This is a genomic window from Martelella sp. AMO21009, assembly GCF_053484295.1.
This window is the reverse complement of the sequence record NZ_JBAKFR010000004.1, coordinates 1-230,686: the sequence shown is the minus strand read 5'-3', so window position 1 is coordinate 230,686 and position 230,686 is coordinate 1. Positions and strand designations below refer to the sequence as shown.

Genomic DNA, 230,686 nt, shown 5'->3' with positions numbered 1-230,686 from the left:
ACCATGCGCATTTTGACGAGATCCTGCTTGCCGGACGTTATACGCTGCTCGACCGCTCGGCAGAGGCGGCGCTTCTGCCGCGCGCGGAGGCTGCCGGAACGCGCCTTGTCATCGGCGGCGTGTTCAATTCCGGCATTCTGGCAACCGGGCCGGGGCCCGACGCCCATTTCAACTATGAGCCGGCAACGCCCGAAATTCAGGAGAAAGTCGCAGCGATCGCCGCCATCGCCTGGCGCTACGGCCTTGCCCTGCCGGAGGCCGCGATCAATTTTCCGGCGGCGCATCCAACCGTCTCGCACATCCTGATCGGGACCGGAAAACGCAAAAGCCTGATGCGCAATCTGGAGCAGTTCGGCACGGCGCTGCCGCGGAAATTTCTCGAAGAGGTCCTGCCGCTGACGATCCGCTGATTCTCAGTAGAGCCCCATATGGCGGCGGAGCGCGGCATCGAAATGCGCTTTGACCGCCTCTTCGGCGGCATCCGCGTCACGCGCCTTGCACGCCTTGAGGATCGCCACATGTTCCTGCAGCGAGCGCTGGGCGAGCGGCGGCGTCATCTTCCGGTCGAGCCGCACCAGCCGCAGATAATGATGCATGCGCTTGTAGCCGGAGTTGATCAGCGAATTTCCCAGCGCGCCGATGATTGAATCATGCAGCGCCGCCTCCAGATGCTCGATCTCCGCCAGCGCCTCGGCATCAAGCCCTGTCCGGCCGATCTTCTCCGACAGCGTCTCGTGCTCGGCGAGCAGCGCTGCGATCTCGTCATCGCTCGCCGTTTCGGCAAAGACCTTCACCGCCGCGCATTCGAGGATGGTGCGGTACTGATAGGTCGAGCGCGTCAGTTCCAGGCCGGGCTTGACGAACTCGATACCGGAGCGTGGATGGATCGTCAGCACGCCTTCCACTTCCAGAACCCGCAGGGCATCGCGCAGCGGTGCGACCGGTATATCGAGCATCTCGACAAGCTGGTTCTGCGAGACGAACGCGCCGGCCGGCAATTTCCTTGCGAACAGATGCTCGAGAATACGCTCATAGGCGATGTCGCTGAGGCGTTTTGCGCCATGCGGCTCGGCGGCGCCGGATTTTGTCGAGTTCGAAGAAACCACTTGCCTGTCACTCTCTTTATCTATATTACACACCACATCTGATATATCAACTATCGGGAATAGTCTACCAGATGCCCCTGCCTATAGCGAGCTTTCGTATCACGCGCTACCAGTTTCGTCGCCCTCGTCCGATCGGCGATAGCCAGGTGCGGGCCGATGAAGTCAACATGGCCGCGCTGGAACTGATCGCCGAGGACGGAACGGTTGGTCTGGGCTTCATGCAGTCGCTGTTCTTCCCGCTGCCTTCGGAGGCGGAGCTGACGCGGATTTTCGCGGCGGAAGTGTTTCCCGGTCTTGAGGGCCGGCAGGCGGGCGCGCTGGTGCATCGCGTTTCCCGGCCGCGCGGCGGCAAGCAGCGCGCGGCCACCATCCCGGCCTACGAGGCCGTGCAGGTCGCGCTCTGGGACATGTTTGCCAAGCAGCTTGGCATGCCGCTCTACAAATTGTTGGGCGGCGGGCACAAGGACAGGGTCCGCGCCTATGCCTCCGGGCTTGATTTCCACCTGAGCGATCACGAATTCACCGAGCTTTTCGGCGCGGCTGATGCGCAGGGCTTTTCCGCTTTCAAGATCAAAGTCGGGCATCCCGATTTCGACTGGGACCTTCACCGGCTTGCGCTTCTGAAAAAGGCCGTGCGCCCGGACGCCGACATCATGATCGACGCCAACGAGGCGTGGGGCGCGAAGGAGGCGCTCGTCAAGATCAACGCGATCGAGGCGCTTGGCTATCGCCTCACCTGGGTCGAGGATCCGATTCTGCGTTCGGATTTTGCCGGGCTGAAAATGCTGTGCCAGGCGACCGCCAACACGCTGATAAACTCGGGCGAATATCTCGATGCCTCCGGCAAGCGCGCGCTGATGACGGCGGGCGCGACCGACATGGTCAATGTTCATGGCCAGATCACCGATGTCATGCATGTCGGCTGGCTTGCCGCCGAGCTCGGCGTTCCGGTTACGCTCGGCAACACCTTTCTGGAGGTCGGCCTGCATCCCGCGCTGGCGCTGCCGGAAGTCGAGTGGGTCGAATATTCGTTCCAGAATTTCGACCACCTGGTCGAGCAGACCTTCGAGATCCGCGACGGCTTTTTTGTCGCGCCGGAAAGGCCCGGCCACGGCCTCGTGCTCAATGAGGCGACCCGCAGGGAATGGGCGCGTCCGGAGATTGTCGCAACCGAAGCCCTTGGCCCTGTGCCGCCGGGCTCGGAGCCGAAAATCCTGGCCGCATTGGCCTGAACAGTGACCGGACGGCTGTGCCGAGGACGCGCGAAAGCCGACGGAAACGAAACGAGGGAGGAGAGAATGAAGCATATTTTAAAGCAAGCCATGGCCGCAGCCGCCATGACCGCCATTGCCGCGCCCGCGCTTTCTGCCGAACTGACAGTCTGGGACTGGAAGTCCGGCGATCCGGCCGCCGCGAGCTATATCCAGGCGGCGAAGGAAAAGTTCGAGGCCGAAAATCCGGGCGACACGGTGAATTTCGTCATGCAACCGCATGATCAATATTACACCATTCTCGGAACGGCGCTCGCCTCGGGTAAGGGGCCGGATGTATTCCTGCTGCATGGCGGTGCGCAGACCCGCGCGCGCATCCCAGCCCTCGTCGACCTGTCCGCGCATAGCGAGAATCTGGTCGGAGTGGCGGATTTCGAGGGTGAGGACGGCAAGCTCTATGCGCTGCCGATCACCATTCAGGGCTTCATTGTCTACTACAACAAGGAACTCTACGCCGATGCCGGCCTTGACCCGGAAAGCCCGCCGCAGACCTGGGACGAGCTTGTCGCCGTCTGCGAGGCGATCAAGGAAAAGGGCGATGTCCCCTGCTTCGCCATGGGCAACAAGGAGGGCTTCGGGGCCGAATTCCTGCTGTCCGCGCTCGCCGCTTCCATGCTGACGGAGGAGCAGCAGCAGGCTTTCGCTGATGGCACGCTCAAATGGTCGAGTCCGGAGATCAGCGCCATCCTGCAGATCTGGGTCGATGAAGGCGAGATGGGCTGGTACAACAAGGGCGCCAATTCGCAGGCCAAGTTCATGGACGAGTATGAGCAGTTCATGCGCTCCGATGCCGCCAATGTCATCGGCCTGATCTCCGATGTCGCGCATTGGAAGCAGTTCGACGAATTCCTGGGTGCCGACAATCTCGGCGTCTTCATCCATCCCGCACCCGAGATGGCATTCGACAGGCTGCGTATGCCGGTCTCGGGCGGTATTGGCTACGGCGTGAACAAGGACAGCGCACATCTCGAACTGGCGGAAAAGCTGGCGGCAACGCTGGCAGATCCCGAACCGATTGCCGTATTCGTCAATGATGCGGGCGTCGTTCCGGCGAGCACCGTCGTCGACACGTCGAACCTTTCAAGCCCCTCGGTGGTCGAAATCCTCGGCTTCCTGAACGAGCAGAGCGCGCCGATGGCACATTCCAGCGTCACGGCCGAGGAACTGGCCGAATGGCACCGCCAGAGCCAGCTTTTGCTGAACGGCGACACCACGGTCGAAGAGGCGGCCAGCCGCATGGACGATGTGCAGGCGAAGGCCCACGGCGGCTGAGCGCAGCTTCTCATTCCAGGGATCGACCTGCGGGGCTTTCAGCGGCCCCGCAGCCATGACCAAAGCAATCGGGACCCAGACTATATGGCCAAGGACCAGACAGCACCACGTCGCCGAAACCGCCTCGGGGCGGAGCGACGCTTTGCCTATTTCTGCATCCTGCCGCCGGTCATTCTGGTGCTGATTTTCCGGATCGTGCCGCTGATCTGGGGCTTCTTCCTGTCGCTGACGGATTCCACCGGCTTCAATGATGCATCCTTCATCGGCCTTTCGAACTATCGCGAGATGGCGGCTGATCCGAACGTCCATGCGGCAGCCCGTAATACCGGCATCCTGATCCTGTCGCTTCCGGTCTGGATCATGCTGCCCATGCTGCTGGCAACCCTCATTCATGTCGGGGTTCCGGGGGGCAAGCTCTACCGCTCCGTCTATTTCTTCCCCGCCGTCCTTTCGAGCGTCATCGTCGGTTCGATCTTCAACATCGTGCTGCGCTATGATGGCGGGCTCAACGCGCTTCTCGGCATGTTCGGCATCGAGGGCGTCGACTGGCTCGGCGGCGGCTCGACCGCGCTTCTGTCGCTCTTTACCGTGCAGCTCTGGGCAACCTTCGGCATGAGCCTTCTGATCTTTCTGGCCGGCCTTTCGACGCTGTCCTCGGAGATGCTGGAAGCGGCAAGGCTTGACGGCGCCAAGCTCTGGCAGACCTGGGTCTATGTCATCATCCCGGCGATGATGCCGATCATCGAATTCGTCGCGGTCGTCACCACGATCGGGGTTCTGACCAACATGTTCGGCCTGATCTATGTGCTGACGGCCGGCGGACCGGGCACGGCGACGACGCTGCCGGAATTCCTGATCTGGCTTGAGCAGGGGCAGATGAACCGCCCGGGCTATGCCGCCTCGCTTTCCATGGTGCTGTTCGCGCTGATGGGCGGGATCGCCTATCTGCAGATCCGCATCATGAACCGCAATGCCAACGTCTGAAGAAGGGGCAAACGAGAATGGCTCAGGCCGGCAACAAGCAGAAACGGCTGCTCTGGGTGGTTTCCGTGCCCATGGCGCTTCTGGCGCTCAGCTGCGTCTATCCGGTGTTCTTCGCGATCAACAACGCGCTGAAGACCAACAAGGGCTATATTCTCGACCGGTTCGGCATCGTCACCGAGCCGACATTGATGAATTTCGTCGATGTCTGGAACCGTTCGGGCCTGTCGGCCTATTTCTTTAATTCCGTCGTCGTCACGCTCGGCGCGGTGCTTGTGCTCTTGCTGATCTCGTCGCTTGCCGGCTTTGCCTTCGCGGTGCTGCGCTTTCCGCTGAGGAAGCTAATCTTCGTGGTCATCCTCGCCTCGCTGATGATCCCGGTGCAGGTAGTGCTGGTGCCGTTCTACCAGACGATCATCGGCCTCAACCTGCTGAATACCCGCATCGGGCTGATCATCTCCTACACCGCGTTCTTCCTGCCGTTTTCGGTCTATCTGATGACATCGTTCTACGCCGGCCTGCCGCGCGAACTGGTGGAGGCGGCCCGCATTGACGGGGCGAAGCTGATCCAGATCTGGTGGCATGTGATGGTGCCCATGGGCAAGCCGGCCCTGATCACGCTCGGCATTCTCAACACGCTCTACTGCTGGAACGACGTGCTGATCTCGCTACTCGTGCTGCAGGACAAGCGCACGCTGATGGTCGGCATTGCGGCGCTTCGTGGCGAATACACCACCAATGTGCCGCTGCTTTCCGCCGGCATCGTGCTGGCCGCCGCCCCCATCGTCATTCTCTACATCGTATTCCAGCGCCAGATTGTCAGCGGCATCGCCGTCGGCGCGGTGAAAGGCTAATTCCATGGCTCAACTCGCACTTACCGATATTCGCAAGTCCTACGGTTCTGTCGATGTGATCCATGGCGTTACGCTGGAGGTGGAAAAGGGCGAACTGGTCGTCTTCGTCGGCCCGTCCGGTTGCGGCAAATCCACGCTTCTGCGCATGATCGCCGGCCTTGAGGATATCACCGGCGGGGAGCTTACGATTGGCGGCGAGCGCATGAATGACGTCGAGCCCGCCGATCGCGGCGTGGCGATGGTGTTCCAGTCCTATGCGCTCTATCCGCACATGACCGTCGCCGACAATATGAGCTTCGGTCTCAGAATGACCCGTCATCCAAAGGCCGAGATCGAGGAAAAGGTCAAACGCGCCGCCGATATCCTGCAGCTGACGCCGCTGCTTGAACGCAAGCCCTCGCAGCTTTCCGGCGGTCAGCGCCAGCGCGTGGCGATCGGCCGGGCGATCGTGCGCAATCCGGAAGTGTTCCTGTTTGACGAGCCGCTGTCGAACCTTGACGCCGAACTCAGGGTGCAGACCCGCGTCGAGATCGCCAAGCTGCATGCGGCACTCGGCAACACCATGATCTACGTGACCCACGACCAGACCGAGGCGATGACGCTTGCCGACCGCATCGTGGTTCTGCGCGGCGGCCGCGTCGAGCAGATCGGCGCGCCGGTCTCGCTCTATCACGACCCGGACAATCTCTTCGTCGCGGGCTTCATCGGCTCGCCGCGCATGAACTTTCTGAAGGCCGTCGCCAGCGGCGATGGCACTGTCAAGGTTGCCGGCATCAACGTCGCGCTGCCGGCCCTCCAGCGGCCGCTTGCGGCTGGCGAGGAGATTACCCTCGGCATTCGCCCCGAGCATCTCGATGCGGACGCGGGCAGCGCGCTACCGCTCACGGTTGATGTGTCGGAAGAACTCGGCGCCACGACCTATGTCTACGGCACGGTCGAGGGGGGCCAACCCGTCATCGCCGAACGCCGCAATCGCGAGGCGCCGCGCCATGGCGAGACCATAACGCTCCGCTTCGATCCCGCCCATGCGCGGCTGTTCGACAAGGACGGCGCACGGATCCGATAGGCTGCGGTTTCACGCGGCACGACACTGTGGCCTGCCGTGGGACGACGACGAAGTGAATACCATCAGCAATTTCATTCAGCACCGCCGCTTGCAGAAAGCGGCGGTATCGCTTGATTTAAAATGATGGGTTTTGATGACTAATGTTGATTTATTTCATCCCCCGAACCGCCTAATTTCCGTCGCGAGGCATCACGGCTGCCTGGTCGTGAGGAGAATTGCAGGAAAGGGAGGGGGATGGTCCAGCTTTATGGAAAGTCCTTGTCGCGCGCCGAACTGGCAGCGCTCAGCGGAAATGTGAGCCATGCGGCGGGCGTGCGGCTGATGCAGCTCGACGATGGCGTTGAACGCGGCATCCGCATGCTAGAATTCCGCTCCGGCACGGGGCTCCGGTTCACCGTTCTCATCGACCGCGCCATGGACATCGCGGATTGCGAATATCGCGGTCAGGCGATTGGCTGGCACAGCCCGGCAGGCTTCCGCCATCCGGCCCTGCACGAATACGAGGGCGAAGGCGGCCTTGGCTTCATGCGCAGCTTCTCCGGCCTGATGATCACCTGCGGGCTCGACCACATCCTGTTCATGAACGACACCGAGACGAGTTCGTATTTCTACGGCCCGCGCGAAAAGGCGTCCCATTCCCTGCATGGCCGGGTCGGCACGATCCCCGCGCGGCTGACCGGGTATGGCGAACGCTGGGACGGCGACAGGCTGATCCTGTGGGCCGAAGGCGTGGTGACGCAGGCCGCCGTCTTCGGCGAGCATCTCGAACTGCACCGGCGGGTCGAGATCGACGCCGGCACCAACGATATCCGCCTCAGCGACCGGGTGGTCAATGCCGGCTTCTACCGTACGCCGCACATGTATTGCTACCACATCAATGTCGGCCATCCGGTGCTGGAAGAGGGCGCGCGTTATCTCGCGCCGATCAGCGACGTGGTCAACGTGGCGCATGCCGAGAACTATGAGAAACAGGGCGTCGGTTATCGTACGCTTTCCGGCCCGCGGATGAATTTCCATGAGCAGGTCTGGCAGCACGAAATGGCGGCGGATGACGAGGGCAAGGTCCCGGTTGCGCTTGTCAACGACCGGCTCGGCCTCGGCTTCATGGTCACGACCAGGAAGGACCAGTTCCCCTGCCAGTATGAATGGCAGAACCTGCAGGCAGGCCAGTACGCGCTGGGAATCGAGCCCTCGACCCATCACCTGCTCGGCAATAATGCGGCGCGCGAACGCGGCGAGATGATCTGGCTCGAGCATGGCGATGAGCGCCGTTACGACACGGTGTTCTCGATCCTGCCCGACGCAGACGCGATTGCGAGGGCGGAAGCCGAAATCCGCGCGATCGCGATCCAGCCGGAGAGCGATTATCCCGCCGCCAGCGGCAATTTCCGACCGATTGAAGGACGCAAGGCATGAGCGCCAGTTTCGATATGACCGGGCGCAGGGTGCTCTACACCGGCGGGGCCGGCGGGCTTGGTTCACCGACGACGTCGGCTCTGCTTGCAGCCGGCGCAGAAGTGCACGTGCTCGATTTTGACGCCGACAAGATCGCGGCGCTTGAGAGCGCCGTAGCCTCAGGAGATGCCGACCGCCTTCATACGCACAAGGTCGACCTTCTGGACAAGCCGGCTCTTTCCGGGCTTCTGGAGAAGCTCACGGCCGAAAAGGCAATCGATGTCGTCATCAATAACGCGGCGATCTATCCCTCCAAGCCGTTCGAGGAATATTCGGATGCGGAGCTCTCGGCCGTCCACGGGGTCAATGTTGAGGCGGCGCATCTTTGCACGCGCGCGGCATTGCCGGGCATGCGGGCGCAGAACTGGGGCCGTATCCTGAACGTCACCTCGATCACGCTTTCCGGCCAGTGGGAAAACCTCGCGCCCTACGTCCAGTCGAAGGGGTCGCTTCTGGGTCTGACGCGGGCCTGGGCGCGCGAATTCGGCAAATGGGGCGTGACGGTCAATGCGATCGCCCCGGGCGCCTTTCCGACCGATGCGGAGAAAATCCACCCCGATCCCGAGGGCTACAACGCCATGGTGCTGGACCGGCAGGCGGTCAAGCGGCGCGGAAAGCCTCAGGATATCGCGGCTGCCGTGATGTTTCTTTCGTCCGAAGAGGCCGGCTTCATCACCGGACAATCGCTCGCCGTCAATGGCGGCTGGGTCATGGAGTGAATGAAATGGGAATTCTGAGCGGATATACGGTGCTGGACTGCTCGATCGCCATGGCCGGTCCGTTCGCGGCCCAACGCCTGGGCGATCTCGGCGCCGATGTGATCAAGATCGAGCCTGTGACCGGCGAATGGCAGCGCCATGCGCCCGCCGGCGGGGCCACCGGAAACGAGGTCAATGTCTCCTTCCTGTCGCTCAACCGCAACAAGCGCTCTCTGGCGGTTGATCTGAAGTCCGATGAGGGCAGGGCGATCATCCGGCGGCTGGTGAAGACGGCAGACGTGTTCATCCAGAACTACCGCGCCGGCGTGGCAGGAAGGCTGGGCGTGGACTATGAAACGCTGTCGGCGATCAATCCCGGCCTGATCTATGTGTCGATGACCGGCTTCGGCGAGGATGGTCCCTACGCCAAACGACCGGGTCAGGACCTTCTGCTGCAGGCCATGTCGGGCGCGATGATGTCGACCGGGCGCGCCGGCGAGCCGCCGCAGGCTTCCGGCCAGTATATCATCGACGCGGTGACCGCCTACACCGCCTTCGAGGGCGCGCTGGCGGCGCTCCTGCACCGGGAGCGCACCGGCGAGGGGCAGAAGGTCGAGGTCAACATGCTTGACGCGATCACCACCATCCAGATGCAGGAACTCTCGGTCTTCACCGTCGGCCACAAGCCACAGACGCGCAGCGCCGAGCCGCATGCCCATGTCTATATCCGCTCGCCCTACGGCACCTTTGCCACCACGGATGGCTATATCGCGCTCGCCATGCCGCAGTTCGAGGCGATGGCGAAGGCGCTCGACGAGCCGCGCTTTGCCGAACTCGACGAGATGAAGGCGGGCTGGGAGGACCGCGACAGCGTGTTCGCGCTGACCCGCGAGGCGATCGGAAAATTCTCCACCGCCGACGCGCTGGAGCGGCTCAACGCCCACGGCATCTGGGCCGGACCGGTCTACACCTATGCCGATCTGGTGGCCGATCCGCAGATCGCCCATAACGGCACATTCGTCGAATATGACCACGCGACGGAAGGCCGGGTGAAGACGCCCGGTTTCCCGATCCGCTTTTCGCGCACGCCGTCCGAAGTCCGCTACGCCGCGCCGCGCGTGGGCGAGCACACCAAAGATGTTCTGTCCGCCGCCGGGTTTTCTGATGCCGAGATCGCCGAGATGGCGAAGGCGGGCGCGATCAAGGGCATGGGCGAATAAGATTTTGCGACCCGCGGCGTTCCTTGCCCGGTCGCATGAAACGTCACTGGAGGAGGCGAGGATATGAACGAGCCCGAGACACGGGAACTGACATTGGACGTGTCGGGACATGTCGCCACGATCACCTATAACCGGCCGGCAAAGCTGAACGCGATGACGCCGGAAATGGCGGTGCTGCTTGAGGAGGCCGTTGCCGCCTGCAACGGCGCCGACGATGTGCGCGTCGTGATCCTGACCGGCGCCGGCAAGGCATTTTGCGCCGGTTCCGATATCAAGCTGCTCGAGAGTTACAACACCCCCTGGGCGTTTCGCAACCGCACGGAATATTGCGACATTCTGCGCGCTTTGCGCAAACCCTTGATTGCGGCCATTAATGGCTATGCCTTTGGCGGCGGGCTGGAAATGGCGATGTCCTGCGATATCCGTCTGGCCTCGGACAATGCGAAGCTGGGCGCACCGGAAATCAAGCTCGGCTGGATCGGCGGCGGCGGCATGACCGCGCATCTCGCCCAGTCGATCGGCCCGACGAACGCGGCGCTGATGGTGATGACCGGCGAGCCGGTGACCGCCGCGCAGGCCCTTTCGTGGGGGCTCGTCAGCGACGTGACGGCCCCCGAGACGCTGATGGAGCGCGCGCGCGAAATCGCCGGACAGATCGCCGCCCGCGCGCCGATTGCCGCCGAGACTGCCAAGGCCAATCTGAAGGCGGCCTTCAACATGCCGCTGGAACAGGCGGTCGCCTATGAACGCGACCTGCAGACGATCTGCTTTGCGACCGAAGACGCGCAGGAGGGCCGGGCCGCCTTTGCCGAAAAACGCGCCGCGACGTTTGCCAAGAGGTGATGCCACGATGACCCGTCTCAAGACGCTGGTGAAACAGCGCGAATTTTCCGTCTTTGCGATGCTGATCCTGGTCGCGCTCTACTTAAGCTTTTCCAACGACTACTTTCTGTCGGCTCGGTGATCGGGCTTTCGGCGGTTTGCGCGGCGATCGCGTCGGGGTCTTGTCAAAAGGCCGGTTGGCTGGCGTACTGGTGCGGGATGAGATGGAGGAGGCCGGCGCCTTGCCTTCAGTGAACATGAAAGAGAGACATGACGCACTTTGACCTGGACGAAAACGGCATCTGGCTTGGGCGCGTATGGCTGCCCGAGGCGGAAGGCCCTGCCGTGGTCACCTGCCGCAATGGCCGGGTGATCGATATCACCGCAAAGGGCTACGCCACCGTCAGCGACATCTGCGAGATGGACGACCCTGCCGGCTATGTCGCGGCGGCCAAGGGGCGCGATCTTGGCGCGCTCGCCGATCTTCTTGCCGCCGATCCGGGCGACAGGACGACGGTTCACTTCCTGGCGCCGAACGACCTTCAGGCGATCAAGGCCTGCGGCGTCACCTTCGCCCGTTCCATGGTCGAACGCGTGATCGAGGAACAGGCCGCCGGCGATCCCAAGCGCGCCGAGACGATCCGCGCGCGCATCGGCACGCTGATCGGCGACAGCCTGCGCAACATCAAGGCCGGCTCCGAGGAAGCGCAGAAAGTCAAGGCGGCGCTTCAGGCCGAGGGGCTGTGGAGCCAGTATCTGGAAGTCGGCATCGGGCCGGATGCCGAGGTGTTCACCAAGTCGCAGCCCATGTCCGCCGTCGGCTACGGCGCGGAGGCCGGCATTCTGCAGATCTCGCAATGGAACAATCCGGAGCCGGAAGTGGTGCTGCTGGTTAACAGCCGCGGCGAAATCCTGGGCGCAACGCTCGGCAACGACGTCAACCTGCGCGATGTCGAGGGGCGCTCCGCCCTGCTGCTCGGCAAGGCCAAGGACAACAATGCCTCCTGCGCGCTCGGCCCGATGTTCCGCCTGTTCGGCAAGGGCTTCGGGATGGATGATGTGCGGGCGATGCAGCTTGACCTTCGCGTCGACGGGCCGGAGGGCTATGTGCTTCATGGTCAGTCGTCGATGTCCGAAATCAGCCGCGACCCGGCCGATCTGGTGCGCCAGACCCTCGGCGCGCATCACCAGTATCCCGATGGTTTCGTGCTGTTCCTCGGCACGCTATTCGCGCCGACCGAGGACCGCGATGTGCCGGGCGAAGGCTTTACCCACAAGACCGGCGACCGGGTGACCATCTCCAACCCCGCGCTTGGCGCGCTCTCCAACACGGTGCGCTACGCCTCTGATTGCGCGCCCTGGACCTTCGGAACCGGCGCGCTGATGAAAAACCTCGCCGCGCGAAACCTGCTTTGAACGGGTTTTCATGACCGGTTCGCTGCGCTTTCCCGAGTTCACAGTAGGGGAATGTTTTCGCGAAAGATGACCTGGAGCCGGGGCGGATATTCCGGCTCCATCTCGCCGCGCACCGCGGCGGAAAGCATGCGCAGGATCTCGCGCGCCTCGATGCGCGGGTTCTGGTCGATCACCGCGTCCATGGTCCGGTCCAGTAGGGCGGTGCGGGTGGTATCGGTCAGGTCGTGGCCGATGAACACGACATCGCGGCTCTTGCGCGTTTCCTTCAGCGCCTGGACGATGCCCTGATTGCCCGCGCCGATGCTGTATATTCCGTCGATCTCAGCGCGCTCCAGCAATTGTCGCGTTTGTTGATAGGCCTTGGAGCGATCATCGCCCACTTCGCCGAAATGGACGATCTCGAGTTCGGGGAAATCCTCGGCGAGCAGTGAGCGGAAGCCCATTTCGCGCTCCTCATGCCCGCGATAGGTGAGCGAGCCAATGAAGACCGCGATCTTGTAGCACTTTCCGTGGTTGAGGAACCGCCCCAGCAGAAGCCCGGCAAGCCTTCCGGCGGCGCGATTGTCGATGCCGACATAGCCGACCTTTGATATCGCCGAAATGTCGGAGACGAGGGTGGCGATGCGGATGCCTTTCCTGGAAAGCTGCGTCAGTTCCTCGCGCAGCATCGGGTGATCGGGCGCGACGATGCCGATCGCGTCGCACTTGCCTTCGACGGCGCGCAGCGCGGCGACATAGGCATCGGGACTGGGATTGACGACCTCTTCCACCTGAACCGAGACGTCCGAGCGGGCCTGCGCTTCCTCCAGAAGCTGGGTGCGCAGCCCGCGCATGAAGCTGTTGGGCCCTTCCGGCAGGAAGAACACGATGCGGACAGCCTTCGTTTTCTGCGTTTCAGCCAGGCCGAAATAGCCGAGCTGGCGGGCGGCCTCCATCACGATCGAGCGGGTGCGGCCGCGCACCCCGGCGCGGTCGTTCAGCACGCAATCCACGGTCGCCGGTGAAACGCCCGCGAGCCGCGCGATTTCCGACATGGTGACGCGCATGACGAACCCCTCACGAAGACATCAGAAAACAAATCATTTTCAATCATCATAAGGGATAATCGAGAGGCGCCGATACCCGAAATCTGTCTGTCAAAAAAGAAAGACCCCGGCAATGATGGCTCGATCGCCGTCACCGCCGGGGCCTCCGGGAGGAACTCTCTAATTTTTTCAGGCCGCCCGGCGCTGCACCAGGTAGACGTGGTCGCAGGCCATCACGACTTCATCGCGCTGGTTCTTTACCCGCACTTCCTCGATGACACGTCCGTAATCGGGTCGCTTGGGATCGTCCTCGCAGCGCGCGATCGTCAGCACGGTGTGGATGGTGTCGCCGATGAAGACGGGTTTCGGAAAGCGCAGCCGCTCATAGCCATAGGTGAAGGAGAGCGGGTTGATCTCCGAGGCCGAAAGCCCGATGCCGATCGCGAACGTCATCGTGCCATGGGCGATGCGCTGGCCGAAGGGAGTCGATTTCATGTGTTCGGCGTCCATGTGATGCGGAAAGAAATCGCCGGTATGGCCGGCATGGACCACGAAATCGGTTTCCGTGATCGTACGGCCATAGGTGCGGCGCTCCTCGCCGACGGCAATATCCTCGAAATGGCGCGGACGCTCCATCAGAAACTCTCCGTAAACAGCATGTTGATCCAGTCGATCGCGGCCGGCGCCGGGGTGGCTGAGCGCAGCGCCTCGTTGATCGCGTCGGAGGCGCGTTGCTGGAAGGCCATGTAGCCGTTATGGCGCGGGCGCAGATAGGCCTTCTCCAGCGTCTCGTAGGTGTTGACGTAAAAGTCGTTGGTTGCCGCGTTCACGGAACGGCTTGTCCAGCCATCGGCATGGCCCGGCTGGCCACCGGCCTCCGGATAGAGCGTCGACTGCACCTCGCCGCTCGCGATCCAGTAGGCGAAGTCGGTTGCCGCCGCGACATTGTCGGAGAAGGCGGAGACGGCGATGCCCGTGCCGCCGAGCGCGGAGCCTGCGGGGCCGTTCTTGCCGATGGCCGGGATGTTGGTGAATGACAGCCGCCGCGGGCGGAACCCCTCCATCGCGTAGCTGACATAGCCGTAGATATAGGGCGAGATCGAGGCCGTCGCCTCCGGGGCGGAAAGCGCCTCCAGAACGGCAATCGGGTCCATCAAAAAATTGTCCTCGGGCACGAGGCTTGCGAGTTCGGCGAGCCGCTCCAGCGCCTCGATGCCGGCTTCCCTGGAAATCAGCGGGCCGGGGCCGTCATTGCGGCAGGGGTTGCCGGCATTGGCGGCGAGCGTGAAGAAGGTCATCAGGCTGTGCGGCGGCCTCAGCGGCAGAAGGACATGGCCGTCGCGGGCAAGCGCGATGAGGGTCTCCCACGTTGCTGGTGCCTCCGGCGCGCGGTCGGCCCGGCAGGCCATCACCTGGGCGGCGGCATCGATCGGGAACGCCCACTGATGGCCATTATAGTTATAGCTTGGGTAGGACGCGCCGACCGAGCCTTCCGAAAGCGCCTTGCGCTCATCCTCGCGACCCGCGACATCAAGCGGCGCCAGGCAGTTTTCCGCGGTGATCTGGCCGACATGCGGATGGTCGATGACGATCATGTCGTATTGGCGGGCAAGCTCCTCGACGGGAAAACTCTCGAAATCCTGCAGGCTGCGCTTGTCCCATTCAATCGAAACGCCAGTCTTTTCCTGCCATGCCCGGGCGCTTGCCTCCATCGGATCATAGCCGCGGGGATGGCTCCAGGTCATCCCTTTCAGTTTAATCGTCACAGTCCGAACTCCGCTCTGATGGCCGCGCTCTGCTCGCCGATCTTCGGGGCCGCGCGGCGGGTTTGCATGCGTTTGCCATCGACCCTGATGGGCGAGCGCGTGGTCTCGATCTCGATGCCGTCGTCCCGCGTCACGGTCTGCAGCATGTCGAGCACCTTGAAGCCGGCGTGATCCATGAGTTCCGGCCAGTCCAGCACCTTTGCGCACCAGACGTCCGCTGGCTCCAGAATGGAGAGCCAGTGTTCGGTGGTCTGCTCCTTCAGCGTCGCCGCGATGATGCGCTTGATGTCGTCGCGGGCGGAAAACCAGAGATCGGGCTTGCCGCGAAAGGGATCGAGCGCGTCGATCTTCAGCACATCGGCGAGCTGGTCGATCGGCATCATCGCCAACGCCAGATAGCCGTCTGCCGTCGGATAAACGCCATAGGGGGCGGAGAGATAGGCATGGGCCGAACGGAAGGAGGACCGCTTCGGCGGGCGTTTGCCGTCATTGAGGTGGGTGGTCAGCACCTCGAACTGGAAATCGATAAGCGCTTCGAGCAGGCTGGTCTCGACATGGGCGCCCCTGCCGGTGCGGCCCTGCTTCACCAGCGCGGCAAGCACGCCCTGGCAGAGTGCCGCGCCCGCCAGCATATCGGCGATGGCGAGCCCGAAGGGCACGGGACCCTGATCCTCGTCGCCGTTCAGCCACATCACGCCGGAGCGCGCCTGGGCGAGCAGGTCCTGGCCCGGACGGCCGACCCAGGGGCCTTCGTCGCCATAGCCGGTGATCGAGCCGTAGACGACGCCCGGATGAAAGGCCTTGACCGTCTCGTAATCGAGGCCGAGCCGGGAAATCACGCCGGGGCGGAAATTCTGCAGCACGACGTCGGCCTTGCCGATCAGCTTTCTGAGCGCCGCCAGGTCGGCCTCGTCCTTCATGTCGATGGCGAGGCTTTCCTTGGAGCGGTTGATGGCGTGGAAGATGGTCGAATCGCCGCCGATCTCGGTGTCGGAAAGATAGAGCCGGCGCGACAGGTCGCCCAGGCCGGGGCGCTCGATCTTGATCACCCGGGCGCCGAGATCCTGCAGGCGCAGCGAACAATAGGGGCCGGAGAGGAACTGGCACATGTCCAGCACCAGCACGCCGGCAAGCGGCAGGTCGTCAGTCTCAGCAGTCATGGTTTTTCCTTGATGGGCGTCGCGGGCGAGGCGCTAGACTGGTAGGCGGCCTCGACCAGCGCCATGGTGTTCCAGGCATCCTCGACGGAGGTGAACAGGCGGTCATCAGCGCCGGAGACGAAGCGCTGAAGATTGCTCATCACGCCGATAAAGGCATGCGGGAACCAGGTGCCGGAAAGCGGGATCTGCTGCCAGTCGCCGCCCTTTTCGCAGAACCACAATTCGTCCGGCACGCCCTTGGGATAGTTCAGATTGACCCCGAGCGTCGTCGTCGCCACGCCCTTCGTGCCTTCGAAGCGGAAATAGCAGTCCTGGAATTTCGGGCCGAAATCGTGATTGTGGTTGATCGACAGCACGGCGCGGACGGGCTCAGGATAATCGAGGATTGCAGAGGTGCGGGTCTGGGCCATCGTCGACAGCGGATGGCCCATGGTGCGGGCATGAACGCCGGCAGGATTGCCGAGGAAATGGCGGATCAGGTCGAGATAGTGGATCGAGTGCAGCAGGATCTCGACGCGGTCCATGGACTTCAGGAACGGCCACAGATCCCACGGCGTCATCATGTTGGCATGCATCTCGACATCGACCAGTTCGCCGAGCGCGCCGCTTTGGTAGAGATCGTGAATGGCGAGCATCATCGGTGAGAAACGGAGCTGGAAGTTCACCGCCGCCGTCAGATTCTTGGCCCTGCAGATCTCCAGAATTTGCGTCGCTTCATCGAGATTGCGGCCCATCGGCTTCTGTATCAGCACGGCCGCGCCGTCGGGGAGGCGCTTCAGCACGTCCAGATGCGCGACGGGCGGCAGGGCGAGGTCGAAGATCGCGTCGGGCACGGCCGCAGCTTCCTCGACGCTCGCAAACGGGGTGATGTCCCATTCAGCGGCGACCTTGGCGGTGCGCTCGGGATCGATGTCGTAGATGCCGGCGACCGGCAGGCCGGCCATGCGGTAGGCGGGCATATGGGCATCGCCCACGATCGAGCCGCCGCCGAAGATCACGATGGGGCGCGGGGCGCGAACCGCCGCCCAGCTTTGCGCCGGGTTGCGAGGATTTTCTGACACCTGCTCCTCCTTCAGGTTAGTGCGTCATTCTTATCTGAATAGATTATTCAAATTTGGATGGAATGCAAGGGGGCGCTTGTGGCGTTGCGCGTTTTCCAATCCGGCTGGCGGCGTTCATGTCGCAGCGGTGAAACGACCCCGCATACTCGACAAGCCCTTCGTTTCGCACTACGACGCTCGGGTTTTCCGATCACCGGAATATGCGTCGTGCAGTCTGCTGGCGCTATCCCGCTCATCGCAGCGCCAATACTCAAGAGGATGTTCATGAGCGAATTGCCGCCCTGTCCCAAATGCCAGTCGGTTTACACGTATGAAGACGGCGCGCTGTTGATGTGCCCCGAATGCGGCAATGAATGGTCGCCGGGAGCGGCTGAGAGCGACGCCCCGGCATTTACCGACGCCAATGGCAATCCGCTTGCCGACGGCGATACGGTGACCGTCATCAAGGACCTGAAGCTCAAGGGCTCCAGCCAGGTTCTCAAGGTCGGCACCAAGGTGAAGAACATCCGCCTCGTGGACGGCGACCACAATATCGATTGCAAGATCGACGGCTTCGGCGCGATGAAGCTGAAATCGGAATTCGTGAAGAAGATCTGAGGCGCGCTCCGGCACGCGCCCCAAAGCCCCTCAATCGAGGTGGAAAACGTCTTCCATCTCGATCCACCATTCGCCGTCCTTTGCCGTATCAAGCGGCTTCTGGCAGGGCATGCACACCCTCCACCATTCCTGCGTCTTGGGGTGGGCCGCCATCCTGGCCTGATCGGCCTCGTAATCGTCGCCGGTATACTCGTAATAGGAGAACAGCAGGTTTTCCGGCTCCCGGAAGAAGATGGTGTAGTTCTGGATGTTGCACTGCTTGATCATGTCCAGCACCTCCGGCCAGACATCTGCGTGCAGCCTCTTGTATTCGGCAACCTTGTCGGCGTTGAGCTTGATGACCATTCCTATGCGCTGCATGGGTCTCTCCGGTGTTTGATATCTAAAGGCGGTAAAGGCGCGTGGCGTTGACGGAGAACAGCTTCTCCTGTTCGGCGGGCGTTGCGTCCGCGACAATGTCCCTGACGCTCGCCACCCAGTCCTCGAGGCTCGCGTGGATGGTGCAAACCGGAAAATCCGATCCCCAGACGACGCGGTCGAAAGTGAAGGCTTCGAGAACGTGGGAGACGTAAGGGCGAAGCTTCTCCGTGCTCCAGTCCGCGCCGGCATAGGCGATGACGCCGGAAATCTTGGCGGTGATATTGGCGAGCCGCGCGCATTCGGAAATATGCTCTGCCCACGGCGAATAGGCGTCGTTCTCGATATCCGGCACGCCGCAATGGTCGAGCACGAACTGAACATCCGGGCACTTCTTCGCAAGGTCGATCGCAAGCGGAAGCTGGCGGGCGGAGAAGCAGAGATCGAAGGTCAGGCCGTGGGCGGAAAGCCGGCGGATGTTTTCCACGAAGAGCGGCGACTGCGAGAGTTCGTCAGGAACGACATGCAGCACGCGGCGAAGGCCGCGCACGCCGGGGATCGCGGCAATGCGCTCGAGATAGGCGGGAAAATCCGGGCTTTCCGGCCGGCAGGCGGCGATCGCGCCGGCGATCCTGTCGTGAGCACCGACCATGAAGGCGGTCTCGGCCTCCATGTCGCTCTCGGCGACATCGACCTCCATATGCAGCGCCGTGTCGATGCCAAGCTTTTCGGCGCGGGCGAAATAGTCCTCCGCCGTCTGCTGACGATCGAGCGCCGGGGCGTCGTTCAGCCAGGGATAGGAGAACCGGTCCTTGTAGACGAGGTGAAGATGGGTATCGATGATGCGCATTGTTCCTCCCTTGCCCTTGCGGGCCATCGTTTTGTGCTGCCGGGGTTACGGGTCGGCCCGACCCTTCGAAAGGCTGGCCGCGGCCGCGCGCACGAGTTTCAGCGTGCGTTCCCGGTCGCCGGCGATCGTGCGGTCGAGGCGTTCGGTATAGGGCGAGGTGACGACCGCCATCACCGAGCCGAGCGGGCCCATGACCGGCGCCGAAAGATTGGTGACGCCGGCGATCTGCTCGCTCGGCATCATCACGTAGCCATCGCGGCGGATGGTCTCCAGGCGAGCCTCCGTTTCAGGCGTCATCGTCTCGCCCGCCCCCTTCAGCATCAGCGCCCGGTTTTCGGGAGAGGAGAAGGCGAGGAAGACGAGGCCGGAGCCGGTCGAGGTCAGCTTCAGCCGCGTGCCGACCCGGACCGCAAGGCTCCAGTAGCTCGGTGCATCGACCTGGGCGACCACGACGGCGGCGTTGCGGTCGAACACGACGATGTGACAGGACTGGCCGGCCTCCTGCGCCACCTGCTGCAAGAGCGGCATCGCCTGGTTGACGAGCCGGCGCAGCGGCGGGCGGGCATGGACCAGTTCGAACATCTTCAGCGTGATCTCGTAGCGGTCCTCCGGCGTGCGGCGGATATATTCGCGGCGCACCAGCCGGTCGAGCATGCGGTAGATCTCGTTCGGCGTGCGCCCCAGCGATTTCGCGATTTCCGCCTGGCTCAACGAGCCGTCGGTCTCGGCCAGAAGCTCGAATATGTCGAGGCCCTTGTCGAGGGCGGGCGCGCGGTAACGATCGGCTTCATCTGTTGGCATTATCGATCCTCGAGTGATGGAGCGAATTTCACCCCGAATTTGCTGCGAAACTGCCGCTCTTCATCTCCAATATCAAGAGCGCCGTTGACGGCCTCGTCGAAATGATGCTTATATACGAATAGACTTTTCAAATATGGATGATCAAGTCTTTTCTGGGCTTGAACGGATAGGAGGAGAATGATGCGAATGAAACTTCTTAAAGCGACCCTCGTCGCTTGCTGCGCCGTTGGCGGCCTCGCCGCTTCGGCCCAGGCCGATGATTTCGACTATGGCAGCTTTCCGGACTATACGCTGAAGGTGAAGCTGATCGGCGGCACTCAATATGAGAAGCTCTATACCCGCATCCCCGAATGGGAGGAGATGACGGGCGCCAAGGTTGAGATCGTTTCTTCCAAGAATCACTTCGACCTTGATCGCGAGATCAAGCAGGACATCGCCGCCGGCGACATCACCTGGTGCGTCGGTTCCAACCACACCAGCTTCGCTCCGCAATATGGCAGCCTCTATATCGATCTGTCCGAATACATCCCGCAGTCCGAGCTCGACAAATATGTTCCGGGCACGCTGGAATCGGCAAAGGTTGACGGCCGCCTGGTCCAGCTTCCGCGCGTCACCGACGTTTCCAATCTCTATTATCGCAAGAGCCTCTACGCCGATCCGGCGAACCAGCAGGCGTGGAAGGAAAAATACGGCACCGACCTCGCGCCGCCGAAGACCTATGACGAATTCCGCGACCAGGTGATCTTCTTTGCCGATCCGCCGAACCTTTACGGCACTGCCTTTGCCGGTAAGGACGAGGGCATGTCGGGCCGGTTCATGGAAATCCTGCGCGCCAATGGCGGCGACATGTTCGACGACGAATTCCACCCGACCTTCAACTCACCCGAAGGCGTTGCCGCCCTGCAGTGGTTCATTGATGTCTATGATGCCGGCGCGGTTCCGGCCGGTACGGTCAACTATACCTGGGACGATATCGGTCAGGCCATGGCCGCAGGCCAGCTTGCGCTTGATCTCGACTGGCCGGGTTTTGCCGCCTTCTTCGCGGACCCGTCGTCCTCGAAGATCTCGGATGACCTCGGCTATGCCGTTGCCCCGGTCGGCTCGTCGGGAAAACGCGGCGGCTGGTCCGGTTCGCACTCCTTTTCGGTGACGCAGGATTGCGACAACAAAGATGCCGCCGTCTCGTTTGCCGTGTTCATGACCAATGACGAGAGCGAACTGATGGAAGCCAAGGCCGGCAACCTGCCGACCCGCACGGCGACCTATGACGAGGTGATTGCCTGGTTCAACGAGAACGGCAAGGAAAACCTCGCCGAGATGTTCCAGGTCTGGCAGGAATCGCTGGCCGATGCCCGCACCCCGCCGCTGATCCCGGAATGGATCCAGGTCTCGAACGTGCTGTGGCCCGAGCTGCAGGCCGCCATTGTCGGCGAGAAGACCCCGCAGGACGCGCTTGATGATGCCGCCGAAGAGGCGACCTACATCATGGAAGACGCCGGCTACTACTGAGTGGCCTTTCATATCGCCGCCGGCTTCAGGGCCGGCGGCGACATCGGCTTCGGCCGCACAGAGTTTCCGTTTTTCTTGAAATTTCCGAAGGCGCGACATGAAGTTCTTCAGGTCTCCGCAGGCGACGCCCTATCTTCTGCTGCTGCCGGCCATCATCGTCATTCTGGCGGTCGTGCTGGTGCCGCTCATCGTGTCGTTCTGGACGAGCTTCACCAGTTACAATCTGGTGCGGCCGGACTCGCTCTATAATTTCGTTGGCCTGCGCAACTACAAGCGCCTTATGGGCAATGAAGACTTCTGGTGGGCCTTCGGGCGCACCGTGGTGTTCATCACCATCGCGCTCAATCTGGAAATGCTGCTGGGGCTCGGCCTGGCGCTGCTCGTCAACCGCATCACCTGGGGCCAGCGCACGCTCAGAACCATCATGATGTTCCCGATGATGTTCTCGCCGATCCTCGTCGGCTTTCAGTTCAAGTATCTGTTCAACGATTCCGTCGGCCTCGTGAACAACGCGCTGTTTGCGCTCAACCTTATCGACAAGCCGATCCCGTGGTTGGTCAATGGTTGGCTTGCCAATTTCTCGATCATTGTCGCGGAAATGTGGATGTCGACCTCGATCTTCGCGATCCTGCTGATGGCCGGATTGCTGGCCATGCCGAAGGAGCCGATCGAGGCCGCCAAGGTCGATGGCTGCAATGCGCTGCAGGTGTTCCGCCACATCACGCTACCCTTCCTGATGCCGTTCATCTGGATTGCGATGACGATCCGCTCGCTCGATGTCGCGCGCGCCTATGACATGGTGAAGATCATGACCAATGGCGGGCCTGCAGGCCGTACCGAGCTGATCTGGACGCTGATGACGCGCACCGGCTATCAGAACTCGCAGATGGGCATGGCAAACGCCATGGGCTACATCTCGATCCTGCTCTCGATCGCCTTCACCATCATGTTCTATCGCAACCTGACGAAGGCCCGCGTCTTCATGGGAGGCGCGCAATGAGTGCTGCGGCAATGTCCATCGAAAAGCCCTGGCAGCGCTGGCTGCTTCGGATCACCCTGTTCATCGCGATGATGATCCTCGTCGTGCCCGGCGCCTGGGTGGTGCTAACCGCCTTCCGGCCCAATGTGGAAGTCATGGCGCGTCCGCCGATCTGGATCCCGCAGGACTGGACGCTCGACAACTTCCTCGGCATTTTCGGCCTCCTGCCGGATCGCCAGCAGGGCCTGCCGGTCGAGCGCTACTTCGTCAATTCGCTGGTGATCTCGCTGACCTCCACCGTGGTTGCGATCCTGGTCGGGATGATGGGCGGCTATGCCTTCGCCCGCTACCGGTTCAAGGGCAAGGGCGCGCTGTTCCTGTCCTTCATGCTGTCGCGCACCGTGCCGGGCGTGGCGCTGTCGCTGCCGCTCTTCATCCTGTGGAGCAAGATCGGGCTGATCGATACCAAGTTCGGGCTGATCCTCGTCTATATGGCGATCAACATCCCGTTCACGATCTGGCTGACCGATGGCTTCTTCCGCCAGATCCCGGCTGACCTGTCCGAAGCCGCGCAGATTGACGGCTGCACCCGCTGGCAGGCGTTCTGGAAGGTCGAGTTTCCGCTCGCCCGCTCGGGCCTGGCATCGGCCGGCATATTCGCCTTCCTGACGGCGTGGAACGAGTTCGCGCTCGCCAGCCAGCTCACCCGCACCACCGCGTCGAAGACCATGCCGGTCGGGCTGATGGACTTTACAGCCCAGTTCACCGTCGACTGGACCGGGATGAGCGCCATGGCCGTGCTGATCATCATTCCGGCGCTGATCCTCACCTTCATCGTACAAAAGCACCTGATTGCCGGACTGACGTTCGGCGGCGTGAAAGGATAATCCCGTGGCCGAAGTGCACCTTTCCAAAATCGTCAAGCGCTACGGTTCGCTTGAAGTCGTCCACGGCATCGACCTCGACGTTGCCCATAACGAGTTTGTCGTCCTCGTCGGTCCGTCCGGCTGCGGCAAGTCGACGACGCTCAGGATGATCGCCGGGCTGGAGGAAATCTCCGGCGGCGAGCTTCGCATCGGCGACCGCGTCGTCAACGCCCTGCCGCCGCGCTCGCGCAACATCTCCATGGTGTTCCAGTCCTACGCGCTCTATCCGCACATGACCGTGCGCGAAAATCTTGGCTTTGGGTTGAAGATTTCGGGCATGAGCCCGGAGGACATCAAGCCGCGGGTCGACGAGGCCGCCGGCATTCTCGGCCTCGAACCCTTCATGGACCGGCTTCCTGCCAATCTGTCCGGCGGCCAGCGTCAGCGCGTCGCCATGGGCCGCGCCATCGTGCGCCATCCGGACGTGTTCCTGTTCGACGAGCCGCTGTCCAACCTCGATGCCAAGCTGCGCGGCCAGATGCGCGTCGAGATCAAGAAGCTGCACCAGCGGGTCAAGACAACGGTCATCTACGTGACCCACGACCAGGTCGAAGCGATGACGCTTGCCGACCGGATCGTGATCATGCGCGACGGCTATGTCGAGCAGGTCGGCACGCCGACCGAAGTGTTCGAACACCCGGCCAACACCTTCGTTGCCGGCTTCATCGGCTCGCCGCCGATGAACCAGCTCGAGGCTGTGGCCGAGAACGGCGGCGCACGGCTTTCCGACGGCACGCTCGTGCCGCTGCCGGCCGACATTGCGCCGAAGGTCTCTGCCGGCGACAAGGTGGTGATCGGCTTCCGCCCGGACGCCTTCGCGCCGAAGGGCCACTCGCTTCACGCCGAAGACCGCTGGCTGGAGGTGAACCTGCCGGTGCTGATCTCGGAGCCGCTTGGCACCGAGACCATCATCTATACCGAGTTTGGCGGCAAGGAAGTGCAGGCGAAGATGCTCGATCCGCGTCCTCTCGAGGATGGCGAGCAGCTGGTCTTCACCCTCGACCTCGATCGCCTGCACGTCTTCGACGGCACGACCGGCAAGAGCCTGAGGGCCTGACATGGCGAAGATCGTCCGCGCCGAAATCCTGATGGTGGACCTGAAGCCGAAGGTCACGCGGGTCGATGCGATCCAGTCCTTCGTCTCTCAGGAAACACCGATCGTGCGCATCACCGATGCCGACGGCGTCACCGGCACGGGCTATTCTTACACGATCGGCACCGGTGGCCCTTCCGTCATGTCGCTTCTGGAAAAGACGCTGCTGCCGGCGATCATCGGCCGCGACGCCTTCGATATCGAGCGCATCTGGCGCGATCTTACCTTCCTCACCCACGCAACCACAGTCGGTGCCATCACCTCGATTGCGCTTGCCGCTATCGATACCGCGCTCTGGGACCTGAAGGCGATGAAACTCGGTCTGCCGCTCCATCGTCTTGCCGGTGGCGCGCAGGCGGATATCCCGCTTTACACCACCGAAGGCGGCTGGCTGCATCTGGAGGCCGAAGCCCTTGTCGATGATGCGCTGAAGGCCCAGGCGGATGGTTTTTCCGGCTGCAAGCTCAAGGTCGGCCGACCGCTTTCCGAAGATGCTGCCCGGATCGGCGCGGTGCGCGATGCCGTCGGTCCGGCCTTCGAGATATTCACCGACGCCAACCAGGCCTTCAATGTCGACGAGGCGGTGCGTCGCGCCGCCGTCTACCAGCGGCTCGATATCGGTTGGCTGGAGGAGCCGCTTCCGGCTGACGATATCGAGGGCCATGCCGTGCTCTCGCGCCACACATCGGTGCCCATTGCCATCGGCGAAAGCCTCTACTCCGCCTCGCATTTCCGCGAATATCTGGAGCGCCGCGCCGCATCCATCATCCAGGTCGATGTCGGACGCATTGGCGGCATCACGCCGTGGCTCAAGGTCGCGCACATGGCGGAGTGCTTCAACGTCGCGGTCGCGCCGCACTTCCTGATGGAGTTGCACGTCTCGCTCTGCGCCGCCGTTCCCAATGCGCGCTGGGTTGAGTACATTCCGCAGCTCGATGCGATCACGCTCTCCGGCATGACCATCCGCGCCGGCCGCGCCGTCCCCTCCGACGAGCCCGGCCTCGGCATCGCCTGGGATTTCGAGGCGATCGCCCGCATGACGGTCGACGGCTCGCAGAAGACAATTACATGAAGGATACGCCCATGACTGATCTGACCGGCAGGACCTGCCTCATCACCGCCGCCGCGCAAGGCATCGGCGCGGCCTCCGTCAAGGCCTTTGCCAGCGCCGGCGCGAAGGTGATCGCGACCGATATCAATGCCGAGAAACTCGCCGAACTGGAAGGCATGGACGGCGTTACCACCCGGCTTCTGGACGTGCTCTCGGATGAGGCTGTTGCCACCGCCGCGCGCGAAATCGGCCCTGTCGACATCCTGTTCAATTGCGCCGGCGTCGTCCATAACGGCTCGGTGCTGGACATGAAGGACGGCGACCTCGACTTCGCCTACGACCTCAACGTCAAGGCCATGGTGCGCACGGTGCGGGCGTTCCTGCCTGGCATGATCGAGCGCGAATATGGCGTCATCATCAACATGTCGTCGGTCGCCTCGTCGCTGAAGGGCGTGCCGAACCGCTTCGCCTATTCGACCACCAAGGCGGCTGTGATCGGCCTCACAAAGTCGATCGCCGCCGATTACGTGACCAGGGGCATCCGCTGCACGGCCATCTGCCCCGGCACGGTCGACAGCCCCTCGCTGCAGGAACGGTTGAAGGCGACCGGCGATTATGAGAAGGCACGGGCCGATTTCATTGCCCGCCAGCCCATCGGCCGCATTGGCACGCCGGAGGAGATCGCCGATCTCGCCGTCTACCTCGCCGGCGCGACCTACACCACCGGCCAGGCCCACATCATCGACGGCGGCTGGACCGCCTGAGCCGCCGCAAGATAGAGTTCACGACATGACCACCATCACTGGACTTTCCGTCCACGACCTGCGTTTCCCGACCTCCGCCAAGCTCGACGGTTCGGACGCGATGAACCCCGATCCGGATTACTCCGCAGCCTATGTCATCCTCTCGACCGACGGTCCGCATCAGGGTCACGGACTGACCTTTACCATCGGCCGCGGCAACGAGGTTGTCTGCGCCGCGATCCGCGCGCTTGAAGCCCGCATGACCGGCCTTTCGCTCGACTGGATCGCCGAAAACCCGGGCCGCTTCTGGCGGCATGTGACCGGCGACAGCCAGTTGCGCTGGATCGGCCCGGACAAGGGCGCGATGCATCTGGCGACAGGAGCGGTGGTCAACGCCGCCTGGGACCTGATGGCGAAAGCGGCAGGCAAACCGGTCTGGCAGCTCGTCGCCGACATGACGCCGGAACAGCTCGTCTCGATCGTGGACTTCCGCTACCTCACCGACGCGATCACGCCGGAGGAGGCGCTTGCGATCTTCCGCAAGGCCGATGCCGGCAAGGCCGAACGCATCGCCGAGCTGAAGGCGAACGGCTACCCCTGCTACACGACCTCCGCCGGCTGGCTCGGCTACAGCCACGACAAGCTTCGCCGTCTTGCCCAGGAAGCCGTCAATGCCGGGTTCACCCATATCAAGATGAAGGTCGGGCAGGACCGCGACGAGGATGTCGCGCGGCTGAAGATCGTGCGTGAGGTGATCGGCGAGGACCGCACGCTGATGATCGACGCCAATCAGGTCTGGGAGGTCGATCAGGCGATCGACTGGGTCAAGGCGCTCTCGCCGTTCCGGCCCTATTTCATCGAGGAGCCGACGAGCCCGGACGATGTCGCCGGCCACAGGAAGATCCGCGAGGCGGTGGCGCCGGTGAAGGTCGCGACCGGCGAGATGTGCCAGAACCGCATCCTGTTCAAGCAGTTCATCGCCGGCGGCGCGATCGATATCGTCCAGATCGACGCCTGCCGCATCGGCGGGCTGAACGAGGTGATTTCCGTGCTGCTGATGGCCGCGAAATTCGGCCTGCCGGTCTGGCCGCATGCCGGCGGCGTCGGGCTTTGCGAATATGTCCAGCACCTGTCGATGATCGATTATCTGGTGGTCTCCGGCACCAAGGATGGCCGCGTGATCGAATATGTCGATCACCTCCACGAGCATTTCGTTGATCCCTGCCGGATCGAAAACGCGGCCTACATGCCGCCGGAAAAGCCTGGCTTTTCCATCGAGATGAAGCCAAAAACGCTTCTGGACTTTGCCCATTCGGCGGCATAAGCCGCAATAAGGAGTAAGAATATGAAATTGCTACGCGTTGGCGCCAAGGGCGCCGAACGTCCCGCCATCCTGCACGCCGACGGCAGCTATCGCGATATTTCCTCGGTCGTCGAAGACATCGCCGGTGACGTGCTTTCCGAGGTCGGTCTGGCGAAGATTGCAGCGGCCGATGTCGACAGCCTGCCGGTGCTGCCGGCCGATTCCCGCATCGGCGCCTGCGTCGGCAAGGTCGGCAAGTTCATCTGCATCGGCCTCAACTATGCCGACCATGCCGCCGAGACGGGCGCGGCGATCCCCGAGGAGCCGATCATCTTCATGAAGGCGACCAGCGCCATCGTCGGCCCGAATGACGATGTCCGCATCCCGCGCAACTCGAAGAAGTCCGACTGGGAAGTCGAGCTCGGCGTCGTCATCGGCAAGGAGGCCCGCTATGTCGACGAGGCCGACGCCATGGGCTATGTCGCGGGCTATTGCGTCGTCAACGACATGTCAGAGCGTGAATTCCAGATCGAGCGTTCCGGCCAGTGGGTCAAGGGCAAGAGCGCCGACACGTTCGGCCCGATCGGCCCCTGGCTCGTTACCCGCGACGAGGTTGCCGATCCGCAGAACCTTGCCATGTGGCTCGAGGTCGACGGCCATCGCTATCAGAACGGTTCGACCAAGACGATGATCTTCGGCGTGCAGCATGTCATCAGCTACCTGTCGCAGTTCATGAGCCTGCAGCCCGGCGACATCATCTCCACCGGCACGCCGCCCGGCGTCGGTATGGGCCAGAAGCCGGAACCGGTCTATCTGAAGGAGGGCCAGACCATGCGGCTTGGCATCGAGGGTCTCGGCGAGCAGACCCAGAAGACGATCGCCTGGAACGCTTAACCATTGTGGCGCCCTCTCAAGAGCGACGAGCCGTTGGCATTTGCCTTGACGAACCCGGCGAGGAAGCCCTTCGCCGGATTTTTGATGGCGCCGACCACGAGGTTCCGCCGCTTTCCATGCAATTTTCTCTCAACTGGGCCAGACCGGCAAGATCGTCGCGCCCGATCTCTACCTCGCCGTCGGCATCCCGGGCGCGATTCAGCACCTTGCTGGCATGACGGTTTCCCAGGTTATCGTCGCGATCAACCATCGAGGCGGATGACCTTGCCGTTCAGCATCGGATTTTCGATGATGAAGCGCGCGAGCCTTGCATATTCCTCCGGCTGACCGAGCCGCGCGGGGAAGGGGACCGACTGGCCGAGACTGTCCTGCGCCGCCTGGGGCAGGCTCTTCAGCATGGTGGTCTCGAAAATGCCCGGCGCGATGGTGCAGACGCGGATGCCGAGCGATGCGCCCTCGCGCGCGGCCGGCAGCGTCAGTCCGACGACCTCGCCTTTCGGGGCGGCATAGGCGGTCTGGCCCTCATAGGCCGCGATCGATGCGGTGTTGACCGCGACCGCGCGTTCGCCGGTCTCCAGCGGAGCCTCGCCCGCCGCCGTTTCAAACAGCATGCGAAGGGTGGCGAAGGTGCCGATCAGGTTCACGTTGATGGCCCTGACGAAGGCATCGAGCGGCATCGTGCCCTTGCTCGAGACGATCTTCTGCGCCGGCGCAATACCGGCGCAGTTGACAAGGATGCGCGGCGCGCCATGGGCGGCGATGGCCGCGGCAAACGCGGCCTCGACCGAGGCGGCGTCAGAAACGTCGCAGCGCAGCGCCAGACCGCCGATGGCGGCCGCATCCGCGCGGTGGCCGCGCCAGGCCCGGAGCCGCCGCCGGTCACGATTGCCAATTGCCCCCGGATTTTCTTATGCGATCCTTCCTGTTCCGGTCAGGCTGCTGGAGTGATTACTCCAGAGTAAGATGGATTCTGCGTAGAATATTCCCTTTGTCGCGGGATCGGCGGCAAGGACCGCCGGAGAGCGGATCGACGAGGGGTTTTTGGGATTGACGATAACTCTACTCAAGAGTAACCATGGGTTCAATGCAAGGTTGGAGGACCCATGAGCGCGCAGGATCGACCAAACCCGTCCCCCTGGGGGAGCCTGAAGGACCGGGCGAGCATTCAGAAGCGCAAGCGTGAGGCCGTGCTTGAAACCGCCGTGCGCCATTTCAACGCGCGCGGGTTCGTGGCCACATCGATGGATGACGTCGCGGCGGAGCTCAACGTCACCAAGCCGACGATCTATCACTATTTCAGGAACAAGGACGAGGTCCTGTTCGCCTGCGTGCGCCGGGGGCTTGAGGCTCTCAGCGAGGCCGCCGTCGAGGCGTCCGGAGAGCGCGGGCCCGGCCTGTGGCGGCTGGCGCAGGTGATGCGGCGCTACGGCATGATCATGACCCAGGATTTCGGCCGGATCATCACGCGGACCGGCGATTTCGAACTGTCCGATGAAAGCCGCGCCACGTTCCGCGCGCTCAAGCGCGAGATCGATCTGACCATGCGCTCTCTGGTGCAGGAGGGGATCGACGACGGGTCGATCAAGGGCACGGACGCGCGGATGATCACCTTTACCATCACAGGAGCGCTGAACTGGATCGGCCGCTGGTACGATCCGCAGGGCGCCATGCCCGCCAGGGACGTGGTGGATGGCGTGGTGGCAACGCTGCTGGCCGGTCTTGAAGCCTGAGGAGGATATGAAACTGCCTGTTCCCGACAAGATTGCGACGGGGCTGCGTGCGCCCGTCATCGTTTCGCCGATGTTCCTGACGTCGGGCCCGGACCTCGTCTCGGCCTGTTGCGGCAAGGGGCTCATCGGCACGTTTCCGGCGCTGAACCAGAGGACAGTCGAGGGGTTTTCCGACTGGCTCACCATGATTGAGGAGCGCCGCGCCGCCGCCGGGCGTGCGGCGGTCTATGGCGTCAACCTGATCGTGCACAAGACCAATCCCCGCCTTGCGGCCGACCTCGAAGTCGTGGTGAAGCACAAGGTGCCGCTGGTCATCACCTCGCTCGGCGCCGTGCCGGATGTGGTCGATGCTGTCCATTCCTATGGCGGGATCATCCTGCATGATGTGATCCGCACCCGCCACGCCGAAAAGGCGGTGGAGGCCGGGGTGGACGGGATCGTCGCGGTCGCCGCCGGCGCCGGCGGGCATGCCGGGCTTATGAGCCCGTTCGCGCTGGTGGGCGAGATCCGGTCGTTCTTCGATGGCATCGTCGCGCTTGGCGGCGCGATCAGCAACGGCCGCGATGTCGCCGCCGCGCGGGTGATGGGGGCGGATTTCGCCTATATGGGCACACGCTTCATGGCCACGAACGAAGCTCTGGTCAGCGATGCGCAAAAGCAGATGATGGTCTCTTCAAGCGCCGCCGACGTGCTCTACACCAGGAACATTTCCGGGGTCCACGCGAACTTCCTCAGGCCTTCCATCGTTGCCGCCGGGCTCGATCCGGACAATCTTCCCGACCATCAGGAACTCGACATGAGCAACGAGGCGCGGGCCTGGAAGAACGTCTGGTCGGCCGGCCAGGGCGTCGGCGCCATCCATGATGTGCGATCCGCCGCCGAACTTGCCGACGCGCTGGTCGCCGAATATCGCGCGGCGATGCGCGGGGCGGCGCGCGATCCGTTCCTGGAGGACGCGGCATGAGCGGCGCGCCGGTCGAGATCACCTTCGCGGATGGGATCGGACGCATCACCTTCAACCGTCCCGAGGCCATGAACGTGGTGGATGTGGCGACGGCGGTCGCGTTTCGCGACGGCGTCCGCGCGCTTGCGGCAGAGCCCGGTCTGCGGGTCATCGTGCTTTGCGGGGCTGGCCGCGCCTTCATGGCCGGGGGCGACCTCGCGAGCTTTCGCCGGGCCCAGGACCGCGGCGGCTTTGCCCATGAACTGATTGCCCCGATTCATGAGGGGCTGGCAGCCCTCTTTGAATGCCGGGCGATCTCGATCGCCGCTGTCAACGGCGTTGCGGCTGGGGCGGGGATGAGCGTCGCGCTTGCCGCCGACTTGTGCCTGGCGGGGCAGTCCGCCTCCTTCTCCACGGCCTATGTGCGGGTCGCCGGTCCCGGTGACTGCGGCATCACCTGGGCCCTGCCGCAACTGGTGGGGCCGCGCAAGGCACTGGAACTGATGCTGCTGTCGCCCGCCATCGACGCAAACGAGGCTCTGCGGCTGGGGCTCGTGAACCGCGTCGTCGCCGATGAGGCGCTGGCGGCGGAGACGGATCAACTGGCCGCGCGGCTCGCGGCCGGTCCCGCAGGCGCGATGGCGCGGATCAAGGAACTAATCCGCAGGCCGCGTGTCGACTATGCCTCTCACCTCGATGCCGAACGCGAGGCCTTTGCCGCCTCGGCGGCGGAACCCGCTTTCGACGAGGCGCTGGAGGCTTTCTTCAATAAACGCAAACCGGACTTTACGGCAGGCTGATATGACTTTGGACACACAGGATCACCCCGTCGCGCTTTTTGCAGCCGAGACCGGCATCAGCCGGGCGGCCGTCATCGGCGCGGGAAGCATGGGCGCAGGCATCGCGGCGCAATTCGCCAATGCGGGCATTCCCGTCGAACTGCTCGACATCGCGGGCGAGGAGAACCGCAACGGGCCGGCCGAGGCTGGGATCGCACGGCAGATCAAGGCGCGCGGCTTCATGGGCGAGAGCGGGCCCGCGCTCGTGCGAGCGGGCAATGTCGAGGATCATCTCGATCGCCTGGCGAACTGCGACTGGATCGTCGAGGCGATTGTCGAGCGGCTGGAGCTGAAGCGGGCGCTCTACCGCGGAATAGAGCAGGTGCGCCGGCCGGGATGCATCGTATCGTCGAACACTTCGACCATTCCGCATTCGGAATTGGTCGGTGGATTGCCGGAAAGCTTCGTTCGCGATTTCGTTATCACCCATTTCTTCAATCCGCCGCGCGTGATGCAATTGTTCGAGCTCGTGACGACGTCTCAGACCGATCCCGCCATCACCGCGCGGGCGCGCGCCGCGGCCGAAGCGGTGCTCGGCAAGACCGTCGTCGACTGCCGCGACACGCCAGGCTTCATCGCCAACCGGATCGGCTGTTTCTGGATGGCCGCCGCCGCGATCGAGGCGGTGCGGATGGGACTGACGGTCGAGGAGGCTGATGCCGTTCACGGAACCTTCGGCGTACCGCGCACCGGCGTTTTCGGCCTGTTCGATCTCATCGGCATCGATCTCGTGCCGCAGGTATGGGCAAGCCTGCTTTCGGCATTGCCGCCTTCGGACCGCCTGCATCGCTTCAACCTGCCCGCCGATGAAACCATGACCGCAATGATCGCCGCCGGGCGTTTCGGTCGCAAGGCGGGCGCCGGCTTCTACCGTAAGGGCGATGCGGGACTGGAAGCGCTCGACCTCGTCACCCGCGACTATCGCCCGCTTCAGCCTGTAGCCCCCGCTTCCCTGCCGGCTGGCGGGCGCGATGCCGGCGCGATGCTTTCGGCGGAAGGCAGGCTCGGCGATTACGCGCGTGTGGTGTTTGCCAACGTGCTTTGCTATGCCGCAGAAAACGGCGCCGAGATCGCCGGCGATGTCGAGGCGATCGATACCGCCATGGCGCTCGGCTATGGCTGGCGGCAGGGGCCCTTTGCGCTTGCCGACCGGGCGGGCGCTGCGCGGGCCGCCGACATCGTGCAGGCGGTCCTTGGCGAAACGCCGGCGCTTGTCGCGCGGGCGCGCGCGGAAGGCGGGTTCTATCGTGACGGCCTTGCGCTGTCGGTTGCCGGCGGCCGCGTTGCCGCGCCAGTGGTGGCGCGTCCGGGCCTTTCGGAGGCGAAATCGGCCGCTCCGGTTCTCGCCACCGAAGGGGCGAGCCTGTGGGACATGGGCGAGGGCGTCGGCTGTTTCGAGGCGCACACCAAGATGAATGCCCTGCATCCGACCGTCTTCGACGCGCTGGAGCAGGCGCTTGAGGCTGCGCCGGGCCGCTTCCGTGCGCTGGTCATCGGCAATGACGATCCGCGCGCCTTCTCGGTCGGCGCCGACCTGACCTTCATCCTCGGCATGACGCGCACCGGCGATTTTGCGGCGCTGGAGCGTTATATCCGGCGCGGCCAGGAGCTCTATCTCGCGCTGAAATACGAGAACCTGCCCGTAGTGGCGGCAATGCATGGCTATGCGCTGGGCGGCGGCTGCGAGTTCGCCCTGCATGCCGATGCGATCGTCGCCCATGCCGAACTGATCGCCGGCTTGCCCGAGGTGAATGTCGGCCTGATCCCGGCCTGGGGCGGCTGCACCCAGCTTGCCCTGCGCAACCAGATGCTGGGACTGGATGCCGATGGCGCGGCGCGCAGGACCTTTGCCGCCATCCATGCGGCTCGGCCCTCGACCTCGGCGGAGGAGGCGCGCGCCATGGCCATCCTGCGCCCCGGCGACCGGCACGTCATGGCCCGCAGCCTGCTGCTCGATGCCGCGAAGGCGCGAGCGATCGCTCTCGCCGAAGCCGGATACGCGCCGCCCGAGCGCGCCCGCATCGCCCGCCCTGGTCCCGCGGCCGGCGATCAGCTGATCGCGGAGCTTGAGGGGACGGCGAGCGAGGCCGATATCGCGATTGCGCGCGCGCTTGCCGGCGTGGTCTGCGGCGAAACCGCCGACACGATCGACGAGGCCGCCATGATGGCCGAGGAGCGCGCCGCTCTGCTCGCCCTTGGCGCAACCGAAACCACCGCAGCCCGGATGGAGCACATGCTCAAGACCGGCAAACCCCTGAAAAACTGAGGAGGAAGGACATGGCTGAAGCCTATATCGTCGCCGCGCGGCGCCCCGCCGGCGGTCGCCGCAAGGGGCGGCTTCGGGAATGGCATCCGGCGCGTCTTGCCGCCGTCGTGCTGGAGGACCTCGTATCGCAGACCGGGATCGACCCGGCGCTGATCGAGGATGTGATCATGGGCTGCGTCAGCCAGGGCGGCGAACAGTCCACCCAGGTTGGCCGCAATGCAATCCTTGCCTCCGCGCTGCCCGACAGTATCCCCGCGGTAACCATCGACCGGCAATGCGGTTCGTCCCAGCAGGCGGTGCAGTTCGCAGCGCAGGCGGTGATGTCCGGCACCCAGGATATCGTGATCGCCGCGGGCGTCGAGAGCATGACGCGGGTTCCCATGGGCTCGCCCGTCACGCTCTATCGCGATGCCGGGCTGGGGATCGGCCCCTATGCCGACGCGGTGGTCGCCCGCTACGGCACGCGCGACATTTCGCAATTCATCGGCGCCGAGATGGTGGCGGAAAAACACGGCCTGACCAAGGACGCGATGGACGCCTTCGCGCTGCAGAGCCACCAGCGAGCAATCGCCGCGACGCGCGCGGGCGCCTTCGCCGACGAAATCATCCCGCTGGACGGGGTCGACGAGAACGGCAATGCCGTTGCCCATGACACCGACGAGGGCATTCGTTTCGATGTGACGCTCGAGGGCATTGCGGGCGTCCGGCCGCTCACCGACAAGAACCTGATCACCGCCGCCACGGCGAGCCAGATGTGCGACGGGGCTTCAGGCGTCATGGTGGTCTCGGAGCGGGCGCTGAAGGCGCACGACCTCACGCCGCTTGCCCGCATCCACACGCTTTGCGTGACGGCGGGCGATCCGATCATCATGCTGGAAGAGCCGTTGCGGGCCACGGATTTAGCCTTGAGGAAGGCCGGAATGCGGATCGGCGACATCGACATGTTCGAGGTGAACGAGGCCTTCGCCTCCATTCCGCTCGCTTGGCTCAAGCATACCGGCGCGGACCCCGATAAGGTCAATGTCAATGGCGGCGCGATCGCGCTCGGCCATCCGCTGGGCGCGACCGGCACGAAGCTCATGACGACGCTGATCCATGGCTTGCGCAGGCGCGGCAAGCGATACGGTCTCCAGACCATGTGCGAGGGCGGCGGCATCGCCAACGTGACCGTGCTCGAAGCGCTCTGAGTTTGAAGACCGCGCGCCGCCGTCTCGCGCTGCGCGGTCTTGCCCGTCCGGTTGAACGGTCAGGCTGTCAGGGCCCGGCCGATTACAATTTTCTGGATGTCGCTGGTGCCTGCGTAAATCTGGCACACCCGCACGTCGCGGTAGATCTTCTCGACGGGATAGTCCTCGACATAGCCGTAGCCGCCGAAGATCTGCAGCGCGTCGGAGACGACGCGTTCCGCCATTTCCGAGGCAAAGTGCTTGGCCATCGAGGCTCCCTTCGGCGCGGGCGAAGTTGCGCTCTGAGCGCCGCGTTGCCCTGACACGGGCAAGGCGACGCAACGCTTACCCGATCAGGTGATGCGCTGGATGCTGGCGGCGATCTCGTCGGGCTCGAAAACCTTTTTCCAGTCGTCGCGCATCAGCGCCGGCTTGCCGAATTCGATGGCCTTGTTGCAGGCGTCGGAGAACTGGCCGCCCTTGACCTCGTCGAAGATCACGGCGCCGAGAATATTCATGTGGCCGAGCAGGAAGTCGCGCGCGCAGTCATAGCTGACGCCCCGGGCGACCACCTCGTCCATGGCCTCGCGCATGACGACCAGCAGCGAGGCGCATACGGTTTCCGAAAGGCCGGGCTCCAGCAGCGCCATCTGTTCGACGGTCACGCGATAGGTGCGGGCCACCGGCGCGTAGATCGCCTTTGCGATGGCATCGCCTAGCGCATAATGTTCTTCCGGGCCCTGCATCAGCGCGTTGACCACGCCCTGCTCGGCGGCAACGCCGCCGAAATGGTCGTTGCGGCCGGCTTCGGTCGCCTCGTTGTTGAAGATCGGCGGATGACAGGGATGCGAGACGAAATAGGTGATGTCGTCGCGCTCCGGCAGGTGGCCGGCGAAGGGGGCTGCCGCGTCGAGAATCACCACCATGGTGCCCGGCGCCAGATCCTTGACGAACCCCGCCGCCACCTTGCCGATGGCCGTATCCGGCACCGCGAGGATGACGACATCGGCTCCCTTGAGCCCGATCGCCGCATCCACGGCATCAATGCCCACTTCCGATTTCAGCCGCGCCTTGCCCGCTTCGCTGACCTCAATATGGCGCACCTCGAAATCGGTTTTCGCCAGATTGCGTGACAGGCGGACGCCCATTTTACCGCCAGCGCCGAACAATGCGACTTTCGTCATTTTTCAGTTTACCTCCCATGGAGTCATGTCTTGTTTATCTGGTATGATCAGATAATATGTAGGTGATAATGTCAATCGATGATTGAGCCAAATTTTGCAAGCAGGAGCGCATGACCGCATGACAGACAGCGCGAGGCCCAGACTGGCCTGGTTTGGGGATGATTTCACCGGTTCGGCCGCCGTTATGGAGGTGCTGGCCTTCGCCGGGTTGAGCGCGGTCCTGTTTTCCGATGTGCCGAGCCCGGCACTCGCGAAGCGTTTTGCCGGAGCCGATGCGCTGGGCATCGCCTCCACCGCCCGCAGCCACGGGCCGGAATGGATGGCGGCCAATCTGCCGGGGCCGCTTACCTGGCTCGATGCCACCGGCGCGGAGATCCTGCATTACAAGATCTGCTCGACCTTCGATTCCTCGCCGGCCGCCGGCAATATCGGCCGCGCCATCGAGATCGCGCTGGAAATCCGCGAATCGCAGGCCGTGCCGCTGGTAACAGCGGCCCCGCAGATGCGCCGCTACCAGTCCTTCGGCCATCTCTATGCCGGAATATTCGAGGGCGTCTTCCGCCTCGACCGCCATCCCGTCATGGCCCGCCATCCGGTCACGCCGATGGACGAGGCCGACCTGTTGCGCCACCTCGCCCGCCAGACCGACCTTCCCTCCGCACTGATCGATCTCGAGGCGCTGTGGTCGGACAACGCCTCCACCGCGCTCGATGCGGCGATTGTGGCCGGCGCGAAGGTCATCTCGCTCGATGACATGGAACCCGTCAGCGAACTGGCCGTTGGCCGGCTGATCTGGGAAAATCGCGACCGGCTCCGGCTTGCCGTCGGCTCCCAGGGGCTGGAATACGCGCTTGTCCGCCACTGGCAGGACACCGGCGAGATCGCCCCGCCGCCGCCGGTAAAAAGCGCCGGTCCCGTCGAGCAGATCGCCTCGATCTCCGGCTCGGTCTCGCCGAGCACCGCGCGGCAGATCGCGTGGTCGGCGGAGAACGGGTTTGAAATCATCGGTTTCGATGCCGCAAGCGTGGTCGGCGATGAAGCCGGCATCGAATCGGAGATCGCGCGCGCCACGGCAGCCGCCCTCGGCGCGCTCGAAACCGGCGCCAGCGTTCTGGTGACATCCGCCCAGGGCCCCGACGATCCGCGCGTTGCCGCCTTCCTCGCCGCGCTTTCGGCATCGTCGCTCGATTTCGAAGCCGCCAATGCCCGGATCGGCAAGGCGCTCGGCCGGATTCTCGACCAGGTGCTGGTGAAATCCGGTCTGCGCCGCGCGGTCATTTCCGGCGGCGATACCTCCGGCCACGGCATGCGCGCGCTCTGCATCGAGGCGCTGACGGCGCTCGCGCCCACCATTCCGGGTGCTGCCCTTTGCCTCGGCCACAGCGAAGGCCGTCACGATGGGCTCCAGATCGCGCTGAAGGGCGGACAGATGGGCTCGGAGGACTTTTTCGGCTGGATCCGCGAGGGCGGCGGTCCGCGGTAATTAGTTTTAGCGCGCGCCCGGACGGAAAACCGGAATCCACTTTTCCTGGCCGCGCTGATCAACTCTTCATCTGAAACACGTCGCGGGTGCGCTCAAGGTGATGGCGCATTTCCTCGATAGCGCCGTCCACGTCGTGATCGGCGATGTGGTCAACGATCTTGTCGTGTTCGGCCAGCGTCAGCTCCTCGCCGCCGGAGCGGTGCAGCAGGCTGACATGATATTCGAACAGCCAGCCGAGCATGGCATCCGAGACTGAGACGATGATCGGGTTATCGGTGAGCGAGGCGATCTTGCGGTGGAACTTCATGTCCGTGCCGATGAAGGCGGTTGCGTCCCCAAGCTGACTGCGCTGCAGCGCCACGAGGTCGCGAAGCTCGGCGACATCGGCGTCTGTCGCCTTTTCGGCCGCCACCCGCACCATGCCGAGTTCGAACATCTGGCGGGCATGTTTGAGGTGGTCGAGATTGGCGGGCGCGGCACTCAGCACCAGCCGGGCAAGCTCGTCGGACTGGGTCAGGATCGTCGCGGGGTTGATCTCCTTCACCCGCGAGCGCTCGCCGTGATTGATGGTGATCAGGCCGCTGTTGTGCAGCGATTGCAGCGCCTCGCGCACTGCGGGCCGTCCCACGCCGAAGCGCTCCATCAGGGCGCGTTCGGACGGCATGTAGTCGCCGGGCTTCAACTCGCCGCTGCGGATCATGTCGTGCATTCGTTCCAGCACCTGGTCTGATAGCTTGCGGCGAACGATCCTGTCGCCTGCCTGTGCCCTGTTCATCACGCCCTGCTCTCCGGTGTTGTCGCTGCCGCCCTTTTAGAAAGATAGTTCTTCCGCCGCAATTAGTTGAGTCCCGTCACGGTCACCTTTGTCCTTATACCCGGCTCCGCGGTAGCCGTGACCGAAATTGCGTCAGCGCCAGTCGAAAGGCTGCAATCCGTCAAGCATCCGATCGGTGAGGTTGGCCGTAAACTCATGACCGTCTTCAAGGGCGAGCCGCGCCAGGCCGCCCTTGATCGTCGCGGCGATCACCTTCTTCCCTGCGCATCCGGCAAGCGCTTCCAGCACCCATGCAAGCGGCGAGGGCGTGCCATCCTCGCATAAGAGCCCGCGCGGGCCGTAAAGCGCCGCCGGCGTCCAGACCGCGACATCGAAGGGCGCCAGCGCGATCGCGAGCCCCAGCGCATAGGCCGCGCCGAAGGCGGCGAAATGGCGCGGGTCGAAATCGGCCATGCAGACCCGGCCCCGATCCGGATTGGGAATGGTGCGCGCGCCATAGGGGTTCTGCCGCATGGCGATTGTCGCCGGGCCGATGCGATAGGCGCACTCGCCGATGATCGCGCGGGCCGAGTGGGCGATATGCGGGATCGTCTCCAGCGTCTCCATCACCGAGATATCGTCCGCGGCATGCACGATCGGGCACAGGCCGTGGGTGACGAAATCGAGGTGATGCAGCGGCGGTCGCTTGCGGTTCAGCTCGGGAAAGAAGCTCGCCATGCCGCCGCCGCGCGGGGTGTCGGGAAAGGCTTCGGCAGCGGCCGCATGGATCTCGTCCAGCGGCGGACAGGGCGGCCATTTCGAGCCAGGCGGGGTCGACTGTCGATCGACCGAGGGACATACGAAAACCGATGCCGGGACCAGCCCCGATGCGGCCACGACGGCCGCATGGGCCGCCAATTCGTCTGCCGGACTTTCGCCGTCGGCGAAACGACAGATCAGTTCCAGATCATAGGCAGGCTCCGGCAGCGCCGCCTGAAGCGCGGCAAAGGCCGCCATCTGCGGGCCGGCCGGCTCTGCCGCGGCATCGACATGGCAGAGCAGGCGCTGCGGGCTGACGATATCGAAATCCGCGCGATTGGCGGCCAGCCGCAGCGCATCGCTCGCCGTCAGCACCAGCGCCGTCTCGGGGAAACGAGCGGTCCGGAGGTCGGGGGCGGGAGCCGGCGCAACGGCAGCGGCATCCGCCTTCCACGTGATCTCGACGGATTGCGACAGGGTTTCGCCATCGGCGATCTCATAGGGCCATGGCAGCGCCAGCGGGCGATTATAGGTCTTGTACGAGGCATCGCCCCATTGCCGCTGATCCTCCATCTCGAAGACATCGCCGGCAAAGGCGGTCCGCACCGCAAAACCATTGGCGCGGTGTTCCAGCCCGGCGATGTCCATGAAGGGCTGCCACGGTTCGATTAGCGCCGGAAAGGCCCCGTCCTCGACGCTGCCATCGGCATGGGTAACGCGGGCCGGTGCCCCGGCAACGCCCTTGATCGGGTGCAGGACGGTAAAACCGGCGCGATTGGTTTCGAAATTCCCGATGGCGCGGCCTTCGGCTTCAACCCTCAGCCTGTCGGCGGCAAGCGTGATGCGGACGGTGACGTCGAGCCGGGCATCGCCCGAGCGGAACACCATCGGGATTGCGAGACGAAGCGCATCATCCTGCTCGCGGCTGATCGCGCCGATCTCCGGCACGATCGTGCCCCAGTCGCGATCGCGCGCCAGGAAGGCGACCGAGCGGATGATCTCGGTTCTGCGAACGGCAAGGTGGCGGAGCGCGCCATCCTGCAGCGTCACCGCCACGTCGCCATGGCTCAGGCGCTCAAGCGGCGCCGGTTGCTGGCTGGTGCCGTAAAGGGAAACGGGATCGCTCACAATTCCTCCAGCCTGACGGTCCGGCCCTCGGCCGCTGAAAGATAGGCGGCCTCGACCAGCGCGAAAGTGTTGAGATTGTCGGCGCCGGAGGTTTCGGGCACGCGAGCCTCGCCGATGCATTCGACGAAATGCTGCTGGATGATCGCCACGCTTTCCTGAATGTTGTGCCAGGGCCGTTCCGCCCAGGGAAGCACCGGCGGAGCGACATCGCGGGTCTCGTTGCCGCCGCCGGCCTGAATGGTGAGGCGATAGCCCGCATCGAGCCGCAGCGTGCCCTCCGTTCCGTCGATTTCCAGCAGCGTTTGCGGAAAGGTTTCCGGCTCGCGTCTGGTGGCATAGGAGCAGTCAACCACGCTGGTAACTCCACCCTGATGGACAAGCAGCATGGTGGCGACATCCTCGCCCCTGATCTTCGGATTGACCCGTTTTGTGCTGGCCGTGATCGCCGAAACCTCGCCGAACAGCGCCCGGGCGATATCGAGAATATGGATGCCGAGATCCTCGATGATGAAGCGCTTGCCCTCTGCAAGATAGGGCTGACCGGCATAGACGTCGTAGCCGGAGCGGAAGGAAACCCGGCCGAAGAAGGGCGTGCCGATCGCGCCGGATCGCAATGCCTCGATTGCCGCGCGTACTGCCGATTGCCAGCGGAAGTTTTCGTGCACCATCAGCACCTTGCCGGCGTTATCGGCGGCAGCGACCATGGCGCGGGCATCAGCCATATTCTCGGCGAACGGCTTCTGGCAGATGATGTGGACGCCGGCCTTCGCCGCCGCCTCCACCAGCGGGCGGTGCGAGGGCGCGGTGGTGGCGATATCGACGAAATCAAAACCGCCATCGGCAAACATCTGGTTCGCATCGCTGTAACGCCGTTCGATTCCGAACTGATCGCCCGCCTCGGCAAGCCGCCCGGCATCGCGGTCGCAGATCGCCACGATCTCGACGCCGTCGATATCGCGCCAGGCGTGGAGCTGATTGCGGGCAAAGAAGCCACAGCCGATGAGAGCGCCCTTCATGACAACCTCTTTTACTTGCCGACAGCAGCCTGCGCCTGCAGCGCGACCCGTGCCTGAACCCTCTGCTGGGCCTGATCGATGACCACGGCGGCGATGATGACGACGCCCTTGATCACGGTCTGCCAGAAGGCGGAAACGCCCATCATCACCAGCCCGTCGGAAAGCACGCCGATGACGAAGGCGCCGATGATCGTGCCGCCGATCCTGCCGCGCCCGCCGGACATCGAGGTTCCGCCGAGAACGGCAGCGGCGATCGCGTTCAATTCGAAAGTATCGCCGGTTGCCGGATGGGCCGCAACAAGCTGGGAGGAAATAATGATGCCGACAAGCGCCGCGCAGAAGCCGGAGAACATGTAGACGAAATATTTGACATGGGTGACCTTCACGCCCGAAAGCCCGGCTGCCCGCTCATTGCCGCCGACGGCATAGATGAACCGGCCGAGCGGCGTGCGCTTGGCGATATAGGCGGCGAGAAGGCCTACGGCGATCAGCATCCAGATCGAGACCGGAATGCCGAGGACGGAACCGGAGCCGATGAAGCGATAGCTTGCCGAACCGTATTCGACGCTGCCGGTGAGGTTCGGAAAGGTCTCGCCGTCGCTCGACAGCATCGCCGCGCCGCGCGCGATATAGAGCGTGCCGAGCGTGGCGATGAACGGCGCGACATTGAGCTTTGTTATCAAAAACCCGTTCAGCGCGCCGATGGCGATGCCGACAAGAGCGACGATCAGGCAGATTTCCAGCGTGTTGAACTGCACCGTCCAGCCGATGCCGAGATCGATGCCGTTCAAAAGCAGATAGCCGGCGACCATGCCGCAAAGCCCGACGATCGAGCCAACGGATAGGTCGATGCCGCCGGAAATGATGACGAAGGTCATGCCGATAGCAAGAAATGCGTTGAGCGCCACATGTTTCGACATGATCACGAAATTCGCGGTCGACAGGAAGTTCGGCGCGAAGATCGAGAAGAAAACGAAGACAAGGATAAGCGCGATGAAGGTTCTGGCCTTCATCAGCATCAGCAATGCGCTGCTCTGTCCCTGGCCGACGCCGTTTGCGGTCATGCCAGTCATTATGCGGTTTTCCTGTTCAACTGATCGGCGGGCGCATCCGGGTTGTGGCCCGCGGCCGATGCCTGGACGAGCTTGGTGTCGGTCGCCTCGTCGCGATTGAATGTTCCGGTGATCTTGCCGTTCGACATCACGATGATCCGGTCGGAAAGGCTCAGCACCTCCTCCAGATCCGAGGTGACGAAGACGATGCCGAGGCCTTCGGCTGCGAGCTGGCGCATGACGCGGAACACTTCGGCCTTGGCGCCGATATCGATGCCGCGCGAAGGCTCGTCCATCAGAAGCACCTTGGGGCCGGTCATCAGCGCCTTGGAGATCACCACCTTCTGCTGGTTGCCGCCTGAAAGCGACGAGACCGGATTTTCCGGCGAGGCGATCTTGATCACCATGCGCTTGACGAATTCCGCCACGCGGGCTTTTTCGGCCTTGAGGTTCATGTGAAAGCCGCGCGTGACGGCGCCGAGCGAGCTCAACGTCATGTTTTCGCGGATAGACAGGATCTGCACCAGCCCGTCATGCTTGCGGTCTTCCGGGATCAGCGCCAGCCCGTGGGCGATGCGGTCCGAGACGCTGGGCTTGCCCATCTTCCTGCCGTTGACCCAGACCTCGCCGTCGGCCAGGTGATGCCGGCCGATGATGGTTTCCAGAAGCTCGGTGCGGCCGGCGCCCATCAACCCGTAAATGCCGAGAATTTCACCCTGGCGTAGGCTGAAGGACACGCCGTCGACCACGAAGCCGCCGCCGGAATCCGGCAGGCGGATATCCTCGACCCGAAGCGCCTCGTCGCCATAGGGATGTTCGATCTCCTTGGCGAAATCCTTGGAGCTTTCGCCGATCATGCTCCGCACGATCCAGGGCACGTCGACGCCTTCCATCGAGCGAGCGCCGGTGATTGCGCCATCGCGCAGCACGGTGATATAGTCGCCGACCCGGATCAGCTCATCCATGCGGTGGGAAATATAAACGAGGCCAACGCCCTCGGCCTTCAGTTCGCCGATCACCTTGAATAGGATCTCGACCTCGGTTGCCGAAAGCGCCGAGGTCGGCTCGTCGAGGATCAGAATTTTCGCCTTGCGGGCGAGCGACTTGGCGATCTCGACGATCTGCTGCTGGCCGACCTTGAGATCGCCGACCAGCGTGTCGGGATCGATATTGTGTTCCAGCCGCTTCATCAGCCTGCGGGTTTCCGCACGCTGGCTCTCGGCGTCGATATCGAAGCCGTAACGGGTCTTCTCATGCGCCATGAAGATGTTTTCGGCGACGGTGAGATTGGGGAACAGGTTGAGTTCCTGGAAGATCATGCCGATGCCGTGGCGTTCGGCATCGTCGGTCGAGTTGAACCGGACCTCCTCGCCATCCATCTCGATCCGACCTTCGGTGAGCTGCTCGACGCCGGCGATTACCTTCATCATCGTCGACTTGCCGGCGCCGTTTTCGCCGACCAGCACGTTGACCGCGCCCATGCGCAGTTCGAAATCGACCGATTTCAGCGCCACCGTGCCCGGATAGACCTTGGTGCCGCCGATGATTTTCAGGCCGACCGGATGCTGCTCGGTCATGGCTCGACCTCGATGACAGTGGGCACGATTTCCGGCTCCTCGTCCGCGCCGCGCAGGGTGAACACGCCGGTGAAGGCGACCGTCTTGCCGACGACATCACCCTCGGGGATATCGAGTCCGGCATGGGCCTTTTCGTTCATGGCGCGGGCGAGCTTGGCGAATTCGATCTGGTCGCGGAAATCGGTGAAGGTGATGAACGGCATCGCATCGCGCAGCGCCGTTCCGCGGATGATCGGGCCGATCTGCAGCGTGACATCGGGCTCGCCGTCGCCGGTCATGTCGAGCTGCATCTTGGCTGCCCGGCTGTCGAGCTTGGCCTCGGTCACGGTGCCTTCGCCGCTGACCACGAAATTCCAGGGATTGGCCTCGCCCTCGGGCCTGAGGCCATATTCAGCGCCTGCGGAATCGACGCCTGCGGCGAGCGCCTGTTGCAGGGTCGCGTAATCGACGGTGTGTTCCGCGATGACCGGCAATACCTTGTCCGACCAGTTCTCGTCGGCATAGGCCGCCATCCGGGCCTCATCCGTCTGCGTCTCGGCCTGCTCGGCATCGGGCTTGTCGGTCGGCACCAGCTTGCAGCCGCCAAGAGGCAGCAGGAGCGCAAGGATCGCCGCCGACAGTTTCATCGCGTGCATGTCACATCCAGCATTTATTCAGAATGATTGTGATTGGCAGGGGCCGGCGTTGGATGCCGGCCCCATACCGGTCAGTTTTCAAGCGCGAAGGTTTCGAGCTTGCCGGCGTTGTCGGCGGTGATCAGGACGCAGTCCATCAGCTGCTTTTCAGGCTGGCCGGTGGAGCCGGTCTTGATGTACTGATCGGCCTGCTCGACAGCGAGCTGGGCCTGGCGGTAGGCCGGCTGCAAGACGGTCGCCTTGATGCCGTCCTTCATGATCGAATCGCGCACATCATTGGAGCCGTCGAAGCCGACGACGATGACGTCGGTGCGGCCTGCGGCTTCAAGCGCCGCCCATGCGCCCATGGCCATGGTGTCGTTGCCGGAGATCACACCCTTGATGTTCGGGTTGGCCTGGAGGATGGTTTCCATCTTTTCGTAGGCCTCGGTCTGCGACCAGTTGGCCGACTGCTGGGCCACCATTTCGAGATCCGGATACTGGTCGATGATGTCGTGATAGCCCGAGGAGCGGATGCCGGCATTGGTATCGGCTTCGCGGCCGAGCAGTTCGACATAGGGGCCTTCCTCGCCCATCAGCTCGACGAATTCCTCGGCGCCAAGTTGGGCGCCCTGGTAATTGTTGGAAACGATCTGGCTGACGGCGATGCCGCTTTCCTTGATCTCGCGGTCGATCAGGAAGGACGGGATGCCGGCATCCTTGGCGCGCTGCACCGGCGCGACGGTAGCGTCGGCGCCGGCATTGTCGAGAATGATGGCGGACGCGCCGCGGGCGATCGCGGTGTCGAACATTTCCGACTGCTTGTTCGGGTCGTCGTCATGCACGAGGATCAGCGTTTCATAGCCGAGTTCCTTGGCGCGCGCCTCGGCACCCACGGCTTCGGCCTTGAAGAACGGGTTGTCATGGCTCGGCGTGATGATCGCGATCAGGCCTTCGGCATGGGCGAAGGCGGGAAGGGCCGTCGACAAGGCGAAAGCCGCCAGAAACAGACGTCTCTTGATATTCATAAGTTTTCTCCTCCATCAGTCCATCCCCCATGGATGGCTCTCTCCCTGGATCGGAGGAACCCTGTGGTATGATAAATCATTTGTCAACAGGTATGATGAGCATTACAGATGAAACCGCTGGAGGCCGATCTTCCGTTCGGACCGGCGGAGCGAGATGGAGGAATGCATGAACGACGACTTTATCCGGGTCACCTATCGCCTCGAATGCGCCGGCAGCATCGAGGCGATGGCGGCAAAGATCGCCTCCGACCAGTCAACCGGCACCTTCACCGAGCTTCCGGGCGAAACGGATGCCGTGCGCAAACGCTGCGCCGCCCGCGTCGAGACGATCGCGCCGCTTGCCGATACCGATACCCCCGGCTTCCCCGATAATGGCAGTTCCGGGCCTTACCACCGCGCCGACGTCACGATCGCCTATCCGCTGGAGGCGATCGGCACCGATATCGCGGCGCTGATGACGATCGCGATCGGCGGCGTGTTCGCCGCGCGCGGGTTGTCGGGCATCCGCGTCATGGATATCGACCTGCCGCAGGCCTGGTCCTGCCACCCCGGTCCGCAATTCGGCATCGCCGGATCGCGCCGGCTAATGGGGGTTGAGGCCGGCCCGATGATCGCATCGATCATCAAGCCCTCACTGGGGCTTACGCCGGAAGATACGGCCGAGGTTGTAAAAACGCTCTGCGAGGCCGGGGTCGATTTCATCAAGGACGACGAGAAGATGATGAACCCGGCCTATGCGCCGCTCAAGGCGCGGGTCGACGCGATCATGCCCGTCATCAAGGCGCATGCCGAGCGCACCGGCAAGAAGGTGATGTATGCCTTCGGCATCTCATCCGCCGACCCGGACACGATGATGGAAAACCACGATTATGTGGTGAACAACGGCGGCAATGCCGCGGTGATCAACATCAACTCGATCGGCCATGGCGGCATGTCGTTCCTGCGCAAGCGTTCTTCGCTTTGCCTCCATGCCCATCGCAATGGCTGGGATATCCTGACCCGCCACCCCGCGCTCGGCATGGAATTTACGGCCTATCAGAAGATCTGGCGGCTGCTCGGCGTCGACCAGTTCCAGATAAACGGCATCCGCGCCAAATACTGGGAACCCGATGACAGCTTCGTCAAATCCTTCCATGACGTGATGACGCCGATTTTTTCCGAAGACGACCGGCCGCTGCCCGTGGTCTGCTCGGGGCAATGGGGCGGACAGGCGGTCGAGACCTATGAGCGCACCGGCCGCACGCTCGACCTGATGTATCTCGGCGGCGGCGGCATTCACGGCCATCCGGGCGGGCCGGCCGCCGGCGTGCGCGCCATCCGCGAGGCCTGGGAGGCCGCGGCCAGTGGACGGTCGCTCGAAGCCCATGCCGCCACCCATCCGGACCTTGCCGCCTCGCTTGAAAAATGGGGCTAGATCCCTTCAGGAAGAGTACGCGTTGCTGGTCACCGCCGTTCCCGCTATTCACGTTTTGCAATCTCGGCATCGGCGAGCCCGGACACCTGTTCCCCTATCACTTTCAGGAACACGAGCGCCCGTTCGCGGTAGAGCGCATGTTTTTCAGGCGTCCTGTCCCAGGATTGCCGAAGGGTGGTGCCGGGGGAGGCGATCTTCATTCCATCACTGGCAAACAGAGCCAAAGCGACCTGGTCGATGATATTCGAAGTCATTCCTGAACCTCCTCATTTGGTTGGATCGGTCAGCTAGCAACGGACATTGGCAATTCTGGGTTCGGCAAGTCTCGATATCCATGATCCGATGGCTCGCCGGCGGCTCCAAGCGCACCGGCAACTGCGCCGCATCGATTTCCGGACGGTGCCGCCACACGTGGAATACGAATTGACCGACTTTGGCCGAAGCCTGGCCCAGCTTCTCGCGCCGCTATGCGAATGGGGAACGCACCACAACGCCGAGGTCGCAAGGATCGTACAGAAGCGCGATCACGGGGCGAAGACGGCTGGACGCCAAGTTGGCCGGAGCGGCGTTCAAGCATGTGATGGGATGTTCGCCTCGCGCGGGGCGGCTTGGCGGAACCCGCTTCAAATGTTTATGCTTCCTTTGCGGCCCTGTTCTGGGACGGGCGCGCCGAAACGGGTAGCGGATATGGATGCATATGGGCATTTGCGGATATTGGTCAGCCTCATCCTCGGGCTGGCGATCACGCGCGTGCTGTCCGGTCTCTCCCGCCGCCTGCAGGAGCCGATCAAGACGGACGGCATGCATGTCCAGATCGTCTGGTCGCTGGTGCTGCTTCTCGGCGCCGTGCACTTCTGGTGGTGGGAGTTCGCCCTTCGCCTGATCAGCCAATGGAATTTCTGGATCTACATATTCGTCCTGTCATACGCCTCGCTGTTTTTCCTGATGTCGACCCTGCTTTATCCCGACCACATTCAGGGGCAGGTCGACCGGGAGGATTTCTTCTTCCGCAGGCGGTTCGCATTCTTTGCCCTGTTCGCGGTCTCCTTCGCTTTCGATCTGGTCGACACGCTCATCAAGGGACGAGAGCACCTGACATCCCTCGGCGTCTGGTATGGCTTCCGCCTCGTTGCCGGAACCGTGATCGCCCTGATCGCGATGCGAACCAAAGACAGCCGAAAACTGATGTGGCTGGGATTGGTCTGGCTTGCAGGCAATATCGTCTGGATCACCATGCTCTACGGCGTTTTGAGCTGAGCGGCACTTTGGACGCTTTTCGCCAGCGCCGATGTGACGCCGGCCAACCGGATCGCGCGGCGATGCGCAATTGGCGACCTCCGGCAACAATGTCGCGGAAGCAACACGGATATTGCAGACACCGAGACGGAACCTGAGTGAAAAGATTTCCAAGTTCGGTCTGCGATGGCCTGCGGTCTTCCCAGGACGCGGAGGCCGCAGGAGGGCCGCATCAGCCATCCTTCCCGTTCATGCCTGTCACGGCTTCCAGATCTTCCAGCAACTGCCGGATAACAGGAATGCCAAAGGAACTGAGGCGCACATAGGCGCCGGTGGAAAGCCGGCTGATCGGCGGGTTTGTCGGGCGGATGACGAGTCCGCCGATTTCGACATGATCGGCAAGCTGCAGCGGCGCCATCAGTTTGGCGCCCAGCGCGCGCGTCAGGTCCAGCGCCGCTGCAAACGAGGTCGAGTGGGCGATGATGCGCGGCGGGCTCAGCCGCTGCTCGGCGCAATAGCGCCGCAGCAAGGGCACGTTGTCGGTCGCGCCGCTATAGGCCACCCAGGAAAAGCCGGCGAGTTCGCGGGGCCCGAGCACCGGCAATGCCGCCATCGGATCATCCGCCGCCATGATCACGGCCAGCTCGATCTCGGCCACCGGTATGGCGGTGATCAGGGCATCGGGCTCCGACGGTTCGATCGCGCCAAGCACGACATCGAGACGGCCATCGCGCAGCATCGGCAGCGTCACCGCATTCTGGTCGGCTACGAGCTCGAAGGTGAGCGACGGATACCGTTCGCGCAACCGGGCAAACAGCGGCGCGGCATAGCGCAGGTGAAACAGCGGCCCCGCGCCGACCCTCAGAGTTTCAAGCCCGGTGCCGGCGAGCGCCCGGATTTCCTCGCGCGCCTGTCGGTATTCCTGCTCGATCCGCTCGGCGCGGGCCAGGAAGTGACGCCCGGCCGCCGTCAGGCGCATCCCGCGGCGATGGCGCTCGAACAGCTTGCCGCCGAGATCCTCCTCGAGGTTTGCGAGACGCTTCGTCAGCGATGGTTGCGTCAGGCCGATCTTTTCGGCTGCGTCGGACAGATTGGCTTCCGCCGCGATCGCGAGAAAGGCAGTGAGGTTCCTGTCCATAAGTTATTCCATTTTTCTATCGTTAGGCCCGTAAAAATCGATTTTACAGAAAGCCTGCGATCCGACAAGTTCGTCCTCCAAGACGAGGGAGGACTGTTTGCGGACGATTTTTGTACTTTTCGATTCCCTGAATCGAACGGCGCTCGGTGCCTATGGCGGCATGGCGATTCCGACGCCGAACTTCGACCGGTTTTCCGCCCGCGCGGCCACTTTCGATACCCATTATGCCGGGTCGCTGCCCTGCATGCCCGCGCGGCGCGACATGCAGACGGGGCGTCTTAATTTCACCCATCGTCCCTGGGGGCCGCTCGAACCATTCGATAATGCCTTTACGCAACACCTGAGCGCGGCCGGCGTCTATACGCATCTGATCACGGACCATCTGCACTATTTTGAAAACGGCGGCTGCGGCTACGCCCAGGCCTTCGACAGTTGGGATTTCATCCGCGGCCAGGAATATGATCCCACGACGGTCTTCGCCGTACCGCCGGTGGAGCGCATCCGCGAAAAATTCGACGCCCGCCACTATCCGACCGGAACGCTGCCGGAAGGCCGCACCGCCACACGCGGCACCTTGGCCAAGGATGTTTGGAAACGCTCCCGCCACGCCATAAACAAGCTCGAACCATGGGACGAGGCGGACTATCCAACCGCGAAGTGCTTTGCCAAAGCCTTCGATTTCCTTGATCGCAACCGGGACAGCGACGACTGGTTCCTGCAGCTCGAATGCTTCGATCCGCATGAGCCGTTCGATGCGCCCGAACGATTCAAGGCAATGTTCGCGACCGGCTATGACGGTCCCGTGCTGGACTGGCCGCTTTATGAAAAGTGCACCAATTCCGCAGGGGAAATCGCCGAAATCCGCGCCAATTATGCCGCCTTGGTGGCCATGTGCGACGACTATTTCGGCCGGTTGCTTGACTGGATGAACGCCAATGATGCGTGGAAGAACACCACGCTGATCGTGACCACCGATCATGGCTACCTTCTGGGCGAGCATGAATGGTGGGCCAAGAACCGGATGCCCTATTACGAGGAGATCTCGCATATCCCGCTCATGATCTGGCACCCTGACCGCTCCGGCAGCAGCGGAGCGCGTATCGCGGAACTGACCCAGACCACCGACCTGATGCCGACGATCCTGGACCTGCATGGCGTGGCCACGCCCGCGGAAGCGCGCGCGCATTCGCTGCTGCCGCTGCTGGACGAACGCCCGTCAGGGCGCGACACAGCGATCCTCGGCATGTTCGGCGGACCGGTCTGCGCGACCGACGGGCGGTACACCTATTTCAGGTTCCCCGAGACCGACGATCCGACGGCGCTGCCGCTATACACGCTCATGCCCAGCCATCTCGAAGACATGTTCTCGGTCAGCGATCTCGCCACCGCCGAACTGGTCGACGCCTTCGACTTCACCAGGGACGCGCCGTTGCTGCGTGTCAGGCTTTCGAAAAAGCTCGGCGAATCCGGCATGGACATTCTGGCTAACTGGCAGGGCGGAAACGTGCTCTACGATCTCGCCGCCGATCCCGGACAGACGACACCGCTGGAGGCCCCAGAGATCGAAGCCCACATGAATGCCGCCATCATCGAGCATTTCGTGGCGCATGACGCCCCGGAGGAGCTTTATGCCCATTACGGACTGACCCGCGATCAAACGCCGGCGGAAAGCATTGACGCCCTCGGTTGAGCGCCGAAAAATATCAAAGGAGGAGCAAATGAAAACAACGATAGCAATCACACTGGCCGCAATCGCCGCCATGCCGCTTGCCGCTGGGGCGGACGACTTTCCCAAACGCACGGTCGAACTGATCTTCCCCTGGGGGCCGGGCAACGCGATGTCGGCCAGCCAGATATTGGCCGAAGCGATGTCGGAGGAGCTCGGGGTCTCGATCCCAGTGATCTCGACGCCGGGGGCCGCGGGCACCAAGGCCTTCCAGATCGCGATGAACAAGCCCGCCGACGGCTACACCATCCTTGATGGCTATGTCGCGCCGCTGGTGCTGCAGCCGGTGCTGGGCAAGGCCGACTGGACCTATGCCGACTTCGTGCCGCTTCACGCAGCCCTCTCCAACGCGTTTGCGATCGGCACGGCGGCGGACAATGACCGCTGGGCGAATTTCGAGGCGATGATGAACTATTGCGCCGATCACCCGGCGGAACTTCGCTACACCACGGGGTCGCGCAACAACCTGCCGCACATGGTCATCGCCAAGGTGCTGCAGAGCTATGACTGCGTGGCCCAGAACATTCCCTATACCGCCAATGGCGACGCCATGTCCGACCTCAAGAATGGCGTTCTCGATTTCGGCTTCATCAATGTCGGCGATTACCAGCAGAATGGCGCCGATTACACGATCCAGCTCGTGCTGTCGGAACTGCCGGCCAGCGTCGAGGCCTTCGGCGGCGCGCCGTCCATTGCCGACCTCGATGTCGATCTCGGCCTGAGCGGGCTTGGCCCCATGGGGTGGAACTGGTGGCTGGTGCGCAAGGACACCCCGCCCGACCGCCTGGAAATCCTGCGCGAGGCGATGAAGGCCGCGATCGAACGCCCCGAGGTGCAGGAAAAGGTCAACGCGCTCGGTTTCGCCGCCCTGGAGTGGGATTGGGATCAGTACGACGAGGTCGTGGGTCCGGTGTCAGGCCAGTTCGAGGCGATGGGCAATGCGCTCAAATGGGAAGAAGAACAGCTTGCCAAATACTGATCTCGACAAGCCGGGCCGGGAGGAGAGAGTGACCATGAGCATCGGTAAAAGACATGTCGAATGGCTCGCGGTCGCGCTTTTCCTCGCCGTCATCGGTCTTGTGTATCAGCAGTCCGCGACCAGCATGGCCGAACAGGGCATCGCCTCGGGCGGGCCCTATGACAACGCGGCGGTCTATCCGAAGACGATCGCCGCCGTGCTTGCCCTGCTGACGGCGATACAGGCGCTGCTGCAGATATTGCGGGCGCGCAAGACGAAAGCCGAAACCGGCATGCCGCTTGGCCAGCTTGCCCGGCCCGCGTCGCTTGTCCTGATATTCGCGGCCTATCTCGCAGCCCTCGGCATTGCCGGCTATCACATCGCCACGCCGATCATGCTGGCGGCGCTGATGCTGCTTTGCGGCATCAGGCGACCGCTGGCGATCGCGGTTCCGGCCGTGCTGATCTCGCTGGGGCTTTCCTATGTCTTCGAAGCCTGGCTCAAGATCGTGCTGCCGGGCGGCCTCCTGCACCTGAACATTACTTGGTGATCCATGCTCGCGCAATCGCTTGCCGCTGGCCTTGACCAGTTTCTCACACCGCTCACCGTCACGCTGACGACGCTCGGCGTCATCTTTGGCCTCATCGTCGGCGCGCTGCCGGGGCTGGGACCGCTGATGGGCATCGTGCTGATGCTGCCGTTTGCGGTCGACATGCCCCCGGTCGCCGCCATGGGCTTTCTCATTGCCATCGGCGTCGGCGGTTCCTGCGGCGGGTCGATCTCGGCGATCCTGCTACGCATTCCCGGAACGCCGCTTGCCGCGGCGACGCTTTTCGACGGCTATCCGCTGGCGCAGAAGGGGCGCGCGGCCGATGCCATTGGCATCGCCATCTCCGCTTCCGCGCTCGGCGGGCTTTTTGGCGGTCTCGTGCTGATCCTGGCGGCGCCGGTTCTCGCCGACTTCGCCTCGAATTTCTCGCCGCCGGAATATGCGATGCTGGCGCTGACGGGCCTGATCGCGATCGCGGTCGTGTCCGAGGGTTCGCTTCTGAAGGGGCTGATGACCGGCTGCCTCGGTCTCCTGATCGCGACCATCGGCACGGATGAATTCTCGACCGGCTTCCGCTTCACCTTCGGCAGTTTCGAGATGCTGAACGGCTTTCACATCGTCGCGATCGTCGTCGGCATTTTCGCCATCTCTGAAATGGCGCATCAGGTTCAGGGCGATGACCTGAACGCCAAATCCGACGTGAAGATCGTCAGGCCCGGTTTCAGAACCCTCCTGATCACGCTCCGGCACTGGAAGAACCTGCTCCGCTCCTCGACCATCGGCGCGGCATTCGGCGCGCTTCCCGGCGTCGGGGGCACGATTTCGACCTTCGCCTCCTACGCCGTCGCCAAGGCGTTCTCGAAACCGGAAGATGGCTATGGCGAAGGCGCGGAGGGCGGCGTTGTCGCCACCGAAAGCGCCAACAATGCAACGGTCGGCGGCGCGATGGTGCCGACCATGGCGCTCGGCATTCCCGGCGAGGCCTCATCCGCCGTGCTGATCGGCGCGATGCTGATCCTGGGCTTCTTTCCGGGTCCGGCGCTGTTCGAACAGCGGCCGGAGATCGTCGGCGGCGTGTTCCTCGTCTATCTGTTCTCCAACATCTCTCTGCTGATCGTCGGCATTCTGGCAACGCCCGCCTTCGTCTGGGTGTTGCGGCTGAAGAAAAGCTATCTGATCCCGATCGTGCTGCTGCTCTGCGCCATCGGCACATTCGCCCTGCAGAGCTCCGTCTTCGACCTGTGGGTGATGATGGGTTTCGGCGTCCTCGGCCTGCTTCTGCGCAATGCCGGCTATCCGCTGGCGCCGTTGGTGATCGGCGTCATTCTAGGGCCGCTTCTGGAGAACAATCTCAGGCGCGCGCTGCTGATTTCGCGCGAGGGCTATTGGATTTTCCTGGACCGGCCGGTCTCCGCCGTGCTGGTGGCCGTCAATATCGCGCTGATCGCCGGCGCGATCTACTGGACGATCCGCCAGCGCCGCGAGCGCGATGTGCGGGCAACTGCCCAGTCCGAGGGCTGAGCGGCGACTGGCCTCGCCAAAATTGAGGGCGCTGAGCTAATCTTGGATCCAGTCCCGTTCCCTCATCCGACGTCACCGCAACGCCGGCCTCGCGCAGAGCGTGGGCATAGGCGCGGCCGCTGTCGTCGCGCAGCGGATCATGGTCGGTCGCCGCGACGTAGACCTCCAGAATGTAATTTTTATTCTAAAATATTGAATTATGAAATAAAATGAATATCCCTTGGTCCTGTAACATTTTCACCATCACCTGCAATCAATGCGCCTGAGGGGCGCGGGAGGCTAGCGCATGACATCCATCGGAATTGGCCTGATCGGAACCGGCTATATGGGCAAATGCCATGCCCTGGCGTGGAACGCCGTCGGCCCGACCTTCGGCGATTGCCCGCCTGTCCGGCTCGTCCATCTGGCCGAGGTCGATCGGGACCTCGCGCGCGATAAGGCGCGGGCCTTCGGGTTCGAAAAGGCCACCGGCAGCTGGCGCGATCTCATCGCGGACCCGGAGGTGGACGTGATCTCGATCGCCGCGCCGAATGCCTTTCATCCGGATATGGCGATCGCGGCGCTGGAGAGCGGCAAGCATGTCTGGTGCGAAAAGCCGATGGCGCCCAAGTTCGAGGATGCGTTGAAGATGCGTGACGCCGCGCGGGCCGCGGGCCGCGCCGCCGTGCTCGGCTACAACTACATCCAGAACCCGATGATCCGCCAGATCGCGCGCTTTCTGGAGCAGGGGGCGATCGGCGCGGTCAATCACATCCGCATCGAGATGGACGAGGATTTCATGGCCGATCCGGACCAGTTCTTCTACTGGAAGAGCGAGGCGAGTTCCGGCTATGGCGCGCTGGACGATTTCGCCGTGCATCCGCTGTCGCTGATCCGGATGCTGTTCGGCCGGCTGGCAAGCGTCACCACGGACATGGCCAGGCCCTATGCCGAACGCCCGCTGAAGAATGGCGGGAAGCGCGCGGTGGAAACCCGTGATATCGCCAGCGTGCTGTTTCGCATGGAAGACGGCGCTTCCGGCGTGCTGATGGTCAATCGCGCCGCCTGGGGCCGCAAGGGCCGGATCGCCATCCAGATTTTCGGCTCGGCCGGATCGATCACCTATGATCAGGAGCGCATGAACGAGGTGGAACTCTACCGCGCCGGCGGGCGGGCCGAGGAGGCCGGCTATGTCCGCATTCTCGCCGGCCCGGCGCATCCGCCCTATGGCCAGTTCATTCCCGCGCCCGGCCACGGCCTCGGCTTCAACGACCTCAAGGTGATCGAGTGCCGCCACGTGATCGCGGCGATGGCCGAAGAACCCGCCCATGTGATCGACTTCGAGAAAGGCGTCGAAATCGAACGCGCGGTCCACGCCATGGCCGAAGCGCATGAAAAGCGCGGCTGGGTCGACATTGGCTACGATTGATGACGCAATCTCCGCCTGACTCCGGCAGTTCAGCGAGCGTGTTGCGCGCCGTGGATGGCCGGGTAGGCTGAGCGCGGGCTTTTCGCTTGTCTCACGCCGCTTCGAATGCCTCGATCGCGTCGATTTCGCCCTTCAGCGCTTCCGCCTGCCGTTTTAGGTCGAAGCTGCCCTGCATGTTCAGCCAGAATTGCGGCGTGGTGCGGAAGAATTTGGCAAGCCGCAGCGCGGTATCCGGCGTGATCGCCGTTTCCTCCTTTGCGATCCGTTCGATGCGGGTGCGCGGCACGTGAAGGCGCTTTGCCAGTGCGCCGGCGCTCATGTTCAGCGGGATCAGGTATTCTTCCCGCAGGATTTCACCCGGGTGGACCGGCGGCAGAATGCTGGCCATGGTTCCTGTCCTTTTCTCAATGGTAATCGACGATTTCGACATCTTCCGTGCCGCCATCCGTCCAGACAAAGCAGATGCGCCACTAATCGTTGATCCTGATCGAGTACTGACCTTTTCTATTGCCCTTCAACGCCTCCAGCCTGTTGCCCGGGGGCGAGCGCAAATCATCCAGGGCATGCGCATTGTCAATCATCGCGAGCTTTCGGATCGTCGCGCGCATTATATCGGCAGGAAAGCCTTTCGGCGCCTTGCCGCTGGCGACACTCTCCGTCGTGGCATTGCGATAGGATCGTATCACCTGTCTTCCTTTTCTATTTGTATCATAGCATGATACGCATCCCTGTCAAGCGATACGTATCACGTCACGATACAAAAAGTCCGGAACTTCTCGCGGTTCAAAGGATGGTCGCGCTGGACCGGCGACGACCTCGCCGCAGGCGGTTTTCAGGATGAATTTTTCGCCCCGCCGGGTGATGTCGAGCACGCCGCTATTGCCGAGCGCCCGGCCGCCGCGCTTCTGATAGGCGCGGTGGAAAGCCTGGAGCAACCGCAGCGGATCGGCCTGTCCGTCATAGCGCGAATAGCTGGCGCCCGGCACATCGGAAGCGATCTCGGGGACCAGCCGGCGCAGCGCCGCGTTGTCGAGAATATCGTAGTCGTCATCGCCTTCATGGCGCGACTGGAGCCGAACCTCCAATGGACGGACGGGTCGGGCCAAAAAGCAGACGGATGAAGCCGTGTTCGACGAGGTCATGACCATCAACTACAAGGCGCCATTCTTCCTGATCAAGGCCGTGGCCGACCGTATTCGGGACAATGGCCGCATCATCAATGTGTCGACGGGGTTCACCCGGATTGCGGCGCCGACACATCCGGCCTATGCGGCCTCCAAGGGAGCGCTGGAGACCTTGACGCTGGCTCTGGCCCCAGAATTCGCCACGCGCGGAATCACGGTCAATGCCGTGCTGCCGGGCGTGACGGAGACGGATATGAATGCCGAATGGCTGGCATCCCCGGATGCGCGCGCCGGGGCTGAGGCCCTCTCGGTCTTCTCACGTGTCGGAAAGCCGGAAGACATTGCCGACGTCATCGCCTTCCTGGCATCGAACGAGGCGCGCTGGACGACGGGTCAGATGATCGATGCGACCGGCGGCGCGCGGATCTGAATAGCCCCCGCTACGCGGCCATGAGAGGTCTGCTCATGGCCGTGGCGAGCGCGCCGCACTCAAGATGCGCTCGCCGCAGCGGCGTTGTCGCAAAGCTGTCTGATCAGCTCAATCCTTCTTCCGAAAGCGCCTGGATGACGGAGGGCATTGTCCTCATGCGGTTCAGGCAGTTCTGCAGATTTGCGGGCAGGTCGACGCCGCTCCTTGGCGAGACCATCAGGACCCAGAAGAGATAGCAGTCGGCAATTGTCATCTCGTTGCAGATCAGGAATGCCTTGTCGCCCATCTGATCGGCGAGGATTGTGAAGGCTTTGCTGATCTTTTCCCGGGCGCGCTGCTTTTCCGGTTCGGGGAAATTCCGGAAGAACGGGGCGTAGGCGCCATGGATTTCGCTGGACATGTAGGCGAGCGCCTCGAATGTCCGCCATCTGAGTATGCGGTCGTCGGGCAGGAGCTTGCCGCTTTCCCCGGCGATATAGGCCAGGACGACCTGGTTCTCCGTCAGAACCGTGCCGTCGTCCATCTCAAGGGCCGGAATGTAGCCCTTGGGGTTGAGCGTTAGAAAATCGCGGCCGTCCCCGGTCCTTTTTTCGTGATCGATGCTGACGAGCTGATAGGCAAGTCCGGCCTCGATGAACGCGATGTGAGTGGCCAGGCTGCAGGCGCCGGGATAATAAAGCAGCTTCATGTGTGGTCTCCTTTGTCTGAACCCGGTCAGAGTCAATGTCTGCAACCAGGTCTAAATTGTTGACCACAGCCATTTATGAGACTTAAAAAGAGCCGTCAAAAGCATAAATTCCGGAGCAGGTCAGATGGATATGACCGTCACACCCGCCGGCGCCGATTGCCGCGCCGTCAGTGAGATACTCAGCCGCATCGGCGACAAGTGGACGATCCAGGTGGTCGTCGCGCTTCGCCCGGGCCCACACCGCTTCAACGAGATCAAGCGGCGCGTCGGCGGCATTTCGCAGCAGATGCTGACCCGGACGCTCAAAACGCTGGAACGGGACGGCATGATCGAACGCAGCGTGCGCCACACCACGCCGCCGCAGGTCGAATACGCACTGACGCCGCTCGGACATTCCCTCTCCCAATCGGCAAAACGCCTCGCCGATTGGGCGGTGGCCCACCGCGAAGCGATTGCGGACAATCGCATCCGCTACGACGACCGCCAGCCTTGAGGCATTCCCGTCGCAACACGAAAGGCTCACCGGGCGCAGGGAAGGGCTATCGCATATGATCTTGTCGCTTAAGCCCACCCCCAATCTTCTTGCCCCCGAAGGGAGGGATGTCGCGACAGTGACCTTGAGGGGGAGCCTGTCACCGCGAGCGCTCTCACGCTCTGAAGCACAGCGGGCGAATTTCGGGTCCGCACAGCCACGGGCATGAGGTGAGCCTCCGTCCGGTCTTCAAACCCAAATTGACTTGCCGCACGCATCGTCTCGAACGATCCTGTTTCCGAACCGGTCATCCGCCTTGACGAGGACTAGACCGGGGACGGGATTTCCTGGTCGTTGCATGTTCACGGTTCCACCATTTCGCGCCCTTGGGCTGCGGAACGAAACCCACCAACTACCGTTGCTCTCGCCAACGCCTCGCCAGTTGACAACGGTCATCTTTTAATTTTACTAAGTAAGGAAATTAAATACAGGAGGCACCGTGAGGAGCGGAAGCGGGGAGATATTGACCAGGTTGCGAGACCAAGGCGCGATGTCGCGCGCCGAGCTGTCGCGCGTGACCGGCATTTCGTCCGCTGGCGTCACGAAAATCATGACGCAGATGATCCGCGAAGGTCTGGTGCGCGAGTGCGATCCCTCGGGCGCGTTCAGCATCGGGCGGCCCGCAACAACCGTGGAAATCTGTCCCGAGGCTCGTCATGTTCTCGGCATTCACCTTGGAGCAGGGCGGGTCCATATCGCGCTGTCGGATGCGGCGCTCAATCTTTCCCACACGCGAAGCATCACCTACGATCTGACCGAACCCGTCGAAGATTTGATCGCGCGCGTTTCGGATCTTGCCCGCAACGTTCTTCGCGACGGTGCCCTTCCTTTCAACCAAATCCTCGGTGTCGGCGTCGGCGTCCCCGGCGCCGTTGACGCGGCCGGGCGCGTCAATACGCATTCCGTGCTGACGGGATGGAAAGGGATTGCCTTTGCGGAGGCGTTCGAGCAGTCGCTCGGCCTTCCGGTCGTGCTGGAGCACAATGCTACAGCGATGGCGATGGCCGAAGCCTGTTACGGTGCGGGGCGGGCCGCGGAAAGCATTCTCTATCTTCTGCTTGGCAAGGGTATTGGCGGCGGTTTCGTTCAGACCGGAGCCGCCGAGCGGCGGAGCGTCGTCGAGATCGGCCACATCGTCGTGGAACCGGGCGGACGGCCCTGCCGATGCGGCGGGCGCGGCTGTCTCGAACGGTTCTTCTCGGAAGAGCCGCTGAGCGCGCTTGTGGGCAATCCCGATCTTCCCCGGTCGGCATTGGTTGCGGCCGCCATGGAGCGGCCGGAATGGCCGCAGCTTTACGAGTATCTGCTTCAGGCCATGTCCACGACCGTCACCCTTTTCGGTCCCGAGCGGGTCGTGCTGGGCGGCGATTTCAACGGCGCGCCCGAGCGGTTCTTCGCGGATCTGCGACGGGATCTGCCGCCACGCGTGATGCCCCAGCAGCGGCTGAAGCTTGCGATCGAACGCACAAGCCTTGACGAACCGGTCGGCGTGCAGGGCGCGGCCGGCGTCGCGCTTGAACAATTTCTTTATTCAAACGGCCCCTTGGCCGCCGCGCGGATGTCTCACCGGCAATCTGCGCGCGTTTGAGGTCGGCCACGGGAGGAACGAATGAGCGTCGCAAAAGACCTCGACATTGCCGAACCGCGCAGGGACTTCGTGTTCCGTTCGCCGAAACTTCTTTGGGGGATCGTGTCCTTTGCCTGCGGCATCGGGCTGTGGTGGCTTGCCACGGCCTCCGGCGTATCCGTGCTGCCGACGCCCCTGACGGTTTTCCAGCGCATGATCGAGCTCGCCATCTCCGGTCAGCTCTGGCTCGACATGTTCGCTTCCCTTCGCCGCGTGCTGATCGGCTTTCTCATCGGCTCGCTGATCGCTGTCCCCGTGGGCTTTCTCATGGGATGGTACAAGATTGCCCGGGCGATCATCGACCCGTGGATCCAGTTCTTCCGCGTCATCCCGCCGCTCGCCATCATTCCGCTGGCGATCGTCACGCTCGGCATCGACGAGAAGCCGAAGATCTTCGTGATCTTTCTCGCCGCCTTCCTGTCCTCCGTCGTGTCGACCTATCAGGGCGTGATCAGCGTGGACCGGACCTATATCAATGCCGCGCGGGTGCTTGGCGCCGGCGACCGGGTAATCTTCACCCAGGTCATCATTCCCGCGTCGACGCCGTTCATTCTGGTGGGCTTTCGCATCGGTCTCGGTTCGGCCTGGGCGACCGTGGTTGCCGCCGAACTCATCGCCGCGCAATCCGGCCTCGGCTTCCGCATGCAACAGGCGCAGCTCTACTACGATCTGCCGACGATCTTCGTCAGCCTTATCGCCATCGGCATTCTCGGCCTGATCATGGACCGCATTGTCGTGCGTGCCGAAGAGCGCCTGACCCATTGGCAGGAAAGAATTCATCATGACTGATCAAAACCCCAAGATCGCGTTTCGCAATGTGAGCAAGTCCTTTGGCGAGGGCGACAAGTCGTTTGTGGCGCTCAGGGACCTGACGCTGGATATCGCCGACGGCGAGATCGTCACGGTGGTCGGGCCGTCGGGTTGCGGCAAGTCGACGGCGATGAACATCGTCGCGGGGCTCACAGGCGTCACCTCGGGCGAATGCCTGGTCAATGGCAAGGCGGTCAACGGCCCCGGTCCCGATCGCGGCGTCATCTTCCAGCAATACGCGCTGTTTCCCTGGCTGACCGTGATCAAGAATGTCGAGTTCGGCCTGAAGCTGCAGGGCATGGGCCGGGAACAGCGCCGCGAGCGCGCGCTGCATTACCTCGATCTCGTCGGGCTCAAGGATTTCGCCGAAGCCTACCCCAAGACGCTGTCCGGCGGCATGAAGCAGCGTTGCGCGATCGCCAGGGCCTATGCCGTCAATCCCAGCGTGCTTTTGATGGATGAACCCTTCGGCGCGCTCGATGCGCTGACGCGGGTCAAGCTGCAGGACCAGTTGCTCGACACCTGGTCCAAGGACAGGCGGACCGTCATGTTCATCACCCACGATGTCGACGAGGCCGTCTACATCGCCCACCGCGTTGTCGTTCTTGCGGCCCGCCCCGGGCGCCTGCAGGAAATCATCAATGTCGACCTGCCGTTTCCGCGCAATGAGGAAATCCGGCTGTCGCCTGAATTCACCGAGATCAGAAACAATGTCTGGCGGGCGGTCTATGACCGGTCCCAACAGGCGGCATGAGCAAAACGGAGGAGAAAGTCATGCTGAAGAAACTGGTACTCATGGCCGCGGTTGCCGCGGCTGCCCTGTCCGGCCCGGCCAGCGCCGAGGAGCTCGACAAGATCCGGATGGGCTATATCGCCGATTATTTCGGAACGAGCGTTGCGGCCATCGCCACCGAAGAGGATCTCTGGGCCAAGCACGGCCTTGAGGCGGACCTCAAGGTCTTCACCAATGGTCCGATCCAGGTGCAGGCGCTCAATGCCGGCTCGCTCGACTTCGCCTATATCGGTCCCGGCGCGCTCTGGCTGCCGGCCAGCGGCCAGGCCAAGGTCATCGCCGTCAACGCGCTTGGCTATACCGATCGCGTGATCGCCCAGCCGGGCATCGACAGCATTGCCGATCTGAAGGGCAAGAAGGTCGGCGTGCCGGAAGGCACGTCCGGCGACATGCTGCTGCGCCTGGCGCTCGAAAAGGCGGGCATGACGCTCGACGATATCGACGTGATCCCGATGGATCCCTCGACCGTGGTGACGGCCTTTGCCTCGGGGCAGGTGGATGCGGCCGGTATCTGGTACCCCTTCGTCGACGTCATCAAGAAGCGCGTTCCGGACCTCAAGGAGCTGAGCTCCAATGAGGACTTCTTCCCCGATATCGCGTTCCCGTCGAGCTTTATCGTCAGCGATGCCAAGGCCGGCGATGAAGACGTCATCAAGAAGGTGGATGCGGTCATCAAGGAAGCGATCGACTTCCGCCGCGAGAACCCGGAAAAGTCGGTTGAAATCACCGCCTCGTTCCTGAATGTGCCGGCCGAGCCGCTGCTGGCGGAATCCAAGCTCGCCAAGCTGCCGTCAAGCGAGGAACTGGAGCAGCTGACCCGCGACGGGAAGGTCGACAACTGGTTCGATACGCTTGCCGGGCTCTATGCCGATTTCGGCAAGATCGAGAATCCGCTGCCGGCATCGGAATTCTATCTGGGCAAGCTTTACGCCGAATAAGACTTACCACGGGGCGGCCAGTGCCGGCCGCCCCGTTTCTTCACGCATCAGGAGCCGAAATGACCCGCCCCAACATCATCTTCATCATGTCCGACGATCATGCCTCGCGGGCCATTTCGGCCTATGGCGCGGGCATCAACAACACGCCGAACCTTGACCGGCTGGCTAATGAAGGCGTGCGGAGCGATGCGACCTATGTGACCAATTCGATTTGCACGCCGTCCCGCGCCGCGATCCTGACGGGAACGCACAACCACGTGAACGGCGTAACGACGCTCTCGACCCATATCGACAACCGCCTGCCCAACGTCGCCAAGGCGCTGAAGGCCGGCGGCTATGCGACCGCGATCTTCGGCAAATGGCATCTGGGCGAAGGCCCGGCCCACGAGCCGACCGGTTTTGACGAATGGGCGGTCGTGCCGGGGCAGGGGGATTACTGGGATCCGGGCTTCCATTTCCCGGATGGTTACCGCCGGGTGCCGGGCTATGCCACCGACGTCATCACCGACATGTCCGTCGATTTCATCGAGCGCCACAAGGACGAGCCCTTCTTCCTGATGTGCCACCACAAGGCGCCGCACCGCAATTGGCAGTATCATCCGCGCTACAGGGATATTCACGAGCCGGGCACGATCCCGCTGCCGCCGACCTTCGAGGACACCTATGAAAACCGCGCCGCGGCGGCCGCCGCCGCGAAGATGCGCATCAAGTCCGACATGCTCTATGAAGACCTCGGCCTCGTCCAGCCGGAGGGCGGCGCCGAAATCGCCGGCGAACTGATGGTCGAGGGCTGGCCGGCGCGCAAGATCCCCGAACTGAAGGACGGCGAGACCATCTCCGTGATCTGCGCGGAGACCGGCAAGACCTTCACCTTCGACGATCCGAAGGCCTTCGCCGAATTCAAGTACCAGCGCTACATGTCGCGCTATCTGCGCACCGTGCAGGCGATCGACGACGGCGTCGGGCGGATGCTGGATAAGCTCGATGCGCTGGGCCTCGCTGAAAACACGGTGGTGATCTACACCTCCGATCAGGGCTTCTTCCTCGGCGAGCATGGCTGGTTCGACAAGCGCTTCATGTATGAGGAAAGCTACCAGATGCCGTTCCTGTGCCGTTATCCGGCGGAGATCGCGGCCGGCCGCACCTCCAGCGACATCGCCTGTAATGTCGACTTCGCCCCGACCTTCCTCGACTGGGCGGGCGTCGCCAAGCCGAGCTATATGCAGGGCACATCGATGCGGGCGATGCTGCGCGGCGAGACGCCTGAGGATTGGGACCAACTCGCCTATCACCGCTACTGGATGCACAATGACGAGATCCACGAAGCGTGGGCGCATTACGGCGTGCGCGATCAGCGCTACAAGCTGATCTACTGGTACAACAAGGCGCTCGGACAGGATGGCGCGCGCGAAAACAACGCGCCCCCGGAATGGGAACTGTTCGACTGCGACAAGGACCCGATGGAGCTCTTCAACGTCGCAAACGACCCCGCCTATGGCGACATCTTCAAGACGATGCTCGCCAAACTCGATGCCAGGCAGGCCGATATCGGCGACCTGCCGGAGCATGACAGCGCGGAGGTCCTGGCAGGGCTGTCGGCAAAGTCCGGGTGAGACCGTCTCAGGAGCGGCGGCAGTGCCGGCGAAAAGCCCGGCACTCATCGGCCTGCCTTCAGCGCTGCCGATGCCTCAACTCATCCACTGGCCGCCGTCGACATTGTATGTCTGGGCGAGAATGTAGTCGGCCTCTGCGGAAGCCAGGAAGACGCCATGCCGGAAAGTTTCTCCGGCCGCGCATAGCGTCAGGCAGGAGCGCCGGCCTCGACCTCCGCCTTCAATCAGCACCGTTCGTTGCCCTGAACTCGTCGAGATAGCTAAGGAGCGTCCGGAACGGGGCGGCGTGGGTCAGCGTCTTGCGGTAGTAGATCGCGGTCGGGAACTGGTAGAGCGGTTCATCAAGCGGCATCACCCGGATATCGGGGCCGGAAAACCGCTCCAGGAACGGGCGGGCGATGAAGGCGAGGTAGCGCCCGCTGCGCACCAGTTCCAGCGTCGCCAGCAGGGACTTGGTCTTGACCGCGATGTTGAGAGAGCGCCCGGCCTTCTGCTCGATGCGGGTCAGCACCCGATCGATCAGTTCGGTGTCGTCCTGGTAGATCACCACCGGCGTCTCGAAGAAATCGTCGAGCCTGACGCTTTGACGCTTCGCAAGCGGCGAGGGCAGGCCGCAGGCAACGGCGAAATCCACCGTCAGGAGCGTGGACCGGACGAAGCCTTCTTCCTGAAAGGCCGCATTGTCGGAACCGAAGACGATATCGGCGCGTCCTTCCTTGAGCGCCGTCAAGGCCCTGGCGCTTACCGCGATATCGAGGTCCACTTCCAGCTCTGGATACTGCTCCTGCAGCCTGCGGATGATATCCGGCAGGTAGCAATAGCCCCAGGCCATGCCCGCCGAAATCCTGAGCGCGCCGATCCGCCCCGTCGCGAGATCGTTGATTTCCTCGCGGGCCAGCCTCAGTTCATCCAGCATGCGGCGCGAGCGTATATAAAGCCGTTCGCCCATCGGGGTGAGCACGATGCCCTTCTGGGTGCGCTCGAACAGCCTGCAGCCGAAGATATCCTCGATATTCTGCACCGACTGCGTCAGCGCCGGCTGCGACAGGTTGAGGTCCTGCGAGGCCCGCTTGATGCTGCCGGCGTCGCTGACGGCGACGAACCGGCGGGCGAGGTGAATATAGGTGTCCTGCATATAGGTTTTTCCAATATCAATTTCAAAATTGATATTAGTCATGAATACCAGATAAGACTAGTAATCCCTCAAGTCCGAGGGAGGAACTTTATGCGAGCGATTTTCTGCCTGTTCGATTCGCTGAACAAGACGGCCATCGAGGCCTATGGCCTGGGGTCGGTGAAGACCCCGAATTTCGACCGGTTTGCAAAACGCTCCATCGTCTACGACAATCACTATGTCGGCTCGCTGCCCTGCATGCCGGCCCGCCGCGACCTGCACACCGGCCGCATGAATTTCATGCACAGAAGCTGGGGGCCGCTCGAGCCGTTCGACAATTCCTTCCCGGAACTCCTGCGCGAGGGCGGCATCTACAGCCATCTCGTGACCGATCACCTGCATTATTTCGAGGATGGCGGCGCGACCTATCACAACCGCTTCACAAGCTACGACTTCATTCGCGGCCAGGAATACGACCCCTGGAAAGCCATGGTCGAACCGCCGCTGGAGCGCTTCCGGGCGATCTACGCCAACAAGCACTATCCGTTCGGCGAAGGCGAAAAACCGCAAGGCCGCGCGGCGGTGCGCTTCCAGCATGCGATCAACAACACCTTCATTACCGAGGAAGAGGATTATCCGGGGCCGCGCTGCTTCGCCTCGGCTTTCGATTTCCTCGACGTCAATCACAAGGCCGACAACTGGCTGATGATGCTGGAATGCTTCGATCCGCATGAGCCGTTCCGCGCGCCGGACCGCTTCAAGGAGGCCTACAAGACCGGCTGGAACGGCGGCGTGCTTGACTGGCCGCTTTATGCCAAGGTCAATGACAGCGCCGAGGAGATCGCCGAAATCCGCGCCAACTACGCGGCGCTCGTTGCCATGTGCGACGAGTATTTCGGCAAGCTGCTCGACTATATGGACGAGCACGACATGTGGAAGGACACGGCGCTGATCCTTTCGACCGATCACGGCCTGCTCCTTTCCGAACATGACTGGTGGGGCAAGAACCTGCAGCCCTACTATCAGGAACTCGCCAATATTCCGCTGATGGTTCATGATCCGCGCACGCCGGAACGCGCCGGCACACGTTCGGATCGCCTGACCCAGACGCATGACCTGATGCCGACGCTGCTCGACCTTTTCGGGGTGGATGTTCCCGCTGAAGTGTGCGGCAGTTCGGTGCTTGCCGACGACGACGAACATGAGGTTGCGATCTACGGCATGTTCGGCGGGCCGATCGGCGTCAATGACGGCCGCTACGCCTATTACATCTATCCGGACGATCTCTATGCGCCCGGCCTTTACGAATACACGCTGATGCCCTCGCATATCCGCGCGCCCTTCAGTTCCGAGGAAATGAAAACCGCCGAGCTTCGGGAACCGTTCGGCTTCACCAAGGAGATGCCGATCCTGAAGATCGACGCGCTGATGAACGCGGCGCGCATTCCGATCCATGATGGCGAAGCGTTCCAGGATATCGGCACGCGGCTCTACGATCTTGAGGGCGATCCCAAGCAGGAAAGTCCGTTTCGCGACGATGCCGTTGAAAGCCGTCTCAGGGCCGCGCTTTGCCGCGTTCTGGCCGATCATGACTGCCCGGAAGAGATTTACACGCGTTACGGGCTCACGCCGGCCTAGAACAAGCCGGAACCAGTTACAGGACCAAAGGGAGGAAAAAATGGGACTGTTTTCATCGATTTCAAAAGCCGGCTGGACCGGCGCCATCGGCATCGCCACGCTGATGGCGGGCACGACGCTGTCCGCCAACGCCGCCGAGCCGATCACCATCCTGATCAACAGCTCGCCATGGTATGCGGGCTTCGAGGCCGTGGTGGACCAATACGAGAAGGACACCGGCAACACCGTCGAAATCGACAGGACGCCCTATGGCGGCCTGCTCGAAAAGGCCCGCAATGCCGTGCGCGGCCAGGAAAGCCCCTATGACCTCGTCAATCTCGACAATGGCTGGGTGGTCGAGTTCTATTCCGGCGGCTTTCTCTCGCCGTTCAACGATATCGATCCGGACTTCAAACTTCCCGACGAGGCGATCACGGCCGGCGGCTCGATCTACTGGAACGAGGACAAGCAGTGGCCGACGCCCGACGGCGGCAAGCTGATGGCGTTCAGCCCGAATGCCAATGCGCATCTGTGGTACTATCGCTCCGACCTGATCGACACGCCGCCGGCAACCTATGACGACGTGCTGGCCAATTGCGCCAAGCTCAACAATCCGCCCGACATGTATGGCGCTGTGCTGCGCGGCGAACGCGGCAACCCGATCCGCTTCGCCTTCACGCCGCACATGCTCGCCTATGGCGGCTCTATTCTGAAGGACCCCGAAAACGGCGACTTCACCGTGACCTTCAACAGTCCGGAAGTGCTTGAGGCGCTGAACATGTTCCTCAAGATCAACAATGACTGCAGCGTCGACAATCCGGGCTCCGTCGGCCAGAGCGAGATGATCCAGCTCACCGTCACGGGCAAGGCCGCGCAGGCTGGTATTGTTGTTGCCGCCCAGGCACAGATGGACGACCCGCAGAAATCGATCGTGGTCGACAAGATCGGCTATGCGCCGATGCCCTATCCTGCCGGCGGCAAGCCTGCAGGCGTGTTCGGAAGCTGGCAGATGGCCATCCCGGAAAACATTTCGGATGAGCGCAAACAGGCGGCGCTTGAATTCGTCGACTATTTCATGAGCGCGGATGCGCAGCAGCTCTACGTCGAGGCCGGTGGCATTCCGGTGCGGTTCGACACGCTGCGCGGGCCGTTGTCCCAGGAGACCAAGTATCGGTGGATGGAGCCTTACGCGACCGTTGCCGAGAACGCGACCCAGGTGCTGCTCTACAAGGAAGGCGCGCAGGTTGAGGAAGTCCTGGGCCTCAGGCTGAACCAGGCCCTGATCGGCGAACTTTCTCCGGAAGAGGCCCTGAACACCGCAGCAGAGGAAATCCACGCCATTCTCGAAAAATCCGGCCGCAAGACCGGCATGCTGCAGCCGCTCTAAGCGGACGTTTCAAGACAGAAATCCGGGGCCGCCAATGGCGGCCCCGCCCTTTCGCCGGAGTTCTGCATGTCGCACAAGACACAGCCACGCTCGCATGTTGGCAAGACGGGTCCGTTCGAGCCGTTATGGGCCTTCATCGACCGCCATTTCAAACTGCTGGCGATCCTGCCGGCCGCCGCGTTCTTCCTGGCGCTGAGCGTGTTTCCGCTGATCGAGCTGTTCCAGATGGCGGCCTCGACAATCACCTTCGAAGGCGGCGACCTGGTGCGCACGCCCGCGTTTCTGGAAAATCTCGGCAAGCTTGCCGACGACTGGGTGTTCCGCAGGGCGATGGGCAACACGCTGATCTTCGTTCTGGTCGCAACGGCGTTCGAGATGGTGCTCGGATTTGCGCTGGCGCTGGCCGTGAGCGAGATCGTGCGCGGTCGCGGGCTGGTGCGCACCGGCATGCTTCTGCCGATCCTCATTCCGCCGGTCGCCATCGGCAATATGTGGCGGCTGATGTATAATCCCGAATTCGGCGTCATCAACTGGCTTTTCGGCCTGGTCGGCATTCCCCCGATGGACCTGCTCGGATCGACAAGCACCGCGCTGATCGCCGTCATCATCGTTGATATCTGGCACTGGACGCCGCTGGTGTTCCTGATCCTGCTGGCGGGCCTTGAGGCGCTGCCGGAGGAGGTCATGGAAGCCTCGTCCATCGATGGCGCAAGCTACGCCCAGAAACTGCGCCACATCGTCATTCCGCTGATGTGGCCGGCGCTGATGGTCGCCTTCATCTTCCGCTCGATCGTTGCCTTCAAGGTGTTCGACCAGATCTATCTGCTGACGTCGGGCGGCCCCGGCACGGCAACGGAAGTCATCAGCCTCTACGTCTACAAGGTCTTTTTCAAACAGAACCAGCTTGGCTATGGCGCGCTGATCGCCCTGATCACGATTGCCATCGTCTGTGCCTATCTCGGCGCCTTCGCGCTGGCGCAGCGTCGGCTGGCGAGGGCGCGCTGATGGTCCGGAAACCTGTAAAGAATGCGGCAATCTGGGTGCTGGTGGCCTTTGCGCTTCTGCTCGTCGCAGCGCCCTTCCTCTGGATCGTCGCGGTCTCGCTCAAATACCAGATCGCGATCCTGATGGGACAGTTCCCCTTCGAGGCGACATTCTCGAACTATCAGCAGGTCCTGTTCGGCCGCAGCTCGGATTTCCCGAAGAACCTTCTGAACAGCCTGATCGTCGGCGTCGCGAGCACGGTCGTCGTGCTCGCCATCGGCACGCTTGCGGCCTATTCGCTGGCGTGGCGGCGCAGTTCCGGCATGTTCAGCGCGATCTTTCTCGCCTGGACGCTGACCTTCAACATCGTTCCGCCGATCACGCTTGTCGGCCCGTGGTACGTGATGTTCCGCCAGATCGGCCTGTTCGATACGCTGACGGCGCTGGTCCTGACCCACATCGTCATTAACCTGCCCATGACGATCTGGCTGATGATGGCGGCCTTCGACAATATTCCGAGGGACCTCGAACAGGCGGCGATGATTGACGGATGCCGGCGCACCACCGCGTTTCGCAAGATTCTGCTGCCGCTGGTGGTGCCGGGGCTCATTGCAGCCGGGCTGCTCGCCTTCATCTTCTCGTGGAGCGAGTTCTCGATCGCCCTCAATCTGACCGCCAAGGACACGATGACCGTGCCCGTCGCCATTGCGGCCTATGCGGGACAATACGAAATCCAGCATGGCGAAATGGCCGCCGCATCGGTGCTGTCGGCGCTGCCGGCGATCGTGCTGATGTTCCTCGGCCAGCGCTTTATCGTGCGCGGCCTGACCGCCGGTTCGGTGAAGTAGAGTTTAAACGCGTTTTCGCGGTCGTCGAGTGGTTCCGCCTGACCGCGAAATGCTCTGGGAGACAAGAATGTCCACTGTCGAGCTTCAGTCCATTTGCAAGAATTTCGGCCGGTTCCAGGCCCTCAGCGATATCAACCTGTCGATCGCCGAAGGCGAGTTCGTGGTGCTCGTCGGTCCCTCCGGCTGCGGCAAGTCCACCCTGTTGCGCATGATCGCGGGGCTCGAGACCATATCGTCAGGCACGATGAGGATCGGCGGCGAGGTGGTCAACGACATGGAAGCGCGCGAACGCGATATCGCGATGGTGTTCCAATCCTACGCGCTCTACCCGCATTTCAGCGTCGACGAGAATATCGGCTTTCCGATGAAGATCCGGGGCGAAAGCGGCGAAGCGCTCGCCGCCCGCGTCAAGGAAACCTCGAAGACGATCGGCATGGACGCGCTGCTGCATCGCAGACCCAGGGACCTTTCCGGTGGACAGCGCCAGCGGGTGGCGATGGGGCGGGCGATCATCCGCGATCCGCGCGTCTTTCTGTTCGACGAGCCGCTTTCCAATCTCGACGCCAAGCTGCGTGTGGAAATGCGCCACCAGATCCGCCAGCTCCACCGCAGGCTCGGCTCGACCTCGATCTATGTCACCCATGACCAGGTCGAGGCGATGACGCTGGCCGACCGCGTGGTGCTGATGAAGGACGGCGAAATCCAGCAGGTCGGCCCGCCGATGGAACTCTACACCCGGCCGGCCAACACATTCGTCGCCGGAGATGAATTTCATCGATGCGCGGATCGAGCGGCGAGACGGCGGCAGGACCTGCATGCTTGAAGACGGGCAGTTCATCGAGCCGGGCTTTGCCGCGGACCATTTGCCCGAGGGGCCGGTGACGCTCGCCATCCGCCCGGAAGACATGGCGCTTTCCGAAACCGGCATTGCCGGAAGGGTCTACGATATCGAGGTTCTCGGCGCCGAGACCCATGTGGAGGTGGATATCGGCAGCACCATCGTAACATGCGCTCCGCGCGGCATCATGCCGCTCCGCCTGGGCGAGACGGTGCACATCACGCCCGACCGGGAGAAGCTGCATTTCTTCGATCATCAGACCGGAAAACGCCTGGCATAGCGTCGAAGCGCGCCGCGACGCTTCGCATCAAGCCTCTGCCGCGATATTTCTGCCGAAGGACAACCCGCATTGACCGCAGGTGCTGATCGCCGTGATCAGCAATAAATTCGGTACGGCCTAACAGGCCGAAACCTGGACGCCTTGCTTTTGTCAAATTTATATGTAGTATGCTAACCAATAGCTGCCTAACATATGTGTTCTATCGACATGTCCCAGACATCCACCGAATTGCAGATCGCCTTTATCGAGGCGGTTGGCGTTACCAGTCGCAAGATGCGCACGCTTTACGATGCGCGGGTTGCTGAGCTGGGGCTGACCTTTTCGCGCGCCCGCGTGCTGACCCTGCTTGCCAGGAGCGAGAGCTGCAATCAGAGCGCGCTTGCCTGTGAACTGGAGCTGGAGAAGCCGACGCTGGTGCGCATGCTTGACAGGATGGCTGAGCTCGATCTGATCGAGCGCGTGCCCGACCCGGATGACCGCAGGGTCAACCTGGTGCGCCTGCGCCCTCACGGCAAGGCGATGGCCGAAAAGCTGCTTGCCGAACGCGCCAGCTTTATCGGCGCCTTCTTTGTTCCGGAAGACGAAGAAGCGCTGAAGGACGCGACCAGCCTGCTGCACGCGATCGTGGGACGCATCGAACGGATGGAGCGCAAACCATGAGCGCCGTCCAAAGCGCCGAACTGCGCGACGGGCCGGAAGAGAAGGCCGCCGAAACGCCGGAGGAACAACCCGCGTCACCGCCGCCGCTTTATCCGGGCGCGCCGCCGGCGCAGCCGCCGAAACCTCTGCCGCAATTGCTCCTCTACATGTTCGCCGCAACCGTCGTCGGCCTGACCCAGGCCCTTGGCATGTCATTCATCACCGTGTCGATCCAGCAGATCGCCGGTCCGCTGAAAGCCACGACGGCGGAGGCGACGTGGCTGCTTGCCGCCTATCTGGTGCCCAATGCCAGCCTGACGCTGATGCTGTTCAAGATGCGCCAGCAATTCGGCATTCGCCGCTTCGCCGAAATCTCGATCGTTCTCTACGTGCTGATCAGTCTCTGTCATCTGTGGACCGACACCTATCAGTCCGCGATTATCGTGCGCTTCTTTGCCGGCGTCGCCGCCGCGCCGATGTCGTCGATCGCGATCCTCTATATGCTCGAGGGCCTGCCGCGCGAGAAGAAGTTCTCGATCGGCATCTGCGCCGCCATGACCGTGATTTCGCTCGGCACGCCGCTTGCCGGGCTGATGGCGCCGGTTCTTCTGGACCATGGCGGCTGGCAGCGGCTTTACATCTGCGAGATCGGCCTCGCGCTGATTTCGCTCGCGCTGATCTACAAGCTGCCGCTAGTGTCTGGTGAGCGGGTCAAGGTGATCAGCCGCAACGACCTGATCGCCTTCGCCTTCCTGTTCGTGGGCATGGGTGCGCTGACCGTCGCGCTGACGGTGGGCAGGTTCTACTGGTGGACGGAGAAGCCCTGGATCGGCTGGCTGATGATCCTCGGCGTCGCCTGCCTGACGATCATGGTGCTGATGGAGACGCACCGGGAGAATCCGCTGCTGGACATCAGATGGATTACCTCCGCCGAGATCATCCATTTCACCGGCGCGCTGCTGATCTTCCGCATCATCCTCTCGGAACAGTCGAGCGGCGCGCGGGCGTTCTTCATGATGCTCGGGCTCGGCAACGAGCAGCTGCGCGGCCTCTATATCGTGATCATGCTTGCCACGATCGCGGCCGGCGCGGCGTGTTCCCTGCTCTTGAAGCCCGGAAGGGTTGCCGCCATGCATGGTTTCGCGTTGGTGCTGCTGATCATCGGGACCTGGCTCGACAGCCACTCCACCAGCCTGACCCGGCCTTCGCAGATGTATCTGAGCCAGACCCTGATCGCCTTTGCCTCCGGTCTCTATCTGCCGCCCGCCATGCTGGTCGGCGTCATGGCCGCGCTGAAACGCGGCCCCAATTATCTCCTGAGCTTCATCATCGTGTTCCTCACCACCCAGCGCATCGGGGGGATCCTGGGCTCGGCCCTGTTCGGAAGCTTCGTCACCTGGCGCGAGCAGGTTCATTCCGCCGCACTTGCGCAGGATCTCACCGCCGGCGATCCGCTCGTCAGCCAGCGCATCGCCCAGCTTGCCGGGGCCTACGGCTCGACCATCAGCGACACGGTGGTGCGAAAGGCCGAAGGCACCGTTCAGTTCGCAAGCCAGGTGCGGCAGCAGGCCTATGTGCTTGCCTATAACGACGCCTTTCGTTTCCTCTGCCTTCTGGCCTGCGTCGCCCTTCTCGTTCTCATCGTCGATGTCGCCTTCGAGACATGGGAACACAAGCGCGCCGCCGCCGAAGGCCTCGCCGCCTGACAACCAAAAAGACATTTCAAGATGACACGCATTATCCGCTCATTTGCCACCTATCTGACGCTCGCCATCGGCATTGCCGGCATCGTCGCCCTGTTGTTCGCCTGGAACCTGCCGCCCTTCGACGGGTCGGTGGAACGCACCGACGACGCCTATGTCCAGGGCAAGGTCACGCTGCTTTCGCCGCAGCTCTCCGCCCTTGTGGCCGAAGTCCCCGTGACCGATTTCCAGACGGTCAGGAAGGGCGATCTGCTGGTCCGTCTCGACGACCGGATCTATAGCCAGCAGCTTGCCCAGGCTGAGGCCAGCCTGCGCTCGGCCGAGGCCGCGCTCGAGGCGAACGCACAGGCGCAAAAAACTGCCAAGGCCAATATCAGCTCCGCCGAGGCCGGCGTCGAAAGCGCCAAGGCAAGCCTTGAAAACGCACAGTCGCAATGGGAGCGCATGGAACGTCTGAGCGCCAAAGAGCTTTCGATCGGCAGCGACATGGACAAGGCGCGGGCAACGCTCGATCAGGCGAAAGCCGCGGTCGCGCAGGCCAATGCCAAGGTCGCGGTCGCCAAGGAGGCGCTGCAGACCACGATCGTCAACCGCCGCGCCCTGGAAGCCAGCGTGGCTGCGGCCGAAGCTGCGCGCTCGCTTGCCGAAATCAACCTGGACAACACCAAGATCACCGCCCCGCGCGATGGCACGCTCGGCCAGGTCAAGGCGCGCGAGGGACAGTATGTCACCGCCGGCGCCCAGCTCGTGGCGCTGGTGCCGGACAGCCGCTGGGTGATCGCCAACTACAAGGAAACCCAGTTGAGCGGCATGAAGTCGGGGCAGAAGGTCACCTTCACCGTCGATGCCCTGAACGGCGAGGCCTTCACCGGTCATATCGAGAGCTTCTCGCCGGCATCGGGTTCACAGTTCTCGGTGATCACGCCGGACAATGCCACCGGCAATTTCACCAAGGTCGCCCAGCGTGTCCCCGTCAGGATCGAAATTGATCCGGGCCAGACCGACGCCGAAAAGCTCGCCCCCGGCCTCTCGGTCATCGCCCGCGTCGACACGAGCCAGAGCTGATCGTGGTTTCGAGGCGCCCCTTTGCCGGGGCGCCTCAGTTTTCTGACAAAGGTCTCCTACATCCCGGGTCATCCTCGGGCTTGACCCGAGGATCCAGGCCACCCGGCAAGGGCTTTCTATAAATCTTTGCAAATTCAGCGACTTAATCGCCTGGATGCTCGGATCAAGTCCGAGCATGACCCAAGAACGAAGGGACGATGACACATCATGGTCAAAGCTCGGTGCTTTGTCAGCAGCTTAAGGTGCCCCATGCCGGGGCGCCTCGAGTTTCAGAAATCGTAGGAGAACCGTAGCATTCCGGAATTGCTGGAGGTGTTCTCCGAAAACGCCCCGTCGTATTCGGCGCGCAGATGCATGCCGTTGTCGAGATTGGTCAGCTCCGCGCCGAGGCTGATGCGGCCAAAGACATCGTCCATCGGCAGGGTGACGTCGAAGGTCCCCGCGCCGGTCGGGGCCGCGGTGAAGCGGGCCTTGGTGGTCCAGTCGTCAGCCGACGAGACGGTCACGCCGGCCCGCGCATAGCTGCGAAGCTGGTAGGTTTCCGACAGGGCGAAGCGCGAGCCGACCTCGAAGGACGGCGAGGCCATGATCGCCCACTGGTCGCTGTCTTCCACCGTCTGGTTGAACACGCCGGCTCCGATTTCGGTGTAACCGCCGGCATTGGCGTAGATCAGGTCGATATCGACATAGGGCTTGGCGTAGAAGCTGTCCTGCGCGAAGGTGTAGGCCATGCGCCCGCGGGCGGCGAAGGTCGACACGTCGCTCGAGCTTGTCGCCAGACCGCCGACCGAGCCGAGGACCGACTGGCGACTGTTGTCGAACGAGCCGTAGCTGCCCGAAACCGCGCCGGCAAAAAGCCAGGGCCCCGGATTGTACTTCAGGCTTGCGCCGACCGCGAATGTGTCGCCGTTGACCGAGGTGCGGCCGTCCGCGCCATTGATGTCGCTGTTCTCGTAAGCCGCCGTCAGGCCCATGAACAGATCATCGGCAATGGCAAACTGTCCGCCAAGAGCATAGCTGTAGGTGGTGTCGTCATAGCCGCTGACGCCATCGATCGTGCCCTGGTTGAAGCGCTGGCCGCCGAACTGCGCCCAGACGCATTCCGTCTGCACGATCATCGCCGTCGGACCGTCGAAGACCGGGCAGCTCATCAGCCGGTCGAGACGCTGCTGCGCCATCGAGGCGGACTGCGCCGCAGGCACGGCGGACATCGGCGAGTGGATCGCGTCGATGGCATTGGCTAGTCCGCCGCCGCCGGCCCTGGCGAGTTCGGCAAAGGCCGTGCCGAAGCCTTCGCCGCCCATATCCCAGACCCGCTGGAAATAGTCTGCGATGCGGGTGCGGTTGCCGGTCAGGCCGAAGCGCGAACCGTCGAAATCGGCGTCGACCGAGAGAGCCAGTGACGAGCCTTCCTCCAGAACCTTGTAGGTGAAGATGTCGTGGAGCTTGCCGGTCAGCGTGCCGGTGCGCGCGCCATCCACCGTGAGGAAGGAGAGCTTGCGCGGCAGCAGTGAGATCGGCGCGACATCGAGCGTGCCCGCCAATGTCGCGTCCTGCTGCAAGATGAGCTGGTCGATGCGGTTGTTTTCGAAATCGGCGTCGACGACCAGCGTGCCGCTGTCCGCCTGCCGGAAGTCGCCGGTCACGCGGGTCTCTCCGATGCCATTCTCGTCGCCGACGAACAGCTGGCCGTGGTTGACCACATTGGCCTGCAGCGTCCGCGCGCCCCCGCTGACGCCGAAATTGTTGAACGTACCGGCATTGTAGGGGACCGCGATGAACGCGGTTGTGGCCAGGCTCTGGGTCGCAAGGTCGTATTCATAGCCCGCGCCCGAACCGTTGCCGTCGGCGTTCTCCAGCATGACATCGCCCGCGACCACGCCGTAATTGTAGATGTCGAGACTGCTGCCATCGGCCGATGACCTGTCGCCGACGAAGCGCACCGCCGTGCCGGAATAGGCGCTAATCATGGCCCCGTTATCGACGAGCAGCACGTTATCGCGCCCGCCGCTGACGAAAACGCCCGCGCCCTGATTGGTGCCGCCGCCAACAGTGCCACCGACCTCGATGCTGATCGTTCCGAGATCGGAGGCATCGGTGCTGGCAGCACCCTGGCTCTGCGCGAAAATGCCGATGCCGTTCGATCCGATCGCGTTGATCTCGCCGCTCTGGACCACGTTGACGTCGCCGCCGTGACCATCGCCGAACAGGCTGGTCGAGCCGGCGAACGCGCCGGAACTGTCGCCGCCGAACCCGCCGCCGCCGCCGATCGACTGCGCGACGATGCCGAAGGCGTCGACGCCGGAGACGTTGATCGTGCCGTCGAACTGGACGCCGACATCGCCGCCGTCGCCGCTGCCCTCGATGCTGTCGAACTTGCGGTCGAGCGAGAGCGTCGAGGTGGTCGCGTCGCCGGCAATGCCGCCGCCACCGCCGACCGACTGGGCGAAGAGGCCGTGCGCGCCGCTGCCATGGGTCTCGATGGAACTGCCATTGCCCGCGATCACGGTGACATCGCCGCCATCGCCGCCAGAACCGCCGCGCCCGCCAACGCCGAGCGACAGGATGACATCGGACGCGCCGACCGCGCCCATGCCGCCGCCGCCGCCCACCGACTGGGCGAGCACGCCGAAGGCGCGGCTGCCATTGGTGGTGATGTTGAGGCCGGACTGGATGTTGACGTCGCCGCCATGGGCGCTTCTTCCGCCATTGCCGCCGACCTGAATTTGCAGCGTCGCATCGCGCAGGCGGTAGGAATCCTGTCCGCTGCCGATCGCGCCAAGGCCGCCGCCGCCGCCGACCGACTGGGCCACCAGGCCCATCGCATCATTGCCATTGGTCGCGATGTTGGCCGTGCCGCCCTTGACGGTGACGGTGTCGCCATCCGAGCCTTCACCGCCATCGCCGCCGAAATTGGCGCCGAGCACCATCGCGCCGAAGGGGTTGTCGGTCGCATCGCCGCCAACGCCGCCGCCGCCCCCGATCGACTGCAGCAGCGCGCCGTGGGCCATCACACCGTTGGTGACGATCGCATTGGCGTTTTCGAAGGTCGCCGTCACCTTGCCGCCGTCGCCGCCATCGCCGCCCGTGCCGCCGAGCAGGAGGTTGGCCTCGCCGGTCACCCTGCCGCCGGGGATGGTCGCCGCCCCGCCGAGACCGCCGCCGCCGCCGATCGACTGCGCCATGATGCCGATCGCATGATCGCCATTTGTGCCGATGGAGCCGCCGAAGGTGACGTCGACTGCCTTGCCGACGCCGCCCGTGCCGCCCGTGCCGCCAATGCCGACATTGCCCTGATAGGTCTGGTAGAGCAGCGACAGGTAGGAGCCGGCCGCAACATCATTGCCGGCGACCGAGCCGCCGATGCCGCCACCGCCACCGATCGACTGCGCGGCAATGCCGATGGAGCCGACACCGGTCGTGGTGATTGTACCGTAATCGGAAATCGTCACGTCGGAGCCGTCGCCGCCAAGGCCGCCCTTCAGTCCGAGCGTCATGGAGAGCGAGCCGGTCACCGTCATCGGCGTGCCGGAAACGCCGACCTTGCCGGAAATGCCGAAGGCGCTGCCCTGCGAGGTGCCGCCGCCGCCGCCGATCGACTGCGCCACGAGGCCGTGGGAATTGTCGCCAGAGGTTGCGACGCCGGCGCCATTGGCAAGCGTGACCGTGACATAGTCGCCGGCTCCACCCGCGCCGCCATCGCCGCCGAGCTGTTTCTTGCCGGTGAAGCCGGAAAACCCGAACGAGGCGGAAGCCCCGGTCGACGCCCGGCCGGCATTGCCGCCGCCGCCGCCGATCGATTGCGCCACGATGCCATCGGCATTATTGCCGCTGGTCACGATCGAAGCCGTGTCGTTGAGCGCCACCGTAACGGTGTCGCCATTGCCGCCGGCCCCGCCCGTGCTGCCGAGCGTCTCGGCGAAGGATGCGGAGAACACGCCGGCGCCGAGGCCGCTGGTCATGGCATAGGTCCAGGAATTGCCGCCGGCGCCGCCGCCGCCGCCGATCGACTGGGCGAGAATGCCGTGCGAGCCGTCGCCGGCGGTGATTACGCCGGTCGTGCCGTTGAGCCCGACATCGACATCGCCGCCCTTGCCGGCCGCGCCGCCATCGCCGCCCGCCGAGAGGGTGAAGCTCATCGAGACCGGCACCTCGACAGGGATCACCTGGGCAATCGCCGCCGACATGGCGCGCCCGCCGATGCCGCCGCCGCCGCCGATGGACTGGGCGAGAATGCCGATCGAATCCGACGTGTCGTCGCCGGCCGTGCCGGTGGAGATAATGCTGTCGGTGAGGTCGACATTGACCCGGCCGCCATCGCCGCCCTGGCCGCCCGTGCCGCCAAGCGAGAAGGTCGAGGCGAACACCAGCGATTCATTCGCGCCGTAAGCCGCGCCGCCAATGCCGCCGCCGCCGCCGATCGACTGCGCGACAATGCCGTTGGAATTGGAGCCGAGCGTCGAAGCCTGCAGGCCATTAAAGGCGACATCGACCCTGCCGCCGGTGCTGCCGTCGCCGGCATCGCCGCCCACGGTCAGTTGCGCGACCGTCAGCACGGCCTCGCTCACCGCATTGCCGCCCGTGCCGCCGCCGCCGCCGATCGACTGCGCGAGAATGGCCGAGGCATTGTCGCCGGCGGTGGCGACGGCCGGCGCGCCGCTATAGGCTCCGGTGACCAGATTTCGGTTACCGACGGAGACGAGACCGCCATCGCCGCCGATCCCGCCGCTGCCGCCGACGCCGACGCCGACAAGCACGCCGAAATCGAGCACGTCGCCGCCATCGCCGCCGCCGCCGCCAATCGACTGGGCCGAGAGGCCATAGGAGAAATCGCCGCCGGTAGAGATCGAACTGTCTTCGAGGAAGGCCTGAACCGCGCCGGCATCGCCGCCTTCGCCGCCTTGGCCGCCGACGGAAAGCAGGCCGAAACCGCCCGCGCCCGCGCCGCCGCCGCCGCCGATCGACTGCGCCAGAATGCCGGTCGAGGCGTTGCGCGAGGTCTGCACGGAGCCGCGATTGTAAACCTGGACGAGGCCGCCGGCCCCGCCGCCGCCGCCGCTGCCGCCGACGATAAGCTTGCCGCCGCCAAGCGTGCCGGCAGCACCCCCGCCGCCGCTGATCGATTGGGCGATGATGCCGCGCGAGCCATAGCCGAAGGTCGCGATGATGCCGGTATTGGTGACGGAGACATGGCCGCCATCGCCGCCAAGGCCGCCGTCACCGCCAAGGCTGATGATCGAGGCGACCGGCAGATCGCCCGCGCCGCCGCTGCCGGCGATCGACTGGACCAGCATGCCGGGCGCCAGATTGCCGCTTGTGAAAATGAGGCCGGCATTGGACGCGGTGATCGCGCCGCCATCGCCGCCCTGTCCGCCGGCGCCGCCGGCCCCGAGCACGGTGACGAAATCGCCTCCGGTGCCCCCGCCGCCGCCGATCGACTGCAGGGCAATGGCCGCGGCATAATCGCCGGAGGTTTCCGTTGCCGTGCCGCTGTCGGTCGCAAAGGTGATGCGCCCGCCATCGCCGCCGACGCCCCCGCCGCCGGTCTGGCCGACAAGCGCGGTATCGTCGCCGCCATCGCCGCCGGTCCCACCGATCGATTGGGCAAGGAAGCCATAGGCAGACGTGCCGGACGTGGTGATCGACGCGGTATCGTAGATGCCGCCGGAAACCGCGCCGCCATCGCCGCCATCGCCGCCGGAGCTGTCGCGTTCGCCGTCCTCGCCATCGCCGCCATCGCCGCCCTTGCTGCGCATCACGACGCCCGAAATCGCCTCGCCCTGAGTGGTGATGTTGGCGCTGCCATGCAGTTCGACCTTGCTGAGGCCGGCGACATCGCCGCTGGTGTCGCCGGCATTGCCGCCGTTGCCGCCCTTGTTGCTGCCGGGCGCCTTGCCGCCATCGCCGCCCTGACTGATGGCGACCACCGCGCCGGAAAGCCCGTCGACATGATTGTCCGAGACGATGTGGATGTCGTTGTTGACGAAGACTTCGACCTGGTAGCCGGCTTCTCCCTTTCCGCCCTCATCGCTGTTGTCTTCGGAATCCCGACCATCGCCGCCCTTGCTCAGCGCATAGATGCCGCGCACGCCGTCATCGGAGCCGTTGTGGTCGTTCCAGTAGATGTCGATCGTGCCATTGTTGGTGACGGAGATATTGCCGCCCGTGCCGCCATTGCCATTGTCATGGCCGCCCTTGTTGCCTTCGGCGATCGCGGCAATGCCCCAGCCGAAATCGCGGCCGTCGATATGGGCGCTGCTCGTGCCGAGCGTGATCGCGCCATTGTTGACGATGGCCATATCCTTTGCGTCGCCGCTACTGCCACCGCGCTGGTTGCCAACCGTCGAATCCTGGTCGCCGCCCTTGCCGGCATGGGCAAGCGCATAGATGCCCGCGCCGCCGTTCAAAAGCGCCTGCTGAAGCGCAATGGTGGAATTGTTCTCGATATAGATCGTGCCGCTGTCGCCGCCGCGTCCGCCATCATCGCCGCCGGCGCCGGTGTCATCCTCGTCGCCACCACCATGGCCGCCGAGGCTCTGGACGAGAATGCCGTAGACCTCGTCATTCGACGATCCGGCAATGGTGATCGGGGCGTAGTTGTAGACCGAGAGATTGCCGCCATCGCCGCCATCCGTGTGACCGTCATCGTCGCCATCGCCGCCGCTGGAGGAAAGCGCGAGACCATAGCGGCCATCATCGCCGATGGTGATCGTGCCGTAATTGTCGAGCCGGTAGTCGGGGCCGTCATCGCCATTGCTGTCGTCGTCGCCATCATCGCCTTCGCCGACCAGCGGATAGCTGGCCGTGTAAGTGCCGCTCGAAATCGTGCAGGAACTGGCATCGTCGGGAGAGAGGCAGAAGACGGTCTGCGCCCCGGCTGCCGGCGGCATCAGCAGGGCGAGGGCGGAGACCGTTGTCAGGAGGAGCGCCGCGCCGGTCGCTCCGTTGTTTCCGGTTTCGCGAATCGCGCCGCGCTCGCCCCCCAGACGCTTCCAACCCTTGGCCATCAGTCTGTCCTCATCCCTCAGCTCGCCGCAGCGGCGACGTCAATAATGGAAAAAAAGTGCATGATGGCTGTAAAGAGCACGCCGAAACCGGTCAACGCGTCGCCGATGAAACGGCCGTTTCACTCGATGAATCGGCATGAAGGCCGGAACCGTCACCCGACAGCCCCGGCCCTCTGCAAATCCAGACGCGTTACGTACGCCCGAATTACGGGCCGACAGACTAAAAGCGGATCTTCAGCCCGGCATTGACGCCGTTCTCGCTGAGTGGCGTTCCCTCGATGGAAAACGACGCGTCGTGATCATCCAACCGCGGTTGTCGCGTTCACGCCACGAGCAGCCGCTTGAGGAAGGGGTTTTCCAGCAATTTCTCGCTCTCGATACGGTTGTGGGCCACCATGCCGCTTGCGCCGAACGCGCCCTTTCGCAGAAGGTCGATCAGGCTTGCGGCGTAGGCCGCGGCGACCGAGGTCATGGCGTTGAAAGGCTGATGCCTGTCTGAGCGGAAGCGCAGCGACAGCGACCGTTCTGCGGGACGATTGCGATGCGTGCTGCGCGCGGTCAGGAACAGCAGAAGCTCGTCCTCGTCGATGACCGGCAACCCGTTCATCAGCAGGGATCTGAGCATGTCGCGGCGGCCCTTCAATCCCAGATCATCCAGAAGGAAGCGCATGTAATCCAGGTGGCCGGGATAGCGCAGGGTCTTGAAGGTGACGTTCCTCACTCCCGCCTCGAGATAGGGCGTCAGGTCGGAGAGGCCGCGCGCGGTGGTGAAACACTCATAGACCGTTCCGTCGAGAATGACCTTTTCGAGATGTTCCAGCGGTTTCAGGAACACTGCCTTGCCGTCCTGGACGGCTTCGCAGGCGCGGGTATATTCCTCGATCATCGCGTCGATATCCCAGATCTGGCCGTAACCCAGCCGGTTGGCGGGATAGCGCGGCAGCGAGCCGACCCGGATCGTCAGATCGCTGATCGTGCGGCCGGGCTCCATCAGCCCCGAGGCGATGTTGTCCACCAGCCCCGGCGCCACGCCTGCGCCCGAAAGCACCAGGCGCGTTTCGGCAAGTTTTTTCAGCAGGGAAAGGCTTTCAGGCCGCGCCGGGGAGAAATCCAGAAAATGCGCGTGTGAAGCGCCGGCAAGTTCGGCAATGCCGGAGGCCGCCCAGTCGGGGGCGGCGGCAACGATCAGATCGCTGCCGCGCGCCTCGGCGGGCAACCCTTCCTTCTGGCGCGCACGGATCGCCCTGACTGGCAGGCCAAGCGCCGCAAACGCGTCGAGCGCCTCCTCGGAAGGGTCGATGATCGTGACGTCGATGTCGCCCGTGAGACACAGCGTTGCCGCAAGGGCGGAACCGACCTTGCCCGCGCCGAAGATCGCAACCTTGAACCTGTCCATGATCTAGCCCCTGAAGCGGGAAACGAAGGCCTGAAGCCTTGGGTTCTGTGGATTGAGGATCACCTGGTCGGGCGAGCCGGTTTCCGCGATCACGCCCTGATCCAGGAACAGGACCCGGCTCGAGACATCGGCGGCAAAGGCCATTTCATGGGTCACGATCGCCATGGTCATGCCGTCTTCGGCGAGCTTGCGGATCACGGCGAGAACCTCGCCAACGAGTTCGGGATCAAGTGCGCTCGTCACCTCGTCGAGCAGCAGCACCTCCGGCTCCATCGCCAGCGCGCGGGCAATCGCGACGCGCTGTTTCTGGCCGCCGGAAAGGTGGTTGGGGTAGGCGGCGTGTTTTTCCGCGAGACCCACCTGGGCCAGAAGGTCCATTGCGTGGGCGATGGCCTCCTTCTTCGGCTTGCGGCAGACGATCACCGGCCCTTCGATGACGTTTTCCAGCACCGTCTTGTGCGGAAACAGATTGAAGTGCTGGAACACCATGCCGACATGGCGGCGAAGCGTGCCGATCCCGATCTTGTCGCCGGCATCGCGGAAGCTTGCGCCGACATCGCACCCGCGAAAGCGGATCGTGCCGCCGGTGGGCATCTCCATGACGTTGAGGCAACGGATGAAGGTGGATTTGCCGGACCCCGAGGGGCCGATCAGGGCAACCACCTCGCCACGCGTCAGGATCAGGTCGATCCCCTTCAGGACCTCGTGAATGCCGTAGCTTTTCTGAAGGCCGAGAGCTTCGAGAACCGGTGCGCCGGTCTGGCTTTGCTGTGTCATGTTCATCTTCCTTCCCTCAGTCGCTGACCCTGAGCCGTTTTTCAAACCAGTCCGCGGCCTGCATCAAAGGCAGCAGCACGACGATGTAGAGCACGGCCATGACCGTGTAGGATTCCAGCGGCCGGTAGGTCTGGCCGTTCACCACCGCAGCCATATAGGCGAGGTCGGCAACCGAAATGACGGAGACGAGCGAGGTGTTCTTGAACTGGATGACCGACTGGTTGATGAAGGACGGCAGCACCCGTTTCAGCGCCTGCGGCAGGATGATGCGTCGCATCGACTGGAACGGGCTCATGCCGATGGCGGCGGCCGCCTCGCGCTGGCCCTTGTCGATCGACACGATCCCGCCGCGGAAGATCTCCGCGTAGAAGGCCCCGACATAGAGCGACAGGGTCAGCATGGCCGCGAACCGGTTGTCGATATTGACGCCGATCAGCAGCGGGAAGGCGTAGTAGAACCAGAGCAGTTGCACCAGGAGCGGGCTGCAACGGAAGATTTCCTGATAGATCCGCCCGATCCAGTTGAACACCCTGAACCGCGAAAGCCGGGCCGCGCAGGTGATAAAGCCGAGGATCACGCCGAAAAAGATCGATCCGAACGTGTAGACGATGCTGATCCCGAGCCCGTAGAGGAACAGGTCGCGATACTGCCATACCGAATGAAAGTCCCAGTTATACTGCATCACCTTGCTCCCTGGTTGTCACATCGATGCCCTGTTCGGGCCGCCCAGCGCCCGCAACACTGCTGTTGATGCCATTTTCTGTTCATTTCGGTTCCCCTCGTTTTGGTGAAGTCCGGCTCCTCCCGAGACGGAGAGCCGCTCCTGTCGTTCGTGTCCGGCGCGTTGAACCGGCATTTCTGTTAGCCGTTGCCGCGCGCCGGGCAATTGTCCTTGCGCAAATCCGGACCGAAAACAGGCGGTTTTCCGTCGGGCTGCCGCGATGCCTCAGCGCGCGCCAAGCACGCTTGAGGCCGCCGATGTATAGCGGTTCAGGATGCCGGCGAGACGCTCGCGGTTGGCATCGGAGACCGGCACCATCGGCAACCGCATTTCCGGGCCCGAAAGGTTGTTCAGCGCCAAGGCCGCCTTGACGGGGCCGGGATTGCTTTCGACGAACATGCCGTCGGTGAGTTCGGCCACCAGATCGTGCAGCGCAAGCGCGTGGGCGGTGTTGCCCTCATGCCAGGCCCTGACCATCGCGACCATGGATTCCGGCGCGACATTGGCGACGACGGAGGTGACGCCCACAGCGCCGAGCGACAGGAACGGCAATGTCAGCCCGTCATCGCCCGAATGCACGATCAGCTCGTCGCCGCAGGCGCGGCGCAGCTCGCTGACGCGCGCCGCCGAGCCGCCGGCCTCCTTGATGGAGAAGATGTTGGCGTGGTTGCGCATCAGCGTCGCGCAGGTTTCGGCCGCGATCTCGACGCCGCAACGGCCGGGCACGGAATAGAGCATGACGGGCAGCGCGGTCGCCTCGGCCACCGCGCCATAATGGGCGATCAGGCCCGCCTGTGTCGGCTTGTTGTAATAGGGGGTCACGACGAGCACGGCATCGGCCCCGGCCGCTTCGGCGCGGCGGACCTTTTCAACCGCCTTCTTCGTGTCGTTGGCGCCGGCGCCCGCCATGACCAGCGCGCGGCCCTTGGTTTTCTCGACCGTGCGGGCAATCAACTGATCGGCCTCGTCATCGGAAAGGGTTGCTGCCTCGCCGGTGGTGCCGACGGGCACGAGACCGGCGACGCCGGCCGTGATCTGTCGCTCGACAAGCGCATCGAAGGCGTCAAAATCGATCGATCCATCGCGAAACGGGGTGACGAGGGCGGTGAAAACGCCGGTAAATCGACTCCTGAGTTCGTTCATTGTGTTCTCCTCTGATTGGGTTTTCACCGGGCCGCGAGGCTGTCGGCGAGTGCATAGCGGCGCGGTTCGCGATGACCGGAAATCAGCCATTGCGCCGCGGCGATGGCGCCCTCGGCATAGGCCGAGAGCGTGTGAACCTGATAGGTGAAACGGGCTTCCGCAGAGCCGAGATCGAAGCTGACGGCGTTGATGCCGACGGTATCGCCTTCGCGGAACACGGTGATCGGCGTCTTTGCGGCGGCAAAGCCCATGACGGCGCTTCTCGCTTCCTCGATCTGTCCCGCAAGCAGTTTCGATGTCCCCGAAGGCTCGGCCTTCTTGCGGGTATGATAGGTCTCGGTTACACGCGGCTCGCCCTCCGGCATCATCCGGGCAAAGCCCAGAACATTCAGGCGGAAGGCCTCGAAACCACGGGCGAAATTCGCGCTGATCAGCATCGGCCGGTGGGCGCAGCAGGCCGAAAGGCGGGCATCGTCCTCGGCGGAGAAGCCGGTGGTGCCGATGACCATCGGTATGTTCTTCAGGCCAATGGCGTCCTGAAGCGCCATGCTGGCCTCAGGCGTCGAAAAATCGATGATGACGTCGCAATGGCTCTTCATCGCCGCATCGGCGGGGCGGTATTCAATGCTGCTGCCGGCAACGGGCTTGCCGACAAGCCTTGATCCCGGCGATACCATGGCCGCCGCAAGCTCAAGGCCGGGATTGGAGACGATCAGCTCCACGAGACTGGTTCCGACACGGCCCGAAGCGCCGAGAATTCCGATACGCATTATGCTCTCCTCAGTCGATAACGACCTTCTGTTCCGACATTTCCCGGATGGCGACGCGTACGCCCTCGCGGCCCAGGCCGGAGCGCTTGATGCCGCCGAAGGGCACATGCTCGGCGCGGAAATCAGGCCCCTCGTTGATCATCACGCCACCAACGGCGAGGTTGCGGGAAAACATCCGGACCAGGGCATGGTCATTGGTGAAGACGCCCGCCTGCAGCCCGTATTCGCCGGTATTGACCTCGGCGATCGCCGCGCCGGCGTCGCTGAAGCGGCGGATCGCGATCACGGGGCCGAAGGTCTCCTCAGCGATGACCGGGGCATCGGCGGCGACATCGGTCAGAACGGTCGGCGCGAAAACGGTGCCGTCGTGGTTGCCGCCCGTCAGAAGCCTACCCTTGCCAGCGCTTACCGTGGCCTCGATCCTCTCGGCGACCATGCGGGCCGCAGGGAGATCGATCACGGTTCCCATGTCGGTGTCGTCACGCGCGGGGTCTCCGAACTCGATGGCGTCCACCGCGGCCATCAGTTTTTCGGTGAAGGTCTTTTCAATCTCAGCGTGGAGGTAAAGTTTCTTGACGGCGGCGCAGCTCTGGCCGGCGATCTCGAAGCGGTGCCCGATCGTGGTGGCAACGGCGCGGTCGAGGTCGGCATCGGGCAGGACGAACAGCGGGTCATTGCCGCCAAGCTCCATCAGGCAGCGCACCAGACCGCTGGCGTTCTTGAGCGCCAGCCCGGCCGCCGGGCCACCGGTAAACGACAGAAGATCGATCGGGGCGCGGGCGAGAGCTAGCGCTGCCTCCGCGCCGCCATTGACGACCTGGAACAGGTCCTCCGGCCAGCCTGCCTTGCGGGCAAGTTCGCAGAGCCTGTTGGCCGCAAGCGGCGCTTTCGGCGAGGGCTTGGCGACGACGGCGTTGCCGGCGGCGATCGCCGGACCAAGCTTGTGGCAGAGAAGATTGACCGGATAGTTGAACGGCGTGATCGCCCCGACAACGCCGACCGGCTCGTAGGTCACGGTCGCAAGCCGGTCCGCGCCGCCCTCGACGATGGCGCAGTGCAAAGCCTCGCCGTCAAGGAAAGTGGCGGCGTCGCCGGCAAGCTTCAGCGTGTTCTGGGCGCGGCGGATTTCGTTGCGCGCCTCCCTTATGGTCTTTCCCATTTCCGAAGACACGATGCGCGCCAGATTTTCGGCATCTGCAGCGATTTCGGCTGCAAGCGCGTTCAGCAGGGCGCGGCGCGTGGCCGGGGTCGAGAAGCGGAAGGCGCGGGCGGCGGCCTTGGCGTTGATCACGGCGGCGGCGATCTCCGCCGGCGTGTTCACGCAGAGCTCGCCCACCGGCGCGCCGGAAAACGGGTTGCGGACGGAAATCGTTTCTGTTTTCGGCAGGATTGCCGCCTGTGCCTGTGCCATAGGTGCCTCACTGGTCTTTCGGTTCAATTGGGGAGTGTGCCGCGGTGATCATGGCGTCGATCGGGACCGGGCGGACCGGCCATCGCCTGCCGGCCAGGTTTTTGGCCGCGGGGATGGCGTGGCCGGGTCTGATCTCGGCCATGAACGCCGCGCTATTGTGGGCGCAGAACCGCCCCTGGCAGGCGCCCATGGCGAAGCGGCCATTGTGCTTGATCTCGCGCTCGGACGGCGCATCGACGCCGAGCGCGAGCCGCTTCAGATCGCCCGTCGTCTTGCCTTCGCAGCGGCAGAGGATCGTGTCATCCGGCAGCGCCGCAAGGGATTGAGCGCCCGCCGCCGGCGCAAAAATCCGGTCGAGCACCGCCTGCGCCGCGCGCATGTGCGCCAGCATTGCTTCGGGCCTTGGCGCCTGTCCGGAGAGCGCCGAAATTATCTGGCCCGCGGCCTTGCGGCCGTCGGCTTCGGCAGCGCTGCTGCCCAGCGCCTCGCGCCCGTCGCCGGCATGGAGGATCAAGGGGTGGTTGGGGGAAGGCTGGCCTTCGGGCGGCAATGCGAAATCATTGGGCCGGATACCGTCATGCAGGCCAACGCGATCAACGATGATTTCCTGGCTGCGGTCTTTTCGCCCGGCAAGCGTGACGGCAAGGCCGTCGTCGGTCCGACGGATATCGCGCACCGTTGTCGCCTGCAGAACCGGTATCCGCCGGGCAAGGAGCGTCGCCATATAGCCGAGGGATTCCATCAGCAATCGGGGGAACCGGACAAGCTGCAGCCCGGCGGATACCGCCCTGAAGGGCGCGCCCGCCTCGACGACGGCGACCGGCGGATTGCCAAGCCGCGCCATCTGGGCCGCAACAGCGATAAGGAGCGGGCCGTTTCCAGCAAGCAGGACGCGGCCCTGAGGCGGCCTTCCGGTTTCCTTCATCATCACCTGCAGACCGCCGGCGGTGGAAACGCCGGGCAGGTGCCAGCCCGGACGCGGCAGGACCTTTTCGAGCGCGCCGGTCGCGATGATCACCGCCTTGGGTCGCCGTGTCTCGATACGGCCCGTCCGGCGGTTTTCCGTCACCACCCAGCCATCGCCATCGACCGCGATAAAAACCTGTTCATGGTGGATCGGGATGTTTTCGGCGGCCTGTCTCAGCCGCGCGAAACGTGCCTTGGCCGCGCGCGGCTGGGGAACCGGCGTGACGCCATCGATCGGCTGACGGAAGATCGCGCCGCCGATCGTCGGGCGTTGTTCGATGATCTCGATCGAAACCCCGGCGCGCGTGAGCGTGGCGGCGGCAGACAGCCCCGCCGGACCGGCGCCGATGACAAGCACGTCGGCTGTTTTCCTGGGCTCAGACATAGCCGCCCTCCATGCTTTCCACCTGCATGCCCTCGCGGGCAGGGGTGAGGCAGGTTTCCCGCACGATCCCGTCGACCCGGGCGATGCAGCCCTGGCATGCGCCGATGCCGCAGAAATAGCGGGTCGGCTGACCGAGCCCGTCGGCGCCGAACTGCGTCACGCCTTCGGCAACAAGAGCGGCCGCGATGCTTTCGCCCGGGCGGAAGACGATTTCGCGCCCCATGAAGAAGAATGTGCCCCGGTTCATGCCGCCACCTCGCAGATGCCGAAGCGGGCGGGATCAAATGGACTGATGTCGATCGAGGGATGCTGGCCGGTGACAAGCTCGGCGATCGTCCTGCCGGTGACCGGACCGAGACAGATGCCATCGCCTTCAAAGCCGGTGGCGATGAAGCCGTTTTCGATGCCGGGCAGCCTGCCGATCAGCGGCAATCCGTCGGAAACGGCGGTGCGCGCGCCGGCAAAGGCTCTCAGAAGCCGCAGCCTGGCAAGGCCCGGCACCAGCCCGACGGCGTCGCTCAGGATGCGGGATACCGCCTCAAGGTCGTTGACCTTGCGGTCGCCGAAGGCTTCGCGCGTGCCGCCGATCAGGAATTGTCCCGTTTCCAGCGGGTCGATGACGAGGCCAAACCCGCGTCCGGGCCGACCAGCTTCGCTGCTGCCGGAGCGCTTGGAAAGCAGGTAGCGGCCCGACATGATCGCGCCGGGCATGGAGGCGTTGAGGGCGAAGGCGCGTTCGGTCACCAGCAATTGCCCCTTGCGCGGAATGAGCCCGGCGCCGACATTGACCAAACGCTCGGAACCGGAACCGGCGCAGATGACGACGGCGTCGGCGGAGAGAAACCCGTTGTCGGTTTCAACGCCTTCGATCCGTTCGCCATTGCCGGCAAGCCGCAGGCGGCTGGCGCGGGTGTTGCGATGGACGGCGATGCCGGCGGCGGCAATCAGCCGGTGAACGATCTGGTAGCCGATGGCGTGTCCTTCCGCATGGACTTCGACGGCGAGTGAGGCGCTTTCGGAAAGCGCCGGAAAGCGCCGGCGCAATGCGCAGCTGTTGAGGTGCTCCACACTCACGCCGGCGGATGAAAGGGCCGCCGCATGCGCCTCCAGCACCGTGCATTCTTCCGCGCTGGAGGCAATGATGAAGGTCGAGCGCTGCTTGAACAGGCCGGCGAACAGCCCGTCTTCGGCAAGCCTGCGGTAAAGCGCAATGCCTTCCAGAGCCGTTGTCATCATCGGGCCGGGACGCTTGCTGGCCACGGAGACCGCGCCATCGGCAGCGCCGGTCGCTTCCGCCGCCGGCGCGCTGCCGTCGATCAGCGTGACGCGGACGCCCTTTTTCGCCAGAAAATAGGCGGTCGCCGCGCCGACGATGCCGGAGCCGATGACGATGGCGGATGGTGAGGAGCGGGCATGCATTTGGTTTGACCGGTATGATGGCGTTCGATATCGGTCATATTGACGGCTGTCGGCTTCGGGCGTCGATACAAGAGAATGGCCTTCAAAGGTCATGTTTTTTGTATCAGGCTTCTGGCCGGCCACCCCTTAAAAGAGAAGAAAGGGGATTTTCGCGATGGCAAAGATCAGTCTTACGCTGGTGCAGACATTCTATCATGTGGCGCGCTACGGCTCGTTTTCGGCGGCGGCGCGCGAGCTGAACCTGTCCTATCAGTCCGCCGCCAATCATGTGCGCCGGCTCGAGCAGATTTTGAAAAGCAGGCTCATCGAATCCGAGCAGGGGGCAAAGCGCATCACGCTTACGCCGCGCGGCCGCGCGCTTTACAATCTGCTCCATCCCGAACTCGACATCATGCTGGAGCGGCTGACGACGCTGATCGAGAACCAGCGTTCCGCGCTAAGGGTAGGCATGCCCCAGGCGATCTTCTTCTATCTGTTTCCGAAGGTTCTGGCCCGCTTCCGCGAGGCTTTCCCCGAGATGGAGTTTTCCGTCTACGAGCGCGATACGGTGCTTGCGGAACTGGTCAAGAACGGCAGTCTCGATGTCTGCATCTCGGAGCGCTATTTTGGCGACCCCGTCGTGCCTCAGCGCATGCTCGGAAGCTACCGGCTTTCGCTTGTCTTCCCGCGCGCCTGGGGCGATGTTCCGGCGCAGGAAGATATTCCTGCCTGGGCCGCGGATAAGCCGTTCGTGACCTATGAACCCGGGCAGACACTGCGCAATGTCTCGGTCGATTTTCTCGGCCGCGAGGGCAGGGCGGTTCATCCCGCGATCTCGACCTCGGGCAGTTCCAGCGTGAAGCTGTGCGTTGAAGAAGGGCTCGGCTTTTCCATCATTCCCTCATGGTGCGTGGCCGCCGATGACGAGAAAATCGCCTCGCTCCGCCTGACCAGCCTGCCGGAAATCAGGGTCTATTTCGGTAGCGCCGGGTTCCTGCAAACCCACCCCATGGTCCAGCAGCTTTACGAGGATTGCCAGCGCGAGCTGGTGGGGCCAGTTCTGGACCCGCCGAGCGGCGATATCCTGCCGCCTCTATGACCCGAACATACAAAAAAGCGCACAAGCGCCGTCTTTTCTCTAGCATTGTCTCGATCGGCTGAGCCGCTAGCCTGTTCCCGGACGTGGCCGATGGGGGTTGCGGTTCAAGAATACGACCAATCCGGGGAATTATGGAGATCTCTCAATGAACTTGTTTGCCAAGATCTGTGGCGCGACGGCGGTGGCGCTTTCGCTGTTTTCAGCCGCCGCCAGCGCCGACACGGTCAGCGACATCCGCGAACGCGGCACGCTGCGCATTCCGGCGATCCTGAACGAAGTGCCCTATTTCAACAAGGACCCGCGCACCGGCGAATGGACGGGCTTCGTTATCGATATGGCGTCGGATATCGCCAAGACGCTTGATGTCGAGCTGGAAGTGGTGGAATCGAGCTGGTCCAACGCCATTCTGGACGTCCAGAGCGGCAAGGTCGACATGGCCTTCGCCGTCACCGCGACGCCGGTGCGCGCGCTGTCGGTTTCGTTTTCCGACCCGACCTATTACAACAGTTTCGTGCTGATCTCCGCCGATGAAACACTGGAAGGCAAGAGCTGGAACGAGCTCAACGACCCGCAATACACCTTCGCCGTGGATCTCGGCTCCGCGCAGGATCTGATGGCGCAGCAATATCTGCCCAAGGCCAATATTCTGCGCTTCAAGACCCGCGATGAGGCGATCGTCGCCGTCACCACCGGCAAGGCGCAGGGCTTGATCAACACCATGCTCAACGGGCTGGTGATCTCCAAGAAGGCCGCAAGCGTGGGCAGCGTCAAGGTGCCGACCCCGGTCCTGTCCACGCCTTCAGTGATTGCCGTGAACTACGGCGCGGACGAGACCTTCAAGAGCTTCGTATCCGCCTGGGCCGAATATAACCGCCGTATCGGCAACAACCAGACCTGGATTCTGAAGAGCCTCGAACCGTTCGGCATCTCGCTGACCGACATGCCCCCCGGCTTCGGCTTCGGCGGCTGATCGGGACCAAGGATTGCCTTCCGCTTCCGAAGACAGAAAGACGCCCGGCGCGTGTGCCGGGCGTTTCTTGCGTGCGGCCGTTCGCCGTCGCTCGCGGCCGCCCGAGAACGGCTTACCGCGTGTCCCGGGCGGGAACCGCATTTCCTTCCAGTCGGCCATCGCGCCAGGGCTCATGTGAAACGGGGCCCTCGGCGTCGTAATAGGTGGTGGTGCCGTCGCGCTTGTCGTCCTTCCACATCTGCACTTCCTCAAGCGCGCCGTTTTCCGCCAGGATGTAGCTTGGCCCGTCCTTCAGCCCGTTGCTGAAGCTTGTGACCGCGATGCGGTAACCATGGCCGTCGAACGTCGTCCAGCGGCCGTCCTTGATGCCGTGGTCGTAGCGGCCCTGTTTCGTTTCGTCCCGGTAGGGCACCTGTTCCAGCCATTCGCCATGCTTCTCGCCGTCGACATAGCGGCCGCCGGCAATCATCTTGTCGCCATCCAGCTCCTTGTAGGGGCCGTTCAGGATGCCCGCGTCATAGGTGGCGAGCCGCTTCAGCTCGCCGTTCATCCTGTATGTCCGCTGCGCGCCGGTCAGCTTGCCGTCATCGTCATAGGTCTCGTGGATGACGTCGCTGGAGTGTTCCGTCCGGCGCCAGTCGCCGACGCGCTTGCCATGGTCGTAATAGCCCCGGTCCCACTCCCGGCCGCGCCAGGCGCGGGTGTAAAGACCCTCCTCCTTGCCGTCGACATAGTGGACGCGGGTGGTGATCTGGTCGATTTCGGTGGTCGACACGAACAGCCCGCGATATTCGCCATCGACCAGTTCGGTGCGGTCCAGCAGTTGGTCGTTGAGATACTTCGTGAACAGGAGGTAGCCGTCGGCCTTGATCTCGGTTTCGGTGAAATTGCCGTAATGCTCTACGGTTTTCCACCCTTCGCCACGGCCTTCGATCTGCACCGGCTCTTCGAGCCAGATCAGCGCTCCGTCCTTCCATTTCCGGTTTCTCACCTCGCTGCCATCCTCGGCATAGTCGGTCTGGGCCACGAGTTCGCCCGATTCCGACCAGCGTTTTGCACTGCCCGTCGGTTTGCCCATCGCATAGTGACGCTCGGCCCTGCGCGCGCCCGAGGGCCAGTATTCGGTGACGACCCCATCGGCCGCGCCATCGACATAACGGCCTTCCTCGATGAGATTTCCGTCCTTGTCATAGTCCCTGTAGGGGCCGTCGCGCCGGCTCATCGACCAGTGGATTTCGGCGGCAAGCTTGCCGTTCTCGTGGTATTTGCGTTCCACACCGTCGATATGGCCGTCGACATGATTGTTTTCGGCCGAAAGCGTGCCGTCCTCATAATAGAGACGCCACGGGCCGTTTAGCACGTCATCCTTCCAGGTGGTTTCGCGCTGGGTCTTGCCATCCGCCCAGTACCGGACCTCCGTGCCGTTTTTCTTTCCATCCTCATAAGGCGTGCGGCCCACGACATTCTCATCCTCGTCGAAGGTCACCATCTCGCCGTCGCGGCGGCCTTCCTCGTTGAGCGGAACGCGGGTCTTGAGGTAGCCCGAGCCGGGATAGAAGGTCTCGATCTTTCCGACCTTGCGGCCCTCATCCAGCGTCGGAGCGGTGTTCCAGACGCGGGCATAACGGTCATCGTCTTCATCATAGATATCGATGATATAAACGCCGTCCTTTGCCTTTTCCGGCGGCGTGTAGCTGTAGGCCCCGTCCGGGGCGGGCGCCAGATTTTCGTCGACATTGGCAGCATGGGCGGTGCCTGCCGCCAGAGCGAGCAGAAGGGCGAGAGTGGTTTTCATCGGGCGTCCTCCCTCGGTTCAGGCAGATCGGGAAAGCGGATCTCGAAGCGTCGGGTCACCGGGTCGGAACCGGTATCCGCTTCAAGGATGCGTTCGGGCCGGCCGGCGGCGCGGATGTTCCCGTCGTCGAAGAGCGCCGAAGCGAGCGTGTCATCGGGGGAAAGCGACGTGCCATCCGGCGCGACCAGCGCCAGCGCTGTGCCTTCGGCATCGACCAGCCGGAAACGCGCGTTGAATGCGCCAATCGTCATGGCGCTGTCCGCGCCGAGGATTTCCGGATCGATCAGCCATGCCCGCGCGGGATCGAGCGCCGCGGTCACCTCGCGCCATGCGACGGTGGTCTCGCAATCGATGACGACGGAGATCGGTCCATGCCCGTAGAAATGGGTGCGGATGCCGTCATCGGTCTGAAGCTGCAGCGTCGTCGTGCCGGTCCGTTCGTCCGCCCGCGTTTCGAAGACCAGGTCGTGACCGGCAAGCGGCGCGGGCTCACCCAGCCCCGCCGCGCAGTGCTTCGCCTGCGTCGTCGCGAGCCTGAAACGCAGCCCGGCGAGATCAAGGCCTTCGGGCGTGAGCGCATCGAGCGCCGGCGGCGCGCCATCCGGATAAAGCGCCCGCGTCTCGGGCTCGGTGTCGGGATCGAGGCGTTTGCCGCGTTCGGTGCGGAAGGTGACAGCGCGGGTCGCGGCCGCCGTTTCGGCATAGCGTTCGACGCGGATCTCGATCTTTTCCGGCACGGTTTCAGCCTTGAGCACAACCTTAAGGGCGCTGTAATCCGGCAGCGCCAGCCGGCGGGCCTGGCTTTCGGCCGGCGTCAGCCAGTCCGCGCCGCTGTCGGCGGCGTAGATCCGTCCCTTGACGTCGCTGCCTTCCGGGAAGGAAAGGCCGAAGAAATCCCAGGTTTTGCCGGAGAGCAGCAGCTCATAGCCGTCATCGGTCGGCCGGAATTCCGCCGAAGCGCCATTGCGGTCTACGCTGGCCTTCCCGTCCGCATCCGGATGCAGCGTCAGCGTGAAAGGTTCCGACGGATACCAGTCGACATGGGCGGTGAGCGCCGTCGCCCGCTCCAGATCGTCGCGGACATCGCCGATGCCGACCGGACGCGCCCGCGAGACCGTCCGGAACCCGCCATCGCCCGGAACAGTCACAGGCAAGGTGGCGATGAACTGCGTCGGCAACTCGGTTTCGCCGTCGAAGAGATGAAAATCATGAAGCGCGAAACGGCCGATATTGCTGCCCGCTGCTGGATCATGGGCGAAGCTCAGCGTGTAGGTCTTGCCATGCCTGTCGGCTTCTCCCGGCTTGCCGGGAAACACCATGTCCGGCTCGGGCGGCATGACGATGGTTGAAAACGGAAAGGTCGGCATGTCATGCCATTCAGGCTCGCCCCGGAATGCGTGGGTGTAGAGCGGGAAGGGGCTTTCCGTGTTTGCCATCGCGATGGTCTGGCGTGAGAAACGCTCATCCTCCGCGCCGGGATTGATGCGCGTATCATAGGTCATCACCGAGCGCTCGACCCAGCCGCTGTCGCGCGCCAGCACCGAAACGCCGGACAGTCTCGCATCCGCCGACACACCCTCATAGCTGAGAAAAACCGCATCCGGCGTCACCGCGCTGACCGTGATCTCCACATTGGCGACGCCCGGCAGCGTGGTGGTGGTCGTCCAGCCTTTCTCGACTTCGATTTCGACCGGCAGAACCGGCTGGCCGAGCTGGTCGCCCATCTGGGCCAGCATGGCTTCCGGCATCTCGGCATCGCCGCGCGGGGCGAAATCCTTGAGCCCGTGACTTTCCGGATCGATCGTGGCGGAAAAGCCCGCGCGCATCAGCAGGGCAAGATCGTCGGGGGCGTCGCCGAAGGCCGTGCTCGTCACCCGCGATCCCTCGTCATAGGCAAACCACAAAGGGAAGACATCCATGCTGATCTCGCCATCGTCGTCGCGATCGGTGACCGCAAAGCGGGTCAGCGCCGACACGAACTGGTTGTCGTGGAAACGCGAATCACTGAAGCCGGAAGCCATGGAAATTTCGAGGTGATAGGTCCGTTCGCTGCCGACAGCCGGGTCGAAAATGATGGTCTCGGCCTCTGCCACGCCGGGAATGGCGGCGACAAGCAGGGCGAACCAGAAACGTCGTTCGGTCATGCTTTCTCCTTCGATGGCGCAGTCATGAAGGGGCGGGCTGAGAGAGGCAAGTAACTGTAAGTTGAGATTTACTCCCTGTCGGGAAAGATCGTTGTAACAAACGGATTTGTTTATGCTTTTTGGCCGGGCTATAAGGCCCCCTCAGCCGGATTCGCCAAACCAGAAGCCAGGGCCGTCAGCGGCATTTTTTATGAAATCACGCTCGATTTTTCAGACAGTTTTTTCTCGCTGGCATCGCAAACTCGAGGGCGGTCGCGCGTCCGCGGCGCGGCCGATCGTCACGACCTTCCTGCTTGTGCTGATCTGGTTCACACCGGCCTTGGCGCGCGAGCGGATCGAGCGTTTCGAAAGCGACATTACGATTGGCCCGACCGGCCGCCTCGATATCACCGAGACCATCGCGATCAAGGCGGAGGGGTACCGGATCGAACACGGTATCTTTCGCGATCTGCCGATCGCGGGACGCACGGCGGAGGGCGGCGTCGATCCCGGCGCGCTGCAGATCCTTTCCGCCACGCTCGACGGCAAGCCGGTGCCCATGCGGGTTGCCCGCCGCAGCGACTATATCCGCATCTTTCTGGGGGATTCCGGAACCGATCTCGAACCGGGCGTTCACACCTTCCGGCTTTCCTATCGCACCGGACCGCAGATCGAAAGCCGCGACGGTCAGGACGAATTCTACTGGAATGTGACCGGCTCCTACTGGGCCTTCCCGATCGACAACGCCGCCGCGACCATTCGCCTGCCCGACGGCGCGGCGGCCACACAGGTCGCCGGCTATACCGGGCCGCTCGGCGCGACGCGCGCGGAAGTGTCCCGCGGCCTCAGCCCGGATGGCGGCACGGTTGATATCTCGACCTATCGCATTCTCGACCCGGAGGAGGGGCTCACGGTCGCTGTCGGGTTCCCGAAGGGCTTCGTCAGCGAGCCGGCGGCCGCCGAGCGGTTCCGGTGGTGGTTGCGTCGCAATCCGGGCGTCGCGATTTCCGTTACCGGCCTCGGCGCTCTCGGCTTGCTTTTCCTGTTTGTCTCCCGGCGGATCAGGCGGCCCGGAGAGGAGCACGCCGGACGCTATCCGGTGATTGAGCGGCGCAAGCCGCCGCGCGGCACGACGCCTGCTCAGGTGCAGTATATTTCGATGCGGCGCATGCTCGGCCATTCCGCGCTCCTCGCCACGGTCATCAATCTCGGCCTGCGCGGGCTGATGACGATCGTGCCCGAGGGCAAGGCCTGGCGGATCGTGCTGGATGCGGGCGATACCGGCGCGCTGGCGCCCGAGGAGGAAGCGCTGGTGGCCAGCGTGCGCGCTGAAGGCGGCAGCATATTGGTCGAGCGCAAGAACCGACAGACGCTGCGGCGTCTATACGGCGATTTCGCCCGCGCCGTGCGCACCACCCATGGGCGGCGGTATTATGCGCCGAACGGCAAGTGGAAGCTGGCCGCCGCCTTCCTCTGCTCCGGCCTTGCCGCGGCCCTTGCGCTGACGGGCATGGATGGCGAAGGGTGGATCCTCGCCTATGGCCCGCTGCTGCCGATCTTGATCGGCCTTGCCTTTGCGGGCTTCGATGCGCGCGCCTCGGCGGATACGGTCAGCAACGCCGCCGGAAACGGCATGGGCGGAGGACTTGTCGCGAGCGCGGGACTGTGGCTGGTGACGGGCTTCTTCACCGGCGCCTTCGGCTGGGCGACGGCGCTCGGCCTTGTGGCAACGCCGGTGCTGTTCTGGGGGTTTGCCGCACGCATCGGCCAGCCGACGGAGGAGGGGCGGGCGCGCGAGGCGGAAATCGCCGGGCTTCGCCTTTATCTCGAACGGGTCGGCGACATGCGCCACGCCAATCGCAGCGAAAGGGACGCGCTGCCGGCCCTTCTGCCCTTCGCGGTGGCGCTCAACATGAAGTCAGAATGGAGCCGCGCCTTCGACAGCGTCATGGACGCCGGCCCCGGCGCCATCAACCCGATTCCCTTCGGCCTGCACCCGACCTTCTACGATACGGGCGCGAACGGCGCGACGATCTTCGGCGCCTGCCAGGCGCTCAGCACCAACCTCACGGCCTGCATCTCGCCCAACGGTTCGGGCACAGGCCTCGGCTTTTCGGGCGGCGGCTTCTCCGGCGGGGGAGGAGGGGGCGGCGGTGGCGGCGGCTGGTGACTGGACGTCCCGGAGCACAACTGGCTGACCGGGGGCATCTCGAAGATGTCGGAGTTTTTTTCTGTGGGTGACCGCCTGATCATCGAGCCGGCTGACGAGGTCGCCGACAGCCGGCACGCCGGAGATCGCCGGCGTATGGACGATATCGGCTGCGCTTCAAACGGTCGCAGTATCCCACGACCTGACCTTTCCCCGACTGGCTCAGGGAGCGGTCGCGGGACCTGCGGTATCGTCTTTCGGAGAGGTTCCGAAGGTGCGGCGGAAGGCCTGGCTGAACGCACTTTGGGAGCGGTAGCCCACCATTTCGGCGACATCGGCCACGCGCTGATTGTCCTGCAGGAGCGCCGTTCGCGCGACTGTGAGCCGCCACGACCGCAGGTAGGACAGCGGCGGCTGGCCGATGCGGCGGGAGAATTCCGCGGAAAAGGATGCGCGCGACATGCCGGCAATCCCTGCCAGTTCCGCCACCGTCCACGGATGGGCGATGTTTTCGTGCAGCGCGCCAAGCGCCCGGCCGATCCTCGGATCGAGAAGCGCGCCAAGCCAGCCCATGCCGGTGGCCCGGACCTCGCTCGCACAGGCGCGGATCGCTTCCACCAGAAGAATATCGGCAAGGCGGGAGCGCACGATTTCGCCCCCGATCGCCTCGCGCTCGATCTCGTTGGACATCAGGTTGAGGGTCATCGCAATCGCGTCTGAACCCGAGGCATTCCCGGGCACGACCCAGAAATCCGGCAGCATGTCCAGCAGGAAATCCGCGTTTGCCCCGGCAAAGGTGACGCTGCCTCCGATGCCGACAGTCTCATCGCCGTTGATCCGGGCAACATCCCGCTCCGGACCGTCATAAAGTGCGTGGCCATCGGCCGGGGCGAGTGTCGGATCACTGCCCACCACATAGTCCGTGCGTCCGATCAGACAGACATCGCCCGCCTGCATGCGCCGGGGCTGATGCCCGGGGGCCGAAATCCATGCATCGCCGTGAAGCAATGCCACGAATTTGAGACGATCGAGGCCGGGAAAGGAGAGCGACCACGCGCCAGCGGCTTCTATTCGTGTGCGCCGGGCCACGCGCGCGCCCAGAATATCGAGCACGTTTGAAAGCGGATCGACGGCGATGCTGGACGATCGCGACAATTTAAGAGACTCCTTCGCGTCGCTAATCTTCCCTTCCTGGCATAGATAACTGCAAAAGCAAATCATCTATCGGGAGTGCCAAATGACCATTGAAGGCAGAGTTGTCGCCATTACCGGCGCCAGCAGCGGCATCGGCCATGCAACAGCGAAACTGCTGGCGGCGAAAGGGGCCCGCGTCGTGCTCGGCGCGCGCAGAGAGGCCGAGCTTGAAGCGATCACAAGCGAGATCGTCGCCGAAGGAGGCCAGGCCGTCTTCAAGGCCACCGACGTTCGCCGCCGCGCCGATCTTGAAGCACTGGTCGCCAGGGCGATCGACAGCTTCGGCCGGCTCGACGTTATCGTCAACAATGCCGGTATCGGCCCGATCTCCCGCTTCGATGCTCTGCGGGTCGACGATTGGGACGCGATGATCGACGTGAACCTCAAGGGCACGCTTTACGGCATAGCGGCCGCCCTTCCGGTGTTTGGACGGCAAAAGAGCGGTCACGTCATCAATATCGTCTCGACGGCGGGCATACAGATCGTGCCGACGATGGGGGTCTATGCCGCCACGAAGAATGCGGTCAGAACGGTGACCGAGGCGCTACGACAGGAAGCCGGGCCGCACTTGCGGGTCACGGAAATATCGCCAGGCATGATCGCGACGAATTTCGGAGACAGCATCACGGATCGGATGACAAAACAGATGATTACGGAGCGTCTGGAGGCGATCGCGATCTCGCCGGATGCGATCGCCGGCGGCGTGCTCTACGCGCTTGAACAGCCCTTCGATGTCGACGTCGGGAGCATCGTCATCCGCCCGACGGCCCAGGGGTGAATCCGTTCTTTTGCTTCCGTTGCTCCTGGCAGAAGCGCCGCGTTGACGCGCTGAAGCGCGGAAAGCGCAGTTAAGGGTTTGCCGAAACCGGCCCTCCGTTTCAACCCGAATGGTTCTTACCCACCGCAACGATGTGATCACGCAACGATCGAAGGCGCTGAAGGGCAGGTGCCCATCTCATAAGGGACGACGAGGTCGGATTTGAACGAGCCGGTGGGCGACCTGGTCGGGCGTTGCTTCGCGCTGGATCGATGGCGGTTTCGGGTTTATCTTAAACCCATGAACCATCCCTCCGATGAGAGCGGTCCGCGTGTTCATCGCTGGACCTATACCGCCGAGGCAGACGAAGTGGCGCTCGTTCTGCCTGATGGATGCATCGATATCCTCGTCTCCTCCAGCGACAGGACTGGACATACGCTGATTGGCGTCACCGATTGGGACTTCGCGCCAAGGCAAGTGAAGCTTCCGGTGGGAACGTCTTTGATCGGCTATCGGTTGCGGCCCGGTGCCACCATCCGTCTCGACGACGTCCAGTTCGGACATGGCGACATCTGCAGTCTGGAAGCGGAGATCGACGACAGGGTCAGCTATGACCAGGAAGCCTCCGAGATCATCGATATTCTCGGCCTTCCAGACAGCAGCGTGGAATGGGCGGCCAGGCAGCAGGGTGTATCGGAGCGAAGCCTGCAACGTCATTTCAGGCGCCTCTCTTTGCCGTCTCCGGCCTTCTGGCGACAGCTGGGACGCGCCAGGCGGGCGGTGCAGGCCTTGCCTTGTCGGGTTCCGATCGCGGAGATTGCGCTCGAATATGGCTACAGCGATCAGGCGCATATGACGCGGGAGTTCGTCCGGTGGTTTGGACGCACTCCCGTGCAGCTTCGCCAACACTCAGGCGTCATGAACGATCTGGCGCAACCCGGCCTGGGCAACTGGTGAAGGGGTTTCGCCCTGAGGTCTGACCGCCTGGCTGAGAAAGGCTTCGCACCGCTTTTCGGTAATGTCCGACAGGCGCCTGATTGTGATGTGACGGCGATATTTGCCGCTGCCTTCCAGAATTCGGTCCGGATCGTTCAATCGCGCGCCATGGGTGAATTCCAGCGAAACGTGGTTTGGATGGGCAAAGATGCCGCAGAACTGCGATTTGGGCTGTCCGGGGAAGCTCTCGAAGACGAGGCCGCCATATTTTTCAAGGCATGCAGCGCCGGGCTCGACCTTCAGGATCGCGGTCTTCAGCCGCTCGATGATTTCCTCCATCATCCTCACCCCGGCAGTTGCACTGCGGAGCAGATCTCGATCAGGTAGCCGTTCGAATCGGCCACATATGAGGTCGTCTGCCCCCATGGCTCGTCCCGCACGTCCTGAACGAGCGTGGCGCCGGCATCGACTGCCCTTTTCAAGGCGCTCGCGACGTCATCCGTTTCGAACGCGATCTCGAATGTGGGGGCATCCGGCCTTGGTGAAGCCGGGTTCTTGCCGAGCTGGCGCATCAGCGCTTTCGAGGAAAAGGCGAGCTTGGTCTCGCCGGTCGCCAGTTCGCCGTAATCACCGCTTTCATGGAGAAATGCGCGTTCAAAGCCGAACGCCTTCTCAAAGAAGTCCACGGATGCCGGGACGTCATCCACGTACAAGATTGTGTAGCGAAATATCATTTCAGGAGCCTCACTCTGGGTTGGTTCACATTTGCAGTAAACCCCAGCGACATGACACGTCTTGAAGAAATCCGACATCACGCAATCATGTGAACGCCGTCATCGAGGAACTCTTTTGCCGTCCAACCGCTCGTCTCCAAGGTGGTCACTGGGCGCTGTTGTTATTGCAGGGTCCGCTCCGGCATGAGTTGATCGAGGGGGCACTGCGGCAAGCCCGCAAGGGTGGCGTTTCATGGTCTTCAGAACATGAAATGAACACGCTCGCAGAACGCTACCGTTTAATCCTGAAGGGTTCTAAGCCGCCGAAGCCGTCTCGGGGATGCGGGCAATCACCTTGATTTCGACGTTGCCGGGGCCATCGAGGCTTTCACCGCACTGGCGCCCGGTCTTCTCGCCGATTGAGCTCGGCGCTTTCCGGCTTCTCGTCGGAACAGCTATGAAAGCGGAAGCCGATTTTCGCCCGACACGGGCAGGCCGCGCGGGCCGCATTGCTGCGACCCCGCGCTTTGCTTGCCTATCACTCAGCTATGGCGGATTTCCGTGCCGAGGACTTTGAGGCATTCCCGCATGAAGGCGGCCAGCCCGGTCCAGCCCTTGGCCGACACCATCGTGCCATCGACATAGGCCTCTTTCGGCTCGACGTCGATATAGGTGCCGCCCACCGCCGCGACTTCCGGAGCGCAGGCGCCGAGACCGGCAACCTTGCGGCCCTTGAGCACGCCGGGCACGGCCATCAGGATCTGCACGCCGTGGCAGATCGTGAAGATCGGCTTGCCGGCCTCGTGGAAGTGCCGGACCATCGCCTGGATGCGCGGGTCGGTCCGGATATATTCCGGCCCGCGACCCCCGGCGGCATAGACCGCGTCATAGCTGTCGAGTTCGGCCTCGGCTTCGGAGAAGGTCTTGTTGATCTCGGCAAAATGGCCGGGCTTTTCGGTATAGGTCTGGTCGCCCTCGAAATCGTGGAGCGACGTCTTGATCAGGTCGCCTTCGCTCTTGTCCGGGCAGACGACGTGAACCGTGTGGCCGACGGCTTCCATGCCCTGTTGATAGACGTAGATTTCATATTCTTCGGTGAATTCGCCGGTGAGCATGAGGATTTTCTTGCCGCTCATCTCGATCTCCTGATTTTGGGATTGATCCGTCCGGCCGCCGCAAGACGGCCGGACTGGGTATTTCGGTTCAGAACGGGGAGTCGGGGAAATAGAACTGATCCGCGTTCTCGGGCGTGATCAGCGGGGCGTCCAGCTTGAACGATCCGCGCATCGGCGCCTGGCCCGCGAACTGCGCCGCGGTCATGTACATGGCCGAGGCGATCATCGACGGCGGGTAGGGCGTGGAGATGGGCGTGCGTTCGTCGCCCGCCTGCACCATCTCGATCACCTGTTTCATGCCGTTGCCGCCAAGCGCGTACTGGACATCTTCCCGTCCGGCCTGATCGACCGCTTCGATCACGCCGAGCAGCATGTCATCATCATTGGCCCAGACCGCATCGATATTCGGATAGCGGGCGAGATAGTCCTGCATCAGGGTGAAGGCTTCATCCTGGTTCCAGTTGGCATACTGCATGTCGAGGATTTCGATGTCGGTCTGGTCGATGACATCCTTGAAGCCCTTGATGCGTTCGTCATCGATCACGGTGGGGATGCCGCGCAGCACGACGATCTCGCCTTCGCCGCCGAGCTTGTCGACCAGCCATTTCGCCGTGTTCGCGCCAACGGCGATGTTGTCGCCGGCGACATAAAGGTCCTGGATTGACGGGTCGGAAAGACCCCGGTCCACCACGGTGATGAAGGTGCCGTTCGAGGCGACCTGCTCCACCGGCCCGGTCAGTTCCTCCGACGTGAAGGGCAGGATGACAAGCGCGTCGAGCTCATTCGTGGCCGACAGGTCCTCGAGGGACGACACCTGCGCCGTCGCCGAAGAGGCCGTCGAGACGATGATGTCGATGTTCGGGAATGCGGCCTCGATCTGCTTTTCCGCCTGTTCGGCATGGTAGACCACGCCGCCCGTCCAGCCATGCGTGGCCGCCGGCACGGAGACCGCGATGGTGAATTCCTTGTCCTGGGCAATAGCGGCCTGCCCGAGCAGCGTTCCCGCCGCCACTGTGGCCGACAGGAGCGCCAGCCTTCCGGTCTTGATTGTCATAGTTTCCTCCTCCTCAGTTTAGATATGAGCCTCGCCTTTTCAGCGAGAGCTGGTGAAGCGGTGAGCCAGCATGGCAATGATGATGATCGCCCCCTGGACCGCGGCCACGAGGTATTCCGACACCATGTCCGAAAGAACCATGACGTTGGCGATAACCTCGAGAATGAGCGCGCCGGCAACGGTGCCCCAGATATGGGCCTTGCCGCCGCGCAGAAGCGTGCCGCCGATGACGACAGCGGTGATGACCTGGAGCTCCCAGAGCTGACCGGTGGTCGGCGTAGCAGCACCAAGGCGCGGCACGTAACAGATCGCGGCGACGGCGACGCAGAAGCCCTGTATGACGAAGGCCATGGTCCGGATTCGGCCGACATGAACGCCGGAAAACCGCGCAACGTCGGAATTCGAGCCGACGGCGGTGACGCGGCGGCCGTATTTCGTCTTGTAGAGGATGAACGCGCCGAGCAGGGCGATCACGATGGTGATCAGCACCGGATAGGGAATGCCGAGGAAATCGCCGAAATAGACGGGCCGGTAGGCACTCCTGAGGCTGCGATCGATGGACAGCGAGCCGCCATCGGTCATGTAGGTGATGAAGGCCCGGAAAATCCCCATCGTGCCGAGGGTGACGATGAAGGGCTCAATCCGCCCCACGGTGATGATCAGCCCGTTCAGCAGGCCGCAGAGCGAGCCCACGACCAGTGCCACCAGCGCACCCGCCGGGATCGCCCAGGGGCCAAGGTAAGGGACGAGCGCGTTCATCGCCATGATCATGATGCCGACGACGAAGGCCAGCATCGAACCCACCGACAGATCCAGTCCGCCGGTCGCGATCACGAAGGTTGCGCCGACGCCGATAATGGCGATGAAGGCGCTGCGCGTGATGACGTTCAGGATGTTGTTCGTCGCCATGAAATTGGAATTGATCATCGTGCCCAAAAGCACGATCAATGCCAGGGCGATGAACGGAGCGAGATCGCTCCAGCGGATCTTGAAGCCTTCTCTTTCCGGAAGCGTAGTTATGTCTGCGCTGCTCATGCGCGGTTCCTCCCCTCGGTATCATGTCTGCTGCTCGCGGCGGCATAGACGACGTTCTGCTCGGTGATGTCGTCACCCGTCAGCTCGGCGACGAAGCGTCCTCCACGCATCACCAGCACGCGGTCGGACAGGCCGACGAGCTCTGGCAGTTCGGATGAGATCACGACGCAGGCCTTGCCGGCCCGGACGAGTTCGTCGATGAAGTGATAGATCTGGCTCTTGTTGCCGATGTCGATGCCCCGCGTCGGCTCGTCGATGATGACGATCGAGGGTTCGGCGAGCATCACCTTGGCCAGCAGCAGCTTCTGCTGGTTGCCGCCTGAAAGCTGCCCGGCCTCCACCGAGAGCGTGCGGACCCGGATGTCGTAATCCTGAACCGCCGACTGCACGGCGCCTGCTTCCTTCCTGCGGTTGAGGCGCAGGCCGGGAAGGATCATGTCGAGCGCCTGGAGTGTCAGGTTCGGGCCCAGTCCCTCGTTGAGAAGGAGGCCTTTGCCCTTGCGGTCCTCGGTCAGGTAGACGACGCCCGCGGCCATCATCGAGCCGACATCGGGCTTGGCGACGGGCGTGCCGTTGACCGAGATGGACCGCGCTTGCGCGGGGCGAAGCCCCATCAAGCCCTCGATCAGTTCCGTGCGGCCGGCCCCGATCATGCCGCCGATGCCGAGAACTTCCCCCGGGCGGACGCTGAAGGAACCGGAGAACTTGCCGTGGTCGACGGAGAGCTCTTCGACGCTCAGAATCGGTTCCGCGGTCGCCGGTTCCCGTTTCGGCGGATAGAGCATGGAGAGCTCCCGCCCGACCATCAGTTCGGCCATCTGACGCTGGCCGAGTTCGCTTGCGGGCCAGGTGCCGATCATCTTGCCGTCGCGCAGAACGGTGACGCGATCGGCCACCGCCTCGACCTCTTCCAACCGGTGGGAGATATAGAGCACCGCCACGCCATGGGCGCGCAGGTTCCGGACGATCTCCAGAAGCGCGTCGACCTCGTCATTGGCCAGCATCGCCGTCGGCTCATCCAGGATCACGACCTTGCGATCGTCGAGCAGGGCGCGGGCGATCTGCACGAGCTGGCGCTGCGCAAGCGGCAAATCGCCCACAAGCGTGGTGGGGCGCGCCGTGGAGCCGACGCGCGCCAGCACGTCCGCCGTGCGGCGGTTCATCATGCGGTCATCCACGGCAAGCCCGCGCGACAATTCGCGCCCCAGGAAAAGGTTCTCAGCCACGGTGAGGTCGGGCGCGAGCAGGATTTCCTGATGCACCAGAACGACGCCGGCATCCTCGGCCTGAACGGCGTTGGCGAAGGCGACCGGTGTTCCCGCCATCGACATCGCGCCGCCCGTCGGCGTGGCGTGGCCCGAGAGAAGCTTCATCAGGGTCGACTTGCCGGCGCCGTTCTCTCCGATGATCGCGTGCACCTCGCCCGCGACTATATCCAGCGTCACATCGCTCAGGACCGTGATCGGGCCATAGGCCTTGGAAAGGTCCTCGGCGCGCAGCACAGGCGCTTCCCGCGCCGGACCGTCAACGGCGGTATCAGTCACGGCGAAGGTCATTCGAAGGCCGCCGCGAGCCGGTCCCGCGACCGCTCGATGTGATCGTACATTGCATGGTAGGCCGCGTCCGCGTCGCCGGCGCGGAATGCGGCGAGCAGGCGCTCGTGCTCCTCCAGCGCTTCCTGGGTCACGCGGCTGTGGAACATCAGGCGGAAAATGTGCAGGTGGATGTGCCTGTCGGTCAGCGCCTGGCGGGCGAACTCATTATCCGCGACCTTCAGGATCTCCTCGTGAAAATGCGCATCGGCCCGGGCAAAACGGGAGTAGCGGCTGTTGCGGCTCACGGGCTGCTCGCCCTTCTCCATGTCGGCCGCCGCCTTTTCCAGCTGCTCGAGTTTTTCAGGGGTCAGTCTGAGGCAGGCCTGCCGGGCGCTCTCCGGCTCCAGCATCAGCCGGAACCTGTAAAGGTCGTCGAACTCCTTGGGCGTGAGCTGGGGCGCGGCCGAGTAGCCGATCAGGTGGGCCTTGCGCACCAGCCCCTCGCGTTCCAGCCGGGTGAGGGCGTCGCGCACCGGGGTCTGGGAGACATTCAGCTCCCGCGCCAGCTGGTCGATCGGGATTCGCGCACCTGGCAGGATCTCCAGCGACATGATGCGCTGGTAAATCTGTTCGTGGACGCTTTCGGAAATGCTCAGGGGTCGTGCGAACCCGCCTTTCTGGTCGTGATCCGTCGTTACCGCCATCTGAACCTCCCCGGCCTGCATTCTTGACATGCTTCGCTTTATCGTCGATATGATATCGAATGTCAAATACAATATCATATACGATTTGATCTGGGAGGGTTGGCATTTGTTGGTTTCGGCCGATTATCTGCGCGCGATTGCGGAGAAGGCGCTGCTGGCGCAGAAGGTCGAGCCCGACAACGCGTCGCTTCAGGCCGACCTTCTGATTGAGGCGGAGCTGCGGGGGCTGCCGTCTCATGGCGTCCAGAGACTGCCCCGGCTCATTGCGCGCCTGCGCGCAGGCCTTGCCGATCCGGCTGCTGGAGGAAAGGCGCGCAGAACCGGCGCCGGTGCTTTCACCATCGATGGCGAGCGCGGGCTCGGCCCGGTCGTCATGATGCGCGCCTTGGAGCGGCTTGCGGCGGTGACGCCCGAACAGGGCATCGCGCTGGCATCTATCCGCAACGCCAATCACATCGGGATGCTCGCCTATTATGTCGAGGCGGCGGCCGAGCGGGGATTGATCGGCATCGTCATGACCACCAGTGAGGCGCTGGTGCATCCCTATGGCGGCACGGAAGCGATGCTGGGAACTAACCCGATCGCCATCGGCATCCCCACCGGCGCCGAGCCCTTTATTCTCGACATCGCAACCAGTCGCGTCTCGATGGGGAAAATCCATCACCACGCCCTGATCGGCGCGCTGATCCCGGATGACTGGGCCGTCGATGCCGACGGCCGCCGCACCACCGATCCCGAAGCGGCGCGGACCGGCGCGATCGCGCCCTTCGGCGACGCCAAGGGATACGGCCTCGGTCTCGCCGTGGAACTGCTGGTCGCATCGCTTGCAGGCTCGGCCTTCGCCCCCGAAGTTGGCGGCACGCTGGACGCCACCAGACAAGCGAACAAGGGCGACATCATCATTCTGATCGATCCCGAGGCCGGCGAGGGTCATCCCTCCGGACTGGCCGCTTACCTTAATCGCCTGCGCGCCTCGCGCGCGGCCGACCCTTCGCGGCCGGTCGCTGTTCCAGGCGACGGGATGCGCGCCCGCCGGATGAAAGCGCTCGCCGGGGGCATCGACCTGCCCGATCCGCTGCATGAAGAAATCCGGGCCCTCTCGGAAGGCTGAGGAAAAATCAAAGGAGACAGGATGACCCTATTCGGCACGATCAGAGCCCCGAGAGAATTGATCTTCGGCTCGGGCCAGCGAGAAGCACTGGGGGCGGTGGCTGCGAAACTCGGGCAGCGCGCCCTTGTGGTGACAGACGAGCGGCTGGCCGGCGACGGCGACTTCAAACGCATGGTGGCGCAACTGGAGGCGGCGGGTCTTGCCGTAGAGGTCGACGGTTCGGCGCTTCCGGATGTGCCCGTCGAAGCCGCGGCCGCCAGCGCCGAAAAGGCCCGTGACTTTGCGCCCGATCTCGTGATCGGCGTCGGCGGAGGGTCCTGCCTCGACATGGCCAAATGCGTGGCCGTGCTGCTGACCCATGGCGGCAGGCCGCAGGATTATTACGGCGAGTTCAAGGTGCCCGGTCCGGTGATGCCGCTGATCGCCATCCCGACCACGGCGGGCACCGGCTCCGAGGCGACGCCGGTCGCGGTTCTCTCGGATTCTGAGCGCCAGCTCAAGGTCGGGATCTCCTCGCCCTATATCATCCCGACGGTCTCGATCTGCGATCCGGACCTGACGGTGACCTGCCCGCCCGCGCTCAGCGCCATTGCCGGCGCCGACGCCCTGACCCACGCCATCGAGGCCTTCACGGCGCTCCGCCGCGATCCGGTGCCGGGTCTGGCGCAGGAACGGGTCTTCGTCGGCAAGAACGCGACCTCCGATCATTTCGCGCTGACGGCGATCGGCCTGCTCTGGAACGGCCTCGAAAAGGCTTGCACGGAGGGGGGCAATGTTGAAGCCCGCGCCGATGTGATGCTGGGGGCGACGACCGCCGGTCTCGCCTTCGGCGTTGCCGGAACCGCCGCGGCCCATGCGATCCAGTACCCGGTCGGCGCGCTGACCCACACCGCGCACGGGGCGGGGGTGGCCTGCTTGATGCCCTATGTGATGGCGTGGAATGCCCCCGCAATCGGGCCGGAACTCGATCAGATTGCGGCGATCATCGGTCTCGAAGGCCGGGCGGAGGTCATCCCGGCCATCGTCGCGCTTTTCGATCGTATCGGCATTCCCCGCACGCTCAGCGATCTCGGCCTTGCCGAGGACCGGCTCGACTGGGTGGCCGAGCAGTCCTGCGGCATCGCAAGGCTGATCCAGAACAATCCGCGCCCGCTGCCGCTTTCGGATATGCGGCGGCTGGTCGGCGCGGCCTATCACGGCGAGCTGACAGCACTTTCAACGCATTGAGGGAGAATATCCAATGACGAACGACACCGCCTTTTCCGGCTATGCCGATCCCGCTCTTCACGCCAGGGGCCTGTTCATCGGCGGCAAGTGGGAGCCCGGCGGCGGAGCTATCCCGGTGCATGACCCCTCGACGGGAAATAGGCTTGCCGATGTCGCCGATGCCGGCATTGACGACGCCTTGCGGGCCGTGGATGCCGCCGAGGCTGCCGCCGAAGGCTGGCGCAGTACGTCTTCCCGCGAGCGCTCGGAAATCCTGCGCCGCTGGTTCGAGCTGATGCGCGCGCATGCCGAGGAGCTCGCCCTTCTGATTTCGCTCGAAAACGGCAAGGCGCTTCCGGATGCGCGCGGAGAGGTGGCCTATGCCGCCGAGTTCTTCCGCTGGTATGCCGAAGAGGCGACGCGGGTCGGCGGCGAATTCCGCCACACGCCCTCCGGCGCGCACAATATCCTCGTGGATCACGAGCCGATCGGCATTGCCGTTCTCATCACGCCGTGGAATTTTCCCGCCGCCATGGCGACGCGCAAGATCGGTCCGGCGCTGGCCGCCGGCTGCACGGTGATCCTGAAGCCCGCGTCGGAAACGCCGCTGACCGCCTATGCCATGGCCCGGCTCGGCGAGGAGGCCGGCGTTCCACCCGGCGTGGTGAACGTGCTGACCACCTCGAAGCCCGGCCCCGTGACGGCGGCCATGCTCGCCGACAAGCGAGTTCGCAAACTGTCATTCACCGGCTCCACCGGCGTCGGACGAACGCTTCTGGCGGAAGCGGCGAAATCGGTGGTGAGCTGCTCGATGGAGCTCGGCGGCAACGCCCCCTTCCTGGTGTTCGATGACGCCGATATCGAGGCTGCGCTCGACGGCGCGATGGTCGCCAAGATGCGCAATGGCGGCGAGGCCTGCACCGCGGCCAATCGGTTCTACGTGCAATCCGGCATTCACGACGCTTTCGTGGAAGGGTTGACCGGGCGGATGGCGGCGCTGAAACTGGGTCGGGGTTACGATCCGGATGTTCAGTGCGGCCCGATGATCACCACCAGGGCGGTGGAAAAGATCGACCGGCTGGTGTCGGAGGCCAAGGCCCGCGGTGCCAGGGCGACGACCGGCGGTGCGACGGTGGACGGCAGCGGATATTATTATCCCCCGACCGTGCTGGTGGACGTGCCGACCGACGTGGCGCTGGCGCAGGAGGAGATTTTCGGTCCCGTCGCCGCCGTCTACCGCTTCGAGACAGAGGAGGAGGCGGTGCGTCTGGCAAACGATACCGAATACGGGCTTGCGGCCTATGTCTATTCGGGCGATGTCATGCGGGCGATGCGCGTCGGGCGCGGGATCGATACCGGGATGGTCGGCATCAATCGCGGCCTGATGTCGGACCCGGCTGCGCCGTTCGGCGGCACCAAGCAGAGCGGTCTCGGGCGCGAAGGCGGCGTTACCGGCATATTGGAGTTCATGGAGCCCAAATATTTCGCCGTCGAGTTTTGAAGAGGGGGAAGACGACCATGGCGGAGCGCGATCTCTATCGCAACCGGGATTTCATCCCCGATTTCGACGCGATCATGGCCGAGACGGAGGCGCGCAGCCGCGCCTTCGCCGACCGGTCGCGCGTCGAACGGAATGTGCGTTATGGTGAGACGCCCCGGCAGAGCTTCGATCTCGTCTTTCCGCCGGCGCCCGCTCCCGGCGCGCCGCTGCACATGTTCATTCACGGCGGCTACTGGCGCGCGGGCAGCAAGGAGACGCATACGCTGGTCGCAGAACCCGTGGTCGCGGCGGGCGGGATCGCGGCGCTGGTCGGCTACGATCTGATGCCGGAAACCCGGCTGGCCGAAATTGTGGCGCAAGTGCGGGCTGCGGCCCGCCGCCTCGTGGACCTTGCGCCGGAGATCGGCGCGGACCCGGAGCGCTTCACCGTCAGCGGCCATTCCGCCGGCGCCCATCTGGCGTCGCTGCTTGCCTGCAGGGCGCCCGGCGACAGCCTGCCGCCGGACGTGCCGACGCTGCGCGGGATGCTTCTGGTCAGCGGCATATACGATCTTTCCGGCATTCCCGGCTCCTTTCTGAAGGACGAGGCCGGAATGCGCGCGGACGAAGCGCAGGCATGGTCGCCGCTCGCCGCCCGGCACATGCCGGGCCCGCTGCGGATCATCACGCGCGGGGAACATGAGACCGCGCCCTTCCAGGACCAGGCAATCGCCCTTGATGCCCTGCTCGCCAGGGACGGGCAGCAGACGGAGCTCAGAACGGAACCCGGCGCCAATCACCTTTCGGTCGTCTTCGACCTTGCCGACCCTGAGGCCGCCCTCGGCCAAAGGCTCTCCGCATTGGTGGCGTCATCCTGAAGCGTTTCCCGGCATAGCGTCGAGGCAAAGCTCACCGCAGCCTGAATGCCGCGTTGAGATCGGCGATCATCGACGGCGTCAGATGCCTGACCGGCATTCCACGGGTGATGATCGCAAGCTTGGCCGCCTCTTCTAACTCCTCGATGGCGAAGACCGCGGCGTCGAGGCTCGCTCCGCAGACGATCGGTCCGTGGTTTTCGAGAAGGGCCGCGCTGTGGCCGGCGACGATTTCGGCAATCCGCGCCTTCACTTCGGCGGACCCCGGCCGCGTGTAGGGCACGACGGGCACGGTGCCCACGCGCATCACCACGTAAGGCGTGATCGCTGGGATGGCGTCGGCCGGGTCGGTATCGGCAAGACAGGCGAGCGCGGTCGCATAGGAGGAGTGCAGATGGACGACGGCGGCGCATGAACGGCCCTCGTAGAAGGCGAAATGCAGCGGCAGTTCCTTGGTCGGCTTGTCGCCGGAAATATGGTTCCCGTCGAGATCGAGCTTTGAAAGGCGGTCGGGCTCGAGAAAGCCGAGGCATGAATTCGTGGGCGTGGCGATATAGCCGCCTTCGATGCGCGCGGAGATATTGCCGGAGGAGCCAGCGGTCAGGCCCCGCTCGAAAAGCGAGCGGCCCCATTTGACGATGTCCGCGCGTATCGTTTCTTCATTCATGGTCGTCCAAGCTCCTGCAAGGCCTTGCTAAAAAACTCGGGTCCGCCGAAATTGCCGCTCTTCAGCGCCAGACCGAGCGGGCCGTTTCTTTCGCCGATCAGCACCGGGACGCCGGGATCGATTTCGCGGCCGACGCGCATGCTGCCAAGGCCCAGCGCTTCTACGACCGAACCCGATGTCTCGCCGCCGCCGACGACGATGCGGCGGATGCCGGCGTCGGCAAGGCGAATGGCCAGCGCGGCGAAGAAGCTTTCGATCTTTGCGGCGACCGCCTCCCGCCCGAACTGTCGCTGCGCTTCGGAAACAGCATCCGGCGCGGCGGTGGAGAAGACAATCGGCGTGCTATCGCCCTGTTCGGCAACCCATGCGGCGGCTCGCTCCGGCGTCATCTCGCCGCTCAAAAGGGCGCGGGGGTCGACGGCCAGAGAGGGATTGGCCGCCTGATAACGGGCAACCTGTTGCTGCGAATTGGTCGAGCAGGAGCCGCACAGCACGACGCCCGGACCGTTCACCGGGGGCAAGATCTTCGCCGCGTCGGCAAGCTTGCCCCTAACCCTGAAATTCTGCGGAAGGCCGAGGGCGATGCCGGAGGCGCCGGTGACAAGCCTGTGGTCGGCGACGGCACGGCCGATCGTGACGAGATCGTCGTCACTGATGGCGTCGGTGACGACAAGATGCCGGCCGGCCTGTTTCTCGGCGGCGAATGCCGCAGCCAGCGAGGCGCTTCCGGCGCGCACCGTATCGAGGGCAATGCTGCCGACGTCGCCCCCGATCTGATGTCCGAGCCAGCGGCGTATATCCGGATCGGTCATCGGCGTCAGCGGGTGATGCCGCATGCCGGTTTCGGAAAGGAGGCGGTCGCCGACGAAAAGGTGCCCCATGAAAACCCGCCGGCCGGTCGCCGGAAATGCCGGGCAGACGACGGCGATATCGGTCCGCAGCAGGTCGAGCAGCGCTTCCGCCACCGGCCCGATATTGCCGTCCCGCGTGGAATCGAAGGTCGAACAATATTTGAAGATGATCTGCTCACAGCCCTGGTCGAGCAGCCATCGCGCCGCTGCCAGAGACTGTGCCACCGCCTCAGAAACCGGGGCGGATCTGGTCTTGAGCGCAACGACGCCGGCTTCGCAGGCAGGCGCGTCGGTGGCGATGCCGGAGAGCTGCCCGGAAAACTGCAAAGTCGCCATGCCGCCTCTGGCAAGCGTGTTCGCGAGGTCGCTGGCTCCGGTAAAGTCGTCCGCGATTGCACCAAGCAACATGTCAGTTGGGCTCCGCTATCCGGCTTTCGCGTTCATCCTCGAGATGGACCCGGATGATGTCCTCGAACGAGGCCTCGCCGCGGAAGCCGAGTTCTTCGGCGCGGCGGGCGTCGAAGCTCTGCGGCCAGCCGGAGATGATGGCGGCGATGTCTTTGTCGGGTTCGCGGCGGATCAGCCGGACCGCCTCGTCGCCTGCCACACGGCGCAGCGCTTCGATCTGATCGCCGACCGTTGCCGAAAGGCCGGGCATGGTCAGCGTGCGCAGCTGGCCGAGCGGGCGGGTATCGATTTCTGCGGCATGGAGCAGAAAGCCGATCGCCGCGCGCGGGCTTGCAAACCAGTGGCGTACGGTCTCGCTCACGGGAAGGATCGCTTCCTCACCGATCAGCGGTTCCCGCAGGATCGAGGAAAAGAACCCGGAGGCGGCCTTGTTGGGCTTGCCGGGCCGGATCGAAATCGTGGGCAACCGGATGCCGATGCCGTCGAAAAAGCCGTGGCGCGAATAGTCGGCGAGCAGCAGTTCGCAAATGGCCTTTTGGGTGCCGTAGCTCGTCAGCGGCGTTAGGCAATGGCTGTCGCTGATGACGGGCGGCAGCGGATTGCCGAAGACGACGATCGAGGACGTGAAGACCAGGCGCGGCATATAGGGCCGTTCCCGGCCGGCCAGCCGGACGGCCTCGAACAGGGCGCGCGTTCCATCGAGATTGACGCGATAGCCCTTCTCGAAGTCGGCTTCCGCCTCGCCGGAAACAATTGCCGCCAGGTGAAAGATGAGATCGGGCCGTTCAGCAATGAGGTGCTCGGCCGCGCCGGGCTGCGAAAGGTCTGTCGCCACCGTCTCGACTTCCACGTCGAAATCGGGCGCCTCCGGCGTAACGATATCGGTGAGGATCAGATGGCGTATCGGCTGGCCGCGCACTTTCCCGGAGGCCATCAGAGCGTGCACCAGCTTGCGGCCGATCATTCCGGCCGCGCCGGTTATGAGGATTTTCATGCTGCCCGCTCCCTATTTTCCGCCGTTGCCGTGCAAAACCGCCGCGCCGCCGACTGGGCTATCTGCCAGCGCGATGCCGCCTTGGTCGATCGCGCGCGATGTATCGTGAATGCGAAGTATGTGCTCCGAAAACGCCGCCGCCACCGCTTCGGGATTGCGCATCTTCAGCGCCCGCACGATGAAGCGATGGTCTTCGAGGCTTTTCTCGATCGCGCCCGGCTGGGCCATGGCGATACGGCGGTGATCGAGCATATAGGTGTATAGGTCGACCACGAAGTCGGCGAGAAGCCGGTTAGTCGAGGCGTAGTAGATGGTCAGGTGAAACTCCCTGTCGCATATCAGGAAGCGGACCGGATCGTCGATGGCCTGCTCCTGCGCTGCGATCGAGGCTTCGAGCCGCTTGATATCGTCCGGCCCCAGATGGCGGGCCGCGTCCGCCGCGACGGCTGTCTCGACCAAGAGCCGTGCGGCGTGCACTTCTTCCAGGCTGTAGCCGTTGATCGAGGAGGGGTCTGTCACGCCGATGCGGTGCGCGCTGACCTCGATGTCGACGCGCGCGACCCGCGTGCGTGCGCCCTGCGAGACCCGCACTACGCCCTGACCGGCGAGCAATTGTATCGCGCCGCGCACCGTCTCCCGGCTGACCGCCAGCATTGTGGAAAGTTCCCGCTCGCTCGGCAGCTCATCGCCGCGCTGCAGAATACCGGAGGCGATCATCGAGACGATCTTGTCCCGGATCATTTCCTTGGCGGTCTGCTTGTGGATCGCCTCATGGAGCGGCGATAGCGAAAGATTGCTCATTTATGCACCTAAATTGGACTGCTTGATAGACCAGTTAACCCATTCCGAAATAGCTGTCACCTCCCTTTCAGCAGAAGCGCACGGGGCAGGGCAAGGCGGTCGCATATGAGTGGACTGCATCTGGTGGCGGGCATTGCGGGGCGAACTGCGACAAATTCTTCCAAATCATCGGTGAGACTATGCACCTCAAGTCTCTCAGTTGCGCGACGAATGCGATCTGGTTCGGCATATATACCAGTTGGCAGGCAGGTCACGCGGCTCGCGCCGGCGCGATATCGTTCGCCGCCGGCTTCCACCGGACGGTAGTGCTCGATCGGAGCTCTGGAAGCGGAGACGGGTTAGGTGTCGTTTGGCGTCGCTCGGATCATGCGGTTGAGGCCTCTCACTTCGGCGCCGGTCCCGTCGACTGGCGTTCTATGATCTGACAGGGCACGTGGAGGCGCAGCGGACAGGCGGGGAAGTCCTGATTGGTGATGCGTTGGTGCAGCACGCGCGTCGCCATTCTGCCGATATCCACGCCCGGCACCCTCACCGTCGTCATCTGCGGCGAGATCTGCTGGGCGGCGGAGTAATCGCCGAAGCCGACGACGGAGGCATCGCGCGGTATCCGGTAGCCGCGGGCAAGCAGCTCGGAAATCACCGCCAGCGCAAGCCCGTCATGGGCGCAGAAGAATGCCGTCGGCTTTTCGATGTCCGTGATCAGCCGCCCGAAGGCCTCGCCGAAATCGCAGCCCTCCTCCAAAATGAGATCGTGGAGGACGGCATCCGGCGCGCGCTCGCAAACCTCGCGTAAGCCGTAAAGCCGCTCCATGCGCCCGCGAAAGCGCGGATCGCCATGAATATAGACGATCGTGCGATGACCGAGGTCCAGAAGAAAGCGGCCGACCGCCGAGCCCGCCTCATGGTCGGTCGCGCCCACCTGATCGACCGGCTCCAGCGGCTCCAGCCAGCTGTTGCGCACGATCGGAATGCCTGAATTGTGAAGCCGTCTGAGGTTCTCCTCATCATGCAGGCCGACGATCAGCAGGCCGCTGCACTCCTCCGCCAGCGCCTCGAGTTCCATGCCGTTGCGCGTGCTGCGGATGCGCAGGGCATAGCCAAGCAGCTGGGCCTCACGCTGGACGCCGTTCTGGATCTGCATATGGAGTTCGGTGTTGGTGACATCATTGTCATCGAAGACGACGCCGAGCACCCGGCTGGTGGATGCGGTCTTGCGGTAGCCGAGGCGCACGGCCGTTTCGTTGACCTTCAGCCGCGTGGCCTCGCTGACGCCGCTCTTGCCCGAAAGAGCACGCGACACCGCGAATTTCGAAAGTCCGGTTTCATCGGCAATGGTCTGGATCGTTACGCGCGACAAGGGGGCTCCTCACATTCATGCGGCATTATGGCCCGAAAGGGCGCGCGATGCCACAGTTCAAAAAAAACCTGAACCTAACACTTTACATAACAAAACTTCTATTTCAAGCTAGCTGTTAGTCGATGAAGGATAACGGAGCATCGACAGTAGGAGGAAAATCCATGAGGAATTTGAGCCGCAGAGCTTTTCTCGCGGCAGGGACGGCGTTTGCCGCTCTGCTGGCGCTGCCCGCCTGGGCTGAAATGGAATATAAGTCGCCCAATCTGGAAGAAGCGGTAAAGGCCGGCGATCTTCCCCCGGTCGCCGAGCGCCTGCCGGAAAACCCGCTGGTGATCACGCCCCGCGATCAGCCGGGCACGCAGGGTGGCACATGGAACCATGCGCTGGTCGGCGGCGGATCGCTGTCCATGCTGGTGCGCTATCAGGGCTATGAGCCGATGGTGCGCTTCACGCCGGACTGGTCCGGCGTCACGCCCAATGTCGCCGAATCCTTCGAGGTCAACGAGGATTCCACCGAATATACTTTCACCCTGCGCAAGGGCATGAAGTGGTCGGACGGCGAGCCCTACACCACCGAGGATGTAAAGTTCTGGTATGAGGACGTTTTCCAGAACCCGGAACTGACCATCGGCGATCAGGCCTTCTGGTATTCGACCGACGGCTCGGTTGCCGAACTGGAAGTGGTCGACGACCAGACCTTCAAGGTCAAGTTCGCGCAGCCGAACGGCTTCTTCGCCCAGCAACTCGCCTGGGCACAGCAGGACCAGATCACCCGCACGCCGAAGCATTATCTCAAGCAGTTCCACATCAAATACAATCCGGATGCCAACGAACTCGCCAAGGAGCGCGGCTATGAAAGCTGGGTGGCGTTGTTCCAGCGCGAATGCGGCGTGCAGCAGGACAATGACTTCTTCCAGAATTCCAACCGTCCGACGCTGAATGCCTGGAAGTTCACGATCGCGCCCGGCGAGGATACCGAACGCGCTGTCGCCGTGCGCAATCCCTATTACTGGAAGGTCGATACCGAAGGCACGCAGCTGCCCTATTTCGATGAGATCAACTATCAGATGGTCGGCGATCCGGAAGTGCTTCTCCTGAAGACGCTTCAGGGCGAGATCGACATGATGGACCAGTATATCGCAACGCCCGCCAACAAGCCGGTGCTTTATGACGCGCAGGAAAGCGGCGACTTCCATTTCTATACGCTGAAGGAAACCGCGGCGAATGTGATGGTGTTCCAGCTCAATCTGAACCACACCGATCCGGTCAAGAACGCGCTCTACAACAACCGCGATTTCCGCGTGGCGCTGTCCCACGCCATCGATCGCCAGGCGATGCTCGATGCCGTGTTCGTCGGCCAGGGCGCGCCGGCCCAGCCTTCGATCGTCGAAGGCGATCCCCTCTATGTCGAGCGGCTCGCCAAGCAATACACCGAATATGATCCGGAAAAGGCCAATGCGATCCTGGACGAGATCCTGCCCAACAAGGACAGCGAGGGGTTCCGGCTCGATTCCGAAGGCCGGCGCGTGACGATCATCTTCGAGATCGATCAGGTGCGCACCACCTTCCTCGACATGTTCCAGCTTGCGATACCGAACTTCCGCGATGTCGGCATCGATGCGCAAATCCGCACCATGGACCGTTCGCTCTGGGAAACCCGCGTCCGCCATGGCCGCGAGTTTGACGCCACGGCCCACCAGTTCGGCGCAAACAGCGGCGTCGCGGCGATGCTCGATCCGCGCTACTTCGTGCCGTTCAACACCAATGCGCTTTATGCGCAGGGTTGGGCCCTGCACTTCAACCAGCCGGACAATGACGCCGCCATCGAGCCGCCGGACGATGTGAAGGCGCAGCAGGCGCTCTACAAGAAACTGCTGGCCACCGGCGATCAGGACAAGCAGCACGAGATCATGCTGGAACTCCTGAACAATGCCGCCGACCAGTTCCTCGTCTTCGGCGTCAGCCTGCCCCCGGATGGTTACGGCGTGATCAAGAACGACATGGTCAACACCATGCCGGTCATGCCGAACTCGTTCGGCTGGCCGACGCCCGGACCGTCGGCGCCGGAGCAGTTCTTCAAGAACTGATCGGCAGAAACATCTGTCACCTTCGACCGACCAAGGGCCGGCCCGTTCCTCCACGGGCCGGCACCAGCCCCGCCTTACCTAACGGAACCGACACATGAAGCCCATCGACCCGATCGCAGCCGCCAGTCTCAGAACGCCGGACTGGTATAAGACCGCCACCCGCTGGACCCAGCTCACGCTGGTCGAGAACGACCCGGTCAAGTTCGATCCGGATTTCTGGATCGATGTGTTCCAACGCACCCGTTCCAACGCGGTCTGCCTGTCCGCCGGCGGCTATATCGGCTTTTACCCGTCCAAGGTTCCGCTGCATTATGTCAGCAAATATCTCGGCGACACCGATCCGTTCGGCCGCCTCGTCGATGGCGCGCGATCGCTCGGCATGCATGTCATGGCCCGCGTCGATCCGCACGCCATCCATCAGGATGCCGCTGAGGCGCATCGCGAATGGATCGCCGTCGACAAGGATGGCAAACCCCGCCGCCACTGGGCCTTTCCCGATGTGTGGGTCACCTGCGCCTATGGCGATTACAACAACAGGTTCATGCCGCAGGTCGTGAAGGAAATCACCCGCGACTACGATATCGACGCGATCTTCGCCAATCGCTGGCAGGGCCATGGCGTGTGCTATTGCGAGAGCTGCAAGACCCGGTTCAAGGGCGCCACCGGCTTCGATCTGCCGATGACCAGCGATGTCAACGATCCCGCTTGGCGGGCATGGTCCGGCTGGCGCCGCGATGTGCTGACCCGGATGGTCATCGCCTGGGATAATGACGTCAAGGCGATCCGCCCGCATGCGAGTTTCATTCCCAATATGGGCGGTGAATCGCTGATGGAATTCGATATCGGCCTGATCGAGAAGCATTGCCCCTTCCTGGTCGTCGATCATCAGGGCCGGCGCGGGCTGGAGCCGATCTGGCTGGCCGGCCGCAATGCCAAGCGGATGCGCGCCACCTTCCGCGACCGCCCTGTGGTGCTGATCACCTCGATCGGTCCCGAAGAGCAATATCGCTGGAAGGATTCCGTCACCACCGGGGCGGAAATCGAAAGCTGGATCGCGAACGGCGTCACCCACGGCATGCTGCCCTGGTTCACGAAATTCAACGGCGTGGTGCCGGATGAGCGCTGGGTCGCCCCGGTCGCCGCCGGCTTCGAAAAGCACGAGAAGCTTCAGGCGATGCTCGAGGCCACCACGCCGACCGCCGAGATCGCGATTATCGACCCCACCACGACCCTGAAAAACTGGGCGCGCGACGAGCGCCGTCAGGCCGAGGGCGATGATCTCGGCTTTTACCACGCGCTGATCGAGGCGAAGCTGCCCTTCGAATTCCTCTCCGACGAGGCAATGACGGCGGAAAGCCTGGATCGCTTCAAGCTGGTCATTCTCGCCAATGCCTCCAATCTGTCCGATGCCCAATGCGCACTCCTGAGAGACTATGCCGCGCGCGGCGGCAGCCTGATCGCCGCCCACGAAACGGCGATGCGCGACGAGAGCGGCAATGCGCGCGACGCATTCGCGCTTGGCGACGTGTTCGGGGTGAAGCGAACAGCGCTGGCGCGCGGGCCGGTCAAGAACAGCTATATCGTCCTTTCCGGCGGCCACCCGCTCACGCAGAGCTATGAAGGCGCCGGGCGGATCATCGGCGGCACCAAGCTTGCAGAGGTCGAAACCGTTGCGGGCACCGAGACGCCGTTCCTCAGTATTCCGGACTTTCCGGATCTGCCGATGGAGGAAGTCTATCCCCGCGAGGAGCCGCGCGGCGCCGCGGTCGTCACCCGCGAAACCGAGGCCGGCGGCCGCACGGTCTATATCCCGTGGAATATCGGCGGCATCTTCTGGGAGGTGCTGACCGCCGATCATCAGCGACTGATCGAAAACGCCGTACGCTGGGCGATGGGCGGCAGGTCGCGCGTCAGCGTTTCCGGGCATTCGGTGCTGGATATCGCGGTGCGCGAGAGCGGCGATACGCTTGCCGTTCTGCTGTTCAACCTCACCAATCCGATGATGTTCAAGGGGCCGACGCGATCGATCTATCCGGTTGGTCCGCACACGGTCTCGATCGCGATCCCCGAGGGTCGGTCCGTCCAGGACGCGCAATTGCTGATCGCCGGCAAGACGGCCGAATACCGGACAACGGGCGACACGGTGGAGGTCGATGTTCCCGAAATCGACCTTCTGGAAACGGTCGAGGTCCGCTGGTCATGATAGTGTCTGAAACCACAAGGACAGCTCGGACGGGAGGACGCTGATGCTGCGCTATATCATCATGCGGATCATATACATGATCCCGACCCTGTTCGGCATTTCCATCATCGCCTTCGTCATCATCCAGCTTCCGCCGGGCGACTATGTTACCTCGCTGATCGCCTCGATGAGCGACAGCGGCCAAGCCTTCGACCCGGCGGAGATCGCGCGGTTGAGGGAAATCTACGGCTTCGACGACCCGATCTATGTCCAGTACTACAAGTGGATTTCCGGCATTCTCCTGCATGGCGATTTCGGCCAGTCCTTCGAGTGGAAGCGGCCGGTCAGCGAATTGATCTGGGAGCGCATGGGCGCGACGCTTGCCGTCTCCGTCGCCTCGCTGCTGTTCGTCTGGGCGGTGTCGCTGCCAATCGGCATCTATTCGGCGGTGAAGCGGCATTCGCTCGGCGACCATGTCTTCACCTTCTTCGGCTTTCTCGGCCTTGCGATCCCGAACTTCATTCTGGCGCTGACGCTGATGTATTTCTCCTACAAGGTGATGGGCCAGAGCGTTGGCGGGCTGTTCTCGCCGGAATATGCCCATGCGGAATGGTCCTGGGGTAAGCTTTTCGACCTACTGGCGCATCTGTGGATCCCGGTGGTCGTGATCGGCACGGCGGGCACCGCCTCGCTGATCCGCATATTGCGCGCCAACCTGACCGACGAGCTCAACAAGCCCTATTACATCACCGCCCGCGCCAAGGGCCTGCATCCGACAAAGGCGCTGATCAAATATCCGGTGCGGATCGCGCTCAACCCCTTCGTCTCGGCGATCGGCTGGGTGCTGCCCAACCTGATCTCGGGCGTCACCATCACCGCGATCGTGCTCAACCTGCCGACGGCCGGGCCGCTTCTCCTGCGCGCGCTGATTTCGCAGGACATGTATCTCGCCGGCTCCTTCATCCTCCTCATGGGCGTTCTCACCCTGATCGGCATGCTGGTGTCCGACATCCTGCTCGCCATGCTCGATCCCCGGATAAGGTTTGACCAATGAGCGACAATATTTTCCAGGAAACCGCGCTGCATGAGCCGACGCACCATCATGGGCTCGATCGTCCCGCGATCACCCCGCTGAAAAAGGGCGTCACCAGCGATACCGACGCGGCGGCCGGCCAGTGGACGCTTATCTGGCACAAATTCGCCAAGGACAGGCTCGCGATCGTTGCCGGGATCGTCATTCTGAGCCTTTACCTGATCGGCATCTTCGCCGAGTTCCTCGCGCCGAATCTGGCCCAGTCCGCCCGCCCGCAATATTCCTACGCCCCGCCGCAGACGATTTCCTTTTTCGTCGAGGACGAGAACGGCGACCGGAAATTCCTGCCGCATGTGAAGGGCTACAGCGTCACGGTGGACCAGGCGTCGCTGCGGCGTTCCTTCGTCGTCGATGACAGCAAGGTGGTGCCGATCGGCTTTTTCGTGCGCGGGCCGGAATACAAGATGTGGGGGCTTTTCCCCTCCGATCTGCATCTGGTGGGCCCCTTGAAGGCGAACGACCCGTTCTACCTGCTCGGCGCCGACAAGCTCGGCCGCGACCTCTTCAGCCGGGTGATCTACGGCACGCGGGTTTCGATGTCGATCGGCCTGATCGGGGTGTGCATCAGCCTGATCCTCGGCGTGGTGATGGGGGCGCTGTCCGGCTATTACGGCGGCTGGGTGGATCTTCTGATCCAGCGGATCATCGAGATCATCTCGGCGATGCCGACCATCCCGCTCTGGCTCGGTCTTGCCGCCGCCATTCCGGTGTCGCTCGCCCCTCTGAAGGTCTATTTCCTGATCACGCTGATCGTGTCGCTGCTTGGCTGGACCTCGCTTGCCCGCGAGGTGCGCGGACGCTTCTTTGCGCTTCGGGGCGATGATTTCGTCACCGCCGCCAGGCTCGACGGCTCGAACGAGCGCCGGATTATCTTCCGCCATATCCTGCCGTCGCTGACGAGCCATATCCTCGCCGTCGTCACGCTGGCGCTGCCGACCATGATCGTCGCGGAAACCGCTCTCTCCTTCCTTGGCGTCGGGCTGAAGCCGCCGGTCGTCTCCTGGGGCGTGCTGCTGCAGGATGCGCAGAACATCCGCACCATCTCGACCGCCCCGTGGCTCTTGATCTGGCCCGCCGGCGCGGTCGTGATCGCGGTGCTCTCCTTCAACTTCCTCGGCGATGGCCTGCGCGATGCCGCCGATCCCTACGATAGCTGAGGCGATGACCATGACCACACCCCAGACCATCGTTCACGATCATCCGGGCTTCGGTGATGCGGTGCTATCGGTGAAGAACCTGTCCATCGACTTCCACCTGCGCCAGCACATCCTCCACGCGGTGCGCGATGTCACCTTCGATCTCCATCGCGGCAAGACGCTGGCGCTGGTCGGCGAGAGCGGCTCCGGCAAGTCGGTGACCGCGCGTTCGCTGCTGAAGATCGTCGACAAGGTGGCGACGATCACCAGCGGCACGATCGTGCTCGATACCGACGGCAAGCCCGTCGATATCCATGCGCTGCCGGACGAGGGCAAGGAAATCCGCGCCATCCGCGGCGGCCGGATCTCGCTGATCTTCCAGGAGCCGATGAGTTCGCTCTCGCCGGTCCACACGATCGGCGACCAGATCATCGAGGCGCTGAGGCTCCACCGGAACATGAACAAGGCAGAGGCGCGGGCGGAGACGATCAATCTTCTGTCGCAGGTGGAAATCCCGAACCCGGAAGCGATGATCGACCGCTACACCTTCGAGTTCTCCGGCGGCATGCGGCAAAGGGCCATGATCGCCATGTCGCTCGCCTGCGATCCAGATATCCTGATCGCCGATGAACCGACAACGGCGCTCGACGTGACGACGCAGGCCGAAATCCTCGACCTCATCAAGCGCCTGCAGGTGGAACGCGGCATGGCGATGCTGCTGATCACCCACGATCTCGGCGTCGTCGCCGAGGTCGCCGACGAGGTGGCGGTGATGCGCTTCGGCGTGATCGTTGAGCGTGGCCCGGTCGACGAGATTTTCTACAACGCCAAGCATCCCTATACCCGCCAGCTTCTGTCTTCGACCGTGCGGCTCGAAAAACCGCGTGTCGCGGACACCGCCCGGACCGAAGTGAAGGACGACGTCGTTCTGTCGGTGCGCAACCTCACCAAGGTGTTCGGCGCCGGCGCCGGCAAGAAGGGCTTTATCCTCAAGGCCGTGGACGACGTTTCCTTCGACCTGAAGCGCGGCGAAAATCTCGGTATCGTCGGCGAGAGCGGCTCGGGCAAGACCACGATGGGACGGCTGATCCTGCGCGTGTTGGACCCGACATCGGGCTCGGTGATCTACCGCCCCGGCGATGGCTCCGAGACCGAGGTGACGACGCTCGACAAGCAGGGCCTGCGCAACTTCCACAGCCAGGTCCGGCTGGTGTTTCAGGACCCGTTCGCCTCGCTCAATCCGCGCATGACGGTGCGGCAGGTGGTTGCCGACCCGCTTGTGGTGCAGGGCAAGCTCTCGGGCCGAGAAATCGAGGAAAAGGTCGGCGACCTGCTGGAACTCGTCGGCCTCGACCGTTCCGCGATGGAGCGTTATCCGCATGCCTTCTCCGGCGGTCAGCGGCAGCGCATCGGCATCGCCCGGGCCTTGGCGCTCGATCCCAAGGTGATCATCGCCGATGAGGCGACCTCCGCGCTCGACGTCTCGATCCGGGCGCAGATCCTCGATTTGCTGCTCGACCTGCAGAAGCGCCTCGATCTCTCCTACATCTTCATCGCCCACGACATTTCGGTGGTCCGCTATTTCTGCGACCGCGTGGCGGTGATGCATCGGGGGAAGCTGGTGGAGCTCGGCAGCGCCGAGCAGATCTGCACCGCGCCGGAAGAGGACTACACCCGCAGCCTGATTTCCGCCGTGCCGAACCCGGACCCGCGCAACAAGCGCATGCTGCACCGAACCAGATTTACTGCCTGAGGAGTTTTTCGATGCCGAAATTTGCCGCCAATTTATCGTTTCTCTACGCCGACCTGCCGTTCCTCGACCGCATCGCCGCCGCCGCCAAGGACGGGTTTCCCGCCGTCGAATATGTCGGCCCGTATGATTTCCCGGAGGAGGACGTTGCCGCCGCGCTGAAGGCCGCCAACGTCAAGCAGGCGCTGTTCAACCTGCCGGCCGGCGACTGGGCCGGCGGCGAGCGCGGCATCGGCTGCCTGCCGGACCGGGCGGAGGAGTTCAAGGCGGGCGTGGACAAGGCGATTTCCTATGCGAAGGCGCTCGGTTGCCCTAAGGTGAACTGCCTCGCCGGTATCGCGCCGAAGGGTGTCGCCGCCGAAAAGCTCGAGCAAACGCTGGTCGAAAACCTGAAATACGCTGCGCCGCGCCTCGCCGATGCCGGCGTCAAGCTGCTGCTGGAACCGATCAACCTGCGTGACATTCCGGGCTTCTTCGTTTCAACCACGGATCACGCCGAACGGATTCTCGATGCCGTCGGCTCGGACAACCTGTTCATCCAGTACGACATCTACCACACCCAGATCATGCAGGGCGACCTTGCCGAAACCTACAAGCGGCTCAAGGCGAAGATCGCCCATGTGCAGCTTGCCGACAACCCCGGCCGTCACGAGCCGGGCACGGGCGAAATAAATTATCCCTATCTTTTCAATATACTGGACGCGGAAGGTTATGACGGCTTCATCGGCTGCGAATACAAGCCTTCGGCCGGCACAAGCGAAGGCCTCGGCTGGATGAAGCCCTGGCGCTAAGGAGTGAGCACATGAAAATCGGATTTATCGGCCTCGGCCTCATGGGCCGTCCCATGGCGGCGCACCTGATCGACGCCGGCCACGAGCTCTATATCAACCGGGTGAAGCCGGTCTCTGAATTCCTCGTTGAAAAGGGCGCCACGGCCTGCGATACGCCGAAAGCCGTTGCCGAGGCCGCTGATATCATCATCACCATCGTGCCGGATACGCCGGATGTCGAAACCGTTCTGTTCGGTGAGAACGGCGTGGCCGACGGTCTTTCCGAAGGCAAGATGGTGATAGACATGAGTTCGATTTCTCCGGTGGAGACCAAGGCATTTGCCGAAAGGATCGCGGCGAAGGGCTGCGGTTATCTCGACGCCCCGGTCTCCGGCGGCGAAGTGGGCGCGAAGAACGCGGCGCTGACGATCATGGTCGGCGGTTCTGATGCCGATTTCGAGCGCGGCAAGCCCTTGTTTGAGGCGATGGGCAAGACCATCACCCATGTCGGCCCGGTCGGCGATGGCCAGACCGCCAAGGTCGCCAACCAGATCATCGTCGGTCTGACGATCGAGGCCGTGGCGGAAGGCCTGCTGTTCGCCAAGAAGGCGGGGGCGGACCCGGCCAAGGTGCGCGAGGCGCTGATGGGCGGCTTCGCCGGCTCGACAATCATGAAGGTCCATGGCGAGCGGATGATCGCGCGCACCTTCGATCCCGGCTTCCGCATCCGCCTGCACCGCAAGGACATGGCGCTCGCGGTGAACGCCGCCCGCGACATCGGCCTCGCTTTGCCGAATGCGGCCACCACCGAGCAACTGATGAACGCCGCGATCGCCCGTGGCGATGGTGACAAGGATCACTCGGCGCTGATCCGGACGCTGGAGGCGCTGGCGGGGTTGTGATCGAACGATCTTCGCCCTTAGGCGCAGGGTACCGCATGCTGCCTTGCGGCTTGCTCCCAGTAATCTCTCCCGCCTGCGGGAGAGATGCGCTGAAAGGGGCAGTGAGCAGCGTTTCAGTCCGCGAGGGCGATCGCGAGGATGGTCTCCCCCCTCACTGTCGCTTTCGCGACATCTCTCCCCTCCGGGGCGAGAAGGTTGGGGGCTCTGCGGTGAAGCCCGCCGGAGTTCGGCGTCACATCTGTATGGCGCAAGTCGGGGAGAGGCGCAGGTCAAAGCCGCCGACCCTTTCGAGATAATATGATGAGGACATCATGACGAAAATACCGATGCAGACGCCGTTCGGGGCGGTCTATTTCCGCAAATCGAACCCGCCGCGCGAGGACTGGGAGCGCGATTACGGCGTCGCGGCAGAGGACGGCCTGAATGTCTTCCGTCACTGGTTCATGTGGAGCGCGATCGAGCGGCGGCCCGGCTTTTACGACTGGGAGGAATATGACCGCCAGATGGACCTCGCCGCCGAAAACGGCATCAAGACCATCATCGCCGAGCTGACCCACACCGTGCCGGACTGGGCCTATCGCAAGTTCGCCCATGCCCGCCAGATGCGCGCCGATGGCAGCGAGCTTCCGGCGATCATGGGCGTGTCCGCGGCAACCGGCGGCTTTGCGCCTAATGGTGGCGGTGCCGGTTCGCTGACGATGAACTGCCCGGAGGTGAAGGAGGCCGCTGGCGCCTTCCTGACCGCGCTCGCGGAGCGTTACAAGGGCCACCCGGGGCTTCTCGGGTATGATGTCTGGAACGAGTGCAATTATGCGCCCTCCGTCGACTACAACCCGCACACCAAGGCCGCCTTCCGCGTCTGGCTGCAGCAAAAATACGGCGATCTCGATACGCTGGCAAAGGCCTGGTATCGCTATTCCTATGCCGAGTGGGACGATATCGAGCCGCCGCACCAGATCGCACCCTATCCCGAATGCCTAGACTGGCTCGATTTCAAGCGCGAGAATTACTACGGCCAGATGCAGTTTCGCATCGACACCATCCGCGCCGTCGATCAGGATTGCCTGATCGCCGCCCACGGCGTCGCCGGGGCGATCCCCGACATGGCCGCGCGCGGGTCGGATGACTGGCTCGCCGCCTCGAAGGTCGAGGTCTATGGCTATACCTTCGTTCATGCGCGCAAGGGCAACCAGTCGTGGCGCAGCTTCTATGCCGCCGATCTCAACCGCGCCGCCGCCCGCGGCAAACCATTCTGGCACGCGGAGCGGCAGGGCGGGCCGCTGTGGATGCAGCCGCAGGTCGTCGGGCGCGACAAGGAGGATGGCCGCGTCGCCGAGCCCGAAGATATCCGGGTCTGGTCGCTGACCTCGTTTGCCGGCGGCGCGCGCGGCATGCTGAACCTGCGCTACCGACCGCTGCTCGATGGTCCGTTGTTCGGCGCCTTCGGCTCCTACGGCATGGATGGTTCGCGCACGCCGCGCTCCGACATGGCCTCGAAGATCGCGAAGTGGACCAATGCGCCGGAGCAAAAGCCGCTTCTGGCGGCGAAGCCGGTGAAGGGCGAGATCGGCATTCTTGTCGCCCCGGAAACGCAGGCCTGGGATTATCTCCTGAGCCATGAGGGCAATTACGAGACCTACAGGGAAGCCATGTGGGGCGCCTATCGCGGCTTCTTCGACAATGGCATCCAGGCCGACTGGGTGCATATCGAGGATATCGACGCCTATGACGCGCTCTACTTCCCCTACCCCATCATGCTGACAAGCGAGAACGCCGCAAAACTCGCCGAATGGGTGAAGGCCGGCGGCACGCTGGTGTCGGAGGCCTGCCCCGGCTATTTCGGTGATCGCGGCAAGGTCGGCACGGTGCAGCCGAACAACGGGCTCGACGCCGTCTTCGGCGTCCGCGAGGACAAAGTCGAGTTCATGCCGGATATCGGTGACCGCATCCGCTTCACGCTCGATGGCGTTTCGACGACGGGCGGCGGCTTCCTGCAGTCCTACACCGTCAACGAGGGCCGCGAACTGGCGCGTTTTGCCGATGGTCGGATCGCGATCGTCGAGAACGCGTTCGGCAAGGGCAGCACGCTGCTCGTCGGCACCCATCCCTCAGTCGGCTATTACCGCGACCAGTCGGAGGCGGGAAAGCGCTATTTCGCCCGCTGCTTCGCCTTCACCGGCAAGAAGGCCCACACCGTCACCTCCAACCCCGCGGTACAGATCCGCCTGCACGAGAGCGCGGACGGCCGCTATCTCTGGCTGGTCAACGCCACACGGCAGGCGCAGACCGGAACGGTGACGGATGGCGAGGGCAAGCCCCTCACCAGCGCCGAAAACCACTGGGCCGGCGACGGCGCTTCCCTGAAAGACGGCCGCTTCGCCCTACCCCCGCGCGATCTGTTGATCGTAAGGCTGGCGTAAGAGAAAACCTCCTCCACGGCGCAGGCGCGTGCCATGGAGGAGCCCCCTGCCCCGCTTGTCCCGACGGGCTCTTGGAGCGTCGACCGACCGCTGCGATCGACCGAAGGCGCGGTCGGTCACTTTCAATGCGCAAATGGAACAACTGCGGTCCGGTTCGTGTGCGAAACTCTCCATGGCTGGGCGCAATCCGCCCAGCGTTCCGGAGGGACGATGGTCACGGTCATATCAGGCATCTGGGCGCTTCTGGTCGGCATCGTGCTGATCATGCTCGGCAATGGCATGCAGTTTACCCTCATTGGCCTGCGTGGCGGGCTGGAGGGGTTTTCGCCGGCCGCGCTCGCCATCGTGACATCCGGCTATTTCGTCGGCTTCCTGTCCGGCGCCCGCTACACCCCTGCCCTGATCCGCAATGTCGGGCATGTCCGGGTTTTCGCGGCGCTCGGCAGCTTCATGTCGGCCGCGCTGATCACGCTTCCGTTGATCGTCGAGCCCTGGGCCTGGACGCTGCTGCGCATCCTGATCGGGTTCTGCATGTCGGGCATCTACGTCACGGCGGAAAGCTGGCTCAACGACGCATCGACCAATGAGACCCGCGGCAAGGTGCTGTCCGCCTACATGATCGCGCAGACGCTCGGCATCATCGGCGCACAGGGACTTCTGACGCTTGGCGACGCGCAAACCCCGGTGCTGTTCATCGGCGCTTCGATCCTCGTCTCGATCTCGTTCGCGCCGGTGCTACTCACCGTCGGACATGCGCCTCGAACGGAGGTCACACGGCCGATGCCTCTTCGCGAACTCTATCGTCAGTCGCCGCTCGGCGCGATCGGCATATTTCTGCTGGGAAGCGCCTATGCCACGCAGTCCGGCATGAGCGCCGTTTTCGGGACGCTGATCGGCATGACGGCGGACCAGATTGCCCTGCTCGTGGCAATGCTGTTTGCCGGCGCGCTCGCCTTTCAGTACCCGATTGGCTGGATCTCGGATCGCATGGATCGGCGCCGGTTGATCTTCGCGGCGTCGCTCATCGGCACGTTCTCATGCTTGTTGGGCTGGATAGCGGGCGGCGGATTGTGGCCGATGATGGCCTCGGCCTTCGTCGCCGGCGGCATGACCACGCCGCTTTACGCGCTGCTGCTGGCCCACACGAATGATTTTCTTTCGCCGGAGGATATGCCGGCCGCCTCCGGCGGGCTGGTGTTCACCTTCGGGCTCGGCGCGATCATCGGCCCGCTCGCCACGGGCTGGGCGATGGAATGGGCCGGCCCGTTCACCTTCTGGCTGGTGTTGAGCGTTACCTTCGCGGCGATCGCCCTTTACGCGCTTTATCGCATGACGCAGCGGCCGGGCGTTCCCGTCGACCAGACCGAAAGCTATCTCGGCGTCACGCCATCCGCGACGCCGGTTGCCGTTGAGGCCGCAAGCGTCTGGGCGGCCGAGCAGGCCGAGACCGATGGCAACCCCGTGCGCGAAGACGGCTGAAGCTCCCTGCAGCAGGGCCGGTTCGCGCCACGGCGCGCCGGATCAAGCCGGCGCGGCGCTATCGAGGATCTCGCGCTTGCCGACATGGTTGGCAGGGCCGACGAGGCCTTCGCGTTCCATGCGCTCCACCAGCGAGGCAGCCCGGTTGTAGCCGATCGACAGGCGGCGCTGGATATAGGAGGTCGAGCACTTCTTGTCGCGCTGGACGATCTTCACCGCCTTTGCGAAAAGATCGTCGGCGTCGTCGTCCTCGCTGCCCATATCGGTGGCATCGAATACGGCGGTATCCTCTTCGCCCTCGTCTTCCTCTTCCTCGTCGACCACGACGCTGCCGAGATAGGTGGGCGTGCCTTGCGTCTTCAGATGGGCGACGACCTTTTCCACCTCGTGGTCGGAAACGAATGGGCCGTGCACGCGGGCGATCCGTCCGCCACCCTTCATGTGCAGCATATCCCCCTGCCCCAGCAGGTATTCCGCGCCCTGCTCGCCAAGGATGGTGCGGCTGTCGATCTTCGAGGTCACCTGGAAGGAGATGCGCGTTGGGAAATTAGCCTTGATCGTGCCGGTGATGACATCGACCGAGGGCCGCTGCGTCGCCATGATCAGGTGGATGCCGGCCGCGCGCGCCATCTGCGCCAGACGCTGGATCGTACCCTCGATCTCCTTGCCGGCGACCATCATCAGATCGGCCATCTCGTCAACGATGACGACGATATAGGGCAGCGCCGAGAGATCGAGTTCCTGTTCCTCGAAAATCTGCTCGCCGGTGGTGCGGTCAAAGCCGGTGGGCACCGACACCATGATGGTTTCGCCGGTCGTGCGCGCCTCGGCGACGCGTTTGTTGAAGCCGTCGATATTGCGCACGCCGAGCCGCGACATCTTGCGATAGCGGTCTTCCATTTCGCGCACGGCCCATTTCAGCGCCAGAACCGCCTTTTTCGGATCGGTCACGACCGGGGTCAGAAGATGCGGGATGCCGTCATAGACCGACAGTTCCAGCATTTTCGGGTCGACCATGATCAACCGGCATTCTTCCGGCCTGAGGTGATAAAGCAGCGACAGGATCATGGTGTTGATGGCGACCGACTTGCCTGAACCCGTCGTGCCGGCCACCAGCAGATGCGGCATTTTCGCCAGTTCCGCGACAACCGGCTCGCCGCCGATATTCTTGCCAAGGCAGAGCGGCAGGCGGAAATCCGTGGTCATGTAGAGCCGGTTTTCGAGAAGCTCTCTCAGATAGACCGTCTCGCGCTCCTCGTTCGGCAGCTCAATGCCGATCACATTGCGGCCGGGAATGACCGCGACGCGCGCCGAAAGCGCCGACATCGACCGGGCGATATCGTCGGAAAGGTTGATCACCCGCGATGATTTGACCCCCGGCGCTGGCTCGAATTCGTAGAGCGTGACCACGGGGCCGGGTCGGACATCGATGATCTCGCCCTTGACGCCGAAATCCTCCAGTATGCTTTCCAGCAGTCCGGCGCTCTGTTCCAGCACTTCCTGGCTCAGATCGCTGGTCTCGTCTGCAAGCGGCGCCTGTAAGAGCTCGATCGAGGGGAACAGGAAATCGGTCTGTTCGTGCTTGGCCAGAACGTTCAGGGGCCCGGCGACATCGTCCGACGCGTCGTTTTCCTCCGGTGCGGTCTCGTGCGGCTGCATCTCGCCGAAATCGGCAATGTCGGCTTCCGCTTCGTCTTCCCACGCATCCTCTTCTATCTCGGCGAAGGCCTCGTCCTGTTCGCCCGTCAGGTCGCTTTCATCAATGGCATCGCTCGCCTCGACAGGTGCCTCCTGCGCCGGAGCGGGCTCTGCCTCAAAGTAATCGTCTGCCGCGCGCCGGGTCGGGCTGTAGAGCAGCACCTGCCGGTAAAGCGCGACCGGCGAAGGCCCCTCCTCCGCGCTTGTCGTCGGCTCATCGGCGGCGGTTTCCACCGCATCGGAGGCGGCGGTCAAAGGCATGAAACCGTCTTGCGCACCCGCCTCATCGGCAGGGTCGTCTTCCGCAGGCGCCACGGCCTCGGCCTTGGGCGCCGGCGTTGCACCGTCGAACAGCCCGAGTTCCATCATCTCGAATGCGAGCCCGTCCGGAATGAAGGCGAGCGCCCCTGCCCCGGCCTGTGCCTGGCGGGTCTCGTCCGTCGTTGCTGCGGTTGGGGCATCATGCATTTCAGAGATCGAGGGGACTTGCGGAATGTTCACTTGGCTTTCGTCATTGTTTGTTGATGTCTGTTGCGTCGTCGTTTGCGTGACGGGCTCCGGATCGGTTTCGGGCTCGAGCAAGTCCGGCTGTGCTGCGTCATGCTGCTGCGCGCCGAGCGGGTGGAACAGGAAATCCACCAGCACCGACGGTTCATCCCGGAACGGCTCCGGGGCGGGATATTGTAGAGCCCCCTCCCCCCGTTCTGCAGGCAGTTCTTCGGCAATGCGATCCTGTAGCGCTGCTGCGGGCGATTGCGGCGGCAGGTCTTCGAGCGCCTCCGGCTTTGCGGACGACGCCGGCGATTCGGGGTGCTTCCTGTGCGGCGTGCGCGTGAAGCGCACATTCGGTCCCAGCACGAAGGGGCGCTGCCAGGTCGGAAGCCGGTCGGGATCGAGGATCGCCGCATCCGGATTGCGCCGCGACGGTTCCGTGATCCGGTCGTCACTGCTTGTCTGATCACCGTCCGTCCGCAGCGATCCGGCAGGTTTCGATTGAAGGCTTGGAGAACGCGAAAAGGGCATGCTGATGGAGACCAATCTGAGGGCTGTCACTCAGCAGAAGTGATAGAAAAGAAACCTTAACCAGTCGTTTCCTCCGGCCAAGATCGGCATCGCAAACCGGCTGCGCGTAGCTCCTGTCACCCGACGAAACCTGACTGCCGGGCCGGTGGCTCAGGGCGTCGACGCTACTTCGGTTCAGTCTCAGTCATCGAGAAGCTGGCGCAGGCGCCGGGTCGCGGAGCGGCCGAGCGGGAAGTCGCGGCTGTCCGCGCCGAAGCGGAGCAGGCTGCGCCCGCCCGCCTGCCACTCAACCGTGTGGATATGTTCGAGGTTGACGATCAACGAGCGGCTCAGCCGGCAAAAAGGGGGCGATGGCAGGTCGGCCTCGAACTTGCCGAGCAGGCCGCCGGCGAGATAGGTCTGGTCGCTATCGAGATGCACCCGCGTGAAGTCGGCTTCCGCCTGCAACAGCGTGATCGAACTGACCGGAACCATCACCGACGACATCATCGACTTCAGCAGAATGCGCGCCGGCGGCCGGGCTTCGGCGGCGGCCGCCAACGGCGGCGGCGCAAGGCGTTCCCTGAGGCGGTTGATCGCGGTCTCGAGGCGGTCCGGGTCGACCGGCTTGACCAGAAAATCGAGTGCGGCGACATCGAAGGCGTCGGTGGCATAGAGGCTGTAGGCGGTCACCACGATCACGGCGGTTTCGGGCGACAGGTCTGTGACGATCTCGAAGCCCTTGCCGCTCGACAATTCGATATCGAGGAACACGGCGTCCGGGCGCAGCGCGGCGATCAGGTCGCGCGCCTGGTCGATCGTGCCGGCCTCGCCGATCACCTCGATATCGTCGAAGACTGCGAGCATGCGCTTGAGCCCGCGCCGGGCCGGCGGCTCGTCATCGATGAGGATTACACGCGGCATGCGGACCCCCTCAGCATCAGCCTTGCGACGACGCGGTCGTCCACCTGCTTCAGGGTCAGCTCATAACCTTCCGGGTAGTGAAGGTGAAGGCGCATTCTGGTATTGGCGAGGCCGATGGCGGGGCGGCCCGGTCGCTCCGGCTGCAGCGTGCCGGAATTGACCACCTCGATGACGATGCTCCTGTCATCGAGGCGCTCCACGTTGACGCCGATCTCGATGGCGTCATCCTGATGCCGCAGGCCGTGCTTCACGGCGTTCTCGACCAATGCCTGGAGGATCATGTGCGGCACCAGCACGTTGAGGGCTTCGGGATCGACGGTGACGGTCGTCCTCAGCCTTTCCTCGAAGCGCAGTTCCTGAATGCGCAGATAGGCGCGCATCGCTTCCACTTCATCGGCGAGCGGACAGCGCGAATGGGCGGCGTGGTCGAGACAATAGCGCAGATAGGCGGCGATGCGGCGGACCATCTCCAGCGCCTCGTCGGGCCGGTCGTGAATTTCCGAGGCGACCGAATTCAGTGCGTTGAACAGAAAATGCGGGGCAAGCTGCAGATGCAACCGCTCCATTTCCAGCCGGACGGCCTCTGCCTGCGCCTCGGCGGCGCGCAGGCGCTCGGAGCGCGCCTCCAGCAGGGCCGTACGCCAGAAATACATCAGCGACCAGCCGATGAGCAGGATCGCGTAGAATACGGTCATCATCGCCGGGCTGAGCGGAAGAGGCATGTCGTCGAGCACCAGACGGCGCACGATGTCGGCGATGCCGTGCAGCAGGAAGCCGCCGACGACGGAAAAACAGAGCAGGAAGACGACGATCGGGATGGACGTGACCCGGCGTCGACGCGACAGGAAAAATACATGCACCGCGCCGGTCATGAGGAAGGCGATCGGATCCACGATCAGCGTCATCGCCGTTGCGGCAAAGACATCGCCGAAGGTGATGAGCCGCGCGGTCCAGCCAAACAGGATCAGAAAGCTCCACACGGCGCACTGCGCGCCCCAGAATGTCCGGAGGATGGGCACATGTCTGCCGTCCGTCGCGTTTTCGGACGTGATGTCTTCCGCGGCGCGGGGATCCACCGTATCACTGACCATTGGCGGGCACCGTTTCCTCTTCCCTCGCCTCGATTTCCTTCAACTTACGCCCTTCGCGCGCTGGAACGAATGCCGGTTCATCGATAAAAACACGACTTTCATCGAAATGCAGGTGAATTTGCGACGTCCTTGGATGTGGCACGCTCAATCCGTTAGGCGGGTTTGTCGAACCGCAACCAGATCACCGCGAGCGACCGAGGCGGGCTCGTTGAGCCCCCTCCCCTCCCCCGAGGCCCGCCGTCGCGTGCATTGTGAGGATTGCCTGAGTTTCGTCTGTCCATTCGATGCAAGCCACTGCTGCATGTGGATACCGGCTTCCTTGACGCTGGTAAAATTATCGATAATATTATCGATAATCGAGTTGTTTAAGCGGCGTGCTCGCATTTTCTTAGGCGGTGAAACAGGACTGGGTGCGTTGGACATGTCGGAGCAGCCGAAAAAATGGGAGGACGTGCTCCGCGAACTGCAGCGCGAGATCATTTCCGGTCACCGCCATCCGCGAGAGCGTTTGGTGGAGGATGAGGTCATCGCGCGGACCGGCGCCACCCGGCATGCCGTCCGCCTCGCCTTCGCCGAACTTGAGAAAACCGGGCTCGTGATCCGCGCGCGCAATAAGGGCGTCCATGTCCGCGACTATTCGCTCCGTGAGATCGAGGAACTTTATGAAATCCGCGAATGTCTCGAATGTCAGGCCGCGCGGCGTTTCGCCCGCCCTGCTCCCCCAGAAACAATCGAGGCGCTGAACGATATCGCCGCCCGCCATCGTGAGGCATCAGAGAGCCAACGGCTTGGCGTCGTCTTTGAATTGAACGACCAGTTCCACGAGACGCTGTATCGGGCGGCTGGCAATCGCCAGCTTGCCGCTGCGATCCGGCACTACGCCTTCGTCACCCAGCCCATCCGCGCCCGCGCGTTTGCCAGCCACGAAATCCGGGAGGCCGCGAGCGCCGAGCATTTCGAGATGATTGAGGCCCTCGCCGCGGGCGACGTTGATAGGCTGTGCCGGATCATTGCCCGGCGTGTCGCTCGGCCCAAGGACTTCTATCTGCGGGCCCATGGCGTCGGTGCGATCGCAACGCCGGCATGAGGCTTCGATCTTGGCGTGCAGCGGCGCGGCGCTCGCGTGGAGTTTTCAATTGAAAACAATCGACGACGGGCCTCGCGGCTTGCCGCTGTGCGGATAGCCCCATCGGCTGACGAGGCTGCCCTGGTGCCAAAGAGGTTTTCAATTGAAAACACTCCGGAAGATACAGCTCGCCCCAAGCCGCTAAATGCGCCCCTCTTTCAATGTCGCCGATGTGTGTCGAAGCATTGTCGGGCGTAGCGTGCGGCCAATGAACCCCTTCCTCCAGCGAGTGGCGCCGGCGGCATGCCTCTCAGGCTAAGCTGTTGGCTAGGTAACATCTATGAATCTGACGGCGAGTTTTCAATTGAAAACAATCGAGCGGCGGACCGGGGTAAGGTGGCGTCGCCGGATCGTCAGGCCGGCAGGCATCGCCGCGGCGATCGAGCGTCTAGGGATTTGAGGGAGATGGAAGAGCTTGTAGAGCGTCGGGTGAAAAAATGCTATCCGGCTTTCGGTGGGCCGGTCTGTCAGGCCAAAGAGCCGGATCATTGGACGGCTCCGGCTAGCCGATCCAGTCGGTTGTGTCCGCGACGCGACTTTGAGTATCGGCTTAGGATGTCGGTCGCTTTAGGTTATGCCGCGGAGGTGCGGGCCGCCTCGCGGCTGATCAGCGATCGCCATATGCCCGCATGCATTTTTGCTATCAGGCTTCATCGACTTCAGACTGCGTCGTGCAACTTCACGAAAGGGGCGTCGTCCTTGGACTGGCGGAAAGGCGCGGGACGCGCACGGCTGGGAGCTTATCATCGGCGAGGGCGGTATCCTTCGGGCTGCCCGGCGAGTCGACGCGTTGGTCTGCAGCTATTGACGCGGCACATGGGCGTTGCTTCAGAGCGAAGCGATTGCTTGCGCAACTACGGTCGATCGTGCCGCAGTCACCTCTTCGCCTCTGTCCAACGGAGAGGTCAAGGCGCATCGTCGCCGGGGTGGTCGTAGGATTCAGAACACAGAAACCGGCTTTCGTTCAACTGACAAATGCCGGCGCTACAATGCCAGGATATGCCGGCGTTACGCCGAACACTCCAATACCCGAACGAGCAGGCTGCGGGGCACTGTGCCTGTTAATATTTCATTAACCAAAAACCCCTTGCAGAATCGGTGCGAGTCATGCAGCGTTAACGCAAATGGAGTAAATTCGGACAGGAAACCGTCAGATGACCGAAACAGCCGCATATACCGCGACCGGCGACACAGCGGCAAAGATCGAGGATTACACCGAGCGCCTGTCCGCCGAGCTGCAGTCGATGCGTCATCGCATCTATCCGCCGGAGGCGCGCAAGCAATTCACGCGCACCTTCTCGACGCTCGATCTCGTCAAGCTGCTCGATGTGCCGGAAAGCACATTGCGGGCAATGACCATCGATGGCAAGGGGCCGCAGCCCTCGCGCGCGGATAATAACCGGCGCATCTACAACGTCGATCAGCTTTCCGAACTACGCCAGTTTCTGGCCGACCGCCGCCCAGACGATGCGCTCAGGCTCTGGCCGCGTCGTAGGGGAGGGGAGAAGCTCCAGGTCGTCGCCACCGCCAATTTCAAGGGCGGCAGCTCCAAGACCACGACCTCAATCCACCTGTCGCATTATCTGGCGCTGCAGGGCTACCGGGTGTTGTGCATCGATCTCGATCCGCAGGCCTCGATGACCTCGATCTTCGGCCTCCAGCCGGAATTCGACGTCGGCGAGAACGAAACCGTCTATGCGGCGCTGCGCTATGACAATGAGCGCCGGCCGCTCGCCGACGTCATCCGCGAGAGCTATTTCCCCGGTATCGATCTCATCCCCGGCAATCTGGAGCTGATGGATTTCGAGTTCGATACGCCGGCCTATCTCGCCCAGCGCGAGCGCGATGAGCTCGGCCTGTTCTTCGAGCGGCTGAAAAATGCGATCGCCTCGGTCGAAAGCGAGTATGATTTCGTGGTGCTCGATACGCCGCCCTCGCTCGGCTATGCGACGCTTGCCGCGCTTTACGCCGCGACCGGTCTGATCGTCACGGTTCACCCGGCGATGCTGGACGTTGCCTCCTGCAACCAGTTCCTGATCATGATTTCCGATCTCGCCGATACGCTCGCGCAGTTCGGCGCCCGGTTCGATCATGATTTCCTGAAATTCCTGATGACCCGGGTCAATCCCAATGACGGGCCGCAGAAATACATGTCGAGCGTGATGCGGCGGCTGTTCGAAAACGACGTGCTGGTCTACGAGGCGATCGAATCGACCGCGATCGCGGGTGCCGGCGTTGCCAAGAAATCGCTCTACGAGCTGGAAAGCGGCGAGGTCGGCCGCGAGGCCCTGAAGCGCGCGATCGAGAGCGCCGACAATGTGAATGGCGAGATCCTGGCGCTTCTTCGGGCCGTTTGGGGCAGGGCATCATGAAGAAGAACATCCTGAAAATGATGGCGGAAGCCAACAGCGACGAGAAGGGGCCGGAACCGCCGGTCCCCTCGCCGCTTTCGCGTTCCAGGCGCGGTTCCTCCGTGGTCAGCAATGTCGGTAAAGCGTTGAATACGCTTTCGGAATCGAGCAGTGTCGTGCTGGATCCGGGCAAGATCGACGCCTCGCCCTATCGTGATCGTTTCGAAAGCGATGGCGAGGCGACTGAGGAGATCGAAAGTCTCGCGGCCTCGATCCGCGCCGAAGGGCAGAAAATGCCGGTTCTGGTCCGGCCGCACCCCAAGTCCGAAGGACGCTATCAGCTCGCCTACGGCCATCGCCGGCTTGCCGCGATCCGGTTGCTCGCCGCCGAGAGCCGGACGCCGGCCGAGGTGACGATCCGCGCCTATGTCCGCCCGCTCGATGACCGGGAACTGCTGGTGGAGCAATCGCTCGAAAACGGCGTGCGCGAGAACCTCACCTGGATCGAGCAGGCGCTGTGGGCGGCGCAGCTGCGCGAGGCGGGTTTTTCAAGCGTCGCGATCGAGCCGGTGCTTGGCCTTTCCAAGACGCCGATTTCGCTGATGCTGAAAGTGGCCAACGCCATTCCCCAGGACATCATTTTTGCGATCGGCCGGGCCAAGGGCGTCGGCCGACCGAAATGGATGGCGCTTGCGGAAACCTGCCTGAAGGGTGGGGACGAAGCGGCGTCCCGCATTCGCTCCATCCTCGACAACCAGGCCTTCCAGTCCGCCGATGCCGCGCGGCGCATCGATCTCGCGGTGAAGGCCGCGCGCGGCGGGGAAGACAGACCCGCGGAGAAATCCGTGCGCGAACTGGTCAGCAATGGCAGAAGCCTGGGTCGGATCGCAACCGGCGCCTCCGGCACCACGATATCGATCGCAAGGCAGGAAGCCGGCTTCGCCGAATGGCTTTCCGAGCGCATGGATGCGCTTGCCGAGGAGTATTTTTCATCAACCACCGGCGCCAATCGCGAAGATTAAAAATAGCGATGGCCCGATGGGCGATAACCGAAACTGGAAAAGGAGAGAAACAGACAAAAGAAAAGGCCCCCAAACGACAAGCGTCCGGAAGCCGATAAGTTCTTAGCACCTACTGATTCGCATTTCCGGCCGTCCCAGTCAAGTGGCTGCAGTTCATTCCGTGGGCTGCAGACGGGATTTCTTTTGCCTTTTTGAGAGGTGAACCATGGACAATGCGATGACAACGACGCCCTTTGGGCGGCGGCCGATGTCGCTCGCGATGCTTTCAAGCCAGAAAGTGGCGCGGGAAGCCCCCAAGGGGGCGCGGCTCAACAAGTGGAAACTGTTCCACACCGTGCGCGAGGCTAGAGCTGCGCTGGGGGCGAGCGATCGCGGCCTTGCGATCCTGAACGCGCTTTTGACCTTCTATCCCGAAAACGAGCTCTGCGAGGAAACCGGCTTCGTGGTCTGGCCCTCCAATGAACAGTTGATCGCCCGCGCCAACGGCATTTCGCCGGCGACGCTGCGCCGTCATCTGGCGGTTCTGGTCGAGTGCGGCCTAATTATCCGGCGTGACAGCCCCAACGGCAAACGCTTCGCCCGCAAGGGCAGGGGAGGGCAGGTGGAACAGGCCTATGGCTTCGACCTGTCGCCGCTGGTGGCCCGCGCGGCCGAGTTCGAGGCGATGGCCGCGCGGATCGCCGAGGAGCGTCTGGCGCTGAAATGCGCACGCGAGCGCCTGACATTGTTGCGCCGTGACATCGTCAAGATGATCGAGGCCGGGCTCGATGAAGGCGTTCCGGGTGACTGGGCTAAAATGAATCGCGTTTACCGAGACATCATCGACCGGCTTCCGCGCGTCCCTGACCTGGCGATCGCGGAGGATATTTGCGATGCCCTGGCTCTGTTGCATGAGGAAGTGCGTGAGACATTGGAAAATCACGTAAATTCACAAAATAAGAGCGCCAATGAGTCTCATACTGAGCGCCACAAACAGAATTCAAACCCAGACTCACAATCTGAATCTGAATACGGCTTAAGAAATAAACCAGAAGCGAGCGGCAACGCCGGCGAAACCGACAACCTGCACAGCCTGCCGAAGCGAGAAATGCCATTGGCACTGGTGCTGGACGCCTGCGAAGGCTGGCGGGATCTGGCGAAGGGCGGCTCCATCCGCAACTGGCGGGAGTTTCTGGGCATCGCCGAGATCGCCCGGCCGATGCTGGGCGTCAGTCCCAGCGCCTGGCGCGAGGCGGCGGAGGTGATGGGCGACAAACAGGCCGCGATCACCCTTGCCGCGATCTATCAGCGCGGTGAGGCCGTTGTCAGCCCCGGCGGCTATCTGCGCAACCTGACGGAGCGAGCGAGAGACAGCCAATTCTCCGTCTGGCCGATGGTCATGGCGCTGCTGAGGGCAAGGATCGAGGCCGGGAATGCCACGTCGCCGTCAAAACCCGACGATGGTGGGGCAGGTGAGGACGGCCGCGATGACGGTCTTTCGGTTTCCCCCGCTTTGGCACGATCGTTGAAGAGGCCGCGATCGTGATCCTGTCTGCGGTTCGTCCTGCGCGGCGGATCATGATGGGTGAAACGACCACGTGACTGCGGCGTCGGCCGGTTGTTCACGCGCTGTTTCCGTCTCTGAGCCGTGCCAGATAGTCCCGCAGCAAACTCGCCCGCCGGGGCCGAAAACTGGCACCTCTGCCCGAAAGACTTTCGATCCGATCGACCCGGAACATCCGGAAGTCATCGCGCAGGCAACACCAGGCCAGAATCGTCAGGACGCGTTCGCTGTACATGATGGCAAGGGGACGAATGAGGCGCTGGCTGGCAACGCCGGCCTGATCGCGGTAACCGATTTCTATCTCGTACTCATCCCAGCACGCTTGCCGAATGGCAGGCAGACAGGAATACGCGCCGTAGCGTCCAGCGGGCCGATAGATATGGGAAATCGCATGCAGCAAATGTTGCTCGCTGTCGTCAGGCAAGGTTGCGGCAATCTTGGCAAGAACGGCCTCGGCGGCACGCGCCAGATCCGGATCGCCCATATGACGCACTTCCCCCAGGCCCACGGTCATCGCCTCGATTTCCAGACGATCGAAGGTCTGCGGCGGCAGGGCGTAGTCCTCGATCAGGCGATAGCCATAACCGCGCTCTCCCTCGATCCGGGCGCCCGACAATCGCAACAGTTCGATATCGCGATAGATTGACCTCACCGATACGCCGCGTTCGGCCGCCAGACGTTTCGCCGTGACCGGCGGCGCCATGACGCGCATAAGCTGAAGAAGGCGCAGCAATTTGTCGGGTCCGCTCATCGTCCAACTGCCGTGAAGTGTCAGTTGTGTCCATCTATACACGCTTCATCCGGGTCGGATAGCCAACGAATGCCCCGGCTCCAGATTTCAGCGAAAGAGAACGCCATGATTTTCAGTGCATTTGCTCAGATCAGTCTCTGGGGCATTCTTGCGGCCTCCGGATTCGATTTCGTGTTCGGGGGCCTGTATTTTGGCGCACTGGTGCCCCGATATTACGCAATCGCACTTGGGCGGGAGGCTCTGCCCGCCTCCAGGCCGGACGCGCTGACCATCCTTGGGCCGTTTCTGTGCAAGGTCGTTGTGATCGTCACCACCGCGGCGATCATGCGCATGATCGGCATTGGCTCCATTGGCGACGCCCTTTCGCTCGGGCTGGTGATCGGCGTCGGTTATCTTCTGACGATCTGCATGACGATTGCGATCAATCCCAATTTCCCCAGGCCGTTCTTTTATACGATGGTGAATGCGCCCTATTTTCTGATCAGCAGTCTGGCGACGAGCACCCTTCTATTCCTGCTGCAGTAGGTCCTTGTCTGAAGAGGCGTGAGGGGAGAGAGGGGCGGCCGTGTTTGAAAACGGGTCGACACGCGTCCCCCCCAATCCAGCCATTGTGACCGCTTTGTCATGCCGCGTTTGGGTGCCTGACGGGGTAGCACCGTTGTTGGGATGTTTCGAAAGTCCCGCGTTTGCCGGCTGCCTTGTTCAGCGTCGACGAGACGATTTTGCCTGGGCCCCCGCCGCTGTAACGTTTTTGCAGGGACCGGAACCCTCATCGAGCGCGGTGCGTGCAGTGCTTCCTTGGTGGCGAAACGCGCCAGGGCAGGGAAGGGGCCTACAGCCCCGCCGCCTTTGTGAGATTGACCCTGAACCGGTCGCGCCTGCGCTGATAACGCCTTGTCATCTCGGCCGACGCATGGCCGAGTTGTTTCTGGACATAGCGCTCGTCGACCTCGGCCGAGGAGGCGAGGCCCGCTCTCAGGGAATGACCGGAGAACAGTTTTATCCGTTCGGCCTCGGGCAGTTCGCCGCGAATGCCGGCGGCAAGAACGGTCTTCTTGATGAGGCGGGCGATCTCCTGATCCTTCAGCCGGTCCGCCCCGACGGCCTTGCCCCTGCCGGTGACGCGGCGGAACAGCGGGCCGTGGCCGATCCTGCCGAGTTTCAGCCAGGTCTCGACCGCGGCGACCGGGCAGGTGAGATCCGAGGAGCCGCGGCGGCCCTCATCTCGGCCTTTTTCGCTGTTACCGAGACGCGAAGGGTACGCGTGTGATGCCTTGGTCGACAGGACAGGAGACATAACGCCTACCTATCACATGAGAGAGAAAGCCAGACTTCACCTATCGCTAATCCGGCGATAAGCTTGATTCCCGCGTTGAATCCGACAAAACCCTAACGACGGTGGAGCGCCATCCGGCAAGCATGGAGGAAGTTGTATGGCCGCAGGATCTGAGATGAATGGCGCCGAAAGCCTTGTTCACACGCTTCAGAAATCGGGCGTCGACACATGCTTTGCCAATCCGGGGACCAGCGAAATGCATTTCGTCGGCGCCCTGGACCGGATACCGGGCATGCATTGCGTACTAGGCCTTCAGGAAAATGTCGTGACCGGCATGGCGGATGGCTATTACCGGATTGCCGGAAAACCGGCCTGCACGCTGCTTCACTGCGGCCCGGGCCTCGCCAACGGCATGGCCAATCTGCACAACGCCAGACGCGCCCGCGCCGGCATCGTCAACATTGTCGGCGACCAGGCAACCTATCATCGCCCCCTCGATGCACCTCTGACGGCGGATACGGAGGGCATGGCGCGAACCGTTTCTCATTGGGTGCGCACATCTTCGCAGGCGCGTGACGTGGGCCGCGATGCGGCAGCCGCCGTGCAGGCGGCAAGCGCGCAGCCTGGCCAGATCGCGACGCTGATCCTTCCGGCCGATGCCTCATGGAACATGGGCGGGGAGGTTGCCGAGCCGCTTGCCGTGCCGCCGCCTCCGTCGGTCGATCCGCACGCGGTCGAGACGGCGGCGCGAATTCTGCGCACTGAAAAGAACGTGCTGCTCCTGCTTGCCGATCAGGCGACGCTGGCGCCCTCGCAAGAGCTTGCCTGGCGGATTGCGCAAGCAACCGGCGCCGATCTTCTGGGCGGATACACGAACGGCCATTTGCAGCGCGGGCGTGGCCGCGTCCAGCTGGAGCGCGTTGCCTATGTCGTCGACGAGGCAATCGCGATGCTCGCCAGGTACGACCATATCATTCTGGTGAACGCCACGCCGCCGGTCGGCTTCTTCGCCTATCCTGGCCGGCCCTCGCTGCAGTATCCCCCGACCGCGCAACTGCATGTCCTGTCGCGGTTTGACCAGGATTCGGAGGCGGCGCTTCAAGCGCTTGTCGACGAACTCGGCGCGCCAAAAGCCGCCATTCCCGATCCCGGCCCCCTTCCCGATGTCGCCACAGGCGCACCCACGCAGGAAGGGCTGGCGCGCACGCTCGCGGCGCTGATGCCGGAGGGGGCCATCATCTCGAATGAAAGCATCTCGTACGGGCGGGATTTCGAGCGGTTCACCCACGCCGCACCCGCGCATGACTGGCTCAACCTCGGCGGCGGGGCGATTGGCGACGGACTTCCGGTTGCCACCGGAGCGGCGATAGCCGGCAAGGGCGAGCGGCGCGTGATCAGCCTGCAGGCCGACGGTTCGGCAATGTATTCCCTGCAATCCCTGTGGACGCAGGCGCGGGAAAACCTGCCCTGCACCACGATCGTGCTCAACAACCGGAAATACAATATTCTCATCGCGGAATACGCCAATGTCGGCGCCATGCCAGGGCCGACCGCCATGAGCATGCTGGACCTCTCAAGACCGGACATCGACTGGGTGCAGCTCGCCAATGGCATGGGCGTCGAGGCGGCGCGCGCGACGACGCTTGAACAATGCGCCGATCTGATGCGGCAAAGTTTCAAACAAAACGGCCCGTTTCTGATCGAACTGATGATCTGACGGATCCGGCCGGACGCCTCCCGGGACGCGTCCGGCAGTGGCCGATCTATTTGAAATAGACCGGGGCGATCTCCTTGAGAACCTCGACAACATCGGGCGACTTGAAGCCGTCATAAAGGGCGTCGAGCATTTTCCGCGTGCCCGCCTCGCCGGTGAACGGTCGCAGGGCGGTCTGCATGTTCTCCACGGCCTTCGCGTATTCGGGATCGGCCGCGGCCTTGGCGATGGCATCCTGCCAGGCGGTTACATATTCCTGCGGCGTTCCGGGCGCGAGGACGTAGATCATCTGCGCGGCGGCTGCCTGATTGAAGGCCGAAAACAACTTGTATTTCGGCGTGCCCAGTACCTCGGGCGCATATTCGCGCACCATCGTATCGAAGGTCGGCGCATCGATCGCCGGTTCCGGATCGAACCTGTCGCCGTTCGGAATGCCGACCTGGCCGAAAGGCCTGACGGATCCCGTTTCGGCAATGGCCGTGCTCTGGACGGCGTAATAGTCGCCGTTGAGGCTCGTGACGTTCGTTTCCCCCTGTGTGACCGACTGAACCATATTGCCGGCCAGCCGGTAGCCACCGATGATGTTGACCTTGGCGCCGAAGATATTGGCGAATACGGCGAAGCGGCTGGCGTTCTCGCTGGCCGGAGAGGTGGCGCTGAAAAGCAACGGCTTCGGCGTGTGGGCGAGATCGGTGGGTTTCGACACATTCATGTCATCGCGTATGAGGACGACGGTGTTGACCGGCTGGCTTCCCGCGATTGCGAGATCGCGCAGATCGAAGTCGAAGTCGTTGACGGTCACCCACCTGACCGGCATCGAGTTGCACAGGCAGATTTCCATTCCGTCAGGCGACGAGGAATTGTGCATATAGTTACCGGCCTGAATGCCCGCCGCCCCCGGTTTCGGTTCAACGACGACGGTCGGCTCTCCCGGCAGGTATTTCTGAATGAAGGGCGCAATGGTACGGGCGAAGAGATCCGTGGATCCGCCGGCTCCGTAGTTCTGGATAATGCGCACGGTCTTGCCGGAAAAATCCACATCCGCGGCCCCCGCAGGTCCCGCCATGGACAATATGGCAAGGGCTCCCGATACTGCAGCAATCAGATTCAGCTTCATTTTTTCCTCCTCCTTGGGTGCACGAGACTGGTCAATCAGCAACCGGTGCACACGGTCGCCTTGGGAAAGCGGCGCTTATCCTCCCTGCACCGCTTTCCCGAGTATTCCGGTTTTGGTCCGATGCGAGGCGAGCAGGTTCCTCTTCAAGCTCGTCGCACCGGTCGCACGCCTCTTTCCGCTAGGTGAAGAGGAACCATGGCTCTGGAAGCGGAAGGCGAAGCACCCGCTCCACAACGACCAGCAGAAAGACCAGAGTCGCAGCGGACGCGACCAATGCCGTCGTCCATCGCTCGCCATGCGCAAGCATGTAGCTGAGCACAAACACAGGCGTGGCAACGGGAAAACCGAAAACGATCGCACCGGCGAAGAACGCGCCAATCCAGGCCGCATAGCGCAAGGTGAGTCCGAGCGGCAGCCGTTCCCCCTCCGTCATAGGAGAAGCGCTGCCGGATTGCGGCAGAAGCGTATGCGCTATGCCGCAAGCAAGCATTACCACGCAATTGAAGATCGGGAAGCTTGCGGCCATCGTCTCCCAACTCAACGCACTGACCAGAGCGACAGCGGCAAGCGCCGACAGCGCTATGCCGAACCACCACGAGATATCCCGAAGCCTGCTATATTGTTCCGGCTCACGCATCGGCCCCTCCTCCACGAATCTGCGCGCGCCCCCGCGCTCTGCGAACCAGCATCGTCAGCAGGAATGCTAGCATCACGACGAGGGTGGCGAGAACGATCGGCCGTTGCCAGAGCCATGACGCGCCATAGACCTGAACGGAAATGAAGAAGTTCGGCTCGGCAATCTCGCCAAGCACCATGCCGATCAGCAGCGGCACGCGCGGCCAGTCATAGGCTTTCATGAAAAGCCCGAGAGCGCCGAACACGGCAAAGGCGACGAGATCGCCGAAGGAGTTGCTCGCAAACGTCGCCCCGATCGCCATGAAGGCGATGATCAGCGGCGCGATGATGGATGCTCGCACCTGGCAGAGCTTTACGATATAGCGCTGAAGCACAAGGCAGAGGATCGCGACCACGATATTGGCGAGGATCACCGTCCACAACATCTGGAAGGTGAGCGGCAGCTGCTCGTTGAGCATCGCGCTTCCCGGCCGTAGGCCGACGATGAGGAAGACGCCAAGCATCACCGCCATCGAAGCATTGCCGGGAATGCCGAGAGCGACGGTCGGGATGATCGCGCCCGGCTTCTGCGCCGTGGTCGCCGCCTCCGCCGACAGCACGCCGCGAATGTCGCCCTTGCCGAACTGCGACTTGTCGCGCGCCGACTGCACCGCATGGGAATAGCCGAGCCACTCGGCGGCCGATCCGCCAAGGCCCGGGATAACGCCGCAGACGCCACCGATGATCGAGCATCGCACAACCAGCCAGCCATGCCGTATCGTGTCCCTCAGCCCCGCGGCCGCGCCTCCGACGGCGGAAAACGAGCGGGCGATCGGCGAGCGACGGATCATCAGTTCCATCACCTCCGGCACCGCGAACAGGCCGAGCGCCACCGGTACGATCGGCATTCCGTCCTCAAGGTAATAGGTGCCGAGCGTGTAACGATGATCGCCCGTGGAACCGGCAATGCCGATGCAGGAGATCAGCAGGCCCGCCGAGGCGACCATGAGGCCGCGCGGCAGATTTGGGCCGACGAGCGATGCCGCCATCACCAGCCCCATCATCGCCAGCATGAAGAATTCGGGCGAGCCGAAGGAATTGATGATCGGCCGGATGACCGGCAGCAGCACCAGAAAAATCGCCGAAAACACGATCGTGCCGACGATGGATGCGAAATAGGACGCCGCCAATGCCCGGCCCGCCTCGCCGCGCTTGGCCATCGGATAGCCATCGAGATAGGTCGCCTGCGCCGCGGACGTGCCCGGAATGCCGAGCAGAACAGCCGGGATGGCATCCGTCTGCGTCGTGACGGCGTACATGCCGAGCAGGAACGAGAACGCCACCTCCGGCGGCTGGCCGATTGCGAATGGCAGCAGCAACCCCATGCCTGTAAGGCCGGAAAGCCCGGGAATGAGGCCGAAGAACATCCCTGCAACAATGCCGACGAACGTCCAGGCGAGGACTTTCACCGTGAATATCGTACTCAATCCAAGAAACAGCGCTCCAAAAATGTCTTCCATTTCCCGCCCCCTCCACGCGGCGATGAAATTCAGCTTACGCCATAGCGGATGCTCTTTATGTTGTGGGTGTGCAGGTGGCACCCCGGCCTGACGTCCGCCGTGGTGACCCCGATCATCTCCCCGCCCTTGATGACCGGCGTCTGATCTGAAAGCGCGCGAACCGTGAATTTGTGGTAGCGCGGAATAGCCTCACTGATCTCCACTTGCCGGTCGCCATCGGTGGTCTTGATCTTCGCGATGTCTCCGGGCGCAAGCGGCGTCAGGGCGAGCGCCACGTGATCGTCACTGTCGAGCATCAGCCCCGAATAGGGCGCCGCTTTTTCGGTCATAGCGATTCTCCGCATCTGCTGATGGTTTCAGAGCCCTCGGAAAGGATCTCGCCGAAGGTTGCTGTCCCGGAGGCCACATCGGCGATGCGCGCCAAAAGCAACTGCGTTGCTTCGGCAAACCCCATCGTTCCGGTCAGGATGGGGCTGGCGTCGAAATCGATCTGCTCTGTCAGATTGGCGCAGGTGTCGGCATTGGCCGATACCTTGACGGTCGGTGCCAGAAGGCTGACATAGTTGTTGCCCGGCCCTGTGGTGAACAGGATCATATGCGCGCCCGCCGCGACGAATCCGGAGAGCGATTCAGTGCTGTAATAGGGCTGATCCATGAGCCACACGCCCGGCCCCTTCGGCGCTTCGCCTTGCTGCAACAGCCCCTGAAGCGGCGTCGAACCGGTTTTCCTGACGGCGCCGAGCGATTTTTCCTCAAGCGTTGACAGGCCCATCGATATGTTGACGGGTCCGGGGTTCGTGCCGATCAGGTCAATGCCGGCGGCGGCGGCGCGCTCTATCCGCCGGTTTATCGCGTCCTGCACGTCCTGCATGACGCCCGGCGTCTTCGCGCGTTTTTCCAGAAGATGCTCCGCCCCGAACCATTCCATCGTCTCGCCGGCGATGACCCGACCTCCCGAACCGGCAACGGCATCGGCGACATGGCCCAGCAACGGATTGGACGCAATGCCGGACGTCGTGTCGGATCGCCCGCATTCGACCCCGATGCAGAGATCGGACAGGTTTGCCGGACTGCGGCGCGCGGCCGACAATTGCTGCATGAAATGTGCGCCTGCCCTGACGGCGGCGTCGGTCAGGCGCAGACTGTCGTGACCGAAAGCATCGAGCACCAGCATTTCGACAGGACGCCCGCTTGCGGCGATCCTGTCGCGAAACCGCTCGGCCTCGGGAAAATTGCAGCTGATCACCAGCACCGCGCCGACATTCGGGTGCAGCGCGAAGCCTTCCAGCATGCGGTAGCGCAGCTTCGCGTCCTCGGCGATGATGCCGCCGGTATAGGCCGTGGAAATCACCTTGGCGCCCTTCAGGATCATGCCGACCCGCTGCGCTATCGGAACCGTCAGCCCCGAGATCGACAGGATCAGCAAATCGTTTCGAAGCGCTACAGAGCCGTCCGGCCTGCGATAGGCGTCGAAGTGGACATGATCAGTCGTCATGACACGCGGTCCTGACCTTAGAGCGTGCTTCCATTTTCAAACTCTCCTCCATTCATGCCCGTCGCCGGGACCAGGACGCCGGTTTCAGCCGCCTTGCAGCATCATCCGGCTATGTTGTCCGGTCTCACAAAAGGACGGTGGAGCTTCACCTCAACCTTTGAGGTTATGCATCCGGATACGACAACTGTAAGTCCAATTTTAGACGCGCTCGAGTGAAAATGAATAGACGTATATTCTTCTCAAGTGATATGATTTCCTTATGCAGAAACGACAGCTCTACATCGACCGCCTGCGGATCCGTCACCTCAAGCTTCTGGAGATGATCGAAAGCCATGATTCGCTGCGCACGATCGCGGAGGTCCTGAACACCAGCCAGCCGGCCCTGTCGCAATTGGTGCGCGATCTGGAGAACGCCTTTGACGCCTCGCTGGTCAACCGGTCCGCGCGCGGCGTGAGCCTGACGCCCGCCGGACGCCTTGCCCTGCAGCGCGTCCGCCAGGCCGTTGCCGCGATTGACCATCTCGGCGAAGAGCTCGAGGTCGGCAGCATTCCGGTTTTGAGGATCGGGACGAACCCGGTTCTCCTGCATGACGAGGCATTCCCGACCGCCTTCGCAAACATGTTCGCCGAGGGTGCGACCCTGCGCTACAAGATCAGCTCCGCCCGGGAGAGACTGATGGTGCAGGCGCTGGAGGACGGCGAAATCGACTGCTATCTGGGCATCGTCAACTGGGACAAGATGCCCGCGCAGGCCGCCACCAACCTGAGCTATGAATCACTCGGCCGTACGCCGCTGACGATCATCTGCAACCGCGATCATCCGCTGCTTTCCCGCGATCCGCTTGCGGCGAGCGACCTGCTGGAATGGCAGTGGGCGCTACAGCCGGACGGCTCCTATCATCGCAATCTCCTGGAAAATGCCTTCCGCGGCCTCGACCTTCAAACGCCCGAGCCGGTGGTCGAAGTCTCCGCGGACCCGTTCGCGCTGGTGCAGATCATCGCGCGGACCGACATGCTCTCCTGCATTCCCGAGACGACAATTGGACGGCTGGCCTCCGATGGACTGGTGAGGCGTCTCTCACCCGCCGATCTCAAGATCGAGGCGAGCAACATCCAGTTCGTCACGCTTTCGCAAAACCGGAACTTCGAGCCGCTCAACCAGCTCTACCGGCACCTCAAGGCCACATTTGCGGGCAATGTCGACACGGCCCAGAGAAAAGTGCCTGAGAAACCCTGATGCTGTTCGAAATCCGGGGGACTTATCTAATTGATCTGGTCCGCAGGGGCAGCCGAAGGTAAGCTGTATTTGACGCGAAGCATTCACGGGCTTAGCCAACGGCCGTATTGAATTCCTTTCCGCTCTGCTCTGTATAACCTCGCAACTGGGCGGGAGGGGAAGGTAAAAACTGTTACCCGTTGGAGTGGGATGCGATCGCGCAAACCGGTGTTCCGGTGAGGTCCGCCTGCAGAACATAGGCACGGCCGCAGGGAGTGACAGCTGTTACCTCAACGATAGTCATCCAAACAACCGGGCTAAAGGCGTGTAGAGCTATTAACGGCGTTGTACTATCTGCCGTCGGAAGAGACAATGTCCCGATTTAGGTCACAACTCGACAAGCGCTACACCACGCCGCTCGGATACCCCAAAAGGATCAAAGCATGGAGCCTGCGCCGAAAACCTCTCCGGATCAAACCCAGCCAAGTCAGTCCTGCGTTTGACAATGTCATTGATTGCATCTCCCGCGCACGGAAAAACTCCGGGTATTATTCCACATACAAACAGTTCAAACATGCATATGAGCAGCCCGAACATCACTGTTTTTCGCTGAGCCTGTGTCTCGTCGAAGAAGTGTTGCTGGAGCGCGGGATGTTGTAATTTGCGAAACCATCACACGCTCGGCGCAAGAACTGGGCAAGGTTAATGCCAAACAGCTACGCTTCAAGAAACCGTTATCCCGCGAGATTTGAAATCTGGACGAAGTTGGCAATCTTATGAGCAGCCAGAAGCACTGGCTTTAGCACAATGTCGACCAGGGTGAACCCGCCCTATTTTCCGATCAGCAATTTGGTGACGAGCGCCCTTCTACTCCGGCGGGAGTAGATCAATAGCGTGAAGATGCTGGACGGCGAGAGGGGAGGGGGCCGGCCGTGTGTGAAAACGAGCCAACACGCGGCCTCAACCTAACAATTGCGACGCTTTGTCATGCCGCACCTGTGCAGTTTTGGCAATCAGAACGCTCCAGCGGAGCGATAGCGACGGTCGGCCGGGCTCGATTTCTACTTACACGGCCCATGGATCGATCAGCTCTATGCCACAGCCCGTGAAATCCTTGATGTTGCGTGTTGCAAGGGTGAGCCCGTGTGCCATTGCCGTGGCCGCGATCAGCCCGTCCATCGATGACATAGCGCGACCGCGACGCTTTGCGTCCCCCATCAGGTCGCCCCAGGCGAAAGCCACGGCTTCGTCCACCGCAAGCACGCGGTGTTCGAAACGTTGCGGCAGATCGTTAGCAAGCCAATCTGCGAGAGCATCGCGCTTTCGCCCGCTATCCATGAGCGCGACACCACGACGGATTTCGGCAAGCGACACGACGCTGAGAAAGGAACGATCCTCGTCAATGTCATCGAGCCACGCAAGAACGCGGCTGTCCGGGCGCGGTTTCGTCACTTCCGAGAGGACATTGGTGTCGAGCAGGAGCTTCACAGCGATAGATCGCGCGGTTCGTCGCCCTGGCGGTCCAGATCAATCTCGGCGCCATGCAGCGGGGAGGCCATCAGAAACTCGGCCAGCGTCCCCTTGCGCGCGACCTTCCTCTGCCATTCTTCAGCGGAGACGACAACGACTGTTGGCTTTCCGTTGCGCGTAATCGTCTGTGGCGTGGATTGCGCACGCTCAATCACCTCTGAAAGCTTTGCTTTTGCTTTGGCCACCGTCCAGTTCTTTTCTTCGTGCGATACGGGCTGCATTGCGCACCTCCTGACCAGAATGACTATAATGACTATATAAATTACCGGCTTATGGACCGCAAGTGGCGCCGGAGTAGAGACGGCGACTACAACCCCGCCGCTTTGGTGAGATTGACGCGGAACCGGTCACGCCTGCGCTGGTATCGCCTTGTCATTTCTGCGGATGCATGGCCGAGCTGTTTCTGGACGTAGCGCTCATCGACCTCGGCCGAGGAGGCGAGGCCGGCGCGCAGCGAATGGCCGGAGAACAGTTTTATCCGTTCAGCCTCGGGCAGGTCGCCGCGAATGCCGGCGGCAAGAACGGTTTTCTTGATGAGCCGGGCGATCTCCTGATCCTTCAGCCGGTCCGCCCCGACGGCCTTGCCCCTGCCGGTGACGCGGCGGAACAGCGGGCCGTGGCCGATCCTGCCGAGTTTCAGCCAGGTTTCGACGGCTGCGACCGGGCAGGTGAGATCCGAGGAGCCGCGGCCGATCTCCACCTCGCGCCAGCCGGTCTTGCCGCGCAGCGTCACCAGCATGCCCTTGTCGAGGATCTCGATCCAGCCGTTGCCGTCCTCGGTCTGGTCACGGCCGCAATCGAGCGCGACGATTTCCGAGCGGCGCAGACCGCCGGCAAACCCCATCAGCAGCATGGCGCGGTCGCGCAGGCCCCTGAGCGTGCCCCGGTCGAGCGTTTCGACCATGGCGATCAGCTCTTCCGGCAGGATCGCCTCCTTCTGGCGCGGGGGCGCGGCATGGCGATTGCGGATGCCGGCGAGCACCGTGGCGATGTGGCGGTCGCGGCGATCGAGCGTGAGACCGCGCTGCGCATAGTTCCACGCGATTGCCGACAGCCGCCGCTCGATGGTGGAGACCGCGCTCGGCTTTGCCCGCGGGGCCGCTTCGCCTGCGGCGAGCGCCGTAATGTAGAGCCCGACCGTCTTGGGATCCGGGGTGAGGGCGGAGAGCCCCTTGCGCCGGCACCAACTTGAAAAATGCGCCCAGTCGGCGGCATAGGCGCGCCTTGTATTGGCCGAACTTGAGGCGTCGACATAGCCCCGGGCGCGTTCGACCAGCGGCGCAAGATGACCCGTCAACGCGCCCGACGGCTGCAATTCATAAGCGGCCGCTGTGCCGAGAGACGGGCTGGCGTGCGGATCGGCGTCGTTTTCGGTCATCAAGGGCCTCAAAATGGGGTTTTTCTCTTTAATGAGCATTATGGACGATAATGCAACATTATCAATCATAACAGGCAAAAGACAAGCTGTGCGGTTTATCTCTATTTCACTGGAATTAACCGCTCGCCTCATATACCCTCGCCACCATGGATTCGTACGCCACATCACACGCTGGAACCGCAGCGAACACCGCGCCTTTGCCAGCCTGGGCCCGCCCGCGCGGGCCCGACTTGAGCGAAGCCGATGCCGCTTTCTCGGCCGGTATCGCCCTGAAATCGCTGGATGATCTCGTCCGATCCGAACCCGTCTGGGCCGGCTGCTGGCGCGAGCGGCAGGCCCTGAAATGCGCCGCTGCCGCCGTCCGTCTGGCCGGTCGCAACGAGGCCGACGCGGCGCTGCGCGATGCCGTTCTGTTCACCGCCGCCGGCGACGATCCGGGCCCAGCCGGAAGGATGTTTCTGGCCTACAAAAGGCTCGCCGCCCGAAAACCCGGCTTTCCCACAAAGCAGGTCGAGGAACTCACCGTTCTGATGGGGCTCGCCTTTGACGACGACCTCGCCGCCATCCCGGAGCTGGCCGATACCGCGCTCCAGTCCGAACGCGCCGTCCCCTTCGTGGTCGCCGACCTTGTCACCGCAATCCTCGCCGTCCGCCCGGATGCCGAGCCGCTGGCCTGGGCCATGGCCGATATGATGATCGCAACCCTGTTGAAGTGGAACCGGCCCGTGCCGCTGCTGATGGCGGAGCGCTACGGCCCGGCATTCCGGACCATCGGGGGCAGGGGGCGTGTGCGAGCGGGCGAGCCGGCGTTCGCCCGCGCCGTCTGCCTGGCACTGGCCGATGGCGCTGCAACCGCATTGCGCTCGGCGGATGCGATCGCGCGTCGGGCGGAGGTTCTGATGGCCGTGGCCCCGAAGGTGCGGACCAAGGGTGCGGGGCCTGTTATTCAAACACTTATGGACGAGGATGCCATCGCCGCGAGTGCCCCCGGCAGCAACCTTTCCCGCTGGGCCGCCTCGCGCCTGTTCGAACGGCTCGAGAGTTTCGGCGCCGTCCGCGAGTTGTCTGGCCGGCCTTCATTTCGGATTTATGGGCTATGACCATGACCGGAGCAAATGCCGCCAAAACACGCCGTCGGAAAACGAAGGCCGCAGCCGGACATGACGGAGCCAAGGCCGCAGACAAAGGGGCGGGAGGCGAACGCCTCTTCGATCGGGAACTCGAAGCCCTGCCGCCCGATCTGCGCTGGCGCGAATGGATGCTGCGGGTGGAGGCCGTGATCTTCGCGTCCGCCGAGCCGGTCACCCGAGAAACACTGGCGCGCGTCGTCGGCAAGGACTGCAGCATCGATCTGCTGATCGACGATCTCCAGCAGGAGCTCGCCAGTCGGCCCTACGAGATCGTCCCGGTGGCCGGCGGCTGGCAGCACCGCAGCCGCCCGGCCTATGCCGATGCCATCCGCGCCTCCGCAGCGCCCACAAGGGGCGGGGGCGCGGCCCTCTCCGAATTCGAATCCATGGTGCTGATGGCCGTCGGCTACTTCCAGCCCATCACCCGCGCCGAACTCTCAAAAATCTTCGGCAAGGAGGTCAGCCGCGACACGATCGGTTCGCTGCGCAACGCCGCCCTCATCGCCTCCGGCCCCCGCAGCCCCACCCCCGGCGCACCCTACACCTATGTCACGACGAAACACTTCCTCTCCGCGTTCGGCATGGGAACGCTCCGTGATCTGCCGGATATCGAGGCGCTCGAGGATGCGGGATTGCTCAGCAGAGCCGCTGTGCAGGAGGAGGCGCTTGCGGCCGTGGGCGAGGGCGAGGAGGAATGAGTTTGCGAATGTAAAGTGACTCGGGAGACACCTTGCCGATATCATGTCCGCTTTTGAGGCAAGGATCTGCGTGCGGCGATGTCGAAATCTGATGCTGCGAACCTTATGGCAACGATCATGTTCCGTTCGGCCTTGTCTCGCCACTCTGGACTGCCCTTGTTTTGACAACATGGTCGGGCCAGACGTCAAAAGCCGACAATCGGGGCCTAGAAGGAACAGGCAAGGCCGGTCCGGCGCGATGCCGGTACCGGCCTTGCGGGTGATTTATCCACCACTGCGCAAGAACGCGTAGCCATTGGCGAAATCGTCGGTGTAGATGCGGTCTTGTTCGACGAAGGGCACGGTCGCGCGATAAGCCTCAAGCAGCGCGCCTGAGGCTTCTCCCAGCGCGGGGCTATCGCGCAGATCCACGGCTTGTGCGGCGTGGAGCAAAGCGATCGAAGACATCCAGTACATGTTGTCCAGGATCCGCGCGAGATTGTCGACCGAAAGCGGTGCGTTACTGTTGAGGTCCTCGATATTGCCCGCCATGGCGATTGATGCGACAGGCGCCTGCGCGCCGATCTGCGCGTTTTCGACCGTCAGCGAGACAAGCGGCTTCTGGATCGCGCCGAAGGCGTGGCCCGCATTGCCATCGGCGGCCAGGAAGCGCGAAAGCCCCGTCATCTCGGGGTTCTCGAGGCGAATGGTTTGCATTGTAATCGCCTGCGACAGCCGGACCAGAGCTGTGTTCAAAGCCTCGACTCGAGTCGCAACGGGCAGCATTTCGAAATTCGCGGTCGGATAGATCGCACCGGAAACATCGCCTTCAATCAAATAGCTGGCGGCCTGCGGGGAGGCGTCCGTATCGACCGCGCCGACGACCACCATGGGATTGTCATCGCTGTGGTTAACATGGACTTCGAGCGCGTCCTGCAGATCCTGCAATGCCACATAGGCACTGCCCAGGACATAGGCCATCGTCCGGTAGGAAAGAGGGTCCTGCAGTGGCCGGTCGGCAGAGGTTTCCCAGAGATAACTGCCCTTCAGCGCGCTGCGGACCTTTTCCGCGCCGGTGATGTTTTCTTCAAAGGGCCGCTCCTCGGCGCTCTCGGCGAGGAACGGTGCGATGTTGCCGTTGAAACCTTCCAGCTGCAACGCGAAGATAGCGGTTTGAAGATCGAGATACTGCCTGACCTCCTCGCTCAGCAGAACCGCCCGGCCAACGGTGAGCGCATTCGTGCTCAGGATCGAGAGGAAGTCCTTGCCGATCGGCTCCAGCGGGGCAATGCCAGCATCGTTCAACGCCTGTGCGGCGGACATACGCTCGCCTGCGACAATCACGTCTCCTTCGCCGATCATTCCAAGACCGATATGAGACGCGAGTGTGATATCGGCTTCGCCAACCGAACCACGTTCGGGCACTACCGGTGTGATGCCCTGTTCGATAAACTGACGGTACATTTCCGCCACAGCCGGCTGCACGCCGGTTCGTCCGGTTGCGACCTGGTTCAACCTGATTGCCATTGCTGCGCGCACCGCGTCCACCGGCATCGGATCCCCGATGCCGGCGCCGTGTGCGCGCAGCGAGGAGAGGTTGAAGGCCCGAGACATCTCCAGCAAGTCCGCATCCAGCACCTTTTTGCCGTCCTTCATCGCGAAGATCGGACGGTCCTTGTTCCAGCCGACGCCGACGGTCAGGCCGTAGACGGCCTTGCCCTGCAACGCCGCCTCCATGACCAGTTCGAGACCTTGCCCGATGCGCTCGGATGCTGGCCCAGTAAGGGAAATCCGCGCGTCGTTGTCATGGCTGATGCCGGCAATATCTTCCACGGTCATGTCCTGCCCTGCGATCACCCAGTCATCAGCGAGTGCCGCACTTGCGGCAAGGCAGATCGCGAGGCCGGCGCTACTGGCGATAAGCCGTCTCGAAATTCTGAACATAAAATTCATCTTGGTCACCCTCTGTTTTGATCGAATGCAGACCGGTCTTACCGCGACCGGTATATGCTGAGGTGCCGCGGTGACGGCACTCGCTGTAATCCGGCTCAGACAAAGATCAGAACGAGACCGGGAAACAGCAGGAAGAAAATGATGCGCAGCAAGTCGGCAGCGATGAAGAACGACGCGCCGCGATAGATATCTCGTAGTTTGAGGTCTTTCTGGATGCCGTTGAGCACGAAGAGGTTGATGCCGACGGGCGGCGTGATCATGCCGATCTCGATGATCATCACATTCATGATCCCCCACCAGATCGGATCGTATTGAAGTTGACCGACGATCAGCGGATAGATGAATGGCATCGTCAAAATCATCGCCGCCATCGCGTCGAACACGCAGCCGAGGCCGATATAGAGCAGGATCACGATGATCAGCACCGCCTCGCGCGGCAGGCCCAAGCCGCCGACCCAGGCGATCGCGGCCTCGGGCAGGCCCGACAGGGTGAGAAAGCTCTTGTAAATCTCCGCGCCGATCAGAATGAGATAGATCATGGCGACGTTGGACGCCGCCTTCTTCAGCGTGTCGATGAAGTTGCTGCGGGTCAGGCGCGCCCGCACGATGCAGGTCACGAACACCAGGGCGACGCCGACCGCCGCGCCTTCGTTGACGGTGAAGATGCCGCTATAGATGCCACCAAGCATGATCACGCCGACCAGCATGGTCAGCCTGGCCTGTCCCGTCGCCCTGGCGCGTTCGCGCCAGGTGGCGGGAGCCAGCGCTTCCGACGTATCTCCGTGAACGGCGATAAAGACGCGCACGGCGATGGCGTAGAACAGCACTGCGACGATGGCGGGCACGATTGCCGCGCGAAACAGCGAGAGCACGCTTTGTTGCGTGAGGATGGCATAGACGACCATCACCACGGAGGGCGGGATCAGCGATCCGAGCGTTCCGCCGCCGGCAATGGAACCGGCGATGAGCGAGTCGGAATAGCCGCGCCGCCGCATTTCCGGCAGGGCGATCTGGACCATGGTCGCGGTGGTGGCAACCGATGAACCGCAGATCGCGCCGAAGGCGGCGCTGCTGCCGACCGTCGTCAGTGCCAGACCGCCGCGCAGATGCCCGACCCAGGCATGGGCAAGGCGATAGATTTCCGAGGACATTCCGGCAATGATGGAAAAGCCGCCCATCAGGATGAACAGCGGAATGATCAGGAGTTCCTGGGAGGAGAGCGATTGCACTGTCGCCACGCCGAAGATCGAAAAGACCGAGGCGTCGAAGGTCAGGAACAGGGTGAAGAGCGTGCCGACAATCGCCATTGATGCAGCGATGGGGACGCCGACCAGAATGAAGGCCAAAAGCGTTGCGAGACCCGCCGCTCCGATCATGATGTCCGACATCATTCCGCTCCTTCCGCGGCTTTATCCAGAGGCGCGGGTTCGGATGCGGAAAGCGCCCGGCCGCATTGTCCGGCCAGAACAACGAGCTGGATCAGCGCCGACATCCAAAGGGCAAGGGAGGCAAGCGCCCAGGCCGGCCAGCGCGGCAGGTTCAAAAGCCAGGTCGTTTCCCCCGAACGCCAGATGTCGAGCGTATAGTCGCTGACCCACCACGCCATCAGCGCGAACATCACAAGCAGGCACAGGTGTCCGAAGACATCCAGCGCTTCGCGCAGACGCCAGGGCAGAGTGTCGATCAGGAAGCGCACAGTGATCGCGCTTCGGCCCGCCGCCATCGCCGGAAAACAGAAGGCGATGGCGACGATGCCGAGCGGGGCATATAGATCGGACAGGCCGTCGATGCCCGAATTGATCACGAAATTGTCGAAGCCGGGAGAAAGATCGCGCAGACCGTAGACGATGTCCGACCGCAGCGCGATATCGAACAGCGTCAGAGCGGTCACCGCCAGCAGGGCGCTCAGGCCCACGACCGCAAGCATGTTGGACAGCCTTGCCATTTCGCGTTTCCTCTCCCGGCTGGGCGATCACTCGCCCAGATTTGCCTTCGCGGCTTCCAGTGTAGCGGCATTGGCCGGGTCGGCGGCAACCCAGTTGTCTACGACTTGCTGGAGCACCTTGTCTGCGCGCTCCATATCGGCTTCGCTGAAGGTGACGAAATGGTGATCGCCCGATGCTTCCAACCGCGCCGTCACTTCATCGGTTTGCTTGTCCATGTTTGCGCCCAGCACTTCGGTGAACCACTCGCCGCGCAGCGCGTCGATTGCCTCGCGCGATTTCGGCGACAGGCTGTCATAGCGATCGCGCGACATTGCCCACAATACCGTGAACGAACCCAGCGGAAGGTTGGTGACATGGTAATGGACGAGATCGCCGATGCCGAAATTGTAGAGGTTGCCGGTATCGACCAGCGCACCGTCGATCAGGCCGCGGCTGATGTTTTCCGCCAGCCCCGTGGCCGGAATATTCGAGACCGGGACCGCGCCCAGCCGCGAGACGATCTGCGCCTGCATCTGTCCCGAAACTCTCAGCTTCTTGCCGCGCAGGTCGCGCAGGCTTTCGATTTCCTCGCTGGTGTGGATGAAATAGGGGCCGGCCTGCAACACGCCGAGCACCACGAGATCGTCCAGTCCGGTGATCTTGCCCTCTTCGATCAGCGCCAGCGTTGCAAGCGAGCCGTCGGAATTGGAGCGCGCGAGATTGGGTAGCTCGAAGACATCCATGCCTTCGATGCGGCCCGGCGTGTAGGGTATCGGGATTTCAGCGATATCGGCAATGCCGTCCTGCACGATCTTGAGCTGCACCTCGCCGCCCGAAACCAGCGAGCCGCCGGCATAAAGCTTGATCTGCAGGGCGCCATCCGAAAGCTCTTCGGCACGTTCGATGAATGCCGGAACCGATACCGCGTTGTTGACGGTTGAGGCTGGCAGGAAGGACGAGAATTTGAGCTCATCGGTCACCTGCTGGGCAAAAGCGGTAGAGGCCAGCGTGACCGACAGCAATGCGCCTGCGAGAATGTTCTTCAGTTTCATGATCATTTCCCTCTTTGATTGGTATTTTTCGGTTGTGCATGCATCTCCCGTCACTCCGAAGGATCAGACGGGAATGTGGTTGATTTTCTTCATCGCTACCTCGTCCAGCGCCTCGGGGTAGCCGGCATCGGCATAACGGATGACGCCGAGGCCAGTGTCGTTGTCGAGTGAGATTTCGAGCCGACGGTCGGCCGCTTCGGTGCCATCGGCGACAATCGTGACGCCGGCCGAGGTCATGTAGCCGGCATAGCCGCCGCCGCCGGAATGCACGGTGACGAGGTCGGCGCGAGACGAGCACAGCAGCATCGCATCCAGAAGCGGCCAGTCGGCAATCGCATCGGAGCCGTCGCGCATGTTCTCGGTCATGATGTTGGGATGCGCCATCCCGGCCGAATCGAGATGATCGCGGGAAAACGCCACCGGTCCGTGCAACGTCCCGGTTGCCACCATGTTATTGACCGCGCGCGCCAGCGCGCTGCGCTCTCCATGGCCCAGCCAGGCGATGCGAGCGGGTAGCCCCTCAAACGGAACATTGTCGCGCGCAAGCCGGATCCAGTTGGTGACGATCTTGTTGTCGGGAAACATCTCGAGCACGAGATCGTCGATCTTGCCGATGTCGGAAGCCTCGCCCGACAGCGCCATCCAGCGAAACGGACCGATCGCGCGGCAAAACAGCGGCCGCAGATAGGCTTCGGTGAAGACGGGGATGTCGAAGGCATTCTCCACACCGCCGATCTGAGCCTGTGTGCGGATCAGATTGCCATTGTCGAACACTTCAGCGCCGCTCTTCTGAAAATTCAGCATCGCCGAGACATGTCGGGCAATGGAGGCGCGGCCGGCCTCGATCAGTTCGCCCGGGTTCTGCGCACGCAGGCGGCGCACACGCTCGATATCGTACCCCTCGGGGATATAGCCATAAACCAGATCGTGGGCCGAGGTCTGGTCGGTCACGATATCGGGGGTGATACCGCGCCGGGCGATTTCGGGGTAAACCTGTGCGGCATTGCCGACGAGCCCGACCGAGACCGCACGACCTTCGGCGCGGGCCTGCTCGATCCGCGCGAGTGCTGAGCCGAGGTCCGGCGCAATTTCATCAAGATACCCGATTTTCTTCCGCGCTGCCGCACGGGCGGAATCGACCTCAACGCACAGGATTGCAGCGCCCGCCATCCGCCCGGCCAACGGCTGGGCGCCGCCCATGCCGCCGAGACCGGCGGTCAGGATGAACCGCCCGGCGAGGCTGCCGGCAAAACGACGCTCGGCGATCCGCATGAAAATTTCATAGGTGCCCTGAATAACGCCTTGCGAGCCGATATATTGCCACGCCCCAGCGGTGAGGCCGCCCCAGCAAATCAGCCCCTTGCGTTCCATGTCATAGAAGTTTTCGGCCTTGGCCCACTGCCCGACGATGTTGCAGTTGGCCATGATCACGATCGGGGCCTCGGGACCGGTTTTCATCAGGCCGACGGGTTTGCCCGACTGGATCACCAGGGTCTGGTCTTCGTCCATGCTGATCAGTGCCTGACGGATCGCATCATGGGCGGCCTTGTTGCGCGCGGCCTTGCCCAGAGCGGCGTAAACGACCAGATTTTCTGGGTCTTCGCCAACGGCCAGAACGTTTTCCATTAACCGCAGCAGCGCCTCCTGCCGCCAGCCCTTTGCGCGCAGCGTCGGGCCGAAGGGGATCGGAAAAGCCGGATGGCGCGGATTGTCCTTCGGCATATCAGTCTTCCAATGCGTAAGAGGTCAGGTCGATGCCCATGACCTTTTCCGGGTGAACATAGACGGCGGGATCGAGAACGCCGGCGCTGATCGGCAAAAGCGCCTTGGGCACATGCAGGACATGGATCTTCATGCCGACCTTCAGTTCACCGACCGATAACGGCTCGGCGTCCGGCGAAAGCGTGGTGATAACGTCAGGGAAAGTGGCGATGCGGCGTCCGTCGGATGCGTCGACGGCCATATATTCATTCATCACATGCAAGGTGACGGCGCGATCGCCACTGCCGATCGTCACGGTACCGACATCGAAGGCCTCATTGGTATAGGTCACGTTCTTTGCCGTGATCTCTCCTTCGACGATATAGGTTCCGCGGGTCGTATGGGCGATGGCATCGAGTATGGCGGAGGGGCCCCTGGGCTCGGCCGCCAGAATCGCATCGCCCAGTTCCAGGGCCTTCGAAATTCCGCCAAGGGCCGCATTTCGGGCGACGTAGGATGCGCGTACCGGGTTGCGCGCTGAGGCGATAAAGCCGCCGGACATATCCGAGGCGGTGCGCAGAACCGGCGAGACGCGGCCCGTGGCGCCTCTGGCGACGAGCTCGATATAGCGGTTTTGCGCGCGATTGCCGCCCACAGCGGTCTGGATCGTTTCTTCCGGCCGTCCGGCCATGCCGATGGCGCCCATATCCCCGGTCGGGTGGGCGCGCATGTCGCCGACCGCATCGAGCACCTTGCAGCCGAGAATGGCGGAAGGCAACCAGGCATTCAGGGTCGAGGACTTGCCGTTCTGTCCGATCATCAGCGCCGCAACGCGCGCGCCAAGCGCTTCCTGGAGCAATTCGACCGCCTTCACATAATCGACGCCGCGCATCTCCCACGGCGTGGTTGAGGCGGGCGCGCCGATGGCGGCGGCGGTGGCGACCCAGTCATCATCGTCAAGTTCCTCGACCGAGACAAGTTCCGGCGCGCCGGCATTGACCGCCGCGCGGCCAAGCATCCGTCCGTGATGCACCCAGCCTCCGCCGCCCGCGGCATAAACCGCGCCGCCGCGCACGGCGGGTTCTACATCCTTTTCGGTGAGAACGCGTGCCATCTGTTATCCTTCCTTGTTCGCGTCGATCGAGATTACGGTATCCGCCAGAACCTCGGCGGCAAGAGACAGATCGGCCGCGTCGGCCCATTCCTCCGCGCAATGCGAACGTCCGCCCGCACAGGGTACGAACACCATTGCCGCCGGGCAGAGCCGCGCCATGAACGCGGCGTCGTGACCAGCGCCCGAGACCATGCGCCGGTGACAGATATCCAGCGCCGCAGCCGCGTCGGACAGGGCGTCAACGAGAGCGCCATCAAGGCGCACCGGATCGTTTTCAGAAATCTTGCGGGTCTCGACGACGATGCCGTTTTGATGCTCATCCTGTTCGCGGTCCTTGATCCAGCGCAGGAAGGCCTCCATGTCGGCCTCGGTCTCTGCGCGGATATCGATCAGCATGCGGACATGGCTGGGAACGACATTGGCGGCATTGGGCTTCATCTCGAACTCGCCCACCGTCGCGGTGAAATGCCGTCCCGCCGCCGTCATCTCTACGGCCTTCGCGCGGACCGCAAGTACCAGTTCGGAGGCGGCGGCCAGAGCGTCGGCGCGGCCGTCCATCGGTGTCGTGCCGGCGTGGTCGGGTCGCCCCGAAACGCTGACCTCCACCCGGGTTATGCCGACGATCGTGGTCACCATGCCGAGGCTCAGACCCTCACGCTCCAGTATCGGTCCCTGTTCTATGTGCATTTCCAGAAAGGCTCTGAGATCATGGCGAAGCGGGACTGTAAGAGCCTCCGCATTGCCGCCGACATCACCAATGGCACGGCGAAGATCGCGGCCCGCGCTCTGGCGCTCAAGCCAGGCGGGCGGCAGAACCCCGGCCACGGCGCGCGAGCCGATGCAGGAAACGCCGAAAATCGACACTTCCTCGGCAAGAAAATCAGCAATTGCGAGATTGTGGCGCAGCATCACGCCCCTGTCTGAAAGAATGCGAGCGACCTCAAGCGCGACAACGACGCCGGCGACGCCGTCGAAACGCCCGCCGTCTGGAACGGTGTCGGAATGAGATCCCAGCATGATCGTGCCGCAACCCGGCTCGCGCCCCTGACGAAAGCCAACCAGATTGGCGCCGGCGTCGAGCGAGACATCAAGGCCTGCCGCCGTGAAGCGATCCGAAAGAAAGCGCCGCCCCTCATCGAAAAGCGGTGAGAAGGCGCGCCGCGTCCATGGTCTTTCCGGCTCGGTGATCGCGGAAAGCGCCGTCAGATCGGCTTCTATCCGATCCCGCGAGGCATGAAGATTGCGTCTCATGCATTGAGCTCCCGACGCAGGCCCAGCGTTTCGGGCGGGCGGACGAAACCGCCGCTGCCCGGCGCGGCCAGAACTTCGTTGCCGTCGAACACCATCCTGCCTTCATGCCAGACCGCGGCCACGGTCCAGGGCAAGGCGATGCCGTCATAGGGAGACCAGTCGGCAACCGAATGCGCGCTGGCGGCGGCCTCATAGACGGCGGGCCGGTCGACAAGCACGGTCAGGTCGGCGTCGCGGCCGACTTCGATGCCGCCCTTGCGTTGATCGAGACGGAAATGGCGCGCCGGGTTTTCTGCCATCAGCCGGGCAGCCCAGAACAGCGGCACGCCGCGTTCCATCGCTCCCTTGACGAATAGCGGAACCATTACCTCAAGCCCGGGAACGCCGGAGGCGCATTTGAGCATATCCGGATTGGACTTGCGCTCGCGCGACCAGCTCACATGGTCGGTCGAGACCATGGAAACGCGACCTTCTGCGACATGACGCCAGATCGCCTCGACCTCGCGGCGCGGTCGCACGGGCGGGTTGATCTTGGCCAGTCCACCCAGACGGGCGACATCGTTTTCCTCGTCCAGCGTCAGATAGTGAATGCAGCATTCGGCGGTGGCGTAAAAGGCCTGGCGGCGGTAACTCTCGGCAATCTCGTAGCCGCGCGCGACCGAGCAGTGCACCACATGGGCCGGGCACCCCGTCTCCGCGCCGGTTTCGTAAATCTGCAGCATTGCCAGCGTTTCGGCGAGTTGCGGGCGGGACAGGCCATGGGCGCGCCAGTCGGTTATGCCCGCAGCCTCGACCTCGGCGATCGCGGCGCGCACATAAGCATCATCCTCGTTGTGAACGCCGGCGGCAAGCCCGGTGCGCGCAACGGCTTCAAAGCAGGCGCGCAGCAATGCGGGCGGGATGCGCGGGAACCGTTCCGGGTCCGTGCCGAAGGTCGAAAACTTGAAGCCGCATACGCCGGCCGCCGCCTGTTCAGCAATCCGCGCGGCACCATCTGCGGGACGGATAGTGCCGTATAGCGCCACGCTGACGCGCGCCTCTCGATCTGCGAGCGCGGCCTTGCGCGCCACCGCCTCGGCGGAGCAGATCAGATTGCCCTCGTCATAGGGCATATCGACGATTGTGGTCACGCCGCCAGCCGCAGCCGCGCGCGTCGAGGCCGCAAACCCCTCGGTTCCGCGCTGCGACAGGGAATGCACCTGGGCATCCACCGCGCCGGGCAGGACAAGTCCTTCGCCGAAATCGTGCCGTTCGGCGGCAGCGGGCGGCCGTCCCTGACCGATCATCGCGATCTTGCCGTCCGCCACCGCGACGAAACCCTCGGGAATCTCACGATCCGCGAGAATGAGGCGTCCTGTGAGAACCAGGTCGAAGTCAGTCATGCATTCCCTCCGTGTCGAATGTGACTATGCGGCGGTTTCTGGAACATGCTATATCCCAAAAACCGGATGCCATATGTCGTATTGCCCTACCCATTGCGTTTGCATGGAGAGTGGACGTGAAAATCTCGACCATTTTCGTTGCGGATCAGACCATTTCGAGGGGCGGCGTATTGCGGGCCGCGCGCAGTCTGGACATGCCCGCCTCAACAGTCTCCGACGCGATAAAGCGTTTGGAGAAAACGCTTTCGGTGCAATTGTTTCAGCAGGGCGTGCAAGGGTTGACCCTGACGGCAGAAGGCGCCCGCCTCCGACCACTGCTGCATGAAGCGGCCTACGCGATCCGGGCGATCTACGCGCAATGTCAGGATGCTTCGGAACGGACGATCGTCGAAAGCCCGATTTCGCTTTCTGCTCTTTTTCGGTTTGCCGACGTCATGGAAACGGGATCGATCAGGAAGTCCGCTCGCCGGCTGCAGATCGGTCAGCCGCAACTGACGCGCATGCTCTCGGCCACTGAGAAGAGCCTCGGCGGCGCGCTGTTCATGCGCGGCCGCGACGGCTCAACGCCCTCGCGGCTGGCGCTCAGGATATTGCCGCATGTCGAAAAACTCAGGGATATATGGACGCGGCTTTCCACCGCATCGGAAAGCCGTTTCCGCCGTCACCTGAAGTTCTGGTCGCTTGGCGGCGTTCCGCCGGCGACGCCGGACAGCCCCTCTGCCAGGATACTGGGGCATATCGTCGCCAATTGGAGCAGCCGCTTCGGCTCGCAGATCTATCTCCAACCGGGACTTGCCAATGCCTTGTTCGAGGGCCTCGAACTGCAACGCTATGACGCGATCCTGGTGGATTCCCCAGCCACATCGCCGCGCCTGAAGAGCCGCGAGATTCACCGCAGCAGCCTCAGCTTCTTCGTTCGCCGCACGGGAGCGGAGGTTAGGGACTGGCATGACGAGCAGAGCCTGATCCGGGAAACGCTACTCAACGGCCATCTGGTGTTGCCTTCGCGTGCAGCTGGGCTGCGGCAGGTGGCCGAGGAGGTTCTTGAACACATTCTGGGAAGCAACTGGCTGTCGCAGATCCGCTTTACCGAGATCGACAGTATCCCGGTATCGGTCGACCTCGTTGCAAATCATGGCTATTGCTCGATACTGCCCGCCAATCTCAGGATCTCGAATGACGATGTCATTGCCTGTCCTCTTGCCGACCGGTTCAACCTCGTTCTCCGCCTCGTATGGGTCGATAATCTCCGCGGGCAACAGATGGCGGATCACCTTCAGGATATTCTGGGCTTTTGGCGCTACGGAATGGAACACGAGCCTCGTCAGCAAAAGCCTTCGCAAACTGGCCGCGGCTAAGGGGCATGTCAGGTTAATCGGAAGGAGTGCGCCGGGCTGGCTCAGAGCGATCATGCGGCTATCCCAGCTAACGCTCCTCCAATGTGCGATTGCCCTAAGTCGATGCAAATAGACTTCGATTGCCAAATGCTTCTGGTGGGACGGCGCAAACAGATTCTGGACTGCGCAGAGGACGCAGATGAAGCGTTGCGGCGCTTGGGGAGCGGAACCGCTGCGTCACTAGCTCCTGTTTGCGTAGACGAAGATGAGCATTTTCGGTGTGATTGTTGAGCCGGCGGGACACGATGGCGCTTGTGGAAGGTGTCGATTTATATTTCAAACTGGGACTCGGGCAGTTTTTGGAAAAATGTTACACTTCAATTGAGACTATTGCGGCCTGAGTCTCAATTGAAGTGTAATGTTTTGTTGACTACGCGAAGGCAGCCTCTTTCTCTAAGGCTGGCTTCCAGGATACAATGCATTCATCGGTGATCCGCTCTGTGCCATCCTGAATGGCTTCAATTGCGAGTTCGTTGAGTATCCCAAATGCGCGCGCCGTTATGCCGTCGCCGAGGCGGGAAAGGTGTCGCAGACTTTGGCTGGACAAGGCAGATGGAAGTTTGAGTGGAAGACTCCGCAGAATTGCGGTGACCAATTCCTGGAACTCCTCATCTGCCTGTCATCTTGGTAGCACAAACTGATCCAGGCGTCTGGTCAATTGGGTGTCGCCGGCAATCGCGTCGCGGGCTTCGGACACACCAAGGCAGACGAGCGAGGCTTTGATCTCATTACTGAGATATCGCAACAGCTGGAGGATCACACGCTGTTCTCTTGGAGTTCCCGCAAGCAGGTTGTGAACCTCATCGAATACCAAAACGCGTACGTTGTTGCTCTTGAGCAGGAGGACGGTCCTGATCTCAAGCTCCATGAGCGTCAAGCGTTCATGGATGCTGGCTCCCATGGCCATCAGCAATTGACCACATATCCTGCGTTCTGTCGGGCGTGATGTCAGTGTAATTGCCAGGACCGGCATGCTTTCCACACCGGTGCTGTGATCGATAATTGGTGGATGATCACGCTTGAACTTTTCCACGAGCATCGTCTTGCCCATGCCGCTGTGGCCATAAATCGCGAGGCCCGGCGGGCGGGTTGATGGCGGATGGTCGCAAAGTCCATCGAGATGCCGAAGAACCCGACGAGCGCGATCAAAGCCGACCCAACGATCGGATCGAATGGCACGAATCCGTGTTTCGTTTGGCGAGTTGGCAAGTGCCGCGGCGCCGGACGCCAAATGCGGGAGTTCAATCATCAATCCCAAAATTCCGTGTCGTCATCTGAATAAATCGGTTTCGCCAAATCTATAGCCGTGACGTGGCCGCTTTCCTTTTGGTCCTGCTTAATAGGTCTTCGCGCGGCACTTCGGCGCGCTTTTGCGCTTGAGGATGCGGCAATGTCTTCAATCTGCCTTTGTTTTGCGATCGCTGCAAAGATAACATCTTCTTGCAACTCACGCCGTCCTTGGTCTCGAAGCCTTTTCTTGGCATGTTTCCATTCCCACCATGAGACGGGCGGATACGCGAGATTTCGGTACCGCGCTTCTACAAACCGGCCGTCGGCCTGGTGAACGAATATTCGAGAAAGGTCTCGTGGATCATATTTGATCTCAAGCTCAGCACCCCGGCCGACATCACGTGATAGGGCGTCCGACCAGTAGCGAATCTTTTCCAGATGAATGCCGTCCTTCAGCAAGCGGCGCCGGTCACCAGGCAGAAAGCTGGTCCAGAACGCCATCCGGTCTGGCGGTAGGTCGAAATCGACTTCACCTTGCCGTTCGCGCCACACGGCCAGGGGAGGGCGCAATAGTGAGGCGTGGATACGCTGATGGTATTTGCCTACGATTTCCAATGCGATCCACTTTTCCAGTTCGCGTAATGTAAAGGTCGCACGACCCTCGGAATCGTAGTCACCTCTGATCCGCACATTGCTGAACGTTGTGCCGGGCAGCAGATGAACAGCTCCCATCATGGTTCCGATCAGCCGCTCAATGTGCCCGCCGAAGCGGAGTGTCGCTGGTGGCCTGAACTGAAGCTTGATGCCGTATTCCTTGCAAGCGTCGGCGAGCGCTCGCGATCTGAATTCGGCGCCATTGTCGCAATGGAGAACCGCGGGTAGTCCGGCGACGGGCCAGGGAGTTTCAATCCCCCTCTCGTCCAGCCATGCCGTTTTGTCGTAAACCGCGTGCAAGAGGCAAAGGCCAACAGACGTTCTGGACGGGGCTTCCAATGACAAATGGAAACCTGCGACCATTCTGGTGCAAACATCGATGGCAATTGTCAGCACTGGCCGTCCGATGGGCTGACGATACTGTTCATCGACAACGATGACATCGACGATTGTGTGGTCGATCTGCCAAAGAGCGTTCGGTTTGGCAACAGAAAGTTGGCCAGGGCTCGGCGTTGACGCAGCTTCGATCTCGCGCTCTCCACGCTTGCGGGCCGCTGCAATCGGGATCAGTTCCGACACTCTACGCTGCACAGTACTACGATGCGGAGGTGATAGCCCCTCGCTGAGGCAGACTTCCCCAATACGCCGCATCAGTGCAGCGAAGCTCGGTTTTTCCTTTTTGAGCCAGAAGTCTTGTATCTGATCGGCGATAACACGCTCGGTTCTTGGGTCTAGTCTGAACTCACCGTCTTTAGTGCCGCGTTTTCTAGGTTTGAGGCTTGAAGTGCGTTGTGTCTTTCTAAACCTCGCAACGAGCCGAAATAGTGTCGATCGTGGAATCCCATATTCCTCACGCGCAGCTGCGACTACCTCAGCTGTCACTTTCCCATCGCTGCCGCGGAGCAGAAATCGAAGGAACTCTTCCGGACTTACATCCTCGGCATGCCGGTCACCATTGTTGTGTGCTTCTGGGGATGAAATCATGCGGCGACATTACGGTCGATGAACCGGTCGATCAATCCCAATTTGAGTGTAACAAACGCTCGCTGGAGTCTCATTTGAAGTGCTAGGCGTTACACTTACGTCTCAAGCAAATCATTGAAAATACTCAATGCGTGAGTCCCAGTTTCAAACATAAATCGACAACGCTCACCGGCAGGAGAAACGCCGGGCGTGATGATATCCATCGTTTTCCATCAAGGGCGATGCCGCCGCCCGGCACGATCATGTGAACATGAGGATGATGCATCATGGCCGAACCCCATGTGTGGAGCACGGCGGTGATGCCGATGCGCGCGCCGAGATGCTTCGGATCGGCAGCGATCGTCAGCATGGTTTGTGATGCGGCTTTGAACAGAAGGTCATAGATGAGCGCCTTGTTGTGGAAGGCGATGTCTGCGACCTCGGCGGGCAGCGTGAAGACGACATGGAAGTATCCGACCGGCAGAAGATCGGCTTCGCGCGCGGCAAGCCATGTGCGCGCGGCAGCGCCCTGGCACTTCGGGCAGTGCCGGTTACGGCAGGCGTTATAGGCGATGCGCCATTGTCCGCAATCTTCACAAGCCTCGACATGGCCGCCCAGTGCGGCCGTTCGGCAATGCTCGATCGCGGTCATCACCTTGAGGTGGGCCAGGCTGAGATGCCCTTGATGGGCTGACCGATAGGCGGGACCGGCGGAGCGGAAGATGTCGGCGACCTCGATTGAGGCGCGCATCGGTTCAGCCGTCGGGCGATGTTCCTTCCGTTGTGAAGAGACCGAGCCTGTCGAGCGGGCTGATCACGGCGTGAACCGTCCGGGTCGCCACCTTTGTATAAAGCGCCGTATTGTTGAGCTTGGCATGTCCAAGCAGGACCTGGATAATCCGGATGTCGGTGCCATCCTCCAGTAGGTGGGTCGCAAAGCTGTGGCGCAATGTGTGCGGGCCGACCCTTTTGGGGATATCGGCAACCCGGGCGGCTTCGACAACGATGCGATGGAGCTGTCTGGTGCTGATCGGCTTCATGGAATCTTGCCCTGGAAACAGCCAGCCGTCACGATGCATCACGCCCTGTTGGCGTCCGGCGACCCACCATTGGCGCAGAAGACGAAGCAGATCGGCGGACAGCATGGCGTTGCGATAGCGCCCACCCTTGCCGCGCTCAACCCGCAGCAGCATGCGTTCGCTGTCGATATCGCGCACTTTGAGATGCGCGACTTCGGAAACGCGCAGCCCCGCGCCATAGGCAACAGACAGGGCCGCCTGATGCTTGAGGCAGGTTGTTGCCTCGAGCAGGCGGGCGACCTCGTCGCGGCTGAGGACGACCGGCAAATTGCGGGGCTGGTTCACACGGACCAGCCTGCGCGCGAGATCGGGCCGGTCAAGCGTATGGGTGAAGAAGAAACGCAGGGCCGAGACGATGCTGTTCATGGTTGGAACAGGAACGCCGGCTTCGTGCTGCTCGATCTGGAAGCGCCGCAATTCCTCCGCCGTCGCCGTGTCGGGCGATCGTCCCAGAAACGTCGTGAAACGCCCAATGTCGCGGATGTAGTTGCGCTGCATCGCCGAAGAGAAATGGCGCATGTTCATGTCATCGATCAGTCGCTGGCGCAGCGTGCTGACGGAAGTATCGGGGAATATCCGGGTCATCATTCGGTTCCTTTTGTTGAAAGAAACCGGAGGGTCCACCCGAACGGGACCCCGCTCAATCAAATCTCAACGTCGGCGTGGTTGCTGTTTCCTAACCCCACGCGCCCTCCCGCGCAGCGGGTTCGTTCGACGACTCCAGAACTGCCTGTCAGCAATGCACCCGATAGCGGACTTTACGAATACAAATGCTTCTGTAGTCGGGGCTTCGGTGTCAAGCTCTTCGTCGATCCCCGGTCCGTCTGGGGTCATGCTTCTGTTCGCGGTCGGCAGTTGCGCGCCGCAGGATGGGGGTCGAAGGTGAGGCGGACCACGCTAAACGGCGGGCTTGAATTATGCGCGCAAGAGCAGCACCACGCACTCGGACGGCCTTCGCCTCATCCCCGTCCCTGACGGGACCTCGGATCGATCGGTGGATTGCCCCTTCCGAAGCTCGTAATCAGTTCATGCCGGCGCTCCCCAACGGAACGGGGTGGCGTCGCGCCACATCCGATGCATAACGACAGCCAGTTTGCGAGCGACGGCGATCTTGGCCTTCTTGAGCGTGCTGCGCTTCGCAATCCGCACGCCCCAGGCCTTGATCGACGTCCACTGGCACGAACGGGTCAACATCACGTGCGCTGCGGTGGCTGAAGAACCCACTAAGCAAGCGGGCTCGCGAAGACGCCCGCCAGACCGAGCTCATCCAGACGGCATCGAAGGACAGCGGCAAGGTCTATGGCTATCGCAAGCTGCACGACGACCTCCTGGATCAGGGTGAGACGTGCTGTCCGAACCGCGTTGCCCGACTGGCCAAACTGGCAGGCATCAAGGCCCAGATCGGCTACAAGCGCCGACCGGGCAGCTATGGTGGCAAGCCGTCATTGGTCGTCGACAACACATTGGACCGGCAGTTCGATGTGGACGCGCCGGACTGGATCTGGGTCACCGACATTACCTATATCGGGATGCTGGAAGGCTTTGCCTATCTGGCGGTCGTGATCGACCTCTACTCCCGCCGCGTCGTCGGCTGGTCGATGCAGAACCGGCAGACGACGGACGTGTCCTGCAGGCATTGCTGATGGCGGTGTGGAGACGGAAGCCGAAGCACAAGGTGCTGATCCACTCGGATCAAGGCTCCCCACTCACGAGCATGGACTGGACGTCGTTCCTCAGGGCTCACAATCTGCCGCACTCGTTGAGCCGGCGCGGAAACGGCCATGACAACGCAATCGCCGAGAGCTTCTTCAACCTGCTCAAGCGGGAGCGGATACGGCGCCGGACCTACAAGACCCGCGTCGGGGCCAGGCAGGATGTGTTCGATTACATCGAGATGTTCTACAACCCGAAGCACAAGCATGTGAGGAACGGGATGCTGTCACCCATCGAGTTCGAACGGCAGCAGCAAATGAGAACCGAGGGTGTCTAGAAAACTTGGGGCTATTCAGTACGCGGCCATTAAATAGCTCGTGTTCACTGGCTCACATCGGTATTTTTCATCAACATTGAGCCGATGCAGATCATCGGCATAGGCATAAAGCATATTGAGGCGGATCGCCGCCGGGGCGACGAATGTCAGATATTCGCGGACCTGTTCCGCTGTCATCATGCCGGCGTAAAGCGCGAAGCAACAATTCAATCCGAAAATGTCGGCCTCAACCTCATCCTTGAAAATCTTTGTCTCGCGCTCGGTGAGATCGCTGAGATCGAGCTCGGTTATGGGCGCGCTCTACACCGTGTTTTACAACTTCTGCAAAATCCATAAGTCGTTTCGCGTTACTCCCGCGATGGAAGCGGGCATCTCCGATACCGTTCGCGATTTCGACTGGATTGTTGAACTTATTGATGCGCGCGCGCCGAAGCCCGGCCCGCGCGGCCCGTACAAGAAGCACCGCAGCTAAGCACGCCGGTTTCCCCAGATTTCGATCATGCGGAATGCCGCGTCCAGAGACGACACCTTGCCGAGTATTGATATTCCTCGCCTGGTAGGTGAGTCATCTGATTCGAAAAGAAAGTATCCGTCGAATCCAAGATGCGCAGCTCCAGCGTCGATTACTGTTTGCCGCGCGAGCGATGCGATGTGAATACTGCGACAGTTATCTAAGGGATAAGTAGCGAGGATATCTTCCATGGCTCGTCAACCCGCGCGCGAACGCGCCGAACCCAGGATATCGGCCAACGATTTGGCTCTGTACATGGTCTCCTCCGATACTGCCCGGATGGGCATTGTCCGCCGTTCCAAGTTTCCGCAAACTCCACCAATAATCTGTTACCGTGATGCACGAGCCGCCGTCTGCTCCTGTTTGTCAGACCCTATCCGCGCATTGAATCACCTTACTGCCGCAGAGGAAATGCTCCGGTAGAGAATTGATGACCCTTCAACCGGCTCGCTATTACGCGAAGACGCGACTCATTCAATCGACGTTTTGCACGCGGTCCAGCAAATGCGGAACCAGCTCGGCGGGTACGATTTCCACGCCGCTCCGGCGCAACAAAGCAATCTGCCCCTCGGCGGCATTGAGGTCTCTGTGCGCGCTGGCGAAGCGTTACGGGATCAACCAGAAGACCGTTGCGAAGTGGAAGAAGCGGTTCTCGGTGGCCGATCTGCCGACCGGCCCGGAGGAGCCGCGGTCGACGGTGCTTTCACCGGAAGAGGAAGCCGTCATTGTTGCCTTTCGGCGCTACACGCCGGCTTTACAACGCCAGCAAGACGGCGGTTCGTCCGATTACGCGAATCTGGACTGGTCTGCCCTCTGTAAAGTGACCCTCCGTGAAGAAGGTTATTGATCCCAACCGGGGAAGCGTTGGGTAGCACATCAAATTGCTCTAATCCCCAACTGGACCGTTCACGCCCGATCAAGCCGTGACGATCCTTTTCGCCTGGGAACGTACACTTTGGAAACCGCGAGCGGAGACCAGAAGAGGAGGCGATCGCTGGACCGCCTTCTCCCGCCATTATTCCGCAGGCACCTTAACCGGTTTCTCACTGCGGGACATCAGGAAGCCCTCATAGCCCTTTGCAACCATATCTTCGCAGAGCTGACGGTAATGCCCAACCCCGCCGATATAGGGCAGGAAGACATGCGGCTTGCCGGGAACGTTCGCACCGATATACCACGAATTCGCTTGCGGATAGAGCGTCTCCTCAGCGACGTCGTTGACGTGCTGCACCCAGTTTTCTTCGGCTTTGCCGCTGGCCTCCACCCGATCCAAACCCTGCTCGGAGAGATGCTTGATGAAGTCGGTTACTAGTTCGACATGCTGTTCGATCGAGGTCGTCATGTTGCTGAGTACCGAAGGGCTGCCGGGTCCCGTGATCATGAACATGTTTGGAAAACCTTCCGAGGCCAGCCCCATGAAGGTCTTGGGACCATTTGCCCACTTATCCTTCAGCGAGCGCCCTCCCTGGCCCTTTATGTCAATACGCATCAACGCGCCGGTCATCGCGTCGAAGCCCGTGGCGTAGACCAGCGCATCGAATTTGTAGTGCTTGCCGCTCTCGGTTTTCAGGCCGTTCTCGGTGATCTCGGCGATGGGATCGGCCTTGACGTCGACAAGGGTGACGTTGTCGCGGTTGAAGGTGGCGTAATAATCGGTGTCGACGCAGATACGCTTGGTGCCGATCGGATGATTGCGCGGCAGGAGCTTTTCTGCGACCTCTGGATCATGCACCGTTTCACGGATCTTCTGGTGCACGAAATCGGTGACGATTGCGTTGGCTTCGGGGTTGATCGATACATCGGTGAACGCCGAGAGAACCTGGGCGCCGCCGACGTTCCAGGCTGCATCGAGAATTTTCTGACGTTCTTCCGGGGTGAATTCCAGTGCCGTCTTGCCTGTGCCCGGGTACGGAATCCCCGCAGGCGACCACCGTGCATCGTTGCGCAGCGAACCATAGTTCGACTTCACTTCATCAACGAATTCCGCAGTCAGCGGCGCATTCCGTGCCGGTACCGAAAAATTCGGCGTCCGTTGGAACACGGTCGTTTTGTCCGCCTGTTTGGCGATCTCGGGAATGGACTGGATTGCGGACGAACCGGTACCGATCACACCAACGGCCCGGCCTTCGAACGACACCGGTTCGTGCGGCCATTGCCCGGTGTGATAAACCTCGCCGGCAAAGTGTTCAGCCCCCTTGATGACGGGCTGGTTCGGCGCCGACAGGCATCCCGTCGCCATCACGAGGAAGCGGCAGGTCACCTCGTCACCGCTCTCGGTAACAAGGGTCCAAAAGTTGTGCTTTTCGTCGAAGGTGGCACTTTTCACCCTCTGCTCAAAGGCGATATCACTGCGCAGCGCGAAACGGTCGGCCACGTGCTGCAGGTACTCGAGGATTTCGGGTTGTGGCGAAAACCGCTCGCTCCACGTCCACTCCTGTTCGAGGTTCTTGTCAAAGGAATAGGAATAGTAGATCGAGTCAGAGTCACAGCGCGCGCCCGGATAACGGTTCCAGTACCAGGTGCCGCCCACGTCGCTGCCCGCCTCGAGGACCTGAACGGTAAGTCCCATTTTTCGCAAGCGATGGATCAAGTAGAGCCCGGAAAACCCGGCCCCCACCACGGCCACGTCGGGATTGGGATTCTGGATCTTTCTGGTATTCGTCATGTTTTCCTCCATATCGATGCGAAATTGTTGTTTCCTCGCCCGAGATGTGCGTAGCCAAAGCAAACCGAATCCGGACCCGTTAGACGGGCAGGCAGGTGCGCGCCACATCGCGCTCGTAAAGGGATGGAATCAACGGGACAAAAACTCCCACGAGGTCGGAGTCCATGATTCCCCGACCTGGCACCGGTCGTTTGGTCGGATCGGTGCGCGCCCGTTTAAGCCCTTGTCAGATTTTTCTTGGTTTCACAGTGCCTCCCATGCTTTCATCATGGCTGGCTGCAACCTCCTCCAGTCGCAGACCAAGCCGAGACGCCCATTGGGGCATGATCAATCTCCCTAGACGCCTGTCAGATGACAGTGACGGACGTCGCCGAGATTTTGAACGGCATCGCCCGCCAGAATACTGTTCGAAGGTGCCAAATTAGGCTGGGGAGGAGCACTGATTGAGAATTCAACATCTCGAGACCACCCGGATGCCGACGACGAGCATCCGGAACATGACACAGGTCATGGATGAGCACGGATTGTGCGCTGAACCACTGCTCGAAAGTGTCGGGTTGACCCGCGACGCCTTGTTGAATCCCGAGGTGTTGGTTACCGGTGTTCAGGAACTGGATTTTCAGCGTCGGTTCGTCGAACTGACGGGGCCTCGCTACGACCTTTGGGTGCGGACTGGACAATTGTACCGCTGGTTGCACTACGGCCCCGGCGGGCTTGCGGCAAGCACGGCGCCGAGCCTGCATGAATTGGCATCCACGTTGCCGATCTGGGCACATCTCACCTATTCGGTGAACGTGGCGGTGCCGATCCGCGATGACGAAAGCGCAAGTTTCGTCGGCATAGAGTTCGACCTGACCGAAGTCCCCAGAAGCTTGCGCGCGTTCACGGTCTTTCGTGACATGGGTGCCGCGACGACATTTTTCCAGGACGTTCTCGCCTTCCAAAGTCAACTTCTGCGGTTCGAGTTTAGCTTCCGCGATCCAGGTATCGCGGACCTGAAGGAAATGTTGAAAGCGAAGGAGATCGTTTTCGCTTCTCGACGCTCGGGATACATTTGGGGGAAGGACATTGCCCGCAACCCGATGCCGAATTCCGATCCGGTGCTGCACGAGAGCTATCTCGGTCGCTGTCGCGAGATAATGGAACAGATCCCAGGAAAGCGGAGCTTTCTCGATGCCTTATTCGACGTTCTGGAGCAGCTGCCGGACACCCCGAGCATCGCAGATCTGGCGCGCGAACTGGGCGTATCGAAACGGACCCTGCAACGGCGGATGCAGGAACACGGAATGAATTACCATGACCTGCGCGGGACCGTACTTGCGCGGCGCGCTCGTAGTCTCCTGCGTGACACGACGCTGCCGATTGCCGAGGTCGCCTGGGAGATCGGGTATTCCGACCCGACGGCCTTCACCCATGCCTTCAACCGCTGGACCGGTCTGTCGCCTCGAACCTTTCGCAGCGCTGGACCGAAAGATGCCAAAACGCCGCCGGAAAACGGCGGCGCCTAAAAGCCGAAGAGCAAGAGGATCAGGTAGTTACCGCGAGCTCTTTCAACAAGCAGGCAAAGTCCTGCAAGACCCGATCGACTTCGTTTGCCCCGGTGGGAAGGACTTTGCGGAAGTTCACGATGCCGTGGATCAGCCCCGGCGCCTCGCTGTAACTGACCCGGACGCCCTGTTGCGCGAGTTTCGCCGCATAGGCACGGCCTTCGTCGCGCAGGACATCCAAACCACAAGTCACGATTGTCGTGGGCGGCACCATCGACAGGTCTTCGGCCAGAAGCGGTGATACGCGGATATCCCGCGCCATTTCGGGATCGGTCAGATAGTGATCGCGAAACCACTCCATCCCGACCTTTTCCAGAAAGTACCCCTCGGCAAAGTCCGCGTACGAAGCCGTTTGCGAAGATATGTCGGTGACCGGGTAAAAGAGCAGCTGCGCGGCGGGTTTGGCCTCGCCCGAGCCCGAAACCGCAGCGGCGAGGTTACCGCCGGCACTATCCCCCGAAACCAGGACATGGGTCACCTTCGTGCCAAGTTCCGCCGGAGATTGCGTGACCCAGTTCGTGGTCGCGAGGCAATCATCGTAGGCTGCCGGAAATACATGTTCCGGAGCCATGCGATATTCAACTGAGACCACGCGCAAACCAAGCGTCTCAGCCATGTGCCTGCAAAAACTGTCGGACTGCTCGACGCTTCCGAGAACCCAGCCGCCGCCGTGGAAATAGAGTAGCACCGCTCCGTCGCCTGCGGCGGCGGCAGGTGTGTATAGCCGAGCCGAAATCGTCCCCCCTGGCCCCGGGATTTCGAGCTCCTTGACGAGAGCGATGTCAATCGGTGGCAGGTCAAGTTGCTGAACCATGGGCGCCATGACCTCACGGGCCGCGACCGGATCCATTTCATGGAGCTTAGGCCCCTCCTGAGCTGCGGCCATGTCCAAGAGTTCTTGAGTTTCCGCCAGTATTTGCATGCCATCTCCTCCAAATTCGGTATGTTTGCCCTCCTGATTGGGCTGGTACCGGACCATGATCTTCTGGCGCACGGCACGGAGCGTAAACACCATGACACGCCAATGTTCTGACATTTGATGCCAATCGGGTGCTGGCAGTTCCATTCGAAGGAGTTTTTGGCTAAGCTGAGAACGCCACCGCCATCGCGTCATATTGCGGTGTAGGACGGTTTGGCTTGAAGTTGCGGATGAGGTATACGAGGGTCTGGGGCCTCAGATGCCCTGAGGCCGCGAGCCCAAAGGCTTCGTGTAAGGGCAGGGCTAATGGACGCAATCTCCTCCTCGATTGCAGGCGGCCGCTTATAGACTTTTTGCTTCTTACTGATCTTGGCAAGCGGCTGCACGACGCTGTTTCCTCGTTCATCGGCCATCGACTGCTCACCTGATCGGATTGATTGGGACAAAGAGGAAAAAATATTCTCAACTTCGGAAGAGTATTAAGAGCGTTCCCTGTCTCAATCTTCTCAACCCGCGTTCGCTGTGATGGCGCCGCCACGAGCTATATATGGTCCATTGGCGGCTATTCTTCTTGGTCCAGAACCTGTTCGACCGGAACTTGCCCATTCGTTGACAGTGGCAGTTGATCGTTCATGTGATCTCATGGATTCTTGTTCGCGGTACGACTTGAGCGGCAATCTCGCAGACGTGCCGGTGATGGGTGAGATATATCATCTGGCCCACCTGAGCCATTTGTCCGAACAGCCGAAAGACTTCCTCCGATCGCGGTTCGTCGAACGTTTCCATAATGTCATCAGCGACGAACGGTACCGAAGGCCTTGCTGCCGCGAATTCCTCGTATCCGGCCATGCTCCCCGAAGTCGATCGAATAATCGGTGAACTTGCCGTAGCGGGTGAGATCGAGCCGGCGCAGGCGCATCAGCCGACCTCCCGTTGGCTTTGAGTCGAGCCAGCATGTCCTCGCTTCCTTCGGACAGCAGTTGGTCGACGAGCGCCTCGAACTCGTCTTCGTTGTTGCCGCTGAATCCGCGCGCTTCCGACGGCAGGTCATCGCGCAGTTCCTTGACGAGGTCCTGCACGATTTGTCGAACGCCATGCTGTTGAATGATGTCGCCTCGCATCAACTCGCCGAGTTCAAGGACTGGATCGGCGGTCGCGCTTCCAACCGATTTGCTGAGCGGCGCCGTAGTCGCCAAATCGATCTTTTCGATCCAGGTGTTGCCCAAGCTCTCTGCGCGTTGCTCGGTTTCAGCCACCAGCAAATCGCTATCGCGTCGCAGCCGCCACGACAACGGGGTCGCACCTGTCAATCGAAGACGAGCCACAAGGTGCTGAGATCGTGTTTGTTCGCGTGCTCCGGAAATCTCTGCCTCAATCAGATCGGCTGCCTCTCGCCAGGTCTCCGCCGCGGACATGTCGACCGGGACGCGTTCGAACTGGGCGGTGCTTGTCGTGCGTTCTTCGATCCTGAGGTTGTGATCGTCATTGACCGTAACGAGGGTGACTGTCTTTTCCCCGGCTTCATTGATGTCCCGTCCCTGAGGCATTCCCGGCATGACCACTACACGATCGCCGGCGTATTCGGTCCGGACATGGACGTGTCCAAGTGCCCAATAATCGAATCCCCAGCCCTGGAGGTCGGATAGCTTGCAGGGCGCGTAGGGATCGTGCCCGGGAGCGCCCGCCAAGCTCGTATGCATGATACCGATATTGACAGCATCCGGGGTAGGGCGGTGATACTTCTCGAGAAGGCTTTCCGGAGCCTGAGGCTTGGCGAAACTCAGGCCATGAATGGAAAGTGCGAGCCCGTCCTTGGTGATGTCGACGCAATGAGCCCGCCCGCCGAAAACGGTGACCGATGGTGGCAGGATCAGTTCCTGCGTGATACGTGAAAGGGCATCGTGATTGCCTCGAATGATGAAGGTCGCGATGCCGGCTTCGTTGAGCCGCTGCAACTGGCTGGCCAGAAACCGGGCAGTCTTCATCGATGTCTGGTCGCCGTCATAGAGATCGCCGGCGATAATCAGCGCATCGACCTGTTCATCGATACACAGGTCGACGATCGTCACCAAGGCCTGCCGTGTAGCGTCACCTATCAGCTCGGCGAGGTCGCTGTTGCGTAGTGCTAACGACCGCAATGGTGAGTCGAGATGAAGGTCAGCTGTGTGGATGAATTTGAACGGCATGAACGTACTATTCTAGACCTTGATATACAAAGTAAAGCCGATGAAGAGCTTGGGTATTTGGGAGCGGCTGGCAAGCTCTTCAACTCCGAGTGTCACATTTTCGAATCCGGATCATCCGCGTCGAGTCTCCACTGACGGCCTTCCTGATTTCTAGGCGCAATGATTCTTGCGTCTATAGCCCAACATTGCGCTTACGCTTGAAAATTGCGTCTAAAACGAGGATACTTGCGCTTATCTCCTACGCGCAAGAATCTCGGCAATGGCGAACAAAGTACCAGAAGACGCACTGAAAGAGCTGCAGGATATCGTTGGTGGACATCCCGATGGCATTTCGGCACCAGATATCGCGAAGAGCCTCTCCGAAGCTATACCACGCCGTACGCTTCAGTACCGGTTAAAACAGCTCGTCGAGGTCGGACTCTTGCGTATGGCCGGCAGTGGTCGATGGGCGAAATATCACCTTGCGACATCCGGACAAAACGCTGCTGATGAGCCGGTGCAAAAAGACGATGACTATGGTCGTCTGATCGGGCTGTCCAAGGAAGGGCAGGAGGTCCGCGACTACATCCGGCAGCCCACAGAAGCCCGAAAGCCCGTTGGCTATAACATCGATTTTCTCGATCAGTACGACCCAAATTCCACATTCTATCTTAAAGCCGAAGAGCGCGAACGCCTCCAGGAAATTGGCAAGCCGAAAACCGCACCCCAGCCCGCAGGCACATATGCCAAGCTCATTCTCAATCGCTTGCTGATCGACCTCGCCTGGAACTCAAGCCGCCTCGAAGGCAACACCTATTCCTTGCTCGATACGAGGCGGCTGATCGAATTTGGCGAAGAAGCGACTGGCCGAGACCATATTGAAGCGCAGATGATCCTCAACCACAAGGATGCGATAGAGTTCCTGGTTGGCAGCGCAGAAGAGATCGCTTTCAACCGATATACGCTCTTAAACCTCCACGCCCTGCTATCGAACAACCTCCTGGCAGACCCCTCGGCATCCGGTCGTCTGCGCTATGTCGCTGTCGGTATTGATCAGTCGGTTTTTCATCCACTCGAGGTCCCTCAGCTGATCGAGGAATCTTTTGATCAGCTGCTGCAAAAGGCGTCGGCAATAGAGGATCCTTTCGAGCAGGCATTTTTCGTGATGGTCCACCTGCCGTATTTGCAGCCGTTTGACGATGTCAACAAACGGGTCTCGCGCCTTGCCGCAAATATTCCGTTGATCCGAAAGAACCTCGCCCCACTTTCGTTCACTGACGTGTCTCAGCGCGCCTACACCGATGCAATTCTTGGTGTTTACGAACTCAACGATCACTCGCTGCTTAGAGACGTCTTCTTCTGGGCCTATGAACGCTCAGCCGCAAGATATGCGGCAGTCCGGCAGTCCCTTGGGGAACCCGATCCGTTCCGGCTGAAATATCGCGCGGAGGTGCGCGAGATTGTCGCCGCGCTGATCCGTGCGAAAGTGGGGCGCAAGCAGGTCGGAACCGAGGTCTCAGCCTGGGCGAGCAGTCGAGTCGAACCAGAAGATAGAGACAGGTTTACTGAGATCGTGGAGGACGAGCTCATCGGAATGCACGAAGGCAACTTCGCCCGCTATCAAGTGACGCCGTCGGAATTTAGGGCGTGGCAAGACGTGTGGGGATCGAAGTGACCGTGACCTGCCACTGAACTCTCATCCAGCCGCGACCGGAGCCTGGATGGTGGTGCTCTGATACCATTCTCTGGACCGCCGGAGGATAGAGTTTCCGGCCTATTTCACGATGGCGGGCTGGTGGCGCCATCGGGATTGATCAACGAGATCGGAGTCTTGTGACCGATCGCGCCATGTGGGCGCTCCTCATTGTAGTATCTGCGCCAATCCTCCAACTTTTCGACCGCGTCGGCAAGCGTCAGGAACCAGTGGGCATTCAGGCACTCCGCTCGGAAGCGGCCGTTGAAGGCTTCGATATATGCATTGTCCGTTGGCTTTCCCGGCCGAGAGAAGTCAAGCGTGACGCCTTTCGCATAGGCCCACAGGTCGAGATCGCGAGAGATGAACTCCGAACCCTGATCGACCCGGATCGTTTTCGGATAGCCGATTTTGGGACAGACCTGTTCAAGCGCCCTGACGACATCCTCGGCGCGATAGCTGAACCGCGGATCGAGCACTGGCACGTAGCGTGAGAAAGTGTCGACGACCGTCAGGACGCGGATCTTCTTTCCCGTCGCTAGCTGATCGTGGACGAAGTCCATCGCCCACACATCGTTCGGCCCAACTGCTTCCTGGCGATCCTCTCGAAGCTTCGCCTTGACCCTCCGCTTGGGCGTCTTGTTTCGCAATTGGAGCCCCAAGTCCCTGTAAATCCGGTATGTTCGCTTCATATTGATGTCCCAACCCTCGCGCTTGAGCATCACGTGGACGCGCCGGTAGCCGTAGCGGACACGCGTTGCACAGATGTCCTTGATCCGAGCCTCAATGCCGGCCTGGTCACGGCGGCGGGACTTGTAGTGAAAGGTCGAGGTATCGAATTCCAGAACCCGGCAGGCTCGCCGAATCGACACATCCCATTCCGCACACGTTTCCGCCACCAGCTCGCGTTGGCGACCAGGCCTCACAGTTTTCGGCGGATCACGTCCTGCAGCATCCCCTTGTCCAGCGACAGATCGGCGACCGGCTTCCGGAGCTTTCCATTCTCGTCCTCAAGCTGCTTCAGGCGCTTCATCTCCGTCGGCAGCAACCCGTCATATTTCTTTTTCCAGTTGAAATAGGTCGCCTGGCTGATCCCGGCCCGACGGCAGATCTCGGCAACCGGAATCCCGTCCGCTCCCTGCTTCAGAATGAACGCCTTCTGTGCGTCCGAAAACTTCGATGCCTTCATCTCTTCCACTCCTTCTCCCAGCCAGGAAAATACCGCGGATTACTCCAACATCAAACGATCCAGTTTTCAGGGGGCAGAGCAGAGTAGCACAGCTGCCTGCCATATCCCGTGTGGAAACCTACTTTGGTCGTGCGGATGGGATAGCCCCTTGGCTGCAACACAGATCGAAAGCGCTTAAGTGCCCCTGACTGGCAAGAGGCAGAAGCGAGGCGTCCTCGGTGAGAACGAAGGTCATGTTTCAGCGATTGTATGAGGGCAGGCGCCTGTTGGTTTGTCGAAAAGATCTAAAGCTGCCTCATATTCTTTTGGCGTTGAGGTATAATTCTGAGTGATCGATCTTCTAGGAAGGCGCCTTGCCGCCCCTGCGTTTCGTTGAGCTACAAGAGAATCCCGAGCGCATAAGCTGCTCGTCAGCGCAAAGTAGCGGCCAAGTCACCTGTGACGTATGGAGCATCAGCTCCTTTCGGTTCAGCTCGTTCAAGGATATTCTTCGCTGCGGTCGACTATATGGCTTTCTGCGTCGGCAGAAGCGAGCGGAGAGGAGCGAGCGAGCATGACCAAGGCGTATTATGCCCATTCCGTACCAGAACGGGGGATCGAGGAGTGGCAGGGGCTGGCGGAGCACCTCCACGCCGTGGCGCTGCTGGCGGGCAAGATGGGGGCGCCTCTCGGGCTGGAGCGCGCCTGCTTCGCGGCCGGTCTGTTTCACGACCTCGGCAAATACAGCGCAGCTTTCCAGCGAAGGCTTGCGGGCGTCGATGTGAGGGTGGACCATTCGACGGCCGGCGGAAAGGCGCTTCTGGAGGTCACGGGCGGAACAGACCAACAGATGGCTGAATTCATCGCCTATGCCATTCTGGGACATCATGCCGGCCTGCCCGACCGCCGCAACGAAACCGACGCCTGCTATGACTGGCGTATCGGCAATGCGCCAGAGATCGATCTCGTGTGGCGGAAGGAACTGGGGCCACTCCCTGCGGATCTGGCGCCGCTTGATTTGATGCGCCGCTTCCCGAAAGGTCAGGATTCGCACAGCAAACAGAAATTCGCCTTTGCCTGGGCGCTGATGGGGCGGATGATCTTCTCTTGCCTTGTGGATGCGGATTTCAGGGATACCGAGGCCTTCTATCATCAGGTCGAGGGCAAGAGCGCCGATCGCGCCTGGCCGGCGCTTCAGGCTCTGCTGCCAGAGCTGAAGGCGCGCCACGAAGCCCATATGGCGGAGCTTTCAGATGGACGGGAAAGCGATCTCAACCGGCTGCGTCACAAGGTGCTGCGGCATGTGGTTGGGCAGGCAGCAGAGAAACCGGGCCTGTTCACGCTGACCGTGCCGACCGGCGGCGACAAGACGCTGGCTTCCCTTGGCTTCGCTCTTGAGCACGCGCTCGCCCACGGCCACCGGCGCATCATCTACGCCATTCCTTACACATCGATCATCGAGCAGACGGCAAGCATTTTCTCACAGGTTCTGGAGCGCGACGGCGAGGCATTCATTCTGGAACATCATGCCTCCATCGAGGAGGAGAAGGCGCGGGGCCGAGGCGGCGAGGGGCGCGAACAGGCGGACAAGCTGAAGCTTGCCATGGAGGACTGGGCCGCGCCAGTCATCGTCACCACAAATGTGCAATTGTTCGAAAGCCTGTTTGCCGCCAGGACATCGCGGGCCCGCAAGCTGCACAATATCGCCGGCTCGATCATCATACTTGACGAGGCGCAGACGCTGCCGCGCAAATACCTGCTGCCGGTCATGCGCGTGCTGGAGGCGCTGGCGGAGCAATACGGCTGCACCATCGTGCTCTGCACCGCCACCCAGCCGGCTTTGGCGCGCCGCACGGAATTTCCGCAGGGGCTGGCGCTGGAGGGTCGCGAGCTTGCGCCGGACCCGCACGGTCTGGCCGAAATGCTTGCCCGCGCCACGATCCGCCATGCGGGCGTGATGGACGATGCGGCGCTGATCAACGAGCTTCGCGCCGGGCAACGGGTTCTCGTCATCGTCAACAGCCGCCGCCATGCGCTGGAACTGTTTCGCGCGGCCGAGGCTGCCGGAATTTCCGATCTCATTCACCTGACGACGCGGCAATGCGCGGCCCACCGTCGCGTGATTCTTGCGGAGGTCAAGGCACGGTTGAAGGACCAAAAGCCCTGCCGCGTCATTGCCACCAGCCTGGTGGAGGCGGGCGTCGATATCGATTTTCCGCGCGTCTTACGCGCCGAGGCGGGGCTGGACCAGATCGTGCAGGCGGCGGGCCGTTGCAATCGCGAGGGCGGCCAGGCGCGTGAAGACAGCATCGTCACGGTGTTCACGCCTGCGGGCCAAAAGCCGCCGGCGGAGATAAAGGGGTTGATCGGCGATATGAAACGGATGATCGACCGACATGACGACCTGCTGTCGCTCGCCGCGATCGAGGACTATTTCGGCGAGGTCTATTGGCGGGCGGGCGAGGCCGGGTTGGATGGTGAAAGCATTCTCGACGATTTCAGCCTCACCCGTTCGGGCTCCGATTTCGCCTATCGCACGGTCGCGGAGAAATTCCGGATGATCGAGAGCGGCATGGCGCCGGTGGTGATCCCCTATGATGACAAGGCGCGAGAGGCGATCAGGAATCTCGGCATCGCGGATATTTCCTCTGGCCGAATTGCGCGTTTGTTGCAATCATACATTGTCCAGGTGCCGCCCAACGTGCGAAACTTGCTGATTGCGAATGGCCATGCAGGATTTGAGCGTCCCGATCTGCGGGGCGACCAATTCGCGGTGTTGAAGAAGGAGTCGCTTTATACGCCGGAGATTGGGCTGCTTTGGGAGGCTGCGGACGACCTGGCGACGGAAGATATGATGGTGTGATTGCGCTGCAAGGCGCGGAGTAACGGACGGTGGGGGCGCATGGCATACGGAGTTCGATTGAAGGTCTGGGGGGAGTATGGCTGCTTCACTCGGCCCGAGATGAAAGTGGAGCGGGTTTCCTATGATGTGATGACGCCATCGGCGGCGCGCGGCATTCTGGAGGCGATCCACTGGAAGCCAGCGATCCGCTGGGTCATCGACGCCATACATGTGCTGGAGCCGATCCGGTTCCAGTCGATCCGCCGCAATGAGGTTGGCCACAAGGCGCCCGCCGGAAAGATCAGGTCGGCAATGCGGCGCGGCGATCTGGAAGGCCTCAGCCTTCTGGTTGACGAGGACCGGCAGCAGCGCGCGGCCACCGTTCTGGTGCGGCCCGCCTATGTGATCGAAGCCCATTTCGAGCTGACGAAACGGACCGGGTCGGATGACAATGACGCCAAGCATCTCGATACCTTCAATCGCCGTGCCCGGCGCGGACAATGCTTCAACCAGCCGTGCCTCGGCACGCGCGAATTCTCTGCCGCCTTCGCCTTGATCGAACCGGAGAGCCCGACGCCGCAAGCTGCTGCAGAGTCTCAGAGCGAAAGCCTCGGTTTCGGAACCGCGCGTGACCTCGGCTTCATGCTCTACGATATCGATCATCAGGCGCCGGGACGACCGTCGCTGTTCTTCCGCGCCGTGCTGAAGGATGGCGTGGTGAAAGTGCCGCCGCCCGGCTCGCCGGAGATCAGGCGATGACGATCCTGAGCTCGCTGGTAAGCGCCTATGACCGGCTACCGGATGCCCCGCCGATCGGCTATTCGTATCAGAAGATCGGGTTCGTGATTTCACTGAACGAGGATGGTTCTGTCGCCAATGTCAGCGACCTGAGAACCGGCGAGGGCCGAAAGCTGCAACCCCGGTCGATGCTCGTGCCGCAACCGGTCAAGCGGACGGCCGGCATCGCGCCCAATTTTCTCTGGGACAAGACGTCCTATGTCCTGGGCGTGACCGCCGGCGAAGGCAGGCGCACCGCAGAAGAGCATGCCGCATTTGTCGCGCGACATCTGGCGGATTTCGGCGCGACGGAAGATGTCGGGCTGAAAGCCTTGCGATCGTTTCTGCAAGGCTGGACGCCGGAGCAATTCGCGGCGCTGGGCTGGCCGGAGGACATGAAGGACCAGAAGGTTATTTTCGCGCTCGAGAGCGAGCGGCGGGGAAATGTCTACCTTCACGACAGACCGGCGGCGAAGTCGCTCTGGGTGCGGATTTCGGCAGCGGCGGATGCCGAGAACCAGATATGCCTCGTCACCGGTGAGAACCTGCCGCCGGCGCGGCTTCATCCCTCCATCAAGGGGGTATGGGGTGCGCAGTCTTCCGGCGCGGACATCGTGTCTTTCAATCTCGATGCGTTTACCTCCTATGGCCATGAGCAGGGAAACAACGCTCCCGTTTCGGGTGCGGCTGCATTCAAATACACCGCCGTCCTCAACCGTTTCCTCGAACGCGACAGCGGTCACCGGGTCCAGATCGGCGACGCCTCCACCGTGTTCTGGGCCGATTGCGCGGATTCGAGCCGGGCGGAGGCGGCGGAAAGCCTGTTCACGATGTTTGTCGACCCGCCAGCCGAGGAGGCGGGTGCGGACGACGACCGGGCAGAAACCCGCAAGATCGAGATCACTCTGAAGCGCATTCGCGACGGGCAGAGCCTTGCCGCCGCTGACCCGAAACTGGCCGATGGCGTCAGGTTTTTCGTGCTGGGGCTCTCGCCGAACGCCGCCCGGCTTTCCGTGCGCTTCTTCTTTTCCGATACGTTCGGCGCGCTGACGGAGAATTATCAGCGCTACCTTGCCGATATGCGGGTGGAGCCGCCGCCGCGCGGCGGTTTTCCGCCGCTGTGGCGCTATCTCCGGGAAACAGCGGTTCTCGGCAAGAGCGAGAATGTCCAGCCTAATCTGGCCGGCGAATGGATGCGCGCCATTCTGACCGGCACCCACTACCCGCTGTCGCTCATGGCGGCGGTTTTGACGCGCATCCGCGCCGATGGCGATGTCAACGCTTTGCGCGTCGGCCTTCTGAAGGCGCTTCTCGTCCGCAATTTCAACATGAAGGAGGTTCCGGTGGCGCTTGATGCGGAAAATGCAGACAGGGGGTATCTGCTGGGGCGGCTGTTTGCCGTCTACGAGGAGATGCAGCGCGCAGCGCTTGGCGGCAGGGTCAATGCCACCATCCGTGACAAGTTCTATGGCTCGGCCTCCGCCCAGCCGCGCAAGGTCTTTGCCCTTTTGGAAAGCAATTCCGCAAATCACCTCGCCAAGGCGCGCAAGGCAAATCCGGGACGCGAATACAATCTGAAGAAACTTCAGGAGGAAATCATGGACCGGATGGACCCGAATGCCGATCCTTATCCGCCATCGCTTTCCGCGCGCGAGCAGGCGCTTTTCGGCCTCGGCTACCACCATCAGCACAGCGATTTTTTCAAACCCAAGACCGAGCAGACCGTGACCCAGGGGGAGACTGAAGAATGACCGTCCTTGCCAACCGCCATGATTTTACCGTGATCTTTGAGGTCAGGAACGGCAATCCCAATGGCGATCCGGATGCCGGCAATCTGCCGCGTCTCGACCCGGAAACCAACAGGGGGCTCGTCACCGATGTCTCGCTGAAGCGCAAGATCCGCAACTATGTCGATCTCGCCCGCCATGGCGAGGACGGCTTCCACATCTATGTGGAGGAGGGGGCGATCCTGAACGAGAAGCATCGCCAGGCCTACAAGTCGATCTACACCGATGATCCGAAGGTGGACAAGGCGGCAAAGCTGAACCCGAAGGACGATGCCGAGGCCAGGGCGCTGACGGGTTTCATGTGCGCGAACTTCTTCGATGTGCGCTGCTTTGGCGCGGTCATGTCGACGGGCATCAATTGCGGCCAGGTGAAGGGCCCGGTGCAGATGAGCTTTGCTTCCTCCGTCGAGCCGATCATGCCGCTGGAGATCTCCATCACCCGCATGGCGGCGACCAATGCGGCGGAGTTGAAACAGAAGGCGGAGGGCGATGACAGCCCGGATCGCACCGACAACCGCACCATGGGCCGCAAATATATCGTTCCCTACGGGCTTTACGTTGCCCACGGCTTCATCTCGGCGAAATTCGCTGAACGCACCGGCTTTTCCGAAAGCGATCTGGAGCTTCTGTTCGAAGCGATCGTCAATATGTTCGAGCATGACCGCTCGGCCGCGCGGGGCGAGATGGCAACGCGCAAGCTGATCGTGTTCAGGCATCAGAATGCGCTTGGCAACGCGCCCGCCCATGCCCTGTTCGAGCGCGTCAGGATCGGCCGCAATATCGGTGGCGGGTTCGAGCCGCTGGATGATCGCCTCGACAACTATCCGCCCGCCCGCGCCTTTGACGATTACATCATCGAGATCGACCGCGAAAACCTGCCGGACGGGGTCGGAAACATCGAGAGGCTCTGAGCCATGGCGGCGGAGCCGGCGGCCGCGGGTGAGCCGATGCCCATCTCCGCGCTCCAGCATGCGGTCTATTGTCTGCGTCAGGCGGCGCTCATCCATCTGGAGCGGGTCTGGGCGGACAATCGGTTCACGGCGGAGGGCGATGTGCTCCACGCCGTTGCGGACAAGGGCGGAAAGCGTAAAGCGCGCGGGCTCCGCCGTGTCATGGCGCTGCCGGTTGCATCAGCCCGGCTCAATATTGCCGGCATTGCCGATATGGTGGAGTTCCAGCTTTCCGCTGACGGCGGCGAAACCGCCTTTCCTGTGGAATACAAGCGCGGCAAGGCCAAGCTGCACCGCGCCGATGAAGTGCAGCTGTGCGCCCAGGCGCTGTGCCTTGAGGAAATGACCGGGCGGCAGGTACCCGAAGGGGCGTTGTTTTACGGCGAGACCAGGCGGCGCGTTGTGGTGCCTTTTGATGATGAGTTGCGGGCCCTCACGGAGGAAACGATTGCCGCATTCGCGGCCATGCTCGCGTCCGGGCAGACGCCGCCGCCGACCGACAGGCGATCGCGCTGCCGGGCCTGCTCGCTTGTCGAAATATGCCGGCCGGATGCTTTCGGCCGTCCCGTGCGCGCGTGGCGCAGCCGGCAGGTTGCGGCGCTCGTGGCTGAAGACGGGGCCGGGCCATGAGAAAGCTGCTGAACACGTTCTATGCCCTGACCGAAGGCGCCGCGCTTTCCAAGGACGGAGAGAACCTTGTGGCGACGATCGAGGGCGAGGAGCGGGGCCGCGTTCCGTTGCATATGCTATCCGGCGTTGTCGCCTTCGGCGCTGTCTATTGCTCGCCGGCGCTGATGGGAGCATTGGCGGAGGCCGGCATCACGCTCACCTTTCTGTCCCGTAGCGGCAAGTTTCAGGCGCGGCTGGAAGGGCCGGTCAGCGGCAACGTGCTGTTGCGCCGGGCGCAGTATCACGCCAGCGATCAGCCGCTGGAGATCGTGCGCTCCATCGTTGTCGGCAAGGTGGCAAACCAGCGCGCGGTGCTGATGCGCTCGTTGCGCGATTATGGCGGCGAGTATCCGCCGGAAATTCGTACAGCTCTCGAAGAAACCGCCACAAGGCTTTCGCGGATCGCCCGGCGCGTCGAGCTTTCCGATCACACGGTGGACGGGCTGCGCGGCTTGGAAGGCGAGGCGGCCAACCTCTATTTTTCCGTGTTCGATCATCTGATACGCGCGCCGGATCCTGAAATCTGTTGGCGCGGTCGGTCACGCCGGCCACCGCTTGATCCCGTCAACGCGCTCCTGTCCTTTCTGTACACGCTGCTGGTGCATGACTGCCGGTCAGCGCTGGAGACGGTCGGGCTCGATCCCGCCGTCGGGTTTCTGCACCGCGAACGCCCCGGCCGGCCGAGTCTTGCGCTCGATCTGATGGAGGAGTTGCGGCCGGTTCTTGCTGACAGGCTGGCGCTTTCCCTGTTCAACCGGCGCCAGTTGCGCGCTGCCGATTTTGAAACGCGCGATGGCGGTGCGGTCGTGATGAAGGATGATGCCCGAAAAACGGTGATCGCCGCATGGCAGGAGCGCAAGAAGGTGGAACGCGAACATGCCTTTCTTGGCGAAAAGGCGCCGCTCGGGCTCGTTGCCCATCTCCAGGCACAATTGCTTTCGCGCCACCTGCGCGGCGATCTCGATGCCTATCCGCCCTGGTTCTGGAAATGAGGAGGCGACATGCTGGTTCTGGTGACCTATGATGTGCGTGTGAGCGAGGAAAACGGCGCCGCGCGTTTGCGCGCCGTCGCGCGAGCCTGCCGCGATTTCGGCCAGAGGGTGCAATATTCCGTCTTTGAGATCGAGGTTGATCCGGCCCAGTGGACAAAGCTCAAGGCGCGGCTTGAAGGCATCATCAAGCCCGAGATGGACAGTCTGCGCTACTACTATCTTGGCGCCAACTGGCAAAGGCGCGTGGAGCATGTCGGCGCCAAGCCGGCGGTCGATCTCAACGGCCCCTTGATGATCTGAGATTTCTGCAGTCATCCGGGCAGGCGTGCGCGCTGTGCGAACCGCAAGCGTGCCGAAAAACGCCGGAGGTTTCGCACTTCCGTCAGCTATTTGGAATTGTTGATGTTTTTTCATCTCTACTAAAAAGCGGCATCCACCGGCTTTTCCGTAAGCACAGCTTCGCGCGAGGCCCCTGCTTTCCTCAGACATATGAACCGCTTATCATCACCCCGGTCGCCTCCCACGCGGAGGCGTGGATCGAAACGTTGTCTCGCGCGACGATGCATCGACGGTCACGCGTCGCCTCCCACGCGGAGGCGTGGATCGAAACACCTTGGCGGGCTAATTCGGTGCGGGGGTGATGAGGTCGCCTCCTATGCGGGGGCGTGGATCGAAACTGAGTTACTGCCTTAGCGGTCGCGACCGCTTTGATGTCGTCTCCTACGCGGAGGCGTGGATCCAAACCCACACGTATCATTGCGATAGCGCGTATTTCAGCGAGCAATAAATCATCTAGTGTTTTGAATGATATGGAAAATTTGCAGATAGGGCTTTGGTTCATATCCCTTCAAGACCTTGGGCCTTGAGACAAGATGTCTCGCACCTATGTCGTCCATCGGGGACCTGACCCGCAATTAGATGTCGATAGGACAGAGCCTTTACTAACCAGCATAGCCGCCACGTTTTGCTTCCAGATTGCTTACGTTCCGCATCCAGACGCGATATGTGGAACGGGAGGAGGTGGGCCGGTATGACAACGTGGCACGGCTCAACGTGTTGGTTCTTGGGAGAGATTGCGGCAGCGTTCAGGAGGGAGACATGCGATCAATCTTGGCGGGCTTTGTTCTGATCATGCGCACGGCGACAATGTCGGACTCTGCGACCGTAGAGCCGATGCAGAGCACAGAATCATCGATGGGCGAGCAGGTCTTTGTCGATGTTTGCAGGCGGAAATTTATGCCCAACTCGAAATGCAGGCAGCTACAAGCCGGTTTACGTCACAAAGCCCCCGTGACAACACCCTATGACTTCTTGTCAATCCCACCGCCCAGATCGATTGCAGCGAGAATTGCGGCCTGCACGGCCTTGTCCTGCGCCGCCACGGCGGCCGTCAGTTTCAGCAGGCGCTGGCGGGTCTGGTGAAGCTGATCGACCAGAGACAGCACAACTGGCACAGTTTCCGCGTCGATCTCCAGTTCATAATGCAGGGTGCAGATCAGGCGGATGCGTGCGCATTCCATCTCGGAAAAGAACAGAACTCCGGCATCTTCCTGTGGCGAGATCAGCGCCTCGCTGATCCAGGCGTCGAGATCGCTTCGCTGAAGGGCCTCTATTTGCTCGACAATTTCGTCAACGCGCATCATTTCAACATCTCCTTGCGCGGTTCGTCCCGAGACTTCGGCTGCCAGCTCTCCAGGAACGCGGCCAATTCCGGTTCATCGCCAGCGGGCAAGACGACCTTCAGAGTGATCATCTGGTGCCCGCGCTTGCCGGTCTTGCGGTCGAGAACTCCCTTGTCGCGCAGTCGCAACGTCTGGCCGGTATTCGCACCTCGTGGAATCGTTACGGCGACCGATCCGCTGATCGTCGGCACGGTGATCCGCGCCCCCAATACGGCTTCTTTCAGCGTGACAGGTACCTCCACATGGATATTGTCGTCCTTGCGGCGGAAAAACGCGTGCGGCTCGACATGCAGTTCGATAAAGGCGTCACCGGCCGGCCCGCCGCCGAAGCCGGGCATGCCCTGGCCTTTCAGCCGCAACATCTGCCGGTCGTCGGCGCCCTCGGGGATGGTCACGTTCAGGGTCTTGCCCTCGGGCAATGTGATGGTGCGAACGGCGCCGTTGGCGGCGTCCATGAAGCTGACCGGCAGCACGTAACTCACATCCTGCCCCCGCGCCCGAAATGAACCCTGTGACTGTCTCGTTCCGGCCCCGGCGCCGAAAGCGCGGGCCAGAAAATCCTCCAGATCCTCATTGCCGGCAAAGCCATCCTGCGCTGCGTGGGACGGGTGGCCCGGTCCGTCGGTGAAATCACGGTAATACCGCTGTTGGGGTTTTTCCGCTCCACTGGCGTCGATCTCGCCCGCGTCGAACCGCCGACGCTTCTCCTTATCCTTGAGCAGGTCGTTTGCCGCCGAGATGGCCTTGAACCTCTCCTCGGCCGTCTTGTCATCCGGATGCAGATCAGGATGATATTTGCGCGCAAGCTTCTTGAACGCGTCCTTGATCTCCTTGTCGGTCGCGGTGCGAGCAACGCCGAGGGTCTCATAGGGGTCGGTCATGCTTTGATCCCATCTCATTCGCGTTCTGATCGGCCTTCGATATATCGGTGGCCGAAATGTCCCGCTGGGCTCGCCTGAATTCGGTATTGCGAAACCTATACAGCATGGCGGCGAGGCGCAACGGAAACGATAATTCCATGCGTTTCGCCTGAGCAACCGAGCGCTACGCGGCATTACCACTTTGGATGGACCTGTCGCACAGATGAGGGTCAACCGGGAGTCACAACCAGATGCCGAAGAAATCGAAGGCGGAAAACTAAAAGTTGACAACCGGACGAAAAGACCCCATATATCGATGGTCGATATTTGCTTGTTAAGCTTTAGTTATTGTGCGTCTGACACCGCTACTTGAACGAACCTTTTCTTCCAAAAATCGCTATCACCGTCCGCAGCGCTTTCGGCGTTGTTGTCTCCTATTGCTATGAAAGGGTTCATCATGACCACTGGCACAGTTAAATGGTTCAATTCGACCAAGGGCTTCGGCTTTATTCAACCTGACAATGGCGGCGCCGACGCATTTGTCCACATTTCCGCCGTAGAGCGCTCCGGAATGCGCGAACTCCTGGAAGGCCAGAAGATCGGCTACGACCTCGAGCGCGACAGCAAGTCGGGCAAGATGTCGGCCTGCAACCTGCAAGCTGCCTGAAATATCCCGGTATCCATTCTCCGGTGACCACGGATGTACTGGCACTGTCGAGAGCACGATACCAACAAGGTCAGGCTTACCGCCTAGCCTTTTTTTGTTGCCGCTCTACGGTGCGGCGTCCAATTCGGAAAAGATCATGTCACAGACACACAGCAAATCTCGCCAGAAGGCCGAGATCGCCTTTGCCAATGCTCAATCGCAATTCTTCGCGCGCAATGCGGTCGTCGAGGAGCTGGATTTCCTCGCTCTGGCCCGCGAGGAAAAGACCCGGCGGCTTCGTGAAGCCCGCCTTGCAAAAGAACTTGAACACCGGAAGTCGGCGATCGCCGCTCTCATCGCCAAACGGGCCAGGATGGCATGACGTGTTCAACACGACGTGCAGATAGTGTTTTGCAGAGCGCCGGAAACAGCGCCTGATCGCTCAAAGACGATCAGGCGCTTGAGAACAAATTGGGCTTAAGGGCCCGGAGAGATGGCATCCGAATTCAGAATCGCCAGCTCAGCGTGCCCCGAACGTCATTCTGCCGCATTTCGCTGGCGAACTGGCCAACATAGGAAATGCCAGCCGTCATCGAGCTGCCGATCTGAAGGTCGAGGCCGATGTCGAGCAGTGCCGAATTTTCGGACAGAGGGACGCCGCTTGCGGTAAACGCCGGGCCGCCGAGTGCGGCAAAGCTCAAGGTCGTTCCAGGGTTCAGGTCGCCAAACGCATATTGCCATGCAAGTGCTGCGCGGGGCGTGAGCACGCTGCCTCCCTGCATCGCAAAGTCTTTCGCGATCCGGATGCCAAGGGTGGCGTAGCCGACATCGGAGCTTTGGCTCTCGCCTGTCAGCCCGGCCGCCGCGCTGCTTTCGGTGAAGCCGTCGGTGTTGAGATGCGCCCAGGCAAGACCCGCGAATGGTTCAATCGCCATTTCCTGGAATTCCATGCCATAGCCGATCTCGCCGAAGACCTGGGTGAGCCCGGCATTGAATTGACCATCCGCGCTGGTGGCAAGCGCCGGAAGCGCTATGCCGCGGGAGGTGTTCACGTCGCTGAAGGTGTAGCTTACGCCGCCGCGCACGTTCACGCCGTCCAGATTTGTTCCCGCATAGGCGGCGATGATCCCGCTGTTGGCGTCTGCCGAGCTGTTCACGCCGTCGACCGTGCTACTGGAATGAGAGTAGCCGAGAGCCACGCCGGCATAGCTGTTGAGGTCGAGCCTGGCATCGATGCCGGTCATGATCCCGCCAAGCGATGTGTCGAGGCTCGCGGCATTGCCATCACCATCGAAGCTGCCCCAGCTGCCGTAACCCGTTCCCCACACGGAAAACCCTGAACTGCCGCTGTCATAAAAGCCGGGGGCGCTCGCGGATGTGTCAGCGGCGTAACCGGTCACCAGACTGCCGGTGTCGGCCTGTCCGCCGCCGAGCGCTGTCAGCGGCCCCGCAGTATTTCCATAGTTGAGCTGATGCAGCCGATCCAGAACCGCCTCACGCGTAAACCGGCCATCATTGAGCAGAACCGAACGCTGGCTGGCATAGATTTCGCCGGAGAGACTGCCGAGCGCCGGCGCCAGCTGGGAACCGGACAGGCTGTAGATGCTGTTGAGCGCATCCGCGGTCGCGTTTCCGGCCGTCGCCAGGAGGCCGCTGTTGAAGGCCGCATCCACGGCGCCGCCGACGGCGGACTGGTTGGCCGTCAGGCCGGTCTGCGAAGCCATCTGCGAGGTCAGATCCAGCGTGACGACGTTGCCGGCGTAGTCGAGCGCCGTTGCCACGTAACCCGGCAGGCCGGGCGTGGTCAGGGTGGTGAATGTGCCGGTGATCTCGTCGGTAGCGGCGAACAGGTCATAGCTCGTGGCCAGCGTCGAGGTCTGGAACGGAACCTCGAGCGTGCCGGCAAGCCGGGCGGTGCCTGTCAGGCCGAACCTGTCATGGCCGGTTTCGCCGACGCGCAGCGACAGCGTTCCGGCCTCGGTCTGCGAATAGATGCCGCTGAGGAGATGGGTGATCGGGACCCCGTTGCCGCTGACGCCGATCCAGCCGCTGTTTTCGAACCGCTTTGCCGGCCCCGCCGTCGCGGCGATGCGGCCGTCGATTACGCCGGCGTTGACGATAACAGTGTCGAAGCTGTCCGGGCCGGTGCGCAGGGCATCCGCGACAGCCGGCGCGCTCAGCGTACCGTAGTTCAAGAACGTGCCATAAACGCCGTGCAGTTCGACCGCTGCGCCGGCGATGCCGGAGGCGGCAATCGTGCCGTTATTGGTGAGCACGCCATATGTCTCGCCGCGCATGCCGATGCCGCCATTGCCGGTCATGCTGATGGTGCCGTCATTGATGATGTCATCGCCCTTGCGGCCCGACAGCGCGGCATCGCCGTCAACGCCGGAGGTCAGCGCGCCGGCGTTGCGGATCGGATTGTAGATCCCCGCAACCGTGGCGACATAGCCGTTGGGCGCCGTGTCCCCGGGCATCAGATAGATGCCGACCACGGTATCGCCATAGGCCGAGTTCGAAGAGACCACATCCGCGCCGGGGATGTCGAGTTCGTACCAGCTGGGGATGCCGAGGGCATTCACATGCAGCACGCCGGCATGCAGCGAGCCATCCGGCATGACCCAGTTTGCCACCATGTTGTACTCGCCGGAGCGGCCCGCACTGGTGATGCCTTCCAGATGCGTGACGATTGCGCCGGGATGATCATAGGTCGACCAGGTGTCGGTGACGGTGTTGTAGAGATAGCCATGCTCGAACCCGATGCCGCCGCCAAGGCCGACCTCGGCGTAGCCGCCGGCGATCATGTCGCCATAGACGCCATAGGCGGTGGTGCTGACAGCGCCGGGCTTGTTGTTGGTGACATAGGTGCCGGTGCTGATCGAGTAGATCATGGCGTTGCCGGTTGCGAGGCGGGTGTCGTAATTACCCACCACGGTATCGCCGAACGTGCTGTGCGCGATCGTGTAGAGCGTCGGGTTGTCGGATGTGCCGGGATAGACCAGTTCGGTGAGCAGGGCTCCCGGAGCGGCGGCCGCGTCATAGAGATAGCTAAGGTCGTAGGGCGATGAAGCCTCGGTGATGTAACTGCCCACGGTGCGCAATACGCCGCCCTGATTGCCAAAGCTCGGCCCATAGGGCGAGGAGCCGATCGCGCCCGGATAGTTGACGCCATTTGCCGTGGCGACCGGCATCGCTGACCATGTGCCGGAGCGGGTATCATAAAGAAGACCGCCCGTGGCCGTAGTGCCGGGCACCACGTAGTTGCCGACGATGGTATTGCCGCGAATGCCGGTGAGGAATGTCCCGCTGGTACCGAAATTCAGCGTTGTATACGGCGTCGGTGTCTGCGCATGGGCATGAAGGGCAACGCCGAAGGCCGCCAGAAAGCCGAGCGGAAAAGCACTGGACGATAGCAAAACAGTGCGTGATTTGCTTTTATTCACAAAAATCCTTGACGCGATGGAGGGGTAAAACGTAATCTTAGAAATAAGATATACAGAAAATTCTTGTATTAACAATTCTAATATTAGCGAATTAAATGAAGGGCGATTTCGTTCTTTTTCGACCACAAGGAAGCGGCAGTCCGATCGGCTATCGGTATTGCGGGGCAAAGAGCGGAGCGTCCATTTCCGGCATGGCGGCTGAGTGTGGGAAAGCAGAGTTTCCCAGGACATTGCTGTCGCATTACACTTCAATTGAGACTCTCGCGGCCTGATTCTCAATTGACCGCGATTTTTTCGACGGCCCAGGCCGAAGACGTGCCGAGGTCCGTTCGTTTTGGAACTTTCATCCACAATGGACGCTGCGGTCGATCTCGCGATGATCGAGACCGAACTGCAAAGCCAGAAATGGGAGAACGCTCAACGGCAGGATCTCGCTCCGCAAGCGGTCGACCTGGATAACGCAGCGTTACCAGAACACAGACGAGCTCCGGTCGGTTCGAGGGCTTGTTCTGCCGCATGATGAGGTCGGATCGGTCAAGCGTATAGCGCTTGGCGATCTCCCTGTCGTCATCCGGAATGGTTATCACCTGCTGCTACCATGCCCCGCTCAATGCCGGTTTGTACCGCAAGAGGATGTGCCGATAGAGGGAGTGATCTCGGCAAAGTGGCGCAATTCGGTCATAGACGGAAACGGACGCGTCAATCGCATCAGCTATGAACTCTGCGTTCTTGTCCGGTTGCGGGAATGCATCCGCTCCAAGGAAATATGGGTAGCTGGCGCTGACCGCTACCGCAATCCAGATGACGATCTACCAAAAGACTTTGCGGTTCGCCGCTCCTCCTATTATTCCCGGCTGAACCTGACGCAAAATGCCCGCGAGTTTGTGGCCTCGGTTCGCAAGGGGCTGGAACAGGAACTGCTGCTCCTCAACGAAACAATCCCGCGAAACGACAAAGTGCGTATTCGCTGGTGCGGCGAAAACCGGATTTCGATCACGCCGTTCAAACCGGCGCCTGAACCGAAGGGACTGTCAGCCATCAAATCGGAAACTGGACAGCGCTGGTCTCGCATGAACAACACGCAACAGACTATGAATTCGCAGATCCAGATACGTGCCCAAACCCTTGACAAAATACCAATGGTCAGTGCGAAGGGAATCCGAAAGAGCTTTGGCAGATTGTTGCCCGCTATAAAACCGAATGGCAACAACTGCAATGGCCACTAATTTGAGCGGCTCTTCGACCCGCAATGCAGCGTCGAGAACGCGTAGCGGATTCCAAAACGGTGGATAACAACAGCGCAATTGCCATAGGCGGCGTCCACATATGAATCATGCTTCGGCTGATTTGGGAATCCGGTTTGTCAACAAGACCTAGGGCGCAAAAGATCTCGAAGGAATTCTTGTGGACCGTCGTCCCCAGTGTCCTGGCCGTTTTCGGGGTCTTCGAGGGGTGAAATCATACAACGACATTACAATCGATCTATCCCAATTTAAGTGTGACAATAACCCTCTGGAATCTCATTTGAGGTGAAAGGTGTTACACTCCAGTATCACGCAAGTCGTTGAAAAGGCTTGATTAAATGAAAAACGACGGTTGTCTCGGATGCGACCGGCGCGGCGCGCCGGTCGCAGAACTTGGAGATTTTCTGCTGGAATTGGCGTGATGAAGGAGTTTGTTTCGACATGCTTGTATACCATTTCGTTTGGCACCGATGGCGATCAGTTCGTTGGACTGCTCGTCAAGTGTCAGGTGCCAGTCGCGGAAATGCGCGCCAGTCACGTGCTAGTGAAAATTCTTCGTCTTCATGAACAGGGTAAAAATATCCGTGAGGAGCTCGTTGGCCACGGCCGGAATGTCGCGGGCGGCGGCGGCGCCGAGACCGGAAGGCCCAGCGACAACGCCCGTTCTGGCGAGGACGTCGCAATCCGCCTCGAGGCTTCCGCCATGCACCTCTTCGACGAAGCCGGCCTACCGATCAGGTAAACGCCCGAAAAATCGGTTGCTGCGACAATCTCCGGTTGCTTGGTTGCAGCGTTTCGGCGTGGACCTCCCCGCCTTGATCAGGCATCCTGCGGCAACTGTATGGCGCGGTCCTCCAGGAATTCGGACAGTCCAAAGGGGCCGTTTTCACGGCCATAGCCGGAGTGTCCGAAGCCGCCGAATGGGGCGTCCAGGTTGAAGGGGGCGCCGTTGATATCGATCTGTCCGGTTTCCATCTGCGCAGCGAAGTCTTGCGCTCTCGCCTCATCCCGCGACCAGACCGCACCAGCCAGCCCGTATCTGGTTCCGTTGGCAATCGCCAGGGCTTCGTCTTCGTCGCGATAGCGGATGATCGACAAAACGGGGCCGAAGATTTCCTCCTGGGCGATAGCGCTTGCGGGATCGACCCCTCCGAACACTGTTGCGCGCACGAAGTGGCCCGGGCGTTCAACCGGTTCGAGGCCGCCCGCAACCAGCTCCGCACCGCTGTCGATCCCCTTGCCGATATAGTCCAGCACTCTGTTTTTCTGGCGTTCGGAAACCAGGGGGCCAAGCCGGGTCTGATCGTCAAGCGGGTTGCCGGGAACGAAGCGGCTTGCAGCCTTTGCTGCGATTTCCTTCGCCTCTTCATGGCGACATTCCGGCACCAGCAGCCGGGTCAGCGCCGAACAGGTCTGTCCGCCGTTCAAGAAGCAGGCATTGACGGTGTTCTTGACGGCGCGCTCCAGGTCGCCGTCCTCGAGAATGACGGCGGCGGATTTGCCCCCGAGTTCCAGCGACACCCGCGCCAGGTTTTCAGCCGCCAGCCGGGCGATGCGTTTGCCGACCGCAGTCGAGCCGGTAAACGAGATCATGTCCACGTCCGGGTTCGTCACTAGCGCCTCGCCCACGCTTTCGCCATCTCCCACGACGAGATTGAACACGCCGGCGGGCAGGCCGGCCTGGTCAAGCACCTCGGTAAGGAGGAAGGCGCTAAGCGGCGCCACCTCGGAGGGTTTGAGGACGACCGTGCAGCCGGCGGCAAGCGCGGCCGCGACCTTTGCCGTTACCTGATGCAGAGGATAGTTCCAGGGCGTGATACAGGCAACCACGCCGACGGGAACCTCGAGAATGCGCGAATTTGCGAGCCGGGTTTCGAAGTCATGGGTTTTCGCACGCCCGGCATAGCGTTTCCATGCCTCGATCGGCAATCCTGCCTGGATCGCCCGGCTCATCTTGATCGGCATGCCGACTTCGCTTGTTATCAACTGCGCGATGTCCTCGCGACGTCCCTCAAGCAATTCGGCGGCGCGCGCAAGGATGGCGCCACGCTCGGGGCCGGAGGTTGCCGACCACGCCGCAAACGCGGCGCGCGCGGCGCTTACCGCCCTGGCGACGTCGGCGGGAGAACCAGCGGGCACTCTGCCCACCGGTTTCAGGGTTGAGGGACTGGCGATGACATATTCGCCCGTTCCTTCGGGGGAAACCCAGGTGCCGCCGATGTAGAAGCTGTCGTAATTCATCATCTCGTCCTCCTTCTCGACAAAGCGTCAGATCAGCCTTCGTAGACCCAGGGCTCGATCGGCGTTTTCGACATGCACTCCGCGCCGTTCTCGGTGATCACCCAGGCGCGCTCGTAGCGCAGGCCACCGACGCCCGGTAGGTTGCAGGTGAGCGCTATGATTTCCATGAAGCCGGGCTGCATCACGTAGTCGGGCTCGCTGACATATTCCATCGCGAAGTCGGTGAAGGAGGGATACCATTCGTTGCCGAAGGCGCCGATGCCGTGGCCGAAACCGCGGATCATGTCGTCCCAGCCCTTTTCGACCGTGAAGCGGCGGACATCGCCGGCGACGTCACCGATCGTGCGGCCGGGTTTCAGGGCAGCGGTCAGATAGTGGCAGCTTTCCACATAGGCATCGATCAGCTTCTGCTGTTCCGCTGTCGGCTTGCCCATGATGGCGTTGTGGGAGACATCGCCGAGCATCATCTCATACATGGCGTGCAGGTCGACCAGCAGGAACTCGCCGCGCTGGACGACCTTGCGGGTGGACGGCGTGCAGGCGCCGGTCCACGTACGGTGGCCGGAAGCGATCTCTTGGCCGCCCGTGAATGTCCAGGCGAATTCGCTGCCGAGGTCGCGCGCCGCCTGCTCGGCAATGCCGGCGATCTCGGTCTCGGCCATGCCCGGATGGGCAGAACGGCGAACCGCTTCCTGCGCGGCGTCGGTAATGGCGGTTGCCTGTCGCATCAGCGCAATCTGCTCGGGTTCCTTGATCAGCATCAGGTGATCGATTGGCTTGGTCAGGTTGGTCAGTTCGGCCTCGGGCAAGGCTGCCTCGAGCGTCGTGTATTCGTGCTTGGTTATCATGCCCTCGGGCAGATACCAGGAGTAACCGTCCTCGACGGCAACCCGGCCGGTGTGCAGACCGAGTTCGCGGATACGCCGCACGGCCATCTCGAACATCGAGTGGCGACCATAGCCGGCAACATTTTCGAGCCAGCCCTCGGCGAGAATGCGCGGCGCATCCATGTTGACGGTAACGAGTTGGACCTCGCCTTCGGCGGGAACGATCACGACGCTGCGCCACGGCACGAAGGCGCCGGAGATGTGAGTGACGGTCTTCAGACGAGTGCCGACGAGGACGTCGACGCCTTGTTCGCGCAGCATGGACTGGAAGCGCGCGAGGCGCTTCTGGAAATCGATATGAACCTGCATTGAATGAACTCCTGGTATGCTAAAGGTTATTCTTCAGTTCGCGCTTCAGGACCTTGCCGGAAGCATTTTTCGGGAGAGAGGAAACGAATTCGACCCGGCGGGGCCGCTTGAAGCCGGCGAGCCGCTTGGAACAGTAGGCGATCACCTCTTCGGCGTTCGGCTCTGCCTCGCCGTCGCGGACGATGACGGCCACGACCATCTCGCCCCAGACCGGATCGTGCATGCCCACCACCGCGCATTCCAGAATGCCGGGGTGGCTTGAGAGCACGTCTTCGATTTCGCGCGGATAGACATTTTCGCCACCGCTGATGATCAGATCGGATTTGCGGTCGACGATATAGACGAAGCCCTCCTTATCCATCCGCCCGAGGTCCCCGGCGGTGAACCAGCCATTGTCGAGAACCGCGGCGGTGCGGGTTTCATCCTTGTAGTAGGCGTCGAAACGGCCCTCGCAGCGCGAAAATACCTCGCCGATCTCGCCCGCTGGAAGAACCCGACCTTCATCGTCGCGAATCTGGACTTCGGCGCCGAAACAGGGTTGGCCGCAGCAGCGCTCCTTGCGCGACTGGTCTTGCGGGTGCAACACGGTGATGAAGCCGCTTTCGCTGGCGCCGTAAAACTCGTGAAGCACCGGCCCCATTGTCTCCAGCATCCGGGTCTTGGTTGCGGTCGAGAGCGCAGCCCCGCCCGTGACCACCGAACGCAATGCGGAAAAATCGGTTTCGCCGAAACGCGGCTCCTGCATCAGGAGGTTCAGCATGGTCGGCACCATGAAAGTGGCCGTGATCCCTCGCGTTTCGATGGTCTCGCGCACGCGGGCGGCGCTGAACTCCGGTTCGATGTAGATGCTGCCGCCGGCCTGCAACACCATCAGGGGCATGAAATGCACCCCGTGGAAAAACGGCGAAAGCGCCAGAAAACGATCATTCCGTGTATAGCCGAATTCGATAATGCCCGCCCAGATGCACATCGCCGTGCGTTGAAAGGAGCGGTGGAGGCCCTTCGGGTTTCCGGTCGTGCCTGAGGTGTACATCATCCAATAAGGCGCCTGCGGGTCGACCGCTATCGCCGGATCGTTGTCTGCTGAACTCTCCATAAGGTCCACCCATGAAAGAATGTCTCCGATGACCGGGTTTCCGATCACCAGGACACGCTCGACCTGGGGAAAGAGGGGCCGGTTGGCCGCGATCTCGTTCTGCGCACTTTCTCCGATGACCAGAAAACGGGCGTCTGAGTGCTCCAGCAACACGGCCATTTCTGCGGTCCTGAGCCAGAAGTTGAGCGTGACGAGGCGCATGCCGAGCCGGGCTGCGACGTGGAAGAGTTCCATGTATTCGATCGAATTGCGCGCATAGACGGCTATGGCGTCGCCCGGCCGGGCGCCCATGGCGAGAAGGCCGTTGGCTAGCCGGTTTGTTCGCGCGTTCAGCTCTGAAAAAGTGAACTGCCGGTGCGCATCAGCAAGGCAGACGGCGTCCGGCCATTTGACGGCATTGGCGGCCAGCGCGTCGGAAAGTGTCAGCATGGGTTCACCTCAAAGTCCCAGATAGGCCTTGCGCAGGCCGTCATCGTCGAGAAGATGTTCGCTGGTGCCGGCCATCACGATCCGGCCGTGCTCGATGACGTAACCGCGCGATGCGAGCTTGAGCGATCGTTTCACGTCCTGCTCCACGAGAAGGATCGTCACGCCCTCGCTGTTGATCGCCGGCAGTTTGGCGAAGATGTCCTTGACCATCACCGGTGCGAGCCCGATGGAGGGTTCGTCGAGCAGGAGCAGTTTCGGCGAGGTCATCAGCGCGCGGCCGATCGCCAGCATCTGCTGTTCGCCGCCGCTGAAGGAGCGTGCGAGCTGGCGCCGCCTTTCCTTCAGGCGCGGAAACAACGAATAGATCCACTCGAGGTTGTTGCGGGTCTTGCGCGCGTCTCTCAGGATGTCGCCGCCGACGAACAGGTTTTCCTCGACACTCATGTGCGGGAACAGCCGGCGCCCCTCCATCACCTGGGCTATCCCGAGCCGGGCGATCTGGTGAGCGGGTTTTCCGGATATGACCTCGCCCATGAACCGTATCTCGCCGGACATTGCGGGCAGGGTGCCCATGACCGTGCGGATCAGCGTGGTCTTGCCCGCGCCGTTGGCGCCGAGAATGCTGACGATTTCGCCAGTCGCCACCGACAGCGAGACATCTTCGAGAATGCGGATATCGCCATAACCGGAATGGAGCACTTGGATTTCGAGGATATCAGTCATCGTCCCCTCCCAGATAAGCCGCGATCACCGCCGGGTCGGCTGCGACATCGGCAGGCAAGCCGTCGCCGATCTTGACGCCGTGGTGCAGCACGACGATGCGGTCGGAAACGCTCATCACCGCATGCATGTTGTGTTCGATCAGCAGCACGGAGAGCCCGTCTGCCGCGAGATTGCGCAGCAGGTCGAGCATTGCGCTCGTCTCCACCGTGGTCAGTCCCGCCATGACCTCGTCAAGCAGCAGGATGCGCGGTTCGGTGGCCAGCGCCTTGGCCACTTCCAGCCGCTTGCGCCCGGCAAGCGTCAGCGTCCGGGCGCGCTGGGTTGCGCGGCTGGCAAGCCCGACCCGCTCCAGTACCGCCATTGCCCGCCTTTCGGCCTCCTGATGAGCCGGATGGCGCAGGAAGGCGCCGATCGCGACGTTTTCCAGTACCGTCATGTCGCCGAAGGGGCGGACGATCTGGAATGTCCGGCACAGGCCCATCCGGCCGATCGCCGGCGGCGAAAGCCGGTCGATCGGCTTGCCGTCGAAATGAACGCTGCCGTGGGTCGGTTTCAAAAAGCCGGATGCGATCGAGAACAAGGTGGTCTTGCCCGCGCCATTGGGGCCGATCAGGCCGACGATCTCGCCGTTTTCGACCTCGAAGGACATGTCTCTGATCGCCGTCATCCCGCCGAAGGTTTTGGCAACATTGCGAAATTCAAGCAGCGCCATCATTCTTCTCCAGAGAGGGTCTTGCATTTGAACGGGAAAGCGATGTGGCGATGCGGCCGAAAATGGCGACAAGGCCACGGGGTTCAAAGGCGATGACCAGCATCAGGATCAGGCCGTAGAGCAACATGTCGGCGCCGACGATGCCGCCGGTGAAACGGCGGGCCGCCTCCTCGCCGAGAAGAAGCAGGATGGCACCGAACATCGGTCCCCACAGCGTGCCCCGCCCGCCGATGATGCAGACGACGGCGATCTGAACGCTGAGCGCCACGCCAAAAACCTTTTCCGGGCTGATGAACAGCACGAACTGGGCATAGAAAGTTCCCCCGATCGCGGTCATGACGGCGCTCAGCACATAGGCCATGAGCTTGTAGCGCCTCACATTGACGCCGAGCGCGAGCGCGGCTTCCTGATCATTTCTGATCGCGGTCAGATAAGCGCCGAACCGCGAGCGCAGAACGGCACGGTTGATCAGGAAGGCGACAGCGACCATCACCACCGCCACGGCGTAATAGAATTCCTTGCGGGTGTGCTGGAACATGAGCGGCGCGTCACGCAGCAGCGTGACTTCCAGCCCGCGCGGACCGCCGAGCAGGCCGTGGGTATTTTCCACGATGATGCGCAGCACCATGGTGGCGGCAATCGTCGCCAGCGCGAAATACGCGCCCCGCAACCTGAAGCAGGGCAGGCCGATGACGGCGGCGAGCGCGCCAGCGATCACCGCGCCGACGAGCATGCCGATCCAGGGCGTGAGACCGAAGTCAATGAACAGAACGGTTGAACTATAGGCACCGATCCCGAACCAGGCCGGATGGCCGAGCGAGAGTTGACCGCCGATCCCGCCGATCAGGTTCCAAGCATAAGCAAGATAGGCGTAAAGCAGAACCAGAATGACGATGGACAGCGAATATGGGTTGGAAAAGACGAGAGGGATACCGATGACAAGAACGGCGCCAAGCCCCCCCCAAAGCAGTTTCGATGGCATGGTCATTCGCGCTCCAGTCCGAACAGACCCGCCGGCCGGATGTAGAGCACGGCAAGGAATACAATGAAGATCAGGGCTTCGGCAAAGGATACGGGCACGAACTGTGCGCCGACGGATTCGAGAATGCCGATGATGATTCCGCCCCAAAACGCGCCGCCGATCGAGCCCATGCCGCCCAGTACGACGATGATAAAGGCGCGCAGGCCGAAAATGTCGCCGACGAAAGGATTCACCGGATAGAGCGGCACCAGCAGGCAGCCGGCGACGCCGACGACCGCGAGGCCGATCGCGAAGGACAACTGGTAGACATGGGCGCTGTCGATGCCGAGCACGCTCGCGGCTTCCCGGTCCTGGCCGGTCGCGCGGATCATGCGGCCGCTGCGGGTCTTGCCGAGATAGATGATCACGCCGATCGTCACCAGCGTGGCGATGACGAAGCCCGCGATCTGCGGCAGCGAGAAGATCAGGTCACCGATCAGGACGATCTCGTTCGACCAGTTGCCGGACATGACCTGGTAATCCGGCCCCGCAATCATCAGGAACAGGTGATCGAGGAAAATCCAGAGACCGGTGGTGAAGATCAGCACCCCGATCGGCTCGCGGGTCGCTTCCTTGCGGTAGATCGGCTCGATCATGAAGCGCTGTATGTAGTAGCCTGCGACAAACAGGATGGCCGCGACCGGAACAATCACGGCGAGAGGATGCAGTCCGAGACTCCGGGTCGCCCAGACTGCGATATACATCGCGATCATCAGGAATGAGCCGTGAGCGAAGTTGATGATTTTCATAACGCCGAACTGGAGGCTGAGCCCGAGAGCAATCAGCCCGTAGACCGCGCCGCTCGCGATCCCGTTCAGAAGCGCCTGAAGTAATATGGTCGACATGGATCGGCCCTTGAATGAGTGTCTGGTGCAGGGGCCGCCCTTCGCGTGAAGGGCGGCGATGCTGACGATAGATCGGACAGGGTCAGTTGACGGCTTTGCCAGCGGGCCATTTCATTTCATAGCCGGGGGCTGCAACCTGCTCCGGCCAGACGGTCCGGTAGATGCCATCGGAGATCTGCTGGACGACGAAGCGCTTCTTGGTGTTCTGACCTTTTTCGTCGAACACCACGTCGTATCCGAGCAACTTTGCGATATCATTGCCTTCGAAGCGGGTTTCGGCGAGCGCATCGCGGATTGCATCCGGATCAGCGGAGCCTGCGCGTTCAAGGGCGTCCTTGAGGATCCAGACGACGGAATAGGCAACGACAGAGAATTCCGACGGATCAGTGCCGTATTCGGCGACATAGCTGTCCCAGAAATCCCTGGCGAAGGGGGTGTTGATGGTCGATTCGTAGCCGGCCCAGCCATTGGTGCTGACAATGCCTTCCGTTCCGGCTTCGCCGACGGAGGGAATGAATGACGGGTCGACCTGGCCGGCGCCGCTGCCGATCACGGCCTTGGCGTCAATCTGCATCTGGGCGATCAGCTTGTGGAGCTGGATGGCGTCGGCGGCGTAGGCGGTGACCGAGATCACGTCGGGCTTGCGACCCTTTACCTTCAGGACCAGAGGCCTGAGATCCGGCGCATTGGCTGGATAGGATTCATCGAGCACCACCTCGATCCCTGCCTCGTCGAAGCGCTGGCGCAGACGCTGCGCCAGATCCTGGCCCCAGTCGGTGTTCTCGTAGATGATCGCCGCGGTCTCCGCCGGATCCCCGGTCTTCTCGTTTGCCCAGGTCACGAAATCGACAACACTGTCAGCATTGCCCGAAGAGGGAACCTGCGTGGGGCGGAACACATATTTGTAGCCGCGCTCGGTGATGTCAGCCTTGGCTGCCAGATCGACGATCCACGGGACGCCGTATTTTTCCGCGACAGCCGTGGCCGGGAAGGTGACCGAACTCTGAAAGGCTCCGATCATGACTGAGACGTCCTCGACGGTGATCAGCCTCTCAGCCTCTGTGAGGGCAACCTTGGGGTCGCCGCGCGAATCCACTTCGAGAAGCTCCAGTGGGGTGCCGCCAAGTGAGGTAATTCCGCCTGCGGCGTTGATCTGCTCGACGGCCATGTGGGTCGCCCTGCTCATCTCCTGACCGATCGAAGCCGCAGCGCCGCCTGAAAGCGGGATGATATAGCCGACCTTGACGGGATCTGCGGCGGTCGCCGGCAGGGTGGCGGCCATGACACCGAGCGCCGAAAGCGCAGCGGATGCGAGTAATTTGCGAAAAGCGCGACGACAACCCAGCAACGGAACTACCATTGAAACAGCCAGCACACACCAAGCCTGAGCGCAGCTCGAGCCATGACACCGAGACCCTCATTCTTCAGGCGGCGGAAGCAGTCTTCTCGCAGAAGGGCTACTTCGGGACCACTGTCGCCGATATCGTTGAGCGAGCGGGCGTGAGCAGGGGGGCGTTCTATCTCTATTTCAAGAATCGCAACGAGGTGTTCTCGGCGATTCTTGCGACCGTGGTGGGCGAGATGTTCATGCTCTCATCCTCGCGGCAGTCGGGCACGCCGCAACAACGGGTGGAGAATGCCAATCGCACCTATATGAAGATGTTCTATCGCCACCGGGCCTTCATGCGCAGCGTCATCCAGGTTGCTACCTTCGACACCGAAGTGGCGGAAACCCTGAACGAACTGCGAGCAAAGTTCATCAACCGGGTCCGCGAACATATCGAACGCGGCGTGGAAAGCGGAAAATGCCATGATGTCGACCCGGATATAGCTTCCTTCCTGCTGGTTATCATGGTCGAGTTCACATCCTACAGCTGGCTTTCTTTCGATTGGCAGCCGAAATCCGGCGATTTCGATTTCGACAAGGTCGTGAAGGAAGCAAGCAGCATATGGAGCCGTGCCGTCTACAAGGAGCCTGAAGGGGGTACTGAATAGCCCCGGGAATTGTAGACACCTTCCTGCCTAAAAATGAGGTAAGAAGGCGATCATGAGCAAATCGAATTTCAGTGACGATTTCAAACGCGATGCTGTGCTTCAGATCACGGAACGAGGCTATCCTGTATCGGAAGTCTCTCAGGGGTCGGAACAAGAGCAGTTCAAAATCCTGCGTTAAGCTAGTACGAATAGAGAACTCCTTAGATGGCTCGCTGTTGGTCTGCCGTCATCAGCAATTTGGCTGTGGACGTGTTCCGACAGTTGTACCCAATGTAAGGATTGCATGCAGGAATACAGGCCAACGGCTCTTTGGTGGGAGTTTCATATGGCCAAACGCATGCTTCTGAAGCCGCAAGATCGGCGCTCGCTTTTCGACATACCCACAGATGAGGACAGCCTGATCAGGCACTTACTCTCTCGCCCTCGGATAGACTTGAGATTGAGGTCCGCCGACGTCCGCACAATCGCCTTGGTTTTGCCGTGCAGCTTTGCCTGATGCGTTATCCTGGAAGAGCTCTCATGGCGAATGAAACGCCGCCAAAGGCAATGCTGCCGAACAAATCGGAACTGATCCGCGCTCATTCGACCATTATGCCAGGCGGCAGGAAACCAAGACGAACCATGTGTCTTATTCGCTTGGTTATCTGGGACTTCGAAGCCCAACGGCAGAAGATCGACGCGCCGCACTTACTGCAGCCATTGATACGGCTTTAACGACCGACTCGAGGGGATAAGCGCACACCAGATTGGCTGGTGGCGCACATTCGTCAGCGTCGTTTGGGCCGCACCGGTAATCAGCTTGACAGCTTGAAGTTCCATGGCAGGAGGTCATCGATGCGGCTTTGGGGATGACCGTTGGCGATGGCCTCGAGGGTGGCTTTGAGATAGGTGAAGGGCTCGATGCCGTTGATCTTTGCGGTCTCGATGGGCGACGCGATGCGGCCCCAGGCACGCCCGCCTTCGTCATGTCCGGCGAGCAACGCGTTTTTCCTGTTGAGAGCAATGGGCCGGATCAGGTTCTCGACGCTGCTGGAATCGATCTCGACCCGTCCATCGTGCAGGAAAGTTTGCAGCCCGTCCCAGTGCCGATGGATGTAGGCAAGCTTTTCCCCCAGGCGCGACTTGGCGGAGACGCGCAGGCGCTGCTGGCGCAGCCATACCCCGAAGACTGAGACGAGGGGGACGGTGCGCGCCTGACGGGCCGAAAGCCGCAGTCCCGGGCTCGCGCCGCGGATGTCTGCCTCGACCTTGTAGAACGCGGCAATCCGGCGCAGCCCCTCGGCGGCGATCTTTGAGCCGTCGCGGTCGAACACTTCCTTCAGCTTGCGCCGGGCATGGGCCCAGCAATGGACCACGCGGATCGGATCGCCACCCTTGCGGGAGGGGCGTGTCAGGCGGTTATAGCCCTGATAGCCGTCGAGTTGCAGGATGCCGTCGAAGCCCCGCAGGATTTTCTCCACATTTTCTCCGGCACGTCCGGGTGCGTAGTAAAAGACCACGCCCGGCGGATCATCCCCACCCCAACCACGGTCGTCGCCGGCCAGTGCCCAGAGATATCCGGTCCTGGTCCTGCCGCGCCCCGGGTCCAGCACCGGGGCGGTGGTCTCGTCCATGAACAGCTTGCCCGACGTCTTCAGATGGTCGGCCAGACGGTCGACCACGGGGCCCAGATGGAAGGCGGCGGCGCCCACCCAGTCAGCCAGGGTGCTGCGGTGGATATCGATGCCCGAACGGCCAAGAATCTGGCTCTGCCGATACAATGGCAGGTGATCAGCGTATTTGCTGACCAGGACATGGGCGATGGCTCCCTCGGTCGGCAAGCCACCCTCGATGAGGTGAGACGGGGCCGGTGCCTGGGTCACCCCATCGGTGCAAACGCGACAGGCGTATTTGGGGCGGATCGTGACGATCACCCGCAGCTGCGCGGGCACGATGTCCAGCCGCTCGGTGCGATCCTCGCCGATCTTGTGCATCAACCCGCCGCCACAAGGGCACAGCCGACTGTCCGGTTCGGTCACGCGCTCGATGTGGGGCAGGTCCCTGGGCAGGTTGCCCAGATTGCGCCGGCTCGCACGGCGGGGCGGGCACGCAGACGGCGTCTGCTCCTGCTGTTTCTCTTCGGCTTCTGCGACCGCCGTCTCGAGATCCTCGAAAGCCAGCTGCCGGTCATCTTCATCGAGCTTCTCGGAACGTTTGCCATGGACCACGTGATTGAGCTCGGCGATCAAATGCTCCAGGCGCTTGTTTGCCTCCCTCAGCGCATCCCGCTCGCGCAGCACTGCAGCGACGGCTTCGCGTTGCGTTTCGGGGATGGCGGTCAGGTCGATGATTGAGGTGGATGGCATGACCGGAGATTACCCCGACGCCGCTTCGAATGCCCGCCTTTTCTCGTGCCTGATTCACTCTGCCGCAGTCGGGCGGCGGGCCTCCAGAGCTTTCACCTTGCGCCAGTCCAGACCGGCGAACAGGGCCTCGAACTGCGCCCGGTTCAATGTGATCACGCCGTCACGAACCGTCGGCCAGGCGAAGGTGCTATCCTCAAGCCGCTTGTAGGCCATGACCAGGCCGCTGCCATCACAGAACAGTAACCTCAGCCTGTCTGCCCAACTACCGACATTCTGCATACGTTTCTCGCTTTTCGACGATTGCCTATCCTTGGCACCCGCTGTTCGGGAAGAAGGTGCAGGTGTCGCCGTTCAGGCGCGGCAAGAGTTTAACCTGCATCTACACGGATGAGCGTCCAGATCTATGTCGCGAATTGCCGAATTGGATGTTCGATCAAAGTTATTGCACCACCATGGCGCTAGGGCCGCCCGAGATCAGTATCGCCGGCCTCAACGAGTTGGCAGCGGCGCTGATATCGTTCGACGCGACTCGCTCAAGAGGCGCAAAATCCCGTCCTTCGAGGAAGAAGGAGAAGGATAATGCGAAGCAGGCGACATCAAAATCGCGACCAACTCGTTCTGCAGTTGGAGCGCCAAAATCTTCAGGTTCCGGCGGTCAAAAACCTCAAAGGGTTGGTGGAAGCGCTGGCGGATCTTCTGCTGGAGGCTTTGGAAGAGAACAGAATGACGAAGACGGGAGGCGTTGATGAACACGAAGATCACGCCTGACCACCTTTGCCGCGCTGCCGTGGTCTATGTCCGCCAGTCCACAATGACCCAGGTCACCGGTAATCTGGAAAGTCAGCGCCGACAGTATGATCTGGCTGGAGCTGCTACAACGACCGGCTTCGCATCGGTGAGCGTAATCGATGATGATCTCGGCCGCTCCGGTTCAGGCAGCATGGAACGACCTGGATTCGAGCGGCTTGTGGCACAGGTTTGCTCCGGCGATGTCGGAGCTGTCTATTGCATTGAAGCGTCGCGCCTGGCCCGCAATGGCCGGGACTGGCATCATCTGATCGACCTTTGCGCGCTTGCTGGCACGCTGGTCATCGATCCGGATGGCGCCTATGATCCGCGGCTCGTCAACGATCGTTTGCTGCTTGGATTGAAGGGCACGATGTCGGAGTATGAGCTAAGCTTGATGCGTCAGCGCGGCATCGCCGCACGTGATTCCAAGGCAGGACGGGGGGAACTGCGGTTCATGCTGCCGCCGGGCTTTTGCTGGAGCGAGGCGGGCAAAATCGAGATTGATCCGGACGAACATGTTGCCGAAACGATCAGGCTCGTCTTCGCCAAATTCCGGGAACTGGGAAGTGGACGACAGGTTTTTTTGTGGCTCCGGTCGGCCGATATCAAGATGCCAGTCGTTCTGCGCAATGTCGACGTGTGCAAACTTGCTTGGAAGGCGCCGGCCTACCACAGCGTCATGCAGATTCTTCACAATCCACTCTACGCGGGCGCCTATGCCTTCGGAAGACGTGCGCAGCGAACGCGGATCGTCGATGGCCGGGCTCGCAAGGCTACTGGGGTGCGCAAGCCGAAGGACGAATGGAGCGTGCTGTTGCGCGACAATCATCAAGGTTACATCAGTTGGCGAGAGTATGAGGAGAACCACAAGCTTCTGACCGAGAACGCGCACATGAAGAAGAATTGCGATCGCAAGTCTGCGCGTGGCGGCCGTGCACTTTTGACGGGGCTGATGCGATGCGGTCGCTGTGGCCGAATGATGCGCGTCTTCTACGGCAGCGCAAAAGGCAATGCCCATCGCTATCAGTGCCGCGGCGACGATGCTCACGTGGGTGTCGGCCTTTGTATCGGTATTGGCGGCGTCAGGGTCGACCGCGCCGTTGCGATGCAGATTCTAGATGCGGTGTCGGACCGTGCTGTCGAAGCGGCAATCTTCGCTTCGGATCAAGTCGAGCGGTCCCGGAGAGATGTCATTGCGGCAATCGAGCGGGACCTCGAAGGCGCACGCTACGAAGCGCTGTTGGCCAGTCGCAGGTATGAGCTTGTGGACCCGGCCAAGCGGCATGTCGCTCGTGAGTTGGAAGCCCGATGGAATGATGCCCTGGAGCGAGTAGGCGTGCTTGAACGCAAGATCAAGGATCTATCCGCACTGTCAGCAGCACGCCCCGTAATCGATCGCGGCCGCCTCCTGCAGCTTGCCCAGGATTTACCAACTGTTTGGAATACGCCCTCCACGGAGACGCGAACGAAGCAGCGGCTCATCCACATCCTGGTTCAGGAGATTATTTGCGATCTCGATGATGCGACCAACGAGGCGGTGCTCTTGATCCATTGGACCGGCGGTCGGCACACAGAGGTACGTGTGACGCGCGTGAAGACCGGAAGATATCCTGCCGAACTCGCACCATCGGCCGTCGAGGCACTGCGCAAACTGGGAGGGCATTGGCCAGATCGGGAACTCGCGGTCTCCCTCAATAGGATGCTTTGCAAGACAGGTGATGGCGAGAGCTGGACGACCGTGCGTGTTCGTGACATGCGCGAACGCCTGGGAATTCCCGAATATGATGCCACCAAAGTGGACGTCCCGATGATCAGCTTGATGAAAGCGGCGGAGAAGCTCGGCATTTGCGTCGGATCGGCCAAAAGCCTGGTGCAGAGAGGAATTTTACCTGCAACGCAAATCCTTCCCGGTTCACCGTGGATGGTTCCCGTCGAAGCACTATCCTCGGAAGCTGTCCGGATAGGGGTGCAGGGTGTCGTTGATCGACGGCCAAAATTTTATGAAGATTATCAATATGATAAAGTCATCCGGCTGCCCGGAATATGATGGAGGGATGCATTATGAAGCGCACTGTGCCCGCTTCGCCCGGAACACGAATACGGCGCCGGTAAACGGATCCTCCGTAAGCGTCGCCTGCACCAATGCGGCGAGACCGTCGTGCCCCTTCCTGAAGTCAACCGGCCGCGTCGCCACCAGGATACGGACAGTGTGGGACGGCATCATGATGACACCCTGAGCGCATGCACGATCTCGGCAATGCGCGCCGCCGGGGTATCTGCCGCAAGTTCGACCGCCACCTCGCCGAAGACGAGCCGCAGCTTGGATGCTGGTTGCCGAGGGGGCCGCAATGCCTGTGGCGCATCCGTGTCACACAGCACAAGCGGCGTGAAAGTCGTCGGCTCATCCGCGACCTCGGCCGCAGGCAGGACCAGCTTCCCCCGCTTGGCAAGGCATCGCCAAGCCGAAAGCTGGTTCGGCTTAACTCCGATCGAAGTCTGCGCCGAGCGTGACCCGAAAGGGCTCTACAAGAAGGCGCGGGCCGGCGAGATCGAAAACTTCACCAGTATAACGTCGCCCTACGAAGCGCCGGAAAACCCCGATATCCATCTTCACACCGTCGGTCACGACCCGTTTGAACTGGCAAGCCGGATCGAGGCGTTCCTCTCGAACCGGGGGGCGGGCGAGTGAGCGACATGGCCGATGCGAGGTACCTGTCTGTCTTCGTCCAACCAGTGGTCGATTGTCGAAACGAAGGCGTCCAGCTTCGGTCACCGGAACGGTGATTGTCGCTGATAGCCAGGAGGAGTCGAATACGACAGCATCTTCGCTACGCGGTCCTGCGATATGTTGAAACGCCTACCTGCCTGACGTCGGCTTATCCCTTCGGAATGTCGAGAACCATTTTGCCAATGAGTTCTAGTCGGGGAGCATGAGGATTTGTGGGGCAATCATGCGGCGCGGGCTGTTTCGTCGATCTCTTGATTGTCGTTGGCCAGGCCCGGATACCACTGCCGGAAGGTCGTGCGCAGGGAGCCGCCGGGGAAACTGCCACGACTGTGAATGAGGTCTGCAGCAGAAGATGCGCACCGTCCCGCTCCGTTGCATCTGTTACTTCTTGGCAAAGCGCTTGGAGATGACGGCGTTGACGGTCGCCTCAACGAAGGCCGAGGAGATGCGCTCTCCAGAGCGATAGCGCTCGCCGTAATTAATCAGGCTCGCGCTGTTGGAGGCGATGTAGGCCTGGAAATCGCCGATGGCGCTCAGGAACTTGCGCATGTTTGGATAGTCCGCTTCGAGACCTTCCGCGTCGAATTGCAGATCGGCAATTTCATCACGGGCACGATAGCCGTTGCCATGCCAGAGATGCCATTTGATATTGCGTAGGCCATGAAGCATATTCTGCCCAGCCTGCTCGTCGTGGTTTTCGAGCCCCTGCGCGAACTGGCGACGGACCGTGATGCGCATGGTGATATAGAACCAGTCGAGGACATGTTCGCTTGCCCGCGCGATCATCTCGGCGAGGGAGCGAACTTCTTCGCCGCCATCGGTAATGAAAGTGATATCCTGATTGGCCTGCACTCCCTGCTATTTTGAGATGATCGAGGATGCGCCGCCGCGGCTTGCGGTCGTGGCCGTGGACGAAACCGATGTAGCGGAGATCATTCAGGGGAGCTGGTCGGTTGATTTAGCCTTGTTCAAACAAAGCTTTGACCAGACGAACGTCATGTCGGTGGTCGAGTGTGTCAGCCGCTTCACGGTGTTGCCAAAGAACCCGAACAAGCGCACAAAAACCGGTCATGTGCAAGATCATGAAAGCCATCGGAGACCTACCCCTCATCGCACGCAAGTCGATCATTCGATCGCGGCACAGAGTTCGTCAGTTGGCCGCATCGCCAGGCCGAGCCCGGTACCCAAACCTGGTTTTGCGACCCCTCTTCGCCATGGCAGAAAGGCACCGTAGAGAATACCAATCGACGGGTCAGAAAGTGGCTACCACGCACGCGAGACATCACGAAGATGCCGGACCATGAACTGAAACAGCTCTGCGATCAGTTCAACAATACGCCCCGAAAATGCCTCGGCTGGAAGACCCCCGCAGAGGTCCTCCGAGAAAGGATGCTGGCCGAGGTGGGGCAATCCACCTATCATCAGCGGCAATAGGAGCCGCACTCCACTTAGCGCTCACAGAGCTCATGATTTGCGTACGAAACTAAACGAGAACGCAGAACCGCGATGATAATCCTTGGCAAAAATGACACGGGTGCCATCCTCGGCAAAACAGGTTTCCTCGATCAAAAGTGCGGGGCCAAAATTTTGTAGGCCATGCAGTTTTGTTGGCATGTCCGGAAGCATCGTTGCGGTGATATTTGCTGTGGAGGCAACAGGGCGGCGATCAATCTCTGCCATTAGCGTCACGATGGATCCGGCCCAATCGGCCTCGCGCTGTTCGCCATTTTTGAACAAATGAGTGGGAATCCAGTCGACCGAATAGACCAGAGGCTCTTCATTGGCATGGCGCAGCCGTTCGACCCGCAGAACCGGAGCTTCCGGGGCAAGATCAAGCGCGGTTGCGACCTCTTCGCTCGCGGGGACTGTTGCAAAGCCCAGGATGCTTGTTTTTGCGCTGTAACCGTGGCTGCGCACCATCTCGGATACGCTTTCGAACTTTGTAATCGGTCGCGCAATCGTCAGCATCGCGCCTGCTGATACAAAGCGGCCTTTGCCTTGCTGGGCTTCGATCACGGAGTCGCGTTCGAGAAGTTTGAGGGCTTCGCGCAGCGTCGGGCGGGAGACGTGAAATCGCTCGCTCATCACCTTTTCGGAGGGGAGCTTGTCGCCAAGCGACAAGGCGTCTTCCTGAATCATTTCCAAAATGCTGGTGCGAAGCCATTCGATCCCGCTTGGTTTCAGTTTTTCCACACTGTCGGTCATCCTGCACTCACCTTGTCAAATAACTTAGCAACTTCTACGGGAGATTTTTCTGTTGATATGCACAATTGCAAGAGAATTCTCGCTTTTGATGGCGATAGACACGCAGCGGATATAAAGCCGTGGCTTTGATTTCGACTGTTTTCCGGGACACGGCCAGAGGCGTGGGAGGCGGCGATCACGATGCCGCCATTTGTCTTTGACCAATGCTCTAGGGCCTGAGCCTGTACGCTTGTCGCATATCCAGGGGCGAAACCGGCCAGGACAATGCCTTTGGCCCCGGCCGCGAAAAATGCCTCCAGTGCGGTCGAGTCCCCGTCGCTGTGGCAAAACAGAATGTCAACGCGCGGAAGGTCAGACAACTTATGCCACGCTTCCAATGGTGCCGGTATCAGATGTGAAACAATGGGGCGGAAGAGGTCTAGGTTATTCCCGGTGAACCGTCCTAGAGGGCCGCGCCAAGGCGAGCGAAAACTGTCGAGCGCGGCATTGTCGAATTTCGAGACGTCGCGCGGATCATGCAGCTCGGCATTGATCGCAACGACAACTCCGGAGCCTGAAATGCGAAGATCCGCGGCGGCCTTGAGCGCGTGGAATAGGTTCATTGGCCCGTCGCTGCCTTGGGCGGAGGCCGGGCGTTGAGCGCCGGTGACGGCAAGAGGCACCCCGAGATCCCAGACGAGCGAAAGAAAAAACGCGGTTTCCGCCAAGGCGCCGGTGCCATGCGTCAGCACAAACCCTTGGATGTCGGGATGCTGAGAAAGCGTTTCTCGGCACGCTGTGTAGATGTCACGCCATTTCGAGAGGCCCATGTCAAAGCTGGGCACGGGGTCGAAGGGCACTTCGGTGACGCGAAAGCGTTGGTCGAGCTGGCCGAACTGACGCATCACCTGGGGAACGGTAAAGCTGCCCGCCTGTCCATAGTCGCAGATTTCAAAAGGATCCTCGGCGAGGGCGGTGAGCGTGCCGCCGGAGATCACAAGGCCGATATGCGGCAGGTCAGTCATAAGTGGCTCTCTATATACTTTGCAGAAGTTCAGAACGGGAGTGCGCAAGGGGCGTGCGGGGATCAAGCCAGTAGTCAGCACTCACGAATTCAAAGCTGTAGTTTCCAGTATATCCTGATTTTTCAAGGCTATGTATATATTCCGCAAGGGGTAGTGTCCCGTCTCCCCATGCCAGATGGCCTTCGGGTGTTCCGTCACAGATATGGACATGGCGCAACCTGTCGCCAAAGCGTGTGAGATAGGTGTCAGGCGTTTCCCCGGCTGCGGCCATCGCATTCAGGTCCAGAATTGCCGCGATCTGATCTGAGCAGATCTCATCCATCATGCGAAGCAAATCTGCGCTCGACACGATCAGGTTGGATTCCGTTTTTGACAGTGGCTCAAGCAACAATGTGACGCCTTTCCTTTGGGCCTCTCGCGCAAGCTTGCCCAGTTGATCGCGGGCGCGGTTCCAGGCTTCGGTGGTGGGCTGGTTTGCATATCCCCATCCGGCAGTGACGAGTATCTGGGGGCACTCCAAAGCCTCGGCGACCTCAAGCGCGCGCAAGAAATACGCGTGGCTTCTGCGTGCGGTGCCGGGATGTTCGGAGGCAAGATTTATCGGGTACAAGCATTGCTCAGGCGTCAGGCAGATGAGGGCCAGTTCGCGTTCCAACAAGAGTTGCTTTGTACGTTTGATGTCGTCGCTGGTCGCATCCTCTAGGCAGAGGTGTGGCATGCCGGCCCAAAGCTCGATCTTGGAAAAGCCAAGTGCGGCCGCATCATCGAGAAAGTGAGGCAGGCTGTGGCGAAAATAATGGATATTCATGACTGCCAGTCGCGTGGATAGGGGGTCGGACATGAGATGTGATTCCTTACTTGTTTGACAACATTTAGTCCTCTTGTGGCACCCATTCAATCAGAACATACGAAAAAATAAGGTATTTTTAGGTTTTTGAAGAAAACCAAAATCCAGCATTGACAGAAAGTGAGGCGTTGTGGTGATATGTTGTCAAACAAGTTGAGGCAAACACTGCCCTCACGAAAAACGAAAGGTCAGGGATGTCCGAAGCTCCGGGAGATCAGGGCGGGATTCAATTCCGAAAGGTCAATAAGTGGTTCGGATCAATGCATGTTCTGTGCGATATTGATCTGGACGTGGCAAGTGGTGAAAAGGTGGTCGTGTGTGGTCCCTCGGGGTCAGGCAAATCCACGATGATCCGCTGCATCAATCACCTCGAAGAGTATCAATCAGGCTCTATCGTGGTGGATGGCATCGAGGTGAATAACCACAAGGCCAATATCGACAAGGTGCGCCGCCGGGTCGGGATGGTGTTCCAGAACTTCAACCTCTATCCACATCTGACCATCCTCGACAATTGTACCCTCGCGCAGCGTTGGGTGCGGGGCAAATCCCGCGCCGAGGCCAATGAGCTTGCCATGCATTACCTCGAACGCGTTCGCATTCCCGATCAGGCACATAAACATCCAAGCCAGCTTTCCGGCGGACAACAACAGCGGGTGGCAATCGCACGTTCACTGTGTATGTCGCCGGAAATCATGCTGTTCGATGAACCGACATCTGCGCTCGATCCTGAATTGGTGCGCGAAGTTCTCGACACGATGGCGGAACTGGCGGGCGAGGGCATGACGATGGTCTGTGTCACCCATGAGATGGGGTTCGCGCGCCAAGTCGCGGATCGCGTGATCTTCATGGATCAGGGTTCCGTGATCGAAAGTGCGCCACCGAATGAGTTTTTTGGCAATCCGCGTGAGGAACGCACACAGCGGTTTCTGAGCCAAATCCTTCACTGAACCCGCGAGAAGGTTCAGGCCAAAGGGCAAATGCCCTTCACCACAAACCAAAACCAACCACAGGGAAATCCCATGACAACCAAATTTTCTTCTGTTGCTGCCCTTCTGGTGGCAACCAGCATCGTTGGCACCCTTGCGACCCCGGTCGCAGCCCAAGACTTTCCGCCGCTTCCCGAGGCCATTCAAGAGCAAGGCGTCATTCGCATCGGCGTGAAATGCGACAGCCCGCCCTTCGGCGCGTCCGGTGTGGATGGCACGCCGATGGGGATCGAAGTCGAAATGGCTAAGAAAATCGGCGAATACGCCTTTGGTTCCGAGGATGGCGCTGAGCTGTCCTGTGTCACCAGCGAGGCGCGTATCCCCTCTTTGAACTCCGGAAAACTTGATCTCATCCTCGCAACTCTCGGTCGTTTCCCGGCCCGCGAAGAGGTGATCGACTTCTCGAACATCTATTTCTGGGGTGCGTCCAACGTGCTCGTGCCGGGCGACAGCCCGGTGGAAAAACTGGCCGATCTTGAGGGCAAGACGCTCTTGATCGTCAAAGGCGGCTCCCAGATCAAATGGCTCGAAGAAAACATCCCGGGCATCAAGATGATGCAGCTCAACACCACGGCAGATGGTGTTCAGGCTCTCCTGCAAGGACGCGCGGACGGTTTTGTTGGCGATGGTGGTCTCGTTTACACGCTCGGCTCGAACTATGACGACCTGCGTGTGGTCGAAGAGGGGCTTGATCTTGGTCAGAACGGCATCGGCCTGCGTAAGAATGAGCCTGAACTGATGGCGTTCGTGAACGCAGCGCTCGACCAGCTTCGTGAAGAAGGTTTCTATGAAGAGGTCATCCCCGAATTCGTCGAAGAACCGGCCGTTGTCGAAGTGATGAAGCGCGGCTTCCTCGAAGAACCGCCGCATATGTGATCCTGAACCTACTTTGGGGGCCGACATCGTGGCCCCCAAACATCTCCTGAAGCCATGAACCGACACGGATCTCTGCCATCATGATAGACTGGGCCTATATATGGGATGCGGTGCCGGACCTGATCAACGGTCTGGGCATGACGCTGCTCGTCAGTTTTCTCGCCATTATTATCTCTCTGCTCGCGGGGGCTGTCGGTTGCGCATTGCGCGTGTCATCGGTCAAGGCTTTGAACTATCTCATTGCCGCCTATGTCGAATTCATCCGTGGGACGCCGTATCTGGTTCAGGTCTTTTTCGTTTTCTACGGTCTTCCGAGCCTCGGTTTGAAGTTGTCGATTTTCTGGTCGGGTGTTGTCGCGCTTTCGATCTGGGCGAGTGCCTTCCACATCGAAAGTTTCCGCGCCGGGCTGACCTCTGTCAGTAAGGATATTCGCAATGCCTCCGCCTCTTTGGGGCTGCGCGCCTGGCACCATGGGCTCTTCGTGGTCTTCCCCATCGCGGCGCGCTCTGCCTTGCCCTCGACGCTCAACACAGTCGTGAGCACGATCAAGAACTCGGCCTATCTTCAGGCCATCGGGCTTGTCGAGTTGACCTTCGTGGCCGTCGACCGCATCGCCTATGAATTTCGTTCCGTCGATATGTTTCTGGCGATCTGCGTCATCTATCTCGCTGTTGTGCTCGTCGTTTCGGCACTTGGGCATCGTCTCGAACGCCGCCTTGATCGGCCGTATGTGGGAAGGTAACCATGTCGCTTCTTTATGAATATCGCGTCTTTCTGTTCTCAGGGTTCATCGAGACCCTTCTGATGTCTCTGACTGTGGCCATTGGTGCCACCGGGATCGCCATCCTTCTCGTCGCCATGTTGCAGTCGAAAATCCGGGTGATCAAAACGGCAGGCTACACGCTGTGCGAGGTGTTGCGGGACATTCCGCTCATGGTCAACGTGCTGATGGTCTATTTCATCCTGCCGCTGATCGGTCTCGGGTTTGGCCCCTTCTGGTCGGCCTGTATCGCCATATCGATCTGGGGCGGGGCCAATGGGGCGCATATCCTGCGCGCGGGTCTTCAGTCGGTCGGCTCCGGCCAGCGCGAAACCGCCGCCGCGTTCAATTTCGGTCCGATTAAGACCCTGTTCCTGATCGTTCTACCGCAGGCCATGCCCGTGATCATTCCGCCCTATGTCAGCCTTTTGACTGCTGTGGTTCAGGCCACGTCTCTGGGCGCAATTGTGGGCGCGCAGGAATTGCTCCGCGCCGGTCAAATCCTGATTGAACAAACGACGATCATGCGCGGCGGCAGCCCGGCCTATCTGGTCTATGGCTCGATCCTGGTGGTGTATTTCGTCCTGTGCAGCCTGATCTCGCTCGTCGGCGCCCGTGTGGAGGCCTATTATCAGCGTCCCTATCGTGGCGCGGGTGCTCAAAAGATTGACCAGAAAATCAAGGACATCGAAGCGTCGATGCAGCCCAGCGCGTGACTCTGTCGTCTACCATCCCCCCTCGCTCCGGGGCTCGCCTCCCCGGGACCTCCCTGGCCGGAGCTTCGCTCGAGATACGCCTGTCGCATCTCAGCGAGCTCCCGGTCGGAGAGACTGAACGCCGGGCTGCCACGGATGCGATCTGCGACACACTCGCCGTGGCGCTCGCGGGGGATGCCGATCCTCGGTCGGATCAGCTGATGAGTACGCTTTCGACCGCGCGAGAGCCTGCACCGGGCCTGAGTTTTGTACTGGGCACGGATCGCTGGCTGTCCACCTCGGATGCCGCGCTTTATTGCGGGTTTTCTGCGCATCTTCTGGACTATGACGATGACGAAACGGAATTGGCGATGGCGCATCTCTCCGCGCCAAGTCTGGCTGCGGCTTTGGCGGTCGTCAATCGGTTCGGACATACCGCCGATGAGGCCCAGTTGATCGATGCTTATGTGACAGGCTGCAAAGCGATGCTGCTCCTGGGGGCCGCGTGGAACCCGACGCTGCATGCCGCCGGGTGGCATCCGACCTCCGTTTTGGGAGTGTTTGGGGCGACGCTTGCTGCGGCACAGTGTATGGGGCTGGATCAGGCACAAAGCCTTTCTGCGATCCGTCTGGCTGCCTCGCTCGCATCGGGTGGACGCGGAGCCTTCGGAGGTCTGGGGAAACCGCTTCAGGTCGGGCAGTCCGCCGCCTCCGGTGTGCGCTGCGCTGAGCTGGCGCGCGCCGGGTGGCACGGCAGTCCAAGCGCGCTCGAAGGCTTGGCGATGGCGCTGTTCTCTCAGGACGTCATGACCCTGGACGCGGTTGTCTCTGACTTTCCGCCAGAGGGCTTTGTCACCAAGCTCTACCCTAGCTGCACTGCGACCCATGCGGCGATCTACGCCACGCTGGCGCTCTGCGCCGACGTGTCGGAGCATGATCTGCCGCAACGGATCACATGTGCGCTGGACCCGCGGGCGCTGGCGATTTTGCAGAGCACGCCGCCGAAAAGCGGAGACGAGGGGCGATTTTCTCTGGCCTATTGTCTGGCCGCTGCTGCCGTGTCGGGGCGTGTCGGACTGGATGCTTTCGAGGCGAGGGCGTTCCAAGATGACACCCCTGCCGATCCGCGTATCCGAGACATGATGCACCGGATCGACATTGCAGAGGCGCATGATCTGCCCTTTGGGCCCAGCGGCATTGCGACCGGGGCGCATGTGACCGTTTTCGTGGGAGATCATGAGACGCACAGCATGACCGCAGAGGCCGCGCCGGGCAGTCTGCGCCTTCCGGCGACAGATGCGGATCTTTCGGGCAAATGGTGCGATTGCCTCTCGCGATACATGGGGACGCGATATGGTGTCCTCACCAACACCGATGTTGCATCGGACCTCCTTCCGATGCTGCGCAACGCCACGACCCCCGAAGGTCTTCAGGCGCTCCAGAGGCGGCTGACTGAAACAACATCAATTCAAGGCAAGCAAGAATGCAAAATTCTGTAAGTTCCCGCCTGGCCGAAGCGACCGCACCAGAAGTCGCTCAAACCATTTATACCCCTCCAATGCGTGGGTTTGATGCCGTGGCGCTTGAGCGGATGTGCGCGCTCAACGAAGCCCACGCGCTCATGCTCGCGATACAGGGCCTGATCGCGAAAGGGACCGCAGAGGCGATCCTCAAAGGCATTGCACAGGTGCGGGCCGAAGGGCCGGAGGCGATTGACCTCGATCCGCAATTCGAGGACAGCTATTTTGCTTTCGAGAACCGTTTGGGGCAGATCATCGGCAAATCTGCTGCTGGCTGGCTTCATATCGGGCGCAGCCGCAACGACATCGGCTCAACACTGGATCGGATGTCGGCGCGGGATTGGTGTCTGCACCTTCTGGAACAGGTGAACGTGGCGCGTCAGGCCTGCCTTGCGGCCGCGGAGCGCCACACCGAGACCGTGATGCCCGGCTACACCCATTTACAGCCCGCCCAGCCGATCACCTTCGGCTATTACCTCGCCAACGTGGCGCGGGGGATGGAGCGGGAATACGACCGTATCGCCGCCGTCTATCCGCGTGCTGACGCCTGCGCGCTTGGATCGGCGGCCTTTGCCGGCACGTCCTTTCCGATTGATCGTGATATGACGGCGGAGCTTTTGGGCTTTGCCGCCATCGCGACGCCGGGTCTCGATGCCGTCGCCTCGCGCGATTATGTTATCGAGCTTCTCTGGGCCGTGACCAGCTGTCAGGTGTTGCTGTCGCGCGTGGCGCAGGATCTCTACACCTTCACGACATGGGAATTCAGCACCTTGCGCTTCCCGGACAGTGTTGCGGGCACCTCCTCGATCATGCCGCAGAAAAAGAACATGCTGCCTTTGGAATTTTTCCGCGCGGAAGCAGGGCGCAGCATTGGCGCGCTGAGCGGGTCGCTCTCGGCGGTCAAAGGATCGAACTATTCCATCGGGCTCGACAGCGTCCGCGAAGGGTTGACCGATGCCTGGCCGGTTTTTGCGCGGTTTGCGGAGGCCTTGCCGCTGTTGCGCCTGATCTTCGAGACAGCAGAACCGAATGCGGAGATGCTTTTGGCGCGGTGTTCGGCCAACTTCTCGACCGCAACCGATGTTGCGGACGGTCTGGTGCGCGCTCATGGCATTTCCTTCCGCGATGCCCATCATGTCGTCGGGCGCGCGGTCCAGATGGTGATCGCACGGGGGGAGGATGCCTCGGGTCTGGATGTCACCACACTGAATGCCGCCGCCGAGGCCGAGATCGGTCGTATATTCGACATCTCCGAAGAAACCCTTCGCAGCTGGACAGACCCGACCTCTGCGGTGGCAAGCCGCGTTGTCACCGGCGGTCCCGCCGCCGTTTCCACCCGTGCGATGATTTCGGAGATGAAAGGTCGTCTCGAAGATGATCGCGAAGCCCTTGAAATCCGTTGCACTCACCTGCGCCGCAGCGCGCAACAGCTCTCGGAGCGTATTGCCACCTTTCTAGGCTGACGTCGCCCCGCTCTAACGCCCCGAAAGGGGGCAAGCCGTCGCCCCATGCGGGGCGCCGGACAGATAAACTTTGCCCAAATCGGGCCACTTGAAAAAGGAAAGTCCATGTTCAACTTCGACGAAGCGCGCTTTTTGAAAATCCAGGGCGGGGCAGTCTCTCTGGCCCCTCAGATTGACGAGGTGATCTCAGCCGCCATAGCGAATGGCGCAAGCAACCTCTATTTTCTCGGCACAGGCGGTGTCGCTTATCTGATGGAGCCTGCGGTTCAACTTCTCCATCGCCGTTCCAGGTTTCCGGTCTACAAGGATTACCCGGCCGAGCTTGTGCTCACCGGATCCGCAAACCTGACCGAGAAATCCATCGTGATCATACCGTCTCTGTCCGGGACGACCAAGGAAAGCGTTGCGATGATGGACCAGCTCAAAGAAATCGGCTGCACGCTGATCACTCTGATCGGTCATGCGGAAACGCCGCTGGGCCTTGGAGGCAAGCCCGCTTTGGTCAATTTCGCCGAAGACGATACCTCGTCTGAGTCCTTCTACATCCAGTCGCTTCTGGTCGCCTTGTCGGTGATGAAAGCGCGCGGTGAGATCGACAATTACGAGGACCTGATCGCGGAACTGCAAACCGTGCCGGAAGCGCTTTTGAAGGCCAAGCAGGCGTTTGAGCCGAAAGCCGAAGACTATGCCAAAATCATCGCTGGCGCGGATTACCACATGTTCGCCGGCGCCGGAAACATGTGGCCGGAGACACTGTATTACGCGACCTGTATCCTTGAGGAAATGCAGTGGATCCGCACCCGCCCGGTGCATGCGTCCGATTTCTTCCACGGTCCGCTTGAGCTGATCGAAAAAGGTGTGAGCCTGATACTCTTCCGGGGCGAAGATGCCTACGACGCATTGGCTGAGCGTGTGGCAAACTTTGCGCCGCAATACACCGATCGCTTCACGACCCTAGACATTCGTGATTTTGCCCCCCGCGATCTGTCCGACGAGATGCGCGCCTTGCTTTCTCCGGCTATGATGGCAACGCTTCTGGAGCGTCTGAGCGCGCATCTCGAAGCGCTGCGGGACCACCCGCTGGTGACCCGCCGCTACTACAAACGTGTCGCCTACTGATACCAAGCCTGGGCCCGATTGCGGGCCCACGCCCCTTTGATGGAGAGTCGCGTGACAGGACTTCACCTTGCGGCCGTTGGTGACAATTGCATCGACCGTTTTCTCACCCAAAAGATTGCCCGCGTCGGCGGCAATGCCCTCAATGTCGCCGTTCATTTCGCCAAGGCGGGTCATCACGCCGCTTATTTCGGGGCTGTGGGCGATGACGAAGATGGGCACTGGACCCGGCAAGAGCTTGTGTTGAACGCTGTGAATGCGGATGGTCTCGAAATCCGTCCGGAAGTTACCGCCTATACCGACATCGCACATAGCGACGCAGGGGATCGTCAGTTTCTATTCGAAGAGTTTGGCGCAAGTGCGACCTATTTTCCAGGGCCGGACGCGATAGAGACATTGCGCGCGGCGGATCATGTGCATTTCGGGCTTTTGAATGAAAGCGATCTTCTGTGTGAGAAGCTGACAGGAAGCGGCGCCACGGTGTCTGTCGACTGTGCCGTGAACCCGTTGACAACAGCTGTGGATCTCGCATTCGGCTCCGTGGGCGAGGATTTGCCAGCGGCTCAGGCTGAGATGGAGCGCCTTTTGGCGCTTGGGCATGGGCTTGTTGTCGTGACGAGAGGCGCTGAGGGGGCGATAGCCTCCGACGGCACCAGCACATGGAGCATTTCTGGCAAGCCAGTCCAGGCCGTGGATACGACCGGAGCCGGGGACACATTCATCGCGCATTTCATCACGACTTGGAAAATGTCAGGAGATGTCGAGACGGCTCTGGACAGGGCGACGATGGCTGCGGCGGACAATTGTCTCTACCTTGGTGGTTTCCCCCAGGAGGGACGCGGGCTTCCCACTTAGGGGCGTGAAGCGAACAGATGTGATCCAAATAGGTGCTTAGGACTCTGCCGTATCAATTCCGACGCTTTCTCAGAAGAGGCAGTTGGTCGGGCGTAAAATCTCAAAGTGGTCAATCGGCTCGGAATGTGACCCCTTATCGGCGTCCAATATTGGCTCTGACTGTCTGAAGGATGGGTTTCAACAACACCGTCCAATCAGTCAGGAGGCTCCGTTCAAAGCCTGCCCCAGTCGCCGCGATTGCGGCTTAGTTCGATCCCTTCAGCCATTAACAAGCGGGCGGAAGCGGACTTGGCTCATCAACCAGTCACGGAAATCGCCGGCCTCGGCCGAGTGGCCCTCTGGAGTCACGATATAATAGGCGTTATCGGTGGTGTGAGGCACGTCAAATATGACCTTGAATTCGCCCTTGGCGATCTCGTTTTCGATCAGGTATAGTGGTAGAAGGGCGCAATCCATGCCGTTTCGGACCGCTTCGATCGTGAGTGAAAACTGATCGAACCAATGGCCTTCATTGGCATTGTGCAGGTCGAATTCCTGTCTCGCAAACCATTCGCCCCACAATTGCGGGCGCTCGGTGAGGTGGATCTTGGGCAAATCCGCCAGGGCTGCGAGATCGGGAACCGATCGTTTCATGAGAGCGCCGCCGAATACGGGCAGGACGACTTCGCTGCAAAGATAGGTGCAAACTCCTCCAGGCCAGATCGGCTGTCCGTAATGGATGGCAAGATGGCATTGCCGCTCATGAAGGTTGAAAACCTCGACCGAGGTTGAAAGTTCGATATGTGTTTCCGGATGAAGGGCCAGAAAGTCAGGCAAACGTAGCATGAGCCAACGCGTGGCGAAGGTTGGAAGCGCGCTGACGGCGAGGATGCTGTCTCCCTCTGCGCTAGCGGTTGTATGACGCATCGTGATTTCCGCCAGGCGAAGTAGGTTCCGGACTTCGAACAGGAAGTCCTCGCCCGCCCGATGAGTGCGTGTGCCAGTTCGATACGCTACCCAAGACGGCTATGGTCCTGTGCGAAATCCCAGTATCTTGGTTCGGCAGTGCAGACGATCACGTTGCGGCAACGCTCTCGAACAGCGAGACGATCGGTGGGGACCTGCTGATCGACGCCGACGGTTTCCGCTCGAAGGTGAGGCAGCGGCTGTTCGGGTCGGATGATGCGTGTTTGGCGCTACGAAATGGCGGAGGAGGCGGGCTACACCCGCGAACATCCGGATACTGCGACTAAAGAGTTTAGAGCGTCGGGCGATTAGTCTGCAACGCATGCTGTTGATTTGAAGTAGTTCCAG

General features: G+C 62.2%; 194 protein-coding genes and 18 pseudogenes (1 of these 212 cut by a window edge). 109 read left to right on the top strand and 103 right to left on the bottom strand.

Translation table 11 applies throughout. The annotated features are described in order from the left end of the window. Window positions 1–410, top strand: the 3' end of a protein-coding gene (locus tag V6766_RS07300) for an aldo/keto reductase (RefSeq protein WP_448464991.1). Its footprint begins 553 nt before the window's first position; only the last 410 of its 963 coding nucleotides appear in the window; its start codon lies beyond the left edge, outside the window; the stop codon is at window positions 408–410. A 3-nt stretch (window positions 411–413) separates the two neighbouring features. Here V6766_RS07300 and V6766_RS07295 read toward each other — a convergent pair whose 3' ends face one another. Beyond that, window positions 414–1,106 carry a GntR family transcriptional regulator gene (locus tag V6766_RS07295; protein ID WP_448464989.1) on the bottom strand — a complete coding sequence of 231 codons (693 nt, stop codon included), beginning with the start codon at window positions 1,104–1,106 and terminating at the stop codon, window positions 414–416. 71 nt (window positions 1,107–1,177) lie between these two features. Between V6766_RS07295 and V6766_RS07290 the strand changes: the two genes are divergently transcribed. The 10 genes from V6766_RS07290 (at window position 1,178) to V6766_RS07245 (ending at window position 12,161) form a co-directional block, all read left to right on the top strand. Then, on the top strand, window positions 1,178–2,338 hold the full coding sequence (locus V6766_RS07290; protein WP_448464987.1) for a mandelate racemase/muconate lactonizing enzyme family protein: 1,161 nt from the start codon (window positions 1,178–1,180) through the stop codon (window positions 2,336–2,338). Between the two features lie 66 nt (window positions 2,339–2,404). Next, window positions 2,405–3,649 (top strand): ABC transporter substrate-binding protein, encoded by a 1,245-nt coding sequence (locus V6766_RS07285; RefSeq protein WP_448464985.1) that lies wholly within the window; start codon window positions 2,405–2,407, stop codon window positions 3,647–3,649. An 84-nt stretch (window positions 3,650–3,733) separates the two neighbouring features. Next, complete coding sequence (locus tag V6766_RS07280; protein ID WP_448464983.1) at window positions 3,734–4,633, top strand: carbohydrate ABC transporter permease; 900 nt, start codon at window positions 3,734–3,736, stop codon at window positions 4,631–4,633. A 17-nt stretch (window positions 4,634–4,650) separates the two neighbouring features. Next, a complete protein-coding gene (locus V6766_RS07275; protein ID WP_448464981.1) occupies window positions 4,651–5,484 on the top strand; it encodes a carbohydrate ABC transporter permease in 834 nt (277 codons plus the stop codon). A 4-nt stretch (window positions 5,485–5,488) separates the two neighbouring features. Further along, the gene (locus V6766_RS07270) at window positions 5,489–6,550 is read left to right on the top strand and encodes an ABC transporter ATP-binding protein (protein WP_448464979.1); all 1,062 of its coding nucleotides are present in this window, start codon (window positions 5,489–5,491) and stop codon (window positions 6,548–6,550) included. Window positions 6,551–6,784: 234 nt separating this feature from the next. Continuing rightward, window positions 6,785–7,966, top strand: coding sequence for an aldose 1-epimerase family protein (locus tag V6766_RS07265; protein WP_448464977.1), 1,182 nt, complete (start codon window positions 6,785–6,787; stop codon window positions 7,964–7,966). Then, a complete protein-coding gene (locus V6766_RS07260) occupies window positions 7,963–8,724 on the top strand; it encodes an SDR family NAD(P)-dependent oxidoreductase (RefSeq protein WP_448464975.1) in 762 nt (253 codons plus the stop codon). The genes V6766_RS07265 and V6766_RS07260 overlap by 4 nt, the downstream gene beginning before the upstream one ends. A gap of 5 nt (window positions 8,725–8,729) precedes the next feature. Beyond that, a complete protein-coding gene (locus V6766_RS07255; protein ID WP_448464973.1) occupies window positions 8,730–9,923 on the top strand; it encodes a CaiB/BaiF CoA transferase family protein in 1,194 nt (397 codons plus the stop codon). A gap of 63 nt (window positions 9,924–9,986) precedes the next feature. Further along, window positions 9,987–10,766 carry an enoyl-CoA hydratase/isomerase family protein gene (locus V6766_RS07250; RefSeq protein WP_448464971.1) on the top strand — a complete coding sequence of 260 codons (780 nt, stop codon included), beginning with the start codon at window positions 9,987–9,989 and terminating at the stop codon, window positions 10,764–10,766. Window positions 10,767–11,015: 249 nt separating this feature from the next. After that, window positions 11,016–12,161 (top strand): fumarylacetoacetate hydrolase family protein, encoded by a 1,146-nt coding sequence (locus V6766_RS07245; protein WP_448464969.1) that lies wholly within the window; start codon window positions 11,016–11,018, stop codon window positions 12,159–12,161. Window positions 12,162–12,199: 38 nt separating this feature from the next. Here the strand turns inward: V6766_RS07245 and V6766_RS07240 are convergent, their stop codons facing one another. The 5 genes from V6766_RS07240 to V6766_RS07220 all read right to left on the bottom strand — a co-directional run bounded on the left by V6766_RS07240 (window position 12,200) and on the right by V6766_RS07220 (window position 17,173). Beyond that, window positions 12,200–13,207, bottom strand: a complete 1,008-nt coding sequence (locus tag V6766_RS07240) for a LacI family DNA-binding transcriptional regulator (protein WP_448464967.1) — start codon at window positions 13,205–13,207, stop codon at window positions 12,200–12,202. Between the two features lie 168 nt (window positions 13,208–13,375). After that, window positions 13,376–13,822, bottom strand: a complete 447-nt coding sequence (locus tag V6766_RS07235) for a MaoC/PaaZ C-terminal domain-containing protein (RefSeq protein WP_448464965.1) — start codon at window positions 13,820–13,822, stop codon at window positions 13,376–13,378. Continuing rightward, on the bottom strand, window positions 13,822–14,931 hold the full coding sequence (locus V6766_RS07230; RefSeq protein ID WP_448465155.1) for an extracellular solute-binding protein: 1,110 nt from the start codon (window positions 14,929–14,931) through the stop codon (window positions 13,822–13,824). The genes V6766_RS07235 and V6766_RS07230 overlap by 1 nt, the downstream gene beginning before the upstream one ends. A 17-nt stretch (window positions 14,932–14,948) precedes the next feature. Continuing rightward, a complete protein-coding gene (locus tag V6766_RS07225) occupies window positions 14,949–16,112 on the bottom strand; it encodes a CaiB/BaiF CoA transferase family protein (RefSeq protein WP_448464963.1) in 1,164 nt (387 codons plus the stop codon). Then, window positions 16,109–17,173, bottom strand: coding sequence for a Gfo/Idh/MocA family protein (locus V6766_RS07220; protein ID WP_448464961.1), 1,065 nt, complete (start codon window positions 17,171–17,173; stop codon window positions 16,109–16,111). The genes V6766_RS07225 and V6766_RS07220 overlap by 4 nt, the downstream gene beginning before the upstream one ends. Window positions 17,174–17,437: 264 nt before the next feature. Here V6766_RS07220 and V6766_RS07215 point away from each other — a divergent pair, with 264 nt between their 5' ends. Then, window positions 17,438–17,770, top strand: a complete 333-nt coding sequence (locus tag V6766_RS07215) for a zinc ribbon domain-containing protein YjdM (RefSeq protein ID WP_448464959.1) — start codon at window positions 17,438–17,440, stop codon at window positions 17,768–17,770. Window positions 17,771–17,800: 30 nt separating this feature from the next. On the opposite strand, the gene V6766_RS07210 is transcribed toward V6766_RS07215, so the two are convergent. The 3 genes from V6766_RS07210 to V6766_RS07200 are packed head-to-tail and all read right to left on the bottom strand — an operon-like array spanning window position 17,801 to window position 19,778. Then, entirely contained in the window at window positions 17,801–18,130 is a 330-nt protein-coding gene (locus V6766_RS07210; RefSeq protein ID WP_448464957.1) for an L-rhamnose mutarotase, read from the bottom strand. A 22-nt stretch (window positions 18,131–18,152) separates the two neighbouring features. Next, window positions 18,153–18,977: an amidohydrolase family protein gene (locus V6766_RS07205; protein ID WP_448464955.1), complete on the bottom strand. Its 825-nt coding sequence runs from the start codon at window positions 18,975–18,977 to the stop codon at window positions 18,153–18,155. Window positions 18,978–19,022: 45 nt separating this feature from the next. Next, a complete protein-coding gene (locus tag V6766_RS07200; RefSeq protein WP_448464953.1) occupies window positions 19,023–19,778 on the bottom strand; it encodes an IclR family transcriptional regulator in 756 nt (251 codons plus the stop codon). Window positions 19,779–19,964: 186 nt separating this feature from the next. On the opposite strand from V6766_RS07200, the gene V6766_RS07195 reads away from it, so the two are divergent. The 9 genes and pseudogenes from V6766_RS07195 to V6766_RS07155 form a co-directional block, all read left to right on the top strand. Beyond that, on the top strand, window positions 19,965–21,287 hold the full coding sequence (locus tag V6766_RS07195) for an ABC transporter substrate-binding protein (RefSeq protein ID WP_448464951.1): 1,323 nt from the start codon (window positions 19,965–19,967) through the stop codon (window positions 21,285–21,287). 97 nt (window positions 21,288–21,384) lie between these two features. Continuing rightward, complete coding sequence (locus V6766_RS07190; protein WP_448464949.1) at window positions 21,385–22,287, top strand: carbohydrate ABC transporter permease; 903 nt, start codon at window positions 21,385–21,387, stop codon at window positions 22,285–22,287. Beyond that, window positions 22,284–23,153 carry a carbohydrate ABC transporter permease gene (locus V6766_RS07185; RefSeq protein WP_448464947.1) on the top strand — a complete coding sequence of 290 codons (870 nt, stop codon included), beginning with the start codon at window positions 22,284–22,286 and terminating at the stop codon, window positions 23,151–23,153. The genes V6766_RS07190 and V6766_RS07185 overlap by 4 nt, the downstream gene beginning before the upstream one ends. A gap of 4 nt (window positions 23,154–23,157) precedes the next feature. Next, on the top strand, window positions 23,158–24,249 hold the full coding sequence (locus V6766_RS07180; RefSeq protein ID WP_448464945.1) for an ABC transporter ATP-binding protein: 1,092 nt from the start codon (window positions 23,158–23,160) through the stop codon (window positions 24,247–24,249). A 1-nt stretch (window position 24,250) separates the two neighbouring features. Then, the gene (locus V6766_RS07175) at window positions 24,251–25,357 is read left to right on the top strand and encodes a mandelate racemase/muconate lactonizing enzyme family protein (RefSeq protein WP_448464943.1); all 1,107 of its coding nucleotides are present in this window, start codon (window positions 24,251–24,253) and stop codon (window positions 25,355–25,357) included. Between the two features lie 11 nt (window positions 25,358–25,368). Then, window positions 25,369–26,100: an SDR family oxidoreductase gene (locus V6766_RS07170; RefSeq protein WP_448464941.1), complete on the top strand. Its 732-nt coding sequence runs from the start codon at window positions 25,369–25,371 to the stop codon at window positions 26,098–26,100. Between the two features lie 25 nt (window positions 26,101–26,125). Continuing rightward, window positions 26,126–27,403: an L-fuconate dehydratase gene (locus V6766_RS07165; protein ID WP_448464939.1), complete on the top strand. Its 1,278-nt coding sequence runs from the start codon at window positions 26,126–26,128 to the stop codon at window positions 27,401–27,403. A 21-nt stretch (window positions 27,404–27,424) separates the two neighbouring features. After that, entirely contained in the window at window positions 27,425–28,276 is an 852-nt protein-coding gene (locus V6766_RS07160; RefSeq protein ID WP_448464937.1) for a fumarylacetoacetate hydrolase family protein, read from the top strand. Window positions 28,277–28,406: 130 nt separating this feature from the next. Continuing rightward, window positions 28,407–28,523: pseudogene (locus V6766_RS07155) on the top strand (FAD-binding protein); the annotation flags it as partial. Here the strand turns inward: V6766_RS07155 and V6766_RS07150 are convergent. After that, window positions 28,519–29,180: pseudogene (locus V6766_RS07150) on the bottom strand (SDR family oxidoreductase). The pseudogenes V6766_RS07155 and V6766_RS07150 sit on opposite strands and share 5 nt — an antisense overlap. Before the next feature lie 199 nt (window positions 29,181–29,379). On the opposite strand from V6766_RS07150, the gene V6766_RS07145 reads away from it, so the two are divergent. Genes V6766_RS07145 through V6766_RS07125 form a run of 5 tightly spaced genes read left to right on the top strand, consistent with a single transcriptional unit; the run spans window position 29,380 to window position 35,241 of the window. Continuing rightward, window positions 29,380–30,006 (top strand): TetR/AcrR family transcriptional regulator, encoded by a 627-nt coding sequence (locus tag V6766_RS07145; protein WP_448464935.1) that lies wholly within the window; start codon window positions 29,380–29,382, stop codon window positions 30,004–30,006. Window positions 30,007–30,013: 7 nt separating this feature from the next. Next, window positions 30,014–30,970, top strand: coding sequence for an NAD(P)H-dependent flavin oxidoreductase (locus V6766_RS07140; RefSeq protein WP_448464933.1), 957 nt, complete (start codon window positions 30,014–30,016; stop codon window positions 30,968–30,970). Then, window positions 30,967–31,749 carry an enoyl-CoA hydratase-related protein gene (locus V6766_RS07135; protein WP_448464931.1) on the top strand — a complete coding sequence of 261 codons (783 nt, stop codon included), beginning with the start codon at window positions 30,967–30,969 and terminating at the stop codon, window positions 31,747–31,749. Before V6766_RS07140 ends, V6766_RS07135 begins: the two co-directional genes overlap by 4 nt. Before the next feature lies 1 nt (window position 31,750). Further along, window positions 31,751–34,054 (top strand): 3-hydroxyacyl-CoA dehydrogenase/enoyl-CoA hydratase family protein, encoded by a 2,304-nt coding sequence (locus tag V6766_RS07130; protein ID WP_448464929.1) that lies wholly within the window; start codon window positions 31,751–31,753, stop codon window positions 34,052–34,054. An 11-nt stretch (window positions 34,055–34,065) separates the two neighbouring features. Next, window positions 34,066–35,241, top strand: a complete 1,176-nt coding sequence (locus V6766_RS07125) for an acetyl-CoA C-acetyltransferase (RefSeq protein WP_448464927.1) — start codon at window positions 34,066–34,068, stop codon at window positions 35,239–35,241. A 59-nt stretch (window positions 35,242–35,300) separates the two neighbouring features. Here V6766_RS07125 and V6766_RS07120 read toward each other — a convergent pair. Together V6766_RS07120 and V6766_RS07115 are read right to left on the bottom strand one after the other, a co-directional pair. Next, window positions 35,301–35,510: pseudogene (locus V6766_RS07120) on the bottom strand (acyl-CoA dehydrogenase family protein); the annotation flags it as partial. A 63-nt stretch (window positions 35,511–35,573) separates the two neighbouring features. Then, window positions 35,574–36,404 carry a phosphogluconate dehydrogenase C-terminal domain-containing protein gene (locus V6766_RS07115; RefSeq protein WP_448464925.1) on the bottom strand — a complete coding sequence of 277 codons (831 nt, stop codon included), beginning with the start codon at window positions 36,402–36,404 and terminating at the stop codon, window positions 35,574–35,576. A 118-nt stretch (window positions 36,405–36,522) separates the two neighbouring features. Here V6766_RS07115 and V6766_RS07110 point away from each other — a divergent pair, with 118 nt between their 5' ends. Then, on the top strand, window positions 36,523–37,887 hold the full coding sequence (locus tag V6766_RS07110) for a four-carbon acid sugar kinase family protein (protein ID WP_448464923.1): 1,365 nt from the start codon (window positions 36,523–36,525) through the stop codon (window positions 37,885–37,887). A gap of 58 nt (window positions 37,888–37,945) precedes the next feature. Here V6766_RS07110 and nanR read toward each other — a convergent pair whose 3' ends face one another. The 7 genes from nanR to V6766_RS07075 all read right to left on the bottom strand — a co-directional run bounded on the left by nanR (window position 37,946) and on the right by V6766_RS07075 (window position 45,815). Beyond that, window positions 37,946–38,662 (bottom strand): transcriptional regulator NanR, encoded by a 717-nt coding sequence (gene nanR, locus V6766_RS07105; protein ID WP_448464921.1) that lies wholly within the window; start codon window positions 38,660–38,662, stop codon window positions 37,946–37,948. 132 nt (window positions 38,663–38,794) lie between these two features. Beyond that, complete coding sequence (locus tag V6766_RS07100; RefSeq protein WP_448464919.1) at window positions 38,795–40,528, bottom strand: hypothetical protein; 1,734 nt, start codon at window positions 40,526–40,528, stop codon at window positions 38,795–38,797. Further along, window positions 40,525–41,544, bottom strand: a complete 1,020-nt coding sequence (locus tag V6766_RS07095; RefSeq protein ID WP_448464917.1) for a Gfo/Idh/MocA family protein — start codon at window positions 41,542–41,544, stop codon at window positions 40,525–40,527. Before V6766_RS07095 ends, V6766_RS07100 begins: the two co-directional genes overlap by 4 nt. Window positions 41,545–41,555: 11 nt before the next feature. Continuing rightward, entirely contained in the window at window positions 41,556–42,617 is a 1,062-nt protein-coding gene (locus V6766_RS07090; protein WP_448464915.1) for an ABC transporter permease, read from the bottom strand. Beyond that, window positions 42,617–44,173 carry a sugar ABC transporter ATP-binding protein gene (locus tag V6766_RS07085; RefSeq protein WP_448464913.1) on the bottom strand — a complete coding sequence of 519 codons (1,557 nt, stop codon included), beginning with the start codon at window positions 44,171–44,173 and terminating at the stop codon, window positions 42,617–42,619. Before V6766_RS07085 ends, V6766_RS07090 begins: the two co-directional genes overlap by 1 nt. Continuing rightward, on the bottom strand, window positions 44,170–44,808 hold the full coding sequence (locus tag V6766_RS07080; protein WP_448464911.1) for a DUF2291 family protein: 639 nt from the start codon (window positions 44,806–44,808) through the stop codon (window positions 44,170–44,172). Before V6766_RS07080 ends, V6766_RS07085 begins: the two co-directional genes overlap by 4 nt. Before the next feature lie 71 nt (window positions 44,809–44,879). Next, window positions 44,880–45,815: a substrate-binding domain-containing protein gene (locus V6766_RS07075; protein WP_448464909.1), complete on the bottom strand. Its 936-nt coding sequence runs from the start codon at window positions 45,813–45,815 to the stop codon at window positions 44,880–44,882. 166 nt (window positions 45,816–45,981) lie between these two features. Between V6766_RS07075 and oiaX the strand changes: the two genes are divergently transcribed. Next, complete coding sequence (oiaX, locus tag V6766_RS07070; RefSeq protein WP_448464907.1) at window positions 45,982–47,229, top strand: 3-oxo-isoapionate-4-phosphate decarboxylase OiaX; 1,248 nt, start codon at window positions 45,982–45,984, stop codon at window positions 47,227–47,229. A 44-nt stretch (window positions 47,230–47,273) separates the two neighbouring features. On the opposite strand, the gene V6766_RS07065 is transcribed toward oiaX, so the two are convergent. After that, window positions 47,274–47,483 carry a hypothetical protein gene (locus V6766_RS07065; RefSeq protein ID WP_448464905.1) on the bottom strand — a complete coding sequence of 70 codons (210 nt, stop codon included), beginning with the start codon at window positions 47,481–47,483 and terminating at the stop codon, window positions 47,274–47,276. A gap of 88 nt (window positions 47,484–47,571) precedes the next feature. Between V6766_RS07065 and V6766_RS07060 the strand changes: the two are divergent. Continuing rightward, window positions 47,572–47,709: pseudogene (locus tag V6766_RS07060) on the top strand (winged helix-turn-helix transcriptional regulator); the annotation flags it as partial. A 207-nt stretch (window positions 47,710–47,916) separates the two neighbouring features. Next, the gene (locus tag V6766_RS07055; RefSeq protein WP_448465153.1) at window positions 47,917–48,486 is read left to right on the top strand and encodes a hypothetical protein; all 570 of its coding nucleotides are present in this window, start codon (window positions 47,917–47,919) and stop codon (window positions 48,484–48,486) included. 211 nt (window positions 48,487–48,697) lie between these two features. Here V6766_RS07055 and V6766_RS07050 read toward each other — a convergent pair whose 3' ends face one another. After that, window positions 48,698–49,603 (bottom strand): LysR family transcriptional regulator, encoded by a 906-nt coding sequence (locus V6766_RS07050; RefSeq protein ID WP_448464903.1) that lies wholly within the window; start codon window positions 49,601–49,603, stop codon window positions 48,698–48,700. A gap of 97 nt (window positions 49,604–49,700) precedes the next feature. On the opposite strand from V6766_RS07050, the gene V6766_RS07045 reads away from it, so the two are divergent. The 5 genes from V6766_RS07045 (at window position 49,701) to V6766_RS07025 (ending at window position 55,766) form a co-directional block, all read left to right on the top strand. Next, complete coding sequence (locus tag V6766_RS07045; RefSeq protein ID WP_448464901.1) at window positions 49,701–51,293, top strand: sulfatase; 1,593 nt, start codon at window positions 49,701–49,703, stop codon at window positions 51,291–51,293. Window positions 51,294–51,321: 28 nt separating this feature from the next. Next, window positions 51,322–52,308, top strand: a complete 987-nt coding sequence (locus V6766_RS07040; protein ID WP_448464899.1) for a Bug family tripartite tricarboxylate transporter substrate binding protein — start codon at window positions 51,322–51,324, stop codon at window positions 52,306–52,308. A gap of 34 nt (window positions 52,309–52,342) precedes the next feature. Further along, window positions 52,343–52,837 (top strand): tripartite tricarboxylate transporter TctB family protein, encoded by a 495-nt coding sequence (locus tag V6766_RS07035; RefSeq protein WP_448464897.1) that lies wholly within the window; start codon window positions 52,343–52,345, stop codon window positions 52,835–52,837. Between the two features lie 3 nt (window positions 52,838–52,840). Further along, on the top strand, window positions 52,841–54,358 hold the full coding sequence (locus V6766_RS07030; protein WP_448464895.1) for a tripartite tricarboxylate transporter permease: 1,518 nt from the start codon (window positions 52,841–52,843) through the stop codon (window positions 54,356–54,358). Window positions 54,359–54,644: 286 nt separating this feature from the next. Further along, entirely contained in the window at window positions 54,645–55,766 is a 1,122-nt protein-coding gene (locus tag V6766_RS07025; protein WP_448464893.1) for a Gfo/Idh/MocA family protein, read from the top strand. Window positions 55,767–55,857: 91 nt separating this feature from the next. Here the strand turns inward: V6766_RS07025 and V6766_RS07020 are convergent, their stop codons facing one another. From V6766_RS07020 to V6766_RS07010, 3 genes and pseudogenes are all read right to left on the bottom strand, one after another. Continuing rightward, entirely contained in the window at window positions 55,858–56,154 is a 297-nt protein-coding gene (locus V6766_RS07020; protein ID WP_448464891.1) for a HigA family addiction module antitoxin, read from the bottom strand. Window positions 56,155–56,170: 16 nt separating this feature from the next. After that, window positions 56,171–56,452: pseudogene (locus V6766_RS07015) on the bottom strand (type II toxin-antitoxin system RelE/ParE family toxin). Window positions 56,453–56,497: 45 nt separating this feature from the next. Beyond that, window positions 56,498–56,851, bottom strand: coding sequence for an FAD-dependent oxidoreductase (locus tag V6766_RS07010; protein WP_448464889.1), 354 nt, complete (start codon window positions 56,849–56,851; stop codon window positions 56,498–56,500). 22 nt (window positions 56,852–56,873) lie between these two features. On the opposite strand from V6766_RS07010, the pseudogene V6766_RS07005 reads away from it, so the two are divergent. After that, window positions 56,874–57,320 (top strand): annotated as a pseudogene (locus V6766_RS07005) (SDR family oxidoreductase); the annotation flags it as partial. Between the two features lie 103 nt (window positions 57,321–57,423). On the opposite strand, the gene V6766_RS07000 reads toward V6766_RS07005, so the two are convergent. Beyond that, window positions 57,424–58,008: a glutathione binding-like protein gene (locus V6766_RS07000; protein ID WP_448464887.1), complete on the bottom strand. Its 585-nt coding sequence runs from the start codon at window positions 58,006–58,008 to the stop codon at window positions 57,424–57,426. Window positions 58,009–58,132: 124 nt separating this feature from the next. Between V6766_RS07000 and V6766_RS06995 the strand changes: the two genes are divergently transcribed. The 6 genes from V6766_RS06995 to V6766_RS06970 all read left to right on the top strand — a co-directional run bounded on the left by V6766_RS06995 (window position 58,133) and on the right by V6766_RS06970 (window position 64,321). Next, on the top strand, window positions 58,133–58,501 hold the full coding sequence (locus tag V6766_RS06995) for a winged helix-turn-helix transcriptional regulator (protein ID WP_448464885.1): 369 nt from the start codon (window positions 58,133–58,135) through the stop codon (window positions 58,499–58,501). A gap of 502 nt (window positions 58,502–59,003) precedes the next feature. After that, window positions 59,004–60,128: an ROK family transcriptional regulator gene (locus tag V6766_RS06990; RefSeq protein WP_448464883.1), complete on the top strand. Its 1,125-nt coding sequence runs from the start codon at window positions 59,004–59,006 to the stop codon at window positions 60,126–60,128. Between the two features lie 21 nt (window positions 60,129–60,149). Then, the gene (locus V6766_RS06985; RefSeq protein ID WP_448464881.1) at window positions 60,150–60,956 is read left to right on the top strand and encodes an ABC transporter permease; all 807 of its coding nucleotides are present in this window, start codon (window positions 60,150–60,152) and stop codon (window positions 60,954–60,956) included. Beyond that, a complete protein-coding gene (locus tag V6766_RS06980) occupies window positions 60,949–61,731 on the top strand; it encodes an ABC transporter ATP-binding protein (RefSeq protein WP_448464879.1) in 783 nt (260 codons plus the stop codon). The genes V6766_RS06985 and V6766_RS06980 overlap by 8 nt, the downstream gene beginning before the upstream one ends. A 20-nt stretch (window positions 61,732–61,751) precedes the next feature. Then, a complete protein-coding gene (locus tag V6766_RS06975) occupies window positions 61,752–62,708 on the top strand; it encodes an aliphatic sulfonate ABC transporter substrate-binding protein (RefSeq protein ID WP_448464877.1) in 957 nt (318 codons plus the stop codon). Window positions 62,709–62,767: 59 nt separating this feature from the next. Continuing rightward, window positions 62,768–64,321, top strand: a complete 1,554-nt coding sequence (locus V6766_RS06970) for a sulfatase family protein (protein ID WP_448464875.1) — start codon at window positions 62,768–62,770, stop codon at window positions 64,319–64,321. A 220-nt stretch (window positions 64,322–64,541) separates the two neighbouring features. On the opposite strand, the gene V6766_RS06965 is transcribed toward V6766_RS06970, so the two are convergent. Then, complete coding sequence (locus V6766_RS06965) at window positions 64,542–65,456, bottom strand: LysR family transcriptional regulator (protein WP_448464873.1); 915 nt, start codon at window positions 65,454–65,456, stop codon at window positions 64,542–64,544. A gap of 90 nt (window positions 65,457–65,546) precedes the next feature. Between V6766_RS06965 and V6766_RS06960 the strand changes: the two genes are divergently transcribed. The 9 genes from V6766_RS06960 to V6766_RS06920 all read left to right on the top strand — a co-directional run bounded on the left by V6766_RS06960 (window position 65,547) and on the right by V6766_RS06920 (window position 74,796). Beyond that, window positions 65,547–67,073, top strand: coding sequence for a sulfatase (locus V6766_RS06960; protein WP_448464871.1), 1,527 nt, complete (start codon window positions 65,547–65,549; stop codon window positions 67,071–67,073). Window positions 67,074–67,113: 40 nt separating this feature from the next. Continuing rightward, window positions 67,114–68,439, top strand: coding sequence for an extracellular solute-binding protein (locus V6766_RS06955; RefSeq protein WP_448464869.1), 1,326 nt, complete (start codon window positions 67,114–67,116; stop codon window positions 68,437–68,439). Window positions 68,440–68,505: 66 nt separating this feature from the next. Then, window positions 68,506–69,444 carry a carbohydrate ABC transporter permease gene (locus V6766_RS06950; protein ID WP_448464867.1) on the top strand — a complete coding sequence of 313 codons (939 nt, stop codon included), beginning with the start codon at window positions 68,506–68,508 and terminating at the stop codon, window positions 69,442–69,444. Further along, the gene (locus tag V6766_RS06945) at window positions 69,444–70,271 is read left to right on the top strand and encodes a carbohydrate ABC transporter permease (protein WP_448464865.1); all 828 of its coding nucleotides are present in this window, start codon (window positions 69,444–69,446) and stop codon (window positions 70,269–70,271) included. Before V6766_RS06950 ends, V6766_RS06945 begins: the two co-directional genes overlap by 1 nt. Before the next feature lie 67 nt (window positions 70,272–70,338). After that, window positions 70,339–71,094 (top strand): ABC transporter ATP-binding protein, encoded by a 756-nt coding sequence (locus V6766_RS06940; RefSeq protein WP_448464863.1) that lies wholly within the window; start codon window positions 70,339–70,341, stop codon window positions 71,092–71,094. Further along, window positions 71,087–71,389 carry a TOBE domain-containing protein gene (locus tag V6766_RS06935; protein WP_448464861.1) on the top strand — a complete coding sequence of 101 codons (303 nt, stop codon included), beginning with the start codon at window positions 71,087–71,089 and terminating at the stop codon, window positions 71,387–71,389. Before V6766_RS06940 ends, V6766_RS06935 begins: the two co-directional genes overlap by 8 nt. A gap of 207 nt (window positions 71,390–71,596) precedes the next feature. Then, on the top strand, window positions 71,597–72,049 hold the full coding sequence (locus V6766_RS06930) for a MarR family winged helix-turn-helix transcriptional regulator (RefSeq protein WP_448464859.1): 453 nt from the start codon (window positions 71,597–71,599) through the stop codon (window positions 72,047–72,049). Continuing rightward, the gene (locus V6766_RS06925) at window positions 72,046–73,734 is read left to right on the top strand and encodes an MFS transporter (protein WP_448464857.1); all 1,689 of its coding nucleotides are present in this window, start codon (window positions 72,046–72,048) and stop codon (window positions 73,732–73,734) included. The genes V6766_RS06930 and V6766_RS06925 overlap by 4 nt, the downstream gene beginning before the upstream one ends. 21 nt (window positions 73,735–73,755) lie before the next feature. Continuing rightward, window positions 73,756–74,796 carry an HlyD family secretion protein gene (locus V6766_RS06920; RefSeq protein ID WP_448464855.1) on the top strand — a complete coding sequence of 347 codons (1,041 nt, stop codon included), beginning with the start codon at window positions 73,756–73,758 and terminating at the stop codon, window positions 74,794–74,796. Between the two features lie 269 nt (window positions 74,797–75,065). Here the strand turns inward: V6766_RS06920 and V6766_RS06915 are convergent, their stop codons facing one another. From V6766_RS06915 to V6766_RS06870, 10 genes are all read right to left on the bottom strand, one after another. Next, entirely contained in the window at window positions 75,066–81,803 is a 6,738-nt protein-coding gene (locus V6766_RS06915) for an autotransporter outer membrane beta-barrel domain-containing protein (protein WP_448464853.1), read from the bottom strand. 322 nt (window positions 81,804–82,125) lie between these two features. Further along, a complete protein-coding gene (locus tag V6766_RS06910; protein WP_448464851.1) occupies window positions 82,126–83,199 on the bottom strand; it encodes a saccharopine dehydrogenase C-terminal domain-containing protein in 1,074 nt (357 codons plus the stop codon). Between the two features lie 3 nt (window positions 83,200–83,202). Further along, window positions 83,203–83,982 carry an amino acid ABC transporter ATP-binding protein gene (locus tag V6766_RS06905; protein ID WP_448464849.1) on the bottom strand — a complete coding sequence of 260 codons (780 nt, stop codon included), beginning with the start codon at window positions 83,980–83,982 and terminating at the stop codon, window positions 83,203–83,205. Between the two features lie 10 nt (window positions 83,983–83,992). Then, window positions 83,993–84,658 carry an amino acid ABC transporter permease gene (locus tag V6766_RS06900; protein ID WP_018066810.1) on the bottom strand — a complete coding sequence of 222 codons (666 nt, stop codon included), beginning with the start codon at window positions 84,656–84,658 and terminating at the stop codon, window positions 83,993–83,995. 264 nt (window positions 84,659–84,922) lie between these two features. After that, entirely contained in the window at window positions 84,923–85,840 is a 918-nt protein-coding gene (dapA, locus tag V6766_RS06895; RefSeq protein WP_448464847.1) for a 4-hydroxy-tetrahydrodipicolinate synthase, read from the bottom strand. A 23-nt stretch (window positions 85,841–85,863) separates the two neighbouring features. Then, window positions 85,864–86,610, bottom strand: coding sequence for a 4-hydroxy-tetrahydrodipicolinate reductase (locus V6766_RS06890; RefSeq protein ID WP_448464845.1), 747 nt, complete (start codon window positions 86,608–86,610; stop codon window positions 85,864–85,866). 10 nt (window positions 86,611–86,620) lie between these two features. Further along, a complete protein-coding gene (locus V6766_RS06885) occupies window positions 86,621–88,021 on the bottom strand; it encodes an aldehyde dehydrogenase family protein (RefSeq protein ID WP_448464843.1) in 1,401 nt (466 codons plus the stop codon). A gap of 7 nt (window positions 88,022–88,028) precedes the next feature. After that, window positions 88,029–89,372 (bottom strand): FAD-dependent oxidoreductase, encoded by a 1,344-nt coding sequence (locus V6766_RS06880; RefSeq protein ID WP_448464841.1) that lies wholly within the window; start codon window positions 89,370–89,372, stop codon window positions 88,029–88,031. Continuing rightward, the gene (locus tag V6766_RS06875) at window positions 89,365–89,619 is read right to left on the bottom strand and encodes a 2Fe-2S iron-sulfur cluster-binding protein (protein ID WP_448464839.1); all 255 of its coding nucleotides are present in this window, start codon (window positions 89,617–89,619) and stop codon (window positions 89,365–89,367) included. The genes V6766_RS06880 and V6766_RS06875 overlap by 8 nt, the downstream gene beginning before the upstream one ends. After that, entirely contained in the window at window positions 89,616–90,791 is a 1,176-nt protein-coding gene (locus tag V6766_RS06870) for an NAD(P)/FAD-dependent oxidoreductase (RefSeq protein WP_448464837.1), read from the bottom strand. Before V6766_RS06870 ends, V6766_RS06875 begins: the two co-directional genes overlap by 4 nt. Before the next feature lie 154 nt (window positions 90,792–90,945). Between V6766_RS06870 and V6766_RS06865 the strand changes: the two genes are divergently transcribed. Together V6766_RS06865 and V6766_RS06860 are read left to right on the top strand one after the other, a co-directional pair. Next, window positions 90,946–91,869: a LysR family transcriptional regulator gene (locus tag V6766_RS06865; RefSeq protein WP_448464835.1), complete on the top strand. Its 924-nt coding sequence runs from the start codon at window positions 90,946–90,948 to the stop codon at window positions 91,867–91,869. 145 nt (window positions 91,870–92,014) lie between these two features. After that, window positions 92,015–92,839 (top strand): transporter substrate-binding domain-containing protein, encoded by an 825-nt coding sequence (locus V6766_RS06860; RefSeq protein WP_448464833.1) that lies wholly within the window; start codon window positions 92,015–92,017, stop codon window positions 92,837–92,839. A 112-nt stretch (window positions 92,840–92,951) separates the two neighbouring features. Here V6766_RS06860 and V6766_RS06855 read toward each other — a convergent pair whose 3' ends face one another. Continuing rightward, on the bottom strand, window positions 92,952–94,634 hold the full coding sequence (locus V6766_RS06855; RefSeq protein WP_448464831.1) for a hypothetical protein: 1,683 nt from the start codon (window positions 94,632–94,634) through the stop codon (window positions 92,952–92,954). Further along, the gene (locus V6766_RS06850) at window positions 94,631–96,778 is read right to left on the bottom strand and encodes a hypothetical protein (protein WP_448464829.1); all 2,148 of its coding nucleotides are present in this window, start codon (window positions 96,776–96,778) and stop codon (window positions 94,631–94,633) included. The genes V6766_RS06855 and V6766_RS06850 overlap by 4 nt, the downstream gene beginning before the upstream one ends. A 190-nt stretch (window positions 96,779–96,968) precedes the next feature. Between V6766_RS06850 and V6766_RS06845 the strand changes: the two genes are divergently transcribed. Further along, window positions 96,969–98,927, top strand: a complete 1,959-nt coding sequence (locus V6766_RS06845; protein WP_448464827.1) for a DUF2207 domain-containing protein — start codon at window positions 96,969–96,971, stop codon at window positions 98,925–98,927. Window positions 98,928–99,128: 201 nt separating this feature from the next. Here the strand turns inward: V6766_RS06845 and V6766_RS06840 are convergent, their stop codons facing one another. Beyond that, on the bottom strand, window positions 99,129–100,061 hold the full coding sequence (locus tag V6766_RS06840) for an AraC family transcriptional regulator (RefSeq protein ID WP_448464824.1): 933 nt from the start codon (window positions 100,059–100,061) through the stop codon (window positions 99,129–99,131). 82 nt (window positions 100,062–100,143) lie between these two features. On the opposite strand from V6766_RS06840, the gene V6766_RS06835 reads away from it, so the two are divergent. Both V6766_RS06835 and V6766_RS06830 read left to right on the top strand, forming a co-directional pair. Further along, window positions 100,144–100,878 carry an SDR family oxidoreductase gene (locus V6766_RS06835; RefSeq protein ID WP_448464822.1) on the top strand — a complete coding sequence of 245 codons (735 nt, stop codon included), beginning with the start codon at window positions 100,144–100,146 and terminating at the stop codon, window positions 100,876–100,878. A 201-nt stretch (window positions 100,879–101,079) separates the two neighbouring features. Beyond that, complete coding sequence (locus V6766_RS06830) at window positions 101,080–101,814, top strand: helix-turn-helix domain-containing protein (protein ID WP_448464820.1); 735 nt, start codon at window positions 101,080–101,082, stop codon at window positions 101,812–101,814. On the opposite strand, the gene V6766_RS06825 is transcribed toward V6766_RS06830, so the two are convergent. The 7 genes from V6766_RS06825 to V6766_RS06795 all read right to left on the bottom strand — a co-directional run bounded on the left by V6766_RS06825 (window position 101,767) and on the right by V6766_RS06795 (window position 107,949). Continuing rightward, entirely contained in the window at window positions 101,767–102,132 is a 366-nt protein-coding gene (locus V6766_RS06825; protein ID WP_448464818.1) for a DUF1801 domain-containing protein, read from the bottom strand. The two genes, V6766_RS06830 and V6766_RS06825, sit on opposite strands and share 48 nt — an antisense overlap. Before the next feature lie 5 nt (window positions 102,133–102,137). Beyond that, complete coding sequence (locus V6766_RS06820) at window positions 102,138–102,605, bottom strand: VOC family protein (RefSeq protein ID WP_448464816.1); 468 nt, start codon at window positions 102,603–102,605, stop codon at window positions 102,138–102,140. Window positions 102,606–103,048: 443 nt separating this feature from the next. Beyond that, the gene (locus V6766_RS06815) at window positions 103,049–103,642 is read right to left on the bottom strand and encodes a DJ-1/PfpI family protein (protein ID WP_448464814.1); all 594 of its coding nucleotides are present in this window, start codon (window positions 103,640–103,642) and stop codon (window positions 103,049–103,051) included. A gap of 67 nt (window positions 103,643–103,709) precedes the next feature. Then, a complete protein-coding gene (locus V6766_RS06810; RefSeq protein ID WP_448464812.1) occupies window positions 103,710–104,675 on the bottom strand; it encodes a substrate-binding domain-containing protein in 966 nt (321 codons plus the stop codon). Between the two features lie 39 nt (window positions 104,676–104,714). Beyond that, window positions 104,715–105,710: an ABC transporter permease gene (locus V6766_RS06805; protein WP_448464810.1), complete on the bottom strand. Its 996-nt coding sequence runs from the start codon at window positions 105,708–105,710 to the stop codon at window positions 104,715–104,717. After that, window positions 105,707–107,266 (bottom strand): sugar ABC transporter ATP-binding protein, encoded by a 1,560-nt coding sequence (locus V6766_RS06800; protein WP_448464808.1) that lies wholly within the window; start codon window positions 107,264–107,266, stop codon window positions 105,707–105,709. Before V6766_RS06800 ends, V6766_RS06805 begins: the two co-directional genes overlap by 4 nt. After that, window positions 107,263–107,949, bottom strand: a complete 687-nt coding sequence (locus V6766_RS06795) for a GntR family transcriptional regulator (protein ID WP_448464806.1) — start codon at window positions 107,947–107,949, stop codon at window positions 107,263–107,265. Before V6766_RS06795 ends, V6766_RS06800 begins: the two co-directional genes overlap by 4 nt. A gap of 106 nt (window positions 107,950–108,055) precedes the next feature. Between V6766_RS06795 and V6766_RS06790 the strand changes: the two genes are divergently transcribed. From V6766_RS06790 to V6766_RS06775, 4 genes are read left to right on the top strand one after another with little or no spacing between them, the layout of a single operon-like run. Then, the gene (locus V6766_RS06790) at window positions 108,056–109,060 is read left to right on the top strand and encodes an Ldh family oxidoreductase (RefSeq protein WP_448464804.1); all 1,005 of its coding nucleotides are present in this window, start codon (window positions 108,056–108,058) and stop codon (window positions 109,058–109,060) included. A gap of 21 nt (window positions 109,061–109,081) precedes the next feature. Then, a complete protein-coding gene (locus tag V6766_RS06785) occupies window positions 109,082–110,287 on the top strand; it encodes an iron-containing alcohol dehydrogenase (protein ID WP_448464802.1) in 1,206 nt (401 codons plus the stop codon). A 13-nt stretch (window positions 110,288–110,300) separates the two neighbouring features. Next, on the top strand, window positions 110,301–111,767 hold the full coding sequence (locus tag V6766_RS06780; protein ID WP_448464800.1) for an NAD-dependent succinate-semialdehyde dehydrogenase: 1,467 nt from the start codon (window positions 110,301–110,303) through the stop codon (window positions 111,765–111,767). Window positions 111,768–111,784: 17 nt separating this feature from the next. After that, entirely contained in the window at window positions 111,785–112,624 is an 840-nt protein-coding gene (locus V6766_RS06775; protein ID WP_448464798.1) for an alpha/beta hydrolase, read from the top strand. Window positions 112,625–112,655: 31 nt separating this feature from the next. Here V6766_RS06775 and otnC read toward each other — a convergent pair whose 3' ends face one another. The 5 genes from otnC to V6766_RS06750 form a co-directional block, all read right to left on the bottom strand. After that, on the bottom strand, window positions 112,656–113,288 hold the full coding sequence (gene otnC, locus V6766_RS06770) for a 3-oxo-tetronate 4-phosphate decarboxylase (RefSeq protein WP_448464796.1): 633 nt from the start codon (window positions 113,286–113,288) through the stop codon (window positions 112,656–112,658). Next, entirely contained in the window at window positions 113,285–114,547 is a 1,263-nt protein-coding gene (gene otnK / locus V6766_RS06765) for a 3-oxo-tetronate kinase (RefSeq protein ID WP_448464794.1), read from the bottom strand. Before otnK ends, otnC begins: the two co-directional genes overlap by 4 nt. A gap of 1 nt (window position 114,548) precedes the next feature. Further along, window positions 114,549–115,541, bottom strand: a complete 993-nt coding sequence (gene denD, locus V6766_RS06760; RefSeq protein WP_448464792.1) for a D-erythronate dehydrogenase — start codon at window positions 115,539–115,541, stop codon at window positions 114,549–114,551. Window positions 115,542–115,553: 12 nt separating this feature from the next. Next, window positions 115,554–116,342 carry a FadR/GntR family transcriptional regulator gene (locus V6766_RS06755; protein WP_448464790.1) on the bottom strand — a complete coding sequence of 263 codons (789 nt, stop codon included), beginning with the start codon at window positions 116,340–116,342 and terminating at the stop codon, window positions 115,554–115,556. A 382-nt stretch (window positions 116,343–116,724) separates the two neighbouring features. Next, window positions 116,725–117,699 (bottom strand): LacI family DNA-binding transcriptional regulator, encoded by a 975-nt coding sequence (locus tag V6766_RS06750; RefSeq protein ID WP_448464788.1) that lies wholly within the window; start codon window positions 117,697–117,699, stop codon window positions 116,725–116,727. 161 nt (window positions 117,700–117,860) lie between these two features. Between V6766_RS06750 and V6766_RS06745 the strand changes: the two genes are divergently transcribed. The 9 genes from V6766_RS06745 (at window position 117,861) to V6766_RS06705 (ending at window position 131,518) form a co-directional block, all read left to right on the top strand. Further along, a complete protein-coding gene (locus V6766_RS06745) occupies window positions 117,861–119,786 on the top strand; it encodes an ABC transporter substrate-binding protein (protein ID WP_448464786.1) in 1,926 nt (641 codons plus the stop codon). A 94-nt stretch (window positions 119,787–119,880) separates the two neighbouring features. After that, a complete protein-coding gene (locus V6766_RS06740; protein ID WP_448464784.1) occupies window positions 119,881–121,989 on the top strand; it encodes a hypothetical protein in 2,109 nt (702 codons plus the stop codon). A gap of 43 nt (window positions 121,990–122,032) precedes the next feature. Next, entirely contained in the window at window positions 122,033–123,022 is a 990-nt protein-coding gene (locus V6766_RS06735; RefSeq protein WP_448464782.1) for an ABC transporter permease, read from the top strand. After that, entirely contained in the window at window positions 123,019–124,218 is a 1,200-nt protein-coding gene (locus V6766_RS06730) for an ABC transporter permease (RefSeq protein WP_448464780.1), read from the top strand. The genes V6766_RS06735 and V6766_RS06730 overlap by 4 nt, the downstream gene beginning before the upstream one ends. A 10-nt stretch (window positions 124,219–124,228) precedes the next feature. Continuing rightward, window positions 124,229–125,950 carry an ABC transporter ATP-binding protein gene (locus V6766_RS06725; RefSeq protein ID WP_448464778.1) on the top strand — a complete coding sequence of 574 codons (1,722 nt, stop codon included), beginning with the start codon at window positions 124,229–124,231 and terminating at the stop codon, window positions 125,948–125,950. A gap of 11 nt (window positions 125,951–125,961) precedes the next feature. Next, window positions 125,962–126,738: a hydroxypyruvate isomerase gene (gene hyi, locus V6766_RS06720; RefSeq protein ID WP_448464776.1), complete on the top strand. Its 777-nt coding sequence runs from the start codon at window positions 125,962–125,964 to the stop codon at window positions 126,736–126,738. Window positions 126,739–126,749: 11 nt separating this feature from the next. Continuing rightward, window positions 126,750–127,619 (top strand): 2-hydroxy-3-oxopropionate reductase, encoded by an 870-nt coding sequence (locus V6766_RS06715; RefSeq protein WP_448464774.1) that lies wholly within the window; start codon window positions 126,750–126,752, stop codon window positions 127,617–127,619. Between the two features lie 311 nt (window positions 127,620–127,930). Beyond that, window positions 127,931–130,039: a beta-galactosidase gene (locus V6766_RS06710; RefSeq protein WP_448464772.1), complete on the top strand. Its 2,109-nt coding sequence runs from the start codon at window positions 127,931–127,933 to the stop codon at window positions 130,037–130,039. 210 nt (window positions 130,040–130,249) lie between these two features. Next, window positions 130,250–131,518 (top strand): MFS transporter, encoded by a 1,269-nt coding sequence (locus tag V6766_RS06705; protein WP_448464770.1) that lies wholly within the window; start codon window positions 130,250–130,252, stop codon window positions 131,516–131,518. 42 nt (window positions 131,519–131,560) lie between these two features. Here V6766_RS06705 and V6766_RS06700 read toward each other — a convergent pair whose 3' ends face one another. The 3 genes from V6766_RS06700 to V6766_RS06690 all read right to left on the bottom strand — a co-directional run bounded on the left by V6766_RS06700 (window position 131,561) and on the right by V6766_RS06690 (window position 136,233). After that, on the bottom strand, window positions 131,561–134,239 hold the full coding sequence (locus tag V6766_RS06700) for a DNA translocase FtsK (RefSeq protein ID WP_448464768.1): 2,679 nt from the start codon (window positions 134,237–134,239) through the stop codon (window positions 131,561–131,563). A 180-nt stretch (window positions 134,240–134,419) separates the two neighbouring features. Then, window positions 134,420–135,142 (bottom strand): LytR/AlgR family response regulator transcription factor, encoded by a 723-nt coding sequence (locus V6766_RS06695; RefSeq protein ID WP_448464766.1) that lies wholly within the window; start codon window positions 135,140–135,142, stop codon window positions 134,420–134,422. Then, window positions 135,130–136,233, bottom strand: coding sequence for a sensor histidine kinase (locus V6766_RS06690; protein WP_448464764.1), 1,104 nt, complete (start codon window positions 136,231–136,233; stop codon window positions 135,130–135,132). Before V6766_RS06690 ends, V6766_RS06695 begins: the two co-directional genes overlap by 13 nt. A gap of 319 nt (window positions 136,234–136,552) precedes the next feature. Between V6766_RS06690 and V6766_RS06685 the strand changes: the two genes are divergently transcribed. Then, the gene (locus tag V6766_RS06685) at window positions 136,553–137,320 is read left to right on the top strand and encodes a GntR family transcriptional regulator (RefSeq protein WP_448464762.1); all 768 of its coding nucleotides are present in this window, start codon (window positions 136,553–136,555) and stop codon (window positions 137,318–137,320) included. A gap of 339 nt (window positions 137,321–137,659) precedes the next feature. On the opposite strand, the gene V6766_RS06680 is transcribed toward V6766_RS06685, so the two are convergent. Then, window positions 137,660–137,848, bottom strand: coding sequence for a hypothetical protein (locus V6766_RS06680; RefSeq protein ID WP_448464760.1), 189 nt, complete (start codon window positions 137,846–137,848; stop codon window positions 137,660–137,662). Window positions 137,849–138,513: 665 nt separating this feature from the next. On the opposite strand from V6766_RS06680, the gene repA reads away from it, so the two are divergent. The 3 genes from repA to repC all read left to right on the top strand — a co-directional run bounded on the left by repA (window position 138,514) and on the right by repC (window position 142,257). After that, window positions 138,514–139,731: a plasmid partitioning protein RepA gene (gene repA, locus V6766_RS06675; protein ID WP_448464759.1), complete on the top strand. Its 1,218-nt coding sequence runs from the start codon at window positions 138,514–138,516 to the stop codon at window positions 139,729–139,731. Continuing rightward, window positions 139,728–140,732: a plasmid partitioning protein RepB gene (gene repB / locus V6766_RS06670; protein ID WP_448464757.1), complete on the top strand. Its 1,005-nt coding sequence runs from the start codon at window positions 139,728–139,730 to the stop codon at window positions 140,730–140,732. The genes repA and repB overlap by 4 nt, the downstream gene beginning before the upstream one ends. A 205-nt stretch (window positions 140,733–140,937) precedes the next feature. Next, window positions 140,938–142,257 (top strand): plasmid replication protein RepC, encoded by a 1,320-nt coding sequence (gene repC / locus V6766_RS06665; RefSeq protein ID WP_448464755.1) that lies wholly within the window; start codon window positions 140,938–140,940, stop codon window positions 142,255–142,257. Between the two features lie 76 nt (window positions 142,258–142,333). Here the strand turns inward: repC and V6766_RS06660 are convergent, their stop codons facing one another. Further along, window positions 142,334–143,026 (bottom strand): helix-turn-helix transcriptional regulator, encoded by a 693-nt coding sequence (locus V6766_RS06660; RefSeq protein ID WP_448464753.1) that lies wholly within the window; start codon window positions 143,024–143,026, stop codon window positions 142,334–142,336. Window positions 143,027–143,095: 69 nt separating this feature from the next. Here V6766_RS06660 and V6766_RS06655 point away from each other — a divergent pair, with 69 nt between their 5' ends. Beyond that, entirely contained in the window at window positions 143,096–143,551 is a 456-nt protein-coding gene (locus tag V6766_RS06655; RefSeq protein WP_448464751.1) for a DUF1761 domain-containing protein, read from the top strand. A 307-nt stretch (window positions 143,552–143,858) separates the two neighbouring features. Here the strand turns inward: V6766_RS06655 and V6766_RS06650 are convergent. Next, a pseudogene (locus V6766_RS06650) lies at window positions 143,859–144,239 on the bottom strand (tyrosine-type recombinase/integrase); the annotation flags it as partial. Between the two features lie 238 nt (window positions 144,240–144,477). Here V6766_RS06650 and V6766_RS06645 point away from each other — a divergent pair. Continuing rightward, window positions 144,478–146,019: an acetolactate synthase large subunit gene (locus V6766_RS06645; RefSeq protein WP_448465151.1), complete on the top strand. Its 1,542-nt coding sequence runs from the start codon at window positions 144,478–144,480 to the stop codon at window positions 146,017–146,019. Window positions 146,020–146,065: 46 nt separating this feature from the next. On the opposite strand, the gene V6766_RS06640 is transcribed toward V6766_RS06645, so the two are convergent. From V6766_RS06640 to V6766_RS06620, 5 genes are all read right to left on the bottom strand, one after another. Then, window positions 146,066–147,133, bottom strand: coding sequence for a hypothetical protein (locus V6766_RS06640; protein ID WP_448464749.1), 1,068 nt, complete (start codon window positions 147,131–147,133; stop codon window positions 146,066–146,068). A gap of 178 nt (window positions 147,134–147,311) precedes the next feature. Continuing rightward, on the bottom strand, window positions 147,312–147,770 hold the full coding sequence (locus V6766_RS06635) for a tripartite tricarboxylate transporter TctB family protein (protein WP_448464747.1): 459 nt from the start codon (window positions 147,768–147,770) through the stop codon (window positions 147,312–147,314). Continuing rightward, window positions 147,763–149,268, bottom strand: coding sequence for a tripartite tricarboxylate transporter permease (locus tag V6766_RS06630; protein WP_448464745.1), 1,506 nt, complete (start codon window positions 149,266–149,268; stop codon window positions 147,763–147,765). Before V6766_RS06630 ends, V6766_RS06635 begins: the two co-directional genes overlap by 8 nt. Window positions 149,269–149,297: 29 nt before the next feature. Continuing rightward, entirely contained in the window at window positions 149,298–149,597 is a 300-nt protein-coding gene (locus V6766_RS06625; RefSeq protein ID WP_448464743.1) for a UxaA family hydrolase, read from the bottom strand. Continuing rightward, window positions 149,594–150,763 carry a UxaA family hydrolase gene (locus V6766_RS06620; RefSeq protein ID WP_448464741.1) on the bottom strand — a complete coding sequence of 390 codons (1,170 nt, stop codon included), beginning with the start codon at window positions 150,761–150,763 and terminating at the stop codon, window positions 149,594–149,596. Before V6766_RS06620 ends, V6766_RS06625 begins: the two co-directional genes overlap by 4 nt. Window positions 150,764–151,022: 259 nt before the next feature. Here V6766_RS06620 and V6766_RS06615 point away from each other — a divergent pair, with 259 nt between their 5' ends. Continuing rightward, entirely contained in the window at window positions 151,023–152,000 is a 978-nt protein-coding gene (locus tag V6766_RS06615) for a LysR family transcriptional regulator (protein WP_448464739.1), read from the top strand. Window positions 152,001–153,044: 1,044 nt separating this feature from the next. On the opposite strand, the gene V6766_RS06610 is transcribed toward V6766_RS06615, so the two are convergent. The 3 genes from V6766_RS06610 to V6766_RS06600 form a co-directional block, all read right to left on the bottom strand. Beyond that, window positions 153,045–153,467 carry a PIN domain-containing protein gene (locus V6766_RS06610; RefSeq protein WP_448464737.1) on the bottom strand — a complete coding sequence of 141 codons (423 nt, stop codon included), beginning with the start codon at window positions 153,465–153,467 and terminating at the stop codon, window positions 153,045–153,047. Continuing rightward, entirely contained in the window at window positions 153,464–153,730 is a 267-nt protein-coding gene (locus tag V6766_RS06605) for a type II toxin-antitoxin system Phd/YefM family antitoxin (RefSeq protein ID WP_448464735.1), read from the bottom strand. Before V6766_RS06605 ends, V6766_RS06610 begins: the two co-directional genes overlap by 4 nt. An 86-nt stretch (window positions 153,731–153,816) precedes the next feature. Further along, entirely contained in the window at window positions 153,817–154,887 is a 1,071-nt protein-coding gene (locus V6766_RS06600; protein WP_448464733.1) for a tyrosine-type recombinase/integrase, read from the bottom strand. Window positions 154,888–155,033: 146 nt separating this feature from the next. Between V6766_RS06600 and V6766_RS06595 the strand changes: the two genes are divergently transcribed. Further along, window positions 155,034–155,987 carry a DUF1403 family protein gene (locus V6766_RS06595; protein ID WP_448464731.1) on the top strand — a complete coding sequence of 318 codons (954 nt, stop codon included), beginning with the start codon at window positions 155,034–155,036 and terminating at the stop codon, window positions 155,985–155,987. 2 nt (window positions 155,988–155,989) lie between these two features. After that, window positions 155,990–156,715 carry an SMC-Scp complex subunit ScpB gene (gene scpB / locus V6766_RS06590; RefSeq protein ID WP_448465149.1) on the top strand — a complete coding sequence of 242 codons (726 nt, stop codon included), beginning with the start codon at window positions 155,990–155,992 and terminating at the stop codon, window positions 156,713–156,715. Window positions 156,716–156,979: 264 nt separating this feature from the next. On the opposite strand, the gene V6766_RS06585 is transcribed toward scpB, so the two are convergent. The 8 genes from V6766_RS06585 to V6766_RS06550 all read right to left on the bottom strand — a co-directional run bounded on the left by V6766_RS06585 (window position 156,980) and on the right by V6766_RS06550 (window position 167,072). Then, window positions 156,980–158,647, bottom strand: a complete 1,668-nt coding sequence (locus V6766_RS06585) for an HAL/PAL/TAL family ammonia-lyase (protein WP_448464729.1) — start codon at window positions 158,645–158,647, stop codon at window positions 156,980–156,982. A gap of 95 nt (window positions 158,648–158,742) precedes the next feature. After that, window positions 158,743–160,035 (bottom strand): TRAP transporter large permease, encoded by a 1,293-nt coding sequence (locus V6766_RS06580; protein ID WP_448464727.1) that lies wholly within the window; start codon window positions 160,033–160,035, stop codon window positions 158,743–158,745. Further along, window positions 160,035–160,592: a TRAP transporter small permease gene (locus V6766_RS06575; RefSeq protein WP_448464725.1), complete on the bottom strand. Its 558-nt coding sequence runs from the start codon at window positions 160,590–160,592 to the stop codon at window positions 160,035–160,037. The genes V6766_RS06580 and V6766_RS06575 overlap by 1 nt, the downstream gene beginning before the upstream one ends. 27 nt (window positions 160,593–160,619) lie before the next feature. Then, complete coding sequence (locus tag V6766_RS06570; RefSeq protein WP_448464723.1) at window positions 160,620–161,624, bottom strand: TRAP transporter substrate-binding protein; 1,005 nt, start codon at window positions 161,622–161,624, stop codon at window positions 160,620–160,622. 63 nt (window positions 161,625–161,687) lie between these two features. Continuing rightward, complete coding sequence (locus tag V6766_RS06565; RefSeq protein ID WP_448464721.1) at window positions 161,688–163,346, bottom strand: urocanate hydratase; 1,659 nt, start codon at window positions 163,344–163,346, stop codon at window positions 161,688–161,690. Window position 163,347: 1 nt separating this feature from the next. Then, window positions 163,348–164,439, bottom strand: a complete 1,092-nt coding sequence (locus tag V6766_RS06560) for a DUF917 domain-containing protein (protein ID WP_448464719.1) — start codon at window positions 164,437–164,439, stop codon at window positions 163,348–163,350. Window positions 164,440–164,442: 3 nt separating this feature from the next. Further along, window positions 164,443–165,690: a Zn-dependent hydrolase gene (locus V6766_RS06555; RefSeq protein WP_448464717.1), complete on the bottom strand. Its 1,248-nt coding sequence runs from the start codon at window positions 165,688–165,690 to the stop codon at window positions 164,443–164,445. Then, entirely contained in the window at window positions 165,687–167,072 is a 1,386-nt protein-coding gene (locus V6766_RS06550; RefSeq protein WP_448464715.1) for a dihydroorotase, read from the bottom strand. Before V6766_RS06550 ends, V6766_RS06555 begins: the two co-directional genes overlap by 4 nt. Before the next feature lie 116 nt (window positions 167,073–167,188). On the opposite strand from V6766_RS06550, the gene V6766_RS06545 reads away from it, so the two are divergent. Continuing rightward, entirely contained in the window at window positions 167,189–168,430 is a 1,242-nt protein-coding gene (locus tag V6766_RS06545; protein ID WP_448464713.1) for a LysR family transcriptional regulator, read from the top strand. A 658-nt stretch (window positions 168,431–169,088) separates the two neighbouring features. On the opposite strand, the gene V6766_RS06540 is transcribed toward V6766_RS06545, so the two are convergent. From V6766_RS06540 to V6766_RS06525, 4 genes and pseudogenes are all read right to left on the bottom strand, one after another. Then, entirely contained in the window at window positions 169,089–169,718 is a 630-nt protein-coding gene (locus tag V6766_RS06540) for a TniB family NTP-binding protein (RefSeq protein WP_448465147.1), read from the bottom strand. After that, window positions 169,718–170,932: a transposase gene (locus V6766_RS06535; RefSeq protein ID WP_448464711.1), complete on the bottom strand. Its 1,215-nt coding sequence runs from the start codon at window positions 170,930–170,932 to the stop codon at window positions 169,718–169,720. Before V6766_RS06535 ends, V6766_RS06540 begins: the two co-directional genes overlap by 1 nt. A gap of 562 nt (window positions 170,933–171,494) precedes the next feature. After that, window positions 171,495–172,067 (bottom strand): annotated as a pseudogene (locus tag V6766_RS06530) (IS91 family transposase); the annotation flags it as partial. A gap of 4 nt (window positions 172,068–172,071) precedes the next feature. Continuing rightward, a complete protein-coding gene (locus tag V6766_RS06525; protein WP_448464709.1) occupies window positions 172,072–172,983 on the bottom strand; it encodes a tyrosine-type recombinase/integrase in 912 nt (303 codons plus the stop codon). A 620-nt stretch (window positions 172,984–173,603) separates the two neighbouring features. Between V6766_RS06525 and V6766_RS06520 the strand changes: the two are divergent. Further along, a pseudogene (locus V6766_RS06520) lies at window positions 173,604–174,385 on the top strand (IS3 family transposase); the annotation flags it as partial. Window positions 174,386–174,400: 15 nt separating this feature from the next. On the opposite strand, the gene V6766_RS06515 reads toward V6766_RS06520, so the two are convergent. Continuing rightward, complete coding sequence (locus V6766_RS06515; protein WP_448464707.1) at window positions 174,401–174,562, bottom strand: hypothetical protein; 162 nt, start codon at window positions 174,560–174,562, stop codon at window positions 174,401–174,403. A gap of 112 nt (window positions 174,563–174,674) precedes the next feature. Here V6766_RS06515 and V6766_RS06510 point away from each other — a divergent pair, with 112 nt between their 5' ends. Next, window positions 174,675–174,857, top strand: a complete 183-nt coding sequence (locus V6766_RS06510; protein ID WP_448464705.1) for a hypothetical protein — start codon at window positions 174,675–174,677, stop codon at window positions 174,855–174,857. Between the two features lie 622 nt (window positions 174,858–175,479). Next, window positions 175,480–175,644, top strand: a pseudogene (locus tag V6766_RS06505) (IS481 family transposase); the annotation flags it as partial. Window positions 175,645–175,911: 267 nt separating this feature from the next. On the opposite strand, the gene V6766_RS06500 reads toward V6766_RS06505, so the two are convergent. Next, window positions 175,912–177,561, bottom strand: a complete 1,650-nt coding sequence (locus V6766_RS06500; RefSeq protein WP_448464703.1) for a flavin-containing monooxygenase — start codon at window positions 177,559–177,561, stop codon at window positions 175,912–175,914. A gap of 443 nt (window positions 177,562–178,004) precedes the next feature. Between V6766_RS06500 and V6766_RS06495 the strand changes: the two genes are divergently transcribed. Then, the gene (locus V6766_RS06495; protein ID WP_448464701.1) at window positions 178,005–179,069 is read left to right on the top strand and encodes a helix-turn-helix domain-containing protein; all 1,065 of its coding nucleotides are present in this window, start codon (window positions 178,005–178,007) and stop codon (window positions 179,067–179,069) included. A gap of 19 nt (window positions 179,070–179,088) precedes the next feature. On the opposite strand, the gene V6766_RS06490 is transcribed toward V6766_RS06495, so the two are convergent. From V6766_RS06490 to V6766_RS06480, 3 genes and pseudogenes are all read right to left on the bottom strand, one after another. Beyond that, a complete protein-coding gene (locus tag V6766_RS06490; RefSeq protein ID WP_448464699.1) occupies window positions 179,089–180,174 on the bottom strand; it encodes an alpha/beta hydrolase in 1,086 nt (361 codons plus the stop codon). A 483-nt stretch (window positions 180,175–180,657) separates the two neighbouring features. After that, window positions 180,658–180,876, bottom strand: a pseudogene (locus tag V6766_RS06485) (hypothetical protein); the annotation flags it as partial. 77 nt (window positions 180,877–180,953) lie between these two features. Continuing rightward, window positions 180,954–182,213, bottom strand: a pseudogene (locus V6766_RS06480) (metallophosphoesterase family protein); the annotation flags it as partial. 259 nt (window positions 182,214–182,472) lie between these two features. Between V6766_RS06480 and V6766_RS06475 the strand changes: the two are divergent. Further along, window positions 182,473–183,867: a Fic family protein gene (locus V6766_RS06475; RefSeq protein ID WP_448464697.1), complete on the top strand. Its 1,395-nt coding sequence runs from the start codon at window positions 182,473–182,475 to the stop codon at window positions 183,865–183,867. Window positions 183,868–183,971: 104 nt separating this feature from the next. On the opposite strand, the gene V6766_RS06470 is transcribed toward V6766_RS06475, so the two are convergent. Beyond that, window positions 183,972–185,074, bottom strand: a protein-coding gene (locus V6766_RS06470) for an IS3 family transposase (RefSeq protein WP_448465145.1) whose coding sequence is annotated in 2 segments (ribosomal slippage) — window positions 183,972–184,813 and window positions 184,813–185,074 — 1,104 coding nt in all. Because the reading frame shifts where the segments join, the coding sequence is not laid out codon by codon here. Between the two features lie 553 nt (window positions 185,075–185,627). Here V6766_RS06470 and V6766_RS06465 point away from each other — a divergent pair. From V6766_RS06465 to cas2, 7 genes are read left to right on the top strand one after another with little or no spacing between them, the layout of a single operon-like run. Further along, window positions 185,628–187,916, top strand: coding sequence for a CRISPR-associated endonuclease Cas3'' (locus tag V6766_RS06465; protein ID WP_448464695.1), 2,289 nt, complete (start codon window positions 185,628–185,630; stop codon window positions 187,914–187,916). A gap of 39 nt (window positions 187,917–187,955) precedes the next feature. Next, window positions 187,956–188,654, top strand: a complete 699-nt coding sequence (gene cas5c / locus V6766_RS06460) for a type I-C CRISPR-associated protein Cas5c (protein WP_448464693.1) — start codon at window positions 187,956–187,958, stop codon at window positions 188,652–188,654. Further along, window positions 188,651–190,423, top strand: a complete 1,773-nt coding sequence (gene cas8c, locus V6766_RS06455; protein WP_448464691.1) for a type I-C CRISPR-associated protein Cas8c/Csd1 — start codon at window positions 188,651–188,653, stop codon at window positions 190,421–190,423. Before cas5c ends, cas8c begins: the two co-directional genes overlap by 4 nt. Continuing rightward, on the top strand, window positions 190,420–191,370 hold the full coding sequence (gene cas7c, locus V6766_RS06450; RefSeq protein ID WP_448464689.1) for a type I-C CRISPR-associated protein Cas7/Csd2: 951 nt from the start codon (window positions 190,420–190,422) through the stop codon (window positions 191,368–191,370). Before cas8c ends, cas7c begins: the two co-directional genes overlap by 4 nt. Before the next feature lie 36 nt (window positions 191,371–191,406). Beyond that, complete coding sequence (gene cas4 / locus V6766_RS06445; protein ID WP_448464687.1) at window positions 191,407–192,039, top strand: CRISPR-associated protein Cas4; 633 nt, start codon at window positions 191,407–191,409, stop codon at window positions 192,037–192,039. Beyond that, entirely contained in the window at window positions 192,036–193,070 is a 1,035-nt protein-coding gene (cas1c, locus tag V6766_RS06440) for a type I-C CRISPR-associated endonuclease Cas1c (RefSeq protein ID WP_448464685.1), read from the top strand. The genes cas4 and cas1c overlap by 4 nt, the downstream gene beginning before the upstream one ends. A gap of 9 nt (window positions 193,071–193,079) precedes the next feature. Beyond that, window positions 193,080–193,370: a CRISPR-associated endonuclease Cas2 gene (gene cas2, locus V6766_RS06435; protein WP_448464683.1), complete on the top strand. Its 291-nt coding sequence runs from the start codon at window positions 193,080–193,082 to the stop codon at window positions 193,368–193,370. Window positions 193,371–194,371: 1,001 nt separating this feature from the next. Here the strand turns inward: cas2 and V6766_RS06430 are convergent. Both V6766_RS06430 and V6766_RS06425 read right to left on the bottom strand, forming a co-directional pair. Continuing rightward, window positions 194,372–194,713 carry a chaperone modulator CbpM gene (locus V6766_RS06430; RefSeq protein ID WP_448464681.1) on the bottom strand — a complete coding sequence of 114 codons (342 nt, stop codon included), beginning with the start codon at window positions 194,711–194,713 and terminating at the stop codon, window positions 194,372–194,374. Continuing rightward, complete coding sequence (locus V6766_RS06425; protein WP_448464679.1) at window positions 194,710–195,633, bottom strand: DnaJ C-terminal domain-containing protein; 924 nt, start codon at window positions 195,631–195,633, stop codon at window positions 194,710–194,712. The genes V6766_RS06430 and V6766_RS06425 overlap by 4 nt, the downstream gene beginning before the upstream one ends. 436 nt (window positions 195,634–196,069) lie before the next feature. Between V6766_RS06425 and V6766_RS06420 the strand changes: the two genes are divergently transcribed. Together V6766_RS06420 and V6766_RS06415 are read left to right on the top strand one after the other, a co-directional pair. After that, window positions 196,070–196,279: a cold-shock protein gene (locus tag V6766_RS06420; protein ID WP_024709452.1), complete on the top strand. Its 210-nt coding sequence runs from the start codon at window positions 196,070–196,072 to the stop codon at window positions 196,277–196,279. A 136-nt stretch (window positions 196,280–196,415) separates the two neighbouring features. Beyond that, window positions 196,416–196,640: a hypothetical protein gene (locus V6766_RS06415; protein ID WP_448465143.1), complete on the top strand. Its 225-nt coding sequence runs from the start codon at window positions 196,416–196,418 to the stop codon at window positions 196,638–196,640. A 124-nt stretch (window positions 196,641–196,764) separates the two neighbouring features. Here the strand turns inward: V6766_RS06415 and V6766_RS06410 are convergent, their stop codons facing one another. Further along, window positions 196,765–199,701 (bottom strand): autotransporter outer membrane beta-barrel domain-containing protein, encoded by a 2,937-nt coding sequence (locus V6766_RS06410; RefSeq protein WP_448464677.1) that lies wholly within the window; start codon window positions 199,699–199,701, stop codon window positions 196,765–196,767. A gap of 275 nt (window positions 199,702–199,976) precedes the next feature. Then, window positions 199,977–200,288 carry a DUF4158 domain-containing protein gene (locus V6766_RS06405; protein ID WP_448464675.1) on the bottom strand — a complete coding sequence of 104 codons (312 nt, stop codon included), beginning with the start codon at window positions 200,286–200,288 and terminating at the stop codon, window positions 199,977–199,979. Window positions 200,289–200,312: 24 nt separating this feature from the next. Here V6766_RS06405 and V6766_RS06400 point away from each other — a divergent pair. Together V6766_RS06400 and V6766_RS06395 are read left to right on the top strand one after the other, a co-directional pair. After that, window positions 200,313–200,765: pseudogene (locus tag V6766_RS06400) on the top strand (Tn3 family transposase); the annotation flags it as partial. Window positions 200,766–201,366: 601 nt separating this feature from the next. After that, a complete protein-coding gene (locus V6766_RS06395; RefSeq protein WP_448464673.1) occupies window positions 201,367–201,687 on the top strand; it encodes a hypothetical protein in 321 nt (106 codons plus the stop codon). Between the two features lie 77 nt (window positions 201,688–201,764). On the opposite strand, the gene V6766_RS06390 is transcribed toward V6766_RS06395, so the two are convergent. The 8 genes from V6766_RS06390 to V6766_RS06355 form a co-directional block, all read right to left on the bottom strand. Beyond that, a complete protein-coding gene (locus V6766_RS06390; protein ID WP_448464671.1) occupies window positions 201,765–203,189 on the bottom strand; it encodes an aldehyde dehydrogenase family protein in 1,425 nt (474 codons plus the stop codon). 29 nt (window positions 203,190–203,218) lie between these two features. Next, window positions 203,219–204,382, bottom strand: coding sequence for a M24 family metallopeptidase (locus V6766_RS06385; RefSeq protein ID WP_448464669.1), 1,164 nt, complete (start codon window positions 204,380–204,382; stop codon window positions 203,219–203,221). Between the two features lie 19 nt (window positions 204,383–204,401). Then, window positions 204,402–205,907, bottom strand: coding sequence for a class I adenylate-forming enzyme family protein (locus tag V6766_RS06380; RefSeq protein ID WP_448464667.1), 1,506 nt, complete (start codon window positions 205,905–205,907; stop codon window positions 204,402–204,404). Between the two features lie 9 nt (window positions 205,908–205,916). After that, complete coding sequence (locus V6766_RS06375) at window positions 205,917–206,621, bottom strand: ABC transporter ATP-binding protein (RefSeq protein WP_448465141.1); 705 nt, start codon at window positions 206,619–206,621, stop codon at window positions 205,917–205,919. 1 nt (window position 206,622) lies between these two features. Then, complete coding sequence (locus V6766_RS06370; RefSeq protein WP_448464665.1) at window positions 206,623–207,345, bottom strand: ABC transporter ATP-binding protein; 723 nt, start codon at window positions 207,343–207,345, stop codon at window positions 206,623–206,625. Beyond that, window positions 207,329–208,330 (bottom strand): branched-chain amino acid ABC transporter permease, encoded by a 1,002-nt coding sequence (locus V6766_RS06365; RefSeq protein WP_448464663.1) that lies wholly within the window; start codon window positions 208,328–208,330, stop codon window positions 207,329–207,331. Before V6766_RS06365 ends, V6766_RS06370 begins: the two co-directional genes overlap by 17 nt. Next, window positions 208,327–209,208 carry a branched-chain amino acid ABC transporter permease gene (locus V6766_RS06360; RefSeq protein WP_448464661.1) on the bottom strand — a complete coding sequence of 294 codons (882 nt, stop codon included), beginning with the start codon at window positions 209,206–209,208 and terminating at the stop codon, window positions 208,327–208,329. Before V6766_RS06360 ends, V6766_RS06365 begins: the two co-directional genes overlap by 4 nt. An 82-nt stretch (window positions 209,209–209,290) precedes the next feature. Further along, window positions 209,291–210,490 (bottom strand): ABC transporter substrate-binding protein, encoded by a 1,200-nt coding sequence (locus tag V6766_RS06355; RefSeq protein WP_448464659.1) that lies wholly within the window; start codon window positions 210,488–210,490, stop codon window positions 209,291–209,293. Window positions 210,491–210,567: 77 nt separating this feature from the next. Between V6766_RS06355 and V6766_RS06350 the strand changes: the two genes are divergently transcribed. Together V6766_RS06350 and V6766_RS06345 are read left to right on the top strand one after the other, a co-directional pair. After that, window positions 210,568–211,203: a TetR/AcrR family transcriptional regulator gene (locus V6766_RS06350; protein WP_448464657.1), complete on the top strand. Its 636-nt coding sequence runs from the start codon at window positions 210,568–210,570 to the stop codon at window positions 211,201–211,203. Window positions 211,204–211,528: 325 nt separating this feature from the next. After that, window positions 211,529–211,925 (top strand): annotated as a pseudogene (locus V6766_RS06345) (DUF4158 domain-containing protein); the annotation flags it as partial. A gap of 72 nt (window positions 211,926–211,997) precedes the next feature. On the opposite strand, the gene tnpC reads toward V6766_RS06345, so the two are convergent. After that, on the bottom strand, window positions 211,998–213,548 hold the full coding sequence (tnpC, locus tag V6766_RS06340; protein ID WP_448464655.1) for an IS66 family transposase: 1,551 nt from the start codon (window positions 213,546–213,548) through the stop codon (window positions 211,998–212,000). 54 nt (window positions 213,549–213,602) lie between these two features. Next, entirely contained in the window at window positions 213,603–213,827 is a 225-nt protein-coding gene (tnpB, locus tag V6766_RS06335) for an IS66 family insertion sequence element accessory protein TnpB (RefSeq protein WP_448464653.1), read from the bottom strand. A gap of 300 nt (window positions 213,828–214,127) precedes the next feature. Here tnpB (V6766_RS06335) and V6766_RS06330 point away from each other — a divergent pair, with 300 nt between their 5' ends. Beyond that, window positions 214,128–214,316 (top strand): hypothetical protein, encoded by a 189-nt coding sequence (locus V6766_RS06330; protein ID WP_448464651.1) that lies wholly within the window; start codon window positions 214,128–214,130, stop codon window positions 214,314–214,316. Continuing rightward, the gene (locus V6766_RS06325; RefSeq protein WP_448464649.1) at window positions 214,294–216,384 is read left to right on the top strand and encodes a recombinase family protein; all 2,091 of its coding nucleotides are present in this window, start codon (window positions 214,294–214,296) and stop codon (window positions 216,382–216,384) included. The genes V6766_RS06330 and V6766_RS06325 overlap by 23 nt, the downstream gene beginning before the upstream one ends. Before the next feature lie 30 nt (window positions 216,385–216,414). Here the strand turns inward: V6766_RS06325 and tnpB (V6766_RS06320) are convergent. Next, a pseudogene (tnpB, locus tag V6766_RS06320) lies at window positions 216,415–216,561 on the bottom strand (IS66 family insertion sequence element accessory protein TnpB); the annotation flags it as partial. A 258-nt stretch (window positions 216,562–216,819) separates the two neighbouring features. Between tnpB (V6766_RS06320) and V6766_RS06315 the strand changes: the two are divergent. After that, window positions 216,820–217,026: pseudogene (locus V6766_RS06315) on the top strand (adenylyl-sulfate kinase); the annotation flags it as partial. Between the two features lie 260 nt (window positions 217,027–217,286). Here V6766_RS06315 and V6766_RS06310 read toward each other — a convergent pair. Beyond that, window positions 217,287–217,999: pseudogene (locus V6766_RS06310) on the bottom strand (ISKra4 family transposase); the annotation flags it as partial. 6 nt (window positions 218,000–218,005) lie between these two features. Here V6766_RS06310 and V6766_RS06305 point away from each other — a divergent pair. Then, window positions 218,006–218,499 (top strand): annotated as a pseudogene (locus tag V6766_RS06305) (IS30 family transposase); the annotation flags it as partial. Between the two features lie 30 nt (window positions 218,500–218,529). Here the strand turns inward: V6766_RS06305 and V6766_RS06300 are convergent. Genes V6766_RS06300 through V6766_RS06290 form a run of 3 tightly spaced genes read right to left on the bottom strand, consistent with a single transcriptional unit; the run spans window position 218,530 to window position 221,115 of the window. Next, entirely contained in the window at window positions 218,530–219,270 is a 741-nt protein-coding gene (locus V6766_RS06300; protein WP_448464647.1) for a GntR family transcriptional regulator, read from the bottom strand. Continuing rightward, window positions 219,267–220,274, bottom strand: a complete 1,008-nt coding sequence (locus V6766_RS06295; RefSeq protein WP_448464644.1) for an asparaginase — start codon at window positions 220,272–220,274, stop codon at window positions 219,267–219,269. Before V6766_RS06295 ends, V6766_RS06300 begins: the two co-directional genes overlap by 4 nt. Window positions 220,275–220,284: 10 nt before the next feature. Further along, complete coding sequence (locus V6766_RS06290) at window positions 220,285–221,115, bottom strand: sugar phosphate isomerase/epimerase family protein (protein WP_448464642.1); 831 nt, start codon at window positions 221,113–221,115, stop codon at window positions 220,285–220,287. A 200-nt stretch (window positions 221,116–221,315) separates the two neighbouring features. On the opposite strand from V6766_RS06290, the gene V6766_RS06285 reads away from it, so the two are divergent. The 8 genes from V6766_RS06285 (at window position 221,316) to V6766_RS06250 (ending at window position 229,393) form a co-directional block, all read left to right on the top strand. Continuing rightward, the gene (locus V6766_RS06285; RefSeq protein ID WP_448464640.1) at window positions 221,316–222,068 is read left to right on the top strand and encodes an amino acid ABC transporter ATP-binding protein; all 753 of its coding nucleotides are present in this window, start codon (window positions 221,316–221,318) and stop codon (window positions 222,066–222,068) included. A 72-nt stretch (window positions 222,069–222,140) separates the two neighbouring features. Beyond that, window positions 222,141–222,983 carry a transporter substrate-binding domain-containing protein gene (locus tag V6766_RS06280; RefSeq protein ID WP_448464639.1) on the top strand — a complete coding sequence of 281 codons (843 nt, stop codon included), beginning with the start codon at window positions 222,141–222,143 and terminating at the stop codon, window positions 222,981–222,983. A 110-nt stretch (window positions 222,984–223,093) separates the two neighbouring features. Next, window positions 223,094–223,726, top strand: a complete 633-nt coding sequence (locus V6766_RS06275; protein ID WP_448464637.1) for an amino acid ABC transporter permease — start codon at window positions 223,094–223,096, stop codon at window positions 223,724–223,726. A gap of 2 nt (window positions 223,727–223,728) precedes the next feature. Further along, entirely contained in the window at window positions 223,729–224,460 is a 732-nt protein-coding gene (locus V6766_RS06270) for an amino acid ABC transporter permease (protein WP_448464635.1), read from the top strand. Then, window positions 224,457–225,938 carry an MmgE/PrpD family protein gene (locus tag V6766_RS06265; protein ID WP_448464633.1) on the top strand — a complete coding sequence of 494 codons (1,482 nt, stop codon included), beginning with the start codon at window positions 224,457–224,459 and terminating at the stop codon, window positions 225,936–225,938. Before V6766_RS06270 ends, V6766_RS06265 begins: the two co-directional genes overlap by 4 nt. Further along, entirely contained in the window at window positions 225,923–227,422 is a 1,500-nt protein-coding gene (gene argH / locus V6766_RS06260; RefSeq protein WP_448464631.1) for an argininosuccinate lyase, read from the top strand. Before V6766_RS06265 ends, argH begins: the two co-directional genes overlap by 16 nt. A 105-nt stretch (window positions 227,423–227,527) precedes the next feature. Further along, window positions 227,528–228,541 (top strand): SIS domain-containing protein, encoded by a 1,014-nt coding sequence (locus V6766_RS06255; protein WP_448464629.1) that lies wholly within the window; start codon window positions 227,528–227,530, stop codon window positions 228,539–228,541. Between the two features lie 51 nt (window positions 228,542–228,592). Further along, complete coding sequence (locus tag V6766_RS06250) at window positions 228,593–229,393, top strand: PfkB family carbohydrate kinase (protein WP_448464627.1); 801 nt, start codon at window positions 228,593–228,595, stop codon at window positions 229,391–229,393. 258 nt (window positions 229,394–229,651) lie between these two features. Here V6766_RS06250 and V6766_RS06245 read toward each other — a convergent pair whose 3' ends face one another. Continuing rightward, window positions 229,652–230,299 (bottom strand): LysR substrate-binding domain-containing protein, encoded by a 648-nt coding sequence (locus tag V6766_RS06245; RefSeq protein WP_448464625.1) that lies wholly within the window; start codon window positions 230,297–230,299, stop codon window positions 229,652–229,654. Window positions 230,300–230,686: the final 387 nt, after the last annotated feature.

Bases quoted from the DNA above. Each gene is read 5' to 3' on its own strand.
- V6766_RS06930 (WP_448464859.1), top strand. From the start codon at position 71,597: ATGTCCCAGACATCCACCGAATTGCAGATCGCCTTTATCGAGGCGGTT.
- V6766_RS06890 (WP_448464845.1), bottom strand. From the start codon at position 86,610: ATGCGTATCGGAATTCTCGGCGCTTCGGGCCGTGTCGGAACCAGTCTC.
- V6766_RS06900 (WP_018066810.1), bottom strand. From the start codon at position 84,658: ATGCAGTATAACTGGGACTTTCATTCGGTATGGCAGTATCGCGACCTG.
- V6766_RS06975 (WP_448464877.1), top strand. From the start codon at position 61,752: ATGCTGAAGAAACTGGTACTCATGGCCGCGGTTGCCGCGGCTGCCCTG.
- V6766_RS06740 (WP_448464784.1), top strand. From the start codon at position 119,881: ATGAAGCCCATCGACCCGATCGCAGCCGCCAGTCTCAGAACGCCGGAC.
- hyi (WP_448464776.1), top strand. From the start codon at position 125,962: ATGCCGAAATTTGCCGCCAATTTATCGTTTCTCTACGCCGACCTGCCG.
- V6766_RS07205 (WP_448464955.1), bottom strand. From the start codon at position 18,977: ATGCGCATCATCGATACCCATCTTCACCTCGTCTACAAGGACCGGTTC.
- V6766_RS06755 (WP_448464790.1), bottom strand. From the start codon at position 116,342: ATGAGCAATCTTTCGCTATCGCCGCTCCATGAGGCGATCCACAAGCAG.
- cas1c (WP_448464685.1), top strand. From the start codon at position 192,036: ATGAGAAAGCTGCTGAACACGTTCTATGCCCTGACCGAAGGCGCCGCG.
- V6766_RS06960 (WP_448464871.1), top strand. From the start codon at position 65,547: ATGCGAGCGATTTTCTGCCTGTTCGATTCGCTGAACAAGACGGCCATC.
- V6766_RS06725 (WP_448464778.1), top strand. From the start codon at position 124,229: ATGACCACACCCCAGACCATCGTTCACGATCATCCGGGCTTCGGTGAT.
- V6766_RS06430 (WP_448464681.1), bottom strand. From the start codon at position 194,713: ATGATGCGCGTTGACGAAATTGTCGAGCAAATAGAGGCCCTTCAGCGA.
- V6766_RS06870 (WP_448464837.1), bottom strand. From the start codon at position 90,791: ATGCATGCCCGCTCCTCACCATCCGCCATCGTCATCGGCTCCGGCATC.
- V6766_RS06680 (WP_448464760.1), bottom strand. From the start codon at position 137,848: ATGATCCGGCTCTTTGGCCTGACAGACCGGCCCACCGAAAGCCGGATA.
- V6766_RS06825 (WP_448464818.1), bottom strand. From the start codon at position 102,132: ATGGAGGAAATCATCGAGCGGCTGAAGACCGCGATCCTGAAGGTCGAG.
- V6766_RS06700 (WP_448464768.1), bottom strand. From the start codon at position 134,239: ATGCCCTTTTCGCGTTCTCCAAGCCTTCAATCGAAACCTGCCGGATCG.
- dapA (WP_448464847.1), bottom strand. From the start codon at position 85,840: ATGAACGAACTCAGGAGTCGATTTACCGGCGTTTTCACCGCCCTCGTC.
- V6766_RS07270 (WP_448464979.1), top strand. From the start codon at position 5,489: ATGGCTCAACTCGCACTTACCGATATTCGCAAGTCCTACGGTTCTGTC.
- V6766_RS06385 (WP_448464669.1), bottom strand. From the start codon at position 204,382: ATGCAGGTTCATATCGATTTCCAGAAGCGCCTCGCGCGCTTCCAGTCC.
- V6766_RS06730 (WP_448464780.1), top strand. From the start codon at position 123,019: ATGAGCGACAATATTTTCCAGGAAACCGCGCTGCATGAGCCGACGCAC.
- V6766_RS07275 (WP_448464981.1), top strand. From the start codon at position 4,651: ATGGCTCAGGCCGGCAACAAGCAGAAACGGCTGCTCTGGGTGGTTTCC.
- V6766_RS06615 (WP_448464739.1), top strand. From the start codon at position 151,023: ATGCAGAAACGACAGCTCTACATCGACCGCCTGCGGATCCGTCACCTC.
- V6766_RS06715 (WP_448464774.1), top strand. From the start codon at position 126,750: ATGAAAATCGGATTTATCGGCCTCGGCCTCATGGGCCGTCCCATGGCG.
- V6766_RS06775 (WP_448464798.1), top strand. From the start codon at position 111,785: ATGGCGGAGCGCGATCTCTATCGCAACCGGGATTTCATCCCCGATTTC.
- tnpC (WP_448464655.1), bottom strand. From the start codon at position 213,548: ATGCCATCCACCTCAATCATCGACCTGACCGCCATCCCCGAAACGCAA.
- V6766_RS06940 (WP_448464863.1), top strand. From the start codon at position 70,339: ATGTCCACTGTCGAGCTTCAGTCCATTTGCAAGAATTTCGGCCGGTTC.
- repC (WP_448464755.1), top strand. From the start codon at position 140,938: ATGGACAATGCGATGACAACGACGCCCTTTGGGCGGCGGCCGATGTCG.
- V6766_RS07215 (WP_448464959.1), top strand. From the start codon at position 17,438: ATGAGCGAATTGCCGCCCTGTCCCAAATGCCAGTCGGTTTACACGTAT.
- V6766_RS06580 (WP_448464727.1), bottom strand. From the start codon at position 160,035: ATGTCGGACATCATGATCGGAGCGGCGGGTCTCGCAACGCTTTTGGCC.
- V6766_RS07175 (WP_448464943.1), top strand. From the start codon at position 24,251: ATGGCGAAGATCGTCCGCGCCGAAATCCTGATGGTGGACCTGAAGCCG.
- V6766_RS06355 (WP_448464659.1), bottom strand. From the start codon at position 210,490: ATGGCCGCCACCCTGCCGGCGACCGCCGCAGATCCCGTCAAGGTCGGC.
- V6766_RS07140 (WP_448464933.1), top strand. From the start codon at position 30,014: ATGAAACTGCCTGTTCCCGACAAGATTGCGACGGGGCTGCGTGCGCCC.
- V6766_RS06365 (WP_448464663.1), bottom strand. From the start codon at position 208,330: ATGACCATGCCATCGAAACTGCTTTGGGGGGGGCTTGGCGCCGTTCTT.
- cas2 (WP_448464683.1), top strand. From the start codon at position 193,080: ATGCTGGTTCTGGTGACCTATGATGTGCGTGTGAGCGAGGAAAACGGC.
- V6766_RS07190 (WP_448464949.1), top strand. From the start codon at position 21,385: ATGAAGTTCTTCAGGTCTCCGCAGGCGACGCCCTATCTTCTGCTGCTG.
- V6766_RS07090 (WP_448464915.1), bottom strand. From the start codon at position 42,617: ATGACTGGCATGACCGCAAACGGCGTCGGCCAGGGACAGAGCAGCGCA.
- V6766_RS06395 (WP_448464673.1), top strand. From the start codon at position 201,367: ATGAAGGAGTTTGTTTCGACATGCTTGTATACCATTTCGTTTGGCACC.
- V6766_RS07260 (WP_448464975.1), top strand. From the start codon at position 7,963: ATGAGCGCCAGTTTCGATATGACCGGGCGCAGGGTGCTCTACACCGGC.
- V6766_RS06745 (WP_448464786.1), top strand. From the start codon at position 117,861: ATGAGGAATTTGAGCCGCAGAGCTTTTCTCGCGGCAGGGACGGCGTTT.
- V6766_RS06955 (WP_448464869.1), top strand. From the start codon at position 67,114: ATGGGACTGTTTTCATCGATTTCAAAAGCCGGCTGGACCGGCGCCATC.
- V6766_RS07025 (WP_448464893.1), top strand. From the start codon at position 54,645: ATGACATCCATCGGAATTGGCCTGATCGGAACCGGCTATATGGGCAAA.
- V6766_RS07040 (WP_448464899.1), top strand. From the start codon at position 51,322: ATGAAAACAACGATAGCAATCACACTGGCCGCAATCGCCGCCATGCCG.
- V6766_RS07230 (WP_448465155.1), bottom strand. From the start codon at position 14,931: ATGACCTGGAGCCATCCCCGCGGCTATGATCCGATGGAGGCAAGCGCC.
- V6766_RS06935 (WP_448464861.1), top strand. From the start codon at position 71,087: ATGCTTGAAGACGGGCAGTTCATCGAGCCGGGCTTTGCCGCGGACCAT.
- V6766_RS07115 (WP_448464925.1), bottom strand. From the start codon at position 36,404: ATGACGAAAGTCGCATTGTTCGGCGCTGGCGGTAAAATGGGCGTCCGC.
- V6766_RS06295 (WP_448464644.1), bottom strand. From the start codon at position 220,274: ATGACTGACCTGCCGCATATCGGCCTTGTGATCTCCGGCGGCACGCTC.
- V6766_RS06815 (WP_448464814.1), bottom strand. From the start codon at position 103,642: ATGAGCGGCAAGAAAATCCTCATGCTCACCGGCGAATTCACCGAAGAA.
- V6766_RS06915 (WP_448464853.1), bottom strand. From the start codon at position 81,803: ATGGCCAAGGGTTGGAAGCGTCTGGGGGGCGAGCGCGGCGCGATTCGC.
- V6766_RS06325 (WP_448464649.1), top strand. From the start codon at position 214,294: ATGAACACGAAGATCACGCCTGACCACCTTTGCCGCGCTGCCGTGGTC.
- V6766_RS07285 (WP_448464985.1), top strand. From the start codon at position 2,405: ATGAAGCATATTTTAAAGCAAGCCATGGCCGCAGCCGCCATGACCGCC.
- V6766_RS06630 (WP_448464745.1), bottom strand. From the start codon at position 149,268: ATGGAAGACATTTTTGGAGCGCTGTTTCTTGGATTGAGTACGATATTC.
- V6766_RS07185 (WP_448464947.1), top strand. From the start codon at position 22,284: ATGAGTGCTGCGGCAATGTCCATCGAAAAGCCCTGGCAGCGCTGGCTG.
- V6766_RS06800 (WP_448464808.1), bottom strand. From the start codon at position 107,266: ATGACCTTCGCCGTGACTGATACCGCCGTTGACGGTCCGGCGCGGGAA.
- V6766_RS06270 (WP_448464635.1), top strand. From the start codon at position 223,729: ATGTCGCTTCTTTATGAATATCGCGTCTTTCTGTTCTCAGGGTTCATC.
- V6766_RS06600 (WP_448464733.1), bottom strand. From the start codon at position 154,887: ATGACCGAAAACGACGCCGATCCGCACGCCAGCCCGTCTCTCGGCACA.
- V6766_RS07200 (WP_448464953.1), bottom strand. From the start codon at position 19,778: ATGCCAACAGATGAAGCCGATCGTTACCGCGCGCCCGCCCTCGACAAG.
- V6766_RS07125 (WP_448464927.1), top strand. From the start codon at position 34,066: ATGGCTGAAGCCTATATCGTCGCCGCGCGGCGCCCCGCCGGCGGTCGC.
- V6766_RS06360 (WP_448464661.1), bottom strand. From the start codon at position 209,208: ATGTCGACCATATTACTTCAGGCGCTTCTGAACGGGATCGCGAGCGGC.
- V6766_RS06690 (WP_448464764.1), bottom strand. From the start codon at position 136,233: ATGGTCAGTGATACGGTGGATCCCCGCGCCGCGGAAGACATCACGTCC.
- V6766_RS06810 (WP_448464812.1), bottom strand. From the start codon at position 104,675: ATGACAATCAAGACCGGAAGGCTGGCGCTCCTGTCGGCCACAGTGGCG.
- V6766_RS06415 (WP_448465143.1), top strand. From the start codon at position 196,416: ATGTCACAGACACACAGCAAATCTCGCCAGAAGGCCGAGATCGCCTTT.
- V6766_RS06570 (WP_448464723.1), bottom strand. From the start codon at position 161,624: ATGAAACTGAAGAACATTCTCGCAGGCGCATTGCTGTCGGTCACGCTG.
- V6766_RS06300 (WP_448464647.1), bottom strand. From the start codon at position 219,270: ATGACCGACAGTGTGGAAAAACTGAAACCAAGCGGGATCGAATGGCTT.
- V6766_RS06835 (WP_448464822.1), top strand. From the start codon at position 100,144: ATGACCATTGAAGGCAGAGTTGTCGCCATTACCGGCGCCAGCAGCGGC.
- V6766_RS07000 (WP_448464887.1), bottom strand. From the start codon at position 58,008: ATGAAGCTGCTTTATTATCCCGGCGCCTGCAGCCTGGCCACTCACATC.
- V6766_RS06515 (WP_448464707.1), bottom strand. From the start codon at position 174,562: ATGACAGCGGAACAGGTCCGCGAATATCTGACATTCGTCGCCCCGGCG.
- V6766_RS07145 (WP_448464935.1), top strand. From the start codon at position 29,380: ATGAGCGCGCAGGATCGACCAAACCCGTCCCCCTGGGGGAGCCTGAAG.
- V6766_RS06605 (WP_448464735.1), bottom strand. From the start codon at position 153,730: ATGCAGCCCGTATCGCACGAAGAAAAGAACTGGACGGTGGCCAAAGCA.
- V6766_RS06640 (WP_448464749.1), bottom strand. From the start codon at position 147,133: ATGAAGCTGAATCTGATTGCTGCAGTATCGGGAGCCCTTGCCATATTG.
- V6766_RS06330 (WP_448464651.1), top strand. From the start codon at position 214,128: ATGCGAAGCAGGCGACATCAAAATCGCGACCAACTCGTTCTGCAGTTG.
- V6766_RS06625 (WP_448464743.1), bottom strand. From the start codon at position 149,597: ATGACCGAAAAAGCGGCGCCCTATTCGGGGCTGATGCTCGACAGTGAC.
- V6766_RS06785 (WP_448464802.1), top strand. From the start codon at position 109,082: ATGACCCTATTCGGCACGATCAGAGCCCCGAGAGAATTGATCTTCGGC.
- repA (WP_448464759.1), top strand. From the start codon at position 138,514: ATGACCGAAACAGCCGCATATACCGCGACCGGCGACACAGCGGCAAAG.
- V6766_RS07265 (WP_448464977.1), top strand. From the start codon at position 6,785: ATGGTCCAGCTTTATGGAAAGTCCTTGTCGCGCGCCGAACTGGCAGCG.
- V6766_RS06885 (WP_448464843.1), bottom strand. From the start codon at position 88,021: ATGGCACAGGCACAGGCGGCAATCCTGCCGAAAACAGAAACGATTTCC.
- V6766_RS06280 (WP_448464639.1), top strand. From the start codon at position 222,141: ATGACAACCAAATTTTCTTCTGTTGCTGCCCTTCTGGTGGCAACCAGC.
- V6766_RS06980 (WP_448464879.1), top strand. From the start codon at position 60,949: ATGACTGATCAAAACCCCAAGATCGCGTTTCGCAATGTGAGCAAGTCC.
- V6766_RS06290 (WP_448464642.1), bottom strand. From the start codon at position 221,115: ATGTCCGACCCCCTATCCACGCGACTGGCAGTCATGAATATCCATTAT.
- V6766_RS06575 (WP_448464725.1), bottom strand. From the start codon at position 160,592: ATGGCAAGGCTGTCCAACATGCTTGCGGTCGTGGGCCTGAGCGCCCTG.
- tnpB (WP_448464653.1), bottom strand. From the start codon at position 213,827: ATGCAGAATGTCGGTAGTTGGGCAGACAGGCTGAGGTTACTGTTCTGT.
- V6766_RS07020 (WP_448464891.1), bottom strand. From the start codon at position 56,154: ATGGCCAGCATTCTGCCGCCGGTCCACCCGGGTGAAATCCTGCGGGAA.
- V6766_RS06620 (WP_448464741.1), bottom strand. From the start codon at position 150,763: ATGACGACTGATCATGTCCACTTCGACGCCTATCGCAGGCCGGACGGC.
- V6766_RS06865 (WP_448464835.1), top strand. From the start codon at position 90,946: ATGGCAAAGATCAGTCTTACGCTGGTGCAGACATTCTATCATGTGGCG.
- scpB (WP_448465149.1), top strand. From the start codon at position 155,990: ATGACCGGAGCAAATGCCGCCAAAACACGCCGTCGGAAAACGAAGGCC.
- V6766_RS06710 (WP_448464772.1), top strand. From the start codon at position 127,931: ATGACGAAAATACCGATGCAGACGCCGTTCGGGGCGGTCTATTTCCGC.
- otnK (WP_448464794.1), bottom strand. From the start codon at position 114,547: ATGTTGCTTGGTGCAATCGCGGACGACTTTACCGGAGCCAGCGACCTC.
- V6766_RS06880 (WP_448464841.1), bottom strand. From the start codon at position 89,372: ATGTCTGAGCCCAGGAAAACAGCCGACGTGCTTGTCATCGGCGCCGGT.
- V6766_RS07290 (WP_448464987.1), top strand. From the start codon at position 1,178: ATGCCCCTGCCTATAGCGAGCTTTCGTATCACGCGCTACCAGTTTCGT.
- V6766_RS07165 (WP_448464939.1), top strand. From the start codon at position 26,126: ATGACCACCATCACTGGACTTTCCGTCCACGACCTGCGTTTCCCGACC.
- V6766_RS06555 (WP_448464717.1), bottom strand. From the start codon at position 165,690: ATGAGACGCAATCTTCATGCCTCGCGGGATCGGATAGAAGCCGATCTG.
- V6766_RS06645 (WP_448465151.1), top strand. From the start codon at position 144,478: ATGAATGGCGCCGAAAGCCTTGTTCACACGCTTCAGAAATCGGGCGTC.
- V6766_RS06370 (WP_448464665.1), bottom strand. From the start codon at position 207,345: ATGATGGCGCTGCTTGAATTTCGCAATGTTGCCAAAACCTTCGGCGGG.
- V6766_RS06925 (WP_448464857.1), top strand. From the start codon at position 72,046: ATGAGCGCCGTCCAAAGCGCCGAACTGCGCGACGGGCCGGAAGAGAAG.
- V6766_RS06780 (WP_448464800.1), top strand. From the start codon at position 110,301: ATGACGAACGACACCGCCTTTTCCGGCTATGCCGATCCCGCTCTTCAC.
- V6766_RS06500 (WP_448464703.1), bottom strand. From the start codon at position 177,561: ATGACGAATACCAGAAAGATCCAGAATCCCAATCCCGACGTGGCCGTG.
- cas5c (WP_448464693.1), top strand. From the start codon at position 187,956: ATGGCATACGGAGTTCGATTGAAGGTCTGGGGGGAGTATGGCTGCTTC.
- V6766_RS06475 (WP_448464697.1), top strand. From the start codon at position 182,473: ATGGCGAACAAAGTACCAGAAGACGCACTGAAAGAGCTGCAGGATATC.
- V6766_RS06425 (WP_448464679.1), bottom strand. From the start codon at position 195,633: ATGACCGACCCCTATGAGACCCTCGGCGTTGCTCGCACCGCGACCGAC.
- otnC (WP_448464796.1), bottom strand. From the start codon at position 113,288: ATGAATGAAGAAACGATACGCGCGGACATCGTCAAATGGGGCCGCTCG.
- V6766_RS07235 (WP_448464965.1), bottom strand. From the start codon at position 13,822: ATGGAGCGTCCGCGCCATTTCGAGGATATTGCCGTCGGCGAGGAGCGC.
- V6766_RS07250 (WP_448464971.1), top strand. From the start codon at position 9,987: ATGAACGAGCCCGAGACACGGGAACTGACATTGGACGTGTCGGGACAT.
- V6766_RS06985 (WP_448464881.1), top strand. From the start codon at position 60,150: ATGAGCGTCGCAAAAGACCTCGACATTGCCGAACCGCGCAGGGACTTC.
- repB (WP_448464757.1), top strand. From the start codon at position 139,728: ATGAAGAAGAACATCCTGAAAATGATGGCGGAAGCCAACAGCGACGAG.
- denD (WP_448464792.1), bottom strand. From the start codon at position 115,541: ATGAAAATCCTCATAACCGGCGCGGCCGGAATGATCGGCCGCAAGCTG.
- V6766_RS06875 (WP_448464839.1), bottom strand. From the start codon at position 89,619: ATGAACCGGGGCACATTCTTCTTCATGGGGCGCGAAATCGTCTTCCGC.
- V6766_RS07085 (WP_448464913.1), bottom strand. From the start codon at position 44,173: ATGACCGAGCAGCATCCGGTCGGCCTGAAAATCATCGGCGGCACCAAG.
- V6766_RS07245 (WP_448464969.1), top strand. From the start codon at position 11,016: ATGACGCACTTTGACCTGGACGAAAACGGCATCTGGCTTGGGCGCGTA.
- V6766_RS06465 (WP_448464695.1), top strand. From the start codon at position 185,628: ATGACCAAGGCGTATTATGCCCATTCCGTACCAGAACGGGGGATCGAG.
- V6766_RS06910 (WP_448464851.1), bottom strand. From the start codon at position 83,199: ATGGACAGGTTCAAGGTTGCGATCTTCGGCGCGGGCAAGGTCGGTTCC.
- V6766_RS07080 (WP_448464911.1), bottom strand. From the start codon at position 44,808: ATGCACGCGATGAAACTGTCGGCGGCGATCCTTGCGCTCCTGCTGCCT.
- nanR (WP_448464921.1), bottom strand. From the start codon at position 38,662: ATGAACAGGGCACAGGCAGGCGACAGGATCGTTCGCCGCAAGCTATCA.
- V6766_RS06920 (WP_448464855.1), top strand. From the start codon at position 73,756: ATGACACGCATTATCCGCTCATTTGCCACCTATCTGACGCTCGCCATC.
- V6766_RS06655 (WP_448464751.1), top strand. From the start codon at position 143,096: ATGCCCCGGCTCCAGATTTCAGCGAAAGAGAACGCCATGATTTTCAGT.
- V6766_RS06550 (WP_448464715.1), bottom strand. From the start codon at position 167,072: ATGACTGACTTCGACCTGGTTCTCACAGGACGCCTCATTCTCGCGGAT.
- argH (WP_448464631.1), top strand. From the start codon at position 225,923: ATGCAAAATTCTGTAAGTTCCCGCCTGGCCGAAGCGACCGCACCAGAA.
- V6766_RS06850 (WP_448464829.1), bottom strand. From the start codon at position 96,778: ATGACCGAACGACGTTTCTGGTTCGCCCTGCTTGTCGCCGCCATTCCC.
- V6766_RS06595 (WP_448464731.1), top strand. From the start codon at position 155,034: ATGGATTCGTACGCCACATCACACGCTGGAACCGCAGCGAACACCGCG.
- V6766_RS07240 (WP_448464967.1), bottom strand. From the start codon at position 13,207: ATGCGCGTCACCATGTCGGAAATCGCGCGGCTCGCGGGCGTTTCACCG.
- V6766_RS06255 (WP_448464629.1), top strand. From the start codon at position 227,528: ATGTTCAACTTCGACGAAGCGCGCTTTTTGAAAATCCAGGGCGGGGCA.
- V6766_RS06540 (WP_448465147.1), bottom strand. From the start codon at position 169,718: ATGATTGAACTCCCGCATTTGGCGTCCGGCGCCGCGGCACTTGCCAAC.
- V6766_RS07225 (WP_448464963.1), bottom strand. From the start codon at position 16,112: ATGACTGCTGAGACTGACGACCTGCCGCTTGCCGGCGTGCTGGTGCTG.
- V6766_RS07065 (WP_448464905.1), bottom strand. From the start codon at position 47,483: ATGACTTCGAATATCATCGACCAGGTCGCTTTGGCTCTGTTTGCCAGT.
- V6766_RS07280 (WP_448464983.1), top strand. From the start codon at position 3,734: ATGGCCAAGGACCAGACAGCACCACGTCGCCGAAACCGCCTCGGGGCG.
- V6766_RS06970 (WP_448464875.1), top strand. From the start codon at position 62,768: ATGACCCGCCCCAACATCATCTTCATCATGTCCGACGATCATGCCTCG.
- V6766_RS06525 (WP_448464709.1), bottom strand. From the start codon at position 172,983: ATGATGACCCGGATATTCCCCGATACTTCCGTCAGCACGCTGCGCCAG.
- V6766_RS07170 (WP_448464941.1), top strand. From the start codon at position 25,369: ATGACTGATCTGACCGGCAGGACCTGCCTCATCACCGCCGCCGCGCAA.
- V6766_RS07135 (WP_448464931.1), top strand. From the start codon at position 30,967: ATGAGCGGCGCGCCGGTCGAGATCACCTTCGCGGATGGGATCGGACGC.
- V6766_RS07050 (WP_448464903.1), bottom strand. From the start codon at position 49,603: ATGGACAGGAACCTCACTGCCTTTCTCGCGATCGCGGCGGAAGCCAAT.
- V6766_RS07160 (WP_448464937.1), top strand. From the start codon at position 27,425: ATGAAATTGCTACGCGTTGGCGCCAAGGGCGCCGAACGTCCCGCCATC.
- V6766_RS06420 (WP_024709452.1), top strand. From the start codon at position 196,070: ATGACCACTGGCACAGTTAAATGGTTCAATTCGACCAAGGGCTTCGGC.
- V6766_RS06950 (WP_448464867.1), top strand. From the start codon at position 68,506: ATGTCGCACAAGACACAGCCACGCTCGCATGTTGGCAAGACGGGTCCG.
- V6766_RS06845 (WP_448464827.1), top strand. From the start codon at position 96,969: ATGAAATCACGCTCGATTTTTCAGACAGTTTTTTCTCGCTGGCATCGC.
- V6766_RS06490 (WP_448464699.1), bottom strand. From the start codon at position 180,174: ATGGAACTGCCAGCACCCGATTGGCATCAAATGTCAGAACATTGGCGT.
- V6766_RS06245 (WP_448464625.1), bottom strand. From the start codon at position 230,299: ATGCGTCATACAACCGCTAGCGCAGAGGGAGACAGCATCCTCGCCGTC.
- V6766_RS06945 (WP_448464865.1), top strand. From the start codon at position 69,444: ATGGTCCGGAAACCTGTAAAGAATGCGGCAATCTGGGTGCTGGTGGCC.
- V6766_RS06560 (WP_448464719.1), bottom strand. From the start codon at position 164,439: ATGGCACGCGTTCTCACCGAAAAGGATGTAGAACCCGCCGTGCGCGGC.
- V6766_RS06565 (WP_448464721.1), bottom strand. From the start codon at position 163,346: ATGCCGAAGGACAATCCGCGCCATCCGGCTTTTCCGATCCCCTTCGGC.
- V6766_RS06905 (WP_448464849.1), bottom strand. From the start codon at position 83,982: ATGAACATGACACAGCAAAGCCAGACCGGCGCACCGGTTCTCGAAGCT.
- cas4 (WP_448464687.1), top strand. From the start codon at position 191,407: ATGCCCATCTCCGCGCTCCAGCATGCGGTCTATTGTCTGCGTCAGGCG.
- V6766_RS07195 (WP_448464951.1), top strand. From the start codon at position 19,965: ATGAAACTTCTTAAAGCGACCCTCGTCGCTTGCTGCGCCGTTGGCGGC.
- V6766_RS06380 (WP_448464667.1), bottom strand. From the start codon at position 205,907: ATGCTGACACTTTCCGACGCGCTGGCCGCCAATGCCGTCAAATGGCCG.
- V6766_RS06855 (WP_448464831.1), bottom strand. From the start codon at position 94,634: ATGAAAACCACTCTCGCCCTTCTGCTCGCTCTGGCGGCAGGCACCGCC.
- V6766_RS06805 (WP_448464810.1), bottom strand. From the start codon at position 105,710: ATGAGCAGCGCAGACATAACTACGCTTCCGGAAAGAGAAGGCTTCAAG.
- V6766_RS07130 (WP_448464929.1), top strand. From the start codon at position 31,751: ATGACTTTGGACACACAGGATCACCCCGTCGCGCTTTTTGCAGCCGAG.
- V6766_RS06965 (WP_448464873.1), bottom strand. From the start codon at position 65,456: ATGCAGGACACCTATATTCACCTCGCCCGCCGGTTCGTCGCCGTCAGC.
- V6766_RS06510 (WP_448464705.1), top strand. From the start codon at position 174,675: ATGGGCGCGCTCTACACCGTGTTTTACAACTTCTGCAAAATCCATAAG.
- V6766_RS07110 (WP_448464923.1), top strand. From the start codon at position 36,523: ATGACAGACAGCGCGAGGCCCAGACTGGCCTGGTTTGGGGATGATTTC.
- V6766_RS06285 (WP_448464640.1), top strand. From the start codon at position 221,316: ATGTCCGAAGCTCCGGGAGATCAGGGCGGGATTCAATTCCGAAAGGTC.
- V6766_RS06585 (WP_448464729.1), bottom strand. From the start codon at position 158,647: ATGAATTTTATGTTCAGAATTTCGAGACGGCTTATCGCCAGTAGCGCC.
- cas7c (WP_448464689.1), top strand. From the start codon at position 190,420: ATGACCGTCCTTGCCAACCGCCATGATTTTACCGTGATCTTTGAGGTC.
- V6766_RS07095 (WP_448464917.1), bottom strand. From the start codon at position 41,544: ATGAAGGGCGCTCTCATCGGCTGTGGCTTCTTTGCCCGCAATCAGCTC.
- V6766_RS06660 (WP_448464753.1), bottom strand. From the start codon at position 143,026: ATGAGCGGACCCGACAAATTGCTGCGCCTTCTTCAGCTTATGCGCGTC.
- V6766_RS06635 (WP_448464747.1), bottom strand. From the start codon at position 147,770: ATGCGTGAGCCGGAACAATATAGCAGGCTTCGGGATATCTCGTGGTGG.
- oiaX (WP_448464907.1), top strand. From the start codon at position 45,982: ATGAACGACGACTTTATCCGGGTCACCTATCGCCTCGAATGCGCCGGC.
- V6766_RS06735 (WP_448464782.1), top strand. From the start codon at position 122,033: ATGCTGCGCTATATCATCATGCGGATCATATACATGATCCCGACCCTG.
- cas8c (WP_448464691.1), top strand. From the start codon at position 188,651: ATGACGATCCTGAGCTCGCTGGTAAGCGCCTATGACCGGCTACCGGAT.
- V6766_RS07075 (WP_448464909.1), bottom strand. From the start codon at position 45,815: ATGAATATCAAGAGACGTCTGTTTCTGGCGGCTTTCGCCTTGTCGACG.
- V6766_RS07210 (WP_448464957.1), bottom strand. From the start codon at position 18,130: ATGCAGCGCATAGGAATGGTCATCAAGCTCAACGCCGACAAGGTTGCC.
- V6766_RS06695 (WP_448464766.1), bottom strand. From the start codon at position 135,142: ATGCCGCGTGTAATCCTCATCGATGACGAGCCGCCGGCCCGGCGCGGG.
- V6766_RS07035 (WP_448464897.1), top strand. From the start codon at position 52,343: ATGAGCATCGGTAAAAGACATGTCGAATGGCTCGCGGTCGCGCTTTTC.
- V6766_RS06390 (WP_448464671.1), bottom strand. From the start codon at position 203,189: ATGATGAATTACGACAGCTTCTACATCGGCGGCACCTGGGTTTCCCCC.
- V6766_RS06995 (WP_448464885.1), top strand. From the start codon at position 58,133: ATGGATATGACCGTCACACCCGCCGGCGCCGATTGCCGCGCCGTCAGT.
- V6766_RS07030 (WP_448464895.1), top strand. From the start codon at position 52,841: ATGCTCGCGCAATCGCTTGCCGCTGGCCTTGACCAGTTTCTCACACCG.
- V6766_RS07255 (WP_448464973.1), top strand. From the start codon at position 8,730: ATGGGAATTCTGAGCGGATATACGGTGCTGGACTGCTCGATCGCCATG.
- V6766_RS06820 (WP_448464816.1), bottom strand. From the start codon at position 102,605: ATGTCGGATTTCTTCAAGACGTGTCATGTCGCTGGGGTTTACTGCAAA.
- V6766_RS06795 (WP_448464806.1), bottom strand. From the start codon at position 107,949: ATGGCGGTAACGACGGATCACGACCAGAAAGGCGGGTTCGCACGACCC.
- V6766_RS07055 (WP_448465153.1), top strand. From the start codon at position 47,917: ATGGATGCATATGGGCATTTGCGGATATTGGTCAGCCTCATCCTCGGG.
- V6766_RS06705 (WP_448464770.1), top strand. From the start codon at position 130,250: ATGGTCACGGTCATATCAGGCATCTGGGCGCTTCTGGTCGGCATCGTG.
- V6766_RS06860 (WP_448464833.1), top strand. From the start codon at position 92,015: ATGAACTTGTTTGCCAAGATCTGTGGCGCGACGGCGGTGGCGCTTTCG.